The organism is Novosphingobium clariflavum, assembly GCF_026420865.1.
Classification (GTDB): Bacteria; Pseudomonadota; Alphaproteobacteria; order Sphingomonadales; family Sphingomonadaceae; genus Novosphingobium; species Novosphingobium clariflavum.
Window position 1 is genome coordinate 111,342 of record NZ_JAPCWC010000005.1, and the last position, 227,649, is coordinate 338,990.

The following is a 227,649-nucleotide window of genomic DNA, read 5'->3' on the forward strand; positions in this document are numbered from 1 at the left end:
GGGGTTCGAGGCGGGCACGCCGCTGCCACCGCGGCCGATCGGCGACCTGCTGGGGGAACCGCAAGTCCAGGGGTTCGAGGATGGCGACCGCGCGGTGCTGCGCCAGGCGCTCGCCCGGGCGGGGGGAAACGTGTCGGCCGCGGCGCGCCTGCTGGGAATCGGCCGGGCGACATTCTACCGGCGGATGGAGCGCGTCGGGATGGGTGGGTGAATTTCAACAGTACTGTTGCGCGCAATACTTCAAATTGTTTTTAAAATGTATCACTGCCGAGACAGCTAGGTAGTAATACTTGGGCGGAGGTCTTGGCGAGGGCGGCGCTGCGGCTTATTCTGACAGGCGTAGCTTTCCGGTAACGGCACCCCCCCTCCCTCCGCCGCGGAAAGCTTTCGCGCCTGGCGAGGCCTTGTCCTCTCTCCCATCCCCCCGAGAGGCTTCGCCGGGCGCTTTCTCTCCGTTTCACCGGTTGCGCCGAACCCTCCCGGAGCGGATTTGCGGCGGGGCGTGCAGCCTCTGCCGGTGCGGGGCGTTGTAGAGACACCTGTTCCAATTGCTCACGGTGTCCTTTGAAGTTCTTGCACTCCGTATCGCTGGCGCCCGCTGCGCTGATCGGCATGGCGTTTGGTCCGCTGGCCGTGATCCCGCTCTCCGCCTGCCATTCCGAGGTTGATGCCCCCAAGGCGGAGGTCGCGGCCAGGCCGTCGGCCGATCCGCTGGCCTTTGCGCCCGCCCCCGCCGCCGCTGCCCAGGGACCGGCATCGCCGGCACCGGGCAATCCCCTGCTGCGCGCGCAAGTCGCGCTGGACCGCCAGGGCTTTTCGCCGGGCGTGATCGACGGCAAGGACAGTGCCGCTTATGGGCTGGCGCTGCGCGGGTTCCAGCAGGCGCATGGGCTCGCCGCGAGCGGCAGGCTCGATACGCCGACCCAGCAGGCGTTGCTGGCGGGCGTGCGCGGCGATGGCACCCGCCGCGTGACGATCCCGCTGGCATTTGCGCGCGGGCCGTTTCATCCCGATCTTCCCCGCGACATGGCAGGGCAAGCGAGGTTTGACCGGCTCGGCTACCGCAGCATGAGCGAGGCTCTGGCGGAACGTTTCCACACGACACCCGAAACCCTGCTGGCGCTCAACGGACCGGGCACGGTGCTGGGCGCGGGGCGGGTGGTGCGGGTGCCCGACATCGCCGATGCGGCTCCGAAGCCCGAGGATGGCGACACGACCGGCTGGTCCGACACGCTGGTGCGCTTGGGCGTCGCCGCCAACCAGCCGCGCGCCGATCATCTCGTGGTCGACAAGTCCGACGGCGCCCTGCGGGCCTACGACAAGCAGGACCGTCTGATCGCGCAGTTCCCGGTGACGACCGGCAGTGGCCACGATCCCTTGCCGCTGGGGACCTGGAAGATTGTCGGCGCGGCGCGCAATCCCGACTATCACTTCAATCCCGACCTGTTCTGGGATGCCAAGAAGAATGCCAAGGACAAGCTGCTGCCGCCGGGGCCGAACGGGCCGGTCGGGGTGGTCTGGCTGGACTTGTCCAAGGAGCACTACGGTATCCACGGCACGCCCGAGCCGCAGAACATCGGCAAGACCGAAAGCCACGGCTGCGTGCGCCTGACCAACTGGGATGCGGCACGGCTGGCGCAGATGGTCTCGCCCGGGATCACGGTGGTGTTCCAGGCCTGAGCGTCTGAGCGTGCCGAACGCTTCGGGGTGGGGCGAGCCTTGGCCGGGGTGGATCGAATCCCCCCGCCTTGCCTTGAGGGGCGCGCAAATCCTAACCCTCGGCGTCCGGGTCATCTCGTTTATACCAAGGACATAGCATGAAATTGACGCTCACCGCCCTCGCGGCTCTTGCCGCCACGCTGGCTGCCGCCGCGCCGGCGATGGCCAATACCGTGACCGCCGAGGCCAATATCGCCCGCGCCGAAGGCGACTGGGGCGGGGAACTCGCGGTCGGCGTGCCGGTGGTGCAGGACGGCGGCTTCTCGATCACGCCGGCGGTCGGCCTGTTCTTCCATGATCGCGATCACCCCGCCTACTACCATGACGACGGCTCGTGCTTCGCCAGGTCGAGCGGCAACGAGGTCTCGGGCGGCAAGTGCGACGATTCGGGCACCAAGCTCTTCGCCAAGGTCGAGGCGACCTACCGCCTGCCGATGGCGCTGGCGGTGGGTGTCGGCGCGCGCCTGATCGGCGACAACGTGCGGCCTTATGGCACCGTGTCGATGCCGCTGCTGCCGCGCATCGACGTCAAGGGCAACCTTGGCGACCATTACGTCGCGGCGGGTCTCCAGGCGCGCTTCTGATCCGATAGCCGGTCCTTCCCGTCGCCGGGGAGGACGTCCATCGGGGGCTGTTTGAGAATGCCCTTCCGGGCATTTTCAAACGGTCTCTCAGCCCTCCAGCAGGTCCAGATAGGCCACGACGTCGTTGTCGGTGGCGATGAACAGGCCGTCCTGCACGTCCTCGATCTGCTGGGAGGCGATTTCCATGGCTTCGGCCAGCGGGCCGTAGAACAGGGTGGTGACGCCGCCGCCCTCGGGGCCGCCGTCGAGGTGGTAGAGCCGCACATTGGCGTCGCTGTAGGTCGTGCGCATCAGCCTTCGTCCTCTTCCCGCTCACACTCAGGCTCGCGCCTGGCGCCCTCGACGGTGCGCGCGATCCGGGCGATCTCGGCCTCGGCGGCCTGGCGCTCGTGCTTGCTGCGGCCATGCCGGGCGCGGCTGGCCTGCGCCTGTGCCTGATTGTCGGAACGCGCCCTGGCCTTGCGGGCCATGCGCAGGTTGATGATCTCGGCCATGAGGCCCTTCTACGCCTCGACGGGCGCGGTGGTAACCCCCAGATCGGGCAGGCCGACCGAACGCTTGCCCGAAAAGTCGGTGCGCACGACGATGAGGCCGTCCTTCTCCAGGAAGTCCAGCAGGCGCTGCACGCGGCGCGGGCTGCTGGTGCCATATGTCCTGGCCAGCACCATGTCATCGGGGCAGGGCTGGTCGTTCATTGCCGCCAGCGCGATCAGGTAGAACGGCGCCAGCGCATCGTCGGGCACGTGCTTGGCAAGGTTGAAGAGGTCGAACCACTTCTCGTCGTCGGGATCCTCGATCCCGGCGAGCGCGGCGGCAAAGCCGCGGCGGAAGGTCGTGGCATCGAGCCCGCGCACGGAAATGCCCTTCATCCGGCAGCGGATCGTGAAATCCTGGAACAGCGTGGTCGAGGGCTGGAACGAGCAGTCCTCGTCCTTGGCCATGGCGTTGAGGATCTCGATCATCGCCGCGCGGTTTTCCTCCGGCTCCGGTTCCGGGCGCTCGGGGCGCGGCGGCGGGGCGGCGGCGAGGGTGGGCGACTGCGCGATCGAGGCGGAGAGGTCGTCGACGTCGATCGCCGGGCGCGGCGGCGGGCGGTGGAATTCCTGCCGCTCGGGCTCGACGTGGAGGTTGTCGTGCAGCAGCTCGCGCAGCTCGTCGGTGGAGGCGGTGGGCAGCGGCATCAGGCCGGGGGTGATCGACTTGGCGCCGGTGCGCACGGTGCCGATGTTGACCGCCACCGGGCGGCGGCTGATCGCGGGGCCGAGGCCGAGGAACTGGCCGCGCGCAAGGTCGCGGATCGATTCGGCCTGCCGCCGCTCCATGCCCAGCAGGTCCGCCGCGCGGATCATGTCGATGTCGAGGAAGGTGCGGCCCATCAGGAAGTTGCTGGCTTCCGCCGCCACGTTCTTGGCGAGCTTGGCGAGGCGCTGGGTGGCGATGACCCCGGCAAGGCCGCGCTTGCGGCCGCGGCACATGAGGTTGGTCATCGCCGCCAGGCTGACGCGGCGGGCCTCTTCGGTCACTTCGCCGGCCGCGGCAGGGGCGAACATCTGCGCCTCGTCGACGACGACGAGCACCGGATACCACTGCTCGCGCGGGGCATCGAACATGGCGTTGAGGAACTGCGCGGCGCACTTCATCTGCTGGTCGATTTCCAGCTCGTCGAGCGCGAGGACCACCGAGGCGCGGTGTTCGCGGATGCGCGCGCCGAGGCGGACGATCTCGGCCTCGGCATAAGCGGCGCCGTCGATCACGACGTGGCCGAATTCTTCGGCGAGGCTGACGAAGTCGCCCTCGGGATCGATCACCACCTGCTGGACGATCGGCGCGCTCTCTTCAAGCAGGCGGCGCAGCAGGTGCGACTTGCCGGACCCGGAATTGCCCTGCACCAGCAGGCGGGTCGCGAGAAGTTCCTTGATGTCGATTTCGATCGCCTCGCCCTGCGGGGTCTGGCCGATCACGATGTTGGCGCTCACGAGGCGCCTATTGGCAAAGGCGGGCGTCGCCGCGCAAGGGGGCAAGGCGCGTTTTCCATAGGTAGCCGCCCGAATGGCGCGCCGCCTGCGGGCCGGGGTATGATCGCCCGGTGAATGGTTTGTCGCCCGATTCCGGTGGCTTAAAGGGCGGGGCAAGGTCCCGCGCCGATGCGCTTGCCCAGGCGCTGGACCGGCTCGCCGATGCCCACCGCGCGCTCGCCGATGCCCATGCCACCGTCGATGCCGCGCGCGCCCTACTGCGCGATGCCATCGATTCGCTGGCGGACGGTTTTGCCCTGTTCGATGCCGAGGACCGCATGGTGCTCTGCAACCGGGCGTTCCTGAAGATGTTCCCGTGGTTCGAGCCGATGCGCGATTCGGCGCCGGCCTTTGCCGAAATGGCCCGCCGGATGGCCGAGGCCGGGGCCACCATCGGGTCGCGCATCGCCCCCGACCGCTGGCTGCGCGATCGCATGGCCCAGCACCGCGAGGCGCGCGGCGCCCATGTCCAGGCGCTGGCCGACGGGCGGTGGATCCAGATCAACGAACTGCGCACCAGCGGCGGCGGCATCGTCGGCATCTATACCGACGTCACCATGGTCAAGGCCGAGGATGCCCGCCAGCGCGCCCGCGAACTGGGCGAGCGCAACCTCGCGCTGCAGACCACGCTCGACACGCTGTCCGAAGGGGTCTGCCTGTTCGACGTCCAGCGCCGCCTGCAGGCGTGGAACGAAGGCGTGGCGGCGCTGCTGGGCCTCGATGCCGACAGCGAGGGGGCACCGCTGGCAAGCCACGAGGCACTCGTGCGCTGGTGCGCCGAGCAGGGCGGGCTGGAGCGCGCCGAGGCGCTGGAATGGCGCGACGGCGGCGGCGCCCGGGTGGTGAGCGACTGCCGCATGTTCGCCGATGGCGAGGGCGCGCGTCATTTCACGATCCGTTCGGTGCCGCTGACCAGCGGCGGCATGGTCTTCACCTTCGACGACGTGACCGACCAGGTCCGCTTCCGCCGCTCGCTGACCGAGACCGCCGAGACGCTGGAGCGCCGGGTGGCCGAGCGTACCGCCGAACTGGTGGAAGTGAACCTGCGGCTGGTCGCCGCCACCGAGGCGGCGCTGGAGGCCAATCGCTCCAAGACCAGCTTCCTCGCCGCGGCCAGCCATGACCTGCTGCAGCCGCTCAACGCCGCGCGGCTGTTCGTCTCGGCGCTGGGAAGCGAGGCCTTGCCGGACAAGCCGCAGGTGCTGGTGCGACAGGCCGCCTCCGCGCTCGATTCGGTGGAGGACCTGCTCGAAGCCCTGTTCGAGATCTCGCGCCTCGATGCCGGCGCGATCCTGCCCGAACTCGGCGACCTGCCGCTGGCGCCGCTGCTGGCCGCGCTGCGCCGCGAGTTCGCGCCGCTGGCGGAAACGGCGGGGCTCGCCCTGGTGGTGCCGGACAGCGCGGACTGGGTGCGATCCGATGCCCGGCTCCTGCGGCGGGTGCTGCAGAACTTCGTCTCCAACGCGATCCGCTACACCGCGCAGGGGGAAGTGCAGGTGGAACTGGCCGGGGCGGGGGACGACCTTGTCATCACCGTGCGCGACACCGGCCCCGGCATCGCCGAGGCCGAGCGCGCCGCGATCTACGAGGAATTCCGCCGCCTCGATGCCACCCGCAAGATCCCCGGCAAGGGGCTGGGCCTTGCCATCGTGCGGCGGGTGACAACGATGCTCGGCCACGAACTGGAGCTGGAGAGCACGCCGGGGAAGGGCTCGGCCTTCTCGATCCGGCTGCCGCGCGCCGAGCCCCGGCCGGCCTCTACGGCGCCCGAAGAGCTGGGCGATCCGGCCGGCCCCGGGACCCGGAGGGGCGGCGGCGCCCTGGTGCTGGTGATCGACAACGAACCGGCGATCCTGGCGGGCATGGCGGCCTTGCTGGGGAGCTGGGGGCTGGAGGTCGTCACCGCCGGCGACCCGGACGATCCGCAAGTCGCCGCCGCGCTGGCGCGCGGCCCGGCGATGCTGATCGCCGACTATCATCTCGACAACGGGCTGACCGGCGACGATGCGGTCCTGGCCCTGCGCGCCCGGCTGGGGCAGGACCTGCCCGCCTGCCTCGTCACCGCCGATCGCGGCGAGCCGCTCAAGGCCCGGGCCGCCGCGCTTGGCCTCCCCTTGTTCACCAAGCCGGTGAAACCGGCGCGCCTGCGGGCCCTGCTGCGGCAATTGGAGGTGCTTTAGGGCGTTTTTCGGACGGAGTGGAACACGCAGTGACTCGGAAAACACCCTAGGTCGTGAACGCATAAACGGCACCATCGCGGCGCCCAGATGGCTTCCATCTCGAACCGAAGCCGCTCTGGCCCGATCCGTCCGCGCCTCCTCGGGTCTCTATCTATCCCGCCACGTGCAGCGACATCAGCGAGGAGGAATAGGGCGCGAGCAGCTGCGCTGCGCGTTTCCAGTCGCCGCGCAGCCAGAGGTCGTGCGCGGCAGGGTCGGCGGGCAGGATCACCGGCATCGTCTCGCGCCCCGCGCTGCGCAGCGCGGCATTGGCGGGGGCGGTGAGCAGCGCGAAGCTGGGCACTTCGCTGTCCTTCCAGACCCCGGCCATGGCGAAGACCGGCTGGTCGGCGGCGCCGAACCAGCACTGGCGGCGCTTGCCGTCACGCGGGTCCGCCTTGCCCCATTCCATGAAGGCACTGGCGGGGACCAGGCAGCGGAACTCGCTGTTGCGCAAGTTGCCGATCCAGAACGGGCTGTCGAGATTGCGCACGGTGAGGATGCCGTGGCGCCGCGAGTCTCCGCCTTGGCCCCAGCCCTGCGGCGGCGGGGGGACGCCCCAGAGGCGCGGGATCATCCGGCGCGGCAGGCGCTGTTCCGGGCGCGGTCCCGCCACGAACTCGCGGCCCATGGTGATGACCGGCGCAAAGCCGCCCGCCGAAACCGTGCCGCCGGGCCAGGGGTCGTTGCCGGCGTCGAGGCCGAAGGTGCGAGCCACTTCGCGGGCAGGGGCGTCGAGGCGATAGATCATCGGCATGTCCGCATCGGCCCTAGACGGAGGCAAATGCCGCGTCTATCGTCGGTGCCATCCCCGGGGAGCCTGTGCCCAGGGTTTTCGCTTTCGCGAGAGCCTGAAGGAAACAAATGGCTGAGAGGGGCAGGTCACGCTGCCCGACCCGTTGAACCTGAACCCGTTAATACGGGCGGAGGGAAGGGCGGGCCACAGGACCATTCTGTCGCGACCTTTCTTTCGTCCATAAGTCGAAGGAAAAGCGCTTATGGCCGACATCAATTCCAAACTGGAAATCGGCGTTACCACCGGACCCATTCGCGGGTCGAAGAAGATCCATGTCGGGCCGCTTGGCGTCGCCATGCGGGAAATTCACCTGGAGCCGGGTTCCGGCGAGGCGCCGGTGCGCGTCTACGACACCTCCGGGCCCTACACCGATCCGAATGTCACCATCGACATCGCCGCCGGTCTTGCCGCCAAGCGCCGCGACTGGATTCTCGCACGCGGCGATGTCGAGGACTACGAGGCCCGCGCGGTGAAGCCGGAGGACAACGGCCAGCTCGGGCCGGACCGTTCGGGCGGCGTCCCGGCCTTCCCCAACGTGGTGAAGCGCCCGCTGCGCGCGAAGGCGGGCATGAACGTCAGCCAGATGCACTATGCCCGCCGGGGCATCATCACGCCGGAGATGGAATACGTCGCCGAGCGCGAGAACCTCGGCCGCGCGATGCTGAAGGAATATGCGCGGGACGGGCAAGACTGGGGCGCCGCCATCCCCGACTACGTGACACCCGAATTCGTGCGCGAGGAAGTGGCGCGCGGGCGGGCGATCATCCCCTCCAACATCAACCATCCCGAAAGCGAGCCGATGGCGATCGGCCGCAATTTTCTGGTCAAGATCAACGCCAATATCGGCAACTCCGCCGTCGCCTCGGATGTCGCGAGCGAGGTGGACAAGATGGTCTGGTCGATCCGCTGGGGCGCGGACACGGTGATGGACCTCTCGACCGGGCGCAACATCCACGACACCCGCGAATGGATCATCCGCAACTCCCCGGTGCCGATCGGCACCGTGCCGATCTATCAGGCGCTGGAAAAGGTCGGCGGCATTGCCGAGGACCTGACCTGGGAGGTGTTCCGCGACACCCTGATCGAACAGGCCGAGCAGGGCGTGGACTACTTCACGATCCACGCCGGCGTGCGCCTGCCGTTCGTGCCGCTTGCGGCGAAGCGCGTGACCGGCATCGTCAGCCGCGGCGGCTCGATCATGGCCAAGTGGTGCCTTGCCCACCACAGGGAATCGTTCCTCTACGAACGCTTCGACGAGATCACCGAGATCATGAAGGCCTATGACGTCGCCTATTCGCTGGGCGACGGGTTGCGCCCCGGTTCGATCGCGGATGCCAATGACGAGGCGCAGTTCGCCGAACTCTACACCCTTGGCGAACTGACCAGGCGCGCCTGGGCTGAGGACGTGCAGGTGATGATCGAGGGGCCGGGCCATGTGCCGATGCACAAGGTCAAGGAGAACATGGACAAGCAGCTCGAGGCTTGCGGCGAGGCGCCGTTCTACACGCTCGGGCCGCTCGTCACCGACATTGCGCCGGGCTACGACCACATCACCAGCGGCATCGGCGCGGCCATGATCGGCTGGTACGGCACGGCGATGCTCTGCTATGTCACGCCCAAGGAACACCTCGGCCTGCCGGACCGCGATGACGTGAAACTCGGCGTCGTCACCTACAAGCTGGCCGCCCATGCCGCCGATCTGGCCAAGGGGCACCCGGCCGCCAAGGTCCGCGATGATGCGCTGTCCCGCGCCCGTTTCGAGTTCCGCTGGCGCGACCAGTTCAACCTCAGCCTCGATCCCGACACGGCGGAGCAGTACCACGACCAGACGCTTCCGGCCGAAGGCGCCAAGTCCGCGCATTTCTGCTCGATGTGCGGGCCGAAGTTCTGTTCGATGAAGATCAGCCAGGAAGTACGGGACTTCGCGGCGAAGCAGAACCAGCCGGTGCAGGCCTTTGTCGCCGCCGAGGAGGCCGAGGCGGGCATGGCGGCCATGAGCAAGGTGTTCCGCGAGACCGGCAGCGAACTCTACATGGGCGCAGGCGGGCGCGAGCACGACTGACGGCGCCGTGACGATCCCGGCCCCGTATTTTTACGCTGCAATGCAACAAATACGGGGTCGTCCGTCTTCGCGAGTGCGAAATGCGGTGCTAAATGGAAGGGCCCCCCAACGGAGCCCCGATTCCATGCGTGATCCCGCAGCCGAATGGCTGAAACTGGCAAGCGAGAGCTACAATCTCTGGGCCGACTCGATGATGGTGATCGGCATGCGCACTGCCGACATGATGACCGGCCGCGGCAGCAGCCGCGAGAACCTGCGCATGGTGACCGAGAAAGTCGAGGCCAATGCCGAACTGGCCGCCAAGCTGTTCTGGGGCGGCCCGACCACGCCGGAAAAGGCCGCTCGCAAGGCCGTGGGCCACTATCGCAAGCGCGTCAGGGCCAATCGTCGGCGGCTGTCCAAGGGCTAGGCGGCGTGGACATATTCCACATCGCCACGGCTGGAGGCAAAAGCCGTCAATTCCAGAAGGCGAGGCGCAGGAGTATGTCGATACTTCCAGCCGAGCCGACGCCGAAGGGACGGCTTTGGCCTCCAGCCCCGGAGGGGTTGCCCTGCAAGCGGCGCCAGCAGCGTTGCTCCGCCTTGAAAGAAGCCCACTCTTCCTGCGGCTTCGCGCCTTGCTGGCGCCGCTTGCAGGGCAACCGTGGCGTTGCGGAATGTGTCCACGCCGCCTAGGCGGCGCGAAATCTGTCCGCGCCGCCCTCAAAAATGCCGTTTCGGGCATTTTTCAGGCAGCTTCTCAGCGCTTGCGCACGAATTCGGCGCGCAGCACCAGGCCCTTGATGCCGGGATACTTGCAGTCGATCTCCTGGGCGTCGCCGGTCAGGCGGATCGAGGGGATCAGGGTGCCGCGCTTGAGCGTCTGGCCCGCGCCCTTGACGTCGAGATCCTTGATCAGCGTCACCGCGTCGCCGTCCGCCAGCAGGTTGCCCACCGCGTCGCGCACTTCGACGGTGTCCGCCGCCGCGCGCTTGGCCGCGAGTTCCGAGGCGGGCAGCCATTCGCCGCTTTCTTCGTCGTAGATGTAGTCTTCGTCGTCAGCCGACATGTCGTATTCTCCTGTTGGCAAGGCCCATGGCAGGACCGGGCCGGTTTGGCGAGTGTCATGACTTGGAGAGCGTCATGACTTGGATAGTGTCATGATGGGGCGGGCAAAGGTTCGCATCCGGATTTAGGTTCCTGTACGGCAAGGGTTTGCTATGCCGCTTCCAGGCAAATCGGGGGACACATGAAGCAGCCCAGCGAGAGCAATGCGTATTTCGGCCCGGCCGAGCAGGTGGTGGAGCATTCGGACATCGGCAGTTTCATGCCGGTGGGCTATTACCGGCCCATTCCCATCGTCTGGTTCGCGGGCGGCTGGTTCGTGCAGGTCGGCGCCTTGCTGGTCCTGTTCTTCCTGCTGCTGGGCAAGCCGATCCTTTATCCGCTGCTGACGACCGCGCTGGTCAGTTACGGGATCGGCCACTGGACCTTCGGGCGCGGCATGTCGGGGGCATCGACGGGGTGGAAGGTCTTCACCGTCGCGGCGCTGGGCTTCAACTGGTTGCTGGTGGCGCTGACGGAATGGGCCTTGCTGGTCGGCTGAGCAGCGCCGCGATCGCGGCAACGGCCACGGCGGGATCAGCGCCGGGAAGGGTGGATATGGAAGCGCTTGCCAAACTGATCACCGCCATTGCCGCACTGCTGGGCGCGATCGCCTGGCCGCTCGTCTTCCTGACGCTGGTGGTGCTGTACCGCAAGCAACTGGCCGCGGCCATCGAGCGCCTGCCCGGCCTGTTCGACCGGCTGCGCAAGATGAAGGTGGCGGGCGTCGAGGCGGAACTCGACGCGCTGGCGGCAATGGCGCCGGACCGGGGCGGAGTCACCGCGGACCAGGCGCGCGCCGCGGCGTAGCTGTCGATACAGGCGCGGGAAAGCGGCAGCAGCGAGATGCAGGCCGAACTCGACAAGCTGTGCCTGCAGTACGACACGATCCTGCGCACGATGCCCGCCGGCGCGCTGCGCACCCAGGAAATGAACCGGATCCTCGTCAAGCTGCGCGCGCTGGGGCCCTCCACCTCGGGCCGGATCGACGCGCTCAAGCGATCGGGCTCGGCGGGCAGCCGGCTGGCGGCGGTGGCGATGATGCAGATGGAGCCGGAAATGGCCGACCTGCCCTGGCTGCTGGACCGCTTTTCCAGCGAGGCGCCATTTGTCTTCTACCACGCGGCGCTGGCGCTGGTGAATGCGGCGAATGCGGAAAGCGGGCCGGATCGCGGCGGCGTTGCCGAGTTCGCGCGGCAGGCGCTGGCCATCGTCGAGGATCATCTCAAGCCGGACGAGGCAACCGTCGCCGTGCTGCGCGCCCTGATCGAAGGCGGTGCGAACGCCTAGGCGGCGTGGACAAATTCCGCATCGCCACGGTTGCCCTGCAAGCGGCGCCAGCAGCGTTGCTCCGCCTTGAAAGAAGCCCGCTCTTCCTGCGGCTTCGCGCCTTGCTGGCGCCGCTTGCAGGGCAACCCCTCCGGGGCTGGAGGCAAAAGCCGCCCCTTCTGCGTCGGCTCGGCTGGAAGTATCGACATACTCCTGCGCCTCACCTTCTGGAATTGACGGCTTTTGCCTCCAGCCGTGGCGATGCGGAATTTGTCCACGCCGCCTAGGCCGTAAACTCATAAACGGCACCATTTTGCCTCAAACCCCGAAGGGGCGTCCCAATGGCTTCCATCTCGAACCGATGCGGCCTTGGACGGGCAACCAGCCGGCCCGGCGACCGCTTCGGCCCGAGCTGTTCGCCATTTGGACGCCTCGATGGCGCCGTTTATGAGTTTACGGCCTAAAGGGCTGGCGCAGGCTTCGCACATGCGGCATGGGCGATGGCATGCGTTCCCCCGATGCCCAGTCCGACCGCTTCCCGATGGGGGAAGTGGAGTTTGTCGCCCTGATGGCCTCGCTCCAGGCGCTGATGGCGCTCTCGATCGATGTCATGCTGCCCGCGCTCGGCGCGATCTCGCGCGACCTGCATCTGGCCGATCCGAACAGCCGCCAGCTGATCGTCGGCGTCTTCCTGATCTGCTCGGGGCTCGGCTCGCTGTTTCCCGGCGCGCTGGCGGACCGCTTCGGGCGCCGCCCGGTGGTGCTGACCGCGATCGGCGCTTACATCGCGACCGCGTTCCTCTGCGCGATCTCGGGCAGTTTCCTGCTCTTGCTGATCGCGCGCGGGTTCATGGGGGCGTTCTGCTCGGCGATGATGGTCATGCCGATGACCATCCTGCGCGACCGTTTCGACGGCGACCGCATGGCCCGCACCCAGTCGCTGGTGGCGATGACCTTCATGGTCGTGCCGATGGTGGCGCCGATGATCGGCCAGACCGTGCTGCTGTTCGTCGGCTGGCGCTGGATCTTCGGGATCATGTGCACGATGGGGGTGCTGGTCTTCGCTTGGAGCTTCATGCGCCTGCCCGAGACGCTCCACCCCGACTACCGCCAGCCGATCCAGCCGCGGGTGATCGGCGGCAACATGCTGCTGGCGCTCAAGGAGCGCTCCGCCTTCGGCTACTTTCTCGGCGCGGCCTTCGTGCAGGGGGCGCTGTTCGGCTACATCAATTCGGCGCAGCAGCTGGTGGGCGAGCACTTCGGCGCCGGCACCTTCTTCCCGGTGATCTTCGGCGGCATGGCGCTGGTCATGGCCTGCTCGAACTTCCTCAATTCGCGCATCGTCGAGAAGTTCGGCGCCCGCCGCGTCTCGCACACGGCGCTGCTGTGCTACATCCTGTTCGCCGCCGTGCACCTTGTCTTCGCGATGCGCGGCGAGAGCATCTGGGCCTTCATCCCGCTGATGACGGTGACGATGTGCATGATGAGTTTCATCGGCGCGAACTTCCAGGCGATCTCGCTCCAGCCCTTCGCGCGGATCGCGGGAGCGGCGGCCTCGGTCATGTCGTTCGTGCGCACGGTGCTGGGCGCGGCGCTGGGCTCGCTGATCGGGCAGGCCTACGACGGCACCGCGCGGCCGATCCTGGGGGCGATGGTGGTCTGCGGGCTGACCGGACTGGTGCTGGTGCTCTATTCGGAGCACGGGCGCCTGTTCCGCCGGGTCAATCCGCCGGGCTTCTACAAGGCGCATCCGCCCTCGGCGGGGCATGAGTTCTAGGTTGGCCTGACGGCCGAAACGGCAGCGGCCCGCTCCTCCACCCGGTGATTGTACCCTGATGGGTGGCCAGGTGGGGGATGGGCCGGTGCCGTAAAATCCGCTTGGAGCGTTTTCTAATCAGGTGGATTCACCTGACGAATCGGAAACTGCTCCAAGGCGGATGTTCAATCGGGGGTCAGACCCTTCGGCCGCGGAACAGCTGGACCAGGCCGACCACGATGGCGACCACGAGCAGCACGTGGATCAGCGCGCTCGACACATGGAACACCACAAAGCCGAGCAGCCACAGCACGATGAGAATGGCAGCGATGGTGAAAAGCATGGCATCTTCTCCTTTGAGCGATCACAGGAGAAACGCGCAGCCGCCGTTATGGCTGCATGAAGACTTTGCAGCGCGTGATACGTACCCCGCGAAAACGACTCGTCTCAGGCCGAGGGCGGGCGGCAGATTGCGGCGCCGCGGCCGGTTGCCGCCGCGCGGCGGGCACGGCATGGTCCCGATCGCGACCGCGAATCGCCCTTGGGCGTGTCTCGCTGCTGCTCTTCGGGTCCACCGTTTTCGATAACTTCCAGAATGAACCGTAACGGGGCCAGTTCAGTCGGGCCGATCCGGCGGGCCGGTTAAGCCCGTGCGGCGCCTGGGCGTTCCAGGCGGCAAAGGCATCGGCATCTCGGCCGCTTGCTGTCAGTCGTGCAAGCGCGGCGGATGGGCCTGCGCCAGCGCCGCCAGTTCGCGGCGCGAGAGCACCGGGCGCGACGTCTCGGGATCGGGCACGCGGGGCGAGCGCGCCTCGGCCAGCGCCGCCCAGACATGGCCCAGCTTCTGCCAGCCCGATATGCTGACGCGGTGATCCCAGGCATGGGCGCCGAGCCGCTCCACCTCGCGGGCGATCTCGCCGTAGATGCCGGCGGCGCAGAGCACCGCCCAGCGCTGGCGGAACTGCAGGCGCGCGGCGCCGACGCGGGCGGAATCCTCGTATTCGCGGGCCAGCGCGCAGGCCTGCGCGACCATCGGCACCAGCGCGCCGCGGTAATGCGGCTTGGTCACTTCGCCGGGCGGAATGTCCGCCTCGGCCAGCCATTCGACCGGCAGGTAGCAGCGCCCGTTGGCATCGTCTTCCCAGACGTCACGCACGATGTTGGCGAGCTGGAAGGCAATGCCGAGGTCGCAGGCGCGGTCGAGCGTGTCCTGGTCCTCGGGCGAGACCCCCATGACCAGCGCCATCATCACCCCCACGGCGCCGGCGACATGGTAGCAGTAGCGCAGCATGTCCGCCTCGCTGCGCGGGCGCCAGTCGTCGGCGTCGAGCGCGAAGCCGGCCAGCACGTCCTCGACCAGGGCATCGGTGATCGGCACTTCGCGGCGCAGCTGGGCGAGCGCGTCGAAGGCCGGGGTGCCGGTGCTTTCGCCCGCCATCGCCAGTTCGGTGAGGGTACGGATCGTTGCCAGCCGGTCCTGCGGGGCGAGCCGGGTGCCGAGGCGGACCGGGGCGGCGGCGCGGCCATGGTCCTGCTCGTCGGCGATGTCGTCGCAGGCGCGGCACCAGGCATAGAGCAGCCAGACCCGCTCGCGCGTGGTGCGGTCGAACAGCCGGCTGGCCGCGGCAAAGCTCTTCGAGCCCTTGCGGATCGAGCGGTGCGCGGAGCGGACCAGTGCGGAGCGGGTGGCTGGCATGTCGTCTGTCGCCCGGGACGCCTCAGAGCGTCTTGGGGTCCATCTTCACGATCGGCACGATCGGCTCGTGCGCGGCCATGCGGCCCAGCAGCGATTCGAGGTCGGTGTCGTCGATGATGATGCCCTGGTGCGCGGGCCGCACGAAGCCGACCTCGCCCATGTGGCGGTTGAAGGCCAGCAGCATGTCGTAGAACCCGAAGGCATTGAGCACGCCGACCGGCTTGTCGTGATAGCCCAGCTGCGACCAGCTGACCGCTTCCCACAGCTCGTCCATGGTGCCAACGCCGCCGGGGATGACCACGAAGCCGTCCGACAGGCGGGTGAATTCGGCCTTGCGCTCGTGCATGGTCGCAACGACGTGGAGTTCGGTGCAGTCGTGGTTGGCGACTTCGCCGCCGCGCCCGTTGCCGCCGACCAGCGCCTCGGGGATGATGCCGATCACTTCGCCGTCTTCGGCCAGCGCGCCGGCCGCCACCGCGCCCATCAGGCCGAGCCGGCCGCCGCCGTAGACCACGCCGATGCCCTTCTTCGCCAGCGTCGCGCCGACTTCGCGGGCGAGTTCGATGTAGCGGGGATCGGCGGGGGTGGCCGAACCGCAGTAGACGGCAAGACGCTTCATGTCAGTCGATAACCTTCAGTTGCACCTGCGCACCCTCCGGCAGATCCTGGGTCTGCCGGGCAAGGTCGCCGGTAAGATAGATCAGTTTCACGAAATCGATTCGGATCAGGTTTTCGTGCGCATAGTCTCCGGCGAGCATCGCCGGAAGCGTGAGACTGTAGACTTCCCCAGGCGCGGGCGGGCCGAGCCGCGCTGCGGCCGCATCGACCAGCGCGTCGGCGCGCCAGATCGCCCCGGTTTCCTCCAGCGCCATGTGCGCCTGCGCCGCCGCCTCGTCGCCCAGCCGGGTGAGCGCGCCAAGGTCGGGGTCGAGATAGTGGAACGCGCCGTCCGCATCGGTCACCAGCGCATGGCCCATCAGGCTGTGGGCGACCACTTCGGCAAAGGTCACCCCGGTCCAGCCCCAGGCGGCATTGAGCGCGTGGACCTCGCGGCTCACTTGAGGTCTTCCACCATCAGCCGCGCGGTTGCCCGCGCGCTGGCGACGACGCCGGGAATCCCCGCGCCGGGATGGGTGCCGGCGCCGACCAGGTAGAAGTTCTTCAGCTTGTCGTCGCGGTTGTGGCCGCGGAACCAGGCGCTCTGCGTGAGCAGCGGCTCAAGGCTGAAGGCATTGCCCTTCCAGGCGCTGAAATCGGTCTCGAAATCGCTCGGCGCATAGTGGAAGCTGGTCACCAGCCGGTCCTCTAGGTCGGGGATCAGGCGGCGGCTGACTTCGGCCAGCACCCGGCGTTCCAGCAGCGGGCCGACGTCCTTCCAGTCCACCGGCAGCTTGCCGAGGTTGGCGACCGGGACCAGGGCGTAGAACGTGCTCTTGCCGGGGGGCGCCATGGCCGGGTCGGTGACGCTGGGATGGTGCAGGTAGATCGAGAAGTCGCGCGGCAGCACGCCGTGTTCGAAGATGTCCTCGAGCAGGCCCTTGTAGCGCGGCCCGAACAGCACCGAGTGGTGGGGGATGCCCGGCCAGGTGCCTTCGAGCCCGAAGTGGACGACAAAGACGCTGGGGGTGAAGCGCTTGCGGGCGAGCTTTTTGGCCATGTCCTGCCCGCGCGCGGTCCCGGCCAGCAGGTCGCGGTAGCTGTGCATGATGTCGCCGTTGCTGGCGACCGCGTCGAACCGCCCGCGCCAGCCGCTTTGGCATTCCACTTCGCTGACATGGTCGCCGATCGTGTGGATCGCGGCCACCTTGTCGCCGAGCCGCAGGATGCCGCCGATGCGCTCGAACTGGCGGGCCATGGCCTGCGCCAGCTTGTTGGTGCCGCCGCGCGCCCACCAGACGCCGCCGTCCTTCTCCAGCTTGTGGATCAGCGCGTAGATCGCGCTGGTGGTCATCGGGTTGCCGCCCACCAGCAGGGTGTGGAACGAGAGCGCCTGGCGCAAGTGCTCGTCCTTCACGAAGTGCGAGACCATCGAATAGACCGAGCGCCAGGCCTGGTAGCGGGCCAGCGCCGGGGCGGCCTTCACCATGCTGGAAAAATCGAGGAAGGCCTCGTCGCCAAGCCGCACGTAGCCTTCCTGGTAGACACCCTCGGCGTAGCGCAGGAATTCCTCGTAGCCGCCGATGTCCTGCGGGGCGACGCGGGTGATCTCCCGGCGCAGCGCGACATCGTCGTTCGAATAGTCGAAGGTCACGCCGTCGGTCCAGTTGAGCCGGTAGAACGGCATGACCGGCATCAGTTCGATGTCGTCGGCGATGTCGTGCCCGGTCAGGGTCCACAAGTCGCGCAGCGAATTGGGGTCGGTGATGACGGTGGGACCGGCATCGAAGGTGAACCCCTCGCGCTGCCAGACCCCGGCGCGCCCGCCCACCTGTTCGCGCGCCTCGACCAGCGTGGTCTCGATCCCCGCCGCCTGGAGCCGGATGGCAAGGGCAAGGCCGCCGAACCCGGCGCCGATGATGCAGGCTTTTTTCACAGCGATTTGCTCATTTTGGGGCCGAGGTCCGCCAGCGGGCGGCCCCCGCCCAGCAGGCTGGCGAGTGCGGCGCCCAGCGGCACCGGCGGCTTGCCGGCGAGAAGGCGCGCGCGGTCGGCCAGGGTCGACCGGCCGGCATAGAAACGCTCCACCAGCGGTTCTGGCAGGCGGTAGAAACGTTCGAGCACGCGCCAGCGCGCCTCGGGCGGCGCGGCGGCGAACAGCATGCGAGTCAACATCCGGTAGTAGCGCCCCCCGCGCCAGTGGTTTGCGGCCCATGCATGACCCGCCCTTCCTAGGCCGATGCCGGAGAACTTGTCGAGAGTGGTGAGGTACATGGCGAATCGCACGGCATCGGGAAACGAATAGGAGGTAAGCGGATGGATCAGTGCCGCGCGTGCGCCGGCGCGAAGGTCTGCGCCGCAGTCTCCGGCGGCCCAGAACGCCTCGAAATCCCCGGCTGCGATCACCGGCAGCACCCCGGTTTCCTCGTATTCCACCGCCTCCACCTGCCAGCCCGCGCCTTGCGCATAGGCGGCGATCCGCTCGCGCAGCAGCGGCAGGTCGAGCGCGGGGTCGTCGGCGTAATAAGTGTCCTCGACAAAGACGGTGTCGGGCGAGAAGGGCAGGGCATAGACAAAGCGGTAGCCGCCGACCTGTTCGACCCTTGCGTCCATCACCACCGGGCGTTCGAGGCCGTGGGGCGCCTTGGTGCGCAGCAGCTGGCCTGCGAATTTCTGCCAGCCACCGGCCATGTGCGGCAGGGCGCCGGCGCCCCGTGCGTCGATGATCGCCTCGGCGCGGATCGTGCGGCCATCGGCGAGCAGGACCTGCGATCCGTCGATCCCGCGCACGTCGGCGCCGGTCAGGATGGCCGCCGGCGGCAGCGCGCTGCGCAGGGCGGCGTCGAGCCGGGCGCTGGTGACGCTGGCATAGGGCGCTGCGAGGCGACGGGAAAAGCCGGGGAAATGAACGTCGTAGCCGTCCCAGCGGGCGGCGATCAGCGGCTCCACCAGCGCCCGGCCGCCGTCCGTCGGACCGCCCGCAAGGTCATTGGCAGGGTCATTGGCAAGGTCACTGGCAAAAAACGACCAGACGTGATTGCCGCCCAGGCTGGCCCCGCGCTCGATCAGCTGCACGCGCAGTTCGGGGCGGTACCTGGCCATGGCAAGCGCGATCAGCGAACCGGCAAGGCCGCCGCCGAGGATCGCGATATGGCAACTGGGATCATCCATCGCGCGAGGTCTAGGGGGCTGCGCGCTGCATCGCAACGTCGCAAGTCACCAGGCGGCGCGTTCGCCGTCGTCAGATCGCGTTTCTCCGCGCGATCCCGGCCAGCACGGCCGCGCTGGGCTTGGGGCTGCGCCGGAAGGTCGTGCGATCCAGCGTGTGCAGGCCGAATTGCGGCTTGTAGCCGAATACCCATTCGAAATTGTCGACCAGCGACCAGTGCATGTAGCCAAGGACCGGCACGCCGTCCTCGATCGCCCGCTTGAGCTCGGCAAGAGCCGCCGGGATCAGCCAGGCGCGCTTGGTGTCGTCGGCGGAATTGATGCCATGTTCGGTCACCATCACCGGCACCCCGCTCACGGCATGGGCGTAGCGCACCGCACCGGCAAGCGAGCCGGGGTAGACTTCCGATCCGACGTCGTTGGTCACCGCGCCGGTCGGTGCGAGCAGGCGGCCCTTGCTGTTCCAGACGGCGCGCTCGTAGTTCTGAACGCCGACGAAGTCGTTGCCGCGCGCGGCCTCCAGCCAGGGCTGGTAGAGCCGGGCGCGCATCTCGTCGCGCAGGCTCCCCGGCCCTGCCGACTGGTCGTCGATCACGGCAAGGCTGACGCCGACCGGCAGGTCTGTACGCACAGCCTTGATCGCCGCGCGGCCGAGCCTGTGCCCGGCGAGGAGGTGGGCCTGCACCACCTCGGGGTCGGCGACATAGAGCGGATTGCCCGGCAGGAAGCGGGCAACCGCATGGTCGCGCGCGGCGGCTTCCTGCATGGCCTTGTCGGCCATCAGCAGGCGCGGGCCGATGTCACCGGGCAGGACCACGTCGAGCAGGCCGCTGAGATTGGGTTCGTTGAGGGTGGTGGCATGGGAGATCCCGGCCGCCAGATGGCGCGCGGCGCGTTCGCAGTAGCGTGCAAAAAGGGCAGGGGCGTCCGGGTTCGACCAGCCCCCGAGCGCGGCGAACCAGGCAGGCGTGGTGAAGTGGTTGAACGTCACCATCGCATGGAGGCCGCGTTCACGGCAGCCATCGATCATGGCCTTGTAGTGATCGAGCATGGCCACCGAAAACTGCCCGCTGGCCGGTTCGATCCGCGCCCATTCCAGGCTGAAGCGGTAGGTGTTGAGCCCCATTCCCTTTACGAGGTCGAGGTCGACCGGCCACAGCGCGAAGCTGTTGGCGGCATCGCCGGAGGGTTCCGCGTAGACCGTGGGCCGGGCCTGTTCCATCGCCCAGACGTCGCTGTTCACGTTGTTGCCCTCGACCTGGTGGGCGGCGGTGGCCACGCCCCAGAGGAACCCTTGCGGGAAGCGGGGATCGGCCGGGCGCGGGGGCCGGGCCGGTGAAGCGGCAGCGGCAAAAGCCGGTGAACCGGCCACGGCGAACGCCGGTAAACCGGCAGCAGCGACGGCCGCTGCGGCCAGCATGGTACGTCGGTCGATCACGCATTCTCTCCGCTTGGTTTGCCGGCCCGTGTTCGGCCGGTCATGACATATTAGAATAAGTAATCTAATTAAGTCCACGTTTCAAGCCGGGCAGGGCGTTCGCTCCCGCAACCAGAAGCAGTCGCTGCGGCGGGGCGGGGGCGTAAGCGGAAGCGTAAGCGTAAGCGTAAGCGTGGGCCGGAGCGTGCGGTCCGCCGTGCATGCCCACTTGTCGCCGAAGTCATCGGGCAATGATTTGAAATAGCGTCCGGTTTCGGAAAGTGCCGGCAGGTGGTACCGGGCGCTATCGTCCTAAATTGTCCGGGTCTTGTTTAAGAGTTTGCGAGCCTAGGTACTTTACGGCATGTTCGTGACGATGAACGGGGAACTCACAGTTTGCGACGCCGTGGAGCAGGATGCGGCGGCCATTGCCAGCATTTTCGCGCACTACGTGCTCGAAAGCACGGCCACATTCGAAACCGAGCCGCCCTGCCTCGAGGAAAGCCGCCGCCGCATCACCGCGACGCTGGAGGCGGGCTATCCCTTCCTGGTCGTGCGCGAGGGGGATGAGGGCCGGGCCGGGGCGCAAGGCGGGCGCGTGCTCGGCTTCGGCTATGCCCATAGGTACGGCCCGCGCGCGGGCTATCGCTTTAGCGTGGAGACGACGATCTACGTCGCCCCGGACAGCCTGGGGCGCGGCATCGGCGGGCGGCTGCTGGGCGCGCTGCTCGACCAGTGCGAGGCGCGCGGTTTCCGGCAGGCCTTTGCGGTGATCGCCGAAAGCGAGCCGGCCTCGGTGGTGCTCCACGCGCGCGCCGGTTTCCTGCCGGTCGGCACGCTGACGGCGGCGGGCTGGAAGCACGGCAAGTGGCTCGACGTCTTTGTCATGCAGCGCGCGCTGGGCGAGGGTAACCAGAGCTTGCCCGAGGCGGTCATTCCCTGAACCCTGCCCGGTTGGCGAGGATCACCGCCTGGGTGCGGCTGAACACCTGCAGCTTGTGCAGGATCGCCGAGACATGGGCCTTCACCGTCGTCATCGAGACATCCAGTTCATAGGCGATCTGCTTGTTGAGCCGCCCGCCCACCAGCTTGCCCAGCACCACCCGCTGCTGCGGCGTCAGCGCGGCGATGCGGGCGTGGATCGCGCGTTCCTCGTCCCCGGCGGCAAACGGGGTGTCGGCGGCCGTCATTTCCGGTTCGTAGATGCCGCCCGACAGGACATGGGCAAAGGCATCGAGCAGGGCGCCGCGCGGCAGCGACTTGGGCAGGAATCCCGCCGCCCCTGCCGCCAGCGCGGCTTGGACCACCTGGCGGTCGGTGACCCCGGAAACGATCACCACCGGGGTGGCCGGATAGCGTTCGCGCAGGGTCTCCAGCCCCGAGAGCCCCTCGATCCCGGGGATCAGCAGGTCCAGCAGCACCAGATCGGCCTCGCCCGCAGTGGCGAGCAGGTGGAGCGCGGGTTCCAGGCCATCGGCATCGAGCGTCTCACAGGCGGGATAGGCCTGTTCCAGCACGGTGCGCAAACCGTCGCGCACGAGCGCGTGGTCGTCGACGATGATGACCCGCTCCGGCGCGTAGAGGGCAGCGCCGGGGCCAGAATCGGGAGCAGGGGCAGAATCGGGTGTCGCCGGGTTTTCCATGGTCTTCTCCCGGATGCAGGAAGGGCCGGGTCTATGCCGATCGCGGCGGCGCGGCCATCGCGGCTGGATCGGGTCTGGAGCAATTTCCTGCGCTGCCGGCGCGAATCGCGCGGTCACCATGGTGTCACATGCGGTCGGCATAGGCTGAGCGGGTGATGTATCCTGCGGTTTCCCCTGATGAACACGACACGCGATCCTGACGAGGGCCTGCCGCCGCTGCGGCTGGTCGTGCTGGCCGGGCGGGGTGCCGGTTCGGGAAGTGCTGCGGGCGCCGCAGGCGGGGACCCGCTGGCCGCCCGCTTTGCCGAAAGCCACCGCTGCCTGATCCCGCTGGCCGGGCGGCCGCTGATCGCCCATGTCCTCCAGACCGCCGCGCAGCATCCGCGCGTCACCAGTCTGGCGATCTGCGTCGAGCGTGAGGCATTCGATCCGATATGGGATGTGCTGACCCGCCTGCCGGGGCGCGGCAGCGTGGCGCTGGTCGAGGCGCAGGCCGATCTCGCTGCCAGCGTGCGCGCCGCGACGCAGGGATGGGACGGCGCGGTGCTGGTCACCACCGCCGACCATGCCTTGCTCTCGGGCGGGGCCATCGACGCCATGATCGCCGCGCTGGAAAGTGCCGACGTCGCCTTCTCGCTCGCCCCGCGCGCGGCGGTGGAGGCCGCGCACCCGCGCGCCGAGCGCGGCTTCATCGCGCTCCACGACGGTGACTATGCGGCCTGCGACCTCTACGGCATGGCCTCGCCGCGCTTTGTCGGCGCCGTTCGCATCTTCGGCGGCGCCCGCGCGGCCGGACAGGAAGGCGCCCGGATCCGCCGCGCGGTGGGAGTGATGGGCATGGTGCTGGTGCGGCTGGGCATGGAGACGCTGGCCGGTGCGCTTGCCCGCGCCTCGCGCCGCCTCGGCATGCGGGTGCGCGCGGTGATCCTCGAGGACGGCACCCAGGCCATCGATGTCGACGACGACCGGACTTACGCCATCGTCCGCGACCTGCTGAAACGGCGCGAGGAGGCCGCCCGGCTGGAAGCGAATGCCCCCCGGACGGCGGTCGCCTGAACGCCGGCAGATCTTGCCAGCGGAAGGCGTCCAGGATCCCGGGGGCTCTCCGTCAGGCCGGCACCGTCGCGACACGCAGGCGCGTTGCGCGCCCAGCGCCCCGAATTGGGAGGGCAGAGGCTGCTTCGCCGAACCTTGCGAACGGACGGAAGGGCCCTTTTCGGGTGCCCCGTTCACGTCCCGCTAGGGGTGGTCCTGAAGGATGTCTGATGAGGGTTTGGGAAGCTAGGAACGGCTGAACCCAGCCGTTCCTGCACTTCCTGATCAGCTTAAGAAAGCTGATGGTGCGGTCGAGAAGACTCGAACTTCCACGGGCTTTCGCCCACAACGACCTCAACGTTGCGCGTCTACCAATTCCGCCACGACCGCTCAATCAACCGGAGCCGTTTTGCAACCGCTCCGTGGTAGGAGGGCGCCTCTATCAAGGAGGCCCGGACCCTGCAAGCGATTCGGGTCCGATTATTTATCAACAGGCACACTTTTTTCGATTTTTCGGCGAAAAATGGCGGAATTCCGAGGTTTTGTCGGTGAAAGAAAATTGCCGGGGCCTGATGCGAAGTGGCGGGGCGGGGGAGAATCCTTGCCCCGCGCCGCAAAAGATCCGCATCCCTGCTGAGAGATCGGGGCAGAATGCCGCACCCCCGGATGGAAAAAACGCGCCGTCCCGGCTTCGGGGCGACGCGTTTCATGCTCGGATCATTCCCGAGGCATTCTCGGGATCGGCCAACCGGGGGCAACCGGGGGGGTAACCGGGGGGCGGCGCCTCAGCGGTTGCCGAGGTCGCCCTTGCCCACGGTGCCGCTGGCCATGTCGAGCATCCGGTCGAGGCTCTTCTTGGCGTCGAGGCGCAGCTGCTCGTCGATCTCGATGCGCGGTTCGAGGTCGCGCAGCGCCACGTAGAGCTTCTCCATGGTGTTGAGCGCCATGTAGGGGCAGATGTTGCAGTTGCAGTTGCCGTCCGCGCCGGGCGCACCGATGAAGGTCTTGTCGGGCAGAGCCAGCTGCATCTGGTGGATGATGTGCGGCTCGGTGGCGACGATCAGCGTCTGGCCTGCCATCGCCTTGGCATAGTTCAGGATGCCGCTGGTCGAACCGACATAGTCGGCATGGTTGACGATGTGCGGCGGGCATTCCGGGTGCGCGGCGATCGGCGCATCGGGGTGCTGGGCCTTGAGCTTGAGCAGCTCGGTCTCGCTGAAAGCCTCGTGGACGATGCAGACGCCGGGCCAGAGCAGCATCTCGCGATTGAACTTGCGGCTGAGATAGCCGCCGAGGTGACGGTCCGGGCCGAAGATGATCTTCTGGTCGGCGGGGATCTGCTGGAGGATCGTCTCGGCGCTGGAGCTGGTGACGATGATGTCGGACAGCGCCTTCACCTCGGTCGAGCAGTTGATGTAGGTGAGCGCGATGTGGTCGGGGTGTGCGGCGCGGAAAGCGGCGAACTTTTCCGGCGGGCACGAATCCTCGAGGCTGCAACCCGCTTCCATGTCGGGCAGCACGACGATCTTTTCGGGGCTGAGGATCTTGGCGGTCTCGGCCATGAACTTGACGCCGCAGAAGGCGATCACGTCGGCATCGGTCTCGGCCGCCTTGCGGCTGAGTTCGAGGCTGTCGCCCACGAAGTCGGCCAGATCCTGCAGTTCGGGGCGCTGATAATAATGCGCGAGAATCACCGCGTTGCGCTCCTTGCGCAGCCGTTCGATCTCGGCGCGCAGATCGAGCCCGGAGAGGTTGGCGGGAATTGCGGTCATGGAGTCCCTCGTTCTGCTTTCGGCGTTCTGCTTTCGGCGTTCTGCTTCTGGCATCAGCCGTCTGGCCCGTCCGGTCATCTGCCGGAATTCGCCGCGCTATCTAGGGATGCTTGCCGCAATGCCCAAGCCAAAACGTGCAATGCGCCTCGAAAAGCGCCTCTCACGCCGTGAAGCGGGCCGCCAGGGCGATCCACGGGGGCGTGATCGCCAGCAGCTCGACGATCACGTGGGCGAGGATCACCGTGATCGCCACGGCCGTCGTCGCCGGATGGGTGTGGCCCAGCGTCCGGCGGTCGTGGCGCACGATCAGCCAGACCACGCCGAGCTGGATCACCATCGAAACCCATTCGCCCCAGGGCATGATCAGCGGCATCGGCAGCAAGCGGCCCAGCGCCGGCTCCATCAGCAGGATGGTGGAGCCGGCCATCAGCCGCCGGTGCCAGTCGCCCTGCCGCCGCCGGGATACCGCCATGCCCACCAGCAGCGCGAAGAGCAGCGCGTCGACGTGGACCAGCGCGAGGAAATAGGCGGGCGTGAAGAAGGGCGGGAACAGGCCCAGCCGCAGCGCCGTCAGGCACAGCGCGCTGGCCAGCACCACGATCGTGGGCACCATGACCGCGCTGGCCCAGCCGAGCCGCCGGTGGATCGAAAGGCCGCCGGGGCCGCCTTTCCCGGCCAGCAGCGCCTGCGTGGTCAGCAGGCCGAGCCAGGTCAGCATGGCCAGCCCATGCAAGTGCATGACCAGCGGCGCGTGGGCGTAATCGACAAGACCGCGCAAGGCGAACTGGCCGAAGCAGAAGACGATGAACGCCGAAAGGCCGATCGCCAGCTTCTGCCAGAACGAAAAGGCGCCTGAACGCGCCCGAGGCAATGTCGCCATGGTATCTCCCCTCATCCCGCCGCTGCGGGTCCCATCTCTCACGATGGGCGGGAAATACTTGAAACCCGGTTCAGGTCATACGTCAATTCGACGAATTACCCATGCGTTACGATGGCGGTCCAGCTGTCGTTCTCGCGTTTTACAAGGCCTCTTCTTTCCAGATCAAGAAGATGGGCCAGAACAGAGCGCCCGGCGGCGGGCCATAGTCTTTCGTCGACGCCCTTGTACATCAGCGGCACCATTTCGCCGATCGTGTGATGTCCGGCCTCGATCTGCCTGAGGATCTGGCGCTCGCGCTGGCGGCGGTGGCCGATCATGCCGCGCACCAGCTGGCGCGGCTTTTCCACCGCCGGGCCGTGGGCGGGGTAGTAGACCGTGTCCTGCTCGCGCTCGTAGAGCCTGGCGAGGCTGGCGAGATAGGCGGTCATGTCGCCATCGGGCGGGGAGACGACGCTGGTCGACCAGCCCATCACGTGATCGCCGGTGAACAGCGCGCCCGTTTCCACCAGCGCGAAGCACAAGTGGTTGGAGGTGTGGCCGGGGGTGGCGACCGCTTCCAGCGTCCAGCCGTGGCCGGAGATCGTCTCGCCATCGGTCAGCACGCGGTCGGGCGCGTAGTCGGGATCGAAGGCGGCATCGGCGCGCGGGCCGTCATCGCGCAGCGTCAGCGCGGCGCAGCCGATGATCGCCGCGCCGGTGCGCGCCTTCAGCGGCGCGGCACCGGGCGAATGGTCGCGGTGGGTGTGGGTGCAGGCGATGGCGATCACGCGCGCCTCGCCCACGGCGGCAAGGATCGCCGCGATATGCTCCTCGTCCGCCGGGCCGGGGTCGATCACGGCGACTTCGTGGCCGTCGCCCACCACATAAGTCTGCGTGCCGGTATAGGTGAACGGCGAAGGATTGCGCGCGAGCACGCGGCGGACCAGCGGGGCGATCCGCTCGGTCACGGCATAAGGCTTGTCGGCGAGGTCCGGGGCGTTCATGGCGCCGATATGGTGATGTGCAGGGCCGGTGTCGAGCCTTGCCGTGGTTGGAGAGCGATGCGGATGGCGGCGGAAGCGGACCTGATTCTGGTGATCGATGCCGGGACGACCTCCAACCGGGCGATGGTCTTTGCGGCGGACGGCGCCTTGCGCGCCACCGCGCAGCGGGCGCTGACGCAGCACTATCCGCAGCCCGGCTGGGTGGAGCACGATGCCTCGGAGATCTGGCAGGGCGTGCTCGCCTGCGCGCGCCACGCCGTCGCGCAAGTGGGCGGCGCGGCGCGGATCGCGGCGCTGGGCATCGCCAACCAGCGCGAGACGGTGGTGGCCTGGGACAGGCGGAGCGGCGAACCGCTTGCCCGCGCGCTGGTCTGGCAGGACCGGCGGACCGAGACGATCTGCGCGGACCTGCGCGGCGGCGGGCACGAGGCGGCGGTGCAGGCGAAAACCGGGCTGGTGCTCGATCCCTACTTCTCGGCCAGCAAGATGCGCTGGCTGATCGACAACGTGCCCGAAGTGCGCGCCGCGGCGGAAGCGGAGACGCTGGCGCTGGGCACGGTCGACGCATGGCTGCTCTACAAGCTGACCGGCGGCGCGCATCGGACCGATGCGGGCAATGCCAGCCGGACCGCGCTCCTGCCCCTCGACGGGGCAAGCTGGGATGCGGGGCTCTGCGATCTGTTCGGGGTGCCGCAGCGAGCCTTGCCGCAAGTGTGCGACAGCGCAGGCCCGTTCGGCACGGTGCTGCCCGAACTGCTGGGCGCGGCGATCCCGATCACCGGCGTCGCCGGCGACCAGCAGGCGGCGACGATCGGGCAGGGCTGCCTCGTCCCCGGTGCGACCAAGGCGACCTATGGCACCGGGGCCTTCGTGCTCGCCAACATGGGAGCGGCGGTGCCCGCCTCGCGGCATCGGCTGCTGGCGACGGTGCTCTGCCAGCTCGGCGGCAAGCGGACTTATGCGCTGGAGGGCTCGGTCTTCGTGGCGGGCAGCCTGGTGCAGTGGCTGCGCGACAGCCTCGGCCTGATCGATGCGGCGGGCGAGACGGAAGTGCTGGCCCGCTCGGTGCCGGACAATGGCGGGGTGGTCATCGTCCCGGCGCTGTCGGGGCTGGGGGCGCCGCACTGGCGGGCGCAGGCGCGCGGCGCGATCACCGGGCTGACGTTCGCGACCAGCCGCGCCCACCTGGCCCGCGCGGCGCTGGAGGCGATGGCGATGCAGACGCGCGATCTCGCCGAAGCCTTCGCCGCGGACGGCGCGCGCTGGACGCACCTCAGGATCGACGGCGGCATGAGCGCCAACGACTGGATGGCGCAGGACATCGCCGACGTGCTCGGCATCCCGGTGGAGCGCCCCGGCTTCGTCGAGACCACCGCGTTGGGGGCGGCGATGCTGGCGGCGAGCGGGGCGGGCCTTTTCGCGAATCTGGAGGCTGCCGCGGCAGCGATGGCGGGGCAGCGGAGCGGTTTCATGCCCGCCATGGCGCAAGAGGCGCGCGATCGCCGGATCGCGGCATGGGAAAAGGCGCTCTGTGCCGCTTCAGGGTAGGTTCGGGGCGTTTCTCGGCGGTCAGCCGGCGAGGCGGCGCTCGATCCTCTCGCGCAGCTGCTGGATGGCGCTTGCGGGGCTGTCGCCGGTGAGTTTCCAGCTGGCTTCAAGCCTCAGCAGGCGGTCGTAGAAGCGCCGGGTGGTCTCCACCAGGGCGACCACGGAAGGCTCCAGCAGGGCCAGGTGGCGGGCGTCCGACTGGCGCATGACGGCCGACAGGCGGCCATTGCGCCTGAGCTGCAATTCACTGATTTCGCCCATGAAATAGGATCGGTGGTGCAGCAGCCAGGCAATCGCGTGCATCATCCGGGTGGTCGTGCGCAGGCCCTCGCTCGACAGCGCTACACGGGCAAGATCGCCCTCGATCGGGTGCGGGGACTGCTGCGGGGCCTGATAGGGCAGGGCAAAGGTATGGCGAACGTCGTCGGAAAGCAGCAGGGCCTCGCGGTACAGGGCCTCGACGATGCGCGGGTTGATGGGGGAAGGGGTCGACATGCTCTGCCTGATATTTCCGAACACCGACACGACTGCAATGGGCCGGCTGGGCATATTCTAGGCGATTTTCCCCGATGTTCAGGAACGGAACGGTCGGTTTTTTGCGCGCGATCCGCAACCGGCGGGCGGGCCTTGCGTCTATGGCGCGCGCCGCGCCGCGCCGCGCCGCGCCGCGCCGCGCCGCTCCGTCCGGTTCCGTTCAGGCGATGATGTCGGGGATCAGGTAGTCCTCGATCACCGAAATCTGGTCCTTGAGGCGCAGCTTGCGTTTTTTCAGGCGGGCGATCTGCAACTGGTCGCCCGCCCCGGCAGTGTTCAGGGCATCGATCGCGGCATCGAGATCGCGGTGCTCGATCCTGAGTATTTCCAGGCGCTTGCGCATTTCCTCTTCCGTCACGCCGGAATTCCCTAGTCTCGAATGGCCGTTCTGAATGGGTGTCGGGGAACGTCCCGCTCGGCGCAGGAAGCTCGCAGTTCACCGATATGAAGCATTCGCCATCTTCGCAAGATGCCGCGAATGTGGTTCGATCCGTTTTGCGCCGCATCGACACGATGCCGAGTCGCCAGACGTTGTCCGCGGGGGCGTGCCTCAAAGCCGGCCCCAAAGGCAGCAAAAAGAACATTCGGTCGTCGGGTATTTCCGGCTTTCAGCCCATTTGATGGCTGGATTGGGTGCGGCCCACCCCCCGGAGAAGAGGAGAAATGTCCATGGATACTCCACACGTCAGCGCGCTGCAGCTCAAACATGCCGGTCTTGAAAGACAGCTTCATGACGAATTGAGCCGCCCGATGCCTGACGCCGTGATGATCCAGGCCCTCAAGAAGCGAAAGCTTAAGCTCAAGGAGGAAATGTCGCGCCACTGAGCGCAGTCCCCAAGTGTCGGCGGCGGCACCTTCCCTGAGGTGCCGCCGTACGCTTGTGACGGGGCCGTCTCTGTGCGCCGGCGCGGCGCAACGCTTCCGCTTGCCATCCTTTAATCGCCCCTGTTGGCGGAAATTCTCCGATAACAGCCCATTTCATCGGTTCGGCGCGTTTGCAAAGCGCGCGCTTTGGGTTACGCGGGTCCCATGACCAGCGGAGCCGTCGAAGCAGCCCGGAACATCCTCACCAGCCTCCACGAGGTCATGGCGTCGCGCAACCACGCGCAATCCAAGCTCAACAACGTGGTGGAAGTGATCGGCGAGAGCCTCCACAGCGAGGTCTGCTCGGTCTACCTGCTGCGCGAGGGCATGCTCGAACTTTTCGCCACGCGCGGTCTCGCGCAGGAAGCCGTGCACGTCACCCGCATGGCGGTGGGCGAAGGCCTGGTGGGTTCGATCGCCGACCGGATCGAGACGCTGAACCTCGCCGAAGCGGCCGCACACCCTGACTTTTCCTATCGTCCCGAAACCGGGGAGGACAAGTTCCACTCCTTTGCCGGCGTGCCGATCGTGCGGCGCGAGCGGGCGGTGGGCGTGCTCTGCGTCCAGCACGTCGAGCCGCGCCGCTACGAGGAAGTCGAGATCGAGGCCCTGCAGACGGTCGCGATGGTGCTGGCCGAGATGATCACCAATGCCGACCTGGTCGACGAGGAGGACGTCAACGCGCCCGGCTCGCTGACGTCGGGGGCGCAGCAGCTGCGCGGGCTGGCGCTGGTCAAGGGGCTCGCCTCGGGCGTGGCCGTCTACCACCAGCCGCGCGTCAACATCGAGCATATCGTCGCCGAGGATACCGAGGCCGAACGCCAGCGGGTGATCCTTGCCTTCGACAAGATGCGCGAACAGATCGACCGCATGGCCAGCCAGGCCGAGTTCGGCGTCGGCGGCGAGCATGAGGAAGTGCTCGAGACCTACCGCATGTTCGCCTACGACGAGGGCTGGACGCGGCGGATCAACGAGGCGATCGATTCCGGCCTGACCGCCGAAGCTGCGATCGAGCGCGTGCAGCAGCGCACCCGCATGCGCATGCGCCAGATCGACGATCCGCTGCTGGCGGACCGCATGCACGACCTTGAGGATCTGGCGAACCGGCTCCTGCGCATCGTTTCCGGCCAGCTCGGCACCGCCGCCTCGATGGGCCTCAGGAACGACGCGATCCTGATCGCGCGCAACCTCGGTCCGGCCGAACTGCTCGAATACGACAAGCGCCGCCTCAAGGGCGTGATCCTCGAGGAAGGCTCGCTGACCAGCCATGTCGTCATCGTTGCGCGGGCCATGGGCATTCCGGTGCTCGGCCGCGTGCGCGGGCTGCGCGGGGTGGTGCGCGAGGGGGATCAGCTGCTGCTCGATGCCGATCAGGCCAGCGCGATGGTGCGCCCGCCTGCCGACTTGACCGAGGCCTTCGAGGCGCGTTTTGCCAAGAGCCGTGAGCGTCAGGCCGCCTATGCGGCGCTGCGCGACGTGCATCCCACCACGCGTGACGGCACCCGCGTGCAGGTCATGATCAATGCCGGCCTGCGCGACGATCTGGCCAATCTGACGATGACCGGCGCCGACGGCATCGGCCTGTTCCGCACCGAGTTCCAGTTCCTCGTCTCCGCCACCTTGCCCTCGCGCGAGCGCCAGACCCGGCTCTACCGCGATGTCATGGATGCGGCGGGCGACCGGCCGGTCAAGTTCCGCACGGTCGACATCGGCGGCGACAAGACCTTGCCCTACTTGCGTCACGACGACGGCGAGGGGGAGGAAAACCCGGCGATGGGCTGGCGCGCGCTGCGTGTCGCGCTCGAGCGCGAGGGGCTGCTCAAGGTCCAGGCGCGGGCGCTGCTGGAAGCGGCGGCGGGACGCGTGCTGCACGTGATGTTCCCGCTGGTGGCCGAGCCCTGGGAGTTCGATGCCGCCAAGGCGGTGTTCGAAGGCCAGCTGGCCTATCTGCGCAAGCAGAAGAAAGTGCTGCCCGAGGCGATCCATTACGGCGTCATGCTGGAAGTGCCCGCCCTTGCCGAGCAGCTCGACGTGCTGGCGCCGAAGATCTCGTTCCTCTCGATCGGCACCAACGACCTTACCCAGTTCCTCTTCGCGGCGGATCGTTCGAACCCCAAGCTGGCCGAGCGTTACGACTGGATGAGCCCGGCGATCCTGCGCTTCCTGCGCCGCGTGGTGAAAAGCTGCGAGGGCCACGCCGTCGACATCGCCGTCTGCGGCGAGATGGGCGGGCGCCGTCTGGAGGCGCTGGCCTTGCTCGGCATCGGCATTCACCGCCTGTCGATCACCCCGGCCTCGGTCGGGCCGATCAAGGACCTGATCGGCAAGGTGGACATCGCCGAGATCGAGGCGGCCATGGCGCAGTGGCTGGCCCAGCCGCCGGTCGATCTGCGCGCGGAACTCACCGCCTGGGCCGCCGCGCGCGACATCGCTGTCGATTGATCGGGGGCAGCGGGCTGGTGCCGATTGACACCGCTTCGTCTTGAAGGAATGTTACTCGGCGTGAACGGGGTCGCATCCGCCGCAGAATTCCGGGACAACGGTCTCGCCCCCGATTGACTTTGGGGACTTGCCCGGTTTGGAAACGATCCGGACCCGGAATTGTCATTTTTAGCGAATTCCCCTCGGGAGCGGAATGGAACACGTCGAGAATCAAGAAGCGATCGAGCAGGCTGGCAAGCAGGCGACGACGACCATAGGTACGGTGCTCGTCCGTGCGCGCGAGGCCGCCGGGCTGACGCGCGCCGATATCGCCGCCCAGACCAAGATCGCCGAGCGTCATCTCGCCGCGATCGAGGAAGACCGGCTCGGCGACCTTGCCGCGCGTACCTATGCGGTCGGCTTCTCGCGTGCCTATGCCCGCACGCTGGGCCTCGACGAGAAGGAAATCGCCGAGATCGTGCGCCGCCAGCTCGAAGCCGAAGGCGGCCGCGAGCAGGTGGTGGTGCCGCATTTCGAGCCGGGCGACCCGGCGCGCGTGCCTTCTGCGCGGCTGGCCTGGCTTGCCGGTGCCGGCGCGCTGGTGGTGATCGTGCTGCTGGTGGTGTTCTGGGGCAGCTATCTCTCGCCCGAGGGCAAGCTGCCCGACCTGCTTTCGCCCAAGCCCGCCCCGGCGCCGACCAGGGTGGCCGTGCCGGTGCCCGCCGCGCCCCAGGCGCCTGCCCCTGCGACGGGGCCGGTGGTGCTGACCGCGACGCAGGACGGCGTCTGGCTGCGGGTCACCGACGGCAGCGGCAAGCGCCTGGTCGAGACCGAACTCAAGAAGGGCCAAAGCTGGACCGTGCCGCAGGACGCCCAGGCGCCGCAGCTGCGCACCGGCCGGCCCGATGCGCTGGCGCTGACGGTGGGCGGCCGGGCGATCCCGGCGCTGGCCGACAAGCCGATGACGATGTCGGGCGTATCGCTGACCCCGGCGGACCTCGACGCGCGTCTGCATCCGCAGGCTGCCGCCAGCGGCGCCGCGAATTCGGCTTCCGGCGCGGTTTCCGCTGCGCCGCCGGCCTCGGCCCCCCGCGTGCCCGCGCGCCGTCAGGCCAGCGGCGCCTCGGTGCCGCGGACCGCGGGCGAGGTCGCCGCGCCTGCAGCCGGCGGCGTCAGCGCCCCGGTGGCGGCGCCTTCGCCGCTTTCCACGACTTCCGACTGAGCCCGCCTCGACAGGGCGGAGATCTTCCGGCACCCCTAGCCGGAGAAGCTTGGTTAATGTGCGGTTCGGCCCCGAAGGTCCAGGACGGCTGCGGCCGGCGCCGCCCGATGGCGCACTCGCAGGCGACAATGCGCTTGAGAGGCAGGCTTCAAGGGCCGGGCTTCAAGGGTCGGGCTTCAAGGGTCGGGCTTGATGACGTGTCAGCGGGCGCGGCCCGAGACGGAGATGATTAGGCAATGTTTTCTTCACTGGGGTCGCAGCGCGCCGCAAAGGTGCTTTCCCTGATTACCGTTCGCCGGATGCGTCTTGCCGCTACCGGCACTGTCGCGCTGGCGCTGGTCGGCCTGAGCCTGCCCGCACAGGCGCAGGATGGCGGCACCGACGCACGCCTCAAGAAAGTCGAATCCGAAGTGCGGGCGCTCCAGCGCAAGGTCTTCCCGGGCGGTGACGGCAAGTATTTCGCGCCGGAAATCACCGGCCCCGCCGCTGCGCCGACGCCCGCGCTGGGCCAGCCCGCCACCTCGCCGGTGAGCGACGTGCTGGTGCGCATGGATGCGCTCGAGACGCAGATGCGCAGCCTGACCGCGCAAGTGGAGCAGAACACCAACCGCATCAACCAGCTCGAAGCCAAGCTGGCGGCCAGCGTGCCGCCACCGATGGACAGCGGCATGGCCGCGCCAACTGCTTCTTCGTCGAACCTCTCGGCGATGAACGCGCCTGCAACCGCTCCGGCCGCCACTCCGGCCCCCGCTCCCGCATCGGGCCAGCCTGCGCTGAAGCCTGCGGCGCAAGTGCGTCCGGCCGCGCCCTCCGATTCGCGGATCGATGCGGTCAAGGCGGTGGTCAAGCCGCAGACCGCCGACGCGGCGGATGACGAATATTCCTATGGGTTCCGCCTGTGGGAAGCCAAGTTCTATCCCGAGGCGCAGCAGCAGCTGAAGCTCTACCTCGAGAAGTATCCCAAGCATGCGCGCGTCAGCTGGGGCCGCAACCTGCTGGGCCGCGCCTATCTCGACGACGGCAAGCCGCTGGAAGCCGCCAAGTGGTTCGTCCAGAACTACCAGGCCGACAAGCGCGGCGATCGTGCGCCCGACAGCCTGCTCTACCTCGCGGTGTCGATGAAGCAGATCAAGGACACCAAGCGCGCCTGCATCGTGCTGGCCGAGTTCAGCGAGACTTATGCCAGCGAGGCGGCGGGCCGTCTCAAGGGCCTCTACGATTCCACGCGCAATGGACTCACCTGCTCCTGAGCCCGCATTGATCCCGCCGGCGGAAGCGCTTGGCCGCTTCCACGCGGGGCTGGCGGCGATCTGGCCGGAAGGCGCGCATGATCCTGCGCTGCGGCTCGGCGTTGCGGTGTCGGGCGGGCCGGACAGTCTGGCGCTGCTGCTGCTGGCGAGCGCCGCCTTGCCCGGACGGGTCGAGGCGGCGACGGTCGATCACCGCCTGCGCCGCGAAAGCGCGCGCGAGGCGGCCGATGTCGCAGCCCTGTGCGCGCGCCTCGGCGTGCCGCATGCAGTGCTCGCCGTCACCGTGGCGCCGGGTAACGTCCAGGCCGAGGCGCGGGCGGCGCGGTATGCGGCGATGGCGGCATGGATGGCGGAGCGCGGCATCGCCGCGCTGGCGAGCGCGCACCATGCCGACGACCAGGCCGAGACGCTGCTGATGCGGCTCAACCGGGGCAGCGGGGTCGCCGGGCTGGCGGGCACGCGCAGCCGTGGCCGCGTGCCGGAAACCGCGTTTCCCTTGCTGCGCCCGCTGCTGGACTGGCGCCGCGCGGAGCTGGCCGAAGTGGTCGAGGGCGCCGGTGTCGAGGCCGCGCAGGACCCGAGCAACCGCGACGATCGTTACGACCGCGTGCGGATCCGCAAGGCGCTTGCGGGCGCCGACTGGCTGGACGTTGCCGCCGTGGCGCGTAGTGCCGAACATCTCGCCGATGCCGATGCCGCGCTCGAGTGGATGGCCGGGCTCGAATGGCGTTCCTGCGTGAAGAAGGAACCGATGGGGCTGCGCTACCGCCCGCAGGCGCCGCGTGCGGTGGTGCTGCGGGTCCTGGCGCGCTGCGTCACCGAGCTTGGCGGGGAGGCGCCGCGTGGCAGTGCTGTGGCAAGGCTGCTGGTTTCGCTCCAGGAAGGGCGTCCCGCCTCGATCGGCGAGCTGGTGGTGCGTCCCAATGCTGGGGGCTGGAGTTTCGCCAGGGCCCCGGTGCGCGCGGTTCGGCGCTGATTTCAGGCGCTGATTTCAGGCCGCTGCGCCTTTCACGGCCTTCGCGCTCAGCTCTCGACGAGGTTGCTGCCGATCCCGGCCTGCTTGCCGCGGGTGATGTAGACCTTGTCGCCCAGCCGGGTGGCCGCGAAGAGTTTCGCGGCAAATTCGTCCGGCATGCCGACGCAGCCGTGGCTGGCGTAGCCCTTGGCCACTTCCGATCCGTGCAGGGTGATGCCGTCGTTGGTCAGCCGCTGCATGTAGGGCATCGGTGCCCCGGTATAGATGTTGGAGACGTGGTCCTTGTCCTTCTCGGTGATCGGGAAGACGCCGAGCGGGGTCGGCGTGTCCTCGGTGCCGAGCAGGACGGCGGTGGCGCCGATCTCGTAGCCGCCGCGGAACACCGAGAGCACGCGGGCATCGAGGTCGACGGTGATGACGATCGGACCTGCGGGCACGCCGGTTTCGTCCCAGTGCCATTCGCCGTACCGGATCGGGCCGTCGATCGGCAGGATGCGCTTGATCGTGAAGGCGGTGTCGGCGGGCTTGGCCGGTTGCGCCTGCGCGATGGGCGCGGCAGGCGCAATCCGGGGCTTTGCTGCCGGCGCGGCGGGCCGGGCGGCGGCCGAGGCGGCATTGGCGGAAAGTTCCGGCTGGCCGGCGATCATCAGCACACCCGCGATCACGGCCAGGGCCGGGGCTGCCGATGCGAGCAGGAGCCGGGCCCCCATCGGGGAGCGCTTGCGGGGGGAGGCGATGTTTTCCACCCGCTGCTTATCGCGCGAGCGCGAAAAACTTGCCAGCGCGTTAACGAATGGCGTCCCGTTCGGGGACGGTTCTTCCGGTCAAACGTTAACGGCGCGGGCGACCGCCTGGCTTTGGCCAGCCCTGCTCAGCGCTGGTCCGGCGCCGCGATGCCGACGCGCAGGATCGAGTTGGCCAGTTCCGCAACGGCCTCGGGGGTCATGTCCTCGGCCCAGACGGCGTAGCGCAGGCCGAGGAAGACGTTCATGCCCATGATCGCCCAGGCATGGGCCTCGCCCAGCCCCTCGCGCAGTTCGCCCTTGCGCATGCCTTCGCCGAGGCGCTCGGTGATGCGGCGGGCGGTCGATTCGTAATGGACCCGGAAGCTGGCGGGGTCGACGAATTCGCATTCGTCGATGATGCGGTAGATTTCCTTGTGCGCCCGCGCGAATTCGAGGAACCCGGTCAGCGCCGCGCGTTCGGTCTCCAGCGCCGGCAGCGGTTCGCGTAGCGCCTCACGCGCGGCGCCGCGGACCTTGCCGCTGAGATCGTCGACCAGCGCCCGGAAGATCTCGTCCTTCGAATCGAAGTACGTGTAGAAACTGCCGAGCGCCGTGCCCGCGCGCTGGGTGATCCCGGTGATCGAGGCCTCGTGAAAGCCGCGCTCGCCGAATTCGATGGCGGCGGCATCCAGCAGCTTGCGCAAGGTGCGGCGGCCGCGCTCGGTGCGCGGCATCTTGGCTGTCGAGATCCGTTCGGCGGCCGGATCGGCGGCCTGTTCGTCGCGAAGGGCGACCGGGGGAGGGGGGGCATCTGTGGTCACGAAGCCACAGCTAACCCTCCTGTCGCGCCTTGGCAAATGTTCAATGTTGAAAGTTGATTCATGTATCGATATTGTCGCCTCCAACGATAAAGATCCTTGGGAGTGATGGACGATGAGAAAGGCGCGATTTGGCGGCGTGCGCGGCCGTAAGTGTGCAAGTGTTCTGGCCCTGGCGACGGTGCTGGCGGGGGGCGGGGTTGCCGCCCCGGCGCTGGCGCAGGACGACGCTGCCGCCCCGGCTGCGGCGCCGGTAACGACGATGGGCGAGGGCGAGATCATCGTCACCGCCCGCCGCCGCGAGGAACGCCTGGTCGACGTGCCGATCGCGGTGTCCAGCTTCAGCGGCGACCAGCTCGCGCGCAGCGGCGCCCTCGACATCACCGACATCGCCCAGATGGCCCCCAACGTCACGCTGGAGCCTTCGCGCGGGACCAATTCCACGCTTTCCGCCTTCATCCGCGGCGTCGGCCAGCAGGATCCGGTCTCGGGCTTCGAGCAGGGCGTGGGCATCTATCTCGACGACGTCTATCTCAACCGTCCGCAGGCGGCGGTGCTCGACATCTACGAGGTCCAGCGTGTCGAAGTGCTGCGCGGTCCGCAGGGCACGCTTTATGGCCGCAACACCATCGGCGGCGCGGTGAAGTACGTGACCGCCGAGCTTCCGGACACCTTCGCGCTCAAGGCGCGCGGCACTTACGGCACTTACAACCAGCTTGACGGGGTGGTCTCCGCCTCGGCGCCGATCGGCGACATCGTGCGGGTTGGCGCCTCGGTCGCGCGGCTCACGCGCGATGGCTTCGGCACCAACATCACCACCGGCAAGGACAACTACGACAAGGACGTCTGGGGCGCGCGCGGCACCCTGGAGATGGGCGGCCGGGGCGCCCCGGTCTCGATCCGCATCTCGGGCGACTATACCCGCGACCGCAGCAACCCGCGCGGCGGCCACCGCCTGATCGCCGGTTCGGCGGCGGGCAGCGAGATCCTGCCCGACGTGTTCGACAGTGCCGGCGGCATCGACGATCCCAAGCAGGACATCGAGGCCTGGGGCCTGGCCATGAACGTCAAGGTCGACTTGTCCGACGCGCTGAGCTTCAAGTCGATCAGCGCCTGGCGCAAGGACCACTCGGCTACCCCGATCGACTTCGACGCCAGCCCGACGGTCGATCTCGACGTGCCCGCGTTCTACGACAACGAGCAGCTCAGCCAGGAATTCCAGCTGGCCTACGACAAGGGGCCGCTGCAGGCGCTGGTCGGTTTCTACTGGCTCGACGCCAGCGCCGACACCTACTTCGATTCGCGCACCTACACGACGCTGGCCACGGCCCTGCCCAGGCTGACCGGCCATACCGAGGCCGACGTCAACACCAAGACCTGGGCGATCTTCGGCGACTTCACCTACAACCTCACCGACCAGTTCAGTCTCTCGCTTGGCGGGCGCTATACCTGGGACAAGCGTGAAGCGGATATCCTCAAGCAGAGCTACATCCTCGGCGGTTCGGCTGGCTTCCGGAACCCCGGCACGCTGATTGCCACCGACACCAACTTCTCGGGCAGCGCGGTCTACAAGAAGTTCACGCCCCGCGCCTCGATCTCGTTCAAGCCCAGCCGTGACCACAACATCTACGCGAGCTACAGCCAGGGCTTCAAGGGCGGCGGCTTCGACCCGCGCGGCGCCGGCAAGAATGCGCCGACCAGCAATGCCAGCGGCGTGCCCAGCGATGCCGAGATCGCCCAGTACCTGAGCTTCAAGCCGGAGACCGTGGACAGCTACGAACTGGGCTACAAGGGCAACCTGCTGGACGGCGCGCTCTATGTCGCGGCGGCGGCGTTCCGGATGGACTACAAGGACATCCAGATCCCCGGCTCGGTGGCCTGCACCGTCAACGGCGTGCCGACCTTCTGCGGCGTCGTCTCGAACGCGGGCAAGGCGCGCTTGCAGGGTCTCGAACTGGAAACCAACGCGACGCTGGGCCGCGACCTTGCCGCTTCGGGCGACAAGCTGACCCTCTCGGGTTCGCTCGGCTACATCGATGCCAAGTTCCGCAAGTACGAGACGCTGATCGCCGGCAAGACGGTGGACGTGGCTCAGTACCGCCACATCCAGAACACCCCCAAGTGGACCGCCAGCGGCACGCTGGGCTACGATACCCCGGTGGGCGGCGGCGACCTGCTGCTCTCGACCACGGTGTCCTATCGCTCGAAGGTCCACCAGTTCGAGTTCCCCAACCCCTATCTCGACCAGAAGGGCTATGCGCTGTGGGACGCCAGCATCGTCTACACCGCGCCGGATGGCCGCTGGAGCCTTGGCGTCCACGGCAAGAACATCCTCGACAAGGAGTACATCACCTCGGGCTACAGCTACATCCGCCAGGATGCGACGACCGGGGCGATCGTCACCAATGCCTCCGGCCAGCCGATCCCGACGCTGGGCACGCAGGGCACGCTGACCGGCTTCTATGGCAACCCGCGCCAGGTCTTCGTGACGGGCACGGTGAAGTTCTGATTGCGCGCCCGGGTGCCGCGGCTTCGGTCCCGTACCCGGGCAAGGCAGGGGGCATGGGCCCCGCTGGCGACAGCGGGGCCCATGGTGACCCTGGCCCCGCACCATCGGACCCATCCTGAAGGATCTTCGTAGATGGACTATCGCCTCCACCGCTATCGCAGCGCCTGCGGGCGGCTGGATCTGGCCGCGCGGGACTATCCGGCCCGCGACGCGGCTGCGCCGGTGCTGCTGATGATGCATGGCCTTACCCGTAACAGCGCCGATTTCGAGCCGCTCGCCGCGCACCTTGCAGGCGACTACCGGCTGGTCGTGCCCGACCAGCGCGGGCGCGGCCTGTCGCAGTGGGACCCGGATCCGGCGCGCTACCGGCCCGATGTCTACGCGCAGGACATGCTGGCGCTGCTGGATGGGCTGGGCATCGCCCGGGCCTGCCTGATCGGCACGTCGATGGGCGGGCTCATGGCCATGGTGATGAACGCGCTGCGGCCGGACCTTGCCAGCGGATTCGTGTTCAACGACATCGGCCCGGTGCTCGATCCTGCCGGGATCGCCCGGATCCAGGGCTATGTCGGACCGGCCGGGCCGATGGCCTCGTGGAGCGAGGCCGCGGCGCGCTGCCGGGCGTCGAATGCCCCGGCCTTTCCCGATTACGGCAGCCGCGAGTGGCAGGCCTTTGCCCGGCGCACCTGCCGCGAGTTGGCCGATGGCCGGGTGGTGCTCGATTATGACCCGGCAATTGCCCAGAGCATGGCGGGCGACGAGCCGCAGACGGTGCCGCCCGATCTCTGGCCCTTGTGGGAGGGGCTCGCCGGCCGCCCGGTGCTGGTGGTGCGCGGCGAACTTTCCGATCTTTTGAGCCGGGAAACCGAACGGGAGATGGCGCAGCGCCACGCCGGGCCCTACAGCCATGCCGACGTGCCGCGCGTCGGGCACGCCCCGATCCTCGACGAGACGCCCGCGCTGGCGGCGATCCTCGCCTTTCTCAAGGACCATATCGGCTGACATGAGCCAGAACGCTGCCAATTCGCACAAGCCCTCATCGCCCGGTCTCGTTCTGGCGATGCTGCTCCTGGTCTATATCTTCAACTTCGTCGACCGGCAGATCCTGGCGATCCTGGCCGCTCCGATCCAGCAGGACCTCGGGCTCGACGATGCCCAGATGGGCATGCTCGGCGGGCTGGCCTTCGCGATCCTCTATTCGACGCTCGGGGTGCCGCTGGCCTGGCTGGCGGACCGCACCAGCCGGTCGTGGGTGATCACCGGCTCGCTGCTGGTCTGGAGCCTGTTCACCGCGCTGTGCGGCGCGGCGCAGGGGTTCTGGCACCTGTTTGTCGCGCGTCTCGGCGTCGGCGTGGGCGAGGCGGGCGGTGTCGCCCCGTCCTATGCGGTGATCGGCGATCATTTCCCCAGCGAGAAGCGCGCCTTTGCGCTTTCGATCTATTCGCTGGGCATTCCCATCGGGGCGGCGACCGGGGTGCTGGCGGGCGGCTACGTTGCCGCGCGGGTGGACTGGCGTGCGGCCTTTGTGGTCGTCGGGCTGGCCGGGCTGCTGGCAGCGGTGCCGTTCCGCATGGTGGTGCGCGACAAGCCCCGTCCCGCACGGGCCGCGCCCACCGTCCGGTTCGGTGAAGTGGCCGCCACGCTGGCGCGCAAGAAGGCATTCTGGCTGCTTTCGTTCGGAGCGGCATCCAGCTCGATGCTGGGCTACGGCATCATGTTCTGGATGCCGAGCCTGCTGCAGCGCAGCTTCGGGCTCGATCTTGTCGAGACCTCCTGGTTCCTCGGCGCGATCCTGCTGATGGGCGGCACCGTGGGCGTTCTGGCGGGCGGGCGCCTCGCCGACCGGCTGGGCTCGGCCGACCGTGCCTTCTACGGCTGGGTTCCCGCGGTCGCCTACGTGATCGCGGTGCCGCTCTATGCCGGCGGCATCTGGACCCACAGCGTGCCGACCGCCTTCCTGCTGTTCCTGTTGCCGCAGGCGCTCGCCTATGTCTGGCTCGGGCCGGTGACGAGCGCGGTCCAGCACCTGGTCGAACCGGCCGCGCGCGCCACTGCCTCGGCGCTGTTCCTGCTGATCAACAACCTCATCGGGCTTGGCGGCGGCATCTATGCGCTGGGCGCGCTGTCGAAGGCGCTGGCGCCGGTCTGGGGCGGCGAGGCGCTGCGCTATTCGATGCTGATCGGCCTTGCGCTCTATCTTCTGGCGGCGCTGCTGATGGCGCTGGCGGGCCCGGCGCTGCGGCGCGAATGGGTGCAGGAGGGTTAGGTCACGGCCTGACCGGCCGGGGCTGGCTAAGGCGGGACCGGCGGTATAGGGTCGCGGCCGGGATGTTCTGGCAATTGACTGACTTTACCGGAAGGCGGCTGTTGGGCGTCGCGGCGGGCCTTGCCGGCGTGCTGGTGCTGGCCCCGCCGACGGCGCGCGCCGATCCCGCGCGGGCGGTCGTCACGGCCGATGCCCGGCTCGATTTCGGGCGCATGGTGGTGATCGGTAGCGGCAGCCGCAGGGTGAGCGCGGCGGGCGCGGTGGTCGACAGCGGCGTCATGTCGGCGCCCGGCGGAAGTACCCGTCCCGCCCAGTTCACCGTCTCCTACGACCGCGGCAACGAAAGCCGCCGTCCGCTCGACGTCACGCTGGAAGTGGTGCTTTCGGCGCCGGGTGCGGTCGAGACCGGCGGGGTGTCCGGACGGCTTTCCGCCTTCGAGACCGACTTGCCCGGCTACGGCGCGATTGCGCCGGGGCAGGTCCTGCAGATCACCCTCCCGAATTGCACCCAGCGCGTCTGCTCGCGCAGCTTCCGGGTCGGCGCCCGCATCGACCTGACGCGCAGCTATGGTGGCGGCACCTTGAACCTGCCGTTGCCGATCGATGCCACGATCGTGAACGTCGACTAGGCCGTAAACTCATAAACGGCACCATCGAGGCGCCCAAATGGCGAACATATCGGGCCGAAGCGGCCGCCGGGCGGGCTGGTTGCCCGTCCAAGGCCGCATCGGTTCGAGATGGAAGCCATTTGGGCGCCCCTTCGGGGTTTGACCAAAATGGTCCATCGCTGCGTCAGGAAGCCTAGAAATATCGGCATATTCCGTCGCCTTCCTTCCTCACGCTGAACCATTTTGCCTCAAACCTCGATGGTGCCGTTTATGAGTTTACGGCCTAGATCAAGCGCCCAGGGCATTCGCCCGGTACATTCACCCCGTACATTCACTTGGCTGCGGCGATGGCCGGTCTTGCGATTCTCTTCCTAAAATGAAGCCGGACGCCTTTCGAAGCGGCTCGGGCGCGGAACCGTTGCGCGGTTCGCTCGTTCGTACGCGGCGAAGGGCATCCCGGTGTCCCGCGTGCATGCGCTCCAGGGGGCGCTCCACGGGGGCGCTCGCAAGGGGCGCCCGCAAGGGGGGAGTCCCGGAAAACCGCGGTCTTCGGATCGTGAACGCGAGTGTGCCCGATGCCCCGTTCCCCTGCCTTGCCCGTTACCGGAGGCCTGCTTGCTGCAGAGGCGGTGGGACTGGCGCTGATGGCGCCCGCTTGCGCGCTTGCCGCCGAAGCGCCTGCGGGCGCCCATTCCAGCGGGCCCACCAGCGGGACCACCAATGGGATCGCCAGCGCGACCGTGGTGGCGCCGCTTGCGGTCCGTTCGCTCCGCGATCTCGATTTTGGCGCGGTGGGCGATGTCGGCCGCGAGGGCGGGATTCTCGTGATCGTGCCGGGCAGCCCCCAGGCGCGGTATGGCGGTGCGGCACGTCTTGCCTGTCCGGTCGGGGAGGCGACTTGTGCCATGCCGCATGCGGCGCGGCTGCGGGTGGAGGGAGAGCCCGGACGGGCCTACCGGGTGCTGCTGCCCGATGCCGTCGAGGCGCAATCGGGCGCGGCGGACGGCGCGCCGTTGTCCCGCCTGTCGGTATCCAGTCTCACCGTGCGCACCGACAGCAGGCCGCAAGCGGGCGGGCAGGGCGTGCTGGGCGAGGACGGCGGCGACGGATTCGAGATCGGCGGCGAACTGCACATCCCGCCCGGCACCCGGGCCTCCCACTACCAGGCGCAAGTTCCCGTCATCGTGGTCTATGGGTGACAAGGGGGATTAGCTGACGGCTTCGATCAGACAAGAGGATGAAGCCCGTCGTTCTTTGGTATGAACCTCGAATGTTGGTGAGTTTTCAGTAAGATTCCTGAGGTTAATTCCTTAGTTAACACGGGGTGCCCAAATCGGGGCCGCATGGCGAGACTACATGCGGAAACGGGGAGCGTCGTGCCGCCCGGAGGGTCGCAGACGCCGGGCATCTCTGAGGGGTACTAATCATGAAGAAGCTTGCTCTTGTTTCCGCCGTGGCGGTCGCCGCCGCTTCGTCGCTCTTTGCGGTTTCCGCGTTCGCCGCGACCACGCAGGGCACTGCCACCGCCACCGTGGTGGCACCGATCACCCTGACCCACACCTCGGGTGCGGCCCTGGCCTTCGGTTCGTTCACCGCGGGCACCGGCGGTACGGTCGTGGTGACCTCAGCGGGTGCCGGGTCGAAGACCGGCGGCGTCGTCTTCGTGGCGGGTTCGGCCAATACCGCGGACGCCTTCACCGTCGGCGGCGATGCCAGCCGGGCCTTCACCATCTCGACCACCGGCGGCAATGTTTCCAGCGGTACGAACACGATGGCCTTCACCACCACGCCTTCGTCGACCAGCGGCACGCTGAGCGCCTCGGGCGCGGCGAGCTTCACCGTGGGCGGCACGCTTACCGTGGCATCGACGGCGGCGGCCGGCAGCTACACCGGCAGCTACGACGCGACCGTCACCTATAACTGATCGCGCAAGCCGCGGGCCTTCGCCGGGAGGGCCGCTTCGGCCGATGCCTGCCGTGGTGGCGGCAGGCATCGCATCACCAGCACCCGCAACGAGGACCAGGGATGACCGGGAGGAGACGATACCGGCCCGTCTTGGCTGACCGCGCGCGTCTGGCGGGGGCCGGGCTTGCGGCCATGCTGCTTGCGGCGCTGCCGGGGCAGGGGCATGGCCAGGGACTGGCGGCCGGGGCAAAAGGCGCGGCCACGGCGGAAGTCGTGGCGCCGACCCAGATCGTGCCGCTTTCCTATCTGCGCTTCGGCAGCTTCGCGCGGCCCGCGAGTGCGGGCACCGAAACGGTGAGTGTGGCCAGCGCCGTCAGCGGCACCGGCGGCATGGCCGCGAACCTGTCGATGCCGCAGGGAACCGGCGGGCGCGGCGCGGCGAGCTTCCAGCTCAACGGCCAGCCTCGCCGCATCTATATCGTCGACCTGCCTGCCCAGGCGACGATTGCGTCCGGCAGCGCGACGATGACGGTCAGCAATTTCACCTCCGATACGGTGGGCATCGGCATCGGTCAGCTGGACGCTTCGGGCCGCGACATACTCACCGTCGGCGGCACCCTGAACGTGTCGGCCAATCAGGCCGCCGGGGACTATTCCGGTACGTTCCCGCTGACCGTCTACTACCTGTAAGGGGTATTTCGAGGGCTGGGCCCGGCCCGCGAAATTCGCTTTTCGCGAATGTCCGGACGGGCTCTAAATACCTAAGTATCATTGCTTGGGATTCCAGGCAGTTGCATGGTTAATCCCGATCATGGACATTCGGGGGTCGCAGTCGTGCGCGTGGTATCGGGAGTGAGGGGCGGTGCGCGGCTGCTGCGCGCCGGTGGTCTGGCGAGCCTGTGTCTGGCCGGGGCCGCCGTGGCGCAGGACGAGCCGCTGCAGGCGCCGCCTCCCCGGGCCGCCGCTGCGGTGCCCGAGGGCGCCGTGGGCGGCATGGGGGACATCAACCTCTACCCCAAGCGCGTGGTGATCGACGAGCGTACGCGCATCGCCTCGGTCGGGCTCTACAACCGCAGCATCGAGCGCGGCGAGTACGACATCGCCATTGCCGACAAGGTGATGACCGCCGACGGCCGGCTGCTCGATGCCGAGGCGGTGGCTCCTGGCGAACGGGCCCGGCTTCATGGCGGCGCTGCGATGCTGCGCTGGTCGCCGCGCCGGGTGGTGCTGGGCGGCAGCGAGGCGCAGACCATCCGCATCATGGCGCGCGTCGCCCCCGATACGCCGCCGGGCGAATACCGCGCGCACTTTTCCGCCGTGGCGGTGCCGCCCGCCGATGCCTCCTACTCGATCGAGCAGGCGGCGGGCGCCGCCGGGCAGGGTTCGATCGGCGTGCGCATCGTCCCGCGTTTCGGCATCTCGATCCCGGTGATCGTCCGTATCGGCCAGACCACGCTGACGGCGGGGATCGAAAGCCCCCGGATCGTGGCGCTGCCGGGCGGGCGCAAGGCGCTGCAACTGACGATCACCCGTGCCGGCACGCGCTCGGCCTTTGGCGACATCGCGGTGAACGCGCCGGGGGCCAGGGCGCCGCTGGCCCTGCTCAAGGGGCTGGGCGTCTATACCGAGATCGACGCGCGGCAGGTGACCGTGCCCTTCGATGCCGGCGCCGATCCCCGTTTCCTCGCAAGCGGCGCGAAGCTCACCGTGACCTACACCGATGACGACGTCGAGCCCGGCAAAGTGCTGGCCAGCCGGGATCTCATCGTGCCGTGACACAGGAGCGGAGCGGGTTGCCAGGGGCGGCCAGGCTCGTACCGTTCCTTGCCGGGGCCTCGCTGCTGGCGCGGGGGGACCACGCCCTGCTGCCCGCTGCCGCCGCGGGTGAGGAGGGGCCTCCGGCCCTGCACCATGCGCGGGCGCGGCAGGCGCTGCCGCGTCCCGGCTTTGCGATGCTGGCCCTCCCGGGCTTACCGGGATTACCGGGATTACGGGGATTGCCGGGATTACCGGTGGAGCGGGCGGCCGCGCCGCTGCTCCCCCGTTCGCTGGCCCCACATCCGCTGCGCGCGGCCTTGCGGGCTTCGGCGGCGCCACTCGCGCTTGCGGCGCCTTTGCGGCCCCCGCCGGGCGACCCGGACGCGGCACGCGATGCGCCGCATTGGCTGGCGCTGCCCGTGCCGGAGGAAATGCCGGCGGCGGGGCCTGCGGTTTTCCCGGCAGCGCCGGCCGGGTCCGAACTGCCCGCAGCGCTGGTTGCAGCGCCCGATGCCAACGAACCGGCGGCGCCTGCGCTGGTTGCCGCGCCCATTGCCAGCGAACCGGCGGCGCCTGCGCTGGTTGCCGCGCGCCGCCTGCCGGTGCCCGGCTTTGGCCTTGCCGTGCCGGGCGCTCAGCCTGGCCCCGCGGCTCCGGCCCGGCTTGCCCCCGCCAGCGCCGTGCAGACCTTCCCCGCAGGCGCTTCGCCGGTCATCACGTCCGACGACGAGGTGATCCTCGCGGTCAGGGTCGCCACGGCCACCGGCACCAGTGGCGGCGAGGATACGGTGATCGCCTATGGCACGCGCGAGGGGCTCTACCTGCCGCTCGGCGCACTGGCGCGTACGCTCGACCTGCCGATCGCTGTCGGCGACGAGGGCCACTATGCCAATGGCTGGTTCCTCTCCGAAGATCGCCACCTGACGATCAACTTGCGCGAAGGCACGGCGCAGGCGGATGGCCGGAGCGTGGCGCTGGGCAAAGGCGATGCCCAGGCCTTCGACGGCGAACTCTACCTCCGTGCCGAGCGCATCGGCGACCTTTTGCCGCTGACGGTGACGCCGAACCTGCGCGACCAGTCGGTGACGATCCGCACCAGGGAGCCGTTTCCTTTCGAGCAGCGCCTCACCCGCGAGGCCGAGCGCGAGCGGCTGGACAACGAGCAGGCCTCGGCCGCCTCCGCCCAGCGCCGTTTCCCGCGCGAGGAGACGCCGTGGCTGCCGATCTCGGTGCCGATGGCGGATATCGAGACGCGGGCGGTGTCCGATACCGCGCTGGGCGAGCGGGTGGAGAGCGACCTCAGGCTGGCGGGCGACTTTGCCTGGATGAGCGCCGAGGTCTTCCTCACCCATTCGACGCGCGACGGGCTGACGGCGGCCCATGTCGAGCTGGGCCGTACCGATCCCGACGGTGAACTGCTGGGGCCGCTCCACGCCAGCGCCTTCGCACTCGGCGATGTGGCGACGAGTTCGCTGCCGGTCGGGCTGCGCGGGGTTGCCGGCCGCGGCGCCGTGGTGACCAATGCGCCGGTCGAGGCGGCCTCGGTGTTCGACCGGATCGACCTGCGCGGTGCGCTTGCGGATGGCTACGAGGTGGAGCTCTACCGCAACGGCGTGCTGGCCGGTTCGACGCGCCAGGCGATCAACGGGCAGTACGAGTTCCTGCAAGTGCCGGTCGATTACGGGCTGAACCTGTTCCGCCTCGTGTTCTACGGCCCGCAGGGCCAGCGCAGCGAGCAGGTGCGGCGCATCTCGGTGGGCGACGGGCGGCTGTCGAAAGGGCAGCTGGTCTATACCCTGGGCGCTGTGCAGAAGGACGAGAACCTGCTGGGCATCACCGCGCCGCGCTTCATTCCCGGGCTTGACCATGGCCGCTGGCGGGCGAGCGCGCAGCTGGCCTACGGCCTGACCTCGCAGGTGACGGGCGTGGTCGGCGGTGGCTGGTTCGACCGCGATTCGGGCAGTCGCTGGCTGGCCAGCGCGGGGCTGCGCACCGGCCTTGGCGGGCTGGCCGCCAAGCTCGATCTGGCGATGCAGGACGGGGCCATGGTACCGGGCGGCAGCGGCAAGGCCGGGCGCGCCATCGAGGCCGGGCTCGGCGGGCGGGTGGCGGGCGCCTCGTTCACCCTCACCCATGCCGAATATCGCGGCGACTTCCTCGACGAAGTGCGGGTGTTCGACGGGCAGCCGCTGCGCCGGGTGAGCGAACTCGATGCCAATGCCACGCTGCGGCCGTGGGGCGAGGGTGGGCTGGCGATCCCGCTCCATGCGCGGGCGCGGCGGATCGAATATGCCTCGGGCGAAGTGCAGAGCAGCGCCTCGCTGCGCGGATCGGCGCGGGTGGCCGGGGTGCTGGCGTCGAACGCGCTGGAATTTTCGCGCTACCAGCCCGCGATGACGGCAGGGGGCGGGAGGCTTGACCAGCTGATCGGCACGTTCGACCTGGCCACGCTCAGCGGATCGCGCACCCAGGTGCGGGCCTCGGCCAGCTACAGCCTGGCGCCCGTGGCAAGGGTGGAGGCTGTGTCGCTGGAACTGGATCGTTCGCTCGATGACCGCACGCTGGTGCGCGGGCTGGCGAGCCATGCCTTCCACCAGCGCGACACCCAGCTCGGTCTTTCGGCGGAGCGGCGCTTCCGGCGCTTCACGCTGGCGTTCGACGGGACTTACGGCCTGCGCGGCAAGGTCCATTCGCTGGCCCTGCGGCTGGGCTTCGGGCTCGGGCGCAATCCGCTGACGGAGCGGATCTACCTCGCCCCGCCGGGGCAGGCGCTGGCGGGCGCGGTGGCCCTGCGTGCCTACGAGGACCTCGACGGCGACGGCGTCTACGGTCCGGGCGACAAGGTGTTGCCGCAAGTCGCCTTCGGCTCGGGCACCGGCACGGGCGCGACCGACGGGGACGGCACCGTGCTGCTGACCGGTCTGCCGGCCGGCACGCGGGCCAGCGTGCAGGTCGATCCGACCTCGTTGCCCGATATTGCGCTGGCCCCGGTGACGCGGGGGATCGAACTGGTGCCGCGTCCCGGCCGGGTCCACCGCAGCGACTTCGCGGTCGTGGCGATGAGCGAGATCGCGGGCACTGCCTATTTCCGCAGCGCGCTTGCAGGCGATGGCAAGGCGCGCGCGCGGGGGGTCTCGGGGCTGCGCCTGATCCTGCTCGACGGGGCGGGCAAGGCGGCGGGCAGCACGCGGACCGAGGCGGACGGGTTCTATCTGTTCGAACAGGTCCGCCCCGGTCGCTACCGCCTGGCCATCGATCCCGATCAGGCCGCGCGCCTGGGGATCGCGCTCGTCGCTTCGGCCCAGGACGATGACGCCCTGATCGAAGTCGGCCCGCAAGGCGCGACCCTGTCGCGCGATCTCTATGTGAGCACGCAGTAGTGCGCTGATTTTTGCAACGATCCGTCCAGATCATTGCGTTTGATCGATCATGCGGGCGCGGGCACAGCATGTCGCATGTCCCGCGACGTTTCCATCTCCGCACCGATCCCCGCACCGATCTGCGCCCGGCTTGCCTGCCATCCTGCCCGTCGGCAGGATCGCCGTTGCACCCGCCCTGCCGATTGCGGCTGCTGAGGAGGTTCGCGCGACGTGACTGCCATGCCATCTGACCGGATTCCCCGTTCCACCGCCGAAATCGTGGCCGCCGCCGCCGCGCGCGGGCTGACGATCCCGCCCGAATGTCTGGAGGGCGTAGCGGCCAATCTGGCGCTGCTGGCACGCCATGCGCAGGTCCTGCATGGCCCTGCGTGCGACGGCGCCGCCCAGTGAACGCTCCCGTCCAGTGACTGCCACCGCTCTCGAAATCGCCGCTGCCGTGCGCAGCGGGCGGATCACTGCGGGCGCCGTGGTGGACGCGTGCCTTGCCGCGCTGCCGCAGCCGGCGGACGATCCGCTGGTCGCGGTGACGCGGCTGCTGCCCGAACGCGCGCGCGCCGAAGCGGCGGCGGTCGATGCCCTGGTGGCGGCGGGCAAGGACCCCGGGCCGCTGGCCGGCGTCCCCTACGGCGTCAAGGACCTGTTCGACGTCGCCGGATTGCCGACCACGGCGGGCTCAACCCTTTACGCCGATGCCCCGCCCGCCGCCGCCGATGCCGGAGCCATCGCCCGGCTCCGGGCGGCAGGTGCGGTGCTGGTCGCCACTCTCAACATGGACGAGTTCGCCTATGGCTTCGCGACCATCAACGCGCGCCATGGCACCACCCGCAATCCTCACGATCCCTCCCGTCTTGCAGGCGGCTCCTCGGGCGGCTCGGCGGCGGTTGTCGCTGCCGGGCTGCTCCCTTTCTCGCTGGGATCGGATACCAACGGCTCGGTTCGCGTACCGGCGAGCCTGACCGGCATTTACGGCCTCAAGCCCAGCCACGGCGACCTGCCGCTGGACGGCGTGTTCCCGTTTGCCGAGAGTTTCGACGATACCGGGCCGTTCACCCGCACCGCCGCCGACATGGCGCTGGTGTGGCAGGTGCTCTCCGGCCGCGACGGCGCGGTGGACACGGCTCCGCTCCGGATCGGCCGGCTCGGCGGGCGGTTCCGCGAGAATGTGGATCCCGACCAGCTGGCCGCCATCGATGCGCTTGCCGCCGATGCGCCGCTGGTCGAACTGCCCGATATTGCTCGCGCCCGCTCGGCGGCTTTCGTGATCACCGCCTTCGAGGGCGGCAACCTCCATCGCAAGGCCCTGGCCGCCAAGGCCATGGCTTTCGATCCCGCAACGCGGGACCGTCTCCTCGCGGGGGCTCTGCTGCCCCGGGCTCTCTACGAGGAGGCGGTGCGTTTCCGGGATTCCTTCCGGGCCGAGGTCCATGCACTGATGACCCGCTTCGATGGGCTGCTGGCCCCGGCCGCGCCCTGCGCCGCGCCGCTCATTGCCGATCCGCGCATCGCGATCGATGGCGCGTTGAGCCCGGCGCGGGCCGATCTTGGCATTCATACCCAGCCAATCAGCTTTACCGGACTGCCCTCGCTGGCGGTTCCGTTGTACCGTCCGGGGCGCCTGCCGCTCGGACTCCAGCTCATCGGGGCGCCCAAGGGGGAACCGGCGCTGCTGAAACTGGCAGCGCAGCTGGAAGCCGCGGGCGTGGCGGGCGCGACACTACCACCCGGGCCGATAACCGGGTCGCAATTAGGGGCACGACAGTGACGGATACGACAACCACCATGGAGGCGCCGCCGGCGGGACCACCCGGCACGCCGGACGGCCGGCTGGAACGCTGGTTCTCGATGGCAGAACGCGGCACCAATGCCCGCACCGAAGTGCTGGCGGGGGTCACCACCTTCCTGACCATGGCCTATATCGTGCTGGTCAACCCGGCGATCCTGGGCACTGCCGGAATGCCGGTGGCCTCGGTTGCCGCCGCCACCTGCTTTGCCGCGGCCTTTGCCTCGATCCTGATGGGCTTCGTCGCCAATACGCCGCTGGCGCTGGCGCCGGGCATGGGGCTCAATGCCTATTTCAGCTTCACCGTGGTGCAGCAGATGGGCGTGCCCTGGCCAGTGGCGCTGGGCTGCGTGTTCATCTCGGGCGTGGCGTTCCTGTTCCTGACGCTCACCGGTGTGCGCCAGCTGATCGTCGCCTCGATCCCGCAATACCTGTTCGCGGCAGTGGCGGGCGGCATCGGCCTGTTCATCGGTTTCATCGGCTTCAAGGACGCAGGCATCGTCGTCGCCAATCCGGCGACTTTCGTGGCGCTGGGTGACCTCAAGGCTCCCGGCGCGGCGCTGGCGCTGTTCGGCCTGGTGCTGATCGGTGCGCTCAGCGTGTGGAACGTGCGCGGGGCGATGCTGATCGGCATCCTCGCCACCACCGTGGTCGGCTGGCTCTGCGGCATGGTCTCGGTCAGCCCCGAGCCCTATTCTCTGGACGCGCTGACCGGCACTGCCTTCAAGCTCGACCTTGCCGGCGTGTTCGGCCTGTCGGGCAGCCATGGCCTCGGCCTGCTGGAAATCCTCTTCGTGTTCCTGTTCGTCGACCTGTTCGACAATATCGGCACCCTCGTCGCGGTCACCAAGCGCGCCGGGCTGATGGACAGCGAGGGCCGCATCCCGCGCCTCAACCGCATCCTCATCACCGATGCCGCCGCCACCATCGTCGGTTCGATGGCGGGCACCAGCACCGTCACCAGCTATGTCGAGAGCGCGGCGGGCGTGCAGGCGGGGGGGCGCACCGGCCTTACCGCCGTCGTCACCGGCGTGCTGTTCCTCGCCACCATGTTCGTGGCGCCTTACGCGCAGCTGATCCCGCTGGCGGCGACCGCGCCTGCGCTGATCATCGTCGGCGGCCTCATGCTGCTGCCGCTGACCGAAGTGAAGTGGGAAGACCCGCTGGCGGCGATCCCCGCCTTCCTGACGGTGGCGATGATCCCGCTGACCTTCTCGATCGCCAATGGCCTCGCCTTCGGCATCACTGCCCACGCCATCCTCAAGATCGTGCGCGGCACCGTCGTCAGGAAGGACTGGTTCCTGCTGGTGCTGGCGCTGCTGTTCGTCGCCCGCTTCGTCTGGATGGGAGCCGCCTGATGCGCGTCATGACCGTACTTGCCGGGGCCCTTGCGCTTTCGGCCGCCGTATCCGCCCCGGCGCGCGCCGCCGACAAGCTCGACGCTGTCCCGCGCACACTGGTGATGACGGCCTACGAGCCCGAATGGAACGCGCTTGTCCACGCGGTGCAGCAGCCGACCGCCTACCAGCTCAACGGCATGACCTACATGACCGGCGTGCTGGAGGGCAAACCCGTGCTGCTGATGCAGAGCGGCGTCTCGATGGTCAACGCGGCGATGAACACGCAGCTGGTGATCGACCGGTTCGCGGTGAAGCGCATCGTCTTTTCCGGCATCGCCGGGGGTGTCGATCCCGGGCTTTCGATCGGCGATGTGATCGTGGCGGAGAACTGGGGCCAGTACCTCGAAGTCTCCTTCGCGCGCCAGACCGACGGCGGCTGGCTGCCGCCCGAGAAGGTCAGCACCGGCGCGCCGGGCAACTGGGAGTTCATGTACCCGCGCCCGGTCCGCGTCAGCAATGCCGCGCAAGGGACGCAGCACATGTTCACCTTCGCGATGGACCCGCAGCTGCTGGACCTCGCCCGCAAGGTGGCGCCGACCGTCAAGATGGAGCGCTGCGTGGCCGCCGCGGCCACCCAGCGGGCCGGGTCCGAGCTGTGCCTGCCGCACGATCCCAAGGTCGTTGTCGGCGGCACCGGGGTCAGCGCCGGGGTCTTTGCCGACAACGCGAAGTTCCGCGAATACCTGCACGCCGCCTGGAAGGCCCGCGTGCTCGACATGGAAAGCGCGGCGGTGGCGCAAGTCGCCTATGCCAACCAGGTGCCGACCATCGTCTTCCGCAGCCTCTCCGATCTTGCCGGGGGCGACGCCCAGAAGAACATGGAGGATACTTTCGAACACCTCGCCTCGGTCAATTCCGCGCATGTCGTGCGTGCGTTCCTGACCGCGCTGCCGGACTGACGCGATGACCCTCACCACCGTCACCGGCCGTAACGGCATCGTCACCGCCCCGCACCGCCTTGCCGCCGAGGCGGGGCTGTCGGTGCTGATGGACGGCGGCAATGCCGTGGAGGCGACCGTTGCCGTCGCCGCGACGCTGGCGGTGGTCTACCCGCACATGACCGCGATCGGCGGCGACGGGTTCTGGGTGATCCGCGAGCCGGCCGGGCAGGGTGGCGGGACGGTCCATTCGGTCCACGGCTGCGGCGGCGCGGCTGCCGGGGCGGACCTGTCGCTCTACGCCGGGCTGGAGACGGTGCCGACGCGGGGGCCGCTGGCGGCCAATACCGTGGCGGGGACGATCTCGGGCTGGGCAGCGGCACTGGAGAGCGCAGGCGGCACATTGCCGCTCGGGCGCCTGCTGCGCGATGCGATCCGCTATGCGCAGGAGGGCGTTCCCGTCACCGCAGGCGGCGCCGCGATCGCCTTGGCCAAGGGCGACGAACTGCGCGCCGCACCGGGGGCCTATGCTACCGTGTTCGAACCTGAGGGTCGTCCGCTGGCCGAAGGTGACGTGCTGCGTAATCCGGCTCTGGCCGCGACCTTGCGCAAGCTGGCAAGCGACGGGCTCGACAGCTTCTATCGCGGCGATCTTGCAGCCCTGATCGCCGAAGACCTTGCCGCGCTGGGCAGCCCGGTTTCGGCGGCGGACCTTGCCGCGCACCATGCCACGCGGCCCGCGCCGCTCTCGGTGCCGATCCGGGGCGCGAGGCTCTACAACAGCGCGCCGCCGACGCAGGGCTTCGCCTCGCTGGTGATCCTGGCGCTGTTCGACCGGCTTGCCGCCGGGGCAGTGGACAGCTTCGCGCATGTCCATGGGCTGGTGGAGGCAACCAAGCAGGCCTTCCTGCTGCGCGATGTGCATGTCGGCGATCCGGCTTACACCGATTACGATTTTCAGGGCCTGCTGGACGATGCGGCCGCGCTCGATGAACTGGCCGCGCGGATCGATCCGGCACAGGCGCTGGCCTGGCCGCAGCCGCCGCAGTGGGGCGATACCTGCTGGTTCGGCGCGGCGGACGCGGAGGGGCGCGTGGTCTCCTCGATCCAGTCGACCTATTTCGAGTTCGGCTCGGGCCTGGTGCTGCCGCAGACCGGGATCGTCTGGCAGAACCGGGGCAGTTCGTTCCGCCTCGCCGAGACGGGCTGGAATGCGCTGAAGCCCGGCCGCAAGCCGTTCCACACGCTCAACCCGGCGCTGGCGGTGTTCGAGGATGGCCGGGTCATGGCCTATGGCACCATGGGCGGCGAGGGCCAGCCGCAGACGCAGGCCGCGCTGTTCAGCCGCTATGCGCGCTTCGGCGTGGACTTGCAGCAGGCGATCAGCGCGCCGCGCTGGCTCTTGGGGCGCACCTGGGGCGAGGTCACCACCTCGCTCAAGCTCGAGGACGGTTTCGACGAGGCGCTTTATGCTGCCCTGGCCGAGGCCGGGCACGATGTGGAGCGCGTGGGGCCGCTGACGGCGATGATGGGCCATGCCGGCGCCCTGGTACGCCTGCCGGACGGTTCGTTCGAAGGCGCCACCGATCCGCGCAGCGATGGCGGGGTAGCGGCATGGTAGAGGCCAGCGGCCTGCGCGCCGTCACCCGCTGCCAGGTGCTGGGTAGCGGGCCTTACAGCGAGACCGAACAGGGGCTCTATCGCGGCTATCTCAGCCCCGCCTACCACGCCGCCGTCGATCTGGTCGGCGCGTGGATGGTCGAGGCGGGCATGCGGGTCGACCTTGATCCTGCCGCCAATCTGCGGGGCCGCTACGAAGGCGCGGCGCCGAACGCACCGGCGCTGGTGATCGGCAGCCACCTTGATTCGGTGCGCGACGGCGGCTGCTACGATGGTCCGCTCGGCGTCATGCTGGGCATCGAATGCGTCGCTGCGCTGCACGAGCAGGGCCGCCGCCTGCCCTTTGCCATCGAGGTCTACGCGTTCGGGGACGAGGAAGGCTCGCGGTTTCCCGCCGCCATGCTGACCAGCCGCGCGGTGGCCGGAACGCTCGATGCGGATTTGGGTCGGATCGCCGATGCGCAAGGGGTGTCGCTGGAAGTGGCGCTCGCCTCGTTCAGGACCGACTACGACGTGGTGACGGCCAATACGCCGACCGACCGCCTCTCGGTGCAGGCCTACCGCAGCGCGCGCCGGGCGCCGGAAGACATCCTTGCCTATCTCGAGGCCCATATCGAGCAGGGCCCGGTGCTGGAGGCGGAAGGCCTTGCGCTTGGCACCGTCACCGGCATCGCCGCGCAATTGCGCTATGCCGCCACGGTACGCGGCATGGCCGGGCACGCGGGCACCAGTTCGATGCCGCTGCGCCGCGATGCGCTGGCGGGGAGCGCGGAAATGGTGCTCGCCATCGAGGCGATTGCCCGCGCGGACGGCTCGGACCTCGTCGCCACTGTCGGTACGCTGGAAGTCCTGCCGGGCGCCGCCAACGTGATCCCCGGCGAAGTGCGCTTCACCATCGACGTGCGCTCCGGCGACGCAGGGCGGCGCGACCGTGCGGCGCAGGCCATCCTCGCGCGGCTGGAGCAGCTCGCCTCGACGCGGGGCCTCGTGCTCGATCTGGCGCTGATCCATGACTTGCCCGCCAGTCCTTGCGACGAGGCGCTGATGGACCTGATGGACGCCGCCATGGCCGGGGCCGGTCAGCCGCCGCGCCGACTCGTTTCGGGCGCGGGGCACGATGCCATGGTGATGGCCGCGCTGTGCCCCACCGCGATGCTGTTCATCCGCTGCCGGGACGGCATCAGCCACAACCCCGCCGAGCATGTCGAACCGGCCGACGCCGAGGCGGCGCTGCGGGTCATGCTGGGCTTCATCGACAAACTGGGCCAGAAACACTTGGGAGACCGCCTTGCCGACCGACCTTGATCCGCTGCTCTTCGGCGAGATCGATCCGCCCCAGCGCCTGCTCATGGGCCCCGGTCCGATCAACGCCCACCCGCGCGTGCTGCGGGCGATGAGCGCGGACCTGCTGGGCCAGTTCGACCCGGAAATGACCGGCTACATGAACCAGGTCATGGCGCTCTACCGCCCGATCTTCGGCACCCGGAACCAGTGGACCATGCTGGTCGACGGCACCGCGCGTGCCGGCATCGAGGCGGCGCTGGTCTCGATGGTGGCGCCGGGCGACGTCGTGCTGGTGGTCAACTTCGGCCGCTTCGGCCTGCTGCTGACCGAGATCCTCACCCGCATCGGCGCGGTGATCGAGACGGTGGACGCGCCCTGGGGCGAAGTCGTGCCGCTGGACCGCGTGGCCGAGGCGATTGCCCGCTGCCATCCCAAGATCGTCGCCACCATCCACGGCGATACCTCCACCACCATGGCGCAGCCGCTCGACGGCTTTGGCGAGCTGTGCCGTCAGGCGGGGGCATTGAGCTATGTCGATGCCACCGCGACGATCGGCGGCATGGAACTGGCGGCGGACCGCTGGGGCGTCGACGTCGTCACCGGCGGCTTGCAGAAGTGCCTGGGCGGGCCGTCCGGCTCGGCGCCGATCACCATCTCGGACAAGGCCGCCGAGCATATCGGCCGCCGCCGCCATGTCGAGCAGGGCATCCGCCGCGACGACATCGCCGACGGGCAGGGGCCGCGCATCCGCTCCAACTATTTCGACCTCGCGATGGTCATGGATTACTGGTCGGACAAGCGCCTCAACCACCATACCGAGGCGACCTCGATGCTCTATGCCGCCCGCGAATGCGCGCGGATCGCGCTGGGTGAGGGACTGGAGGCGCGCTACGCCCGCCATGCCGCCGCGGGCCGGGCGATGGCGGCGGGCCTGCGCGCCATGGGCCTCACCGTCTTCGGCGACGATGCCTATCGGATGACCAATGTCACCGGCGTCTTCATCCCCAAGGGCGTCGACGGCGAGGCGGTGCGCAAGGCCATGCGCGAGCAGTTCGAGATCGAGATCGGCACCGCCTTCGGCCCGCTGCAGGGCCGGATCTGGCGGATCGGCGCGATGGGCTACAACGCGATGAAGCACAAGGTGCTGCTGACCCTGGCGGCGCTGGAAGCGTGCCTCAGGATGGAGGGCTTCGCGCTGCCGCTGGGCGATGCGGTGCCGGCGGCGCTGGAGGCCTGGTGCCAGGATGAGCAGGCATGAGCATGTGGCAGCGGCTTCGACACGCTCAGTCTGAGCGGCGTTTCAAGGCAAGCGTTATCCAGGTCCCGCTCGTCCCGAGCTTGTCGAAGGACCGCAGCGAAACGGTGCGCCCATGACCCGCGATCTTGTCGGCTATGGCCGCACGCCGCCCGATCCGCAGTGGCCGAATGGCGCGCGCGTGGCGGTGCAGTTCGTCATCAACTACGAGGAAGGCGCGGAGAATTCCGTTCTCAACGGCGATGAGCGCTCCGAGGCTTTCCTCAGCGAGATGGTCGGCGCCGCGAGCCATGCGGGCCGGGCGATGGCGATGGAAAGCCTCTACGAATATGGCAGCCGCGCCGGGTTCTGGCGGCTCCACCGGCTGTTTGCCGAGCGGGGCCTGCCGGTCACCGTGTTCGGCGTGGCCAAGGCCATGGCAATGAACCCCGAAGCCGTCGCCGCGATGCTGGAGGCGGACTGGGAGATCGCCAGCCACGGGCTGCGCTGGATCGATTACCAGTACGTCCCCGAAGAGGTCGAGCGGGCCCATATCGCCGAGGCCATCGCGCTTCACGAAAAGCTCACCGGCAGCCGCCCGCTCGGCTGGTATCAGGGGCGCACCTCGCCCAACACGGCGCGGCTGGTCGCCGAGGAGGGGGGCTTCCTCTACGATGCCGACAGCTACGCCGACGACCTGCCCTACTGGGACCGCCAGCACGGACGCCCGCAGCTGATCGTGCCCTATACGCTCGACGTCAACGACATGAAGATCGTCGCGCTCAACGGCTTTACCGAGGGCGAGCAGTTCTTCCGCCACATGCGCGACACCTTCGACCAGCTTTGCGAGGAAGGCGGGCGGATGATGAGCGTGGGTCTCCATGGCCGCATCGCCGGCAAGCCCGGCCGCGCCCGCGCGCTCGCGCGTTTCCTCGATCACGTTACCGCCAGCGGGCCGGATGGCAGGCCGCGTGCCTGGATCGCCCGCCGCATCGACATCGCCCGCCACTGGATGGAGCATTTTCCGGCATGACCATCGACGATCCCGACCTTCTCGCCGAAGTGACCGCAGCCTTCCGCGAATACGAGCGCGCGCTGATGGCGGACGACATCCCGGCGATGGACGCGCTGTTCCACGATGCGCCGACCACCAACCGCTACGGCGTGGGCGAAGTGCTTTACGGCATCGAGGAGATCCGCGACTTCCGCAAGGGACGCGGCGGCTCCCCGCAGCGCAGGCTCGGCCGCGTCGCGATCACGGTCTATGGCGACCGCTTCGCCACCGCCGATGCCGAGTTCTTCCGCGAGAACAGCGAGCGGCGCGGCCGCCAGACGCAGAGCTGGGTGAAGTTTCCCGATGGCTGGAAGGTGGTTTCTGCCCATGTCAGCCTCGAAGGCAGCACCCACTGATGACCGGGGGGACGACGGCGCTCTTCGAGCATAGCCCCTGGGTGGAGGCGCGCGCCGATGCGCGGCCTTCCTCCGGGGACCGGCTGGCCGATCTCCTGGCGGTGCTGCACGAGGCAAGCGCCGAGGAGCAGCTGGCGCTGATCCGCGCGCACCCGGAACTCGCGGGCAAGGCGGCGATCGACAGGACGCTGACCGAGGCCAGCGCCGCCGAGCAGGCGAGCGCCGGGCTCGACCGCCTGACCCCTCACGAATACGAACGCTTCCACGCGCTGAACGCCGCCTACCGCGACCGTTTCGGCTTCCCCTTCATCATCTGCGTGCGCCTGACCGACAAGGCGGGTATCCTGGCGGCCATGGAACGTCGGCTCGAAAACGGGCGCGACGTGGAAGTGGCCACGGCGCTGGAGCAGATCGGCGAGATCGTTCGCCTGCGGCTTGAGGACCTGCCATGACTTCCACCGGTGCCATTGGCCTGCCCGCGCTCGAGGCGCAGCTGGCGCGCGAGCTCGATCTGGTCGGTTTTGTCCGCCCGGAATGGGTGCGGCCGCGTGACTATGACGGTGAGCGCGTGCTCGACGTGGCGGTGATCGGCGGCGGCCAGTGCGGGCTGGCCACAGCCTTCGGCCTGCGCCGCGAGGGCGTGGCGAACGTCTTGGTCTTCGACGAGAACGCCGCCGGGTTCGAAGGCCCCTGGGAGACGTATGCGCGCATGGTCACCCTGCGCACGCCCAAGCATCTCAACCCGATCGATTTCGGCATTCCCTCGCTCACCTACCAGGCCTGGTGGCAGGCGCAGCACGGCCTTGCCGGCTGGGAGGCGGTGGACAAGATCGCGCGCGGCGACTGGATGGACTATCTGCGCTGGTATCGCGCCGTGCTGGACCTGCCGGTCGAGAACGGCGCGAAGCTCACGCGGATCGAGCCGCTGCCGCAAGCCGGGCTGCACCGTCTGCACTTCGCCAGCGGCGCGGTGGAACATGCCCGCAAGGTGGTGCTCGCCACCGGCATCCAGGGCGGCGGCGAGTGGCACACCCCGGCGATGGTGCGCGACAATCTGCCCAAGGCCTTGTGGGCGCATACCAGCGAGCCGATCGACTTCGGTGCGCATCGCGGCAAGCGCATCGGTATCCTCGGCGGCGGTGCCTCGGCTTTCGACAATGCCCAGCACGCGCTGTCACAGGGCGTCGCGGCGGCCGAAGTCTTCATCCGCCGCAAGCAGCTGCCGCGCGTCAACCCGATCCGTTTCATGGAGCGGGTGGGCTTCACCGCGCGCTACCCCGCGCTCGACGACGTCACCAAGTATGCGGCGATGGACTGTTTCCTCGGCCACAACCAGCCGCCGACCAACGACACGTTCGCGCGTGCGGCGGCGTTTCCGGGCTTCCATCTGCATCTCGGCGCGCCCTGGCTCGACGTGGCCGAGCACGAAGGGCGGGTCAGGGTGACCTCGCCGCAGGGGTTCCACGAGTTCGACTTCGTGGTGATCTCCACCGGTCTCGTCAGCGATCCCGGCCTGCGTCCCGAACTGGGCGAGGTCGCCGACCTGATCCTGCGCTGGGGCGAGCAGGTGACGCCCGCCGGTCCGCGCAACAGGCTGATCGACGCGCACCCCTATCTCGGCGAGGCGTTCGAGTTCCTGCCGCGGCCCGGCGCCGACGGGGCACCGCTGCACGGGCTCTTCGCGTTCAACTATTCGGCCCTGGTGAGCCTGGGGCTTTCGGCCTCGGCGCTGTCGGGGCTGCACAATGCCCTGCCGCGCCTGCTGCGGGGCGTGGCCGACCAGCTTTTCCTCGACGACCGCGATGAACTGGTGCGCGATTTCATGGCTTACGACGAGCATGAGTTCCTCGGCGCCTGGCCAAAAGGGGAGGCGGCATGAGCAGTCTTTCCACCCATGTCCTCGACACCGCCCACGGCTGTCCGGCCGAAGGCGTCGCGCTCGAACTGACCGATGCGGCGGGTACGGTGCTGTTCACCGGTACCACCAATGCCGATGGCCGCTGCCCCGGCATTCCCGCGCTGGCTGCGGGCACTTATGTGCTGACCTTTGCCGTGGCCGATTACTTCCGCGCCAAGGGGGCCGAACTGCCGCAGCCGCCGTTCATCGACCGGGTGCCGATCCATTTCGGCATTGCTGACGCGCACGGCCATTATCACGTGCCGCTGCTGGTCTCGCCCTTCGGCTATTCGACCTATCGGGGAAGCTGACATGACCGTGCGCTTCCTTCTCGATGGGGAAGTGGTGGAACTTGGCGAAGTCGATCCCACGGCGACGCTGCTCGACCACTTGCGCTATCGCCTGCGTCGCACCGGCACCAAGGAAGGCTGCGCCGAAGGCGACTGCGGGGCCTGCACCGTGCTGGTGGGCGAAGCGCAGAATGACACCGTGCAATGGCGCGCGGTGAACGCCTGCATCCAGTTCCTGCCGATGCTCCACGGCAAGGCGCTCAAGACCGTGGAGAGCCTGTCGCGCTCCGGCACGCTCGATCCGGTGCAGGCCTGCATGGCGGCCAATGGCTCCTCGCAATGCGGGTTCTGCACGCCGGGCTTCGTCATGGCGCTGCACGGCAAGGCGATCGGTGCGCTGGGCTGCGAATTGCCGGTGGCCGATGTGCTGGCGGGCAATCTCTGCCGCTGCACCGGCTACGGCCCGATCATCGAGGCGGGCGAGACGATTGCAACGGCGGCGGCCGATGAACGCGAACTGGCCGCGCGCCTGCACGCCATCGCGGGCGAGGGCGCCGGCGGCGAATGGCGCGGGCGCAAGTGGTTCGCGCCGCGCAGCAGCGAGGCGCTGACCCGCCTGCTGGCCGATCATCCCGAGGCCCGGCTGGTGGCCGGGGCAACCGATGTCGGCCTCTGGGTCACCAAGGGGCTGCGTGACCTTGGCGAGGTGATCTTTCTGGGCGACGTCGCCGACCTCGGCCAGATCGCGGAGACTTCCGAGGCGCTGACGCTGGGCGCCACCGTGCGTTATGCCGAGGCACATGCGGCGATGGCCCGGCTGCATCCCGATCTGGGCGAACTGGTGCGCCGGATCGGCGGCCTGCAGGTGCGCAGCGCCGGGACCGTGGGCGGCAATATCGCCAATGGCTCGCCCATCGGCGACGGTCCGCCGGCGCTGATCGCGCTGGGCGCCGAGGTGACCCTGCGCTCGCTGGCGGGGCGGCGGACGATCCCGCTGGAAGCCTATTTCCTGGACTACGGGAAGCAGGACCGGCGCGCGGGCGAATTCGTCGAATCCGTGCGTATTGCGCGCCCTGACCCTCACGCGGTGATCCATATCGCCAAGCTCTCGCGCCGGTTCGACAGCGATATTTCCGCGGTCTGCGGGGCGATCCATCTCACGGTTGCCGGCGGCAGGATTACCGCGGCGCGCGTGGCCTTTGGCGGCATGGCGGCCACGCCGCGCCGCGCCGGGGCCTGCGAGGCGGCGCTGGTCGGGCAGCCGTTCACGGTAGCGACGCTGGATGCCGCCGCCGAGGCGCTGCGCGGCGATTTCACCCCGCTCAGCGATGTGCGCGGTTCCGCCGCCTACCGGTTGGATGCCGCGGCCAACCTGTTCCGGCGCCTCTGGCTGCGCGAGCAGGGCACTTGCATCTCGGTGCTCGATCTGGAGGCCGGCCATGGCTGAGCGCGACCCCGCCTGGCAGGCCCGGGCACGGCCTGAAAACCCGCACGATTCCGCGCATCTCCATGTCACCGGCCAAGCCCGCTATGCCGACGATGCGCCCGAGCCGGTGGACATGCTCCACCTTGCCTTCGGGCAGGCGGGCGAGACGTGCGCGCGGATCGCCGCGATGGACCTTTCCGCCGTGCGCGCGGCAGAGGGCGTCGTCGCCGTCTATACCGCCGCCGATATTCCCGGCGACAACAACGTCGGCCCGGTCCGCCATGACGAGGGCCTGCTGGCGGACGGCGAAGTCACCTTCCCGGGCCAGCCGCTGTTCCTCGTCGCGGCGACCAGCCAGCGCGCGGCACGCAAGGCCGCGCGGCTCGGCAAGGTGGTCTACGAGACCCAGCCCGCCGTGGTCACCATCGCCGAGGCGCGCGCGGCAGGCAGCCGGATCGAGGCGACCCAGCGCATGGCGCGCGGCGATGCCGGCGCCGCGCTCGAGGCCGCGCCGCACCGCATCGCGGGCCGGTTCGCGATGGGCGGGCAGGACCATTTCTATCTCGAAGGCCATGTCTCGGTGGCGACGCCGGGTGAGGACGGGCAGGTCCATGTGCTGTGCTCCACCCAGCATCCGAGCGAGGTGCAGCACCTTGTCGCGCATCTGCTGGGCGTCTCCTGCGCCGATGTCACGGTGGAAGTGCGGCGCATGGGCGGCGGCTTCGGCGGCAAGGAAACCCAGGCCACCAGTTTCGCCGCCGCCGCCGCGCTGGTGGCGAGCAAGACCGGCCGCGCCGCCAAGTTCCGCGCCGACCGTGACGACGACATGGTGCTGACCGGCAAGCGCCACGAGTTCGAGGTCGCCTACGAGGCCGGGTTCGACGATGCCGGGCAGATCCTCGCGCTCTCGCTCCACCTCGCCTCGCGCTGCGGGGCGAGCGAGGACCTCTCGCCCGCGATCAACGACCGCGCGATGTTCCATGCCGACAATTGCTATTTCCTGCCCGACGTCGAGATCGTCTCGGAGCGGCTGAAGACCAACACCGTCTCCGCCACCGCGTTTCGCGGCTTCGGCGGGCCGCAGGGCATGCTGGCGATCGAGCGGATCATCGATCACGTCGCGCTGGCGCTGGGGATGGACCCGCTCGATGTGCGCAGCGCCAACCTCTACGGCCCGGGGCGCGCGGTGACGCCTTACGGCATGACCGTGGCCGACAACATCGCGCCGCAGCTGATCGCGCAGCTGCGCCGGGATGCGGATTACGACGCGCGCGCCCGCGCCGTCGACGCCTTCAACGCCGCCAGCCCGATCATCAAGAAGGGCATCGCGCTCACTCCGGTGAAGTTCGGGATCAGCTTCACCACCACCCACCTCAATCAGGCGGGGGCGCTGGTGCATGTCTATGCCGACGGCTCGATCCAGGTGAACCACGGCGGCACCGAGATGGGGCAGGGGCTCTACGTCAAGGTCGCGCAAGTGGTGGCGGACGTGTTCGCGGTGCCGCTTGCCAAAGTGCGCATCACCTCGACGCGGACCGACAAGGTGCCCAACACGTCGGCCACGGCGGCCAGTTCCGGCTCCGATCTCAACGGCATGGCGGCCTACAATGCGGCGATGACGATCCGCGACCGGCTGACCGCGTTCCTGGCCCGCATCCATGGCTGCGCCGCGCACGAAGTGGTGTTCTCCAGCGAAGGCGTTCTGGCGGGCGAGGAGCGGCTGACGTTTGCGCAAGTCGCCCGCAAGGCGCACATGGGCCGCATCTCGCTCTCCTCCACCGGCTTCTACGCCACGCCCGGCATCGAATACGACCGCGCCGCGCACCGGGGGCGGCCGTTCTACTACTTCGCCTACGGCGCGGCGGTGTCCGAAGTCGCCATCGACAGCCTGACCGGCGAGCACAAGGTGCTGGCGGTGGACATCCTGCACGACGTCGGCCGCTCGCTCAACGCGGCGGTGGACAAGGGGCAGATCGAGGGCGGCTTCCTGCAGGGGCAGGGCTGGCTGACCACCGAGGACCTGGTGTTCGACGGCAAGGGCCGTCTGCTCACCCACAGCCCGGCGACCTACAAGATCCCGACCGCGTCCGACCGCGCGAAACATTTCACCGTCAGCCTGTGGGACGGCGAGAACGTGGAGCCGACGATCAACCGCTCCAAGGCGGTGGGCGAGCCGCCGTTCATGCTGGCGATCTCGGTGTTCTCGGCCCTGAACCGCGCGGTCGCCGCCGCCGCGCCGGGCAAGCGCGCCATGCCGCAGCTCGATGCCCCGGCAACGCCCGAGCGGGTGCTGGCCGCGATCCGCGAGCTCGCCGCGCGATGACGCAGTGGACCGGTTGGCTGCGCCGGCTGCCGCAGGAGCCTTGCGCGCTGATCTCGGTGCTCGCCACCGAGGGCTCGGCGCCGCGCGGCGGCGGCACGCGCATGCTGGTGACGCAGGGCGGGCAGCAGGGCACGATCGGCGGCGGGCAGCTGGAGTTCCGCGCCGCCGAGCAGGCGCGCGCGATCCTGGCGCTGCCGCCGGGGAGCTGGCGGGTGCAGGACTATCCGCTCGGCCCCTTGCTCGGCCAGTGCTGCGGCGGCCGGGTGCGGCTGCTGATCGAGCATCTCGATCCCGCCGCGCTGGACTGGCTGCACGATGCCGAACCCGGGCGCATGCTGGTGACGACGCTGGCGCAGGGCGCGGTGCAGCGCGCGGTGTTCCTGCGCGAGACCGCGACCCATCAGTCCGCGCGCGGCGAGCGTCCGGGCATCGGCACCCGCATCGCCGAGCCGGTGGGCGAGCGGCCGCGCCCGTTCTACCTGTTCGGTGCGGGCCATGTCGGGCAGGCGATCGCGCGGCACCTGACCGGCCTGCCGCTGCAGCTCGCCTGGTTCGACACCCGGCCCGAGCAGGCGCGGATCGACGGCGTTACCGTCATGGCCGAGGACACGATCGCCCACTGTATCGCCGAAGCGCCCGAGGACGCCGCCGTCGCCATTCTCACCCACGACCATCCGCTCGACTATCACCTGACGCTGGCCGCGCTGTCGCGTCCGCCGCTGGCCTTTGTCGGGCTGATCGGTTCGTCGACCAAGATCGCCCGCTTCAAGTCGCGGCTCAGCGCCGACGGGGTGGACGAGGCGGCGATCGCCCGCCTCACCGCACCGATCGGATTGCCGGGGGTGACGGGCAAGGAACCCGACGTGATCGCCATCGCCGTGATCGCGCAGCTGCTGCAATTGAGGAGTACCCGATGATCCGCGCCTTTCGCGGCGAAGTGCTGTCCGTGTCCGGCGATCCGCGCAGCGACCCGCAAGCCGTGCGCCACGACACCGACGCCCTGCTCGTGGTCGAGGACGGCATCGTCATCGCGCGCGGGCCCCATGCCGATCTGGCGCCGCGTTACGGCGATGTGCCGGTGGAGGCACTGCCGGGCCTGATCGTGCCGGGCTTCATCGATGCGCACGTCCACTATCCGCAGACCGACCGCATCGCCGCCCACGGCGAGCAATTGCTCGACTGGCTGGAGCGGCACATCTTCCCGGCGGAAAAGGCCTTCGCCAGCAAGGCCCATGCCGAGGGCGTGGCGGCGTTCTTCCTGGGCGAACTGCTGCGCAACGGCACCACCAGCGCGCTGGTGTTCCCGACCGTGCACGAACAGTCGGTCGATGCCCTGTTCGAAGCCGCGCTGGAGCGGCGGATGCGGATCATTTCCGGCAAAGTGCTGATGGACCTCGGGCCGGAGGGGCTCTGCGACACGGCCGCCGCGGGCCGGGCGCAGAGCGAGGCGCTGATCCGCCGCTGGCGCGGGCGCGGGCGGCTGGGCCATGCGGTGACGCCGCGTTTCGCGCTCTCTTCCTCCGATGCCCAGCTGGCCGCCGCCGGGGCCCTGCTGGCCGAGCATCCGGATGTGCTGATGCACACCCACCTGGCGGAAAACCGGCGCGAATGCGCCGAAGTGGAGGCGCGCTTCCCGGCGGCGGCGGACTATCTCGACGCGTACGACCGGTTCGGCCTCGTCACCGCGCGCTCGGTCTTTGCGCATGGCATTCACCTCTCGGACCGCGCCTGCCAGCGCCTCCACGAGAGCGGGGCGGGGATCGCCGTATGCCCCAGTTCCAACTTGTTCCTCGGCTCGGGTTTCTTCGATTTCGGGCAGGCGGACCGGCACGGGCTGAAGCTGGGCCTGGGCACCGATGTCGGCGCGGGGACGACCTTCTCGCTGCTGCACACCCAGGGCATCGCCTATCAGGCCGCGCTGATGAAGGGCGAGCGGCTCGATCCCTTCCGCGCGCTCTGGCTGGCGACGGCGGGCAGCGCCGCGCTGCTGCACATAGCGGACCGCGTCGGCAGTCTCGCGGTGGGGCAGGAGGCCGATTTCGTGGTGCTCGATCCACAGGCTACGCCGCTGCTGGCGCGCCGCACGCGGGGCGCGGACCTTGCGGAACGGCTCTTCGCGTTGCAGGTGCTGGGCGACGACCGCGCCGTGCAGCGCACTTATCTGCTGGGCGACTGCGCCTGGAACAGGGACAAGACATGACCGACCTCGACACCTTCATCGCCGGCCTGCCCAAGGCCGAGCTTCACCTCCACATCGAGGGCAGTCTCGAGCCCGAGCTGATGTTCGCGCTGGCGGCGCGCAACGGCGTGACGATCCCTTTCGCCAGTGTCGAAGAGGTGCGCGCGGCCTACGATTTCTCGAACCTGCAGGACTTCCTCGACATCTACTATGCGGGCGCGCAAGTGCTGCTCACGCGGCAGGACTTCCATGACCTTGCGGCGGCCTATTTCGCGCGCGTGGCGGCGGACGGGGTGGTCCATGCCGAGATCATGTTCGATCCGCAGACCCATACCGACCGCGGCGTCGCCTTTGCCGAGGTGATCGAGGGCCTGCTCTCGGCGATGGCGGTGGCCGAGGCGGAACACGGGATCACCAGCAGCCTGATCCTCTCGTTCCTGCGCCATCTTTCCGAAGATGCCGCCTTCGCCACGCTGGCCGAGGCGGAGCCCTGGCTGGACCGGATCACGGCGGTCGGGCTCGATTCCTCCGAGCTGGGCCATCCGCCCGAGAAGTTCGCCCGCGTCTTTGCCGCCGCGCGCGAAAAGGGACTGAAGATCACCGCCCATGCCGGCGAGGAAGGCCCGCCGGACTATGTCCACCAGGCGCTCGACGTGCTGGGGGTCGACCGGATCGACCACGGCAACCGCGCGCTCGAAGACCCCGCGCTCATCGAACGGCTGGCGCGCGAGGGCATGACGCTGACGGTCTGCCCGCTGTCCAACCACAAGCTCTGCGTGGTCGACGATCTGGCCGATCACCCGATCGACGCAATGCTCGCCCGCGGCCTCAAGGCGACGATCAATTCCGACGATCCGGCCTATTTCGGCGGCTACGTGGCCGACAACTACCGCGCCGTTGCCACAGCGCGCGGGCTGGACCGCGCGGCGCTGGCGAGGCTGGCGCGCAACAGCTTCACCGGCTCGTTCCTGCCGGAAGAGGCGGTGGCGGCGCATCTCGCCCGCATCGACGCCTACCTGGCGGAGCAGGTCTGATGGCAAAGCTGCTGCGCGCCGCACTGACGGCGCTGCTCATGCTGGCCGCGCCCATCGCCGCCCACGCGCAGGAGCCCAGGCGCAAGGTCATCATCGATGACGAGGGCTTCGCGCTGATGCACCTGATGCTGCTGGAGAGCGACAAGGTCGATGTCGTGGGCATCACCACCGTCTCGGGCAATACCTGGGCCAGGCGCGCCACCGCCATGGCCCTGCGCGGGCTCGAGATCGCCAGCCGCCCCGACGTGCCGGTGGCCGAGGGCGCGACCTATCCGCTGCTCAATTCCGAAGTGCTGACCGAGCGCTGGGAGGCGCTCTACGGCAAGCTGACGTGGAAGGGCGCGTGGATGAAGCAGTGGGTCGAACCCACCCATCAGTCGACGCCTGCCTACTATGGCCCGGACGACCCGGTGGACCTGCCCTGGGGCAATGCCAGGCTGAAGGCTTCGAGCGAGATCGCCGCGAATTTCCTGATCCGCATGGTGCACAAGTATCCCGGGCAGATCACCATCGTCGCCTGCGGGCCGCTCACCAACCTCGCGCTGGCGCAGCGGCTCGATCCGGCCTTCGCCTCGCTGGCGGGGGAACTGGTCTACATGGGCGGCAGCCTCAACCCGCAGCAGCAACTCGACAATGTCTCGGCCGCGCAGTTCGCGCGCGAATATGCCAATTCGCCGCGCCGCGAGTTCAACGCCCGCTTCGATCCCGAGGCGGCCAGCATCGTCTCGCGCAGTCCCTGGCGCAAGATCACTGTGATCCCCGCCGACCCCTCGACCGGCACGCAGCTGACCCCGGAACTGGTCAAGGCGATGACCGCCGCCGCCGATCCCGACCTCGGCACCTTCATTGCCCGCATGGAGCCGGGCTTCCCGATGTGGGACGAGATCGCCGCGGGCGTGCTGCTCGATCCCGGCATGGTGAGCGAGGCGGAAGACCTCTACGTCGACTTCAACTCGCAGTTCGGCGCGGGCTACGGCGACATGCTGAGCTGGCGCGAGGGCTATCAGCCGGGGCTGGGCGAGCGCAAGGCGCGGGTCGTGCGCAAGATCGACGCCGCCCGGCTCGATGCCTTGATGGTGCGGCTGATGGCGAACAGCCGCAAGTAGCCGCTGCCAGCAGGCGCAGGCAGGAGCGGTCGCGCAGCGCACGCTCCTGCCTCGCCGAACATCAGGACAGGCGTTCGGGCACCGACATCGCTTCCTCGATGATGGCATCGCGGGTGCCCACCGATTCCCACGGGAACACGAACCAGCGCTTGTCCTCGGCGCGGTCGATCATGTCGACCCACAGGTCCACTTCGACCTTCGAGCTCTTGTTGTTGATCAGCACGCCGAAGTGCAGGTTCTCGGCGACGCCGCCGTTGCTGGCGAGCAGGCCGCGGATGTACTCGATGGTGCCGCCCGAATCGTTGATGTCGTCGATGAACAGCACCCGGGTGCCGTTCGCGCTCATGCCCGCGATCTTGGCCAGCAGCTCGTCGGCAAAGCCGGGAACTTTCGACGAGTGGTCGATCGAGAGCATCGGCAGGTCGAGCTGCTGCGACATGTAGACGGCGGGAACCAGCCCGCCGCGGCCGATGCCGATCACGAAATCGGGCTGCCACGCGCTCTCGGAGACCTTGCGCGAAAGCTGGCGGACCTTGGCGAGGAAGTCTTCGTAGTATTCGAGGAAATGGAGCTGGGGCTCGGCGGATTCGGACATTGTCGGAGTTCCTGAAGGGAGAGGTTGGAAAGGAAAATATCGGGTTCGCGGGCGCCGATCAATCGACGTGCTCGGGCATCTCGGCGGCTGGCCGGTGGCCGGCCGGCCGGTCCGCCGGCGCGCGCCCTGCCTGGGGACGTGTCGAGGCGGCATAGCTGAGCTGGCCGAAGCCGTTCTCGATCTCGCCCAGCACCAGCGCCGCCGCGTAGGACGGGGTGCGCGCCGAGGCGGTGCACAGCGCCAGGGTCATCGGCCGCAGCAGCGGATCGGAAATGCGGGTGAAGTTGAGCAGCCCGCGCTGCACCTCGGTGGCGACGTCGAGCGAGGTCAATACGCCGACGCCGACCCCGCGCATGACCAGCGAGGTGATCATCTGGATGTTGTCGCTCATCACCTTGCGTTCGGGCGCGACCCCGGTGGCGCCTTCGAGCACGGCGATCTGCTGGCACACCGCCAGGGGTTCGGCCGGGGCGATCATCGGTTCGCCCGCGCAGGCGGAAAACCGCGCCTCGCGCCGCTCGCCCAGCGGATGGCCGGGCGGGGTGAGGAAGCCCAGCACCACCTCGACAAAGGCGCGCACGGTAAGGTCGCGGTAGGAATGCGGCTCGAACAGGATGCCGAAGTCGACCTCGCCCTCGGCGATGGCGCGGCGCACCTGTTCGTTGCCCTGCACTTTCACGCCCACCGAAATGCCGGGATAGGCCTGCTGGATCGCGTGGATCATGTCGGGCACGTAACCCTTGGCGAGCGCGTCGATCACGGCGATGTCGACATGGCCGCGTTTCAGCCCGCGCAAGTCCTCGATCCGGGCGCGCAGGCTGGCCATGCCGTGCTGCCACTGGCTGCCGGATGCCATCATCATCTCGCCCGCCGCGGTCAGCCGAAGGCCGGTGGGCAGGCGCTCGAACAGCGGCAGGCCGAGTTCGGCCTCGACGTTGAGGATCTGCCGGTCGATCGCCGAGGCGGAGACGTTGAGCTCGTCGGCCGCCTTGCGGATCGACCCGAGCCTGCCCACGGCCATGAAATAACGGAGAAAACGCGAAAACGCCGGCATGCGACCGTGAACCTGCTCTAATTTTTGCAACGCTGCGTCGAAATCATTGCGTTTGCTCGCACCGAGTCAAGCCCTTACGCAATGGGAAACGTCGAAAGGTGCGACTGGGGCAGCCATCCGGAACCCGCGGAATCTCCGCGTTTCGGGCGGCGGCCTGCGAGCGCGCGATCGGCTCGGGGGCGCAAATTCCAAGGGGTTTCCCAACACTCTCAAAGAGTTCGCGCCCCCTCACGGGGTTCAGGGGTTGATGAGCACGATTCAATCGATTGCCGTGCGCGGCAGATGGAGACTGGCCGCCGCGCTTGCGGCGCTGGCCGTGCCGTCGCTGCCGGGTGCGGTGCCGGTCGCCGGGGCGGCCGAGCCGGCGGTCCCGGCGCTGCCCCGCCTCGCCCCGATTCCCGTCAAGGTGGTGGTGGTCGCCAATTTCGAGCCCGGGGCCGACACCGGTGATGCGCCCGGCGAATTCCAGCTCTGGGCCGAACGCGAACACATGGACGAGCAGATCGCCGTTCGCGGGGTGCTGCATCCGCTGCTGCGCAACAAGGACGGGCTCTACGGCATCGTCTGGGGCAGCGCCGGTTCGTTGATGAGCGGGGTGGGCGAGCAGCTGACCGCGCTGACGCTCGACCCGCGTTTCGATTTCTCGAAGACCTACTGGCTGTTCACCGGCATTTCCGGGGTCGATCCCGAAGTGGCCTCGGTCGGCAGCGCGGCATGGTCGCGCTGGGTGGTCTCGGGCGATACCCTGCGCGAGTTCGACGACCGCGCGGCGCCCGGGGGCTGGCCTTACGGCCTTTTCGCGATCGGCGCCAAGGCCCCCAACCAGCTTCCCGACAATCCCGACAGCTTTGCCGGCATGACCGATGCAGGCGCATTGTCGATGGTCGCGCCGCTAAACCGGGGGCTGGAGGGCTGGGCTTTCGCGATGACCAGGAACGTCGTCATCCCGGACAATCCCGATTTGGCGAAGGCGCGGGCGGCCTGGAAGGGCTATCCCAATGCCCAGAAGCCGCCGTTCGTGCTGGAGGGCGAGACGCTGGGCTCGGTGCGGTACTGGCACGGGCCCGAACGCACGCAGTGGGCGCGGGACTGGGTGAAGCTGTGGACCGGCGGCAAGGGCCGGTTCGTCATGACCAACATGGAAAGCCAGTCGATGCAGGGCGCCATGCTCAATGCCGCGGCGCAGGGGCGGGTGGACCTGAACCGGGTGCTGGTGCTGCGCACCGCCAGCAATCCCTCGATGCCGCCGCCCGGCGTCGATGCCCTCGCCAGCGTCGGCGACGAGGGGCCGGGGCAAATGGCGGCCTACGAGGCGAACTACCGCGTCGGCGCGCCGGTGGTGCATGCGCTGCTGGCGCATTGGGAGCAGTACAAGGACACGATTCCCGCAAGTGCCGGGCCGGGGGGCGCGGCGAAGTGAAGCGGCTTCTCGCCTCGATGCTTCTGGCCGCTTCGGTGCTGGCGTCTGCCTCGGCGGCGCGGGCCGACGCCGCCGGAGAGGCCCGCGCGGCCCGCGTGATGGATGCGCTGTCGGGCAATGCGGCGATGCTGCGCACGTTCCTTCAGGCGATGCCCAAGGGCGGCGACTTGCACAACCACCTGGGCGGCACGCCTTCGGCGGAGGACTGGCTGGACTGGGCGGGCAAGGCGGGGTTCTGCGCCGGTGCTGATCTGGCGCTGGTGCCGCCGCCCTGCGCCGAGGCCGACAAGATCACCCGCCTAGCCAGCGACCGGCCGTTCGCATATGCGAAACTGGTCGATCACCTCGGCACGCGCGGCTGGCAGCACGGAATCGGCGCGGACGAGGTGTCCGGCCATACCCAGTTCTTCATCAGCTTCGACCGGTTCGGCCCTGCCGCGCGCGGGCAGATGGCGCAGGCGATGATGGTGGCGCTGCGCACGACCGCAGGCGATCACGGGCTCTATCTCGAACTCATGCACAATCCCGAGGTCATGATGGCCTCGATCCTCGCCGCGCCTGACGTGCCGCTCGACGAGGCGGGGCTGGCGGCGCGTTATGCCGCGGAAATGAAGGCGCTGGCGCCCGTCATCGCCCAGGCCCGCGCCGAACTGGACGGCGACGAGGCCGCCGTGCGCAAGGGGCTGGCCTGCGGCACCGCCGCGGCCGATCCGGCCTGCGGGGTGGCGCTGCACTATCTTGCCAGCGGGTTCCGCGCGCTGCCGCCCGCGCAAGCGTTCCGCTCGCTGATCCTCTCCTTTGCGCTGGCCGACGCCGATCCGCGTTATGTCGGCATCAACCTGGTCCAGCCCGAGGACTGGCCGGTCGCTCTTCGCGATTACGACCTGCACATGGCGATGGTGCGCTTCCTTGCAGCGCGGTACCCGAAGGTCCACCGCACGCTCCACGCGGGCGAACTGGCCTTCGGGCAAGTGCCGCCCGCGGCGATGAAGAACCATATGCGAAAGGCCATCGCGGCGGGAGCGGAGCGCATCGGCCATGGCAGCGGCATCGCCTATGAGGACGACGCCCCCGCTACGCTGCGCCGCATGGCCGCCGATCATATCGCGGTGGAGGTCAACCTCACCAGCAACGACGTGATCCTGGGCGTGACGGGCGGCGCGCATCCGATCACTCTCTACCGCCGCTTCGGTGTGCCGGTGACGCTCTCGACCGACGATCAGGGCATCCTGCGCACCGATCTCACCCATGAATACGAGCGGGCGGTGCGCGAGCAGGGGCTGACATACGCCGATCTCAAGAAAGTCGCGCGCGACAGTCTGGAGTTCGGTTTCATGCCCGGCAGCGGCGTCTGGCGGGATCGCCGCGCGGGCGAACCGGTGGCGGCCTGCGCGTCCGGTTTTGCCGCGCCGGCCTGCCGCGCGCTGCTGGCAGGCAGCCAGAAGGCCCGCCTCGAAGCCGAACTCGAAGCGCGGTTCGACCGCTTCGAGGCAGGCATGGACGACTGGAATCCGGCGCCCGGCTCCCCATCGGAGCGGGCGCCCGGCAAGAGCGAATAAGAAAAACAAGCAATGGGTGCCCGGCGCGCCGCCACAGGACGCGCCGCAACAACAATAAGCCCCATGGGAGAGGTGGGACACACACAAAGCGAATCCGGTCCGCATCAGGGGTGAGCGGCGCGGAGTTCAGGGGGTTTGGCACGATGACCGCATCAATCGACAATGAGGTGTTTTTCCGTTCGGCCATGACGCTTGGCCAAAAGTCCTGCAGGCGGCGGCGAGGAGGCTTCCTGGGCCTCACGGCCGCGCTGCTGTGCGGATCGGCGATGGCTTCGCCGGCCTTCGCCGAAGACGCACCGGCGGAACCGGCGCCGACCGAGGAACCGGCCAAGGATATCGTCGTCACCGGCTCGCTCGGCGCGCTTCCGGTAGCCGATGTCGGCTCGGTGTTCGGCTTCGACAAGACCATCACCGAAACGCCGCGCTCGGCCTCGACGATCAGCAACGAGCAGATCGAACGCTTCGGCATCACGGACATCTACGATCTCGTCGCGCAGGCGCCGGGCACGTTCACCAACTCGTTCTTCGGGGTCGGCGGCGCGCTCGACATTCGCGGCACGCCGGGTGAAGTCTACTTCCGCGGCATGCGCCGCCTCGACAATCCGGGCAACTACCCGACCCCGATCGGCGCGTCGGACCGCATCGACATCGTGCGCGGCCCCGCCTCGCCGATCTACGGCCCGTCGAAGACCGGCGGCTACATGAACTTCGTGCCCAAGACCGCGCGCGTGGCGGGCGGTTCCTACCTCTCCGATCCCGAAGGCGAAGTGACCTTTACCGGCGGCTCGTGGGAGAAGGCCGATCTCAAGGCCGAAATCCGCGGGCCCGGCAAGATCGGCAGCCAGGAATTCGGCTACAGCCTGTTCGCCGAGGTTGAGGATTCCGGCAGCTACTACCGCAATATCTCCACCAAGAACACGGTGCTTCAGGCCGCTTTCGATACCGACTTCACGCCCAACCTGCGGCTGGAATTCGGCGGCATGTACCAGAACTTCAAGGGCGTGCAGAATGGCGGCTGGAACCGTCTGACGCAGGATCTGGTCAATAACGGCACTTACATCACCGGCGCCGCGCAGGCCGTCGATGCCAACGGCGACGGCCAGATCTCGGCCAGCGAATTCAACGCCATCGGCAGCTTCGGCCCGTTCGGCGTGCCCGCCGCCTCGTTCACCGACGCGACCTTCAAGGCCAATTACCCCTGGCTGGCGCTGACCAACACCGGCACGACCAAGCTCAGCCGCAAGGACGTGCTGGCGGGCAAGGACGACCGGCTCGATAACCGTGGGACCACCTTCTACGCCGACCTCATCTGGGACGGCGAGGACGATCTCCAGATCAAGAACCAGGCCTTCTACGACAGCTACGAGAACATCAACGAGAACGCTTACGGCTTCGCGCAATTCCACGATTCGTGGGTGTTCGAGGACAAGATCGTGCTGTCGAAGAAGTTCACCAGCGATCTCGGCAAGTTCGCGTTCCAGCTCTCGCCCTCGATCCGCTACACCAAGTTCAAGCACGGTGACGACTTCGACTACGAATACTTCCACCGCGTCGACCTGACGGTGGGCTACAACGCCCTGTCCGATCGCCTGCTCGCCACCGAATGCCCGTTCAGCACCGAGGCCGGTTACACCGCGGCGGACTGCGGCTATTCGAACTACGTCACCGGCCACTACACCGACTACGCACTGGCGGGCCTTGCCGATCTCGACTTCAACTTCGGCCTCGGCATCACGCTGGGCGGCCGCTACGACTACATCAAGGCCAAGTCGACTTACGATCCCACCAAGATGCTGGTCGCCCCCACGCTGGTTTCGGCCAGCAACAGCAAGGGCGCCTGGTCATGGTCGGCCTCGGCCAACTACAAGCTGCCCTTCGGCGTGATCCCCTATGCGACCATCGCCCGCCAGTCGACGGTGATCGCCGGGCAGGGCGCCGAACTCTACGCAGGTGACGTCGCCGCGGGCACTTTCGTCTCGGCATCCAAGCTCTACGAAGGCGGCATCAAGGGCAGCTTCCTGGACGACCGGCTCTATGCGGCGCTGTCGGTCTACAAGCAGAAGCGCACCGACTACAACATCCAGTCGATCACCGTGAACCAGTCGGTGGAGACCAAGGGGCTCGAGGCCGAGGCGCGCTGGTCGGTCAACAAGCACCTGCTGGTGACCGGCGGCTATACCCGCACCAAGGTCTACAACCTGACCGCCATCGAGGACGGTTCGCTGTTCAGCTTCTTCGGCATCGAGGACCTGGTCAACGTCTCCGATCCCACGCTCTACCTCGGCGGCCAGCCGCTCGGGCTGGTGCTGGTGGACAGCAAGGCGAAGTCGCGCCGCGCCGGTATCCCGACCAACCTCTACTCGCTGACGGCGACTTATGCCTTCGACATGGGCCTTGCGCTCAGCGCCAGCGCGGTGAAGGTGGATTCGGTCTATTCCGGCCAGTCGCAGGCGGTGAAGCTGCCGGCCTATACCAAGGTCGATGTCTCGGCCTCCTACGAGACCGGGCCCTGGCTGTTCCGCGTGGTGGTGAAGAACGCCACCAACGAGCGCTACTTCCGCGCCAACTTCACCGAACTGTTCGGCTCGACCATCGTGCTGCCGGAAACCCCGCGCAGCTGGCAGGGCTCGATCGTCTACAAGTTCTGATTTTTCCTCTTCCGGGGGCGCTTCCCTACTGGCGCCCCCGGTTCCCTTTCGAGGCGCGTGCTCCCGATGATCCTTTCGAAGACCTTTCCCGCGCTCCTGGCGGCCGCCTCGCTGGCGCTGGGCGCGGCCCCGGTGCTCGCGGCTCCTGCCGTTCCCGACATTTCCGCCTGCCAGGCCGGCAAGCCCTGCGCCGCGCCGCTGCCGGTGAAAGTGGTGGTCGTCTCGCTGTTCGAGATCGGCGCCGACGAGGGCGATACGGCGGGCGAATTCCAGCTCTGGAAAGAGCGCGCGCACCTCACCCAGCGCATTCCTTTCCCGCAGTCGTTCCACGATCTCTACTACAACCCGGAGACGCAGGTTCTGGGCATGGTGACCGGCGTCGGCACCGCGCGCTCGACGGCGGCGACGATGGCGCTCGGCCTCGATCCGCGCTTCGATCTGTCGAAGGCCTACTGGCTGGTAGCGGGCATTGCCGGGATCGACCCCGAGGATGCCTCGATCGGCTCGGCGGCCTGGGCGCGCTACGTGGTCGACGGCGACCTCGCGCACGAGATCGACGCGCGCGAGATCCCCAAGGACTGGAAGAGCGGCTATTTCCCGCGCCACCTGAAGGGCCCGAACGATACCGCGACGCCCATCGATACCTCGGGCGGCGAAGTCTACCAGATCAACCCCAGGCTGGTCGGCTGGGCGTTCAACCTGACCAAGGACGTGACGCTGCCCGACAGCGCGGCGATCCGCACCGAACGCATGCGCTTCACCGGCTATCCCAACGCCCAAAAGCCGCCGTTCGTGCTCGAGGGCGAGACGCTTTCGGCGATGACCTTCTGGCACGGCAAGCTCTTGACCGACTGGGCCAACGACTGGGTGCATTATTGGACGCAGGGCAAGGGCGAATTCGTGACCTCGGCCATGGAAGATACCGGGGTGCTTCAGGCGATGACCTATCTCGACCGGATCGGGCGGGCGCAGAAGGACCGCGTGCTCGTGCTGCGGGCCGGTTCCAACTACACGATGCCGCCGCCGGGCGTGGATGCCGCCTCCTACCTGCTGCGCGAGAACGAGGGCTATGCCGGGCTCGAAGCCTCGGTGGAGAGCCTCTACGTGGTCGGCTCCAAGGTGGTCGATGCGTGGCTCAAGAACTGGGATACCTACAAGGATACCCCGCCGGAATGATCAATTAGGGGAAAAGCTCGCGGCGATCCTCTCCAGTATCGCCGCCAGCTTTTCCGCTTCGTCCGCGCTGCCGGGATGGACCGGGGCGCGGATGAAACCCAGGCGCCGCGTCAGGCCGAAATCCCTCACTTCGGCCGTCGCCGTCCCTTCCGGGGCCAGCGAGCGCGGCGCCACCGTTATGCCAAGTCCCGCCGCGACCATGCGCAGGCAGCGGTCCTCGTTCTCGCTGCGCAGGGCAAAGCGGGGGCGCACCCCGGCGTCGGTGAAGAAACGGCTGGTGCGCTGCAGCGCCTCGCAGGCGCGGCGCGCGATCATGATCTCGCGGGCAAGGTCCCCGGCGGCGACCTCGGCGGTTCCGGCGAGCGGGTGGTGCGCCGCCATGACCACGACATAGGGTTCCTCCAGCAGCGGCGTGACCTCGGGCCCGTTTTCGCTCTTGTCCAGCAGGGTGAGGGCAAGCTGGATCTTGCCGCCGGCCAATTGCCCGCGCAGGTCGTGGTCGTCCCCTTCGACCAGTTCCACGCCGTAGTGCGCCGCCAACTGCCCGGCGACCCGCTGCAGCATCGCGCCGCAGACCGTCGGGATCACCCCCAGCTTGAGATCCGGCCAGGGCTGCTCGGGATAGGCCGAGGCCTTGGCGAACTGGTCGGCGCGGCGAAAGCCCGCTTCCAGATCGCGGGCGATCGGCAGGAAGGCGCCGCCCGGTTCGGTCAGGCGGACATGGCGCCGGTCGCGCACGAACAGCGCAGAGCCCACCAGCCGTTCGAGTTCGGCGATGGCGGTGGAGACGGTGGGCTGTGTCACATGCAGCCGCGCTGCCGCCTGGCTGAAGCTGCCGGAATCGGCCACGGCCAGGAAATGCCGGATGTGGGCGCGTTTTATCATTGGTAAAATCTATTCAAGGGTCATGTAAGTTTCAATTTGTTTGCATCATGGCCCTGCGATAGGCTCGCCCGCAAAGGCCGCAAGGACGCGCCGTGGAATTTTGGGAAGACGACATGAAAGCCACCCCCGACTTCGACTTCGCGCTGGGTGAAAGCGCCGGGATGATCCGCGAAAGCGTGGCCCGCTTCGCCGACGAGCAGATCGCGCCGCTGGCTGCCAGGATCGATGCCGAGGACTGGTTCCCGCGCGAACTCTGGCCCGCGATGGGCGAACTCGGCCTGCACGGGCTGACGGTCGAGGAAGAGTGGGGCGGCACCGGGCTCGGCTATCTGGAGCATGTGATCGCGGTGGAGGAAGTCAGCCGTGCCTCGGCCTCGGTCGGCCTGTCCTATGGCGCCCATTCGAACCTTTGCGTCAACCAGATCCGCCGCTGGGGCAATGAGGCGCAGAAGGCGAAGTACCTGCCGAAGCTGATCTCGGGCGAGCACGTTGGCAGCCTTGCCATGTCCGAAGCGGGCGCGGGCTCGGATGTCGTGGGCATGAAGCTGCGCGCCGATGCGGTGGCCGATGATCGCGGGGCTGGCTTCCGCCTCAACGGCACCAAGTTCTGGATCACCAACGGCACCTATGCCGATGTGCTGGTCGTCTATGCCCGAACCGATGCCGAGGCGGGATCGAAGGGCATCACCGCCTTCCTGATCGAGAAGGACATGCCCGGTTTCTCGATCGGCCAGAAGATCGACAAGCTGGGCATGCGCGGCTCGCCGACGTGCGAGCTGGTGTTCGACGATTGCTTCGTGCCTGCCGAAAACGTGATGGGCCCGCTGAACGGCGGCGTCAAAGTGCTGATGAGCGGCCTCGACTACGAGCGCGTGGTGCTGGCGGGGCTTCAGATCGGCATCATGCAGGCCTGCCTCGACACCGTGATCCCCTATGTGCGCGAGCGCCGCCAGTTCGGCAGCGCGATCGGCACGTTCCAGCTGATGCAGGCCAAAGTGGCGGACATGTACGTCGCGCTGCAATCGGCGCGGGCCTATGTCTATGCCGTGGCGCGGGCCTGCGATGCCGGGCAGACCACGCGCTTCGATGCGGCCGGCGCGATCCTGCTGGCGAGCGAGAACGCCTTCCGCGTCGCCGGCGAGGCGGTGCAGGCGCTGGGCGGGGCGGGCTATACCAGGGACTGGCCGGTCGAACGCTATCTTCGCGATGCCAAGCTGCTGGATATCGGCGCAGGCACGAACGAGATCCGGCGGATGCTGATCGGGCGCGAACTGATCGGGGCTTAAGAGAGAAAGGGGATTCTGGGGCCCTTCGACAAGCTCAGGAGATCCCCCAGGCCCGCATAACGTGTTGCTCTCCCTGCCGCGCAGCCAAGAAGTCTCCCAACGCAGCCACGGGCGCGCTACGGAGTTGGTCCGCGTAACCCAGACGGTATTGGGGGTGCAGGGGGGCGAAGTTTATCCAGAGCTTTGCCGAGGGGCTCCCCCTGCGTTAACTCTTCACTTCTTACCCCTGCTTCACCCGCAGCAGGCCTTCCTGCGCCACGCTCGCCACCAAGGTCCCGTCGCGCGCATAGATCGCGCCGCGTGCGAAGCCGCGTGCGTGGCCGGACCAGGGGCTGTCCATCGCATAGAGCAGCCAGTCGTCGATCGGCGGGGTCTGGTGGAACCAGATCGTGTGGTCGAGGCTGGCGCCGGAGACGCCGGGCGAGAAGAAGCCCATGCCGTGCGGCATCAGCGCGGTGGAGATCAGCGCGAAGTCGCTGGCGTAGGCGAGCACCACGCGCTGCATCACCGCATCCTCGCCCATCGGCGCGGCCATGCGGAACCACTGGCAGCGCTGCGGCAGATCGCCGTGAACCTCGCTCTGCGGGGCGGGCGGGCAGGGCCGGATCTCGAAGGCGGCAAGGCGTTCGAGCAGGAAGCCGGGCAGCTTCTGTCCGGCGGCGGCGAGCGCGCTCGTGAAGTCCGGGCACTGTTCGGGCACGGGCACGCGCGGCATCGGCACCGCGTGGGCGAGCCCTTCTTCGGGCCGGTGGAACGAGGCGGCGAGGTTCAGGATCGGTTTGCCGCCCTGCATGGCGACGACGCGGCGGTTGGAGAAGCTGTTGCCGTCGAAATCGGGCAATACGCGGTAGACGATCGGCCGCCCGGCATCGCCCGCGCGCAGGAAGTAGGCGTGAAGCGAGTGCGCCTGCCGGTCGGGGGCGATGCCGCGCGCGGCGGCGGCGAGTGCCTGCGCCACCACCTGGCCGCCATAGACGCGCCCCGGCTGCGGCGAGACGGCGGCGCCGCGGAAGATGCCGGTATCGATTTCCTCGACCGTGAGCAGGCCGATCAGGTCGGCGACGGCCGCTTCACGCACCGGCAGGGCCTTTCACCGGCTTGACCGGCGAGCCTTCCAGCCAGGCGAGCGACTGGCGTTCGATGGAGAGCATTTCCTCCAGCGTCTGGTCGATCGCGGTGCGCTGCTGGCGCAGTTCCTCGATCCGGTCGCGAATGCGCAAGAGCAGGGCGCGGACCTGTTCCTGATGCTCGGGGTCGACGTCGTAGAGGTCGAGGAATTCCTTGATCTCGCGGATCGAGAAGCCCAGCCGCTTGCCGCGCAGGATCAGTTGCATGCGGCCCATCTCGCGCTTCGAATAGATGCGGGTGGTGCCCGCGCGGTGCGGCGCGATCAGGCCCTTGTCCTCATAGAAACGCAAGGTGCGCATCGTCACGCCCAGCTGCGTGGCGGCTTCCTGGATGCCGAGCATGTCGGTGCCGGCACCGGTTTTTGGTGCCGGTGCCCCTTCGGCGTTGCCGTCCAGCGCTGCCCCCGCGCCGTTCATGCAGCCTCACCCGCAGCGGCGCGCCGGGCGGCCTCTTCCTCGACCAGTTCCTTCTTGGAAAGCTTGCCGACCAGCGTCTTGGGCAGGCTGTCGCGGAATTCGATGGAGCTGGGCATTTCGATCTTGTTCAGCCTTTCGCGCAGGAACGCCATGAGCGTGTCCTGATCCAGAACGTCGCCCGGGTGCAGCGCCACGAAGGCCTTGGGGCTCTGGCCGCGATAGGCGTCGGGAACGCCGATCACGATCGCCTCGTGGACCATCGGATGCTCGTAGAGCGCATCCTCGATGATCCGCGGATAGACGTTGTACCCCCCGCACAGGATCATGTCCTTGATCCGGTCGACCAGGAACAGATAGCCGTCTTCGTCGAGATAGCCAATGTCGCCCGTGCGCAGCGCGCCGAAGATGAAGGTCTTTTCCGAGTCCTCGGGACGGTTCCAGTAGCCCGCCATGACCTGCGGTCCGCGCGCGCAGACTTCACCGCGCTCGCCGGGGCCGAGGATCCGGTGGGTGTTGTCGGGATCGCGGATCTCCAGCACGGTGCCGGGGAAGGCGGGGCCGCAGGAGTTGTTCTTGACCAGCCCTTCCAGCGGGTTGCAGGCGATGATCGGCGAGGCTTCGGACAGGCCGTAGCCTTCCACCACGCGCACCCCGGTGCGCTGCTCGAACTTCTGGCGCACTTCCAGCGGCAACGGGGCGCCGCCCGAGATGCAGACGCGCACCTGGTCGAACTCGCCGTGCAGCTCCTGGTTGTTGAGCGCGGTGTAGAGCGTGGGCACGCCGAAGAACTGCGTGGGCCTGGTGCGCCGCGCGGTGGCGAGGAACGACTTCATCTCGAAGCGCGGCAGCAGGATCATCTCGGCGGCGGTATCGACCGAGTAGTTGAGCACCGTGGTCAGCGCGAAGACGTGGAACAGCGGCAGGACGCCGAGCGTGCGCTCCTGATGGTCGGGCATGTGGCCGACATGGGCGCACATCTGCGCGGAATTGGCGGCAAGGTTGGCGTGGCTGAGCATCGCCCCCTTGGGCACGCCGGTGGTGCCGCCGGTGTACTGCAGCACCGCAAGGTCCTGCGGATCGCGCGCGACCGGATCGGGATCGGCATTGCGGGCGATGAGGTCGGCATAGCGCACGAAGCGCAGGTCGTGCGGCTCATGCGCGATGTCCTTGCGCTTGAGCAGGCGATAGGCGCGGCCCTTGAGCTTGGGCAGGGCATCGGCGATCGGGCAGACCACCACGCGCTTGAGGCTGCCGCAGGCCGCGCCGACCAGCGGCTCGATCTTGGGCAGCGAAAGCGCAAGGTCGGAGGCGATGATGATCTCGGCGCCCGAATCCTTCACCAGATGCGCCATCTCGCGCTCGGTATAGAGCGGGTTGAAGTTCACCACGATGCCGCCGATGCGCAGGATCGCGAAGTAGCAGATCACGTAATAGGGCGTGTTCGGCAGGCACAGGCCGACGCGCGTGCCCTTGACCACGCCGAGGTCCTGAAGACCCCGCGCGGCGCGCCGCGCGAGGTCTCCGACTTCGGCATAGGACCACTTGCGGCCCATGAAGTCGATCGCCGGCCAGGCGCCATGGGCTTCCACGGCGTGGTCCAGCAGATCGGTAAGCAGGCGCGGCGCGATCGGCGGCATTTCGTCCACAACGTGGGAGGAGAGGGGCGTTTCCAAGATACCTCCATTCACGGAAGAGTTGTCGTCGATCGTCGCCGCAGTGCTCATCAGAAGCTCACCCGGGCACCGAGCGAGAAGACCATGGCATAGGCGTCCTGCAGCGAGCCGTTGGTCAGGACCGGCGTCTGCGCGGCGGTGCCGACATAGGCCGCGGTCACGCGGTCGATCGAGGCATCCTTGAAGGCGATGTACGATGCGGCCGCGTCGATCGCGATCTTGCTGCTCATGTTGTAGGTGGTGCCGGCCGAGAAGTTCCAGCGGTTGCTGTCCGGAACGCGGGCGTCGCGATCGCCGTCCTGCGTCGGGGTCTCACCGTACTGGATGCCGCCGCGCACGGTCCACTTCGGGCTGACGTCGTAGTCGAGGCCGAAGGCGTAGGAGAAGCCGTCCTTGTAGTTCTCGGGGATCGAGCTGTTGAGCGGCGAACCGAGGTCGATGGTGTCGAACTTGCTCCAGCCATAGGCGACGACCTGGGCGTTGAGGGTCAGCTGCTTGGTGGCCTTGACGCGGGCCGACATGATCGCCTGCCAGGGGGTGCTGAACTCGGCGGTGGTGTCGAGCGACATGTTGTTGCCGGCCAGCGGGCCGAGCAGGCCGTCGATGGTCAGCGAGCCGTCGAGCTTGTGCTTGACCGCCGACTTGTAGGCGACGCCGATCGAGGCCGGGCCGTTGTGGTACTGGGCGCCGACCGACCAGCCGAGATCCCAGCCGCTGCCCTTGAGCTGCTGATGCCCGTCGGCCAGCAGCGGCGAGAGGTTGGGCAGGTAGTTGCCGAGGGTGGCGCTGACATGCTCGACGTTGAGCGCGGCGCCGACATAGAGGCCTTCCATCGGCTGGAAGGCGACGCTGGGCTGGATGTCGATGGTGCGCAGCTTGGTCTTGTCGGCCGAATAGCGGGCCCAGCTGTCGGAATCGTAGTTGGTGGTGAACGAGTAGGGCGAGGTGACGGTGAGGCCGAAGGCGACCTTGCCAAAGCCGTAGGCCACCGCGCCCGAGGGCAGCACGCCATTGTCGATCGGGTTCTTGGCGACGGCGTTGCCGCCGACCGAGGTGGCCGCCTGGCCGGGGCGCTTGATCAGGGTGCCGTCGTCGACGACCTTGCCGCGCGGCAGGATGGCGCTGGCGTGGATCGAGGCCTGGCCGCCTTCGAGGCCGCCGATCGCGGCCGGGTTCCACCACAGCGAATCCACGCCGGTATCGGCCGCTTCGCCCGAGAAGGCGCGGCCCTGGGCGCGCACCGACTGTTCCTGAAGATAGAAGGCCTGGGCATGGGCGGCACCGGCCATGCCGAGTGCCATCACCGAAGCCGTGCCTGCGAGCACGATGCGGGCCGTGAACTTGTGCATTTTCGTCTCCCTAAATCTTTGAGCCCTGAAGCTTTTTAGCATTCCTGTCACGCGTCAGGGGCGCGTGACGGTACGGTTTTCATCATGGTTCCGCGGTCCCGGCGATCGCCGCGATCAGGGAATGCGCGTCCAGGTCTGGGTCTTGCACAGAGGCCAGACGATGCACCCCTTCAGCTTGAGGGTGTTGGCGTCCACCGGCGTGATCGTCGCCTTGTAGGTGCCGCCGTCCTCGGGATTGTAGATCTGTCCGTTGACCCACTCGTTGCCCTGGCGCTTGAAGCCGCCGACCATCTGCAGGCCCTTGACCTTGCGGGTGCGCTGGCTGGCGTCCTTGTTGTTCACGTCGCGCAGGTCCGGATTGGCCTTGATGCCATCCGATTCGACGATGCGGCCGCAGACCGATTCGCCGCAGCGCACGAGGTCGATGACGCCGTGCTTGGAAGGCGTGCGCCACTTGCCGACGACCTGGTCGGGATTGGCGGCAAACGCCGGATTCATGAGCACGACAGCGGCAACCAACGCCGTCCCCACGGGTTTCCAAAGTCTCATGAGCGACCTTTCCATCATCTCTCCAATTCGTACCTTCTGTCCCCCGGGGGCTGTGCCCTTAGGGTGAGGTGTCCCGAAGTCGTAACCGAAAATTTGCTTGACGTATAGGGAAAGAATTGCACCCTTAGGGAAGAACGGTGACGCCCCCCGATGGGTGGTGGGGCGTAAGGCTCCGACGGAGAGAATGCATGAAGAGTGTCGTGATCGCGGGTTACGCCCGCTCGCCCTTCCATCTGGCGAACAAGGGCGCCCTGGCCCGCGTCCGTCCCGACGATCTGGCCGCGCAAGTGATTCGCGGACTCATCACCAGGACCGGCGTTGAAGCGGCCGACATCGAGGACGTCGTGGTCGGCTGCGCCTTCCCCGAAGGCGAGCAGGGCTTCAACATCGCGCGTCTCGTCGGCCTGCTGGCCGACCTGCCGATCTCGGTCGGCGGCATGACCGTGAACCGTTTCTGCGGCTCCTCGATGAGCTCGATCCACTATGCCATGGGCCAGATCGCCATCGGCGCGGGCGAAGTCTTCGTCTGCGCGGGCGTCGAATCGATGAGCCGGGTGCCGATGATGGGCTTCAATCCGCTGCCCAACCCGGCGCTGGCGGCGAAGAGCGCCGCCTACATGTCGATGGGCGAGACGGCCGAGAACGTCGCGGCCAAGTACCAGATTTCGCGCGCCGAACAGGAGGCGCTGGCCGTCTCCAGCCAGCACAAGGCCGCTGCCGCGCGTGACGCGGGCAAGCTGGCCGACGAGATCGTGCCGATCGAGACCAGGGGCGGCCTCGTCAGCGAGGACGGCACCATCCGCGGCGAAACCACCGCCGAGGGTCTTGCCGGCCTGAAGCCCGCGTTCGACGCGGCCGGGTCGGTGACCGCAGGTACCTCCTCGCCGCTGACCGATGGCGCCAGCGCGGTGCTGGTCACCACCGAGGACTATGCCCGCGCTCACGGCCTGCCGATCCTCGCCCGCATCAAGTCGGTGGCGATTTCGGGCTGCGCGCCGGAAACCATGGGTCTTGGCCCCATTCTCTCGAGCCGCAAGGCGCTTGAGCGCGCGGGCATCGCGGCCGGTGATCTCGACGTCGTCGAGCTCAACGAAGCCTTCGCCTCGCAGGCACTCGCCTGCATCAAGGACCTCGGCCTCGATGTGGCCAAGGTGAACATCGACGGCGGCGCGATCGCCATCGGCCACCCGCTGGGCGCCACCGGCGCGCGCATCGTCGGCAAGGCGGCCTCGCTGCTGAAGCGCGAAGGCGGCAAGTACGCGCTCGCCAGCCAGTGCATCGGCGGCGGTCAGGGCATCGCCACGATCCTGGAGTCGGTGGAATGAGCGATACCATTATCAAAAAGGTCTGCGTGATCGGCGCCGGCACCATGGGTGCCGGGATCGCCGCGCAAGTCGCCAATGCCGGAGTGCCGGTGCTGCTGCTCGATATCGTGCCTAAGGATGCGACCAACCGGAACGTGGTCGCCGAAGGCGCGGTGGCGAAGATGCTCAAGACCGAGCCGGCGCCGTTCATGAGCAAGTCGGCCGCCAGACTGGTCGAGACCGGCAACATCGAGGATCACCTCGAGAAGGTTGCCGAGTGCGACTGGGTGATCGAGGCGGTGATCGAGCGTCTCGACATCAAGCAGGGCCTCTATGCCAAGCTCGAAGCGGTGAAGCGCGAGGGTACTGCGGTCTCGTCGAACACCTCGACGATTCCGCTCGCCAACCTCGTCGAAGGGCGTTCGGACGCGTTCAAGCGCGACTTCCTCATCACCCACTTCTTCAATCCGCCGCGCTACATGCGGCTGATGGAGATCGTCACGGGCGCCGATACCGACGCCGCCGTCGCTGCGAAGGTGGAGCAGTTCGCCGACGTCTCGCTCGGCAAGACGGTGGTGAAGGCCAAGGACACCCCGGGCTTCATCGCCAACCGCATCGGCACGTACTGGATCCAGCTTGGCCTCAATGCCGCGTTCGACATGGGGATCCCCGTCGAACTGGCCGATGCCATTGCCGGCAAGCCCATGGGCGTGCCCAAGACCGGCGTGTTCGGCCTTGTCGACCTCGTCGGCATCGACCTCATGCCGCACCTCCAGGCCAGCCTCACCTCGACGCTGCCCGCAGGCGACCTCTACCACGGCATTGCCCGCGACATTCCGCTGATCAACAAGATGATCGGCGAGGGCTATACCGGCCGCAAGGGCAAGGGCGGGTTCTACCGTCTCAACAAGGAGATGGGCCGCCGCAAGGAAACCATCGACCTGGCGACCGGCGAATACCGCGAGACGATCAAGGTGGCCGGCCCGCGCGGCGCGGCTGCGCGCGGCGACCTCAAGGCGCTGGTCGAAAGCCAGGGCGAGATCGGCGCCTATGCCTGGGCCGTGCTCGGCGACACGCTGGCCTATGCCGCCAGCCTCGTGCCGTCTGCCGCCGATGATGTGGTGGCCGTCGATGACGCGATGAAGCTTGGCTACAACTGGAAGGCCGGGCCCTTCGAGATGATCGACAAGCTGGGCGCGAAGTACCTGGCCGAACGCCTCGCCGCCGAAGGCAAGGCGGTGCCCGAGATCCTCACGGTGGCGGGCGAGCGCCCGTTATACCGGATCGAGAACGGCAAGCGCCAGTTCCTCGGCCTCGACGGCGCCTACCGCGACGTGGTCCGCCCCGAAGGCGTGATGCGGCTTGCCGACGTGAAGCTTTCGTCCAAGCCGATCATCCGCAACGCCTCGGCGGCGCTCTGGGACATCGGCGACGGCGTCGTCTGCCTGGAATTCACCGGCAAGATGAACGCGCTCGACGGCGAGGTCATGAAGCTGATCGGGCAGGCCATTCCGCTGGTGGCGGCGCAGTACAAGGCGCTGGTCGTCTACAACGATGCCGATACCTTCTCGGCCGGTGCCAACCTCGGCCTCGCGCTCTTTGCCGTCAACATCGCGGCCTGGAGCGAGATCGAGAAGCTCGTTGCCGGCGGCCAGCTGGCCTACAAGGGCCTCAAGTATGCCCCGTTCCCCGTCGTCGGCGCGCCTGCCGGCATGGCGCTGGGCGGCGGCTGCGAGATCCTGCTGCACTGCGATGCGATCCAGGCCCATGCCGAGCTCTACTGCGGCCTCGTCGAATGCGGCGTCGGCCTCGTTCCCGGCTGGGGCGGCAATGGCGAGATGATCGAGCGCTGGCGCAATGCCCCCGGCATGCCCAAGGGGCCGATGCCGGCGGTGGCCAAGGTCTTCGAGATGGTCTCGACCGCACAGGTCTCCAAGTCCGCCCAGCAGGCACGCGAGATGATGATCCTGCGGGGGGATGACGGCATCACCATGAACCGTGACCGCCTGCTCCACGACGCCAAGCAGAAGGCGCTGTCGCTGGTGGAAGGCTATACCCCGCCCGAGGCGCCTGAGTTCAGGCTGCCCGGTGCCGGTGGCCGCACCGCGCTGGGTCTGGCGGTCGAGGGCTTCCACAAGCGCGGCATGGCGACCGACTACGACGTGGTCGTCTCCGGCGTGCTGGCCGACGTGCTGACCGGCGGCGGCGAGTTCGACCTCGTCGACACGGTGAGCGAGGGCGAGCTGCTCAAGCTGGAGCGCGATGCCTTCATGGGCCGCCTGCGCGATGCCCGCTCGGTCGCCCGCGTCGAGCACATGCTCGAAACCGGCAAGCCGCTTCGCAACTGATAAGAATGCGCGCCGCCCGTCATCGGGCGGCGCGCGAGGAGAGTGACATGCAAGTCTACGAAGCGCCCCTGCGCGACATGAAGTTCGTGCTCCACGAACTGCATACCGATGACGGCTTCGGCAATCTCGAAGCCCTCGAGGAATTCACCCCCGACCTCGTCGACGCGGTGCTGGAAGAAGCGGCCAAGGTGGCGCAGGAAGTCCTGCTGCCGCTCAACCGCAGCGGCGACATCGAGGGCTGCACCCTCGAGAACGGCGTCGTGCGCACCCCCAAGGGCTTCAAGGAAGCCTACGACATGTTCCGCGAGGGCGGCTGGTGCGCGCTGGCGTCCGACCCCGAGTGGGGCGGGCAGGGCCTGCCGGAAACCGTGAACAAGCTGACCGAAGAGATGATCTGCTCGGCCAACCTCTCGTTCAGCCTCTATCCCGGCCTCACCCACGGCGCGACCACCGCGATCGAGGGTTATGCCAGCGACGCGCTGAAGCAGGCCTACCTGCCCAAGATGGTCGAGGGCACCTGGTCGGGCACGATGTGCCTCACCGAACCGCACTGCGGCACCGACCTCGGCCTGCTGCGCACCAAGGCGGTGCCTCAGGGCGACGACAGCTACAAGATCTCGGGCGCCAAGATCTTCATCTCGGCGGGCGAGCATGACCTCACCGAGAACATCATCCACCTCGTCCTCGCCCGGCTTCCCGATGCCGACGAGGGCGTGAAGGGCATCTCGCTGTTCCTCGTGCCCAAGTTCCTGCCCAGGGAAGACGGCACCCCGGGTCCGTCGAACGGCGTCTCGGTCGCTGCGATCGAGCACAAGATGGGCCTCAAGGCCTCGGCCACCTGCCAGCTCAATTTCGACGAATCGATCGGCTGGCTGGTCGGCAAGCCCGGCAAGGGCATGGAAGCCATGTTCAAGATGATGAACACCGAGCGCGTCTCGGTCGGCATCCAGGGGCTCGGCGTGGGTGAAGCGGCCTACCAGTCGGCGGTGTGGTACGCCAAGGAGCGCGTGCAGGGCCGCTCGCTCTCGGGCGTCAAGAACCCCAAGGGCCCGGCCGATCCGATCATCGTCCACCCCGACGTGCGCCGCATGCTGATGACCGCGCGTGCCTACAACGAAGGCAGCCGTGCGGTCGGCGCCTGGGTCAGCCGCGCGCTCGATGCCGAGAAGCATGCGACCGATCCGGCAGTGAAGGCCCGCGCGGAAGACTTCATCGCGCTGATGACCCCGGTGGTGAAGGCGCTCTTCACCGACTGCGGTTATGAAAGCGCGAACCTGGCCGTGCAGGTCTACGGCGGCCACGGCTACATCGCCGAGAGCGGGGTGGAACAGTTCGTGCGCGATGCCCGCATCGCCATGATCTACGAAGGCACCAACGGCATCCAGGCGCTCGACCTCGTCGGCCGCAAGATGCCCGCCCATGCCGGTCGTTACTTGCGCGCGTTCTTCCACCCGGTCTCGGACTTCATCGCCGCGAACAAGGAAGACGCGACCTTCGGCAAGATGATCGAAGGGCTGGAAAAGGCCTTCGGCGCGCTGCAGCTCTCGACCGGCACGATTGCCCAGAAGGGCATGAAGGACCCCGAGGAAGCGGGCGCGGCGGCGACCGACTATCTGCGCCTGCTGGGCCTTGTCGCGATGGGCTACACGTTCGCCAAGGCGGCGCTGATCGCCAAGGCGAGGCTCGACGAAGGCACCGGCGAGGCGGCGTTCTACACCGCCAAGATTGGCACCGCGCAGTTCTTCTTCGACCGTCTGCTGCCGCAGGCGACCGCCGCGTTCCTCGCCATCAAGTCGGGCAAGGCCTCGATGATGGCGCTGGACGCCGACATGTTCTGATCGCAGGCCCGCGCGCGATCGAAAGCGCGCCGGGCCTATTCGATCTATGCGCTCCCAGCGGGGGGCGGGACGCTTCGGTGTCCCGCCCCTTCCTGCGTTTCAGGGCGATTTTCGCGCGCCCGGCCAGCCTCCCCGTCTCGCCTCACCTTCATGCCTCGCCGTCTTGCCTTCGGCGGGGGCAGCGCGCACAACCGGGGCTCCCCTCCCGCACCGGAACCGCGCCGCTCCCCCCTCCACCCCATGCTGTGCGCTGGTCCCCGCGTGCAAACCATGGAGCCTGACGCTGAGCGAACCGACGCAGGAACCCGTTTCCGCCCCCCTCGATCATGGCCCGGACGATGCCGTCCCGCGCCATTCGGTCCAGCGAATCCGCCGCGAGATCCGGCGCCGCAGCCTTGTCGTCAGCCGGGTCGAGCCGCTGGGCTCGGCGATGCTGCGGGTCTGGCTGGAGGGCGAGGATCTCGCCGATTTCGAGAGCGGATCGCCCGACGATCACATCAAGCTGTTCTTTCCCGTCGCGGGCGCCGGGCCGGACGAGAAACCGGCCATGCGCGACTATACGCCGCGCCTGTTCGATCCGGCCGCGCGCACGCTCGCCATCGATTTCGCGCTGCATGAGCCTGCCGGCCCCGCCACGGCATGGGCAAAGGCGGCCAGGCCCGGCGACGTGCTCAACATCGGCGGGCCGCGCGGCTCGGCGGTGGTGACCGATGATTTCGACTGGTATCTGCTGGTCGGCGACGAGACCGCGATCCCGCAGTTCTCGCGCCGGATCGAGGAGCTGCGCCCCGGCATTCCCGTCACCGCGCTGGTCTCGGTCGCGCCGGGGATCGAGCGGGCGCCGGTCCCGGCGCGGGAAGGGCTCACCTGGATCTGGGTGGAGCACGCAGGCCACGGCGAAGACGCCGCGCCGCTGCTGGCCGCGCTGGGCGATGCCGGGCTGCCGGAAGGCGAGGGCTATGCATGGATCGCGGCGGAAGCGGCGGTGGCGCAGGCTATTCGTGCCAAGCTGACCGACGAGATGGGCCATCCGCTGGGCTGGCTGCGCGCCTCCGGTTACTGGACCGTCGGCCAGGCGCAGGGCTGAGAGACCGTTTGGAAATTCGCGAAAAGCGAATTTCGCGGCCCCAGCCCGCTCCAAAAATGCCGTCGCGGGCATTTTTCAAACAGACTCTGAGAGAAAGGCAGGAGCGCCGGAGCGCCCCTGCCTTCTGGGGAATTCTTACGCTTCGACCAGACGGCCGCGAGCGACCAGCTTCTGGGCCATTTCGTCGGCGACGACATGGCTCGGACGGCCTTCGCTCTCGGCCGTGGCGAGGATTTCGCCCAGGCGTTCGGCGATCAGGTCGATACGGCCGCCGACCTGGTCTTCGGTCTCGCCGAGATATTCGGCGACCACGTTGATGATGCCGCCCGCGTTGACCACGTAGTCCGGCGCATAGGCGATGCCGCGCTCGGCCAGACGCGCGCCGTCCTGTTCGGTGGCGAGCTGGTTGTTGGCGCCGCCGCAGATCAGCCGGGCGCGCAGCACGGGAATGGTCTTGTCGTTGAGCACGGCGCCCAGCGCGCAAGGGGCGAAGATCTCGGCTTCGGCAGCGAGGATCTCGTCAGGCGCAACCACGCGGCCACCGAACCGGGCGGCCAGCGCTTCGGCGCGGGCCGGATCGGCGTCGGCGAGGACCAGCCTGGCGCCGGCGTCATGCAGCAGCTGGGCGAGGTGCGAACCGACATTGCCGGTGCCCTGCAGCGCCACGGTCAGGCCGCGCACGTCCGATCCCAGGCTCACGCGCGAGGCGGCCTGCATCGACTTGAAGATGCCGAGCGCGGTCCAGGGCGAGGGGTCGCCGCCGGCGAAACCGGGCTTCTTGTCGAGCCCGGCGACGTGGCGGGTTTCCTCGGCAATCGCGCGCATGTCGGCGATGGTGGTGCCGACGTCTTCCGCGGTCACGTACTGGCCGCCCAGCTTCTCGACCGCGCGGCCGAAGGCGCGGAACATGGCGGCGCGGTCGAACGCGCCTTCGGGGCGCTGGAGCACGGCCTTGCCGCCGCCGAAGGGCAGGCCGGCAATCGCGTTCTTGTAGGTCATGCCGCGGGCAAGGCGCAGGGCGTCGGTCGCCAGTGCGTCCTGATCGGCGTAGTTCCAGAAGCGGCAGCCGCCTGCCGCCGGGCCAAGCGAGGTCGAATGAATGGCAATCACGCCCTTCGCGCCGCTTTCGGGGTCGTCGATCACCACGAACTGTTCACCCAGTTCGCAATCCAGCGTGTTCACCATTTCCGTTGTCGTCCTCACTTTGGGGAGCGTTGGAAATAGCAGTGTTTCGCCTGATAAAAATTGCGAATTTGACGGTAAATGCGCTATGTATGGCGTTATCTATTCGGTGAATTGGAAATTTTGGAATTGAACATGTCCAGCGGGCTCGACGAGTACGAAAAGAAGATCCTGGCGATTCTCCAGGTCGATGCCTCGCGCTCCTCGGCCGACATCGCGCAGGAGATCGGCCTGTCGCAGGCACCGTGCTGGCGGCGCATCCAGCGGCTCAAGGACGAAGGCTATATCCGCAGCGAGGTCTGCGTGCTCGATCGCCGCAAGATCGGCCTGCGCGCGCAAGTCTTCGCGCAAGTGAAGCTGACCGCGCATGGCCGCGCCAACCTGTCGCAGTTCGCCGATGCCATGAACGCCTTTCCCGAAGTGCTCGACTGCTACGTGCTGATGGGGTCGGTGGACTTCATGCTGCGTATCGTCACCGAGGACATCGAGGCTTACGAACGGTTCTTCTTCGAGAAGCTCTCGCAAGTGCCCGGGGTGCAGGAAATCAACTCGATGGTCGCGCTTTCCGAGATCAAGTTCACCACCGCGCTGCCGCTGGTTCATCTGTAAGGAAGCGTTTCGCAGCAGGCGAAATGCGCCCTTTGCACCCGGTTATGACCCGTCCTGTCTCGCACGGCACTGGACGGGGCAGGTGTGGATAACTATATACCGACCGGTATGAAATGCTCCGACTCCATTGCCGCTCCGCGTGGTCGCCCGCGTGAATTCGATCCCGAACAGGCCCTTACCTCGGCTCTGCGCGTGTTCTGGCAGCGTGGTTACGAAGGCGCCTCGATGGCCGAGCTGACCGAGGCGATGGGCATCACCAAGCCCAGCCTCTATGCCTGTTTCGGGAACAAGGAGGCGCTTTTCAAGAAGGCGCTCGATCTCTACGAGCGGGACAAGCTGGCCTATGTCGCCAAGGCGCTGGAAGCGCCGACCGCGCGCGGCGTCGCCGAGCGCCTGCTCAACGGGGCGATCGCCACCCATTGCGGCGGCGACAGCGAAAACCCCAACGGCTGCCTCAGCGTCATCTCCACCGTGACCTGCACGATGGAGGATGCCTCGATCCGCGATTTTGTCGCGGCGCGCCGGGTCGCCACCGAGAATTCCCTGATCGAGCGTTTCGAGCGCGCCAAGCAGGAGGGCGACATGCCCGAGACGGTCGATCCGCGATCGCTGGCGAACTGCCTGATGACGGTGCTGCAGGGCATGGCGGTCAAGGGGCAGGGCGGTTCCTGCGTGCAGGAAGCGAAGGGCGTGGTCGATACCTTCCTCGGCATGTGGCCGGGCAAGTAAGTTTCGTCTGAAAATCCGCCGCAGGCCGGGGCCGCACACGGAATGCGCGGAACGCGCGTAACGTCACGGATGCCGCGAATTTTTTTCATTCACCCGCCGTTCACGCCCTTGAAATTGCTGCGTCGCACCTAATTTTACCGAGCGGTACAGAAAACCGCTTGACGATTTCTGTACCGCTATATATACCAAGCGGTACAGAACGAGGGCATAGCCGACTCGCCGCACAGACGGGAGATCGGAGCCGGAGTTCTCCCCCCGGCGCCGCCCGACCCCCCGCGGGCGGCTCCATAGAATAACTGAAAGCAGCTGGCGCTGCGGAGCCCTGTCTCCGCGCGGTGCCGGTCTGCGTCCAAAGACTTTCCGATGCCCCTTGCATCGGAGCACGCCGGCGCGCGCCCTTAACCTCCCCCTCCTGTCCCGAGGGCGCGCGTCGGTTCCTTTTCAGGGAGCACAAACATGGCCTTCATCGATTTTTCCGATGCAGCGCACACCGCGCTGCCCGCCGTACATTCCAATCCGGCCCCGAGCATGCCCTCGGAGAGCCTGCTGAGCCGGCTCGAACGCCGCGTCGTCGAACTGGCGCGCGAGGACGGGCTGCAAAGCCTGATCCCGCAGCGCCCGCGCCGCTGGCTCGCCCGCCTCATCCTCGGCCCGACGCCGCCCTCCCGGATGCTCGCCAACGAGCAGCTTGAAGCGCTGCGGCAACTGGCGGTCAGGGCCTGGCACCATGGTTACACCCTGCCGGTCTCGGCGATCCGCGAGGCAGAAGCTGCGGGTCACAGCGAAGCCAAGGTCGGCGCCGTCATCGATTTCATCGGGCGCAGCCGCGCCCCGGTCCGGAGACTTGCTGCGTGAATGCTCCTGTAAAACTGGAAGAAACGGCCACGGTGTCGGCGCCCCCCGGCGACACCGGCGGCAAGCGGGGGAGCGGCCGCCCCCTGGCGATCGGCGCCATCGCGCTGGTCGCGGTGGCGGGGCTGGGGTGGAAGCTGTTCCACGAAGCCCCTGCCGATGCCGCTCCCCTGCCGCCCGCCATCGTGCAGGCGGCCAACCCGCTGGTGAAGGACGTGACCGAGTGGGACGACTATGTCGGCCGCTTCGCCCCCAGCAAGACCGTCGAAGTGCGCCCGCGCGTTTCGGGCGCGGTCACCCAGATCCTGTTCCGCGACGGCGACTTCGTGCAGGCCGGACAGGCGCTCTTCGTGGTCGATCCGCGTCCCTACCGTGCCGCCCTTGCCGAAGCCCAGGCCGAAGTCGCCTCGGCGCAGGCGGCGCTGACGCTCGCCCGTTCGGACTATGCGCGCGTGGCCGGGCTCAAGGGTGACGAGGCGATGGCCGCCAGCGAGGTCGACCAGCTGCGCTCGCGGGTGAGGGCCGCCGATGCCCAGCTTGCCGCCGCGCAGGCGCGGGTGCGCCAGCGCGCGCTCGACGTCGAGTTCTCGACCGTGCGCGCCCCGATTTCGGGCCGCATCTCGGACCGCCGGGTGGACGTTGGCAACCTCGTCTCGGGCGAGAACGGCACCGGCGCCAGCCTGCTGACCACGATCAACGCGGTCAGCCCGATCTACTTCACCTTCGACGCCTCCGAAGCGCTGTTCCTCAAGACCCAGCGTGAAAAGGCCGAGCACAAGGATGCCGCCAACGTGCAGGTCCGCCTGCAGGACGAGACGCAATACCGCTGGAACGGCAAGCTCGACTTCACCGACAACGGCCTCGACCCGCGTTCGGGCACGATCCGCGTGCGCGCCGTGCTCGACAACAAGGACGGGTTCCTGACGCCCGGCATGTTCGGCAACATGCGCCTGGCCGAAGGCGGCACCGTCAAGGCCATGCTGGTGCCCGACGATGCGATCCAGTCCGACCAGGCCCGCAAGGTGGTGCTGACGGTCGGCAAGGACGGCACCGTGGCCGCCAAGCCGGTCGAACTCGGCCCGCTGGTCGACGGTCTGCGGGTGATCCGCGCGGGGCTGGTCCCCAGCGACCGCGTCGTCATCTCCAACTATCAGGCCGCCGTTGCCGGCGCCAAGGTCAATACCCGTCGCGGCCAGATCGCGCCCGACATGAAGGCAGCGGCCGCCGCTGCCGCTTCCGGCCCCAGCTCGCCCGCCGCGGCGCAGGCCACCATCGCCCATTGATCCACCCATCGGGGGGGCGGTCCAAGCTGTGACCGTCCCCCGTGAGAGGGGCACATTCCCATGCGATTTTCCCGGTTCTTCATCGACCGGCCGATCTTCGCAGGCGTCATCGCGGTGCTTGTCACCGTGGTGGGTGCGCTTGCGTTCTTCGGCCTGCCGGTCAGCCAGTATCCCGACATCGTCCCCCCGACGGTGACGGTGACCGCCCAATATCCCGGCGCTTCCGCCGAAACCGTTGCCGACACCGTGGCCGCTCCCATCGAGCAGGAGATCAACGGCGTCGACAACATGCTCTACATGTCGTCGCAGTCCACCGGCGACGACAAGGTGACGATCACCGTCACCTTCAAGATCGGCACCGATCTCGATGCCGCGCAGGTTCTGGTGCAGAACCGCGTTGCCGTGGCCGAGCCGCGCCTGCCCGAAGCGGTGCGCGCGATGGGTGTCGTCACCCGCAAGACCTCGCCCGACTTCCTGATGGTGGTGAACCTGCAGTCGCCCGACGGCACGTTCAACCGCGACTACCTGTCGAACTATGCGCTGACGCAAGTGAAGGACCGCCTTGCGCGGCTTGACGGCGTGGGCGACGTGCAGCTGTTCGGCTCGCGCGACTATGGCATGCGCATCTGGATCGACCCGAACAAGGCCGCCGCCATGAACCTGACGGCGGGCGAGATCGTCGACGCGCTGAAGGCGCAGAACGTGCAGGTCTCGTCCGGCGCGATCGGCGCACCGCCGTTCGATCGCGGCAATGCCTACCAGGTCGGCGTCGAGATGCAGGGCCGCCTGAACACCCCCGAACAGTTCGGCGACATCGTCGTGCGGACCGATGCCGATGGCCGCCAGGTCCGCGTGCGCGACGTTGCACGGGTCGAACTCGGCGCGCAGGACTACACCACCAACACCTATCTCTCGGGCAAGCCGACCGTCGTGATCGCGGTGCTGCAGCGCCCGGGCTCCAACGCGCTGGACGCCGCCAAGGCGGTGCGCGCCGAGATGGACGCTGTCGCCAAGTCCTTCCCCAAGGGCCTGGAATATTCGGTGATCTACAACCCCACCGAATTCATCGGCCAGTCGATCGACGCGGTCTATCACACGCTGTTCGAGGCGGTGGTGCTGGTCGTGCTCGTCATCCTCGTCTTCCTCCAGAACTGGCGCGCGGCGGTGATTCCGATCATCGCGATCCCCGTCTCGCTGGTCGGCACCGCGATCATGCTCGCGGCGGTCGGCTATTCGCTCAACAACCTCTCGCTGTTCGGCCTTGTCCTCGCCATCGGTATCGTCGTCGACGACGCCATCGTCGTGGTCGAGAACGTCGAACGCTATATCGAGGAAGGCATGAAGCCGATCGAGGCCGCCCGGCGCTCGATGGACGAAGTGACCGGCGCGTTGATCGCCATCGTCCTGGTGCTCTGCGCGGTGTTCGTGCCGACGCTGTTCATCACCGGCATGTCGGGGCAGTTCTACAAGCAGTTCGCCGTCACCATCACCACTGCGACCGCGATCTCGCTGCTGCTCTCGCTCACGCTCTCGCCCGCGCTGGCCGCGCTGCTGCTGAAGGACAAGCACGGCCTTCCCGCCAATGCCCCGCGCTGGAAGCGCGTGCTGCAAGGCGCCGCGGACAAGTTCAACCACGGCTTCGACCGAATGAGCGACCGCTATGCCGCGCTGACGCTGCGGCTGGTGAAGGCCCCGGTGAAGATGATGGCGACCTATGCCGCCCTCATCGCCGCCACCGTGGGCATGTTCTGGGCGACGCCGACCGGCTTCATCCCGCAGCAGGACCAGGGCTACTTCCTCGCCGCGATCTTCCTGCCGCCGGGCTCCTCGCTCAGCCGCACCGATGAAGTGACGCAGGACGTCGCCAAGCGCATCCTGCCGATCAAGGGCCTGCGCGGGGCGGTGATGTTCGCGGGCTTCCATGGCCCCTCGCAGACCGCAGCCCCCGATGCCGCCGCCATCTACTTCCCGTTCAAGAGCTTCGAGGAGCGCAAGCAGCTCGGCGTCACCTACGAAGGCATCATGGCGCAGGCGCAGGAAGCCATGAAGGGCTACGACAAGGCGCAGGTCCTCGTCATTCCGCCGCCGACCATCAACGGCATCGTCCCCCCGGGCGGCTACCGCATGATCGTGGAGGACAACGAAGGGCGCGGTCTGGGTGAACTCCAGAAGGCCGCCGGCGCGCTGATCGCGCAGGCCAACCAGCAGCCGGAGCTGAGCCAGGTCTACACCCTGTTCACCATGAACACCCCGCGCGTCTATGCCGACGTCGACCGCCGCAAGGCCGACATGCTGGGCGTCTCGCCTGCGAAGATCTTCGAAGCGATGCAGGTCTACCTCGGTTCGTCCTACATCAACGACTTCAACCTGCTGGGCCGTACCTACCGCGTCACCGCGCAGGCCGATGCGCCCTATCGCGGCTCGACGGCGGACATCGCCAACCTCAAGGCCCGTTCGGACTCGGGTGCGATGGTGCCGGTCGGCTCGGTCGCGACCTTCAAGGACGAGACCGGACCCTACCGCGTGGTGCGCTACAACCTGCACCCGGCGGTGGAAATCGACGGCAGCTACGGCAAGGGCTACTCCTCGGGCCAGTCGCTGGCGACGATGGAGAAGGTGGCGGACGAAACGCTCCCCTCGGGCTACGGCCGTGAGTGGACGGGTATCGCCTACCAGCAGGCGACGGCCGGCAACACCGCCGGGATCGTCTTCGGCATGGCGGTGCTGTTCGTCTTCCTGGTGCTGGCCGCCCAGTACGAGAGCCTGACCCTGCCGCTGTCGATCATCCTGATCGTGCCGATGTGCCTGTTCGCGGCCATGCTGGGCGTGAACCTGCGCGGGATGGACAACAATATCCTCACGCAAATCGGCCTCGTCGTGCTGATCGCGCTGGCGGCCAAGAACGCGATCCTCGTGGTCGAGTTCGCCAAGCAGGCGGAGGACGAGCGCGGCTACTCGCCGGTGGAGGCAGCCGTCTATGCGGCCCGCACCCGCCTGCGCCCGATCCTGATGACCTCCTTCGCCTTCATCCTCGGCGCCGTGCCGCTGGTGATCGCGAGCGGGGCCGGCGCCGAACTTCGCCAGGCGCTGGGGACCGCGGTGTTCTTCGGGATGGCCGGTGTTACCGCCTTCGGCCTGCTGTTCACGCCCACCTTCTACGTCGTCTGCCGCAGGCTCGCGGCGGCCCTGCGGCGCAAGCCCAAGGAACCGCATCACGAGAGCCACGCGGTGATCCCGGCGGAATGAAAGGACGGATGATGTCCATGAATATCAAGACCATGGCGGCGGTGCTTCTCACCGCCACCAGCCTCTCGGCCTGCGCCGTCGGACCCGACTATGTCGCCCCGACGCCGCCGGCTACGGCGGGGGCGCCCTTCACGGGCGTCCAGTCCGCCGAAGTGACCATGGCATGGCCGGACGACAGCTGGTGGCACCTCTACAAGGACCCGGTGCTGGACGGTCTGGTCGCCGATGCCCTGGCCGCCAATACCGACGTGCGCGTGGCGGTGGCCCGGATCGAGAAGGCGCGGGCGAACCTTCGCGGTTCGAAGTCAGACACGCTGCCGCAGACCGGGATCGATGCCAGCGGCACTTATGGCCGCGTCTCGGAAAGCCAGGTGCTGCCCGGCTATGACCGCGAAGGGCGCCGCGTCGACGGCGAGCTTTCGGTCAATTACGAGCTGGACCTGTTCGGCCGCGTCAAGCGCGGGGTCGAGGCCTCGCGCGCCGATCTCGCCGCCTCGATGGAGGATGCCGATGCGGTGCGGGTGACGGTCGTCGCCGATACCGTGCGCGCCTATGTCGATGCCGCCAGCGCCGCCGAGCAGATCGCGGTGGCCGAGGATACCGTGGCGCTGCTCGGCAGGTCGGAGCGGATCACCAATGCCCGCTTCGAGCGCGGGCTCAGCCAGAAGCTCGACGTGATCCGCGTGACCCAACTGCGCGAGCAGCAGGCGGCGGCGATCCCCAGCCTGCAGGCGGCGCGCGATGCGGCGCTGTTCCGTCTGGCGACGCTGACCGGGCGGACGCCGCAGGATCTTCCGGCCTCGGTGCGCGAGCGGACCACCACGCCCGATGTCGGCCAGCCGATCCCGGTGGGGGACGGCGCCACCCTGCTGGCGCGCCGTCCCGACGTGAAGGCGGCCGAGCGCCGTCTCGCTGCCGATACCGCGCGGATCGGCGTGGCGACGGCGGATCTCTATCCCAAGATCACGCTGGGCGGCTCGGTCGGCACCACGGCGGTCGGCGCGACCGACATTTTCGGCGGCGGCCCGCTGCGCTGGCTGCTGGGGCCGATGATCTCCTGGGCCTTCCCCAACCAGGAAGCCATCCGCGCACGGATCGGCGGGGCGAGGGCGGACGCCAAGGCCGATCTCGCCACGTTCGACGGCACCGTGCTGACGGCCTTGCAGGAAACCGAGACGGCGCTCTCCGCCTATCGCAACGCCTTGCTGCGCAAGGACCGCCTGGCCTCGGCCCGCGATGCGGCGAAGCGCGCGGCGGATGTCAGCATGGCGCGGCAGAGCAGGGGGCAGATCGATTCGCTCGACGTGCTCGACGCGCAGCGCACGCTGGCAAGTGCGGATGCCGACTATGCGGCGGCGCGGCGCGCGGTGGCCTTCGCGCAAGTGGACCTGTTCCGCGCGCTGGGCGGAAGCTGGCAGAAGAGCTGACGCCAAGCGTCACCTGCCCAAAAGAGAAAGGGCGGCAAGGCTGGTGCCTTGCCGCCCTTTCGCGTGTCTCCCGCGGCGATCAGCGCGAGCCGAAGGCGTAGCGGATGTTGATGCCGAACTCGCGCGGGGCGGTGGTGGTCACCCCGGTATACGTGCTGGTGTAGTTCGCGCCGGTCGGGCCGGTGAGCACCGGGCGATGGGTCACCGGATCGAACTGCCCGGCAAAACCGAGCTGCTGATAGCTGGTGGACAGCGGCGTGGTGCGGGTCAGCGTCTTGGTGGTGTCGAAGAGGTTCTTCGCATAGAGGCCGATTTCCCAGGCCCCGTCGTCGGCGCGCAGGCCGGCGAAGAGGTTGACCAGCGCATAGTTGCCGACGTCGTCGTAGGCATTGGTCGGATCGACCTTCGACTTGCCGTAGTAAGTCATCAGCCCCCGGACATAGGCGTTGCCACCGGTGAAGACCGGGAAGCTGTATTCGCTCTGCAGGGTGGCGCTGAACGGCGCCATGAAGCCCGAGCGCTGGCTGACCTGGCACGAAGCGATGTTGTCGGAGCCGACCGCGGCCTGGAGCTGGGCCAGCGTCGGCGCGCTGGTCACGACATCGGGGGTGCCGTCGCCGTTGAGGTCGTTGCAGGGCACGGTGCCGTTCTTGATCTTGCCGATCGAGTAGCTGGCCGAGGCGCTGAGATCCCAGCCGGTGAGCACGGTGTACGAGACATCGCCCTCGATGCCGTTCACTTCGACCGGCACGGCGCCGACGAAGTTGAAGTTGGCGACCTGCTTCGAGGTGCCGGTCACGGCGCCCGTCGAATCGCGCACCGCCACGGTGTTGACGTAGAACACGCCCGAACCCGGCGCACGGTAGGGGTAGTTGTCGAACTTCTGGTGGTAGCCGGTGAGGTTGAAGCGCAGCTGGCCGTCGAGCATCTTCGACTTCAGGCCGACTTCATACGACTTCGAGGTTTCCGCCGGCAGGTGCAGGAACGAGTTTTCCAGCGCCGAGGGGGTGATGTTGAAGTCGCCGACGACGTCGATGCCCGGGCGCCAGGAACTGCCGGTCGAGGCATAGACCATGAGGTCGGGCGAGAAGTTGTACTTCACCGAGCCGCTGTAGATCCACTTCTTCTCGTGCTGCAGGCGGTCGGACAGGACATTGCCGTTCACCGTCAGCACGCCGCGGTTGCGGTAGTCGATGTGGCGCACGCCGCCGGCGATCTCGAAGCCGCCGAAGTGGGCGGTGAGGTTGCCGAAGAACGACTGCTCGTGCGACTTGCCCTCGCTCTCGATCGGGGTCTGGACGATCGTGGCGATGCCGCCGCCGAACGCGGCGGGCAGCCTCACCGGGGTCGGGTTGGTGAGGTGGGTGTCGGGGTGGTTGCGGCTGTCGAAGAAGCCGACGACGTAATCGAGGGTGCCGAACAGGCGCTCGTCGTTCTGCAGCCGGATTTCGTGCGATTCCGAGGTCGAGCGAGTGTTGGTGATCTGGTTGATGTCACCGGCGAAGAAGTTGCCGTCGTCGATGTTGTCGGTCGAGTGGATCTTCTGGGTATAGTGCTGGCCCTGGTAGATCAGGCGCTGGCCCCACTGGCTGACTTCGGCGCGCCAGTTGTAGACGTCGAAGATCTGGCGGATGTCGCGCGGATCTTCCTGGATCGAGAGGCGGTCCTTGGTCGAGATGTAGAGCGGGCTCTGCGCCGCGTTCGGATTGGCCTCGGAGAACGAGGCGACCTGGTCGTAAGTATGGGCGGTGGCGTCGATGCGCTGGTACATGCCCTCGAAGCGCAGCCAGTCGGTGGGCGTGAGCAGCGCCGAAAGACGGCCGCTCTTGGTGCGTGCGAACGGGTCCTTGTTGCCGTTGACCGGGCGGACGCGGTCGCCCTCGTTCTCGTCCCAGACGCCGGCGGCGCGGATCGCGGCGATGCCCTCGATCACGGGCACGTTGGCGGCGCCCTTGAAGTTGATCGTGCCGATGTCGTTGGCGGTCATGTCGACGAAGCCGCCGTAGGAATAGAGGTCCGGCTTCCTGGCGGTGACGGTGATCGAGCCCGAGGGCGAGGCGCGGCCGCGCAGCGTGCCCTGGGGCCCGCGCTGCACTTCGATCTGGCCGACGTCGTACATCTGCTGGAGCACGACGCCCGCGGTGATCGGCGCGTCGTTCATGTAGAATTCGACGGTCGGGTTGTTGCCGCTGGCGTTGACGTCGAAGTTGACGCCGCGCATCTTGGCGTTGCCGCCGATGCCGTTGGCGTTGGTCTCGAGCTGGAGGCCCGGAGCGAGCGTCGAGACTTCCTTGAAGTCACGCAAGTTGAGCTTGGAGATGTCGTCGGCCGTCACCGTGTCGATCACGGCGGGCACGTCCTGCACGTCCTCGTCGCGGCGGCGGGCGGTGACGATGATGACGTTGGTGGCCTCGTTGGCTTCGGCGGCCGGTTGGGTTTGGGCCTGGACCATGGCCGGGGCACTGACCCCCAGGATGCCGACCGAACACAACAGAAGCTGCTTGAACGCGCGCATGAACTCTCCCTCCGGTTTTTGAACCTTTTTCTTGCGCGTATGGGTGCGAGGGAGGGCCGGGAATTGTCAAATGAAATGGCTTCATTTCTCACAGGCAACGGCACGGCGTTATTTGAACAGGTGATCAAACTTTCATGAAGTGGCCGGGCGCCGCGATTCCGGCGACATGTGATCCATGCTGTCTCGAAGGCGCAAAAAAAGAGGGGCGCCGAAGCGCCCCTCGATTCGCACTCGTCGTCCGGCGCTCAGTTGCGCGAGGCGAGGCCCTTGTTCAGCCACAGCGCCGCGAGCGTCGCGATGGCGCCCGAGAGCAGGTAGCCGCCCGAGGCGATCAGGCCCCAGTTGGTCGACAGCAGCAGCGCGGCAAGCGGCGCGAAGGCGGCGCCGACCAGCCAGGACAAGTCGCTGGTGAGCGCCGAGCCGGTGTAGCGGTGCTCGCTGGCGAAGCCCGAGGCGACGACGCCCGAGGACTGGCCGAAGGCGAGGCCGAGCAGGATGAAGCCGGCGATCATGTAGATCACCTCGCCGGCGGCACCGGCGTCGAGCAGCTGCGGGGCGAAGCCCGAGAACACGGCGATGGCGACGGCGCAGGTGCCCAGCAGGTTACGGCGCCCGAACTTGTCGGCGAGGCGGCCCGAGGCGATCACCGCGACGACGCCGAAGCAGGCGGCCATGGCCTCGATCAGCAGGAAGCCGGTGGGCGAGTTCTGGGTGAAGAGGAACACCCACGAGAGCGGGAACACGGTGACCATGTGGAACAGCGCGAAGCTGGCGAGCGGGGCGAAGGCGCCCAGCACGATGGTCTTCCACTCGGTGCGCAGGGTCGCGCCCACGCTCACCGCCTGCAGGTCGCGGCTGGCGAAGAGGTGCTGGAATTCCTCAGTGACGACGATGCGAAGGCGCGCGAAGAGCGCGACGACGTTGATCGCGAAAGCCACGAAGAAGGGATAGCGCCAGCCCCAGTCGAGGAAGTCGGCGGCGGGCAGTTCGGTGATCATGTAGGCGAACAGGCTGCTCGCCACGATCAGGCCGAACGGGGCGCCGAGCTGCGGGATCATCGCGTACCAGCCGCGCTTGTTCTCGGGCGCGTTGAGCGCGAGCAGCGAGGCCAGGCCGTCCCAGGTGCCGCCGAGCGCGAAGCCCTGGCCCAGACGCAGCAGCGCCAGCAGCCAGATCGCGGTCGAGCCGGCCGAGGCATAGGAGGGCAGGAAGGCGATCGCCGCGGTCGAGCCGCCGAGCATGAACAGCGCGATCGTCAGCTTGGTGCCGCGGCCATAGGCGCGGTCGAGCGCCATGAACACGAGGCTGCCGATCGGGCGGGCGACGAAGGCCAGCGCGAAGATCGCGAAGGAGTAGATCGTGCCGGTCAGCGCGTCGACGAAGGGGAAGAACAGCTTCGGGAAGACCAGCACCGAGGCGATGGCATAGACGAAGAAGTCGAAGAACTCCGAGGTTCGGCCGATGATCACGCCGATGGCGATTTCACCGGGGGAGGGCTGGTGATGCTCCTTGAACGTCGGCAGGCCCAGAGCGTCTCTGGACTGGGGTGTGCTGGTCATTTCGGTTCTGCGGCCTTCGTCTCGGGTCCGTTCCCGATTCCACGCGGAACGCGCGAAGCCGGTCGCGGACGAATCAAAGCGGGCGCGCGAAAACGCCCGAGTTCATGGTGAGGCCCTATCGTCATTGATTGGCGTCAAGGGGATTGGACAAAATGTCCTATGTTCGCACTCGCGGCATGCGCTTAGGCGCACCAACCATGCGCCCACCCGAGTCCAGACCGAAGCTGCGGCACCTGTCCGCGCTCGCCAAGATCGCCACCGCCCTGTCGCTGACGGGTGCGCTGACTGCCTGTAACGCCATTGTGCTGCACCCGTCCGGGGATGTCGCGCAGCAGCAGGGTGACCTCGTCGTCGCCTCGACCCTGCTGATGCTGCTGATCATCGTTCCCGTGATGGCGGCTACCGCGTGGTTCGCCTGGCACTACCGTGCCACGAACAAGAGCGCGAAGTACGATCCTCACTGGGATCACTCGACTCAGCTCGAACTGCTGATCTGGGCGGCCCCGCTGCTCATCATCATCTGCCTCGGTGCCCTGACCTGGGTGAGCACCCACCTTCTCGATCCCTACCGCACCATCGGCCGCCTCGACGCCAAGACCCCGGTCGCGGCGAACGCCAAGCCGCTGGAAGTCGAAGTCGTCGCGCTCGACTGGAAGTGGCTCTTCATCTACCCCGAACAGGGTATCGCCACGGTGAACGAACTGGTCGTGCCGACCAACCGTCCGCTGCAGTTCAAAATCACCTCGGCGAACGTGATGAACTCGTTCTACGTTCCCGCCATGGCCGGCCAGATCTACGCGATGCCGGGCATGGAAACCCGCCTCCACGCGGTCATGAACAAGGCCGGTGATTCGGTCGGCTTCTCGGCCAACTATTCGGGCGCGGGCTTCTCGCACATGCGCTTTGCCACCCACGCGGTTGCGGACGACCAGTTCGCAAACTGGGTGAAGTCGGTGCAGACCGGCGCCAATGCCGGCACGCTCGACCGCACCGTCTACCTCCAGCTCGAAAAGCCGAGCGAGAAGGTGCCGGTGACCCGCTACTCCGCCGTTTCGCCGGACCTCTACAACGCCATCGTCAACATGTGCGTGCAGCCCGGCAAGATGTGCGCCAGCGAGATGATGGCCATCGACGCGCGCGGTGGTCTCGGCAAGGCGGGCATCCGCAACGTCGAGATGCTATCCTACGACCGCGGCGGCCGCGAGAGCGTCGCCGCTGCCAACCCGACCGCCGCCGTCCAGCGCGAACTGGCCTGGGTCCGTGCGCTCTGCGCCCAGAACCCCGGCGTGGTCGCCGACAAGAGCGTGAAGGCTCCGGCCTCGATGCAGACGCTTTCGGGCGCCGGCATCTCGGAGCCGCAGGCGGCGGTGTCGTTCTTCGCGCGTGACAAGGAAGCGCTGGCCGCTCCCGTGTCGACCCCCGCGCATTCCTCCCAGATTTCCCGGAACTGACAGAACATGGAAGCCGTAGACCATTCGCACTGGAGCCCGTTACTGGGCCGCCTGTGGTGGGACGCCCTGCCACAGGAACCGATCGTGCTCGCCACATTCGTCGTCGTCGCCCTTGGCGGCGTGGCGATGGTGGCCGGCCTCACCTACTTCAAGCTCTGGGGTTATCTCTGGAAGGAGTGGTTCACCAGCGTGGACCACAAGAAGATCGGCATCATGTACTGCGTGCTGGGCCTGGTCATGTTCCTGCGCGGCTTTGCCGACGCGGTCATGATGCGTATCCAGCAGTCGATCGCCTTCAACGGCAGCGAGGGGTACCTCACCGCCCACCACTACGACCAGGTCTTCACCGCCCACGGCGTGATCATGATCTTCTTCGTGGCGATGCCCTTCGTCACCGGCCTCATGAACTACGTGGTGCCGCTGCAGATCGGCGCGCGCGACGTCTCGTTCCCGTTCCTGAACAACTTCAGCTTCTGGATGACGACGGCGGGCGCGGTGCTGGTCATGGCCTCGCTGTTCATCGGTGAGTTCGCGCAGACCGGCTGGCTTGCCTATCCGCCGCTGTCGAACCTGGCGTACAGCCCCTGGGTCGGCGTCGACTACTATATCTGGGCCCTGCAGATCGCCGGTGTCGGCACGCTGCTCTCGGGCGTCAACCTGATCGCGACCATCGTCAAGATGCGCGCGCCGGGCATGACGATGATGCGCATGCCGGTCTTCACCTGGACCGCGCTTTGCACCAACATCCTGATCGTTGCTGCCTTCCCGGTGCTGACCGCGGTGATGGCGATGCTCTCGCTCGACCGCTACCTCGGCTTCAACTTCTTCTCGAACGACTTCGGCGGCTCGCCGATGATGTACGTCAACCTGATCTGGATCTGGGGTCACCCCGAGGTCTACATCCTCATCCTGCCGATGTTCGGCGTGTTCTCGGAAGTCACCTCGACGTTCTGCGGCAAGCGCCTGTTCGGCTACTCCTCGATGGTTTACGCAACGCTTTGCATCACCATCCTGTCGTACCTCGTCTGGCTCCACCACTTCTTCACCATGGGTTCGGGCGCGAGCGTCAACTCGTTCTTCGGCATCACCACGATGGTGATCTCGATCCCGACCGGCGCGAAGCTCTTCAACTGGCTGTTCACGATGTACCGTGGCCGCATCCGGTTCGAACTGCCGATGATGTGGACGGTCGCCTTCATGATGACCTTCACCATCGGCGGCATGACCGGCGTGCTGCTCGCGGTGCCCCCGGCCGACTTCGTGCTGCACAACTCGCTGTTCCTGATCGCGCACTTCCATAACGTGATCATCGGCGGCGTGCTGTTCGGCCTGTTCGCGGCGATCAACTTCTGGTGGCCCAAGGCCTTCGGCTTCAAGCTCAACCAGTTCTGGGGCAAGGTCAGCTTCTGGCTGTGGGTCCCGGGCTTCTGGCTTGCCTTCACCCCGCTCTACATCCTCGGCCTGATGGGCGTCACCCGCCGCATGCGCGTGTTCGACGATCCCTCGCTGCAGATCTGGTTCGTCATTGCCGCGCTTGGCGCCGCGATGATCGCCGGCGGCATCGGCGCCATGCTGGTCCAGTTCGCGGTGTCGATCTGGAAGCGCGAGGAACTCAAGGACGTCAGCGGCGATCCGTGGCAGGGCCGTACGCTCGAGTGGTCGACCTCGTCGCCGCCGCCCGAGTACAACTTCGCCTTCACCCCGATCGTGCACGACATCGACGCCTGGGACGACATGAAGCGCTGCGGCGTGGAACGTCCGACCGCCGGCTTCCGTCCGATCCACATGCCCAAGGGCACCGGCACCGGCATCATCCTCGCCGGCCTGTCGACCGCGCTCGGCTTCGCGATGATCTGGTACATCTGGTGGCTCGCGGCCGTGTCGTTCCTCGGCGTGATCGGCTACTCGATCTTCCACACCTTCAACTACAAGCGTGACTACCACATCCCGGTCGAGACGGTCGAAGCGACCGAGGCCGAGCGTTCGCGCCAGCTTGCAGCCGCAGGAGCCTGATCGATGACCGCGACTGTAACCGAACTGAAGACCCCGCTGAGCCAGCCCCAGCTCCAGGCCGCGTTCTACGACCTGGACGAGCATGACCATCCCGAAGGCGGCAGCACCATGCTGGGCTTCTGGATGTACCTGATGAGCGACTGTCTCATCTTCGCCATGCTGTTCGCCGCTTACGGCGTGCTGGGTGGCAACCTGGCGGCGGGCCCGGGGCCGAAGGATCTCTTCGACCTCAAGCTCGTCGGCGTGAACACCGCGATGCTGCTGTTCTCGTCGATCACCTACGGCTTCGCCATGCTGGCCATGGAGAAGAACCAGAAGGGCGCGACCCAGGCCTGGCTGCTCGTCACCGCCGTGTTCGGCGCGGCGTTCCTGTCGATCGAACTCTACGAGTTCCATCACATGATCGGCGAGGGCGCCGGCCCCTGGCGCTCGGGCTTCCTCACCGCGTTCTTCTCGCTGGTGGGCACCCACGGGCTTCACGTCACCTTCGGCCTGATCTGGCTGTTCACGCTGGTCGTGCAGGTCGGCAAGAAGGGCCTGGTCCCGGCCAACAAGCGCCGTCTCATGTGCCTTTCGCTGTTCTGGCACTTCCTCGACGTCATCTGGATCGGCGTCTTCACCTTCGTCTATCTCATGGGAATGCTGTGATGAGCGACCACGTCCACCCCAACGAGCACGTCGACGACGTGCACGCCAGCGGCCATGGCACGATGCGCGATTATGTGATCGGCTTCCTGCTCTCGGTCGTGCTCACCGCCATTCCGTTCTGGCTGGTGATGACCGGTGCGATCACCGACAAGTCGACCACCGCGCTGGTCATCATGGCCTTCGCGATGGTGCAGATCGTCGTGCACATGATCTACTTCCTGCACATGAACACCAAGGCCGAGAACGGCTGGACGGTCATGGCGCTGATCTTCACGATCATCCTGCTGGTGATCACGCTGTCGGGTTCGCTCTGGGTCATGTACCACCTCAACCACAACATGATGCCGATGAGCGCGCACGAGATGGGGCAGCTGCCCTGATCGCCACGGTTTCAGACGCATCATGCACACAGTGATCGAAACCAACGAAGCGCGGCGGCCCTGGGGGCTCGCCGCGTTTCTCGTGTTGGCCCTCGCCGCCTTCGTGGCCCTTGGCATCTGGCAGGTGCAGCGCCTGCAGTGGAAGCACGCGCTGATCGCCCGTGTCGACGCGCGGGTCCATGCCGAGCCGATCCCGCTTCCCGCTGACGACCGCCTCGCGCGGGTAAAGGGTTCCGACCTCGACTATCTGCGCGTTTCGCTCCAGGGTAGCTACGAGGGCAGCGCGACCGTCCTGGTGCGCGCCGCCACCGATCTTGGCACCGGGTACTGGACGATGACGCCGCTGAAGCTCGAGGATGGACGGCAGGTCTGGGTGAACCGCGGCTTCGTGCCGGCGGGCACCGGCGCCAGCGCCGCCGCCGCGAGCACCCCGGCAGGCGCGGTCCGCGTTGTCGGCCTGCTGCGTTCGGACGAGCCCAAGGGCAGCCTGCTGCAGTCCAACCAGCCGCAGGACGACCGCTGGTACTCGCGCGATACCACGGCGATGGCGGCCGCGCGCGGGATCGGCCGGGTGGTGCCCGCCTTCGTCGATGCGCAGGCCGAACAGGCCCGCCGCCCAGCCGGACCAAAGCCCGCCGGACCAAAGCCTGGGGCACCGGCGCCGGTGCCCGGCCTCACCCAGATCCACTTCCCGGACAACCACCTCAGTTATGCGCTGACGTGGTTCGCGCTGGCGGCGATGTCGGCGATGGCGCTGGTGTTTGTCTGGCGCCGCCGCCGATGGAACGGCTGATCGACCTGTTCGCGCCGCGCGGGCTTCCCGGAAGCTCGGCCAGCCGCGCCAACGTCGTGCTGCTCACGCAGCTGCGCTGGACGGCGGTGGTCGGCCAGCTGGCCACCATCGTCGTGGTCCAGCAGGGCCTCGGCGTGAAGCTCTCGTTGGCGCCGCTGCTGATGGCGCCGCTGCTGCTGATCGTGGTCAACCTCGTCTCGGCCAGCGTGGTGCTGCGCCGCCAGTCGTTCTCGCAGGGCGAGCTGTTCTCGGCGCTGATGATCGACGTCGTGGCGCTGTGCTGGCAGCTCTACCATTCGGGCGGCGCGACCAATCCCTTCACGTTCCTGTTCCTGCTGCAGATCGTCATCGCCGCGGTCATCCTTGACCTCAGGTGGAGTTCGCTGGTGGCGATCAACGCCTGCCTCTGCGTGCTGCTGCTCACGTTCTATCACGAACCGCTCCAGCTGCCGGTGCAGGGGCGCGACCCGTTCCAGCTCTATCTCTACGGCAGCCTGCTGTGCTTCGTGCTGGCGGCGGTGCTGCTGATCGTGTTTGTCGCCCGCCTCGATCTCACCCGGCGCGAGAGCGATGCCAAGCTGGCGGCGCTGCGCCAGCAGGCGGCGGAGGAGGACCACATCATCCGCATGGGCCTGCTGGCCTCGGGCGCGGCGCACGAACTGGGCACGCCGCTCTCGTCGATTTCGGTGATCCTGGGCGACTGGACCCACGAACCCGCGATCGCCGAAGACCCCGACCTTGCCGCCGACCTCGTCGACGTGCGCCGCGAGCTGGAGCGCTGCAAGACCATCGTCAGCGGCATCCTGATGTCGGCGGGCGAGATGCGCGGGGTGGCGCCGGCGGTCACCACCTTGCGCGGCTTCATCGGCGAGATCCTCGAGGAATGGCGCCCGCGCATGCCGGGCGAGCTGCGTTTCCTCGATTCGATCGACGTCGACCGCTCGATCGTCTCCGATCCCGGCCTCCGCCAGGTCATCGGCAATGTCATCGACAATGCCGTGGAAGTCTCGAGCGACCTCGTGGTGATCGAGGCCTGGGTCGAATCGGGCCGCCTCGTGCTGACCGTCAGCGACCGCGGGCCGGGGTTCGCGGCGGAAATCCTGCCGCGCGTCGGCCAGCCCTATGCCTCGACCAAGGGCCGTGACGGCGGCGGGCTGGGGCTGTTCCTGGTGGTCAACGTGATCCGCAAGCTCGGCGGCAAAGTAGCGGTCGACAACCTGCCCGGTCGCGGGGCAAGGGTGCAACTTGCGATTCCCCTTGCTACACTGGCCTACGAGCCCAGGAAGGGTGACGAATAACATACATTCGGGGCCATCCTTTGACCGAGCCTGCCATCACCGATAGCGCCGCCCCCTGCGGGGACAGTGCCAGCCTGCTGATCGTCGAGGATGACCCGACGTTCGCGCGGACCTTGCGCCGTTCGTTCGAGCGGCGCGGATACCGGGTGAGTTCCGCCGCCAGCCCGGAAGAGGCCGAACGGCTCTGCGCCGCCGCCGATTTCGACTACGCGGTGGTCGATCTCAAGCTCGGCGCCTCGTCCGGGCTCTCGGTGGTGCAGATGCTGCATGGCCGCGCGCCGCAGACCCGCATCGTCGTGCTGACCGGCTACGCCTCGATCGCCACCGCGGTGGAGGCGATCAAGCTCGGCGCCTCGCATTATCTCGCCAAGCCCTCCAACACCGACGACATCGAGGCGGCCTTCGCCAGTGGCGGCGAGGGGGATGCCAGCGTGCCGGTCGACGGGCGCAAGAGCTCGATCAAGACGCTGGAGTGGGAATATATCCACGGCACCCTGGTCGAGTGCGACTTCAACATTTCCGAGGCGGCGCGCCGCCTCGGCCTCCATCGCCGGACGCTCGCGCGCAAGCTCGAAAAGCGCCAAGTCTAGAGCGTTCTTCGATCGGAGTGGAACACGCAGTGACTCGGAAAACGCTCTAGGCGGTGGCGAGGAGGGGAGAGAGATGGCCGATCATTCCGCGCCGAGAAAGGCGCGCCTGCCTGCGGTCGATCCGCGGGCGCTGCTGACGTTCCGCGCGGTCTGCGAAACCGGTTCGATCAGCGCGGCGGCGCGCGCGCTCAACCTCTCGCAGCCTTCGGTGTCCAACACCATCGCCTTGCTGGAAAGCCGGCTCGGCACCGTCTTGTTCGAGCGCGGGCGCGGCGGCATCGTGCTGACGCGCGAGGGGCTGGTGCTGCAGCGCCGCTCCGAGGCGCTGGCGACGCTGCTGGCCGATGCGGTGAGCGACGTCGAGCATGCCCGCCACCGCATCTCCGGCCCCTTGCGCATCGGCGGCACCCCCGGCGCGCTGCTGACGCTGCTGCCCGGCGCGATCATGCGCATGGAAGCGGCTATGGGCGACTTCGCGCTGAGCGTGGTCGAGCGGCCGGACGCCGAACTGCACGAGATGCTGCGCCAGGGCGAGATCGAGCTGGCCATGGTCACCACCCGCATCGAAACGATCCCCGAGGGGATGACCGAGGTTACCGCCGCGCGCGATCCCTTCGCGCTGATCGTCGGCCGGCATCATGCCGCGCTGGGCGAGCGGATTTCGCTGCGCGAGGTCGAGGCGCTGCCCTGGGTGCTGCCCGAGGCGCGCGGCGCCTTCCGCCGCCAGGTCGATGCCCTGTTCATCGCCGCGGGCGTCTCGGTGCCGCGCACCACGATCCGTTGCGACTCGCTGCTGACCACCCGCGCCATCGTGCGCGACACCGACCGCGTGACCGTGCTGCCGCGCACCGTGGCGCTCGACGGCATGTCCGACGGTTCGATCCGCGCCATCGCCATTGCCGAGGCGGTGTTCGAGCGCAGCGTCGGGGTACTGCGCATGGCAGGCGGCGCGCTGTCGCCGCTGGGCGAGGCCATGCTGGCGGCGCTCCCGCCTGTTCCATAGTTTTTCACTATGGTGATCTGAAATATCATTATTTTACTTTGGGTGCCCGGACCCGCTAAACCGCTCTCAGGCCCGACAAATGGGCCGAAAGATAAAGACGGGAGAGAGCGATGCGGACCCTGATCCGCGATGTATCCATCTTCGACGGCAGCGGCAGCGCTCTCCAGACCGGCTCGGTGCTGGTGGACGGCGAGCGGATCGCCCGCGTGGCCTATGGCGCCGACGCGCTGGCGGGTGAAACCGCCGAGGTGACGATCGACGGGCGCGGCAAGACGCTGATGCCGGGGCTGGTCGACGCTCACACCCACCTCACCTGGGGGTCTTCGGTCGAGAAGATCTACCACCAGTTCATTCTTCCGCCCGAGGAACTCAAGGTCGCGGCCTGGCGCAATGCGCGGGTGCTGCTCGACCACGGTTTCACCTCGATCTACTCGGCCGGCGCGCTGGGCGACATGATCGAGCCGGAACTTGCCCGTGCCATTGCCGCGGGCGAGACCCCGGGGCCGCGCATGGTGCCCTCCACCCTCGAACGCAGCCCCGAAGGCGACGAAGGCGTCGATACCGGCGACGTGTTCAACGGCCGCGGGCCCGACGCGATGCGCCGCTTCGTGGCCTACTGCAAGGATGAGGGCGTCCAGTCGATCAAGCTGGTCGTCTCCGGCGAGGACGCGCTGAAGCCCGGCTCGGCCATGCAGGTGCTCTACACCCGCGAGGAACTGGAAGCGGCCGGAGAGGCCGCGCGCGAGGCCGGCCTGTGGATCGCCGCGCATACTTATTCGCCCGAGGCGATCGGCCTGGCGCTCGATGCCGGTGCGCGCATCCTCTACCACTGCTCCTTCGCCGATGATGCCACTCTCGAGCGCATGGCGGCGGACAAGGACAGGTTCTTCTACGCCCCCGGTCCCGGCGTTTCGGTCGCCGCGCTGGAGGCCAATCCGCCGCCGCATGTCGACATGACCCACATGAAGGCGAGCGCGAACGAGCGCATGGGCCTCGAAGGCAAGCTGGTGCCCGAACTCAAGGCGCGCGGCGTGCGCATCCTGACCGGCGGCGACTATGGCTTCCCGTTCAATCCGCATGGCCGCAACGCCCGCGATCTGGAGCATTTCGTCCAGTACTTCGGCTTCACCCCGGCCGAGGCCCTGCGCTCGGCCACCCAGTACGGCGGCGAGCTGATGGGGCTCGAGGTCGGGCTGGTGAAGGAAGGCTGGCTGGCCGACCTGCTGTTGGTCGACGGCGATCCCACCGCGGACGTCGCGATCCTGCAGGACAAGGACCGGCTGGCGATGATCATGAAGGGCGGCGCGCTCCACAAGGCGCCCGCCGAGATCGCGGCAACAGAGTAACCAGGGGCTGAATCGATGACTTACGACGTGGTTGTCGTAGGCTGCGGCCCGGTGGGCGCGCTGGCCGCGAACCTTCTCGGCCTGAAAGGGCTCAAGGTGCTGGTTCTCGAACGGGAACTGGAACACTACCCGCTGCCGCGCGCGGTCCATCTCGATCACGAGATGATGCGCCTGTTCCAGTCCGCCGGGGTGATCGGCCAGGTCGAGGGCGACATGATCGCCACCGACGGCCATCTTCACGTCGGCGCCGACCACGGCGTGATCCGCTACATGGGCACCGTGGGCAAGCCGCGCCCGTTCGGCTGGGCCAACGACTACTTCTTCTACCAGCCCGAACTCGAAGCGCACTTGCGCGAGGGCTTTGCCGCCATGCCCAACGTCACGCTGAAGCTGGGTGCCAGCTTCACCGGGCTGACGCAGGACGCGGACGGGGTGACGGTCGACTATCTCGGCGGCGCCGAGGCCCGCAGCGTCCGGGCCCGCTGGGTGATCGCCGCCGACGGCGCCCGCAGCGCCGTGCGCAAGGCGCTGGGCGTCACGCTCGACGATCTGCGGTTCGAGGAGCCCTGGCTCGTCGTCGATGCCGAAGTCGAAGGGCCGGTGGCCTTCCCGCCGCTTTCCGGCGTGCCCGAGGGGGCCGATCTCCAGCGTCTTTCGGTGATGATGTGCGATCCTGCGCGCCCCGCCACGGTGGTGCCCGGCCGCCGCGACCATCGCCGCTGGGAGTTCATGCTGCTTCCCGGCGAGGACGACACCGCGATGATGGCCCCCGAGAAGGTCGCCGAACTGGTCGGCGCGTGGATGGCCGATGTGCCGCACCGGATCGTGCGCGCCGCGACCTACCGTTTCCACGGCCTCGTCGCGCACCAGTGGCAGGTCGGCAACGTGTTCCTCGCCGGGGATGCCGCGCACCAGACCCCGCCGTTCTTCGGGCAGGGCATGTGCCATGGCCTGCGCGATGTCGCCAATCTGGCGTGGAAGATGGATGCGGTGGCCAACCACGGCGCCGCGCCTGCGGTGCTGGCGACCTACCAGCGCGAGCGCGATCCGCATGTCCGCGCGGTGATCGGCGCGGCGGTCGCGGCCGGGCGCTATATCTGCGAACTCGACCCCGCCAGGGCCGCGCAGCGCGATGCCCGCATCCGCGCGGAAGCGGCGCAAAGGTCGGGCGAGACCGCGCATGACCTGATCCCGGCGATCGGCGAGGGTGTGATCCTTGCTGGCACTGCCGGAGCGGGTGGACGCTTCGTGCAGCCGGTCCTCACCGACGGCCGCAAGCTCGACGACCTGACCGGCGGCGACTGGCGCCTCTTCGTGCGCGACGATGCCGTGCCGGGGCAGGCCGAGGGCGTGACGCGCATCCTCGCCTCGACCCTGCCGGACCATGGCGCGGTGACCACATGGCTGGACGATCACGGCGTCGATGCCGTGCTGGTCCGCCCCGACCACTATGTCTTCGGCACTGCCGGCGACAGCGCCGAAGACCTGCTGGCCGCCCGCGCGGCGCAGCTTTCCAGCCATCAGGAGCTTGCCGCATGACCCTCACGCTTGCCGCAGCACAGACCATCGTCACCGGTACCCTTGGCGAAGCGCGGGCGCGGGGGGCAAGACCGCTCGCGGTGATCGTGCTCGACGCGGGCGCCCACCCGGTCGCCTTCGCCCGCGAGGACGGGGCGAGCCTCTACCGCTTCGACATCGCCAGGGCCAAGGCCGAGGGTGCCGTGGGCATGGACGCGGACACCGCGGTCCTGGCCGAGCGGGCCAAGGGCAACCCGGTCTTCTTTCAGAGCGTCACCGCGGCGGTCGGCGGCCGCATCGCGTTCTCGCCCGGCGGGGTGGTGATCCGCGATGCCGCCGGCACGCTGATCGGCGCCGTCGGCGTCAGCGGTGACACCGGCGAATGCGACGCCGACTGCGCCCGCGCCGGCCTGCGCGCGGCGGGTCTTCTTGAGGAGCAAGAGCCATGAAACTGCGCAGCATCGAACTGGCGCTGCCCGATCCGGCGGCCGCCGCCACCTTCATGACCCGGATCTGGGGCATGGCCGAGGCCGAGACGAAGGGGGACACGCATTACCTGCGCGGCTCCGGCCCGTTCCCCTACCTCGTGGCCTTCGAGAAGGCACAGGACGAGTTCGTCCGCTCGACCACGTTCGTCTGCACCAGCGAGGAACTGGAAGCGCTCAAGGCCCGCGTTACCGCCGCCGGATGGACGGCGAGCCCGACCACGAGCGACGACCTCGGCGGCGGCCACGGCCTGCTGGTCGAACTGCCCGAAGGCACGATCCTGCGCTTTCTGGTCGGGGCCGCCGAAGTCGCGCCGATCGCCGGGCGCGACCTGCCGGTGAAGCTCACCCACGTGGTGTTCAACGCCGCCGATGCCGAAGCCTGCGGCCATGCGGTGGAGGACATCCTCGGCTTCCGCGTGTCCGACCGCACCAAGGGCATGGTCTTCGTGCGCTGCAACGACAGCCACCATTCCACCGCCTTTGCCCGCGCCGGGTTCGCCTCGCTCAACCATGTCGCCTTCGAGATGGAGGACATCGACGCGGTGATGCGCGGCATCGGCCGACTGCGCGATCATGCGATGGTTCCCGCCTGGGGCCCCGGCCGCCACGGCCCCGGCGCCAATGTCTACGCCTACTTCATCGCTCCGTTCGGCCCGGTGATCGAGTTTTCGACCGCCGTGGAGAAGGTGCCGGAGGACTATCAGGCCGGCGCGCCGGAAGACTGGACCTGGCCGCCGAACCGCATCGACCAGTGGGGTATCTCGGACAAGGATTTCGATGGCCTGCGCCAGGCCGAGGAACGCTTCCGCTTCCGCCGCGACTGGCAAGCCGCGCCGCTCTGACCATTTGACCGCCGCCGCCCGAGAGGCGGGGGCAGGGGAGACTACGCATGAACCGTTACATCAGCTTTGAACGTCCCGATGGCACCAGGAGCTTCGGCCGCCTCGAAGGGGACAAGGTGATCGATCTCGGCGCTCCCGGTGCGGATGCCTGGCTGAAGGACGTGCTGGCCGGCGATCTCGCCGCGCTGGCCGCGACCGGTGAATTCGCCTTTGCCGCCGTGAAGCTGCTGCCGGTGGTTCCGAACCCGGAAAAGGTCCTCTGCGTCGGCCTCAATTACGCCACCCACGTCGCCGAGACCGGCCGCGAGCAGAAGGAACACCCGGCGATCTTCACCCGCTGGGCCGACAGCCTGATCGCCGACGGCGATGCCATGGTCCGCCCGCCCGAAAGCGTGCGGTTCGACTACGAAGGCGAACTGGCCGTCGTGATCGGCAAGGGCGGCCGCCGCATCGCGCCCGAGAACGCCTGGCAGCACGTTGCCGGTTTCGCGCCGTTCAACGACGGTTCGATCCGCGACTGGCAGCGCCACAACATCCAGTTCACCCCCGGCAAGACCTGGCCCGGCACCGGCGGCTTCGGCCCGGCGATGGTCGCCGCCTCGGACGTCGAGGACCTCGCCTCGCAGCGCGTGCAGACCCGCGTCAACGGCGAACTGGTGCAGGACCAGCCGATCTCGGACATGATCTGGGATATTCCCACGGTCATCGCCTATTGCTCGACCTTCACCGACCTCAGGCCCGGCGACGTGATCGCCAGCGGCACCCCCGGCGGCGTCGGCGACAAGCGCAAGCCCCCGCTTTACCTCAAGGCGGGCGACAGCGTGGAAGTTTCCATCGGCGTGATCGGCACGCTCACCAACCCCGTCATCGACGAAGCCTGACAGACCAACGACAAGCATAATACGAGGGAGAGAACCATGAACACCATCCGCAAGGTCGCACTGCTTTCGGGCATCGCGCTCGGCACGCTCGCCGCTCCTGCCATGGCGCAGGACGCGGCGGCCGCTCCGCAGGCCCCCGAAACCACCTCCACCAGCGACATCATCGTCACCGCCCAGCGCCGCGCGGAGAAGGTGACCGAGGTGCCGATCTCGATCACCGTCGCCAGCGCCGCCCAGCTCGAGCGCCAGCAGGTCAATACCGTCAACGACCTCGCCCGCATCGCGCCGAGCCTCGAGATCCAGCAGGCGCCCGGCCAGAACACCGGCGGCGGCGGTTCGATCCGCGGCATCGGCACGCAGACCTTCTCGCCCGGCGCTGTCGCTTCGGTCGGTGTCGTCGTCGACCAGGTCAGCCAGGGCAATGCCAATATCTCCGACCTCTTCGACGTTGCCCGCATCGAAGTGCTGAAGGGCCCGCAGGGCACCCTGTTCGGCCTGACCACCTCTGCGGGCGTCATCAACATCACCACCAACAAGCCCGATTTCACCCGCTTCTCCGCCCGCCTGCGCACCGAGCTTTCGGATGCCGGCACCGCGGGTTCGAAGTACGGCAACCAGGTGGTGCAGGGCCTCGTCAACGTGCCGCTGGCATCCAATGCGGCGCTGCGCGTCTCGGGCGTCGCCAACTTGCGCCAGGGCGTCAACCGCAATGCCACCACCGGCGAGCTCAACGATACCGACCGCTACGGCCTGCGCGGCCGCCTGCTGTGGGAGCCGACCGACCGCCTGACCGTCAACCTGATCGGCGACTATTCCAAGAGCCGCTACGAGAACGGCGGCGACTTCTTCACTTTTGTGAAGACCAGCGGTCCGGGCTACTTCTTCGGCGGCGCCGGCGAGGATGCGACCGGCATCACCGACCGTCTCGAGTCCTGCGGCGTCACGGCCAAGGCCGGCAACCGCAACTACTGCTCGGACGAATCCTACGTCGGCCATACCGAGACCTACGGCGGTTCGCTCCAGGTCGATTACGAGGCCGATCCCTTCACGCTGACCTCGATCACCTCGGTGCGCAAGTCGGGCGAGTCGGGCTACGGCGCGGCGTCCAACGTGTTCCGTGCCGATGCGCTCGAACTCCAGGTCCACAACTCGCCGGTCAACCGCGATCTCAGCCAGTTCACCCAGGAACTGCGCATCAGCTCGGCGGCGGGTAACCCCATCGAATATACCGCGGGCATGTTCTATTCGAACCAGAAGCAGACGCGGGATGCCGAAGTCGTCGACGTGACGCTGGTGCCGTTCCCGGGGCTCACCATTCCGATCGTCACCAACACGACGCCGCAGCTGACCATCCGCGACGAATCGCTCGCGGTCTTCGGCCAGCTCACCGGTCATGTGACCGACGCCTGGCGCCTGATCGGCGGCGTGCGCTACACCACCGATCGCCTCTCGCTCGACACGTACGACACGCTCGGCGCGCGCGACGGGGGCACGCACCTCAATGCCAAGAAGTGGTCCTGGCGCCTCGGCACCCAGTACGACATCGCGGCGAACACGATGGCCTACGCCACCGTCTCGCGCGGGTTCAAGGGCGGCCAGATCGCGGTGCCGACCAATGAAGATCCCTATGTCGTGCTGCCCGAAGTCCCCACGTCCTACGAAGCGGGCGTCAAGGCGACGCTGTTCGGCGGCTGGGTGGCCGATGCCAGCGTGTTCTACATGAAGATCGACAACTTCCAGGCGCAGAACTGCACGGTCGACAGCACCGGCGTCATCTCGTGCGACCAGACCAACATCAACGGCGTCAAGACGCGCGGCGCGGAGATCAACTTCTTCGGCAACGTGACCCGCAACCTCTCGCTCAACACCGGCTTCATCTACGCCAAGGCGACGTATCCCAAGAACTTCATCGGCACCGACGGCACCAATATCGGCGGCAGCCAGCTGGCCTATTCGCCGCGCTACAAGTTCACGCTCTCGGGGCAGTACGACATGCCGCTCGGCGATAACTTCGGTGCTTTCCTCGCGCTCGACACCCAGTGGAAGTCGCGGGTGCGCTACGAGGCCAACTCGGTCTCCGACACCACCTTCAAGGCGCACTGGATGGTGGGCGGCCGCCTCGGCGTGAAGACCGCGGATGACCGCTACACGGTCGCCGTCTTCGTGCGCAACGCCTTCAACGTCCACGAGCCGGCGCTGATGCAGAGCGACTTCCCCTACACCAGCCAGAGCTACTCGGGCGCCTACGAGCCGAACATCGGCGCGATCTACGGGCCGATGTCGTACCGCAACATCGGCATCAGCCTGGACGCCAAGTTCTGATGCCCCAGACGCTGGACCGCCTGCTCCGAGGGGAGCAGGCGGTGAGCGCGGCGATCAACGCGGTGCTTTCCGCCGCGTTCTTCGCCCTGGTCTTCGGGCTTTCGCAAAGGATGCTGGCAACCGGCGCGCCGGATCGCCTGGCGCTCGATTTCCTGCCACAAGGGCTGATGGTCTCGCTGATGGCATCGCTGGTTCCCGCGCTCGTGATGCGCGCGAAGCTGCGCAAGGCGGGGCTGATCGCCGCGGGTGAGGGGCCGGAGCCGGGCGAGATCGCGCGCACCGTGCTGAAAGGCGTGCTGGCGGGGCTTGCCAGCGCGGCGGCACTGGCCGCGCTGGCGCTGTTCGGTCCGCTGGACGCGGTGCCGAGCCTGCCGGCGCTGGTGTTCAAGATCGTCTACGGGGCAGGGCTGGGGCTGGTCTGCACGCGCTTGGCGCTCACCAGGCTCTACGCCGGCAGGATTGCAGGGAGCAGCGTATGAACGGGGGCATGAACGGGGGCATGAGCGCCATTATCCGCGATATCGGCACCCGCCTCGGCCCCGACGTGGTCGCGGCGATGCGCGATCTCTACGAAGCCGAACAGGCCCCGCTCGCCGCCGCGCTGCCGCCAGTCGCGCTCGACTGCGCCTATGGGCCGGATGCGCGCAACCGGCTCGACCTTTACCGGCAGGGGGAGGCGGGCGAACGGCGTCCGGTCGTGCTCTTCGTCCACGGCGGCGGCTTCCTCGTCGGCGACAAGGGCGGGCCTGACACTTGGGCCAATGCCCATGTCGGCCGCTGGGCGGCGGCAAACGGAATGCTGGGCGCGGTGATGAACTACCGCCTCGCGCCGCAGCACATGTGGCCTTCGGGGGCGGAGGACGTCGGCCTCGCGGTCGACTGGCTGCGCGGCCATGCCGCCGGTCATGGCGGCGATCCCGAGCGTATCTTCCTGCTCGGCACTTCGGCGGGCGCGGTCCATGTCTCGGCCTTCCTCAAGGCACGCGCGGATCATGAGGGGCTCGTGCGCGGCGCCGCGCTGCTTTCCGGGCTCTACGGCGTCACCCCGCTCGACGAACGCGACATGCGCTATTACGGCCCGCAGGACTGCTATGCCCTGCGCATGCCGCTGAGCGCGGTGATGGAAACCCGCCTGCCGCTGCTGCTGGCCTGCGCCGAGTTCGATCCGCCGCGCTTCCAGGCCGAATGGGCCAGCATGATGCAGGGGCGCCTCGGCCGCCACGGACGGCTGCCGCGCGCGCACTATGCCTCCGGGCACAACCACTACTCGATGGCGATGCACCTCGGCACGGCGGACCGCCGCCTGTCGGACGAATTGCTCGCCTTCTTCGCAGACCATGACTGAGAGGCCCCCGATGACCGATCTTACCAGCCTGAACCGCCGCAGCCTGCTCGCTGCCGGCGCCATGGCCGCCGCCGCGCCGATGATGGCGCGTGCCGCCGCCAGGCGCCCGAACCCGGCGTTTCCCGAGGGGTTCCTCTGGGGCGCCGCCACCGCAGGACACCAGGTGGAGGGCAACAATGTCGCCTCCGACCTCTGGTTCGTCGAGAACCAGAAGCCGACGATCTTTTCCGAGCCGTCGGGCGATGCCGTGGGCAGCTTCGAACTCTGGGCGACCGATCTTGACATCGTGAAGGGGCTTGGCCTCACCTCCTACCGTTTCAGCGTCGAATGGGCGCGGATCGAGCCGGAGAAGGGCCAGTTCTCGCAGGCCATGCTCGATCACTACAAGCGCATCGTGGAAGGCTGCCATGCGCGCGGTCTCAAGCCGCTGGTGACCTTCAACCACTTCACCGCACCGCGCTGGTTCAGCGCGCAGGGCGGCTGGACCAACCCTGACGCTCCCGCGCTCTTCGCGCGCTACTGCGACAAGGTGGCCCGCGCCTTCGCCGACGGCATGACGATGGCGATGACGCTCAACGAGCCGAACATCCTGCTGATCCTCAAGCACATGCTGCCGCCGCCGGTATGGGACATCCAGCGCGCGACGATGGAGACCGCGGCCAAGCGCCTGGGCGTCGCCAAGTTCGTCTGCGCCAATGTCGCCGCGCCCGAGGACGTCGAGGCGATCGAGCAGGGGCTGATGGCCGGGCACAAGGCGGCGCGCAGCGCGATCAAGGCGGTGCGCGGCGATCTGCCGGTGGGCTTTACGCTGTCGGTGATCGACGAGCAGGCCTCGGGCAAGCACTCGATGCGCGACCAGGTCCGCAGCGACCTCTACGGCCGCTGGCTGGAAGCGGCCAGGCAGGACGATTTCATCGGCGTGCAGAACTACGAACGCGCGGTCTGGAGCGACAAGGGCAGGCTGCCCCCGCCTGCCGGAGCCGACCTCAACTGGTCCGGCACCGAAGTCTGGGCGCCCTCGCTGGCGGGCGCGGTGCGCTACGTCCACGCGGCGACCAAGATCCCCGTGCTGGTCTCCGAACACGGCGTCGGCACCGATGACGACACGCTGCGCGCGCGCTTCATCCCGGCGGCATTGGCAGGCCTCAAGCAGGCGATGGACGATGGGGTGCCGGTGCTCGGCTACGTCCACTGGTCGCTGCTCGACAACTACGAGTGGATCTTCGCCTACAAGCCGCGCTTCGGCCTGTGCAGCGTGGATCGCACGACGTTCGCCCGCACCCCCAAGCCGAGTGCCTCGGTGCTGGGCGGGATTGCGAAGCGCAATTCGCTGTAAGGGGAAGGGATGCAAGCAGGGGGTCAACACCCCCTGCACCCCCATTACCGTCCAGGTCAGGTGCTACCTGTCCGATGCGCGCCCATGGCAGCGCCGGAAGACTTTTTGGCTGCGCCGCAGGGAGCGCACCACGGATAGGCAGGGCGCGCGGTGGACTTTCTGAGGGTCTGGGGGATCTCCTGAGCTTGTCGAAGGGCCCCAGGACTTCCGCTTGTCTTTCTTCAGGCCACCACCACCCGGACCCCGGCTTCCCGCAGCTGCTCGGCCATCTCGGCGGGGATACCGGCATCGGTGACCACCACGTCCACCTCGTCCAGCCCGCAGACGATGGCGCCGGAGGAGGAGCGGAACTTGGAGCTGTCCACCAGCAGGATCACTTCCTCCGCCCGGTCCATGAAGCGGCGCTCGGCGGCGACGAGGATGACGTCCTGCTGCATCACCCCCTGCGGGCCGACGGCGGCGGCGCCCATGAACAGCTTGGGCGCGTGGAAGCGCGGCATCGAATCCTCGCCCGCCGGGGCCAGCACGATGTTCTGTTCGCGGAACACCGTGCCGGAGGGCAGCAGCACCCGCGTGCCGGACTGCGGCAGCAGGGCCTGCACGATGTGGAGCGAGTTGGTCAGCACCTGGCAGTCCAGCCCGTCGAGGTGGGCGCACATCTGCAAGGTGGTGGTGCCGCCGTCGAGCATGATCGCCTCGCCCGGCTGGCAGAGCGCGGCGGCGGCCCGGCCGATCGCCTGCTTGGCGGGCAGGTGCTGGGTGATCGACTGCTCAAAGGGCGTTCCGGCAAGGCCCGGCTGGCGGTCGGCGCGCTCCTCGGGCAGCTTGGCGCCGCCGTGGACGCGCAGGAGCTGGCCCTCCTCCTCCAGCCGCGAGAGATCGCGCCGGATCGTTGCGGGCGAGGCGTCCAGCTGCGCTTCCAGATCGCGATAGGTCACGAAGCCGCTGGGCCGCAGGGCTTCGAGGATCAGTCTTTCACGCTCGGTCGAATGCATCGTATTCCTGTCGCCCATGCGGGGGTGGGGGGCGGGGGAGGCCGCTGGCCACACCCATGCCGCCAATTTCGCTCAAAATCCATCATTCTCGTTTTTGAAAATGCCCAGGAGGGCATTTTCAGGGCGGCACCGGCCCTCTCCCCCACCCGACCACCCATGAGCATACCCTGTCGGGCGGCCGGGTGGGGGAAAGGGCCGGTGCCGCCAAAATCCGGCACCGCCGGATTTTTAAATAGCCCCGCCCGCGTCGAGCATGTTGCCGGCCCCGATCACCACCGTGGCGCCCACCAGCAGGCCGATCCCGGTCAGCACCAGGGTCCGCGTGCGGCGGCTCGCCCCGCGCCATTCCTTGAGCGCGAAGCCCCAGAGCGTGGAGAACAGGATGATCGAGGCCATGTGCAGCGTCCAGGATGAGAAGCCGTAGCGGCCCATCTGGCTCTCGCCCATCGTGTAGAAGAAGAACTGGAAGTACCACAGCGTCCCGCCCAGCGCGGCCAGCAGGTAGTTGGCGAGCAGCGGCGCGCGGGTGCTGCCGTCCTCGCCGTTGCTGGCGCCGAAGAACTGCCCGAAGCTGCGGTTGCGGCGGATCAGCAGCGCACACCAGATGAGGTTGGTGGTCAGTCCGCCCGAAAGGACGACGCAGAGCACCGGCAGGCCCTGGCTGAGGGGATCGGTGCCCGCCGCTAGCGTCAGGTCGCGGATCGGCTGGCCGGCGTCGAGCCCCCAGGCGAAGCAGCCCGACATCACGCCGGAAAACACCGCGATCAGCAGGCCTTTCTTCAGATTGAACTCGGCTACGCCTTCCGACGCTTGCCCGCCCAGATCCTTGTCCTTGCCGTGGCCCGCCCGCGCGACGACGATGATGCCGATCAGGGTGATGACAATGCCCAGCAGCGTCAGTTGCCCGCTGGTCCGCGAGGCGATCTCGCCGATGGTGCCGTGGAAGATCGGCGGGCCCATCGTGCCGATCACCGTGGTGAGGCCGAGCGCCACCGCCATGCCGAGCGAGAGCCCGAGATAGCGCATGGTGAGGCCGAAGGTCAGGCCGCCGAAGCCCCACATCGCGCCCCAGAACCAGCACCACAGCAAAGTGGAGGGGGGCGCGGCGCTGAGCACGCCGAGGAGGTTCTCGGTCCGCAGCGAGGCGAAGACCCAGGGCGCGATCAGCCAGGAAAAGATCCCGCCCGCCAGCCAGAACACTTCCCAGGACCACAGTTTGATGCGTTTGTAGGGCACGTAGAAGCTGGCCGAGGCAAAGCCGCCCAGCCAGTGGAAGATGACGCCCAGCGCCGGATTGCCTCCCATTTCAGTCTGATCCTCTCGTTATGTCGTTGTTATGTGCGGGGGCGGCGTCAGGCAGGCTCCCGCACCTGTTCGCGCCATTTCGCGCGGTAGCCCGCAAGGTCGCCTTCCAGCGGCTCGACGCGGCGCAGGCCGCCTTGCGCCTGCAGCATCGGGTTGATCAGCCGCAGCGCCCCGAACGAGACGTCGTTATGGGCATTGGCGACAAAGACTTCGGTCTCCGGGCGCAGCGCGGCGAGCGCCCGCACGAAGACTTCGGCATCGGCGAAGCGCCCCTCGATCAGCAGGCGCTGCTTCGAGCCGATGAGGTCGAGCGCGGTATCGGCGACCAGCGCTGCATAGAGACAGACGCCCGCGCGCCGCGCATACCAGGTTCCGGCCCATTCCGCGGGGCGGTTCACCCATTCGGCCTTGCCGTGCGGGAAGGGCCCGAAACCGGGGGCGAGCGTGGGCAGCATCATCGTGCCGCGTTCCAGCAGCGCGGGCACCGCTTCCAGCAGCCGGGGCTGGTCGGGGCGGATGTCGACCCGGCGGGTGTCGATCTGGATCACGCTCTCGATCTCGCGCCCGCCCATGAAGCGCGCGGAGGGCACCGGCCAGCCATAGGCGTCGACATTGACGAGGGTGTCGCGCGCCTCGGGCAGCGCCGAAAGCGAGACCGTCTCGGCGGCCAGCCGCATGGCGATGAACCAGGTGCCGGTGGACAGGATCGTCGCTTCCTGCCGGGCGATCTCGGCAAAACCGCGCGCGGCGAGCAGGGCCGCGTTCGAATCGTGCAGTCCCGCCAGCACCTTGGCATTGGCGGGAAGCCCGGTCTCGGCGGCGATCTCGGGCCTGAGGGTGCCGACCACGTCGCTGGCCTTGGCGAGCGGGGCAAAGCGGTCCGCCCAGCCGAGCCGCTCGGCCATCGGCGAGAAGCGCGCGTCCGCCGGGCACCACAGGTCGCTGTGACAGCCCAGGCTGGTCACTTCGGTGGCCAGCGCGCCGGAGAGGAACCAGGCCCAGTATTGCGCCCAGGGTACCAGCGTTGCGCGCTGCATCGCCTCGGGATGGCGCCGGGCCATCCAGTAGACTTGCGCGCCGAGGTTGAGGCCGTCGGGCAGGGCGGGCGATCCGGTCAGCACGAATCGGTCGCGCTCCTTGCGGTAGGCGGCCATGACTTCTGCGGGCAGCGGCTGTTCGTAGTCGAGCGGGGGGAACAGCAGGCCCTCTTCGCCAAGCGCGGCAAAGCCGGCGCCGTGGGCGACCGGGATCAGCGCTTCCACCGGATGGCCCGCCCAGCCGCGCAGCGTCGCGCGCAGCCATTGGCCGATTCCCGCGGCATCGAGGCAGCGCACGCCGTCCACTTCACAGGGCACGTTGGGACGGACCTGCCGGTCGATCATGCGCCCGCCCTTGGTCCACAGCGTCAACTTGCTGAGGGTCTTGCCGATATCGACGACAATATAGGTGCCGCTTCCTGCCATTCGCTCTGCCCATTTTTCACCATGCGTGAACATGGTGTTGTTTGATTGGATTTGATCGTTTAGTATCGAATCAGATTGAACCTGAAAAGAGGTTTCGTTAGAGGATGCCCATGGACACGATTGCCCCTGCCAAACCGGCGGCCCAGAGCGCCGCGCTTCCCTTCTCGGTTCCGGCCAGCCGCTGGGACGACTCGCTGGCGGCCACGCTTTCGCCTGCCGAACTGCTGCTGTACCGTTCGAACCTGCTGGGTTCGGACCTCACCGTCACCAATTTCGGCGGCGGCAACACCTCCGCCAAGCTCGAAGAGATCGACCCGCTGACCGGCGAGGCGGTGGAAGTGCTGTGGGTGAAGGGTTCGGGCGGCGACATCGGCTCGATGAAGCTGGACGGTTTCGCCACGCTCTACCAGCACAAGCTGCTCGGCCTCGAGAACCACTACAACGGCCCTGAAGACGACGACAAGATGGTCGGCTTCCTGCCGCACTGCACGTTCAACCTCAACGGCCGCGCCGCCTCCATCGACACGCCGCTGCACTCGCTGCTGCCCTTCGCGCATGTCGATCACGTCCACCCCGATGCGATCATCGCGCTGGCTGCCTCTTCGGGCGGCGAGGCGGCGACGCAGGAAATCTGGGGCGGCAAGATCGGCTGGCTCGGCTGGAAGCGCCCCGGCTACACGCTGGGCGTGATGCTGCGCGATTACGTCGCGGCCAACCCGCAAGTCGAGGGCGTCATGCTCGCCGGCCACGGCATCATCTGCTGGGCGGACAGCGCCAAGGCCTGCTACGAACACACCGTCGAGCTGATCGCCGACGCGGCGAACTACCTCAATGCCAGGCTTTCCGAAAAGCCCGCTTTCGGCGGTGCGGTCATTTCCTCCTCCTCCGACCGCGCAGCCCTTGCTGCCGACCTTATGCCCCGCCTGCGTGCTGCCATGACGGGCGCGCGGCGTAAGGTCGGCCATTTTTCGGACGATGCCGAAGCGCTGGAATTCGTGAACTCGGCCGAGTTCGAGCGCCTTGCCGCGCTGGGCACCTCGTGCCCCGATCACTTCCTGCGCACCAAGATCGCTCCCCTGACGCTCGATCCTTCGCGCCTTCAGGACGATGCCTATCTGGCGCAGAAGATTGCCGATTATCGCGCCATGTACGCAGCCTATTACGAGCGCTGCAAGCGTCCCAACTCGCCCGCGATGCGCGATGCCAACCCGGTGGTCGTGCTGGTGCCGGGCGTGGGCCGCATCACTTTCGCCACCGACAAGACCACGGCGCGCCTTGCCGGTGAGTTCTACGGCAACGCCATCAATGTGATGCGCGGCGCCGAGGCCATCGGCGACTACATCGCGCTCGACGAGCAGGAAGCGTTCGACATCGAATACTGGCTGCTTGAGGAAGCCAAGCTCCAGCGCATGCCTGCGCCGAAGCCGTTGGTCGGCCGGGTGGCGCTCGTCACCGGCGGCGCGGGCGGCATCGGTGCCGCCACGGCCGCGCGGCTGATGGCGGACGGCGCCTGCGTGCTGCTGGCCGACCGCGACGCGAATGCCGTCGAGGAAGTGCGCGCCGGGTTCGCCAGGCAGTTCGGCAGGGACGTGGTCCGCGCCGCCGTCTGCGACGTGACCGACGAAGCGCAAGTCGCCGAAGCCTTTGCCGTCGCGGCGCGGGAATTCGGCGGGCTCGACATCCTGGTCGCCAATGCCGGCATCGCTTCCTCGGCGCCGATCGAGGAGACCACGATCGAACTGTGGAACCGCAACTACGACGTGCTGGCGCAGGGCTACTTCCTCACCAGCCGCGCCGCCTGGCCGCTGCTCAAGGGCATGAAGGAGCAGGGCGGCACTTCGGTGGTGTTCATCGGTTCGAAGAACGGCGTGGCCGCCGCCACCAACGCCTCCGCTTATGCCTCCGCCAAGGCCGCGGCGAACCATCTGGCGCGCTGCCTCGCTCTGGAAGGGGCGCCGCACGGCATCCGCGTCAACGTCGTCAACCCCGATGCGGTCATCAAGGGCAGCAAGATCTGGGACGGCGACTGGCGCAAGGAACGCGCGGGCGCCCACGGCATCGACACCGGCAAGGAACTGGAAGAGCACTACCGCAACCGCTCCATGCTGAAGCGCGACGTGCTGCCTTCGGACATTGCCGAGGCCGTGTATTTCCTTGCGGGCGACCAGTCGGCGAAATCCACCGGTAACATGATCAATGTCGATGCCGGTAACGCACAGGCCTTCACGCGCTGATAAGAGATGTTTTCGGGGAACGCGCGAACCGGCGCGGTCCCCGAACGGGCTAGAGGATAGAAGAATGAGCAGACTGCCGATTTCCGAAGAGCTGATCGCCGAAGCCAATGCCCGCGCGGCGGATGCGCTGGAGGACGAATATGCCTCGCTCGGCCGCAAGCTGGAGCGTTCGGGCATCGCCATCGACGCGATCAAGGACAAGGTCGCTGGTTTCTCGGTTGCCGTGCCTTCGTGGGGCGCAGGGCGCGGCGGCACCCGTTTCGCCAAGTTCCCGATCGCCGGTGAGCCGACCACCATTCACGAAAAGCTGGAAGACTGCGCCGTCATCAACCAGCTCTCGCGCCTGACGCCGCGCGTCTCGCCGCACTTCCCGTGGGACAAGGTGAGCGATTACAAGGCGCTGCGCGAGGAAGCCGCCAGCCTTGGCCTCGGCTTCGATGCGGTCAATTCCAACACCTTCCAGGACCAGAAGGACCAGGCGCACAGCTATTCCACCGGTTCGCTGTCCTCGACCATCGAGGCCACCCGCCAGCAGGCGGTGGAGCACAACATCGAATGCATCGAGATCGGCAAGCAGCTGGGCTCCACCGACCTCACCGTCTGGGTGGGCGACGGCACCAACTTCCCCGGCCAGCAGGACCTTGGCCGCAGCCTCGACCGTTATCTCGACGCCGCTTCGCAGGTCTATGCCGCGCTGCCGGACGACTGGCGCATGTTGCTGGAACACAAGATGTTCGAACCGGCGTTCTATTCCACCGTCATCAGCGACTGGGGTTCCTCGATCCTCGCCGCGCAGGAACTGGGCCCCAAGGCCAAGTGCCTGGTCGACCTTGGCCACCATGCGCCGAACGTCAACATCGAGCAGATCGTCGCCCGCCTTCACCGCTTCGGCAAGCTCGGCGGCTTCCACTTCAACGACAGCAAGTACGGCGACGACGACCTCGATTCGGGCTCGATCAACCCGCACCAGCTGTTCCTGGTGTTCAACGAACTGGTCGAGGCCGAACTGGCCCCGCGTGACGGGTTCAAGCCGAGCTACATGATCGACCAGTCGCACAACGTGACAGACCCGATCGAGTCCATGCTCTCGTCCGCCGAGGCGATCGGCTCCTGCTACGCCAAGGCGCTGCTGGTCGACCGCGAGGCGCTGCATCTGGCGCAGGAAGCCAACGACACGATGATGGCCTTCCAGGCGCTGCGCCGCGCCTACAACGTCGATGTCGGCCCGATCCTTGCCAAGGCGCGCGTCGAGGCGGGCGGCGCGGCGGACGTGCTGGGCGTCTACCGCGAAAGCCGCTGGCGCGACCGCAAGGCGCAGGAGCGCAAGGCCGTGGGCCTCGGCGCCGGGATCGTCTGATCCACCGCGATACCTGAACTGCCGCCGGGAAGGGCAACAGCCCTCCCGGCATCGCCTCTGCGCGAAGAACTCACAACCCATTGGATCCGGGAGGGATTATGCCGATCCATTCGCTGCGCACGCTGCTCTGCGTCGCCACCGCACTCGTTGCCGTTCCCGCCATCGCGCAGGAGCAGGCGCCCGCTCCCGCCGCCACCGATACCGCAGCCGCTCCGCTGGAAGAGCAGTTCCGCGATCCCCCCAACTCCGCCCGCCCGCGCGTCTGGTGGCACTGGATGAACGGCAACGTGTCCAAGGACGGCATCGCCAAGGACATGGCGTGGATGAAGCGCGTCGGCATCGGCGGCCTCCAGAACTTCGACGCGAACCTGCAGACCCCGCAAGTGGTCGATCACCGCCTTGTCTACATGACGCCGGAGTGGAAGGACGCCTTCCGCTTTGCCGCGCACGAGGCGGACCGGCAGGGGCTGGAACTCGCCATTGCCGCCTCGCCTGGCTGGTCGGAAACCGGCGGTCCCTGGGTGCGGCCCGAGGACGGGTTGAAGAAGCTGGTCTGGTCCGAGACCGCGGTGCCTGCCGGGCAGCGCTTCTCCGGCAAGCTGACCGCGCCGCCGGTGCAGACCGGGCCTTACCAGACCCTTGCGCCCGCGCTCTCCATCGAGGAGATGATCTCCGGCCATCCGGCGCCTCCCGGCCCTTCGTACTATGGCGAAGTCGGCGTCTTTGCCTTCCCCGAAGCCATCGTGCCTGCCGCCGCGCTGCCGCGCGCGGTGGACGGTCTTGGCAATGCGCTGTCGGCGGCCGCCTTGTTCGATAGCGATCTCACCAAGGGCGTTACGCTGGCCCGCAAGGAGGGCGAGGCGCCCAGCCTGCGGCTCGACTATGCGAAGCCCGCAAGGATCGGCTCGGCGACGGTCTTCGTGCCCGAGGTGGTGATCCCCTTTGCCGGGGCCGCTTTCACCGGCGCGCTGGAATCGAGCGCGGACGGTGCGACATGGACGCGGATCACCACGCTGACGCTGGGCACGGTGCCCACCACCGTCAGCTTCCCCGCCGTCACCGCCGCGCATTTCCGGCTGGTGCTGGAGGCGCGCAAGCCCGACGGCGGCCTCGGCTCGCCCGCGCCGGGCATTGCCATGGACGGCCTGTTCGACGGGGTCGGCGCGATGCTGGCGAAGAAGCCGCTGATCGTCGGGACGTTCGCGCTGGGCAGCGAGGCGAAAGTTGACCGGTTCGAGACCAAGGCCGGTTTCGTGATGAGCCGCGACTACTACGCGCTGGAAGAGCCCAAGGATGGTGCACAGGGGGTTGCGCCTGCCAGCGTCGTCGATCTCACCGGTAAGCTGAAGGCGGACGGCACGCTCGACTGGCAGGCGCCGGCGCTGCCCAGGGGCCAGCGCTGGCGGGTGCTGCGCATGGGCTATTCGCTGCTCGGCACCACCAACCACCCGGCGCCGCCCGAGGCGACCGGGCTTGAGGTGGACAAGTTCGACGGCGATGCCGTGCGGCGCTATCTCGATCACTACATCGGCCTCTACAAGGATGCCGCCGGGCCGGACATGGTTGGCAAGCGCGGCGTGCGCGCGCTGCTGACCGACTCGATCGAGGTGGGCGAGGCGAACTGGACGCCGAAGATGCTGGAGCAGTTCCAGCGCCTGCGCGGCTACGATGCGCGGCCCTGGCTGCCGGCGCTGACCGGCGTGCTGGTCGGCACCCGCGCCGAATCGGACAAGTTCCTCTACGACTACCGCCGCACGCTGGCCGACCTGCTGGCGAGCGAGCACTATGGCACCGTCGCCAGGGTCGCCCACGAAAACGGCCTCAAGCTCTACGGCGAGGCGCTGGAAGACAAGCGGCCGATGCTGGGCGACGACATGACCATGCGCAGCCACACGGACATTCCGATGGCCGCCATGTGGACCTTCCGCGAGGAAGGCCCGCGCCAGACGCTGATCGCCGACATGAAGGGCGCGGCCTCGGTGGCGCACCTTTACGGCCAGAACCTCGTCGCGGCGGAATCGATGACCGCCTCGATGTCACCCTGGGCCTTCGCGCCCAAGGACCTCAAGCGCTTCATCGACATGGAGTTCGTGAACGGCGTCAACCGCCCGGTGGTCCACACCTCGGTCCACGTGCCGGTGGACGACAAGAAGCCGGGCCTCTCGCTCTTCATCTTCGGCCAGTATTTCAACCGGATGGAAAGCTGGGGCGAGATGGCGAAGCCGTGGGTGGACTATATCGCGCGCTCCTCGCTGCTGCTGCAGGCGGGGCGGAACCTGGCCGATGTCGCCTATTTCTACGGCGAGGAAGCGCCGCTGACCGGGCTCTACGGCGATAAGCCGGTGGCCGATGCGCCGGTGACCCACGCCTACGATTTCCTCAGCTACGACGCGCTGACCGGGTTGCTGTCGAACGACGGCAACGAAGTCGTGGCGCCGAGCGGCGCGCGCTACCGGGCGATCTACCTCGGCGGCTCGTCGCGGCGCATGACGCTGGGGGCGCTCGGGAAGCTGGCGGCGCTGGTCGAAGGCGGCGCGACGGTGATCGGCAATGCGCCGGTTGCGACGCCCAGCATGATGGGGGCGCAGGACGCCGAGTGGTCGGCGCTGGTGGCAAGGCTCTGGCCGGGCAGCGGGGACGTCGCCGTCGGCAAGGGCCGGGTGATCGCGGGCAAGGACGTCGAAAGTGCGCTGCGGTCGATGAATGTGGCCCCGGACTTCACCTTCACCGGGGCGCAGGCGGGCGCGAAGATCCCCTTCGTCCACCGCCGCGACGGGCAGGGCGAGATCTACTATCTCTCCAACCCGCAAGGCCCGCAGACCATCGCGGCGCACTTCCGCGTGACCGGCAAGGTGCCCGAACTCTGGCACCCCGAAACCGGAACCAGCGAGCCGGTCAGCTACCGCATCGAGAACGGCGAAACCGTGGTGCCGCTCTCGCTGGTCGCGGACGATGCCGTCTTCGTGGTGTTCCGCAAGGCCGCCGCGCAAGCGAGCCTGACGCTGGCCGCAAAGCCGGTGCAGGTGCTCGCTTCGCTGGACGATGGCTGGTCGGTGCGCTTCCAGGCAGGGCGCGGCGCCCCGGCCTCGGTTGAAATGGCGAAGCTGGCGCCGCTGAACGAAAGCGGCGATCCGGGCGTGAAGTACTTCTCCGGCGAGGCGACGTATGCGCGCAGCTTCACGCTGCCCAGGGGCGCCAGGGCCGGCCAGCCGCTGTGGCTCGATCTCGGGCAGGTGGGCGACCTCGCCGAAGTGCGCGTGAACGGCCAGCTGGTCGGCGCGGTCTGGCACGCGCCCTACCGCCTCGACATCGGCAAGGCGGTGAAGAAGGGGGCCAACACCATCGAGGTGAAGGTGGCGGACCTGTGGGTGAACCGTCTGGTCGGCGATGCGCAACCTGGGGCCAAGCCGATCACCTGGACCGCGATGCCGACCTACCGCGCGGACGCGCCGCTGCGGCCTGCCGGGCTGATCGGGCCGGTGGTGCTGGAAGGCGGGAACTAGGCCGTAAGCTCAAGCCCTCCCCGGAGACGGGGAGGGCGGGTGTTGCGAAACCTGCGCCGCGCGCTGCGCCGCCTGTGCCACGCTGAAGGTGGAGCCTTCCGCCAGCACCTGGCATCCCGCCACGGCCAGCACATCGCGCACCCGGTCATGCGCGCGGGCGAGGATCACCTGCTTGCCCGCTTTCTCCAGTCCCTGGGTGAACTCGGCGACGACCTCGATGGCGGTGCTGTCGAGGTCGTTGCTCTCCTCGAGGCTGAGCACCACGACCCGCGCGCCGCTGGCTCGGGCGCGGCGGGCGATCGTGGCCAGCGCCGTCTCGGCATTGGCGAAGACAAGCTGGCCGTTGGGGCGGAAAATCACGACGCCCGGCAGCCGGTGCGCCTGCGGATGGCGTTTCAGGTCGACGAACTCATGCCCGTCGCCCAGCTGCCCCAGTTCGCTGATCGACGGGTTCGCCAGCTCGTAGAGCATGTGCAGCACCGACAGCGCGACCGCCAGCAACATGCCGTTGAGCACGCCCAGGGTCAGCACCCCCAGCACGGCAGCCAGCGCGATCGCGTGATCGCGGCGGATGCGGAAGAGGTGCAGCAGCGGCTTCGGCGACAGTGCATGGGTCAGTGCGGCGATGACGATGGCGGCCAGCATCGGCTGGGGAATGCGCGCGATCCAGCCCGACGCGAACAGCGCCATCGCCAGCAGCGCCAGACTGGCCGCGGTCGCCGCCCAGCGGCTCGATGCGCCCGCCGCCTCGTTGGCGGACCCGGCCGAAAAGCCCGCCCCTACCGGCATGCCCTGCACCAGCGCGGAGGCGAGGTTGGCGGTGCCGATGGCGGCCAGTTCGCGGTTGGCCGATAGCGTGTCGCCGTGGCGCAGGGCCAGCGTGCGCATGGTGCCCCAGCTTTCGGCAAACAGGATCAGCGCGATCGGCGCCGCCAGTTGGGCCAGGCGCGAGAGCCGGGTGGTGGAGAAGGGCCAGGCGCTGTCCGGCCAGCCGAGGCCGACCGGACCTGCAATGGCAATGCCATGCGCGGGCAGGTCCACCGCCGCCCCCAGTCCTATGGCGAGCGCCAGCACGATCAGCGCGCCGGGGATCTGCGGCATCCGGCGCAGCGCCAGCAGCACCGCAAGGGTCGCCATCCCGAGCAGGCAACTGGGCAGGTGCCACTGCGTCACCCGCGCGGCCAGCCCCGCCAGCACCACGAAGATCGTGCCCGGCGGCACGGACACCCCCGTCATCGCCGGAAGCTGCCGGACGATGATGGTGATGGCGAGGCCAAACGCGAACCCGCGCAGGACCGGGCGCGAGACGAAGCTGGCGAGGCTGCCCAGCCGCAGCAGCGAAAGCAGCAGGAAGATCAGCCCGGTCATCCCCACCAGCACCGTTGCCAGCCCCTCGCGCGCGGGGCCGGTGGCGGAAAGGCTGGCGAGCGTCGCGGCCAGGATGGCCGCGGCGGACGAGGTGGGCGAGACCACCGCGAAGCGGCTGCGCCCCACCAGCCCATAGGCGAGCCCGCCCGCAATCGCCGCCGCCAGCGCGCGGCCGGGGGCAAGGCCGGCGATTTCCGCATAGGCGACGCTTTCCGGCAGGATCAGCCCGGCCATGGCCAGCCCGGTCAGTCCATCGCGCCAGACGGGTTTGCGCATTCTCGATCCGGGGTTCTGCTCTCGCGCGGTCATGCCTCTGCCGTATGGCCGTGGGTGGATTTGTCCAGATGCGGACGGTGCCCGGTCATCCTGAGGTAGAAGCGGGAGAAGTAGGACGGGTCGGAAAAGCCCAGTTCGTTGGAGACCTGCACGACGCTGGCATTGGCAAAGCACAGCAGCCGCTGCGCCTCCAGCGCCAGCCGGGCGTGGAGCATGTCCTGCGGCGTGCAGTCCAGCCGCGCGCGGGTGAGGCGGGTCAGCGTGCGCGTGGTCATGCCCAGCCGCTCGGCATACCAGCCCAGCGGCAACTGGTCGCGAAAGTGCAGTTCGACCAGATGGCGCAGGTGCGAGATGCGCGGGTCGCCGCTGCCATCGTCGGCCGCCTCGTCCTCCGGCAGCAGCGAGCGCATCAGCGCCTCGGCCATCGCCAGGAACAGGGCATTGGGCCGCCGCCAGTCCTGCGCGATGGCCAGCATCTCGGCGCAGAGGAATTCGACCCGTGCGAGGATTTCCGGCGGCGTCGGTGCGAAGCGGCCATGGGTTGCGGCGTGGAGCAATGGATCGCCGGCATCGCTGCGCCGCTCCGCAAAACCGCTGCTGAGCATCAGCACGTAGCCTTCCGTTTCCGGGCGGAAGCGGAAGCCGTGGATGCTGCCGGCGGGCACGACGATGTGGCAGGGCGCCTCCAGCGTCTCGGTCGTATCGTCGATGGTCAGCGTGACCTGTCCCTTCGATACCAGCATGACCTGAACGCCGCGGACATGGCGGTGCGGGGCGATTTCCCAGTCATGCAAGGAGCTTCGCGCCGCAATCGTCTCGATATGACCCAGTTCCGCGAGGCTTTCGGGCATGTCCTCGCCGTAGAGGACGTAGCTGGGAACGGGGCGGGGGGAGGGCGGGCTCGGGGGCATGGAAGACTCGCGGGGTGTCCTGAAAGTACCGGAACATTGGCCGTCCGGTGCATTCCGCCAGAACCGCCGCAGTGTCAATCCAGGGGCAAGAATTGCGGCCTGCGCTCATGCGGCGCGCCCGATCGGGAGAAGGATCTATGCGTACCCAAGTCGCCATCATCGGCGCAGGCCCTGCCGGCCTGCTTCTCGGCCACCTGCTGCGTCTGGAGGGCATCGACTGCGTCGTGCTCGAACGCCAGACCGGGGACTACGTGCTCTCGCGCATCCGTGCCGGGGTGCTGGAGCAGGGCACCGTCGCGCTGATGGAGCGGCTCGGCCTCGATGCCCGCATGAAGGCCGAGGGCCTGCCGCACGACGGCTTCAACCTTGCCGACGGTGAGCGCCTGATCCGCATCGACATCAAGGCGCTGACCGGCAAGCAGGTCATGGTCTACGGCCAGACCGAACTGACCCGCGACCTGATGGAAGCGAGCGAGGGCCGCGGCCTTGAGGTGATCTACCAGGCCGCCGACGTCGCCCTGCACGCCATCGAGAGCGATGCGCCTTATGTCACCTACACCAAGGACGGCGCCGAGCACCGCGTCGACGCGCGCTTCATCGTCGGCTGCGACGGTTTCCATGGCCCCTCGCGCGCGGCGATCCCGGCCAGCGTCGGCCAGACCTTCGAGCGCGTCTATCCCTTCGGCTGGCTGGGCATCCTGGCCGATGTGCCGCCGTGCAACCACGAACTGATCTACGCGCACCACGAACGCGGCTTCGCACTCGCCTCGCAGCGCAGCCACACGCGCAGCCGCTATTACATCGACGTGCCGCTGACCGAGAAGCTGGAGGACTGGAGCGACGCGCGCATCTGGGACGAACTGGCGATCCGCCTCGGCCCCGACGCCGCCGCCCATATCACGCGCGGCCCCTCCATCGAGAAGTCGATCGCCCCGCTGCGCTCCTTCGTGTTCGAGCCGATGCGCCACGGCAGCCTGCTGCTCTGCGGCGATTCCGCGCATATCGTGCCGCCGACCGGCGCCAAGGGCCTGAACCTGGCGGCGAGCGACGTGCATTACGCCCACGAGGCCCTGCTCGCCTTCTTCCGCCGCGCCGACAACGATGCCGTTGCCGGGTACTCGGCCAAGGCGCTGCGCCGGGTCTGGGCCTCGGAGCGGTTCAGCTGGTCGCTGACCAAACTGATGCACCGCTTCCCCGACGACGGCCCGTTCGAGCGCCGCATGCAGCTGGCCGAACTGGACTACATCGCCTCGAGCGAGCACGCACAGCGGGTGATCGCCGAGAACTACGTGGGTTTGCCGGTTTAAGGGGGGCGGTTTAAGGGGGGCGGGCCGGTGCCTGCGCGGGTCTGCGTCTCAGGCCTAGCTCTGCGACGCAGGCGTCTCGACGACCAGCCCCTCAAGCGCCTCCGTCACCGGAAGCTGGCAGGCAAGCCGCGCGCAGGGGTGCGCGTCGCCGGATGCGTCGATCACCGGCCCTTCGTAGTCCCCCGGCGGCCCGAGCCGCTCGAACCACTCGGGCGTCAGGTGCACGCGGCAGGTGCCGCAGTAGCAGTTGCCGCCGCAGACCGCCGCGATGGCCTCGATCCCTTGCGCGACGGCGTTTTCCATCAGCGACAGGCCCTCGCGCGCGGCGATTTCGCGCCGGGTTCCGCCCGCGTCGATGAAGGTGATGCGCACCATCGGCGTCAGGCCGGATCGCAGGCGACCAGCGCGCCGCGCAGTTCGTAGCCCTGGATGAAGTCGTTCCAGAGGATCGTCGGCTCCGCCACCAGGCGGATGCCGGGCAGGCGCAGCATGCGGTCGAGGAAGATGCGGCTCTCGTGCAGCGCCACCTGGGCGCCGGGGCAGCGGTGCGGGCCGTCGCCGAAGCTCATGTAGGGCCCGGCGACTTTCATGCGCTTCGCCCGGTCGGGATCGAGCCGGAAGGGGCAGGGGCCGGTGATCGCCTCGTCGACATTGGCCTCGCGGATCGAGAGGCAGAGCACTTCGCCTTGCGCCATCAGCCCCGGCTCGCCCTCGGCCGCGCGGCGGTGGAGCATCGAGGCGACCGGCTCCAGCCGCAGGATCTCCTCGAGGATGGCAGACTGACCCGCTTCGTCGCCGGCGAGGAAACGTTCGCGCAAGGGGGCGCTGGTGAACAGGTGCCAGGCGGCCATGACGATGAATTCGCGCGTGGTCATCATGCCCGCGCCGCCGTAGCTCAGGCACTCCATGATCATGCCCTTGCGCGAGTAATTCTCGCCGATCATGAACGAGATCACGTCCTCGCGCGGCTGCCGGCGGCGCGCGGCGATCGCCGGGGCGAGGTCCTTGCGGTAGAACCGGCCGACGCGCAGCAGCATCCGGGCGTTGAAGATCAGGGTGCCCAGCCAGCCCGGCCTGCGGACCAGCGAACTGTCCAGCACCGCCTTCACCCGGCGGGCGAGGGCGCGGTTGCTGTCGCTGTTGGTCAGGCCGACGATCTCGGCGGTGACGTCCACCGCCATCTGGAAGCTCAGGTCGTCGAGCGGCAGCGGCTTGCCTTCGCGCAGGCGCGCGACCAGTTCGTCCATCGTGCGCTGCATGACCGCGTGGTGGCGGGTGACGATGGTCCGGGGCGCGAACAGCCCGGCCACGGCGGCGCGGCGCTTGCGGTGGGCCTCGCCGTCGAGGAAGAAGAACGAGACCTCGTCCGGGTTGGAGAGATCGGTGGCCTCGGCATGGGCGCCGGCCTGGCGGACCTTGGGCGAGCGCAGCACCTCGCGGCTCAGGGCGAAGCGGCCGATCACGCGCGAACCGGCCTGCGGGGCAAGATGGGCCTCGGCGATGCGCGCGCTCTTGCGGTCGTCCGGTTCCGGCATGCGTGCGGCGGTCATGGCCATGCTCCTTTCGACAACCCGGTCTCGTCCCGTGCGTTGCGGTTCCTGAGGACCGAACGTCATCGAGGTTATGATATTCAATGGATCGTATCTTGGCCAGCGGCATCTGGCGGCGCGGCGCGGCAGTGGGGGCTTCGGGCTTGACCCCACCGGCCAGCCGTTTTTGTCCCCGGCGGCAAGGACTTCGTTCAACAACTTGGCCCTTTCGCATGCGCACCATGATTGCCTCTGCGGACTTTGCTGCTATCGCTGCCCGCGTGCGATATGACTTTGCCTTGAATTGGAAGCGACTGCCGCTGGCGGCGGCACTGGCCTGCTCTGCGGCTTTTTCGCTGGCGGCCTGCACGGGCCAGGAGCGCCCCGCCGCGGCCTTGCCGCAGCCACCCGCGCCCACGGTGGAGGCGCCGGTGGATGGTGACTGGTGGAAGCAGGCCGGCGATCCGCTGCTGGCGGACCTGGTGGCGCGCGGCCTTGCCGCCGACCACGCGCTTGCCTGCCGGGCGGCCCGCCTGGCCGTGCAGGCCGAGGCGGACGCTTCGGCCGAGCGGCGCCTGTCGGGCCGGATGCGCAAGCTGGTCGGTACCGATCAGGGCCTGTCGCGCGCCGCTGCCCTGCGCGCCGATCAATATGCCTATGCCCAGGCCCGCGCCGAGCGCGCGGCGGCGGTGGCGCTGGCCTATGTCGAGGTGCGGCGGCTGCAGAGCGTGCTGGTCCTGCGCACCGAGCGGCTCGACCAGTTCCGCGACAATGCCGCGATCGCCGAATTCCGCCGCCAGGCCGGGCTGGTCACCGCGATCGACGGCAGCATCGGCAGCAGCATGGCCGGCGTTGCCGATGCCGACGTGGCGGCGACCCGCGCGCGCTTCGAGCGGGCGCGCATGGACCTTGCGCGGATGGCCGACATGGACGATGCCGCGCTGCTGACGGCGCTGGGCGAGAGCGGCGACGTCGCCGATCTCGGCCGCGATCCGCCGGGGCCTGCCGACGAGGGGCCGCTGCACCGCGCCGACCTGCTGGCGCTGCGCTACCGGCTGCTCTCCCGGATCGAGCATGAGAAGATGACCCAGGCCGATATCAACAAGGCCGAGGCCGAACGCGGCGATCCCTCGACCCCGCCGCTGCTGCGCGACGGGCTGGGCGAACTCGACAAGGCCGAGGCCGGGGCCCGCGCCGAGATCGCCGCCACGCGGCAGGCGCTGGTCCTGCTCGATGCCCGCGAACAGGCGCTCGGCCAGAGCGGCGAGCGGTCGCGCCGGGCGGTGCAGGATGCCCGCGCCGCCTACCGTGCGGGCATGGGCGATTTCGCGACGCTCTACGTGGCCGAAGCCTCGGCGCTGTCGGTCGAGGAGGCGCGGCTGGGCCTGCGGGCCGAGCGGGCGGCGGGGATGATCCGCCTGCACCTCCAGCGCGGCGACGGCTGGTCGGCGGCGGACCTCTCGCCGCAAGTGGGAGTCGCTGCCTGTGACTGAGGCCGACCACGCCAATCTCGACAGTTTCCTGGGGTTCGGCGCCCGCCGCGGGCGCACGCATCTGCTGCGGCTGGCGCTGCTGGCGGCGGCGGTGGTGGCGCTGCTGATGCTGCTGGTCCGCTTCCTGGGCGGCAGCGACCTGCCGTATTACACCGCGCTGGTCGAACAGGGCACGATCACGCCGATGGTCGCCGAGCGCGGCACCGTGCACGGCAGCGGCGAAGTGGCGCTGGCCGCGGCGCTCGACGGTACCGTCACGGCCGAGGGCGTGCCTGCGGGCGGCAAGGTCGCGAAGGGGCAGGTCCTGGCCACCATCGACGCCGAGCCGCTGCGCAGCACCCTCGCGGCCGACCGCGCGCTGGTCACTGCCGCCGAGGCCGACCTTGCCGCCGCCCGCACGGCGCGCGACGAGGCTAGCGGCAAGCTGGCGCGCTTCGAGGACGTCTGGCGCCGCTCCGGCCACCGGGTTCCGGCGATCAACGAACTGGAAGGCGCGCGCGCCGACGCCGACCGCGCCGGGCGCGCGGTGTCCGCCGCCGAGGCCCGGCTCGCCGCCGCCCGCAGCAGCCTTGAGGCCGATAGCGAGAAGCTGGCCGCCGCCGTCGTGCGCGCGCCTTTTGCCGGCTACGTGGTGGAACGCAGCATCCGCACCGGCCAGCGCGTGCGCATGGGCATGAAGCTGTTCACCCTGGCCGCCAGCGACGAGACGCTGGAAATCGAGATCCCGCTGGCCCGCGCGGGCAATGCGGTGCTGGAAGCGGGCACGGTGGCGCAAGTGCGGCTCGATGCCTTGCCCGACGCGGTGCAGTCGGCGACGCTGGCCCGCATCCTGACCGACCGCGCCGATGCGCCGGGTTCGCGCCGCGCCGTGTTCACGCTGGAGAAGCCGGTCGAGGCGATCCGCCCCGGCATGGCCGCCACGGTCGAACTGCCCTTGCCGCAGCGCAGCAACGTCCTCCTCGTGCCCGACGCCGCGCTGACGTTCGAGCCCGGCAACAGGGCCACGCCCTCCACCGGGCGCAGCCAGCCGCGCATCTATCTCGTCTCGGGCGACGGCGAGCCGCGCCGGGTCTACGTGACCGTCGGCGCGGGTGACGGCAAACGCACCGAAGTCTTCGCCAGCGATCTCAAGCCGGGGGTGGAAGTCATCGTCGGCTGGCGCAACCAGCCGGCCCAACCGTAAACCGGGGCCCTAAACCGGGGTCATAAACCGGCGCCATAGGCCTGCAGGCGTGATCTCCGCCCGGCAGGCGCTTGCAGAAGGATCCTTTTGACGCACCGCAGCGAAACTTTGCGCTCGCCCGTGCGTTTGACGCTCATGACCCGAAGTACAGTGAGGGAAGCCGGCTCGAAGACGAGCCGCCCGGTCGCCCCGGCGTCGCTTGGCCGCCGCGAATTTTCAGCCCTGCTGGCCTCGTTTGCCGGACTGGCGGCGTTGCCGCAGTTGGCGCAGGCGGCAGCGCGGGGGGACGCCGCCGCCGGGTTCGGCCCCGCCACGCCGTTTTCGTGGGACACGCTGGTCCGCGCGGCCCAGGCGCTGGCGGCGCGGCCTTATGTCCAGCCGCCGGTCTCCGCCCATGCGGCAGCCGATTTCGAGGCGGCGGTCAAGCTGACCTACGGCGATGCCAAAAGCGTGGCGGGCGACGTGCGGCTGTTCCCGGCGACCCGAGGCACTTCGCCGCAGGCGGTGAAGATCCACCTCGTGGAAAACGGCAGCGCCCGTGAACTCACCGACACGCGGGGCTTCTTCGTGGGCGGCAGCCGCGCCGATCCGGCGGGTTTCCGGGTGATGACCGCCGATCATCGCTCGGACTGGCTGGCCTTCCAGGGCGCCTCCTATTTCCGCACGTCGGGCGGGCGCGACCAGTACGGCCTTTCGGCGCGCGGCATCGCCGTCGACACCGCCATGCCGCAGCCGGAGGAATTTCCCGCCTTCACCGAATTCTGGATCGAGCATGTCGGCACCGACCATGTGCGCATCCATGCCCTGCTCGACGGGCCGAGCTTGGCCGGGGCCTATGCCTTCGAGTGCCGGCGCGGCGAGGCGGCGATCACGCAGGACGTGCGCGCCAGCCTGTTCCTGCGCCGCGATGTCGCGCGGCTGGGTCTCGCGCCGATCACCAGCATGTTCTGGTACGACCAGGCCGATCCCGCCAAGCGCACCGACTGGCGCCCGGAAATCCACGATTCCGACGGCCTGGCGATCCATGCGGGCTCGGGCGAGCGGATCTGGGTGCCGCTCGCCAATCCGCAGCGCACCCGCACCAATGCGCTGCGCGCCGACGGGGTGAAGGGGTTCGGCCTGCTCCAGCGCGACCAGCGCTTCGACCATTACCAGGACGACGGCGCCTTCTACGACAAGCGCCCCTCGCTGTGGGTCGAGCCGCAGGGCGACTGGGGCAAGGGCGCGGTCATGCTCTACCAGATGAGCACCGATACCGAGACGATCGACAACATCGCCGCCTTCTGGCTCGCCGACGAACCGGCGCGCGCCGGGCAGCGCCGCGACTTTGCCTACCGGCTGAACTGGACCAGCGAGGAGCCCGCAGCGACGGCGGCGGCGCGCTGCGTGGACAGCTGGCAGGGCCAGTCGGGGCGGCCGGGGGTCAAGGCCGCCGAAAAGGATGCGCGCAAGTTCGTGTTCGATTTCGAGGGCGCGGCGCTGCAGGGCCTTACCCGCCAGAGCGGCGTCACCGCCGTGACCGGCCTTCCCGCGCAGGCGGTGGCGGACCAGGCGGTCTATCCCGTAGTCGGCACCGCGAACCGCTGGCGGGTGGTGCTGGACCTGCGTCCCGCCGCCATGCCTTCGCCGGACATCCGCCTGTTCCTCGCGCGCGGCGGCGCCGCGCTCAGTGAAACCGTGATACAGAGCGTCGAACCATGAACGCACCGCCCCATGCGCCCGCCCATGCGGCGATGAGCCCGCTGCCGCCGGAGGCGCCGCTGGCGATGCCGGTCCAGGACCTCCACGGCATTGCCCCCGGCTCGATCGCGGTGCGCACCAGCCCGCACGGCATGCAGGTCAAGCGCCTGCTGCTGCTGGCGGTCACCGCGGTGATCGCGCTGGCGGCCTCGAGCGAGGTGCGTTTCGCCTTGTCGCGCGACGGGTTGAGCGTGCTCGACATCGTGCTGCTGCTGTTCTTCGTGCCGCTGTTCGCGTGGATCGCCTTCGGCTTCGTCACGTCCTCGATCGGGTTCCTCCAGCTCATCACCGGCAAGCATCCCGGCTTCACCGCGGTGCCGAGCCCGGCGTCCTCGCTGCGCCATCGCACCGCGGTGCTGATGCCGGTCTACAACGAGAGCGTGGAGGCCACCTTCGGCCGCGTGCGCGCCATGGCCGCCTCGATCGCCGCCGCGGGCGGGGCGGAGTGGATCGACTTCTTCGTGCTCAGCGATTCCAATGCCTTCCACGGCAAGCGCGAGGAAGCGGCCTGGCGTGAAGTGGCCGCTTCGGCGCCGATCAAGGTCTATTACCGCCGCCGCGAGAAGAACATCGCGCGCAAGCCCGGCAACATCGCCGAATGGGTGCAGCGTTTCGGCGGCGCCTACGAAAACATGCTGATCCTCGACGCCGATTCGCTGATGAGCGGCGATGCCATCATCGGCATGGCCGCGATCATGGAGGAGCGGCCCTCGATCGGCCTGCTCCAGACGGTGCCGATGATCATCAACGCGCAGACGCTGTTCCAGCGCTGGATGCGCTTCGCCAGCGAGGCCTACGGGCCGATCGCCTCTGCCGGGCTGCTCTGGTGGTCGGGCGCGGAGGCGAATTTCTGGGGCCACAACGCCATCGTGCGCACCCGCGCCTTCGCCGATTCCTGCGGTCTGCCCGAATTGCCGGGCAAGCCGCCGTTCGGCGGCCATATCCTCAGCCACGACATGTTCGAATCCGCGCTGCTGCGCCGCCGCGGCTGGGCGGTGCACATGGTGATGATCGACGGCAGCTACGAGGAATTCCCGCCCACCATCGTCGACCACGCGATCCGCGACCGGCGCTGGATGCAGGGCAATCTCCAGCACTTGCGCCTGATCGATGCCTCGGGCCTGCACTGGACCAGCCGCCTGCACCTGCTGATCGGCGCCTCGGCCTATCTGACCTCGCCCGGCTGGCTCCTGCTGCTGGTCACCGCCATCGTCCAGGCGGCGATGGCGCAGGGCGGCCAGGGCTTTGCGGGCGCCGCGCCGCCGAGCGTGCTGTGGCTGACCGTGCTGCTGCTGTTCGGGCCCAAGGCGATGGGCACGCTCTGGGTGCTGGCCGACAAGACCCGCCGCCGCGCTTTCGGGGGCTGGGGCGGCATGCTGCGCTCGGTCGCGCTGGAAGTGCCGCTGGCGATCCTGCTGGCGCCCGTCACCATGGTCATGCAGGTCAAGGCGCTGTTCGGCCTCGCGCTCGGCATTCCGGTGCACTGGAGCACGCAGGACCGCGATGCCCGCCGCATCGGCGTGCGCGAGGTGCTGCCGGACCTCAAGGAGCACATCGCGCTGGGCCTCGTCTTCGCGGCGACCGCCTTCATCGACCCGGTGACGGCGCTGTGGCTCTCGCCGCTGACGCTGGGCCTGCTCGCCTCGCCCTGGCTGATCAGCCTGACCTCGCGCGCGACTACCGGCGCGCAGGCGGAACGGGAGGGCTTCTTCGCCGTGCCCGCGCCGACGATCATCGCGGCGGACGAAGCGCCGCTGGCCAACGATGACGAGCCGGGGGGCGCGCCGCTGGCAATCGGGTGAGTTCGCTGACTTCCGTCAGCAAGATCCCGTCGCCCCCGCCTTCGCGGGGATGACGGGGTAGTTCGGATCAGCGGACAATGGGCGGGCCGAGGTCAGGCACTCGCCTGCGCCAGCCGCGCGGGCAGCCGGGCGCGCAGATGCGCCACCAGTGCGCCGACTTTGGGCGAGAGATGGCGGCGCTGGGGATAGACCGCCCAGATCGGCTCTTCCTCGGGCGCAAGGTCGGTCAGCACCGGCTCCAGTCGCCCCGCCGCGACATGGTCGCCAAGATAGAAGGCGGGCACCTGGCACAGCCCCATGTCCGCCAGCGCCGCCTCGACCAGCGCGGCGCCGCTGTTGCAGCGCCAGCGACCCTGCGGGCGGAAGGTCTGGCCATCGCGGAAGTGCCACTGGCTGGCGGAGCCGACGAGGCAGTCGTGGTGCTTGAGATCGGCGATCGTCGCGGGCCTTCCGCGGTCGTGGAGATAGCCGCGCGAACCCAGCGTCACCAGCGCGCGGCTGGCGATGCGGCTGGCGACGAGGCGCGAATCCTCGAGATGCCCGGTGCGGATGGCGAGGTCGTAGCCCTCGGCGATGAGGTCCACGAGCGCATTGTCGAGGTCCAGCGTCACCGAGATCGCCGGATAGGCCTGTGACAGTTCGCGCACCAGCGGCGCCACGAACTTCTCGCCCAGCGCATAGGAGCAGGTGACGCGCAGATGCCCGCGCGGCTCGCCCTGCGAAGTGATGGCGGCAATCGCCTCGTCGCGCTCCTCGATCAGGCGGCGGCAGGTCTCGAGGAAGATCTGCCCGGTTTCCGTGAGTCTAAGCGTGCGCGTCGTGCGCAGCATCAGCTGGGCCTGCAGCCGCGTTTCCAGCCGCGCCAGCGCCCGGCTCATATGCGTGACCGAGGCGCCATAGGCCTCTGCCGCCAGCGTGAAGCTGCCGTGGCGGGCGATCATCACGAATTCCTCGATCCCGTCCCACTGGCCGAGCATCATTTTCCCCATATGGTGATAATACTTTTCAGAAACGTCGCTTTATCACAGCAAGGGCCGGTCCTACAAAGCGCGCAAGCAGTTCAAGGAGCATACCCCATGAAGACCCGCGCCGCCGTTGCCTTCGAGGCGAAGAAGCCGCTCGAAATCGTCGAACTCGACCTTGAAGGCCCCAAGGCCGGCGAAGTGCTGGTCGAGATCGTGGCCACCGGCATCTGCCACACCGATGCCTACACGCTCGACGGTCTCGACAGCGAGGGCCTGTTCCCTTCGGTGCTCGGCCACGAAGGCGCCGGGATCGTGCGCGAAGTGGGCGCGGGCGTTACCTCGGTGGTGCCGGGCGACCACGTGATCCCGCTCTACACGCCCGAATGCCGCCAGTGTAAGTCGTGCCTTTCGGGCAAGACGAACCTGTGCACCGCGATCCGCGCGACGCAGGGCAAGGGCCTGATGCCCGACGGCACCACGCGCTTTTCCTACAAGGGCCAGCCGATCTACCACTACATGGGCTGCTCGACCTTCTCGAACTTCACCGTGCTGCCCGAGATCGCCGTCGCCAAGATCCGCGAGGACGCGCCGTTCCAGTCCTCGTGCTACATCGGCTGCGGCGTGACCACCGGCGTCGGCGCCGTCATCAACACCGCCAAGGTGCAGGTGGGTGACAACGTCGTGGTCTTCGGCCTCGGCGGCATCGGCCTCAACGTGATCCAGGGCGCGCGGCTTGCCGGCGCCAACAAGATCATCGGCGTCGACATCAACGAGACCCGCGAGGAATGGGGCCGCCGCTTCGGCATGACCGACTTCCTCAATACCAAGGGCATGAGCCGCGAGGACATCGTGGCGAAGATCGTGGCGATGACCGACGGCGGCGCCGACTACACTTTCGATGCCACCGGCAATACCGAAGTGATGCGCACCGCGCTCGAAGCCTGCCACCGCGGCTGGGGCACCTCGATCATCATCGGCGTGGCCGAGGCGGGCAAGACCATCGAGACGCGCCCGTTCCAGCTGGTGACGGGGCGCAACTGGCGCGGCACCGCGTTCGGCGGCGCCAAGGGCCGCACCGACGTGCCGAAGATCGTCGACATGTACATGACCGGCAAGATCGAGATCGACCCGATGATCACCCACGTCATGGGTCTGGAAGAGATCAACACCGCCTTCGACCTGATGCACGCGGGCAAGTCGATCCGTTCGGTCGTCGTGTTCTGATGGAGACGGTCTCGGTCAACACGGCGTTCGGCGGGGTGCAGGGGGTCTACACCCACGCCTCCGCCGAGACGGCTACGGCGATGACCTTCTCGGTCTTCGTGCCGGAGCACGAGGCGGGCGCGAAGCTGCCGGTGCTGTGGTATCTCTCGGGGCTGACCTGCACCCACGCCAACGTCACCGAAAAGGGCGAGTTCCGCCGCGCCTGCGCCGAGCACGGGGTGATCTTCGTGGCGCCCGACACGTCCCCGCGCGGTGACGACGTGCCCGACGACGAGGGCTACGACTTCGGCAAGGGCGCGGGCTTCTACGTCGATGCCACCGAGGCCCCGTGGAGCGCGAACTTCCGCATGCGCGCCTACATCGAGACCGAGCTGCCCGCCGTGATCGCCGCGCACTTCCCCGCCGACATGGCGCGGCAGGGCATTACCGGCCACTCGATGGGCGGCCACGGCGCGCTGACGATCGCCTTGCGCGATCCTGCGCGGTTCCGCTCGGTCAGCGCCTTTGCGCCGATCGTCTCGCCGCTCAGCTGCCCCTGGGGCGAGAAGGCGCTGACCGGCTACATCGGCCCCGACAAGGCGGCATGGCGCGCATACGACGCCTGCGCGCTGATCGAGGACGGCGCCCGCCTGCCGGATCTCCTGGTGGATCAGGGTACTGCCGACGGCTTCCTCGAAGGCCAGCTCAAGACGCACCTGCTGGAAGAGGCTTGCGCCAGGGCCGGCCAGCCGGCGACGATCCGGATGCAGGAGGGCTACGACCACTCCTACTACTTCATCTCCAGCTTCATGGCCGACCATGTGGGCTGGCATGCGGAGAGGCTGAAGGCATGAGCGCGCCCCATTCGTCCGAGCGTTCGACCATCGCCCTGATCGCGGACTACTACGACGCGTTCAACCGCCGCGACGTGGACGCCATGCTGGCGCTGCTGGCGGACGAGGTGGTGCATGAGCCCAGCCAGGGCCAGCCGCGCCGGGGCAAGGCGGCCTTTGCGCAGTTCCTCGCGCACATGAACCGCTGCTACCGCGAGCATGTGCACGAGCCGGTCGTGCTGGCGACGCCCGACGGGTCGCATGCCTCGGCCGAGTTCCGGCTGACCGGTGCGTACATCGAAAGCGACGAGGGACTGCCGGCGGCTTCGGGGCAGGCCTATGCCTTGCGGGTGGGGGCGTTCTTCGACGTCGATCAGGGTCTGATCGCGCGGGTATCGAACCACTACAACCTGGCCGACTGGATCGCGCAGGTGGAGCGGGGCTGAAAAAGCGGGCGGCAGGGGGGCTGCGTTCCCCCCCTGCTGCCTCTTTCACACGGGGCGAACCATCATCCGCGCCTCGGGGCCGTAGCCCTTGGCCGGATCGAGCCGGCCATCGCCCAGCTGCGCGAAGCCCTGCTTTTCCCAGAACCCGTGGGCATCGCCCACCGCGATCAGCACCACCCGCTCCAGCCCGCGGGCGCGCGCCTCGTCCACCACGATCCGCACCGCCTCGCCCGCGCGGCCGCGTCCGCGCGTCGCCGCGTCCAGCGCCAGATCGTGCAGGAAATAGCAGTCGAAAGGCTCGGCCAGCGTGGTCATCGGCTGATCGAGGATCGGGGGGCGGTCCTGCCGGCCGGGGTGCGCGATGAGGTAGCCGAAGAGGTCTCCGCCTTCCCCTTCCAGCACGTGGCACCCGGCGGGATAGAGGCGCTGGCAGGCGGCAAAGACCGCAGGGTTTTCGGGATAGTCGAGGTGGACGACCTCGGCGACGCGGGCCACGGCGGCCACGTCCTCTTCGCGCATGGGGCGCCAGTGCATGCCGGTCCCGCTCCTTGGCTGGCTGATGGGCGCGGGGGGCTGCCGGCTGAAGGACCGGCCGTCCGCGCGGGCGCTTCGTTTACCGGGGCATCCGCGCGGGAATCAAGTTCAGAGTTCTTCGGGCCAGTAAAGGCGCATCGGGTTGGTCACGAGCAGCTTGTGCTGAAGCTCGGCCGTGGGCGCGATGCGGGGGATCATGTCGACGAGGTGGCCGTCGTCGGGGATGGCGTCCTGCATGTTCGGATGCGGCCAGTCGGTGCCCCAGATCACGCGGTCCTGATAGTCCGCCACCAGCGGGGCGACCGCTTCGGCGAACTTGTCCCACGGGTCGCCCCCCACTCCGTTGACTTTGGGGTCGAGGCGGTCGGGGCAGGTGGCCTTGAACCAGATGTCCTCGCGGCTGTCGAGCAGGCTGCGGAAGGCCTGCATGTCGGCGCCGTCCGGCCCCTGCGTCACGTCCGGGCGGCCCATGTGGTCGATCACCACCGGCACCGGGATCGCGGCGATGAAGGCGCGCATTTCCTCGAGGATGTCGGCCTCGAAGTAGATCACCACGTGCCAGCCTGCGGGCAGGCGGCTGGCGACTTCGAGGAACTTGTCCTTCGGCGCATCGTCGACCAGGCGCTTGAGGAAGTTGAAGCGGATGCCACGAATGCCGCCGTCATGCAGGCGGGCGAGCTCGGCGTCCGAGATCGCCGGATCGACGACCGCGACGCCGCGTGCCTTGCCTTCGCTCTTGGCGATGGCGTCGAGCGTCGCCGCATTGTCGGTGCCGTGGCAGCTCGCCTGCACGATCACGTTGCGGGCGAAACCGAGGTGATCGCGCAGGGCGAACAGCATGTCCGGCCCGGCGTCCTCGGGCAGGTACTTGGCCTTGGCGCTGAACGGGAACTGCGCCATCGGGCCGAACACGTGGCAATGCGCGTCCACGGCCCCTGCGGGCGGGGTGTAGAGCGGCTTGCTGGGCGCCGCGTGCCAGGAGGTGATGCGCTCAGACATACTTGAGGCCTTCCTTCTCCAGCCGCTCGCGCATCTTGTACATGTCGAGGCCGAGCACGCCGGCGGCCAGCTTCTCGCGCTTCTCGCCTTCGTTGGCCTCGCGGGCCTGGGCGGCGGCGAGCACTTCGGCGGCCTTTTCGCGCGGCACCACGACCACGCCGTCATCGTCGGCGACGATCACGTCGCCCGGGCGCACGGCGGCATTGGCGCAGACCACCGGCACGTTGACCGAGCCGAGCGTGTTCTTGACGGTGCCCTGCGCGCAGACCGCCTTGGACCAGACCGGGAATTCCATCTCGGTGAGGTCGCGCACGTCGCGCACGCCGGCGTCGATGATGAGGCCGCGGCAGCCGCGGGCGATGGCGCTGGTGGCCAGCAGGTCGCCGAAGTAGCCGTCCTCGCAGGGGCTGGTGGGGGCGAGCAGCAGCACGTCGCCTTCCTTGAGCTGTTCGATGGCGACGTGGACCATCCAGTTGTCGCCCGGAGGCGCGCTGATCGTCACCGCCGAACCGGCGATACGGGCACCGGCATAGATCGGGCGCATGTAGCTGGCGAGAAGGCCGGTGCGGCCCTGGGCTTCGTGGACGGTGGCGACGCCGCACTTGGCGAGGCCGTCGATCACGGCTGGATCGGCGCGTTCGATGTTCTGGACGACGATGCCACTCATGATCTGCTCTCCTTCGATCTTCGGGTTCCGGCGCCGCCGGGGGCGGCTGCGCGGGGCTATAATGGTGCAGCGCTGTCTTGGGCTTCGCCGTGTTCAAGGGGAAAGAGAAACTTTGGACAGGTGATAGGATTTGGCTAATAACCCCGCCATGGATATCTGGAGTCTCAACCTTCGGCACTTGCGGGCTGTCGCGAAAATCGCAGAATTGGGCACGGTCAACGCCGCTGCCCTGGCGGTGAACCTCAGTCAGCCGGCGATAACACAGGCGTTGGCCCGGCTCGAGTCGCAGATCGGCCTACCCCTGTTCGAGCGCCGTCATGACGGCATGGCGGTGACCAAGGCGGGGGAAATCCTGGCCCCCCGCATCGATGCCGCGCTGGGCCATGTGAACAGTCCCCACGTCACCATGTCGCGCCTGCGTGCGCTGCTGGCGCTGGTGGAGACGGGTAGCTACGCGGGCGCCGGGCAGGAGACCGGGCTGTCGCTTCCCTCGATCCACCGCGCGGTCAACGACTTGTCGCTGGCGCTGCGCCGCCCGCTGGTGGTGCGCCGGGGCAAGTTCGTCATCACGACCGAGGCCGGAACCCAGCTTGCCCGCGAATTCCGCCTTGCCAAAGTGGAGCTGGAGGCGGGCCTCTCCGAAGTCGCCGCGCTGCGCGGGGTGGAGACGCGGCATATCGCGGTCGGCGCCATGCCGCTCTCCCGCGCGCGCATCCTGCCCGCCGCCGTGGCGCGGTTCCTTGCCCGCCGTCCGGGGGTCAAACTGACCATCGTCGAAGGCTCGCGCGCCGAACTGGTGGAGCCGCTGCGCGGCGGTGTGCTCGACCTGATGGTCGGGGCCCTGCGCGATCCGCTGGTGGAGCCCGATCTGGTCCAGCGCCCGCTGTTCGACGATGCCCCGGCGGTCTACGCCCGCAAGGGGCATCCGCTGGACGGGACCTGTCCCTCGCCCGCCGACCTGGCGCGCTATCCCTTCACTCTGCCGCCGCTCGGCACCCCGCTGCGCGACACGTTCGAGCGCTACTTCGAGGCCAACGGCCTGCCGCATCCCAAAGTGCCGGTGGAATCGGGTTCGGTGATGATGATCCGCCAGGTGATGATGGGCGGCGATTTCCTCACCGTACTCTCGCCCGATCAGGTGACGGTGGAACTGGAAGCGGGCTGGCTCTGCGAACTGGCGCGCCTGCCGGAAAACTTCACCCGCCTGATCGGCATGACCACCCGTTCGTCGCTGCGCCCGACCGAAGTGCAGGCGGAATTTATCGCGGATCTGGAATGGGCGGCGCAGCGGGTGAGGGATTAGGCTCCCGGGAGTATAAATTACGCCCAGCTTATAGCCGAAAGCCGCTTCCGATTGGCCCATTCCCTGCGGTAAGGGCAGGGTGGCGCAATGGATAGATCGATCGCCCTTATCGGGTTCGGAGAAGCCGGATCGACGTTCGCGGGAGCTGGAGACTGGTCGGCGCAGGCCCGCGCCTTCGACATTCTGCCCGCGCGTCGTGACGACATGGCCGAACTCGGCATCACCGCCTGCGACAGCGCGGCAGAGGCGCTTGCCGGCGCGTCGCTGGTGCTCTCGCTCGTCACCGCCGATGCGGCGCCATTGGTGGCGCAAGAGGTCGCGCCGCTGCTCGGCGAGGGCGCGTTGTTCTGCGACATGAACTCGGTGGCGCCGGGCACCAAGCGGGCGGCGGCCAGGGCCATCGCTGCCGGCAAGGGGCGCTATGTCGACGTCGCCGTGCTCGCCCCGGTGAACCCTGCGCGTATGAAGGTGCCGCTGCTGGTGTCCGGCCCCGATGCCGCCGAGGCGCAGGCGGCGCTGGAGGCGGTGGGCTTCACCCATGTCCGCACCGTGGGGGCCGATGTCGGCCGCGCGTCGGCGATCAAGCTGGTGCGCTCGGTCATGGTCAAGGGGCTTGAGGCGCTGACCGCCGAGATGATGATGGCCGCCCATGCCGAAGGCGTGGCGGACGAGGTGCTGGCCTCGCTCGATGCCAGCGAGAAGACCACGTCCTGGGCAAGCCGGGCCGATTACAATCTCGACCGCATGCTGGTCCACGGCCGCCGCCGCGCTGCCGAGATGGACGAGGCGGCGCAGATGCTGCGTTCGCTGGGCATTGCGCCGCGGATGACCGAAAACACCGTCGCCTGGCAGCAGGCGCTGGGCGAACTGGGCCTGGTGCCGCCGCCCGAAGGATTCGAAGCCAAGCTTGCGGCAGCCGTCAAGGCGGGCGTCGCGGCGGGCGTATTCAAGGGAGAGAATTGAGCATGTCGCTCATCATCGACTGTCACGGACATTATACCGTCCTGCCCAAGGCGCACGACGCCTGGCGCGAGGCGCAGATCGCTGCGTTCAAGGCGGGCGAGCAGGCTCCGCCCTATCCCGAGATCTCCGACGCCGAGATCCGCCAGACCATCGAGGACAACCAGCTTCGCCTCATCAAGGAGCGCGGCGCCGATCTTACCGTGTTCAGCCCGCGCGCCAGCGCGATGGCGCACCACGTCGGCGATCAGGCCATGTCCGAGGCCTGGGCGGTCCACTGCAACAACCTGATCGCCCGCGTGGTGAACATGTTCCCCGAGACTTTCGCGGGCGTGTGCATGCTGCCGCAGAGCCCCAAGGCGGACCTTTCCGCCTCGGTGAAGGAACTGCGCCGCTGCGTCGAGGAACTGGGCTTCATCGGCTGCAACCTCAACCCCGATCCCGGCGGCGGCCACTTCGAGCATCCGCCGCTGACCGACGAATACTGGTTCCCCATCTACGAGGCGATGTGCGAGCTGGACGTTCCGGCGATGATCCACGTCTCGGGTTCGTGCAACCCGGCGATGCACGCCACCGGCGGCTTCTACATCGCGGCGGACACGGTGGCCTTCATGCAGCTGATGCAGGGCGATCTCTTCGCGAAGTTCCCGCGCCTGCGCTTCATCATCCCGCACGGCGGCGGCGCGGTGCCGTACCACTGGGGCCGCTACCGGGGCCTTGCCGACATGCTGAAGAAGCCGTCGCTTGACGACTACATCATGAACAACGTGTTCTTCGATACCTGCGTCTACCACCAGCCGGGCGTGAATCTGCTGGCCGACGTGATCGACAACAAGAACATCCTGTTCGGCTCCGAAATGGTCGGCGCGGTGCGCGGGATCGACCCCACGACCGGCTTCTACTTCGACGACACCAAGCGCTATGTCGACGCGCTCGACATTTCGGACGAGGAGCGCCACGCGATCTTCGAGGGCAACGTGCGCCGCGTCTTCCCGCGCCTCGACGCCAGGCTCAAGGAACGCGGCCTGTGACCGACAAGAACCCTTGCGAGAATGGCCCCGATCAGAAGATTGGCGGTCCCATCGACATCCACGCCTATCTCGGTGAGTTCGACGATATTCCCGGAACGCGCGTCTACACCGCCAAGCGGGCGCGGCAGGGCTATCACCTCAACCAGTTCGCGATGAGCCTGATGAAGGCCGAAAACCGCGAGCGCTGGAAGGCGGACGAGCGCGCCTATCTCGACCTCTGGCCGATGACCGAGGACCAGAAGCTGGCCGTGCTCGCGCGCGACTACAACCGCCTGCTCGACCTTGGCGGCAACATCTACTTCCTCGCCAAGGTCTTCTCGACCGACGGCCTGAGCTTCCTTCAGGCCGTCTCGACGATGACCGGCATGTCGGTCGAGGATTATCAGGCGATGATGATCGCCGGCGGCCGTTCGCCCGAAGGCGTGCGGTCGATCAAGGCCAACCGCGACGCCGAAGGCGCAGCGGTCACCAAGGAGTCCCGCTAAGATGGCCCGCATTACGCACGGCATCGCCTGCAGCCACATCCCGGCGCTCGGCGTCGCCAGCGACTTCGACAAGTGGGAAGATCCCTACTGGAAGCCGATCCAGGAAGGCTTCGCGCCCACCCGGAAGTGGGAGGCGGAGAACCTGCCGGACGTCGTGATCCTGGTCTACAACGACCACGCCTCGGCCTTCGACATGAAGATCATCCCGACCTTCGCGATCGGCTGCGGCGAAAGCTACAAGCCGGCGGACGAGGGCTGGGGGCCGCGCGCGGTGCCCGACGTCGAAGGCCATCCCGACCTTGCCTGGCACATCGCCCAGAGCCTGATCCTCGACGAGTTCGACATGACCATCATCAACGAGATGGATGTCGACCATGGCCTCACCGTGCCGCTCTCGATGGTGTTCGGCAAGCCGGCAAAGTGGCCGGTCAAGGTGATCCCGCTGGCGGTCAACGTCGTCACTTATCCGCCGCCCTCGGGCAACCGCTGCTGGGCGCTGGGCGAGGCGATCGCGCGCGCCGTGGAGAGCTTCCCCGAGGACCTCAAGGTCCAGGTCTGGGGTACCGGCGGCATGAGCCACCAGCTTCAGGGGCCGCGCGCGGGCCTGATCAATGCCGAGTGGGACCAGATGTTCCTCGACAAGCTTTCGGGCGACACCCAGGAACTGCGGTGCATTCCGCATATCGAATACCTGCGCGAAACCGGCAGCGAAGGCATCGAGATGGTCATGTGGCTGATCATGCGCGGCGCGCTGGGCAAGGAAACCCGCGAACTGCGCCGCTTCTACCACGTGCCCGCCAGCAACACCGCGGTCGGCCATATCGTGCTGGAGCCGGTGAACGGCGCGGTGCCGCCCTCGGCCACGGTCGAAGGCGCGGCCTCGCAGCACCTCGCCGATTGATCGACTGATCCATTCCGCGCGCCGGTGCTTGACGCCGGCGCGCCTCTTGTCTTTGACGGACACCCCAAGGAGATTTCCATGCGTATTGCCCTAGTCGGCGCCGGCGCTTTTGGTGAAAAGCACCTCGACGGCCTCAAGAACATCGACGGCGTCGAGATCGCCTCGGTCATTTCGCGTAATGCCGATCAGGCTGCCGAAGTCGCCGCCCGGTACGGCGCGCCGCACTCCGGCACCGATCTGGCCGAAGTGCTGGCGATGCCCGATGTCGATGCCGTGATCCTGTGCACCCCCACGCAGATGCACGCCGAGCAGGCAATCGCCTGCATGAACGCGGGCAAGCACGTGCAGGTCGAGATTCCGCTGTCGGATTCCTGGGCCGATGCCGAAGCCGTGGTGGCGAAGCAGCAGGAAACCGGCCTCGTCTGCATGGTCGGCCATACCCGCCGCTTCAATCCCTCGCACCAGTACGTGCACAACAAGATCACCGCGGGTGAGTTCAACGTCCAGCAGATGGACGTGCAGACCTACTTCTTCCGCCGCAAGAACATGAACGCCAAGGGCCAGCCGCGCTCGTGGACGGACCACCTCTTGTGGCACCACGCCGCGCACACGATCGACCTGTTCGCCTACCAGTCGGGCAAGATCGTCGCCGCCAACGTGCTGCAGGGCCCCAAGCACCCCGAACTCGGCATCGCCATGGACATGTCGATCCAGCTGAAGGCCGAGACCGGCGCGATCTGCACGCTCTCGCTCTCGTTCAACAACAACGGCCCGCTCGGCACGTTCTTCCGCTACATCGGCGACAGCGAGACCTACATCGCGCGCTACGACGATCTGGTGAACGGCCGCGAAGAGGCCATCGACCTCACCGGCGTCACCGTGTCGAACAACGGCATCGAGCTGCAGGACCGCGAATTCGTCGCCGCCATCCGCGAAGGGCGTGAGCCCAACTCGTCGGTCGGCAAGGTGCTCGACTGCTACCGCGTGATCGGCGAACTGGCGCAGAGCCTCGAAGCGCAGGACGGCTGGTCCTGATCATGGAAAAGCGCCTCCTCGCGGGCCGTGAGGTCCATTCCGTCGGTCTCGGCTGCATGAACGTGGCCTGGGCCTACGGCAATCCGCCGTCCCGCGAGGAGGCGGTCCGCCTGTTCCGTCATGCGCTGGATGCGGGCTGCGATCACTTCGACACTGCCAACATCTACGGCATGGGGCTGAGCGAAGAGATCCTCCATGAAGCGATCATGGACCGGCGGGGCGAGTTCCTGCTGGCCTCCAAGACCGGCATCCTGATCGACGGCGCCCGCCGCGGCATCGACTGCGCGCCGGACAGCATCACCGCCTCGCTCGACGCCAGCCTCAAGCGGCTGGGCACCGATCACATCGACCTGTTCTACATGCACCGCTTCGACCCCAAGGTGCCGATTGCCGATTCGGTGGGCGCCATGGTGCGCGCGATCGAGGCGGGCAAGATCGGCGCCTATGGCGTGTCCGAATGGTCCGCCGCGCATATCCGCGAGGCGCACGGCGTGCATCCGGTGGCGGCGGTGCAGACCGAATATTCGCTCTGGACCCGCAATGTCGAACTCGGCGTGCTGGACGCCACGCGCGCGCTCGGGATCGCGCTGGTCGCCTTCTCGCCGGTCGCGCGCGGGGCGCTGGGCGGCGAGCTGACCGATGTGAACAGCCTTACCGAGAAGGACCTGCGCCGCAACTTCCCGCGTTTCGTGGGGGCAAACTGGGCGCACAACCTCGCGCTGATCGAGGCGTTCGACGCCCTCGCGGCCTCCGTGCGCGTCACCCCGGCGCAGCTGGCGCTGGCCTGGGTGCTGGCGCAGGGCGCGCATGTCCACGCGATCCCCGGCACCCGTTCGATTCCCCACTTCGACCAGAACCACGCGGCGGCCGCGCTCGCCATCGATCCTGCGGTGCTCGACAAGGCGGGCGCGCTGATGAACCAGCAGACGATTGCCGGCCACCGCTACCCCGACACGATCAGGCCCACCATCGATACCGAGGACTACGCCTGAGCGGCTGACGGAACCAGCGCGCGCGGGGGCGGTTGAAAGGGCATGGACCATGCCCCCACCCCTTCCGCGCCGGCTGGCGAACTCATCCACGACGATCCCGAGCGCCGGCAGAGCGACCGCGAGATCGCCCGCGACGAGGCCGGGCTGACCGGCCACGAACGCGGCCAGATCAAGGACAACCTGCGGCTTTCCGCGCGCACCGTGTTCTCGGTGATCCGGCGCGAGGGCGAGGAGGAACTCTACCGCCCGGCGATGTCGCTGTGGTGGTCGGGCATCGCGGCGGGCATCGGCATCTCCACCTCGGTCTTTGCGCAGGGCCTGCTCCATCACGCCTTCGCGGGCCATCCCCAGCGCGACCTGATCGCCGCGCTGGGCTATGCCATGGGGTTCGTGCTGGTGGTACTCGCGCGCCTGCAGCTCTTCACCGAAAACACCCTGACCGCGGTGCTGCCGCTGCTGGCCGGGCCGAGCCGGGAGCGGCTGTGGCGCACCGCGCGGCTCTGGGGGCTGGTGCTGGCGGCGAATCTCGTCGGCACCTTCCTGACCGCGGCGATGCTGGATCTCCTCGTCGACCCCGCCCATCCCACGCTGATGGGCATGCTGGCGGTGGCGCGCAAGGCAGGCGCGGTGGAGGGCGTGGCGGCGCTGCTCGATGGCATTCCGGCGGGGTTCTTCATCGCCGCCTTCGTGTGGATGCTGCCAAGCTCCAAGGGGTTCGAGATCCTTGTCGTGGCGCTGTTCGCCTGGCTGATCGGGGCAGGCGGCTTCACCCATGTGGTGGCAGGCTCGACCGAGATGTTCCTGCTGGCGCTGCACGGCGAGATGGCGGTGGGCGATGCCTTTGCGCTGCACCTCGCGCCGACCCTCGTGGGCAACGTGGTGGGCGGAACCGGGCTGTTCGCGCTGCTGGCCTTTGCCCAGATCAAGGCGGAAATCTGAATGACCCCGGCGCAGCGCTGCGCTAACCGGTGACGATGGACGGCACCCAAAAGATCCGCGTCACGCGCAGCCATTACCGGCCGGAGCATGATCCCGCCGCTGCCGAGCCGCTGGCCGTGGCGATCGAGGCGCCGATCGCGATTGAGACCAACGGCATCGCCTATGCCGTGATGATGGCCACCCCCACCGAGATCGAGGATTTCGTCACCGGCTTCCTCATGGCGGAAGGGCTGGCGGCGGCGGGTGAGATCGGCGAAGTCGCCGTCCATCCGGTCGAGAACGGCGAATGGGGCAGGGGCTACGTCGCCCGCGTCAATCTCCCGCCCGAACGCCTCGCGCTGATCGTCGAGCGCGCGCGCCGCCGCACCGGCGACAGTTCCTGCGGCATCTGCGGGATCGAGGGGGTCGAGGCCGCCTTGCGCCCCCTGCGACCCCTGTCACGCCAAAGCGCGGCCAGCCCCGAGGCGATCCGGCGCGGCCTCGAGGCCATGGGCGCCGCGCAGACGCTGGGCCGCGAAACCCGCGCCACCCACGCCGCCGCCTTCTGCAACGAGGAGGGCGCATTGCTGACGATCCGCGAGGACGTCGGCCGCCACAACGCGCTCGACAAGCTGATCGGCGCGCTTGCTCGCGGCGATACCGACCCGGCGCAGGGCTTCGTCGTCATGACCTCGCGCTGCTCCTACGAACTCGTCGAGAAGACCGTGCGGGCAGGCATCCCGCTGCTGGTGACGATCTCCGCCCCCACCGATCTCGCGGTGCGCCGCGCGCAGGCGGCAGGGCTTTCGCTCTGCGTCGTGGCGCGGGACGATGCCATGCTGCTGGTGGGCAATACCCAGCCTTCCGACGAAGGGGCCATGCCGCTCGTCGAACCGTAAATGGGACGGTTCCTGTTTTGCTTGTAGTTTTTGGGGGGCGACCTAGATTCGTCTTTGACGACTACATTTCTTACAGGACGGGGATTTTCCTAGATGGCGACGACGACTGATCAGGTGCCTGGTGCCATTGGGGCCGGCGAGCTGAAGCTGACGCCGCCCGATCCGGTGCCGGTGGTGCAGCCTGAAAAGGCCGCGGGGCTCGTGCCGGTGGGCGAGGAGCAGAAGTCCAAGCTGCAGGTCCGCGTCGACGAATTCGTCAACGACCTCGTCTCGCAGGATTCCAGCTCGCCCGAATTCGGCCGCCGCGTCGACCAGATCACCAACATGGGCCGCAAGGAAATCGCCGAGGCCTCGGGCCAGTCCAACCGCTTCCTCGACCGCCCGGTGCGGGCGATGGACAAGGACGCCGGGGTCGGCGCCGACCTTGCCGAACTGCGCCGCACGGTGGAAGACCTCGACCCCTCGACCAAGGGCGACCTGCTCTCGCGCCGCAAGATCTTCGGGATCATCCCGATGGGCAACAAGCTGCGCAACTACTTCGACAGCTATTCGAGCGCGCAGGGCCACATCAGCGCGATCCTCGCCCGCCTGCAGGGCGGCAAGGACGAGCTTTTGATGGACAATGCCGCCATCGACGTCGAACGCCAGAACCTCTGGGCGGCGATGGGCAAGCTCGAACAGATGATCTTCATGTCGAAGGCGCTGGACGAGACGCTGGAGCAGAAGGCGAACGACCTCGACCATACCGACCCCGCCAAGGCCAAGGCGGTGCGCGAATCGGCGCTGTTCTACGTGCGCCAGCGCACGCAGGACCTGCTGACGCAGATGGCGGTCTCGGTGCAGGGCTACCTCGCGCTCGATCTGGTCAAGAAGAACAACGTCGAACTGATCAAAGGCGTCGACCGGGCCTCCACCACCACGGTCGGCGCGCTGCGCACGGCAGTGACGGTGGCGCAGGCGATGGCCAACCAGAAGCTGGTGCTCGACCAGATCACCGCGCTCAACACCACTACCGCGCGGATCATCGACGGCACCGGCCAGATGCTGAAGGACAACACCGCCCGCATCCACGAGCAGGCGGCGAACGCCACGATCCCGCTGGAAACGCTCAGCCGCGCGTTCCAGAACATCTACGACACGATGGATTCGATCGACAGCTTCAAGATGCAGGCGCTCGATTCGATGAAGCAGACGGTGCAGTCGCTGGAAGGCGAGGTGACCAGGTCCAAGGCCTATATCGCCCGCGCCCAGGGGCAGGCCGAAGGCGCTGCCTCACCCGCCGACACCAAGGCGGCCAAGGCGCTGCTGGAGGCGCTGGACTGAGCCTGATAGACTAGCACGATGCCCGAACCGACCTCGAAAGACCTTGGCCCGCGCGCGGTTTCCACGCGCAGTGCCATGAACCAGGAAATCATCCGCGCCGCCCGCCGCCAGCGGGCCGCGCGGCTCTATACCGCGCGCAAGGAACGCTGGGCGTTCCGCTGGCGGCGCATCCGCCGGGCGTTCCTGGCGGTGGCGGGCATCTTCATCGCCGCGCTGACCGCCGGGCTGATCCTTGGCGGCCTTTCCTTCGCGACCACGGTGCTGACCACGCTGCTGGCCTTTGCGGTGTTCTTTTTCCTGTCGATCTACCCGTCGAGCCCGCGGCTCAATACCGGCGATCTTGGCAGCGCGACCCTGCCGGAACTGGCGGGATCGACCGAGATCTGGCTGGAAAGCCGCCGCCGCGCCTTGCCGAGCGCGGCCGTCGATGCCGTGGACATGATCGGCGTGCGGCTGGAGCAGATCGCCCCGCAGCTTGCCGCGCTGCAGGAAAATGGCCCCGCCGCGCACGAGGTGCGCAAGCTCCTGTCCGAGCATCTGCCCTCGCTGGTCGACAGCTACACGCGCATTCCCGCCGAGCTGCGCAACAAGCCCCATGCCGGCGGCACCACGCCGTCCGAACAGCTGGTCGACGGGCTCGACGTGATCGCCGGGCAGATCGAGGCGATGAGCCTCGACCTCTCGCGCGGGGACCTCGATGCGCTGGCCACGCGCGGGCGTTTCCTCGAAGCCAAGTACGTCGATTCGCGCGGCGATGCTTGAACTGCTGACCGCGACCGGAAACCTGCCGTTCTCGGTGGCGCTGGCGGTCGTCGCGCTGCTGGCGGTGCTGCAGCTGGTCGGTCTGGCCGACCTCCTCGGCGCGGACATGGACCTCGACATTGATGCCCATGCCGGCGCTTCGGGCCACGTCTCGCTCGACAGCGGGCTGATCTCGCTCGCCGGGCTCGGGCGGATGCCGTTCATGATGTGGCTGATGCTGCTGCTCAGCCTGTTTGCAGTGATCGGCCTGGCCGGGCAGCAGTTCCTCGCCGCGCTGACCGGCGCGCCGTGGAGCGCCTGGCTGGTCGGCCCGGTGGCGGGGCTGGCGGCGCTGCCGGTGACGGGCCTTGTCGCGCGCCCGATCGGCCGCCTGCTGCCCCGGGACGAGACCACCGCGATCGACCGCATCGAACTGGTCGGCCGCGAGGCCGAGATCGTCATCGGTACCGCCAGCCGGGGCTCGCCGGCGCGGGCCCGGGTGTCGGACCGGTTCGGCCAGCTGCACCACGTCATGCTGGAGCCCGATAGCGAGGGCCAGCGCTTTGCCGAGGGCGAGAAAGTGCTGATCGTGCGGCGCGAGGGGGAGCTGTTCAAGGCCATCGCGCGCGGCGACCATTACCTGCCGCGGCTGGACTGAGCGCCGGCCGCCACTGGTGCAGGGGTTATTGCAATCGACTCGCAAAAATCCGGTTTCGCTAGGAGGCGGATCGCGATTCGATTATAAGTCTTTCACAGACAAGGCGAAGTAGAGAGCGGGGCGCGGTGCCGTCCGCAGCGTCTTGATCGGGAGAAGTCGAAGATGCGCGCCTGTTCGCCCTTGCGGCGTTCGCGTTGATCCTCGCGGCCGATACTGATCCTGCAGTATCGGTTTCATCGCCGGTCGTCCTGACCGGCGCGGTCTCAAGAAGGGCCCGTTAAAATCCTGCAAGCGGCGCATGGTTGAACTGTGCCGACGTGGAACTGCGACTGCGGTTTCGGGCAGGATCGGGCGGGACACGATGTCATCGGCAGCTCAACCGCGTCTTCGCGTGCGCGGTTGTGTTGAGATGAAGTTGTGTCGGGATGACGTTTCGCGGAAGGCATTGGGCCGTCCGCCGCATCCCCTTGAAGGAGAACGGAAATGAACGGCCTCTACCAGATCGGCCTGATCGCCGGCGGTGTTGTCGTCCTGCTGATCGCATTCGGCGTCATGCTGGCCCGGCTCTATCGGCGTGCGAGCAAGGAAATCGGCTTCGTGCGAACCGGCATCGGCGGCGAGAAGGTCGTGATGAACGGCGGCGCGCTGGTGCTGCCCATCTTCCACGAGACGATGCCGGTGAACATGAACACCGTGCGTCTGGCGGTCGAGCGCAAGAACCAGGACGCGCTGATCACGCTCGACCGGTTGCGCATCGACGTCAAGGCGGAGTTCTACGTGCGCGTGCGCCCCGATGCTCAGGCCATCGCCATGGCCGCGCAGACGCTCGGCGCGCGCACCATGCATCCCGAGGCGCTGAAGGAACTGGTCGAGGGCAAGTTCGTCGACGCGCTGCGCTCGGTCGCGGCGGGCATGACGATGAACCAGCTCCACGAACAGCGCGCCGACTTCGTGCAGAAGGTGCAGCAGGTCTCGTCCTCGGACCTCGCGATGAACGGCCTCGAGCTGGAATCGGTCTCGCTCACGGGCCTCGACCAGACCTCGATCGAGCATTTCAACGCCAACAACGCCTTCGACGCCGAGGGCCTCACCAAGCTGACCGAGCAGATCGAACTGCGCAAGAAGGCGCGGAACGACATCGAGCAGGAAACCCGCGTCCAGATCGAGACCAAGAACCTCGAAGCCGCGCGGCAGACCTTCCAGATCCAGCGCGAGAACGAGTTCGCAAGGCTGGAGCAGGAACGCGAGGTGGAGATGCGCCGCGCCGAACAGGCCGCCGAAGTCGCCCGTGAACAGGCCCTGCGCGGCCGCGAGGCCGACGAGGCGCGCATTCTCGCCAAGCAGCAGGTCGATGCCAAGCAGATCGAGGCCGACCGCACGATCCAGGAAGCCCGCATCGCCCAGGCCCAGGCGGTCGAACTGGCCCGTCAGGAACAGCAGATCGCGGTGCAGAACAAGAGCCGCGAGGAAAGCCAGGCCAAGGCCCAGGCCGACGAGGCCCGAGCCAAGGCGGTGGCCGCCGAGGAACAGGTGACGACCAGCCGCGACACCGAGGTCGCCGAGCGCCAGAAGCGCATCGAGCTGATCGAGGCCGCCAAGGAGGCCGAACGCCAGGCGATCGGCGTGCGGGTCCAGGCCGAGGCGGAAAAGGAAGCCGCGTCCAACCGCGCCGAGGCCCTGCGCCTCGAGGCGGAAGGCGAGGCCGAGGCCGAGAAGCTGCGCGCCGAAGCGGCCCGCGTGCGCTTCGAGGTCGAGGCAGCGGGTCAGCGCGCGATCAACGAGGCGGCGAACCTGCTGTCCTCGGACCAGATCTCGCTGCAGATGAAGATGGCGCTTCTGAAGGTCCTGCCCGAAGTGGTGCGCGAGAGCGTGAAGCCGATGGAAGCGATCGATTCGATCAAGATCGTGCAGCTCGACGGGCTCACCCAGAAGGGCGGCCATGCTGCCGGGGGCGCTTCGGCGGGCGGCGTGATCGGCGGTTCGGGCAACCTGGCCAACGACGCGGTCTCGGCTGCGCTCGCCTACCGCGCGCAGGCGCCGGTGATCGACGGGCTGATGAAGGAGCTGGGGCTCGACGGTTCCTCGCTCGCCAGCCTCGTGCAGGGCGCCATCCCGGTGGCCCCGGAACCGGAGGTCGAGGCGGGCGAGCCCGAATAAGGCCTCTTGCCGGGGCAACGGGAGGGGCGGCGGACTTCGGTTCGCCGCCCCTTGCTACATCATCGCGCCACCGCGGCGTGAGCCGGGCCAGCGCGGGCTCTCACAGCCCGAGGCGGCCCAGAATCCCGCCGTCGACCGGAATGTCGCAGCCGCTGACGTAGGAGGCGGCGGGCGAGCAGAGGAATTCCGCCACCGAGGCGATCTCGTCGCCGACGCCGAGCCGCTCGAGCGGGACCATCGTGATCATCTGGCGCATCTGTTCGCTTTGCTGCTGTTCGGCGCGGCTCATCGGCGTGTCGATGAAACCCGGCGCGATCGAGCAGATGCGCAGGCCGCGCGCGCCGAAGGCCGCCGCCTCGCGTCCGACAAGGGCGATGACCGCGCGCTTGGACAGGGTATAGCCCATGCCGGGATCGACCGCGAAGCCTTCCACCGCCGCGCTGCCCTTGCCGGCCACCATGTCCGCCACGGCGGCGACCATCGCCGGATCGCGCAGCAGGTAGCCTGACATCGACGAGATCAGCACGGCGCAGCCGCCGGTCTCGAAGCGGGGCAGCAGCGCGGCGACAAGGCGTTCGGTGGCGAAGTAGTTGACCTCGAGGATGCGCCGCGGGTCGGCCATCGTCGGCGACAGTCCGGCCGTGTGGACAAGCGCATGGAGCGGGGCATCGCCGAGCGCGGCGATCAGGTCCTGCGGGAAGGCGGGGGCGGAGATGTCGCCCGCCAACGTGGTCACGCTGGCGCCTTCGCCGCGCAGGTCGGCCGCGAGGCTTTCCAGCTTCCCGGCGCTGACGTCGCACAGCAGCAGCGGGCGGCGCTGGGCGGCAAAGCGCCGCGCGGTGGGGATGCCCATGCCGCCGGCGGCGCCGGTGATGATGACGGTTGCGCTCACGCCCCTGCTCCTCGTTTGCCTCTTTGGCCGCCCGCTTGTTGCCGCCTTCCGGCGGTTCGGGGCTTGTGCGGGTGGGATAAGGGCGGCGCGGCCGCTCCACCAGCCGCCGTGCAAGGGCCTGGCCAAGTCATCGCCCGGGGGAATAAGATACAGCATCGCTCATATCGGTTGCGCCGGGGGGCGAGATCGCGTTCACCGTGCAGGAGAAGGACAAACCGGGGTGGCGGGAGAGCGCGCAATGCAGATGACAGGCGAGCAGCGGATCGCGGCGCCGCGCAGGCAGGTGTGGCAGGCGCTCAACGATCCGGCCGTGCTGGCGCAGTGCATTCCCGGCTGCGAGGCGCTCGAACCGGGCGGCGACAACCGCTTCGTGGCGACCGCGCACGTGAAGATCGGCCCGATCGGCGCGCGCTTCAAGGGAACGGTGGAGCTGTCGGATCTCGATGCGCCGAACGGCTACACGATCACCGGATCGGGTAACGGCGGCGTTGCCGGTACGGCGAAAGGCGGGGCGAAAGTGCGGCTCAGCGATACGGCGGACGGGGGGACGCTGGTCGCCTACGTGGTCGATGCCGAAGTCGGCGGGCGCATGGCGCAGCTGGGCGGAGCGATCATCGATGCCACCGCGAAGACCCTGGCGGGCAAGTTCTTCGCGACGTTCGGTGCGGTGGTTGCCGCCGGGGGGACGGCAACCACCGCGACCGGACATGGCGGGGCGGCAGCGGCCGCGGACGGCGGCGCAAGTGCCGTTCCCTCCGCTTCGGCAATCTCGGCAGTCCCGGCGGCCTCGGGGGGGTCGGGGGGCGAGGCGGGCATCCTGTGGGGCTGGGTGGCGGCGCTGGTCACGGCGCTGCTGGCAGGGTTCCTGCTCGGCGCCGGGCAGATGCGCGCCGAACTGGTGATGACGCTGGTGCTGCTGGTGGTGACCGCCGCCGCCGCCTTTTCGGCAGGTCGCCGGGGCGCGCGGCGATGAAGCCGGCGCCGTTCGACTACGAGCGCCCCGCCAGCATTGCGGAAGCCTGCCGCATCCTGTCCGAGGCGGGCGGCGGCGCCACCGTGCTCGCGGGCGGGCAGACCCTGATGCCGCTGCTGAACTTGCGCATGAGCCAGCCTTTCATCCTGGTCGACATCGGCCGGATCGCCGCGTTGCAAGGGGTTTCCCGCGGCGGCGATGGCACCCGGATCGGCGCGATGACGCGGCAGGCCGATGCCCTGGCCGATCCGCTGCTCGCCGCCCACCTGCCCGCGCTGGTCACCGCGCTGGGCCATGTCGGCCATCACCAGACGCGCAACCGGGGCACCGTGGGCGGCTCGGTGGCGCTCGGCGAGCCGGCGGCGGAAATGCCCGCGGCGGCGGTGGCACTGGGCGCGATGCTGGAGCTGACCTCGGTCCGGGGCACCCGCAAGGTGCCCGCCGATGGATTCTACATCGGCCCCTACATGACCGCGCTGGAGCCGGATGAACTGCTGACCGCGGTGACCTACCCGGACTGGCCGGAGGGGCACCTTGTGCTGTTCCGCGAGGTGGCGCGGCGTCCGGGCGACTTTGCGCTGGTCGGCATGGTCGGCGCGGCGGTGGTCGAGGAGGGCATCGTCACGCGCGCGGGCCTCGCCTGGTTCGGCATGGGGCCGACGCCGATCCGCATGCGGCAGCTGGAAGCGGCGCTTGTCGGAGCCGCGCTTGCCGGTCTCGATGCCCATGCCCTGGCGGCGCTTGGCGTCGCCGACAGCGCCCCGTTCGACGACCACCACGCCAGCGCCGAATATCGCCGCACCGTCGGCCGCCGCATTCTCGCGCGGTCCTTGCGCGAGGCTTTTGCCCTGAAGGAAACAGCATGAGCAAGCATGCGATAGACCTGACGCTCAACGGCCAGCGCCGCAGCGCCGGGGTGGAGGCGCGCACGAGCCTGGCCGATTACCTGCGCCTCGATGCCGGGTGCACCGGCGTCCATCTCGGCTGCGAGCACGGCGTCTGCGGCGCCTGCACGGTCACCGTCGATGGCCGCGCGGTGCGGTCCTGCCTGATGCTGGCGGTTCAGGCCGACGGCTGCGCGGTGACCACGGTGGAGGGCCTCGCCGCGCCGGACGGCACGTTCCACCCGGTCCAGCAGGCCATGCGCGAGGCGCACGGGTTGCAATGCGGTTTCTGCACCCCGGGCGTGCTGATGACCTTCGCCGCACTCACCGGCGGGGAGGCCAGGGCCAGCGAGGAAGAACTGGTGTCGGCGATGAGCGGGCATGTCTGCCGCTGCACCGGCTATCAGGGCATCCGCCGCGCCGCCAGGGCACTGGCCGAAGGTACCGTCGGCGCCGGAGCGGGAGCGGCTGAATGAACGCCCCCAATTCCAGCCTTGGCGCCACCCGCTGGATCGGCCAGCGCGTTCCCCGCAAGGAAGACCCGCGCCTCCTGACCGGGCGCGGCCAGTTCGTCGACGACATCGTGCTGCCGGGGATGCTGCATGTCGCCTTCGCGCGCAGCCCGATCGCGCGCGGGCGGATCGTCTCGATCGACACCGCGGCCGCGCGCGAGATGCCCGGCGTCCACGGCGTGCTGACGATGGCGGATCTTGCCGCGCGGCCGATCACGATGCTCTCGTTCTTCTTCACCGAGGCGGAGATCCCGATCACCCCGCTGGCCGATGGCCATGTCTCCTATGCGGGCGAGCCGGTGGTGCTGGTCGCCGCCGAAACCCGCGCGCAGGCCGAAGACGCCGCCTCGCTGGTCGAGATCGCGTACGAGGAACTCGACCCCGTCGTCACCATCGCGCAGGCCAGGACGGCGGGCCCGATCCACCCCGGCATGGACAGCAATGTCGCGGCCGAGATCGGTGACGAGGAGATCGAGGACGAACTGGAGGACACGCTTGCCGGATCGGCGCTGCGTCTCAGCCACCGCATCGTCCACCAGCGCATCTCGCAGTCGCCGATGGAAACGCGCGGGGTGCTCGCCTCGCGCGACGGGCCGGAGGAACTCCAGCTCTGGATCACCTGCCAGAGCCCGCATCTGGTGGCCCGCTGGGTCAGCCTGGCGCTCGGCCTGCCGGACAGCGCGATCCGGGTCGTCGCCAAGGACGTGGGCGGGGCTTTCGGCCTCAAGAACCATCCGTGGAAGGAAGAGTGCGCGGTGATCGTCGCCGCGCTGCTCATGGGCAAGCCGCTCAAGTGGATCGAGGACCGCTACGAGGCGCTGACCGCGTCCAATCAGGCGCGCGAGGCGGAAATGACCCTGCAGGCTGGGTTCGACGCCGAAGGGCGGCTGACCGGATCGCACGGCATCTACGACTGCAACAACGGCGCCTTCCCGCAAGGGGCGGACAGCAACATCGCCGTGCACATGTTCGTCTGGGCCGCCTACAAGCAGCCCGCCTATGCCTTCGTCTCGCGCGGGTGATACACCAATACCAACGGGCTGGCCGCCTATCGCGGGCCCTGGGCGATGGAATCGCTGGCGCGCGAGACCCTGCTGGACCGGGCGGCGCGGCGGCTCGGCATCGATCCGGTCGAGATCCGGCGGCGCAACCTGGTCTACCTTGCCGACCAGCCGACCACCAGTTCGATGGGCATTCCGCTAGAGGACATCACCCCCGGCGAATGCCTCGAAAAGCTGCTCGATCACTTCGACATGGCCGCCTTCCGGCGCGAACAGGCGGCCGCGCGGGCGCAAGGGCGTTATCTCGGCGTCGGCATCGCATCCTATGTCGAGCCGACCGGCTCGGCCGGCTCGATGGCGCCGATGACGGGCGAACTGGCGCAAGTGCGGATCGAGCCGACCGGCAAGGTCACCGCCACGCTCTCCACCCATTCGCAAGGGCACGGCACCGCGACGACGATGGCCCAGTGCATCGCCGACCGGCTGGGCGTGCGCTACGAGGACGTCACCGTGTTCGAGGGCGATTCCACCCGCGGCGGCTTCAGTCCGGGCGCGGCGGGCAGCCGGCAGGGGGTGATCGCGGGCGGCGCGGCGATCCGCTGCTCGGAGATGCTGGCGGACAAGGTGCGCACGCTGGCCGCGCACCTGCTCAATGCCAGCGCCGAGAGCGTGGTGATCGACCAAGGCATGGTGCACGTGGAAGGGGCCCCGGAAATGGCCCGCCCGCTCGCCGAGATCGCGGCGATTGCCTATGGCGAGCCGGACCGTCTGCCCGCCGGGTTCGAGAGCGGACTGGAAATGCAGTTCCGCTACCAGCCGCCGCCGATGACCTTCACCAGCGCCACGCATCTGGCCGTGGTCGAGGTGGACGGGGAGACCGGCTTCGTGACGATCCTGCGCTGGATCTCCTCGGAAGACTGCGGGACGGTCATCAACCCGGCGGTGGTGGAAGGGCAGATCTCCGGCGGCCTCGCGCAGGCGATCGGCATGGTCCTGCTGGAAGAGATGCCCTACGACGCGCGCGGCAATCCGCAAGCGGCGACCTTCAAGGACTATCTGCTGCCCGCGATCAGCGACGTGCCCCTGTTCGAATTCGTCCATGCCAACACCCCCTCGCAGTCGATCGGCGGCGTGCGCGGGGTGGGCGAGGGCGGCGCGATCATCGGCCCGCCGACCCTGGTGAACGCCATTGCCGACGCGCTCACGCCGTTCGGCGAACTGGGCGACGTGGTGCTGCCGCTGACGCCCGCGCGCATTCTCGACGTGATCGAGCAGCGCGACGTTTCGGGGATCCATGCGCCGGAGCCGGTGACGGGTGACCCGGTGGTAGCCGAACCGGCCGCGATGGCACCGGCGGCACCGGTGGCGGCAGCGCCTGCCGTGTCCTCGGCCGGGCCGGAAGGCGACTGGAACATGGTGCTCAAGACACCGATGGGGCCGCAGGCGATGCTGGCGCATTTCGACGTCTCGGGCGAGGCGCTCAGCGGCTATCTCTCGGCGCCGGAGGGGCGGCAGGACTTTGCGGGCGGCACGGTGGAGGCGGGCCGGCTGCGCTTCGATCTCAAGGTCGAGAAGCCGATGAAGATCACGCTGAAGTACGATCTGGAAGTCAGCGGCGATGCCATCAGCGGCAAGTGCAAGATGGGGATGTTCGGCTCCGCCAAGGTGACCGGCGAGCGGGCCTGAACGAAAAAGGGGCGCATCGCTGCGCCCCTTTTCCTATTCGCTCAAGCAAGCGCCGATCAGTCGACGAACGCGCGTTCGATCACGAAATCGCCCGGCTTGTTGTTCGAGCCTTCCTCGAAGCCCTGGGCTTCCAGGCTGTGCTCGAACTCGCGGATCATCGCCATCGAGCCGCAGAGCATGATGCGGTCGTGCTCGGGGTCGAGCTTGGCGGGGCCGCGCAGCTGCGGGATGAACAGGCTGCCGTCCTCGATCAGCGTGCCGATGCGGCCTTGCGTCGGGAACTCCTCACGGGTGACGGTGGGCAGATAGTGGAACTGCACCAGCGCCTCGTCGGCGATCAGCGGATCGTCGGCCAGCTGGCTTTCCAGCTCGGTGCGGAAGGCGAGGTCGCTGACGCGGCGGACCGAGTGGACCAGCAGGATCTGCTCGAAACGCTCGTAGATGTCCGGGTCGCGGGCAAGGCTGAGGAACGGCGCGAGGCCGGTGCCGGTCGAGAACAGGAACAGGCGCTTGCCCGGGCGCAGCGCGTCGGCGACGAGCGTGCCCACCGGCTTGCGGCCGAGATAGATCTGGTCGCCCGGCTTGATCTGCTGCAGGCGCGAGGTCAGCGGGCCGTCCGGCACCTTGATCGAGAGGAATTCCAGTTCCTCGGCATAGGCCGGGCTGGCGATCGAATAGGCGCGCAGCAGCGGCTTGCCGTTGTCGCCGGGCAGGCCGATCATGATGAACTCGCCCGAACGGAACCGGAAGGTCGCGGGGCGGGTGATCTTGAAGCTGAAGAGGTGGTCGTTCCAGTGATGGACCGACAGCACTTCCTCGACCGACAGGGCGCCGGTGGGGGTCAGGGTCGCCGTATCGGCGGCGCTATCGCTCATTACTATCGAATCCTTCGGAAAAAATGCTGTGTCCGGGAAATACTGTCGGCGGCGGTGTCTTCTTGGGGCGGTTTACCCTGTCGTGCAGGGCATGAAGTCGCCGCGCGGACCATGGTCCGCAGGCCGAACAGGATCGCCTCGTCCTCGCCGATGATGCGCCCATCCACCGGCGTGAGTCGAAACCGTTCGCGCGAATGACCTGTCATAGTCGCCATGGCAAGGCGAAAATGGTCGCTTGCCGGAGCGCGCGGCCCGCCTTTGCCCTGGCGACAGGCCGTGAAGGTGCGCGGCGGGCTGCCCACAGGCGCCCACTGCGCGCCGCGACGCGTGCATCAAGTGGCTGGAATTACGCGGGTTTCTGGCTTTGGGTCCGGCCCGTGCAGGCATGGCTCGCTCCTTCGCGGGTCTCGTTATAGCTAATGATAACGAGTTGCAATAACCGGACGAGGATTTCTAACAGTCCATCAAGGTGGGGTTTGGCCGCGGCCGGTCGCCCACCCAGGCCGTCCTGCCGAGACCGCCGCCCGGCCATGGAACCCGGCGGCGGGGCGCGGGGTTATCCGGTGTGTCCCCTGAAGGCCCCGGGTAGCGCGAACTGCCCGGGGCTGTTTCGTTCAGGGCCAGCGGTTCGGGGCCAGCGGTTTACAGCCAGCGGGTATGGCGGAACCAGCCGTAAAGGCCGCTGCACAGCACCGCGATCGCCCCCAGCACCACGAAGTAGCCGTAGCGCGTGTGCAGTTCGGGCATGTACTCGAAATTCATCCCGTAGATCCCGGCGATCGCGGTCGGCACCGCGAGGATCGCTGCCCAGGAGGCGAGCTGGCGGGTGATCGTGCCCTGGCGCTGCGATTCCAGCAGGTGGCTGACTTCGAAGACCGATGTGAGCACTTCGCGCAAGTTCGCCACCATCGATTCCACGCGCTTCACATGGTCCAGCACGTCGCCGAAATAGGGGCGCACCGCCGCATCGAGGAACGGCATCTCGAGGTGGACCAGCTTGCTGCACACTTCGCCCATCGGCCCCAGCACGCGCTGGAAGCGGATCAGTTCGCGGCGCAGCGCGAAGAGATGCATGACCTGATCGCGCTCGAGGAACGCGTCGAGCGCGCGCTGTTCGATCTCCAGCACGTCCTCCTCGATGGTCTCGACGATCGGCAGGTAGCCGTCGACGATGAAGTCGAGGATCGCGTGGAGCACATAGTCCACCCCGTGCTGCAGCAGGGTCGGCGCCGCCTCCAGCTGGGCGCGCAGCTCGGTGTGCGCGCGCGCCGAGCCGTGGCGGACCGAGATTACGTGATGCTGGCCCACGAACATCGCGGTCTCGCCGTAGGCGATCGTGTCGTTTTCGAGATGCGCGGTGCGGGCGACGACAAACAGCTGGTCGCCGTAGACGTCCACCTTGGGAAGCTGGTGCGCCTTCAGCGCGTCTTCCACCGCCAGCGGGTGCAGGCCGTAAGTCTTCTGCACGGCGCGCAGTTCGGCCTCGCTGGGTTCGTGGAGGCCGATCCACACGAAGTCGTTGTCCTGCGGCATGGGCGGGCAATGTTCGAGCGAGACGGGCTCGGCGGAGCGGCCATTGTGGTAGAGCTGGGCGGCGATGACGGTCATTTGTGGTCCCGGCAGAGGGGCTTGGCGGGCGACATTAGCGGCACCTCGGGGCGCGGGACAACTGCGGTGCGGCAGGCGGAGTGGAGAAGTGCCCGCCTGCCTTGTTTCCCCATCACAGTCGCTTAGGGCGCCGCTTCCAGTTCCGCCTGCCTGCCCGCCTGCCTCTCCGCCGCCGGAGGCGTTGCCGCTGCGTCCGCGGGTCCCGCATTGACGCGGCCGGTGCGTTCCAGCTTGCCCCAGCCGATGCCCTTGCCGGCAAAGGCGGCGCCCACCGCGCGGATCACCACGCTGTACATCAGCTGCCGGTAGATGAAGCGCTGGGCCAGCAGCAGGAAGGGACGGAACCGCTCCTTGCGCGGGTCGAGGCGGTAGGCGACCCAGCCGCAGGCGAGATCCACCAGCGTGAAGCCCAGCCAGTAGGCGCCCATGCGCAGCACGTCGGTCTGGGTCTGGGCCCAGCCGTGCTGCGAGATGCGCAGCGCGGTGCCGCCGATCGAGATCAGCAGGGCAAGGTCGATGGCGGGCGAGATCACCGCGAAGACGATCTGGAACAGCCAGGCCTGCGGCATGCCGATGAAGGCGAGGCCCGAGGGGCGGCCCTTGCGCAGCGTGCCGCGGTGCTTCCACAGGCACTGGAGGGTGCCGAACGACCAGCGGAATCGCTGCTTCGACAGCGCATGGAAGCTTTCCGGCGCCTCGGTCCAGGCCACCGCGTCCTCGTCGTAGGCGACCTTCCAGCCCTTGCGCTGGATGGCGATGGTGAGGTCCTGGTCCTCGGCCAGGGTGTCTTCGGGATAGCCGCCGACCTCGTCCAGCGCCTCGCGCCGCCAGGCCCCGACCGCGCCGGGCACGACCATGATCGCGTCGAGCTTGGTGAGCGCGCGGCGTTCGAGGTTCTGCGCGGTCACATATTCCACGCCCTGCCAGCGGGTGACGAGGTTGACGCGGTTGCCGACCTTGGCGTTGCCCGCCACCGCGCCGATGGCCGGATCGGCGAACCAGCGCACGAGGCGGGAGATGGTTTCCACCTCGAACTGGGTATCGGCATCGAGCGCGACGACGATCTCGCCGCGGGCCTGCAGGAGCGCGCGGTTGAGCGCGGCGGCCTTGCCCCCGTTCACCAGCGTCATGAGTTCGACGCGGGGATTGCTGGCGAAAGCGTCGGAGACGATGGCGCTGGTGCGGTCCTTCGAACCGTCGTCGGCGACGATCACCTGCATGTGGCGATAGTCGCTTTCCAGCACGCGCCGCACCGAGGCCTCGATCACGCGCTCCTCGTTGTAGGCGGGGATGATGACGGTGACGAGCGGCTGGCAGGTGTCCTCGGGCGCCGGGGCCGGCTGCGGGCGGCGCAGCATGGTGGCGAGCGAGGCGAGCCCCACCGAGCGCAGCACGCCCAGCGAGATGGCGAAGAAGAAGGTCCAGTTGAGCCCGGCGAGGATCGCCGCCAGCACCGCGAAGAGGGCGATGTCGGCGCGCACCGCGGCAAGGTTGACGCCGTCCACCTTGGGCATGACCTGATCGTGGGTCAGCCCCGCCAGCTTCGAGGTCGGCACGAAAGTATAGCCGTCGGCGCGCAGGCGCTGGATGATGACCGGCAGCGCCTCCACCGTCTGCGAGCGGTCGCCGCCGCCGTCGTGCAGCAGGATGACGTTCTCGCTGCGGTCGGGCGTTGCCGATTCCACCTGCGCGATGGTGCTGTCGATGATGTGCTGGACGCCGGGGCGCTGCCAGTCGTCGGGATCGACGTGGAGGCCGACCACGGTGTAGCCATGCTCCTGCGCGACGACGGCGGGGACCAGTTCGTCGGCGGTGGTCGGCTCGGCGTCTCCGAAATAGGGGGCGCGGAACAGGCGGATCGAGTGGCCGGTGGTGGCCTCGATCAGGCGCTGGGTGGCGTTCAGCTCCAACCCGATCCCGGTCGCGGCTTCCTCGGCCATGTTGGGGTGGGTGTAGCTGTGGTTGCCGATCTCGTCGCCGTCGTCGGCGATGCGCTTGACGAGGTCGCGGTTGGTCAGCGCGTTCTCGCCCACCATGAAGAAGGTGCCGGGGACGTGGTACTGTTCGAGGATCGCGAGGATCCTGGGCGTCCAGGTCGGGTCCGGGCCGTCGTCGAAGGTCAGCGAGACCTGCTTGGCAAGCGCGCCGGTGCGCTTGACCACGTAAGGCGTGGGCAGCACCTGATAGGTTTCCGAAGTCACCATGCCGCTGGCCTTGTCGAAGGCGACGGCGCGGCTGCCCGCTTGCGGCGTGGCGGTGACGCGCAGGATCTCGCCCTGGCCCTCGACATCGACGTTGGCGGCCTGCACCAGCGGCTTGAGGTTGGGCAGCTGGCCGCCGTTGTGCCAGGCCTTGACCGCGCTCCAGAAGCCGGGATCTTCCGAACCGAGGCGCCACAGGGCGATATCGCCGACGCCGAGCCGCGAGAGGATCTTCATCTGGTTCCAGGTGGCGGCCGCGTCCAGCATCCACACGTCGTGACGGCTGCCGTCGACATAGGAGAAGCCGGTGTTGCCGCTCATCGGGTCGTATTGCGGCGTCGTGCCGCTGTCATGCGCGGAAAGCCAGGCCTCCTCGACAGTGAGGGCATCGGCCTTGCCGTCGTGCCAGTCGTAGGCGTATTCGCCGAGCGCGACGATCGCCTTGCCGCGCGGCAGGCCCGCCAGCGCGTGCTGGAGCTTCTGCACGAACCACGGGTTCGAGGCGATCGGGCCGGGGGTGCCGCCCTGCCAGTGCTCGTCATAGGCCATCAGCACCAGCCGGTCGGCGGCCTGCGCGAAGGCGCGGGTCGACCAGTCGGGGTTGTCCATCGGCATGGTGACCGAGACGAGGCGGTGCTTGGGCGTGAGCTGCGCGCGCAGTTCGGAAAGGAACAGGCGCAGGCCGGGCAGGCTGGCGGCGGGCATCGTCTCGAAGTCGACCATGACGCCGGCGGCGTTGGTCTTGTCGAGATAGGCGAGGGTCTGCGCCTCCAGCGCATGGCGGCGTGCCGGATTGGCGAGCAGCGCGGCGGTCTGCGGGCCCTGCCAGTCGCCGTCGACGGTGTTCTGCAGCACCGGCATCACCAGCGGGCGGTGCAGGGCGGTGGAGAGGATGCGGTCGAAGCGGGCGTCGGTCTCGACCTTCAGCGCGCCGCTGGCATCGACGGAAAGGTTGGCGGGGGCGACCCAGTCGAGCCGGTCGATGTGCCGCTCGAGCGAAGTCGCGCTATCGTCGTTCCACGGGGTGTAGAAGCCGACGGTGATCGGCTTGGCACCCGGCGTGGGGGCAGGTGCGGCGGCGCGGCCGAACAGGAACTTGCGGGCGCTGCGGGTCAGGTGGCCGATCTGCGCGCGGAAGGGCAGCGGCTGGGCATGCTCGTAGGCGATCGGCAGCGGCGGCGGCGCGGGCACGGTGGCCACGGTGGTCGCGAAGACGGCGGAGGCCGCCAGCGCCAGCACCAGCATGAAAAACCCGAACCTGCGGACACGGACGCGGCGGTTTCCGGTGGGGTCGAAGAAGATCGGTGCAGACACGGCCAGTCTCGCAAGTTTCCCTCGAAAGGGGCCGGGCGGCTGGGGGAAGCCGCCCGGTTTCAGGTTTTATGGAGGTGCGATCCGGGAACCAGGGGCAATGACGAGGGTGCGACTGTCAGACTGTGGTTCCCGGATCGCAGGGTCCTTTTGCCCCAGCCGGGATGGAGCGGCGGTGGAGGCGAGGTTACAAAAGATTCATGTGGTCTGGAAAATCCGCGAAGGAGCGGATTTTGCGGCAGCGGCCCGCTCCCCCAAAGGTACGCGGCTGAGCGTATCCAAGGGTGCAATTCCGCCTGAGCCTCGCTATCGATGCCGCATTACCCCCTCGGGCCTTCCGCGCTCGAGGGTTCTTGCGCCGCGCGGCCGGGCTCCCAAAGCGGTTCCCGGGCGGGCAGGACGAAACCACGGAGAGATACCCAGTGACCACGCGTTTGACGTTCCGGGCGGGGCTGGCCGGCCTGCTGCTGGCGACGACCGCTTTCGCCCCTTGCGCCGTCTATGCCGCAGAGAACCAGAAGAGTGCGCCTGCCATGCAGAACAGCCTGACTTTCGAACGCGTCTTCGCCAGCCCCTCGCTCGACGGCCCGGCCCCGCGCGAGGTGAAGATCTCGCCCGACGGCCGCTGGCTGACCTTGCTGCGCAACCGCAGCGACGACCGCGAGCGCTACGACCTGTGGGGCTACGAGCGCGCAACCGGCGAATGGCGGATGCTGGTCGATTCGCTCAAGCTCGGCTCGGGGCGCGAGCTGTCCGAGGCCGAGAAGATGCAGCGCGAGCGCAAGCGCGTGGGCAGCCTCAAGGGCATCGTCAGCTACGGCTGGAGCAAGGACGGCAAGGCGATCCTCGTGCCGCTCGACGGCGATCTCTGGCTCGCCACCCTCGACGGTTCGGTGCGCCGCCTGACCGATTCGCCCGAGGACGAGCTCAACGCCGCGCTCAGCCCCAAGGGCCGCTACCTCTCGTTCGTGCGCGACCAGCGGCTCTATGTCGGCCCGCTCTCGGGCGTGGCGCCCAAGGCGGTGACGCCCGAGGAGCCCGCCAGGACCGTCCATTGGGGCGAGGCCGAATTCGTCGCGCAGGAGGAAATGGACCGCTTCGCCGGCTACTGGTGGAGCCCGGAGGAAAGCCGCATCGCGGTCGAGCGGTTTGACGAGGCGCCGGTGGGCGTCGTCACTCGCGCCGCCATCGGCGCGGAGGGCACCAAGGTCTTCGAGCAGCGCTATCCCGCCGCCGGCACTCCCAACGCGCTGGTCTCGCTGCACCTGATGAACCCGGACGGGTCGGGACTGGTCAAGGTCGACCTCGGCAGCGATCCCGACATCTACCTCGCCCGCGTCGACTGGGCGCCCGATGGCCGCACACTCTTTGTCCAGCGCGAGGACCGCGCGCAGAGCAAGATCGACATGCTCGCGGTCGATCCCGCGACCGGCAGGAGCCGCGTGCTGTTCACCGAGCATGCGCCCAGGGTCAGCCCCAATGGCACCTGGGTAAACCTTTCCAGCAATTACCGTTTCCTCAAGGACGGCAGCCTCGTCTGGTGGTCCGAGCGGGATGGCTTCGGCCACCTCTACCGGTTCAAGGACGGCACGTTCAGCCAGCTCACCTCGGGCCGCTGGGTGGTCACCGGGCTGGTCGGCGTGGATGAGGCGAAGGGCCGCATCTATTTCACCGGCACGAAGGACAGCGTGCTGGCGCCGCAGCTCTACGCGCTCGATCTTGCGAGGCCCGCTGCGCCCGAGCGCCTGACCGACCCCGGCTTCGCCAACGCCGCCGTCGCCAGCGCGGACGCGACGACGTTCTACGTCACCCGCTCGTCCTCCACGCAGCCCGCGCAGAGCTATGTCGCCGATGCCACCGGCAAGCGCCTCGCCTGGGTGGAAGAGAACCGCGTCGAGGGCACGCACCCTTACGCGCCCTATCTGGCCGCCCACCGCGAAACCACGTTCGGCACGATCAAGGCCGATGACGGCTCCGACCTGCACTGGCTGATGATCACGCCGAAGATGGAGCCGGGCAAGCACTACCCGGTGTTCTTCGAACACTACGGCGGCCCCCACGCGCAGACGGTCTCGAAGGGCTGGCTGGGCGCGCTGCCGCAGGCGATCGTGGCGAAGGGGTACATCTACTTCCGCCTCGACAACCGCGGCAGCGCCAATCGCGGCGTGGCGTTCGAAAGCCAGATCCGCAATGCCATGGGCACGGTGGAAGTGGCCGACCAGCGCGCGGGCGCGAAGTACCTGAAGACGCTGCCCTTCGTCGATCCGGCCAAGATCGCGACCTATGGCTGGTCCTACGGCGGCTACATGACGCTGAAGATGCTGGAGAGCGATCCCGGCCTCTACGCGGCGGGGATCTCGGGCGCGCCGGTGACGAAGTGGGAACTCTACGACACCAGCTATACCGAGCGTTACCTCGGCGATCCGCGCAAGCAGCCCGAGGTCTACCGCGCGGCGGATGCCATCGAGAACGCCCCGAAGATCGCCGATCCGCTGCTGCTGATGCACGGCATGGCCGACGACAACGTGGTGTTCGAGAACAGCACCGCGCTGATCGCGAAGATGCAGGCATCCTCCACCCAGTTCGAGATGATGCTCTATCCGGGGCAGACCCATTCGGCGGTGCGCGGCAGCACCGCGCGGCACGTGTGGGAGACGATCTTCGCCTTCCTCGGCCGCCACGGCGTGAAGCCGGAGTGAGCCCTGACGTCCGCACGCCTCCTGCGGGATGCGTGCGGACTTCATGCTCTTGTCCGATCACCGCGCTACATTGCGGACACCTAAGGGTTATTGCGCGGAACCACGCTTCTGATAGGGGATTCGCGACCCCGGACGGGACCGGGGCAAACACTGCAAGGACGCAGGCACGGGGCAATGGTCAAGGAAGACATCGGTCTGGCGGCGGACGCGCGCACCTATCGTGCCTTCCTGAGCTATAGCCACGCCGACGAGCATTTTGCCCGCAAGCTGCACCGCTGGCTCGAATCCTACCGCATTCCGGCACGGCTGGTCGGCACGCAGACCCCGCTGGGCACGGTCCCGCCGCGCCTCACCCCGATCTTCCGCGACCGCGCCGAGCTGCCCGCCGCCACCAGCCTCGACCGCGAGGTGCGCCAGGCGCTGTCGCAGTCCGAGGCGCTGCTGGTGCTGTGTTCGCCCGCCGCCCGCGTCTCGCGCTGGGTGGGCGCCGAGATCGCGCTGTTCCGCAGCCTCCACCCGACCCGCCCGATCATCGCCGCGCTGGTGGAAGGCGAGCCCGAGCACAGTTTTCCCGATGCCCTGCTCGAAGCCGATGCCGACGGCGTCGTGCACGAACCCATCGCCGCCGATTTCCGGGGCGATGCCGACGGGCCGAAGCTGGCCCGCCTGAAAATCGTCGCGGGCTTGTCGGGTGTCGCTCTAGACCAGATAATTCAACGCGATGCGCAAAGACAATTGCGCCGCGTGATCGCCATCACGCTGCTGACCGTGCTGCTTACGCTATCCATGGCGCTCATGCTGGTCTTTGCGCTGCGCGCGCAGATGGAAGCCCAGCGCCAGCGCCAGCAGGCAGAAGGACTGATCGAATTCATGCTGACGGACCTGCGGCAGAAACTGGAAGGCGTGGGCCGCCTCGACGTGCTGCAGACGGTCAACCAGCGTGCGCTGGGCTATTATGCCGACCAGCCCGATCTCAAGGATCTGCCGGCGGCCTCGCTCGACCGGCGCGCGCGCATTCTCCACGCCATGGGCGAGGACGATCACAAGCGCGGCGACGTGGCAGGGGCGCTGGCCAAGTTCAACGAGGCCCACCGTGTCACCGGGGCGCTGCTCGACGCCGACCCCGAGGATCCCGAGCGGGTCTTTGCCCATGCCCAGAGCGAGTACTGGCTCGGCTACGTCGACTTCATCCGCTATCGCTACGCGGCGGCGCTGCCGCGTTTCGAGGCCTATCGCGATCTGGCCCGGCGCCTCGTCCAGCTGCGCCCCGGCAACCGCGAATACTGGCGCGAGCTGGGCTATGCCCAGGGCAACATCTGTTCGCTGGCCGTCGCCGACGCCGGACACAAGGGGCCACAGGCCGGGCTCGGCGAATGCCGCCGCGCGCTCGAGACGATGCAGAAGGTCGACAGCATGAAGCCCGGCGATTCTGGCGTGCGCGAAGACATCGCCAACCGCCACGGCTGGCTGGCCGATGCCCTGCGCGCCGAGGGCCGCGACCGTGAGGCGCTGGAACAGCGCGGCGCGCAGGCGGCAATCGTGCAGGAACTGCTGCGCGAGGATCCGAAGAACGTCAGCTACCTGGTGGACTGGATGCTGGTGCGCTACTCGACCTCGGAGCTGCTGCGGGCGCTGGGCGAGGGCAAGCGCGCGGAGGCGATGCGGCTGGAGGCTCTTGCCGACGTCGATCGGCTGATCGCGTCCGATCCGGAAAACAATGACTGGCGCGTCTGGCGGCGCAAGTTCGGCGGTCCGCCGAGCTGAATTCCACGAAGGGGAAACTCATGTCGACTCTTGACTACACCCAATACGGCCTCGCACCCTGGCTCGTCACCGAGGACAAGAGCGAGGACTGGAACGCGACCGCACCGATCATCTTCAACGTGGTGCTGGGCACCAACGGCCAGTCGGTGGTGCTGGAATACCAGCTGCCGGACTATCCGGACCAGAACTATATCCCGGTGACCTGCAACTCGACCATCCAGATCAACCTGGTCAGCGAGCAGCTGTTCTTTTCGAAGGAATTCGACGGCATCACCACCAAGGAGCCGCTCTCCTCGTTCTACGGCGGTGTCGAGTACTGCAACTACGACAAGGAGTTCGGCCGCTACAAGACGGTGCTGTTCAAGGCGCGCTTCAACAAGGGCGGCAAGCTGGGGACCTGCCACCGCTTCAACGTCAACGTCGATCTCCTGCAATATACCTCGGCGGGCGAGCCGACCTGGATCGGTCTTGCCATCGATCCCGACATCAAGAACCCGCCCCCGCAGGACTGAAACGGCGATCCGGGCTGCTGTTCCGGATCCCGCCGACCCCTCTGGTACGCAGATAGAACGAGTAGAGCCCGTGACCCTTCCTCTTCTTGCCCGCATCCGGCAGATTGCGCGCTCCGGCGACGTGCTGCGGGCGTGGCGGCTGTTCGAAGGGGCCGGGCTGCTCGAATCGCGCGATGCCGGTGCGCTCAGCCTCAAGGGGCGGCTGCTCAAGGATCGCGGCCTCGGGGCCGCGGGGCCCGAGCGCGGCGAATTGCTGGAGCAGGCCCAGGAGGCCTACCTGCAGGCGGCGGGTGGCCGCCGCGCGACGTATCCGCTGATCAACGCCGCCACCATCGCCCTGCTCAACGGCAAGCCGGCCGAAGCCCAGGGGCTCGCTAGGCAAGTGCTCGAAGTGCTGGAAAGCGGCGAGCATGAGCCGGAAACCCGTTACTGGCTGGGCGCAACGGCGGCGGAGGCGCGGCTGCTGCTGGGCGATGCCCGCGGCGCCCGGATCGCGCTCGAGCAGGCGGTCAAGGCCGCGCCCGACGCCTGGGAGGACCAGGCCGCCACCTTGCGGCAGTTCCAGCAGGTCCTCGAATGGACCGGCGCCCCGTTCGGCCTGTTCGACCATCTGCGCCCGCCCGCCAGCCTCTATTTCAGCGGCATCATCGGCCTGCCGACGGACATCGCCCGGCTGCGCCAGGAAATCGCGACCCTGCTCGACCGGGTGCGTCCGGGCGCGGTGTTTGGCGCGCTGGCGGCGGGGTCCGACATCGTCATCGCGGAACTGGCACTGGCGGCAGGGGCACAGCTTCATGTGGTGCTGCCGACTGCCATCGAGGCGTTTCGCGCGGTCTCGGTCGAACAGTTCGGCGGCGACTGGCCGGAGCGGTTCGACCGGCTGATCGAGGCGGCCGAATCGGTGGAAGTGCTGTCCGGGCCGGGGCGGCTCTCGGGCGCGGCGATCCATCTCGGGGCGCAAGTGGCGATGGGGCTGGCGATCCGCCGCGCCCGCGTGCTGGCGACCAGCGCGGTGGCCTATCACGTCGGCCGGGCGTTCAACGAGCAGTCGGCGGCCGAAGTCGAATGGCGGCGGCAGGGCCGGCAGTTCCACGAACTGGTGCTCGACCAGATCCCGCCGACCCGGGGCGAGGAACTCGATCCCGGCGTCAACCGCGCGGTCCTGGCGATGCAGGGGCCGGTGCCTGACTATTGCGACCTGACGTTCGTGACCCGCACGGCGGTGCACGAGGGCTTTTCGCTGTTGCAGTTCGACGATCCGGTCGCGGCGATGGACCAGGGCGCGGCCATCCTGCGGCTGGCGCCGGAAAGCCGGCTGGGGCTGGACTATGCGCCCTTCGCGCCGGGGCAGGACCTGGTCGAGATCGGCAGCGCCGCCATCATGCTGGCCCGCGCCACCACCGAGGGCAGCATCTGCGCGCACTGGCCGCAGATCGCGGTGCTGGAACTGCTGGCGCCGCGCTACCGCTTCGAGACGGCGGGCGAGATCGTGACCGTGCGCGGCGATTTCCCGATCGGCCTGTTCTGTCTCGATTCGCAGGGCTGAGGCGAATTGGAACGTTTTCCAATCAGGTGGAATCACCTGATTGGAAAACGCTCTAGGCCGGAGAGGCGCTCTCCGCCCCGAAGATGCCGATGACGGGCCGGCCGCCATCCGCCCTTCAGCTGATCAGCTCGCGCAGCATGCGGGGCGCCAGGATCACCAGTTCGCGTTCGTCACGGCTGATGACGCCGCGGCGGATCAGCGCGGCGATCGCGCGCGAGGCGGTTTCGCGCGTGGTATTGGCGCAGAGCGCCAGCATGGTGACCTTGGGGGGCGGGGCGATGCGGTCGGCCTCGCCGGCCAGCGCCAGCAGTTCGGCATAGACCCGCCCCGCCGCGGTATAGGTGGTGCGGGCCATCATCCGGTCGAGCGCGCGGTCGAGCTGGCGCGCGAGCAGGCGGGCCATGCCCGCGCCGATCTGCGCGTCGGTGGCGACCAGCGCGGCGATCCGGCGGGCTTCGGCGCGCAGCAGCACCGTGTCCAGCAGCGTGGCGATCTCGGCGCGGTGGACGGTCGGGCTGGGGTAGGCGCCGAAGAATTCGCGGGGCCATACTGGGCCAGCTGCTGGCGCTGCCCTTCCACGCCGTAAGCCTCGATGCGCACGCCGCCCTCGATCACCAGCCAGCAGTCGTGCGACTCCTCGCCCTGGCGTGCGAGTACGTCCCGCGCCGCCAGCCGCTGCACCGCCAGTATCTTGCCCAGCGCTTCCGCGGGAGCGCGGTCGCACCGGAAGATGGTTGCGATGAATTCGATCTTCTCGTCGGAATCCAAAACCTGACGCCCCATGCCCGCGCGCGCCGAGGCACCGTCGATGCCTCGAAACGCAAGGAGGCGCTTAACCGATTTCTACCGTGCTGCGGAAGAGCCAAGGCGAACTAAGCGGCTGTTCCGCAATGTTCGGCCGGGGCGGATCGGTCCTGCGATGGGGGCGCCCCCGCCGCCGTCACCGCCGCCGTCCCCGCCGCCGTCATGGGCGCCGGACATGCCGGTGACGGCGCTTTATCCTGACGCCGGTGGCGGGGGCGATTCTCTTGCCTGCGTGATCTTGGTCACGCGGAAACGCTTTGGAGAGGCGTAGCAAGGCCTTGCGACCCGAAGGCGGCTCTGAAAGGAGCAGCCAGATTCCTAAGCCCGGAAACCTCGTGTTTCCGGGCTTCTTTTCGCGCCGCGCGGGACGGCTACCCGCCCCGCGCCTTCCTCACAGCAGGTCCTTGAGCGGCGTTCCCGCATCGGCCAGCACCTCGGCGGAGGGCGCGGCGCCGGCTTCCACCAGCTTGCGGCCCTGCACATAGTCTTTGACCATGTTCACGCAGTCGAGCGCGACGACCTTGCCTTGCTTCAGGTAGACCACCGAGAACGAGCGCCCGGCCACGTCGCCGCGCACCACCGTCTGGTCGAAGCCCAGGTTGATGCCCGCCGTCTGCAACCGCAGGTCGTACTGGTTCGACCAGAACCACGGGAAGGCCTTGTAGGGCTTCGCGTCTTCGCCGCTCGTGCCGCCGCAGATCGCCTTGGCGACGCAGGTCGCCATGTCGTTGGCGTTCTGCACCGATTCGACCCGCATCACGGTGCCGCCGGCAAAGTCGCAGGCAAAGGCCGCGCAGTCGCCGATGGCGTAGATGTCCGGCAGCGAGGTGCGGCAGAACGCGTCCACATCGACGCCGTTGGCGCCCGCCGCGCCCGCTAGGATCAGCGGCGCCACTGCCGGAACGATGCCGATGCCGACGATCACCGCCTCGGCGGGCACCACTTCGCCGCCCGCGAGGCGCACGCCGGTGACGCGGTGATGGTCGCCCTCGAGCGCTTCCACGGCCACCCCGGTGCGCAGATCGACACCGTGGGCGCGGTGCTCGGCCTGGTAGAAGGCGGAAAGTTCCTCGCCCGCCACGCGCGCCAGCACGCGCGGCAGCGCTTCGAGCAGCGTCACCTTGAGCCCCAGCTTCGAAAGCACCGCCGCCGCTTCCAGGCCGATGTAGCCGCCGCCGATGACGACCACGTTCTTCGTGCCCGCGTCGACTTCCGCCATCAGCGTGTCACAATCCTCGCGGGTACGCACCGCGTGGATGCCCGCGAGGTCGGCGCCCGCACAGGAGAGCCGGCGCGGATCGCCGCCGGTCGCCCAGACCAGCGTGCCGTAGCCGAAAGTCTCGCCATTCGAGAGCGTGAGCGCGTGCGCCTCGGGATCGACCGCGGTGACTTCGGTGCCAAGCTTGAAGGTGATCTCCTTCTCGGCCCAGAACGTCGGCGGGCGGATGTAGAGGCGGTCGAAGGTCTTCTCCCGCGCGAAGTATTCCTTGGAGAGCGGCGGCCGCTCGTAAGGATACTCCGGCTCGCGGCCGATGACCGTGACGGTTCCGGTGAAACCGTTCTGGCGCAGGGCAATGGCGCACTGCGCACCGCCGTGACCGGCGCCCACGATAACGACGTCGGCCTGGCTCATGAGGGGTTCCGTTCGGGCAACTTCATCTCTCCGTCAATTTCAGGAATGGAACAATCTTGCTTGGAAAGCGTGTCTCATGGCATTCGGCGCAAAGGGCAAGAGCGAATGCGGCTTCCGCCCATTGATGATGCATTTTCATGACAGCAATCACCGGCAGGTATCTATCCGTGCCGGGATCAAGCTGTTAGTCCCCTGAGTCTCGAAATCACATAGGGTCGGCCGGTCCACTTTTTTCGCGCATCGCGCATTCCTGGCTGCGGACCCTCAACGAAAACATCACTGGGGACAGGCGATCTGGCCGGCGAGCCTTGCGCGAAAGCGCAGGGCCGCCCGGCGTTTGGAGTATTCGATGCTGGGAATTGTCAAGACCGCGCTGCATCGCCCGCTGACGTTCATCGTCATGGCCATCCTGATCGCGCTGGGGGGGCTCATCGCCGCCTTCCGCACCCCGGTCGACATCTTCCCGGACATCAAGATCCCGGTCATCGCCGTCGCCTGGACGTACTCCGGCCTTTCGCCGCAGGACATGTCCGACCGCATGGTGACGCCTTACGAGCGTATCCTCACCACCACGGTCAACGACATCGAGCACATCGAAAGCCAGTCCTTCCAGGGCATGGGCGTGGTGAAGATCTACTTCCAGCCCGGCGTCGACATCCGCACCGCCACCGCGCAGGTCACCTCGGTGTCGCAGACGGTGCTCAAGCAGATGCCGCCGGGCGTGAACCCGCCGCTGATCCTGAACTATTCCGCCTCCACCGTGCCGATCCTCCAGCTTGCCCTGTCCGGCAAGGGCCTGTCGGAGCAGCAGCTGTTCGACATCGGCCAGAACCAGATCCGCACCGGCCTCGTCACCATTCCCGGCCTTGCCATGCCCTATCCCTCGGGCGGCAAGCAGCGCCAGGTGCAGGTCGACCTCAACCCTGATGCCCTGCAGGCCCGCGGCCTCTCGGCGCAGGACGTCGGCACCGCGATCGCCGCGCAGAACCAGATCAACCCGGCCGGTTTCGTCAAGATCGGCCCGGCGCAGTACACCGTGCGCCTGAACAACACCCCCGGCTCGATCGAGGCGCTGAACGACCTGCCGGTGAAGGTCGTCAACGGCGCGACGATCTACATGCGCGACGTCGCCTTCGTGCGCGACGGCAGCGCCCAGCAGCAGAACGTCGTCCACGTGCAGGGCAGCCGCTCGGTGCTGCTGACCGTGCTCAAGAACGGCGCCACCTCGACCCTGGCGGTGGTGGACGGCGTCAAGAACGCGCTGCCCAAGATCACCTCGACCCTGCCGGATTCGCTCAAGGTCCTGCCGGTGGGCGACCAGTCGCTGTTCGTGAAGGCCGCCGTTTCGGGCGTGATCCACGAAGGCGCGATGGCCGCCGCGCTCACCTCGATGATGATCCTGCTGTTCCTCGGTTCCTGGCGCTCGACCGTCATCATCGCCGTCTCGATCCCGCTCGCCGTGCTCGCCGCCGTCGCCGCGCTCGCCGTTTTCGGGCAGACGATGAACGTGATGACGCTGGGCGGCCTCGCCCTCGCGGTCGGCATCCTGGTCGACGACGCGACGGTGACGATCGAGAACATCAACTGGCATCTGGAGCAGGGCAAGGGCGTGATGGAGGCGATCCTCGACGGCGCCGCCCAGATCGTCACCCCGGCGTTCGTCTCGCTGCTGTGCATCTGCATCGTCTTCGTGCCGATGTTCTTCCTGCCGGGCGTGGCGGGCTATCTGTTCGTGCCGATGGCGCTTTCGGTGGTCTTCGCGATGATCGCCTCGTTCATCCTGTCGCGCACGCTGGTGCCGACCATGGCGATGTATCTGCTCAAGCCCCACACCCCGCACGGCGAGAACCACCACAACGCCGGCACGCCCGAATCGCGCAATCCCCTGGTGCGTTTCCAGCGCGGGTTCGAGACGCAGTTCGAGAAGATCCGCACCGGCTACCTCGGCATGCTCGCCCGCGCGCTGCGATCGAAGAAGCCGTTCATGCTGGGCTTCCTCGCCGTGGTCGTGCTGTCCTTCGGGCTTATGCCGCTGCTTGGCAGCAACTTCTTCCCGGCCGTCGACTCGGGCCAGATCGCCATGCACGTGCGCGTGCCGGTCGGCACCCGGATCGACGAATCCGCCCGTAATTTCGAGCAGATCACTGCCGAGGTCCGCAAGATCATCCCGACCGCCGAAGTGAAGTCGATCACCGACAACATCGGCCTGCCGGTCAGCTCGATCAACACCGTCTACAACAACTCGGGCACCATCGGCCCGCAGGACGGCGACATGCTGATCACGCTGGAGGAAGGTCATGAGCCGACCGAAGGCTACGTGAACCAGCTGCGCCGCGAACTGCCGCGCCGCTTCCCCGGCACCCAGTTCGCCTTCCTGCCCGCCGACATCACCAGCCAGATCCTGAACTTCGGTTCGCCGTCGCCGATCGACGTGCAGATCTCCGGCAAGAACGCGGCGGCCTCGCGCGAGTTTGCGCACAAGCTGATGGTCAAGCTGGCCAAGGTGCCCGGCCTTGCGGACCTGCGCATCCAGCAGCCGCAGAACTCGCCGCAGATCGACGTCGACGTCGACCGCTCGCGCGTGGGCCAGTACGGGCTCACCGAGCGTGACGTGACCACCAGCCTCGGCAACTCGCTGGCGGGCACCTCGCAGACCGCGCCGGTGTTCTTCGTGAACCCCGACAACGGCGTGCAGTACCCGGTCGTCGCCCAGGCGCCCGACTATGCCATCGATTCGATGAGCAAGCTGGCCAACCTGCCGGTTTCCGGTGCAGCCGCAGGCCGCCCGCAGCCGCTGGGCGCGCTGGCGACGCTCACTCGCTCGAGCACCGCGCCGATCGTCTCGCACTACAACATCGCCCCGGTCCTCGACATCTACGGCACCCCGCAGGGCCGCGACCTCGGCGCCGTGGCGGGCGAGGTGCAGACGGCGATCGACTCGCTCAAGGCCGAAGTGCCCAAGGGCACCACGGTCACCATCCGCGGCCAGTACCAGACGATGAACACCGCCTTCTCCGGCCTCGGCTGGGGCCTGCTGGGCGCGGTCGTGCTGATCTACCTGCTGATCGTGGTCAACTTCCAGTCGTGGCTGGACCCGTTCATCATCATCACCGCGCTGCCCGCAGCCCTTGCCGGCATCGTCTGGATGCTGTTCGCGACGGGGACCACGCTTTCGGTCCCGGCGCTTACCGGCGCGATCATGTGCATGGGCGTGGCCACCGCCAACTCGATCCTGGTCGTCAGCTTCGCCCGCGAAAAGCTGGCCGAGCTGGGCGATCCGGTGAAGGCGGCGATGGAGGCGGGGCTCGTCCGCTTCCGCCCGGTGCTGATGACCGCGCTGGCCATGATCATCGGTATGGGCCCGATGGCGCTCGGCCTCGGCGAAGGCGGCGAGCAGAACGCCCCGCTCGGCCGCGCCGTGATCGGCGGCCTCGTCTGCGCCACCATCGCCACGCTGTTCTTCGTTCCCACCGTCTTCGCTTTCTTCCATAGCCGCCGTCAGCACCATGACGCTCCTGCCGAAGCAGAGACCGCCCATGCTTGATCCCCAGATGCACCAGACTCCCGAGGCCCCCATGGACAACGATACTCCCACCGGTCCCAGCAGCCGCACCCTGAAGCGGGTTGGCATCGGCGCGGCCATCGTCGCCCTGGCCGTGGTCGGCGTGGGCACGGCCTCGCGGATGCACGCGACGAGCGAACTGAAGAGCGTGGCCGAAGATTCGGCGCTGCCCACCGTCGCGCTGGCCGTGCCGAAGACGGCGGCGGGCGAGGGCGGTCTGACCCTGCCCGGCACCGCGCAGGCGTGGAACAGCGCCGCGATCAACGCGCGCACCAACGGCTATGTCAGCAAGTGGCTGGCCGACATCGGCGACCATGTGCGGGCAGGCCAGCCGCTCGCCATCCTCGACGCGCCGGAAATCGAGCAGCAGCTCGCGCAGGCCAAGGCCGATTACCAGACCGCGCTCGCCAACCAGCGCCTTGCCGCCACCACCGCCCGCCGCTGGAGCGCGATGCTGGCCAAGGACGCCGTCTCGCAGCAGGAAGTCGACGAGAAGGCGGGCGACCTTGCCGCCAAGACCGCGCTCGCCAATGCGGCGCTGGCCCAGGTGCGCGAGCTTCAGGCCCAGCACGGCTTCACCCAGCTGTCGGCGCCCTTCGCGGGCGTCGTCACCAGCCGCTCGGCCCAGATCGGCGCGCTGGTGACCGCCGGCAACGCCGCCGCGCAGCCGCTGTTCACCGTGTCCGACGTGCACAGGATGCGCGTCTATGTCCGCGTGCCGCAGATCTATTCGGCGCTGGTCAACCCCGGCGTCACCGTCGCGCTCAGCCTGCCCGAATATCCCGGCCGCACCTTCCCCGGCACCGTCAGCCGCAGCGCCGGCGCGGTCGATGCCCAGTCGGGTGCGGTGCTGGTCGAAGTGCAGGCGGACAACGGCGAGGGCGCGCTCAAGCCCGGCGCCTTCGTGCAGGCCCACTTCGATGTCGACGCCACCCTCAAGGGCGTGACCCTGCCAGGCAGCGCCGTGCTCTACACCGACAAGGGCCCGAGCGTGGCGGTGCTGGGCGCGAACAACACGGTCACCGTCCGCCCGATCACCATTGCCCGCGACCAGGGCAAGTCGGTGATCGTCTCGGTCGGCGTCCAGCTGGGCGACCGCGTGGTCGATTCGCCGCCGGACTCGATCCGCACCGGCGACCGCGTGCAGGTGCAGAGCGCCGCCGATGCCGCTCCGGCAAAGGGTGCCACGCATGGTTGAGCGGAGGGCTAGGCGCGCTGCCCTCACCGCGCTGGCGGTCGCGCTGCTGGGCGGCTGTTCGATGGCCCCCAAGTACACGCCGCCAGCAGCAAGCCTGCCCGCCGCGCCGGAGCAGTTCGCCGGGATGCAGGGCTGGGCGCCCGCCGCCCCGCAGGACGCCGCGCTGCGCGGTGCGTGGTGGACGATGTTCGGCGATCCGGTGCTGGACGACCTCGAAACCAGGGCCGAGGCCGCCAGCCCGACGCTGGCCGCCGCGCTCGCCCGCTACGACCAGGCCCGCGGCGCGGCCGGGGTGGCGACTTCCGAACTCTTCCCCGAGATCGGCGTCAACGGCTCCGCCGCGCGCAGCCGCGTTTCCGCCGGACGCCCGCTCTCCTCGGGTTCCTCGGCGACTTACGACAACTACATCGTCGGCGGCAGCCTGTCCTACGAACTCGACCTCTGGGGCCGGGTGCGCAACAGCGTGAAGGCGGGCAGGGCGGAAGCCGATGCCTCGGCAGGCGATCTTGCCTCGGCGCGCCTCAGCCTGCAGGCCGCGGTGGCCGATGCCTACTTGCGCCTGCGCGGCCTCGACGCCCAGGCCCAGCTGCTCGACCGCTCGGTGGACGCCTTCCAGCGCGCCTACCAGCTGACCGAGACGCGCCACGAAGGCGGCATCTCCTCGGGCATCGACGTCAACCGCGCCCGCACCGTCCTCGCCAATGCCCGCGCGCTGGTCGCCTCGATCGCCAACCAGCGCGCCCAGACCGAGCACGAACTGGCCGCGCTCACCGGCGCCATCGCCTCGGACTTCCACGTCGCCCCTGCAGCGCCCGCCTTCGACGTGCCGAGCCTGGCGGTGGATACCCCCTCCACGCTGCTCCAGCGCCGGCCCGACATCGCCGCCGCCGAACGCCGCGTCTATGCCGCCAACGCCCGCATCGGCGTGGCCCGCGCGGCCTGGTTCCCGACCATCGGCCTCGGCGGATCGGGCGGATGGCAGACCACCCACGGCAACCTCCTGAGCGCGCCGAATTCGATGTGGTCGCTCGGGCCCCTCTCGGCGCTGCTCACCGTGTTCGACGGCGGCGCCCGCCGCTCGCAAGTGAAGATCTCGCGCGGCGAATACGACGAGGCCGCCGCCGACTACCGCACCACCGTGCTCGGCGCCTTCCGCGAAGTGGAAGATTCGATCGCGGCCATGCGCCAGCTCGAAACGCAGGGCAAAGCCCAGCAGGAAGCCGCCGCCGCCGCCCAGCGCACCAGCGAGATCGCCATGTCCCGCTACCGCGACGGCGCCTCGGATTACCTCGACGTGGTGACCGCGCAGACCGACGCTCTGGACGCCCAGCGCTCGGCCATCGCCGTGGAGACCGAACGCATGCGTGCGGCGGTGGACTATGTGAAGGCTATTGGCGGGCCTTCGCAGCAGCAGGGGTAAGAAGGGATAAAGCAGGGGGGCATAGCCCCCCTGCACCCCCATTACCGTCGAGGTAGCACCCAGCCTCTCCGTTGTGCGCCCATGGTGGCGTCGGGAGAATAGAGCAGTTTCTGATCCGATCGCATCGGATCAACTCCTCTAAGATTTTGGTTTTACGCGTTTTCCGAGTCATCAGGTGATTCCACCTGATTAGAAAACGCTCTAATTGGCTGCGCCGCAAGGGGCGCATGCCGAATCTGCGCGCGCGATGCAGACGCTAATGGGGGTGCAGGGGGTATTAACCCCCTGCTTTATCCCTTGTTCTTCAACCCCCTAAACCATCGTCTCCGGCCGCACCACGCGGTCGAACGTCGCCTCGTCCACCAGCCCCAGATCGAGTGCGGCTTCCTTCAGTGTCAGTCCGTCGGTGTGGGCGTGCTTGGCGATCTTCGCGGCGTTGTCGTAGCCGATCTCGGGGGCAAGGGCGGTCACCAGCATCAGCGAGCGTTCCAGCAATTCGGTGATCCGGCGGCGGTTGGGTTCGATGCCCGCCACGCAGCGGTCGGCAAAGCTGGTCATGCCGGTGGCGAGCAGGGCGATTGAGCGGATCACGGCGGCGCCGATCATCGGCTTGAACACGTTGAGTTCGAAGGCGCCCTGCATGCCGCCGACGGTCACCGCCTGGTGGTTGCCGATCACTTGTGCGGCGACCATCGTCAGCATCTCGCACTGGGTGGGGTTGACCTTGCCGGGCATGATCGAGCTGCCGGGTTCGTTGGCGGGCAGGTCCAGTTCGCCCAGCCCGGAGCGCGGGCCGGAGCCGAGCAGGCGGATGTCGTTGGCGATCTTGGTGAGGGCCACCGCGAGGGTGGAGAGGGTGCCGGAAAGCTGCACCAGCGCGTCGTTGCTGGCGAGCGCCTCGAAGGTGTTGGGCGCGGGCACGAAGGCGAGGCCGGTCTGGACGGCGAGGTCCGCCGCCACGTCGGCGGCGAAGCCCTCGGGGGCGTTGAGGCCGGTGCCGACGGCGGTGCCGCCCTGCGCCAGCCGCAGCACGCCCTGTTCGGCATGGAGCAGCCGCTCGCGGGCATCGCGCAGTTGCTGGACGTAGCCGGAGAATTCCTGCCCCAGCGTCAGCGGGGTGGCGTCCTGCAGGTGGGTGCGGCCGATCTTGACGATGTCGCTCCAGGCTGCGGACTTGGCTTCGAGCGTGCGGGTGAGGTGGTCGAGCGCGGGGAGCAGGGCCTTGTGCAGTTCCACGGCGGCGGCGACGTGGAGCGCGGTCGGGAAGCTGTCGTTGGAGGACTGGCCGCGATTGACGTGGTCGTTGGGGTGGACCGGGCTCTTGCCGCCGCGCTGGCCGGACAGCAGTTCGTTGGCGCGTCCGGCGATCACCTCGTTGACGTTCATGTTGCTCTGGGTGCCGGAGCCGGTCTGCCAGATCACCAGCGGGAACTGGTCGTCGAGCGTGCCCGAGACCACTTCGGCGGCGGCGGCCTCGATCGCGCGGGCGAGGCTTTCGTCGAGCCCGCGGCGGGCGTTGACCCGCGCGGCGGCCAGCTTCACGCGGGCAAGGGCATGGACGATGGCCACGGGCATGCGCTCGGCCGGGCCGAAGGGGAAGTTGTGCAGGCTGCGCTCGGTCTGGGCGCCCCAGTAGGCGGCGGCGGGGACGTCGATCTCACCGATCGAATCGGTTTCGCGGCGGAATTCCATGGCACGGGCTCCTCTGTCACCGCGCCCGCGCTGGCTTGCGGGAAAGGGCGCGAGGCTAGGTCGTCTATGCCAACCTAAGTATCGGAGCAGGCGGGTGCAATGTTCCCGTTGGCAAGGCAGGTTGCGGGGCGCTCACGCGGTCAGGAGCAGCAGCGCGCGCAGGGCAGGGTCGAGCAGCAGGTGGACCAGTCCGTGCCCGGCGAGGGCCGGGAGGAAGCCGTGGCGCCAGTAGAGCAGACCCCAGACGCAGCCGACCAGCCAGAAGCGCAAGGCGCCGTAGAGCGGGTAATGGGACACCGCCGTCCAGGCATTGAGCAGCTGCACTGCCGCGATGATCGGCAGCAGCACCCAGGACGGCAGCGGCCTGCGGGTGAAGGGCGCGCTGACGGCAGCGGCGAGCGCGGCCAGCGCGGTGGTCAGCAGGAGGCGGTACTGCACTTCCTCCAGCATCGATCCGGCGGCGGAAAACAGCATGCGCGGCAGCAGCGGCGCGGTGAACAGCGCGGCATACCCATCGGGCAGCGCGCGGCGGAACAGCACGCCGTCGAGCAGGAGCACGAAGGCGCTCACCCCCAGCACCGAGCAAAGCGTCGCCGCGAGCGCTGCCTTGCGCTCGCGGGCAAGCAGGTGGAGCCCGGTGCGCGCGAGGATCTGGCCGAGCGCGGATCGCACGTGAGAGGGGCTCAGGGCGTCGCCCCGCTCCAGATCGCCCAGCCGACCAGCCAGGCCGCCACCACGCAGGCGAAGAACCGCCAGGCCGGCGCGCGGACGAGGCCCCGGGTTCCGGCGGGAAGCGCGCGCTTGCCGGTGACCATCGGGGCGATCAGGTTGTCGCGCTTGACCACGCGGTAGAACAGCACCGCGCCGACATGGAGCACGACGAGCGCGAGGATGAGGTTGAAGCCCAGCCCGTGCAGCTGCGTCGCGCGGTCGGCGGTGGTGAACGAGACGAGATGGTTGAGCGGGCCGGTCACCCCGTCATCCTCGTCGCCTGCAAAGAGGCCGAAGGTGACCTGCAGGCTCAGCAGGCCGAGCAGGGCGATCACGCTCCACCCGCCGGCGGCATTGTGGCCGACATCGTGGCCGGCGGTGGGGGCCGCGCCGGTCCTGCCGCGCAGATGGTCCAGCACCGCGCGCGGGCCGCGCACGAAGGCAGCGAAGCGCGCGGTCGATCCGCCCACGAAGCCCCAGAGCACGCGGATCACCAGCAGCTGCAGCATCACCGTGCCGATCTGCATGTGCAGCGCCATCTTGCCGTTCTCGGCGGTCCACCACAGGGCCGGGATCAGCACCACGAAAGCCCAGTGGATGAAGCGGACGGGAAGATCCCAGAGCGGGGTGGGGACCCCGCCCGGGTTGCTCACTTGTCCTTCTTTCGGAACTGCTCGTGGCAGCCCTTGCAGGCGCCGCCGATGTCGCCCATCGCCTTGGTGGTGGCGACGAGGTCCTTGGCGTCGGCGGCGGTCTTCAGTTCGTCGGCGGCGCTGGCGAGCTTGTCGGCGGCGGCCTTGAATTCGCCGGGCTTCTGCCAGACGGCGGGCAGGGCTTCGGTCTTGGGGGCAGCATCTGGGCCGGTGCCTTCGGGGAACAGGCCGAGGATCTTGCCGGCGTCGTCCTTGATCGAGGCGGCGGCGGCCGAGGCGGTGGCGAAGTCCGGCGGGGTGCTTTCGAGCGCGGCCTTGGCGACCTTGTTCGACTTGCCGATGTCCTTGAAGTTGGCCTTGCGCTGCTTGACGATGGCGGAGGCGTCGACGGCGGCATCCGAGGCGCCGGCCGAACCGTCGGGCGCGGTCTGCGGGCCCTTGCAGGCGGACACGGCAAGGAGCGCGCCGATCGCGGCGGCCAGCATGAGTTTCGAGGGGGCGAGTTTAGAGGCCGTAAGGGTACGGGTCATGGCGCGGCAACTCCTGTCAGGCGGGACACTTATGCATCCCTTGAAGCCTTGATAACGCGGATTGTTGCGCTGCGAAGAGGGTATTCCGCAATCGCCGGGAATTTATCCCGCGAAGACGGTCCCGTCCATCAGCTTGCGCGCGGTGCGAAGGAGGGCGGCGCTCACGACGGCGCCGCCCTCGTCCACTTCGAGGACACAGGACATCTCGCCGGTCGGATGTTCGACCGACAGCGTCTTGCGGCGACCCTCGGGGCATATGGCGACTTCGGCGGCGGGCGAGCCATCGATCAGGCAGGCGGTCGCCACCGAGACCGCGCCCAGCACGCCGATGGTGGCGTGGGCGCGGTGGGGAATGAAACTGCGCACGGTCACCGCGCCGCCATGCCTGGGCGGGGCGACCAGCATCATCTTGGGGACCGACTTGTCCTTGACGTCGCCGAGGTTCATCCGCTCGCCCACGGCCAGGCGGATGGCCTCGATCCTGGCCTTCAGTTCGGTATTGGCGTCGAGGCTCTCGCGGTCCTCGTAGCCGGTGATGCCCAGGTCCTCTGCCTTCATCACCACGCAGGGCATGCCGTTGTCGATCAGCGTCACGCGCACGCCGTTCACGTCGTCGACGGCATTGCCGGTGGGCAGCAGCGCGCCGCAGGAGGAGCCGGCAGTGTCGCGGAATTCCAGCGGCACCGGGGCATGGCTGCCGGGCACGCCGTCGATGCGGGCATCGCCCCTGTAGGTCACGCTATGACCATCCGGGCCGCCCGGCGTCTGCACGGTGGCGACGGCGACCTGCCCGGTGTTCTCCATGAAGATGGCGACATCGGTTTCCTCGCCCTTCGCTTCGATCAGCCCGCGCTCGATGGCGAAGGGGCCGACACCGGCGAGGATGTTGCCGCAGTTCTGCTGGTCGCTGACGAGCGCCTGATCGACGAAGACCTGCAGGAACAGGTAATCGACATCGATGCCTTCGCGCGAGGATTTGGAAACGACCGCGACCTTGCTGGTCAGCGGATCGGCGCCGCCCATGCCGTCGATCTGGCGCGGATCGGGGGAGCCCATGATGGAAAGCAGGAAGGCATCGCGCTCGGCGGGATCGGCGGGGAGGTCGGACTTGAGGAAGTAGCCGCCCTTCGAAGTGCCGCCGCGCATCCACATGCAGGCAATGCCCTCGGTTTCGCGTGCTTCACTCATGGCGCTCTCCCGGCAGTATCGAATCGAAGTGAGCGTACTTGCCTTTCCGGGGCCGGGCGAGGGAAGGCGGATGCGGCAATTCGCGATTGGTTCTGGCTAAACATGAGGTGCGCGGTGGGGGCGCGACCTCCCCACCCCGCTCAGGCTGAGCCTGTCGAAGCCCCCTGCGGTGTGGCGCGGTACGAAGGCCGTCCCGCGGATGGTCCTGCGCCGGGTGCGGGCTTCGACAAGCTCAGCCTGAGCGGGGTTGGGTTAAACCGCGGTATGCAGGACAACGACAGGATTCGCCCCATTGCAGTCATTTCCGATGCTGGACGCCGGGCATGATTTCAGACATAGACCATGCGTGACCGAGAACCCATCGCAGACCAATGTCTGGCTGTTTCGCCTCTTCACGGCTTTATGGATGGCGACAGCTATTCCAATCACCATCTTCAGCTTCTTTCTTCTGGAACTGCCACTCTGGCCTGAGTTCGACGCTGAAAGCACTCCTGAAGGTATTGCGCTTTGGGCAGCCACAGCGGCATGGTTCTATGTAACGCCCGTGGCGCTGATCATCGTCGCTCGCCGATGGAGTGGGCGTGGCACTTCCTGATCTCTCGCATCCGAAAGTGCACTGACCGCTTCCCACCCAAATCAAACCTTCCAATCCCGCTCAGGCTGAGCTTGTCGAAGCCCCATGCGGCGTGGCGCTGCGGGCCAGCTGGCTGACCAGCACCCAGTCCCCGGCCATCATCGCTTCCTTCTTGGCGCGGCTCCAGCCCTTGAGTTTGCGTTCTGCCGCAAAGGCCTCATCCCGGGTCTGGAAATCCTGGGCCCACAGGAAAACCACGGGCAGGCGCCGGGACGTGTACCCTGGGAGGGTGCCGCTCCGGTGCTCGGCAATGCGGCGTTCGAGGTCATCGGTATGGCCGACGTAGTGCGTGCCGTCGCGGCAGCGCAGAATGTGCGTGTGGAACGCCATCGGTTTGAAGTCTGGCGCTGCGGGTGGGCTTCGACAAGCTCAGCCTGAGCGGGGTGGAGTTAAATCTCGGCAAGCCTCGACAGGGCCGGCTGCTGTCTGCCGAATGGACCGCCTCGCTCCCGGCCGGGCAGACCTCACCACCCGGCCTCCAGCGAACGTGCCGCAAGTCCTGGGGCAATAAACCGGCAATAACGTCATGAATCCGTCTTCCCGCTGACACGGAAATGGCGCCTGATTGCCATGTTTCGCCCCTAGCAATCGCCTCGCGACTGTTTGACCTGCAAAAATAGGGGCACATCCATGACACAGGAACTTCCCGCCAGCGGCTATAGCGATGGCGACGTCGATACCAATTCCACCTCCGTCACCTCGCTCGAAGAACTCGCCGCGCAGCGTTACTCGCGCCGTCAGGCGCTGTTTCGCGGTGCGGGCGCCACGACCATGGCGTTCATGGGCACTGCCGTTCTGGCGGCCTGCGGCGACGATGACGATGACAAGAAGCTGGACATCTCGGCGGGAAGCAATGCGGCGACCAGCTCGGGCCGCGTGGTGACGCTCACCGGCAGCCCGGCCGATGGCGAGGCGGCCTATGCCACTTCGTGGGCGCAGACTTCGGGCACTGCGGTCACGCTGACCGGCACGGGTTCGGTCGTCAGCTTCATCGCGCCCGCCGTCAGCGCGGCGACCGACCTGGTCTTCACCTTCACCGCCAAGACCCCGGTCGGCCAGGCGCGCACCGCCCAGACCACCGTGCGCGTCTCGCCCTCGGCGCTGGGCTTCGCGGCCGTGCCGCACAGCCTTGCCGACGTGGTCAAGGTGCCGTCGGGCTATTCGGTCACCGTCATGACCCGTCTGGGCGATCCGCTCTCGGCCAGCACGGCGGCTTATGCCAACGACGGCAGCGACAGCGATTTCGCCCACCGCATCGGCGATCACGGCGATGCGCTGCACTTCTTCGGCCTGTCCTCGGCGGGCGGGCGCGATGACGGCAGCTCGGTGCGCGGCCTGATGGTGCAGAACCACGAGAACCTCAACGTCCAGTACCTGCACCCCAATGGCCCGACCAATGTGTCGAGCGGCCCGCGTCCGGCGGCAGAGGCGCTCAAGGAGATCGAGGCGCACGGCGTTTCGGTGTCGGAGTACCAGGACGCGGGCAGCCGCAAGTGGTCCTACGTCAAGGGCAGCAGCTTCAACCGCCGCATCACTCCCAACACGCCGATGAGCTTCCACGGCCCGGCGGCGGGTTCGTCGCTGCTGTTCACCGCCTATTCGGCTACCGGCATCGCCGGACGCGGCACCATCAACAACTGCGCCAACGGCATCACCCCCTGGGCGACCAACCTGACCTGCGAGGAAAACTGGGCGGGCTACTTCCGCCGCGATGCGGCGGACGATGCCAAGCGCACCGCGCGCGAGATGACCGCGATCGCCCGCTACGGCGTCACCAGCCGCACCGGCAACTTCGCCTGGTCCACCGCCAGTTCGACCGATTCGATCTACACCAAGTGGAACGCGACGATCACCGGCGCGGCGGCCACCGACGACTATCGCAACGAGTTCAACCAGTACGGCTGGGTGGTCGAGATCGATCCCTATGACCCGGCCTCGACCCCGCGCAAGCGCACCGCGCTTGGCCGCATGGGCCACGAGGGCGCCTTCGTGCGCGCGGTCGCCGGGCAGCCGCTCGGCGTCTACATGGGCGACGATTCGCGCCGCGAGTACCTCTACAAGTTCGTCTCCTCGGCCGCTTACGCCGCGGCCGATGGCGCCAGCACCAGCCGCCTGGCGATGGGCGACAAGTACCTCGACGCCGGCACGCTCTATGTCGCCAGGTTCAATGCCGACGGCACCGGGCAGTGGCTGCCGCTGGTCTTCGGTTCGGTGCCGAACCGGGCGGCGACCGGCACTTATCCCGAATACGTGTTCGCCGATCAGGCCGACATCCTCGTCAACACCCGCCTTGCCGCCGACGCGGTGGGGGCAACGCCGATGGACCGTCCGGAATGGACCGCCGGCAACCCGGTGACCGGCGAGATCTACCTCACGCTCACCAACAACAATGCCGCCGGGCGCCCGCTCACCGGCACCGATGCCGCCAATCCGCGCCACTACAACGATCCCAAGGGCGCCTCGGCCACTGCGCAGTACGGCAATCCCAACGGCCACATCATCCGTCTGCGGGAGACCGGCGACACCACCGCGGCCACCACGTTCAAGTGGGACATCTACCTGTTCGGCGCCGACGCTGCCGATGCCGGGGCGCAGGTCAACCTCTCGGGCCTGACCGCCGACAACGACTTCTCGAGCCCGGACGGCTGCTACTTCTCGCGCGCCACCAACCCGGCGGGCCAGATCAACCCGGTGCTGTGGATCGAGACCGACGACGGCGCGATGACCGACCGCACCAACTGCATGCTGCTGGCGGCGCTTCCCGGCCATGTCGGCGACGGCGGCGCGAAGACCATCACCAACACCGGCTCGGGCGGCGCCACCGCCACCCAGGCGACCTACCAGGGCGCTCCGGCCACGGCGGCGACGCTGCGGCGCTTCCTCGTCGGCCCGGTCCAGTGCGAGATCACCGGCATCGACATGACCCCGGACGGGCGCACGCTGTTCGTCGGCATCCAGCACCCCGGCGAGGATGGCAGCGCCGCCGCGCCGTCGAGCCACTGGCCCGACAGCCAGACCGGCACCGCCGCCGCAACCGTCCGCCCGCGCTCGGCGATCGTGGCGATCACCAAGGATGATGGGGGCATTATCGCCCTCTGATCGGTAGGCCGGAGGGAAGGGAAGGGCGTGCCTTGCGGCGCGCCCTTTCTCGTTTGCATCGCCGGGGCGTTGCACGCGGCGCCGTCTGGAAACGGCTTGCGCGATGGCTTAATGAACAGACCTGTTGATAACAGGAGAGGCCACGTGAAACAGACGGGCACCGACAAGCCGGCCGCGCTGACCGCCAAGGACATGGACGAGGAACGCCTCGCCACTTATCCCACCACCGCGTTTCTTTCGAAGGACTACCTTCAGGCGGAAAAGACGCTGCTCTGGCCCAGGGTCTGGCAGATGGTGGAGCGCGAGAGCGACCTGCCGAACCCGGGCGACTGGATGACGTACGACGTCGCCGACGAATCGATCATCGTCCTGCGCAAGGACGACGGTTCGCTGAAGGCCTTCCACAACGTCTGCCCGCATCGCGGCCGCCAGCTCGTCTCGGTGCCCGACATGCTGCCCGGCAAAGTCCACGACGTGCGCGGGAGCAACCGCCGCAGCTTCGTCTGCGGCTTCCACGGCTGGACCTTCGACCAGGACGGCCAGAACACCTACATCCTCGACCCGCAGGACTGGCATGGCAAGCTCACGCCCGAGATGACCTGCCTGTCGGACCTCCAGGTCGATACCTGGGGCGGCTACATCTACATCTCGATGGACCCCGATGCGGTGCCGCTGAAGGAGTGGATGGGCCGCGCGGGCGAGATCCTCGATCATTTCGACCTGGCCGGCATGGACTACAAGTGGCGCCAGTGGGCGATCTACGACTGCAACTGGAAGACCGCGATCGAGGCCTTCCTCGAACCCTACCACGTCGCCGGCACCCACACGCAGCTGCTCGCCTATGGTGACTACTACGCGCTCTCGAAGCAGTACGGCCTCCACTCCGTGTCGAGCTACGACACCCGCGAGACCAGGTTCCAGATGAGCGAGAGCGCCGGCACCACCCGCGCCGGCAAGGGGGACGACGCCCGCGTCTCCACTTATGAACTGATTCGCGAGAACTACGAGACGGTGAACTACTCCGCCTCCACCGAAACGCTGGTCAACGCCGCCAGCCGCCTGGTCGACGAGCTGCCCGAGACCGCGACGCCCGGCGAGATCATCGCCCACTGGCTGAAAAGCGCCAAGGCCGACGATGCCGCGCGCGGGGTGATCTGGCCCGAGGTGCCGCCCGAGATCAAGAAGGAGGGCGGCCTCGCCTGGGGCCTGTTCCCCAACCAGAACATCCTCCACGGCGAGACGTTTGCGCTGTGCTACCGGGTGCGCCCCTATGGCGACGACCCGGACAAGTGCATCTTCGAAAGCTATGCGCTCGAGCGGTTCCCCGAAGGCGCGGCGCCGAAGACCGAATGGGTCTACGCCGATCCCATCGGCGAGAACTGGGGCGCGGTGCTGGCGCAGGACTTCGCCAACATGGAATTCGTGCAGAAGGGCATGAAGTCGCGCGGCTTCCGCGGCCCGCTGCCCAATCCGCACCAGGAGCAGAAGGTCATCAACCTCCACCGCAACCTGGCCAATTTCATGGACGGCATGGGCGCGCCGACGCTGCTGGACGTGAACTAGGAGCAGGATAAAAAGGGGGGGGCAGGCGGCCATCGCCCCCCGCCCCCCGTTACCGTCCGCCCTGCCTGGGGCTCATCCACCGCGCGCCGATCGCGCGGTCAGCTGTCCCGTTCTGTCCTGGCCAGGACCTCTTCGAGCGGAGGAACCTCGGCTTCGATCTCCGCCCGGATGCGCTCGTAGGCGGGCGAGCCGGGCCGCAGGTCCACATCCGCCCCGTAGCGGTGGGCGCGGCGCTGGCGCAGCAGGAACAGCATCAGCGCGGTATCGTGCCGGGTATAGGTGGCCACCACCGAGCCCCGGCTCACCACCGGGCGTTCCTCGCCCCGGATCGCCCGTTCCAGCGCGCAGTCCTCCAGCCGCGCAATGCCCCGGTCGATCGCCATTTCCCAGGCTGCGGCAAACCCTTCCGCACCCGGCAGCGCGCGCAGCTTGTAGAGCGCCTCCAGCGAGGCACCGATCGCGCGCGCGGCCTGGGTGACGATGCCGCTGGCCGCCAGCGCGGCGATGAAGGCGCGCTGGCGCTCGGGGGTGATCGCGTTGCGGCGCGGCTGCTTGTGGCGATAGGGGGCAAAGCCCAGCAGGGGATCGTCCGGCGCGGGCTCGTCCTCGAAAAAGGCGCTGCGCGCGGTGCGCCGCCCCGGCCGCCGGGACAGGCAGCCCGTGCCCGTGCCCGTGCCCGTGCCCGTGCCCGTGCCCGTATCCGTGCCCGTAGTGCCAGGCACGCTTGGATCGACATCCGAAACCTTGGTGGAGGACATGCGGCAACCTCGCTCTGGTGGTGAACCCGAATTCCCCTTGGCGGCCCGGTATATCGCGCGCAGCCCCTTGTAGGAAAACGGTTTGTCCAGCCGCGGCGGGCCGCATACTCCGGCACCGGGGGCACAAAAAGAAAGGGGCCGGACGAATCCGACCCCTTCCCGTGACTTCCTCGGTGGGAGGAACACTACATGCCGGAACCGGGGCCGTAGGTGATTTCCACGCGGCGGTTCTGCAGTTCGCGCACGCCGTCGGCGGTCGGAACGCGGTTCTGGCTTTCGCCGAAGGCCTGGCTGGAGATCGCGCCGTCGGGCACCCCGTGGCTGGTCAGGTACGCCCGGACCGAGTCGTTGCGGCGGCTCGAGAGGCCTTCGTTGTAGCTGGCCGAACCCGAACGGTCGGTGTGGCCCGCCAGCATGATCGGCACATTGGCGCAGTTGCCGTATGCGGTGATCGCGCTGTCGAGGATGCTCGACGCCTCGGGCGTGATGTCCGACTTGTCCCAGTCGAAGAACACGATGTACGGCCCCTTGTTGCAGACCACCTCGGGCGGCGGCGGGGGCGGCGGCGGCGGGGGCGGCGGGGGTGGCGGCGGCGGCGGCGGCGGGACCGGCTCGGACTTGGCGCCGAGGTTGAAGGTCAGCGTCGCCAGCACCGAATGCGAGGCCCACTTGCCCTTGTAGCCGAAGTCGTCGGTGTCGATGCGGTAGCTCGGCACGTTGAAGTAGCGGTACTTCACGCCGATATCCACGGTCTGGCCGATCGGCACGCGGAAGCCCGCCAGCGCCTGCCAGGCGAAGTCCCAGTCGTCGCCGTTGACGAGCACTTCCGAGCCGGAAATGTCCTCGACGCTGATCTTCTGGTCGACCTTGGCGATACCGGCGCCGCCGCCGGCATAGAACTGGAGGCCGTCATCCTTGCCGAAGTCGAGCAGCGCATTGCCCATGAAGCTGAGCGCGGAACTGTGGCCGTGCAGCGAATCCCCGTCGAACACGCCGACTTCGGAATCGCGGATCCGGAAGTCCTTGTTGCCGACGCTGCGGTAGCTGGCTTCCGTCTCGATGCGGAAGCCGCCGAAGTCGTAGCCGACGATACCGCCGAAATCATATCCGGTATCGGGCTTCAGCCGGAAGCGCAGCGGATCGGTGGTATCTGCTTCGCGCAACTTGAAAGTGTCGGCGAAGACGACGCCCCCGTCCAGCTCGATGTAGAAGCTGTCATCCCGTGCCCAGGCAGAGGTTGCCAGGAACGAGGACGACAAGGCGAGCAAAAGCGTGATTTTCTTCACATCACATCCCTGTCTATTCGTCGGTTACATATAAATCCCATGCAAAAAACCGATAATCAACAATAAGATTCTGAAAATCAGAACAGTAATGACTGCGTGTTTAGATAACCCTTGCTTCAAGTGATTTATGTCCGGGGGAGGCTGCCGGGAAATCCCTCGGCCGGTCCGGGTGGTTTCCCTGAGGTGGAAGAGCAAGTTCATGAAGAGTCGTGATAATTTACGCCGGATTGGGCGGATTTTGCGGTTCGGCGGGCGATTGCTACTTTGGGATGGTCCGTGGGGCGGCCGCGCGGGCGCCGCGGGCGGGAATCGGGGCGTCCGGCAGGCTTGATGTTGCTGAAGTGCAACAGGGCAGGGCGCTGCCTGACCGGGCGGGAAGGGCGGCGGGCTGGCGGCGCCGGGAAAATGCCTCTTCTGGTGCCTCCGGGCCGGGGCCTGAAATCCTTGACCCCCGAGCCCAAATCTCCTAAGGGCGCCCATCTCCTGTGGGCATGTCCCCCGGGAACGACATAGAGCTGAACGTTGTCACGTCTGCTTTTCCGGGGTTTTCCTGCCGTTTGCTGGCAGTCGGCCCATGCGGGAGCGCCATGCCCGAATCGGGGTGGGGTCTTGCGGAAGCGGTGGCAAAGTAATCCGGCGCCTGATCGGCCGGGTGGAGTGTTTTTCGGCTCATGTGCAGCGGTTCCCGCCGAAAGGCGGCGTAAACCCGGCGGTCCCGGCTTTTGCGGGGATGGCGATGTGGTTTTCGAAGCGTCCGCCGTGCATGACCTCACTCTTCCCTTTCGAATGGCGTCGGCCCGGAGACCCCGGGGTGCGACGGGTCCGCGCCGATCCGGTCCGTCCGGGCAGTTCGGCCCGGATCCATCGCACTCCAAAATTCGAAAGAAGAGTATAGATGCCCACTATCAACCAGCTGGTCCGCAAGGGCCGCGAGCCGCAGAAGGCCAAGTCGAAGGTTCCTGCCATGGAGCAGAACCCTCAGAAGCGCGGCGTCTGCACCCGCGTGTACACCACGACCCCGAAGAAGCCGAACTCGGCTCTCCGCAAGGTCGCCAAGGTCCGTCTGACCAATAGCCGCGAAGTCATCTCGTACATCCCGGGTGAAGGCCACAACCTGCAGGAGCACTCGGTCGTGCTCATCCGCGGCGGCCGCGTTCGCGACCTTCCCGGCGTGCGCTACCACATCCTGCGCGGCGTGCTCGACACGCAGGGCGTCAAGGATCGCAAGCAGTCGCGCTCGAAGTACGGCGCCAAGCGTCCGAAGTAAGCCGGTGCGCGGGGCCTTTCGTCCCGCACGGTACACGATTTACCGGCCGGTGATGCTCACGCTCCCGCCCGAAAGAACAAGGAATACCAACGATGTCACGTCGTCGTCGTCCCGAGAAGCGGGAAATCCTGCCTGATCCGAAGTTCGGTGATCAGACCCTGTCGAAGTTCATGAACAACCTCATGCTCGACGGCAAGAAGTCGGTCGCCGAATCGATCGTCTACGGTGCTCTCGACACCATGGAAACGCGCGCCAAGGCCGATCCGGTCCAGCTGTTCCACGATGCCCTGAACAACGTGAAGCCGCAGATCGAAGTCCGCAGCCGCCGCGTCGGTGGTGCGACCTACCAGGTCCCGGTCGAAGTTCGCCCCGAGCGCGCCCAGGCCCTCGCCATCCGCTGGCTGATCACCGCGGCCCGCAACCGCCCGGAAACCACCATGGCCGCGCGTCTCTCGGGCGAACTGCTCGACGCTGCCAACAACCGCGGCAACGCCGTGAAGAAGCGCGAAGACACGCACCGCATGGCGGACGCGAACCGCGCCTTCTCGCACTACCGCTGGTAATGTGAGCGTGTGGGCCCGGGTGATCGGTCATCCGGGTGTCACACTTTTATTTCAGGGGGCGAGGTCTTATCTGAAGGCCGCCTCGCTCTCGAAACACTCCTGCTAAGGACACTCACCATGGCACGCAGCCATCCGCTCAATATGTACCGTAACATCGGTATTATGGCGCATATCGACGCCGGTAAGACCACCACGACCGAGCGTATCCTCTACTACACCGGCAAGTCCTACAAGATCGGCGAAGTCCATGACGGCGCTGCTACCATGGACTGGATGGAGCAGGAGCAGGAACGCGGCATCACCATCACCTCGGCTGCGACCACCTGCTTCTGGACGTCCGAGGGCCAGGAATACCGCATCAACATCATCGACACCCCCGGGCACGTCGACTTCACCATCGAAGTCGAACGTTCGCTGCGCGTGCTCGACGGTGCGGTCGCCTGCTTCGACGGCGTCGCCGGCGTTGAGCCACAGTCGGAAACCGTGTGGCGCCAGGCCGACAAGTACGGCGTTCCGCGCATGTGCTTCATCAACAAGCTCGACCGCACCGGCGCGAACTTCAAGTACTGCGTGCAGTCGATCATCGACCGCCTCGGTGCGACGCCGGCCGTGCTCTACATTCCGATCGGTCTTGAATCGGATCTGAAGGGCCTGGTCGACCTGGTTCACAACCGTGCGATCGTCTGGAAGGACGAATCGCTCGGTGCCGAATTCTTCTACGAAGAAATTCCGGCTGACCTGGCTGACGAAGCTGCCGAGTACCGCACCAAGCTCATCGAACTCGCCGTCGAACAGGACGACGAGGCGATGGAAGCATACCTCGAAGGCAACGAGCCTGACGTCGCCACGCTCAAGAAGCTGATCCGCAAGGGTACGCTGGGCCATGCGTTCGTACCGGTCGTCTGCGGTTCGGCGTTCAAGAACAAGGGCGTTCAGCCCCTGCTCGACGCCGTCGTCGACTACTTGCCTTCGCCGCTCGACATCGAAGACGTCCAGGGCGTCAAGGTCGACAGCGACGAAGCCGACAGCCGTCCGCCCAAGGACGACGCTCCGTTTTCGGCGCTCGCCTTCAAGGTCATGAACGACCCGTTCGTCGGCTCGCTCACCTTCTGCCGCATCTATTCCGGCACGCTCTCGAAGGGTTCGTACCTGAACTCGGTGAAGGGCAAGAAGGAAAAGGTTGGCCGTATCCTCGAGATGCACGCCAATGACCGTAAGGATATCGACGAGGCCTACGCGGGCGACATCGTTGCGCTGGCCGGCATGAAGGAAACCACCACGGGCGACACGCTCTGCGCGGAAAAGGCGCCGATCGTTCTCGAACGCATGGAGTTCCCCGAGCCGGTCATCGAACTGTCGGTCGAACCCAAGACCAAGGCCGACCAGGAAAAGATGGGCGTCGCGCTCAATCGTCTCTCGGCTGAGGATCCCTCGTTCCGCGTGACCACCGACCACGAGTCGGGCCAGACGATCATCAAGGGCATGGGCGAACTTCACCTGGACATCATCGTCGACCGTATGCGTCGCGAGTTCAAGGTCGAAGCCAACGTCGGCGCTCCGCAGGTCGCCTACCGTGAATACCTCGCCAAGGCTGTCGATGTGGACTACACCCACAAGAAGCAGTCGGGTGGTACAGGTCAGTTCGGCCGCGTGAAGATCAAGGTCACGCCGGGCGAGCGCGGTGCCGGCATCACCTTCAAGGACGAGATCAAGGGCGGTAACATTCCGAAGGAATATATCCCCGCGATCGAAAAGGGCATGCGCGAAACCGCTGCCTCGGGTTCGCTGGTCGGCTTCCCGATCATCGACTTCGACATCGTCCTCTACGACGGTGCCTACCACGACGTCGACTCGTCGGCTCTGGCCTTCGAAATCGCCGGTCGCGGTGCTATGCGTGAAGTCGCCCAGAAGGCCGGCATCAAGCTGCTCGAACCGATCATGAAGGTCGAAGTCGTCACCCCCGAGGAATACCTCGGCGACGTCATCGGCGACATGAACAGCCGTCGTGGCCAGATCCAGGGCACCGACAGCCGCGGTAACGCTCAGGTTGTCGAGTCGATGGTTCCGCTCGCGAACATGTTCGGCTACGTGAACCAGCTCCGCTCGTTCACCCAGGGTCGTGCGAACTACTCGATGATCTTCTCCCACTACGACGAGGTCCCGGCGAACGTCGCGGCCGAGGTCAAGGAGAAGCTTGCCTAATCGGCAAGATCATTCTAGGGGCGGCGCCTGTTTCGGCGGGCGCTGCCTCACATCCCGCAGATTACAATTCAAGCAAAGAAGGTTTGAAAGATGGCGAAGGCAAAATTCGAGCGGAACAAGCCGCACTGCAACATCGGCACCATCGGTCACGTTGACCACGGCAAGACCACCCTCACGGCTGCCATCACCAAGGTGATGTCGGAAACGTTCGGCGGTGAAGCTGTTGACTTCGCGAACATCGACAAGGCTCCGGAAGAGCGCGAGCGTGGCATCACCATCTCGACCGCTCACGTTGAGTACGAAACCGAAGCTCGTCACTACGCGCACGTCGACTGCCCGGGTCACGCTGACTACGTGAAGAACATGATCACCGGTGCTGCCCAGATGGACGGCGCTATCCTGGTCGTGAACGCTGCTGACGGCCCGATGCCGCAGACCCGCGAGCACATCCTGCTTGCTCGCCAGGTCGGCGTGCCGCAGCTTGTCGTGTACATGAACAAGGTCGACCAGGTCGACGATCCCGAGCTGCTCGAGCTCGTCGAACTCGAAGTTCGCGAACTGCTCTCGTCGTACGACTTCGACGGCGACAACATCCCCGTCATCAAGGGTTCGGCTCTTGCCGCTCTTGAAGGCCGTGACGACGAAATCGGCAAGAGCTCGATCCTCGAGCTCATGAAGGCCGTTGACGACTTCATCCCGCAGCCGCCGCGCCCGACCGACAAGTCGTTCCTGATGCCCGTCGAAGACGTGTTCTCGATCTCGGGCCGTGGTACGGTTGTGACCGGCCGCGTCGAAACCGGCATCATCAAGGTTGGCGAAGAAGTCGAAGTCGTCGGTATCCGCGACACGCAGAAGACCACCGTCACCGGCGTCGAAATGTTCCGCAAGCTGCTCGACCAGGGTGAAGCTGGCGACAACATCGGTGCTCTGGTTCGTGGCCTGAAGCGCGACGACGTTGAGCGTGGCCAGGTTCTCGCCAAGCCGGGCACCGTGACCCCGCACACCGAGTTCTCGGCAGAAGTCTACGTTCTGTCGAAGGACGAAGGTGGCCGTCACACGCCGTTCTTCGCGAACTACCGTCCGCAGTTCTACTTCCGCACCACCGACGTGACCGGCGAAGTGATCCTCCCCGAGGGCACCGAGATGGTCATGCCTGGCGACAACGTTTCGCTGTCGGTTAAGCTGATCGCTCCGATCGCCATGGACGAAGGTCTCCGCTTCGCTATCCGCGAAGGCGGCCGCACCGTCGGTTCGGGCGTCGTTGCCACGATCACGAAGTAATTCGTCGATCTGCAGCTACGGCTAAAGTGATTGGCCCGGGCTTCCGAAAGGAGGCCCGGGCTTTTCGCGTTGAAGGGGCTCGGAGTCTTGATCGGCGCCGTTAGTGCGCCCGCAATTCGCCGTGCCCGACCTTCCACGCATCCGAGCCCTTGGGAGCTTCGGGAATGGACTTGAGGTCGATGTAGTAGACCGGTTCCGGTATGCGGCCGAACGGGATCGTGATGCAGGGGCCGAGACAGCCGGGCAGGTGCCCGACATCCGGCGGGTACGCCGCGCCTGTGCGCGTGCTTTCGTCTACGGACTTAGATGCCGGGACGCGCTGGTCCGTGCTGTCGCCGCCGTGGGAGCAGACGACGATCGTGCCGTCGTTGCCGCCATTGCTGGCGCGGGCGGCTTCGCGGCAGGCGTCGTCCACGGGGCTGCCTGCGGCATCCGGCATGGTGGCGTGGGCGGTAAGTACGTCGGTGTCGTCGAGGTGGGTGGGGGCATCCGATCCGTCGGGGGTGTTGGTGGGGCCGTCGGCTGCAACGGCGCTCGGTGCCAAGCATGCGAGAGTCAGCGCGGCAACCGCGCCGGAAATTGTCGTGGTGATGGAGGACATTGAAAGCGGCTTCTGTTAGGCGTCGCTCCATCACCGTAGGATGCGGATATGGGGCAGGGAAGGGGCGATGCGACGAACGGGGTAGGCAGCCTTCGAAAAACCTGCGGGGCTGCGTGAAATCAGGGGTTGCCCGACTCGCCTTCGCCGTGTAGGGGCGCGTTTCGAATTTGACGGGGCTCCGGCCCTTTGGCTCTTTCTCATCGGTAGTAGGTAATGGAAGCTCAGAACATCCGTATCCGCCTGAAGGCGTTTGACCATCGCGTGCTCGACCAGGCCACTGGCGAGATCGCCGACACGGCCCGCCGCACCGGCGCTCTGATTCGTGGGCCCATTCCGCTCCCGACCAAGATCGAGAAGTTCACGGTTAACCGTGGTCCGCACATCGACAAGAAGTCGCGTGAGCAGTTCGAGGTCCGCACTTACAAGCGTCTGCTTGACATCGTGCAGCCGAACGCAGCTACCGTCGACGCTCTGATGAAGCTCGACCTGGCTGCCGGCGTGAACGTCGAGATCAAGCTGGCCTAAGTCGGTTTGCGGGGCGACCTTCAGGGTTGCCCCGACAGTCTTTTGATCGGACTTAAAACGATCGGTGAAATTCGGATCATCGGATCCCGATTACCTTGTCGGCTATGAGGCCGGCTTTGCGAGCGAAAGCTTGCAGAGACAGCGCCCCCCAAGGGGGACACAAGGGATACCTCCGTCGTCTCCTTCGGGAAGCGTCGGGAATGCGTCCCCCGTCTCGTTTCCGCGGTCCATGTCGGGCTTGCAGGGAACACCTGACCCGGACGGGGTTCGTATCATGACAGGGTTGGACACGCGTACGAGGGATGGTCCTGCGTACGCCTCTGTAAGGAGAAAGGTCATGCGTACAGGCGTGATCGCCAAGAAAGTCGGGATGACCCGCCTGTTCCAGGAGGACGGTCGCCACGTGCCCGTCACTGTCCTGGCACTTGAAGACTGTCAGGTGGTTTCGGTTCGTACTGCTGATCGTGACGGCTACGTCGCGGTTCAGCTCGGTGCGGGCGAAGCAAAGCAGAAGAACGTTGCCAAGCCGCAGCGTGAGCACTTCGCAAAGGCTCAGGTTCCCCTCAAGATGCGCGTCGCGGAATTCCGCGTCGCCGACGACGCCCTCCTCGAAGTTGGCGCCACGATCGCAGCCTCGCACTTCGTGCCCGGCCAGCTGGTCGACGTAGGCGGCCACACCCAGGGTAAGGGCTTCCAGGGCGCCATGAAGCGCTGGGGCTTCGGCGGTATGCGCGCCAGCCACGGTGTTTCGATCTCGCACCGTGCGCACGGTTCGACGGGTAACCGTCAGGACCCGGGCAAGGTGTTCAAGAACAAGAAGATGGCCGGCCACATGGGCGACCGTCAGCGCACCCAGCAGAACCTCGAAGTCGTCCGCGTGGATGACGAGCGTGGCCTGATCTTCGTCAAGGGCTCGGTCCCGGGTTCGAAGAACGCTTGGCTCACCGTTTCGGACGCCGTCAAGGTCGACCGTCACGCCGAGGCTCCGTACCCCGCCGGCATCAAGTCGGTTGCCAACACCAATGATACGGCCGCTGCCGTGACCCCGGCTGAAGCCGCGGCGCCCGAAGCGACCGAAGGCCAGGAGGGCTAATCATGAAGGTTCAGGTCCTCAACCTCGACGGCACTGCCGGCAAGGGTGACATCGAGCTGTCGGACGACGTGTTCGGTCTCGAGCCCCGTGCCGACATCCTGCACCGCGTCGTCACCTGGCAGCTCGAAAACCGTCGCGGCATCGCCCGTGCGACCCGCGAGCGCTCGGACGTTGCTCGCACCGGCAAGAAGTTCGGTAACCAGAAGGGCGGCGGTTCCGCTCGTCACGGCGACCGCGCTGCGCCGGTGTTCATCGGCGGTGGTAAGGCTCACGGTGCCCGTCGCCGCGAGTTCAACATTTCGCTGAACAAGAAGATCCGTGCACTCGGTCTGAAGATGGCCCTTTCGGCCAAGGCTCAGAACGGTCTCGTGATCGTCGATTCGCTCGACGTTTCCGACGCCAAGACCAAGGCGCTCGCCGGTCAGCTCGCCAAGGCGAACTTCGGCAAGAAGGTTCTCGTCATGGATGGTGAGCAGGTCAACGAGGGCTTCGCCCTGGCTGCTCGCAACATCGTCGGCGTGAACGTGCTCCCGGCTGTCGGCGCGAACGTCTACGACATCCTGAAGCACGACACGCTGGTGCTGACGCGCGCCGCTGTCGAAAAGCTGGAGGCGCGTTTCAATGGCTAAGACCGTGGACATCCGTCACTACGACGTGATCCTCTCGCCGCACATCACCGAGAAGTCGACCCTGCTTTCCGAGCAGAACGCGGTCGTTTTCAAGGTTGCTGACAAGGCGACCAAGCCCGAGATCAAGGCTGCCGTCGAGGCACTGTTCGACGTCAAGGTCACCGGCGTGAATACGCTGAACGTCAAGGGCAAGACCAAGCGCTGGCGCGGTAAGGCTTACCGCCGCAGCGACGTGAAGAAGGCGATCGTCACGCTGGCCGAAGGCCAGTCGATTGACATCACCGAAGGCGTGCGGGGTTAATTCCGATGGCACTTAAGAGCTACAACCCGACCAGCCCCGCTCGTCGCGGCCTGGTTCTCGTCGACAAGTCGTCGCTCTGGAAGGGCAAGCCTGTCAAGGCGCTGACCGAAGGCAAGAGCAAGACCGGCGGTCGTAACAACAAGGGTCATGTCACCTCGCGTGGCATCGCCGGTGGTCACAAGCAGAAGTACCGCTTCATCGACTTCAAGCGTCGTAAGTGGGACATGGAAGCGACCGTGGAGCGTATCGAATACGATCCCAACCGCACCGCTTTCATCGCGCTCGTCAAGTACACCGACGGTGAACTGGCCTACATCATCGCGCCGCAGCGTCTCGCCGTCGGCGATGTCGTGATCGCCGGTGAAAAGACCGACGTGAAGCCGGGCAACGCCATGCTTCTGTCGCAGATGCCGGTCGGCACGATCTGCCACAACGTCGAAATGAAGCCCGGCAAGGGCGGTCAGATCGCGCGTTCGGCAGGTACCTATGTTCAGGTCGTCGGTCGTGACCGCGGCATGGTCATCGTTCGCCTCAACTCGGGTGAGCAGCGCTACCTGCGTGGCGACTGCATGGGCACCGTTGGCGCCGTGTCGAACCCCGACAACGCCAACCAGACCCTCGCCAAGGCTGGTCGCGGCCGTTGGCTGGGCCGTCGTCCGCTTACCCGCGGTGTTGCCAAGAACCCGGTCGACCACCCGCACGGTGGTGGTGAAGGCCGTACCTCGGGCGGCCGTCACCCGGTCACTCCGTGGGGCAAGCCGACCAAGGGCGCTCGCACTCGCAACAACAAGCAGACGGACAAGATGATCATCCGTTCGCGCCACGCCAAGAAGAAGAGGTAAGACACGATGGCACGTTCCGTCTGGAAAGGCCCCTTCGTCGACCTGTACCTTCTCAAGAAGGCCGAGGTCGCGCAGGATGCCGGCACCCGCGCTGGTCCGATCAAGACCTGGTCGCGTCGCTCCACCATCCTTCCGCAGTTCGTTGGTCTGACCTTCCAGGTCTACAACGGGCACAAGTTCATCCCCGTTGCCGTCAACGAGGACATGGTTGGCCACAAGCTCGGTGAATTCGCGCCCACGCGCACGTTCCCGGGTCACGCTGCCGACAAGAAGGGTAAGCGCAAGTGAGCAAGCAGGCAGCACCCCGCCGCGTAGGCGAAAAGGAAGCTCTGGCTGTCGGCACCACCATCCGTGGTTCGGCCCAGAAGCTCAACCTGGTCGCCGCGCTTATCCGTGGCCGCAAGGTCGAGGACGCGATGAACATCCTGGCTTTCTCCAAGAAGGCGATGGCCCAGGATGCTCGCAAGATCCTCGCTTCGGCGATCGCGAATGCGGAAAACAACCACAACCTCGACGTCGACGCTCTCGTCGTCGCCGAGGCGTCGGTTGGCAAGTCGATCACCATGAAGCGTTTCCACGCTCGTGGTCGCGGCAAGTCCACCCGTATCCTCAAGCCGTTTTCGCGCCTGCGGATCGTCGTTCGCGAAGTCGAGGAGGCCTGATCCATGGGTCATAAGAGCAATCCGATCGGTCTGCGTCTGCAGATCAACCGTACCTGGGACAGCCGCTGGTTCGCGGAAGGCCGGGACTACGGGAAGCTGCTTGAGGAAGACCTCAAGATCCGCAAGTTCATCGTCGCGAAGCTGCCCCAGGCCGCTATCTCGAAGGTGGTCATCGAGCGTCCGGCCAAGCTGTGCCGCATCTCGATCTACGCAGCCCGTCCCGGTGTGATCATCGGCAAGAAGGGTGCTGACATCGAGAAGCTCCGGAAGGAGCTGGCCACGATGACTGGCAGCGAAGTGAAGCTGAACATCGTCGAAATCCGCAAGCCGGAAATCGACGCCAAGCTCGTCGCTCAGGGCATTGCCGATCAGCTGATCCGTCGTGTGGCGTTCCGCCGTGCGATGAAGCGTGCGATGCAGTCCGCGATGCGTCTGGGCGCCGAAGGCGTCAAGATCATGTGCGGTGGCCGTCTCGGCGGCGCTGAAATCGCCCGCGTCGAACAGTACCGCGAAGGTCGCGTGCCGCTTCATACGCTGCGTGCGAACATCGACTATGCCGAAGCCGAAGCGCTGACCGCTTACGGTATCATCGGCATCAAGGTCTGGATCTTCAAGGGTGAGATCCTGGGCCACGACCCGACGGCGCAGGACCGCCTGATGCTGGAGGCTCAGACCTCCGGCGTTCGTCCCGCGCGTTGAGGCTTAGGATAGAGTAAGCACCATGCTGCAACCAAAGAAGACCAAGTTCCGCAAGGCCTTCAAAGGCCGGATCAAGGGCGACGCCAAGGGTGGCACCGACCTGAACTTCGGTTCGTACGGCCTCAAGGCCCTCGAGCCCGAGCGGATCACCGCCCGCCAGATCGAAGCGGCTCGCCGCGCGATCACGCGTCACATCAAGCGCCAGGGCCGTCTCTGGATCCGCGTTTTCCCCGACGTGCCGGTTTCGAAGAAGCCTGCTGAAGTCCGTCAGGGTAAGGGCAAGGGTTCGGTCGAATACTGGGCTGCCCGCGTCAAGCCGGGCCGCATCCTGTTCGAACTGGATGGCGTCGCTGGCCCCCTCGCAGCCGAGGCTTTCAGCCGCGCTGCGATGAAGCTGCCGATCAAGACCAAGGTCGTGGCTCGCCTCGGCGACACCTCGCACCTTGGCGGCGAGTAAGGAAGTCTAATCATGGCTAACAAGATCGAAGACCTTCGCGCCAAGACCGACGACCAGCTCACCGCTGATCTCGTCGACCTGAAGCGCGAACAGTTCAACCTGCGGTTCCAGGCCGCGACCAGCCAGCTTGAGGCGCCCGCGCGCATCAAGCAGGTGCGTCGCGACATCGCCCGCATCAAGACGCTCCAGGCTGAGCGCGCAGCGAAGGCCTGAGGAGAAACACGATGCCCAAGCGTATTCTGATCGGGACCGTCGTTTCCGACAAGACCGACAAGACCGTGACCGTGCTGGTCGAGCGCAAGGTGAAGCACCCCCTCTACGGGAAGATCATCCGTCGCTCGAAGAAGTACCACGCTCACGACGAAGACAACGCCTTCAAGACCGGCGAACGCGTCCGGATCGAGGAGACGAAGCCCTACTCGAAGACCAAGACCTGGAAGGTTCTTGACCGTCTTCAGGCGAGCAAGGGCACGGCGCTGGAAGCCGAGGTCTAAGAGTTTCGGGGGTGCCTTTGCGGCGCCCCCGTCTCGCTTTCCGGAGCAAGCCACGGAACACGCGGCGTAATCCCGGAGGGCCTTGAAAGCCTCGGCCTCAGGGTCGTACACAAGTGTTGACCTTGACGGAGGAATGCGGCAAAGGGCCGCACTTCGCCGGTGAGGGCGACTCGGGCCCCACGTGGGCCTGTCTTTTTAGGAACTGCCGGACTTGTTCCGGCAAGCCAGTTGAGAAGGACTCGGATCGATGATCCAGATGCAATCCAATCTCGACGTCGCGGACAACAGCGGCGCAAAGCGCGTCCAGTGCATCAAGGTGCTGGGTGGCTCGAAGCGTCGTTTCGCAGGCGTTGGCGACATCATCGTGGTGTCGATTAAGGAGGCGCAGCCCCGCGCTCGCGTCAAGAAGGGCGACGTTCACCGTGCTGTGATCGTGCGTACCAAGAAGGACGTGCGCCGCGCTGACGGCAGCGTGATCCGCTTCGACGGCAATGCCGCCGTGCTGATCAACAAGAACGAGGAGCCGATCGGCACCCGTATCTTTGGCCCAGTCGTGCGCGAGCTTCGCGGCCGTGGCTTCATGAAGATCATCTCGCTTGCTCCGGAGGTGCTGTAATGGCTGCCGCGAAGATCAAGAAGGGTGACTCCGTCGTCGTCCTGTCCGGCAAGGACAAGGGCCGCACCGGCACCGTGCTTCAGGTTCTCCCGAAGGACGCCAAGGTCGTCGTCGAGGGCGTGAACGTCGCCACCAAGCACCGCAAGCCGACCCAGCAGAACCCGCAGGGCGGCATCGAGCGCACTCCGGCTCCGATGGCGATCAGCAAGGTCGCAGTCGCGGACAAGGACGGCAAGCCGACCCGCGTTCGCTTCGAAGTCAAGGACGGCAAGAAGGTCCGTGTGGCCGTGAAGTCCGGGGAGACCATCGATGGCTGATTACACTCCGCGCATGCGCACCCGCTACGACGACGCGATCGTCAAGGCGATGACCGAGAAGTTCGGTTACAAGAACGCGATGGAAGTGCCCAAGATCGAAAAGATCACGCTCAACATGGGTGTGGGCGAGGCGAGCCAGGACAAGAAGAAGGTCCAGACCGCCGCTGTCGAAATGGAAGCCATCGCTGGTCAGAAGCCGGTGATCACCAAGGCCCGCAAGTCGATCGCACAGTTCAAGCTGCGCGAAGGCATGCCGATCGGCTGCAAGGTGACCCTGCGTCGCGAGCGTATGTACGAATTTCTCGACCGTCTCATCACGATCGCGATGCCCCGCATCCGCGACTTCCGTGGCCTGAACCCCAAGTCGTTCGACGGCCGCGGCAACTACGCGATGGGTCTCAAGGAGCAGATCATCTTCCCGGAGATCAGCTACGACAAGATCGAGAAGGTGCGTGGTATGGACATCATCGTCACCACCACCGCGAAGACCGACGAAGAAGCACGCGAACTGCTGCGTCTTTTCGGTTTCCCGTTCCCGGCCGAAGCGGCTTCGGAACAGAAGGAAGCGGCGTGAGCCGCTGATAGAGAGAGCTTAAGTCCATGGCGAAACTGAGTTCCGTGAACAAGAACGAGCGTCGCAAGAAGCTCGTCAAGAAGTATGCAGGCAAGTACGAGCGCCTCAAGGCGGTCGCTGCTGATGAATCGCTCGATGAAACCGAGCGTCTCATTGCTCGCCTGAAGCTGGCCGAGATCCCGCGCAACGGCAACCCGACCCGGGTTCGCAATCGCTGCGCCACGACCGGCCGTCCGCGCGGTTATTACCGCAAGTTCGGCCTCTGCCGCGTCGAGCTGCGTGATCTTGCCAACAAGGGCATGATCCCCGGCGTGACCAAGTCGAGCTGGTAAGGGTTAGAAGCAATGGCATTGACCGATCCCCTGGGTGATATGCTCACCCGCATCCGCAACGGCCAGCAGGCGAAGAAGGACTCCGTCCTTTCTCCCGCCAGCAAGCTGCGTGCGCGCGTGCTCGAAGTTCTGCAGCGTGAAGGTTACATCCGTGGTTTCAGCGATGACGCCACCGGTGCCCACCCGCAGCTGCGCATCGAGCTGAAGTATTTCGAGGGCGAAGCCGCTATCAAGCACATCGCCCGCGTCTCCAAGCCTGGCCGCCGCGTCTACTCGGGTTCGAAGGAACTCCCGGTTGTGCGCAACGGTCTCGGCATCACCATCGTCTCGACGCCCCGCGGCGTGCTTTCGGATGCCGAAGCGCGCGCTGCCAACGTCGGCGGCGAAGTGCTGGCGGAGGTGTTCTAATGAGCCGCATCGGCAAAAAGCCGGTTGTGATCCCTGGCGGGGTCTCGGCCGCCATCGACAACGGCGTGCTCAGCGTCAAGGGCCCCAAGGGCACCCTGACCCTGGGGCTGTCGGACCTCGTGACCTACTCGGTCGAAGAAGGTTCGATTGCCGTTCAGCCTGCCAATCAGTCCAAGGCTGCCCGCAGCCACTGGGGCATGCAGCGTACCCTCGTCTCGAACCTCGTTGAAGGCGTTACCAACGGCTTCTCCAAGGTCCTTGAGATCAAGGGCGTCGGCTACCGTGCCGCTGCTCAGGGCAAGAACCTGAAGCTGCAGCTCGGCTACTCGCACGACGTTGACATCGCTGTGCCGGAAGGCATCGAGGTCAAGACTCCGGATAACACCACGGTCGAGATCTCTGGTATTGACAAGCAGAAGGTCGGCCAGCTTGCGGCCGAAATTCGCCGCTGGCGCAAGCCTGAGCCCTACAAGGGCAAGGGTATCAAGTACCGTGGCGAGTTCATCTTCCGCAAGGAAGGGAAGAAGAAGTAATGGCCAAGCTTTCCCTTTTCGCGCGTCGCGCTCGTCGCGTCCGCACGGCCTTGAAGGCCCGTTCGGGCGGCCGTCCTCGCCTGTCGGTGCACCGCACCGGCCGTCACATCTACGCGCAGATCATCGACGATGCGCAGGGCCGTACGCTGGCCGCCGCCAATACCCTCGGCGGCAAGGGCACCGACAAGGATGCCGCTACCCGCGTTGGCAAGGAACTCGCTGAGGCCGCCAAGAAGGCGGGTGTTACCTCGGTTGTGTTCGACCGTGGCGGTTTCCTCTTCCATGGCCGCGTCAAGGCGCTGGCCGAAGCCGCCCGTGAAGGCGGGCTGGAGTTCTGATCATGGCTGACGCAAACACCGAAATCCAGACCGACGTCCCGGCCGAAGGCGGCCAGGAAGTCCGCGAAGGTCGTGGTCGTGGTCGCGGCCGTGGCGAACGCGGCGAGCGTGGCGGCCGTGGCCGTCGTGACGACCGCCGTGGCGGCCGTGGCAACAACGAGGAAGAACAGGGCGAGGAGCTCATCGAGAAGCTCGTCCACATCAACCGCGTTTCGAAGACCGTGAAGGGCGGCAAGCGCTTCGGTTTCGCAGCGCTCGTCGTCGTTGGCGACGGCAAGGGCCGCGTTGGCTTCGGCCACGCCAAGGCTCGCGAAGTGCCTGAAGCGATCACGAAGGCCACTGCTTCGGCAAAGAAGAAGATGGTCCGCGTGCCGCTCAAGGACGGTCGCACCCTGCACCATGACGGCAAGGGCCACTTCGGCGCCGGCAAGGTGAACGTGCGTACGGCTCCCGCCGGTACCGGCATCATCGCCGGTGGTCCGATGCGCGCCGTGTTCGAGAGCCTCGGCGTCCATGACGTCGTGACCAAGTCGGTCGGCACCTCGAATCCGTACAACATGATCCGCGCCACCTTCGATGCGCTGACCAACCAGACTTCGCCGAAGTCGGTTGCGCAGCGTCGTGGCAAGAAGGTCGCTGACCTCCTGGGTCGTGGCGGCGCCAGCGAGGCAGAGGCGGAAGCCGCTGCCGAAGCCATCGCGGAGTAATCAGTCATGGCGAAGATCAAGATCAAGCAGATCGGTTCGCCGATCCGTCGTCCCGAGAACCAGAAGAAGATCCTGATCGGTCTGGGCCTCGGTAAGATGCATAAGATCGTCGAGCTGGAAGACACTGCGGAGGTCCGCGGTGCGATTGCCAAGCTTCCGCACATGGTTGCGGTGGTCGACTGATCGACTGGCCTTATGGCTGTTATGAAAGGGCTCCGGCGGAAACGCCGGGGCCTTTTTCTTTGCCGGGCTGAGGCGTTTCCTGGCGAAGGGCATTGGGCTTGTTAACCAAGAGCGGTTATTCGTGCGCCTGAAAGGGGCTGCTTTGGACGGGGCTTTGTTATCGAACTGCGTTTGTGCGGTAAGCGGTGCTGCGACTTGTGATGCCTCGCAGGATCTCGACCGTGCGCCGTTTTTTGGCCGAAAGTGTCGGGGCTGGACTAAGCTGGCATCGGCATGTCTGTTCTTGGTTGTGGCCGGGTTGCTTCGGGCAAGCACTTACGGCGATCCGAATGTTCACATCGACGAGGCCTTTTACCAGGCGGTGGGCATTGCCATGCACCATGGTGCCATCCCTTATGTCGATGTGTGGGATCGTAAGCCGTGGGGCCTATTCTTCGTCTATTATCTGATAACCGGCCTGTCAGATGCGCCTCTTGCCTACCAGGCGGCGGCAACGGTTTTCGCGGCGGGGACGGCTCTGATCATTTCGCGCATCGCGGCCCGCTGGCATGGGGAGAAGGCCGGGATCTTTTGCGGTCTTGGCTATCTACTCTGGCTGGAACAGGCACAGGGCTTCTTTGGGCAGGCGCCGATCTGGTACAACTTGTTCGTGGCCAGCGCTGCTCTGCTGATTTTGCAATGCGCGGCTAGCCTGGGCGAGGGCAAGGTTGACTGGCGGAGCTACGCGGCGATGGTGATGGGCGGTTGTGCGATCACGATCAAGCAGACCAGCCTTTTCGAATGTATCTGGCTTGGTCTTTATGCAGCGCACGTGCTGTGGCGTGGGCCGCAGGGGGGGCTGTGCAAAACGGTCATCATTGCGGGGTGGATGTTGGTTGGTGCGTTGCCTACGCTCGCCGTTGCTGCTGGGTACGGCTTGGCCGGTAATGGAACGATCTGGCTACAAGCGATGATCGGCGCGAACTTGCACAAGCCTATCGACACAGCGTCCTCGATGATCCGAGCGTTGATCATGTTTGTGATGCTGGCGCCGTTCATTATGTTGTATGTGCTGAGCTTGCCGACGATGGCTCGGGATGAGCGCAGATTTCTGGCAGGTTGGTTGCTGGCAGCGCTCATGGGGCTAGTTTCGGTTCCGAACTTTTACCTCCATTACGCGCTGCCGATTCTCGTGCCGTTGTCGGTAGCTGCAGCAGGATTTTTCGCCGGGCGATGGACAGGGGCACTGGCATTGGGGGTGCTGGTGGCGCTGGCAATGCGCGACACGCAGGCGTTGGATTTCGAACATGCCCAGCGTTCCCGTGCGGCTCTCGACGCGCTGGCGACTGCCGTCAATAATCACGCCGATGGATCGCCGTTGTTCGTCTATGATGGGCCTGTGCAGCTTTACGCACTTACGGGCCATCGTTTTGTGACGCCGCTCGTGTTCACGCCGCATCTTGCCCAGGCGATCGAGCGAGACGTTAGTCATCTATCGACGCTGGGAGAAGTGCGCCGGGTGTTGGCGGAACGGCCAGGGGCGGTGGTGCTGGCCAGTAAGCCCTGGCAAGGCCCGGTGAACTGGGAGACGTTGGTTCCGGTGCGCGATTATGCCTTGCGCAATTGCCGTTTGGTCGCGCGGGTAATGACCCCCTCATGGCTTCATGAAGAAACGATCGATGTCTGGGGCGACTGCAATCGGGGGAATTGAACATAAACCGGACGAAAAGGTGTGGTTTGGCGTAAGTCATGCTCCACTCTTGCTGGAGAGTTGTGCTAAGCGCGCCGGTCTCCGGCAACGGAAACCCGTCGACACCAATGCATTCCCTGGGGGACACCTTGCTTCGCAGGACCATCGCGGCCTCTTCGCTGATTATTGTCACACTCGCCGTATCGGCTTGCAGCGGAGGCGGATCGAGCGAGGAGGAGACTTATGTCGAAGAAAGCCCTGCAGCGGAGCCGCCTTGCGCTGATCCGTTGGCGGATCCAGTTACGCTGGAACGCTATCGTAGTGCGGACCGGGCCTTGAAGGCGGCGCTTGCGGCCGGGCGCGCCGACCCCATCGAGGAGGCGCAGAAGGCGGTTGCCCTTGGTGATTTCAGACTGGTTGCAGCGGTCACGGTCGAAGGGATCGACACGCGTGAGTTTGGTGCGCTGTGTGCTCTGCGCGGCGGTCTAAATCCGCGCATGGCACGGGTGGTGACATATTATGGTGAGGACGGCGAACCTTCGCCGGTTCCGAGCCTCGAACCGGGTGACCAGCCTTCGGATATCGCCAGCGGCACGCCGGACAGAGCCCATGGCGACGGGCTCGTGGCCTTCGCGCGCGCGTTCAATGCAGCCCTGATTAGTGATCCTGCCTATCCCTATCGAGACGTATGCCGCGTGCTGGAACCGCAGGACGCGGATGCGGTGGGCAAGGACCTAGGTTCTGCGCATGGCGCGATGGTCCGTGCCGTCAGTGAGGTCCCTAAACGTGATTACGGCTTTCCCGATCTTGGCCCGTTCTCAATCGGAGCGACACTCGCCGACGCTGCCCGGCGCGGTAACGTCGCCGCGATGCGACGCATGCTCGACGACGAAGCCCGCAGCCACAAGAAGGAGGGCTCTTCTACGAAGCCGGGTGCCGAAGTGGCGCAAAGTTCTGCTATTCTTGATGCGCCGGACCTGTTCGGAATGACGCCGCTTGCGTGGGCAATGGCCTACCGTCGGGGCGATGCGGTGCGTTTCCTGCTGGCTCGTCATGCCAGCCCGTCGGGCGCCCAGTGTCAGGCTCTCGTTGATCGCGATTCTCCGATGCAAATCGCCCGTTCGATGGGGTGGCTGGGCATGGTGCGGCGGATGAAGCCGATGGTTTCGCCTGAGGACTATGCTGCATTGGCCGAAGGGCCGAAGCTAGCCGATGGAAGCAAGGGCAGCTTCAACAGCGAACTGGCGAAGCTCGGTGATCGCTATGGCACCATTTTTAACAAGGATGAAATGACGCGCCACTCGCTCAGCTTCAAGGTGGATGCGATGGGCAAGATGGCGTCCTGCGAGTTCACGCCGAAGAGCGTGTCTCCGGAATTCGATGCCGAGATCTGCAAGCTGGGCCGCACGGTGCTCGAATGGCTGCCTGGACGCGATTCGGAAGGGCGTCCGCAAGGCGGAGAAGGCAAGGTGATGATTCGCCTGCGGGGAGCGTGAAGTGCCTTTTGGTCGGCACAAAGCCGATTTTCGGGCTTCGCCGCGCCCATTAAGGGGTGACAAGCTTCAACCTTTCCCCTAAGGGGCCGCCTTCCTTAAAGCGCGATTTAAAGCGAAAGCGAGTGCAGACTATGAAACTGAATGACATCCGTGACAACGCCGGCGCCCGTCACCGCCGCATCCGCGTGGGCCGTGGTATCGGTTCGGGCAAGGGCAAGACTGCCGGCCGCGGTCAGAAGGGTGCGAAGGCCCGCTCGGGCGTTTCGATCAACGGCTTCGAAGGCGGCCAGATGCCGCTCCACATGCGCCTTCCGAAGCGCGGCTTCAGCAACAAGAAGTTCGCCAAGGACTACGCAGAAGTCAACCTGGGCATGATCCAGAAGGCAATCGAAGCCGGCAAGCTGGACATCGCCAACACTGTTGACCACGCCGCACTCAAGGCTGCCGGTCTGGCCCGTGGCGGCAAGGACGGCGTGCGCCTCCTCGCCAAGGGTGAACTGACCGACAAGGTCACCTTCAACGTTGCTGGTGCCTCGAAGGGCGCCATCGCAGCTGTCGAGAAGGTCGGCGGTTCGGTGATCGTTCCTGCCAAGGAAGCCGTCGAGGCCTGAGGCCCAGCGGTATCGCATCCGCGATAGCTCATAGGGAGAGGGCGGGCGCCGGGCGCTTCGCCCTCTCTTCGTTCCGGGCAATCGGATATCTGATTCCATGGGGCAACGACAGGACGGGTCTTTCAGGCCTAGGACGAATGTCTATATGAGCGGACCAGAACCGGGGTTCGACAAGCCTGCGCGCAGTCGCTAAGGCAAGTGCGAACCGATTATTCGAGGCATTACCAATCGTCATGGCTTCTCGCGCCGACAACGTTGCCAGCTCGCTGAACCTGGCCAATTTCTCGAAGGCCACCGAACTGAAGAACCGTATCTGGTTCACGATCGGTGCGCTTATCGTCTTCCGCTTCCTGAGCTTCGTGCCGCTCCCGGGTGTCAACCCGGTGATTCTCGCCAAGCTCTACGACAAGACCCAGGGTGGCATTCTCGACCTGTTCAACACCTTCTCGGGGGGCTCGCTTTCGCGCATGAGCCTGATCGCGCTCGGCGTGATGCCTTACATCACCGCCTCGATCGTGGTGCAGTTGGCCGCGGCCCTGCACCCGGCGCTGATGGCGCTGAAGAAGGAAGGTGAGGCCGGCCGCAAAAAGCTCAACCAGTACACCCGCTACGGCGCGGTGCTGCTTTGCGCGATCCAGGGCTGGTTCCTGGCCGTGAGCCTCGAAGCCTACGGTGCGTCGAGCGGTCTGCCCGCCGTGGTCGATCCGGGCCTCGTGTTCCGTGTCGGCGCGGTCATCTCGCTGGTCGGCGGCACTATGTTCCTGCTGTGGCTGGGAGAGCAGATCACCGCGCGCGGCATCGGCAACGGCGTTTCGTTGATCATCATGGCTGGTATCGTCGCGCAGATGCCGACCTTCGCCAGCAACCTTGGCCAGGCCTACAGCGCCGGTGACACGGGTTCGATCCTGATCATCGCGCTGATCGTGCTGCTGGTCGGCATGATTCTGGGCATCTGCTTCTTCGAACGCGCCCAGCGCCGCCTGCTGATCCAGTATCCCAAGCGCGCGACGCAGCGCGGCATGATGCAGGCCGACCGCAGCCACCTGCCGCTCAAGCTGAACACGGCCGGCGTTATCCCGCCGATCTTCGCCAGCTCGCTGCTGCTGTTGCCGCTCACGATCACGCAGTTCGCCGGCAAGTCGCTCAACCCTGACTCGTTCGGCGGCAAGCTTGTTGTCACGCTCAACCAGTACCTCGGTCACGGCAAGCCGCTCTATATGGCGCTTTATGCTGCTGGGATTATCTTCTTCTCGTTCTTCTACACTGCGGTGGTCTTCAATCCTGAAGAGACTGCTGAGAACCTGAAGAAGAATGGCGGTTTCATCCCCGGCATCCGTCCGGGCAAGAACACTGCCAACTATCTGGATTACGTGCTCACGCGCGTGACCGTGATCGGCGCGCTGTACCTGACCGTGGTTTGCACCGTTCCCGAGTACTTCCTCTCGATGACCGGTCTGCCGCTGCTGTTCATGGGCGGCACCAGCCTGCTGATCGTCGTCAATGTGACGGTCGACACCATCACCCAGATCCAGTCGCACCTGCTGGCGCACCAGTATGGCGACTTGATCAAGAAGGCCAAGCTGAAGGGACGTCTGCGCTGAACGCAGCGCAGGCCAGGGATAATTGAGGGGTAAGGCGTTGAATATCATCCTGTTGGGCCCGCCGGGTGCGGGCAAGGGCACCCAGGCGCAGCGTCTGGTTGAAAAGCACGGCATGCGCCAGCTTTCGACCGGCGACATGCTGCGCGCCGCCGTCAAGGCGGGGACGCCCACCGGACTGGAAGCGAAGGCGGTCATGGATCGCGGCGAACTGGTTTCGGACGCGATCGTCTCGGCGCTGATCGGTGACGAACTCGATGCGATGGGTGCCGGTGTAGGCGCGATCTTCGACGGTTATCCGCGCACCGCGGCGCAGGCCGAATCGCTCGACGAAATCCTGTCGGCACGCGGTCGCAAGCTTGACCATGTGGTGGAACTCGAAGTGGACGAAGACGCGCTGGTTGAGCGCATCACCGGTCGCTTCACTTGCGCCACGTGCGGTAAGGGCTACCACGACAAGTTCGAGCAGCCCAAGGTTCCGGGCGTGTGCGACAAGTGCGGTGGCACCGAGTTCAAGCGCCGTCCGGATGACAATGCTGAGACCGTGCGTACGCGCATGGCCGAGTACCGGGCCAAGACCGCACCGATCCTGCCGATCTATGAAGAGCGCGGGATCGTCTCCAAGGTCGACGGAATGGCCGAAATGGATGATGTGACTGCCGCCATCGAGGCGGTGCTCAAATCCTGATGCATCAAAGGGCTCGCGGAATACCGCGGGCCCTTTTCGCATCGGGGATGGGGCGCTAGGCTCGCGGTGCTGCCGGGCCTGTCGTGCCCGGTTCTGGGTATTTCGACGGGGCAAACGATGTTGAAGTCTGCAAGGTTCGCAGCGCTGGCGCTGGCTGCATGGGGCGTGGCGTCCGCCGGCGCAGCGGAGGCGAAAGTGCAGGAGGTAAGCGAACGCGGCATCGTGTTGCGCTACGTGGCGCACGTGCCGGTCGGACCGGAAGAGACGTGGGCGGTGCTGGTGAAGCCGTCGCAGTGGTGGGATTCGGAGCATACTTATTCGGGCGATGCGGCCAATCTTACGCTCGATGTCCGGCCTGGCGGTTGTTTCTGCGAAGTGCTTCCGGCTGCCGCTGGAGCCAAGGGAGGTGCGCGTGGCGGCGTGGAGCACATGCGCGCGATCTACGTCGACAAGGGCAGGGCGCTTCGGCTTTCCGGCGCGCTCGGGCCGCTTCAGGCCGACGCGGCGGTGGCGACGCTGACCTTCCAGTTCAAGCCGGACGAGACCGGTACGCAGGTCCTCGTTGAGTACGTGGTCGGTGGGTATTTCCGCGGCGACCCGGCAAAGCTGGCGCCGATGTTCGACGGTGTGCTGGGCGGGCAGGTGGATCGTCTGGTAGAGAAACTGGGGGGCTCATTCGCGGCGGCATTTCGGCCGGAAACGATGGGCGAGGGTATTCCTGAATCGGCTGCCGAGCCGGCCGGATCGCCGGCGCCTAAGGCGGACGGCAAGACGCGGATCATCGGCCGTTGACAGGGAAAATGCCGCACCATTGCACGCAGGTGATTGCGCGCGCGGCGCTTTCTTTGACTGCGCCGGGGGAATGCGGTATAATCCGTCTATTATGGGTGCTGCGCGAGCCGCCGAAGAGCGGCTGCGCATCCGTCGGCCAGTGCGCGCGCTTCGCCGCGCTGATAAGGTCGCACACCGGGCTATGCAGCCCGAGCGCTGGAGCCGAGCTTCGCGGGCGTTGACACGCCTTGTGAATCGGTCTAAGCGCGCCGTTCACTTGACACTTGCGGCAAGTCCGGATGGTACAGGCAACCATGTTGCTGTGCTCCGGGCTTTTTGCCATTTCAGCAGTTTCAGGTGTTTGAGCGTTGAGATGGGAAAGCTCGAAAGGGCATTCCTGTGGAGCATGGAGAATTAAGTGGCTCGTATTGCAGGGGTAAATCTCCCCACCAACAAGCGCGTTATCATCGCGCTGACCTATATCCATGGCATCGGTCGTACCAAGGCCCTGGAAATCGCTGACAAGCTGGGCATCGATCACAGCCGTCGCATCCAGGACCTGTCGGACGCCGAAGTCCTGCAGATTCGCGAAACCATCGACGCTGAACACACCGTCGAAGGTGACCTTCGTCGCGAAACCGCGATGAACATCAAGCGTCTGATGGACCTCGCCTGCTACCGTGGCCTGCGTCACCGCAAGGGTCTTCCGGTCCGCGGCCAGCGCACGCACACCAATGCGCGCACCCGTAAGGGCAAGGCCAAGCCGATCGCCGGCAAGAAGAAGTAAGTCGCCTTTCGGCTTCTTTCCCGCAGCGACTAATCTACAGGATATACGGACATGGCACGCGAACCCCAGCGCATTAAGCGCCGCGAACGCAAGAACATCACCAGCGGCATCGCTCACGTGAATGCTAGCTTCAACAACACCATGGTGACCATCACCGACGCCCAGGGCAACGCGATTTCGTGGTCCTCGGCCGGCATGATGGGCTTCAAGGGCAGCCGCAAGTCGACTCCCTACGCCGCGCAGGTCGCCGCTGACGACGCCGGCAAGAAGGCCGCCGAACACGGCGTGCGCACCCTCGAAGTCGAAGTCAAGGGCCCGGGTTCGGGCCGTGAGAGCGCTCTGCGCGCCCTCCAGGCTGTCGGCTTCACCATTACCTCGATCCGC

The 227,649-nt window shown here is 67.6% G+C and carries 203 protein-coding genes, 1 tRNA gene, 1 pseudogene and 1 riboswitch (2 of these 206 running past the window's edge); of the genes and pseudogenes, 147 read left to right on the top strand and 58 right to left on the bottom strand.

Annotated features, from left to right (window positions below; all coding sequences use genetic code 11):
* The 3 genes from OKA11_RS08660 to OKA11_RS08670 all read left to right on the top strand — a co-directional run.
* A protein-coding gene (locus OKA11_RS08660) for a helix-turn-helix domain-containing protein (RefSeq protein WP_267219821.1) crosses the window boundary here: on the top strand, positions 1–211 show its end. Its footprint begins 746 nt before the window's first position; the window shows 211 of its 957 coding nt (coding positions 747–957); the start codon falls outside the window, past its left edge; the stop codon is at positions 209–211.
* Between the two features lie 401 nt (positions 212–612).
* A complete protein-coding gene (locus tag OKA11_RS08665; RefSeq protein ID WP_267219994.1) occupies positions 613–1,680 on the top strand; it encodes a L,D-transpeptidase family protein in 1,068 nt (355 codons plus the stop codon).
* A gap of 137 nt (positions 1,681–1,817) precedes the next feature.
* A complete protein-coding gene (locus OKA11_RS08670; protein WP_267219822.1) occupies positions 1,818–2,303 on the top strand; it encodes a hypothetical protein in 486 nt (161 codons plus the stop codon).
* A gap of 87 nt (positions 2,304–2,390) precedes the next feature.
* On the opposite strand, the gene OKA11_RS08675 is transcribed toward OKA11_RS08670, so the two are convergent.
* From OKA11_RS08675 to OKA11_RS08685, 3 genes are read right to left on the bottom strand one after another with little or no spacing between them, the layout of a single operon-like run.
* Positions 2,391–2,594 carry a hypothetical protein gene (locus OKA11_RS08675; RefSeq protein ID WP_142635417.1) on the bottom strand — a complete coding sequence of 68 codons (204 nt, stop codon included), beginning with the start codon at positions 2,592–2,594 and terminating at the stop codon, positions 2,391–2,393.
* On the bottom strand, positions 2,594–2,797 hold the full coding sequence (locus OKA11_RS08680; protein WP_267219823.1) for a DUF4169 family protein: 204 nt from the start codon (positions 2,795–2,797) through the stop codon (positions 2,594–2,596). Before OKA11_RS08680 ends, OKA11_RS08675 begins: the two co-directional genes overlap by 1 nt.
* A gap of 9 nt (positions 2,798–2,806) precedes the next feature.
* Positions 2,807–4,279 (bottom strand): ATP-binding protein, encoded by a 1,473-nt coding sequence (locus tag OKA11_RS08685; protein ID WP_267219824.1) that lies wholly within the window; start codon positions 4,277–4,279, stop codon positions 2,807–2,809.
* Between the two features lie 110 nt (positions 4,280–4,389).
* On the opposite strand from OKA11_RS08685, the gene OKA11_RS08690 reads away from it, so the two are divergent.
* On the top strand, positions 4,390–6,498 hold the full coding sequence (locus OKA11_RS08690) for a PAS-domain containing protein (protein WP_267219825.1): 2,109 nt from the start codon (positions 4,390–4,392) through the stop codon (positions 6,496–6,498).
* 151 nt (positions 6,499–6,649) lie between these two features.
* Here OKA11_RS08690 and OKA11_RS08695 read toward each other — a convergent pair whose 3' ends face one another.
* Positions 6,650–7,294 carry an SOS response-associated peptidase family protein gene (locus tag OKA11_RS08695; protein ID WP_267219826.1) on the bottom strand — a complete coding sequence of 215 codons (645 nt, stop codon included), beginning with the start codon at positions 7,292–7,294 and terminating at the stop codon, positions 6,650–6,652.
* A 45-nt stretch (positions 7,295–7,339) separates the two neighbouring features.
* Positions 7,340–7,486, top strand: a riboswitch (TPP riboswitch).
* Positions 7,487–7,535: 49 nt separating this feature from the next.
* On the opposite strand from OKA11_RS08695, the gene thiC reads away from it, so the two are divergent.
* Both thiC and OKA11_RS08705 read left to right on the top strand, forming a co-directional pair.
* Positions 7,536–9,395 (top strand): phosphomethylpyrimidine synthase ThiC, encoded by a 1,860-nt coding sequence (gene thiC / locus OKA11_RS08700; RefSeq protein WP_267219827.1) that lies wholly within the window; start codon positions 7,536–7,538, stop codon positions 9,393–9,395.
* 124 nt (positions 9,396–9,519) lie between these two features.
* Entirely contained in the window at positions 9,520–9,804 is a 285-nt protein-coding gene (locus OKA11_RS08705) for a hypothetical protein (RefSeq protein ID WP_267219828.1), read from the top strand.
* A gap of 330 nt (positions 9,805–10,134) precedes the next feature.
* Here the strand turns inward: OKA11_RS08705 and OKA11_RS08710 are convergent, their stop codons facing one another.
* Positions 10,135–10,443: an alkylphosphonate utilization protein gene (locus OKA11_RS08710; RefSeq protein ID WP_142635403.1), complete on the bottom strand. Its 309-nt coding sequence runs from the start codon at positions 10,441–10,443 to the stop codon at positions 10,135–10,137.
* Between the two features lie 180 nt (positions 10,444–10,623).
* Here OKA11_RS08710 and OKA11_RS08715 point away from each other — a divergent pair, with 180 nt between their 5' ends.
* The 4 genes from OKA11_RS08715 (at position 10,624) to OKA11_RS08730 (ending at position 13,524) form a co-directional block, all read left to right on the top strand.
* A complete protein-coding gene (locus tag OKA11_RS08715; protein ID WP_267219829.1) occupies positions 10,624–10,980 on the top strand; it encodes a hypothetical protein in 357 nt (118 codons plus the stop codon).
* 56 nt (positions 10,981–11,036) lie between these two features.
* Complete coding sequence (locus tag OKA11_RS08720; RefSeq protein WP_267219830.1) at positions 11,037–11,288, top strand: hypothetical protein; 252 nt, start codon at positions 11,037–11,039, stop codon at positions 11,286–11,288.
* A gap of 36 nt (positions 11,289–11,324) precedes the next feature.
* The gene (locus OKA11_RS08725) at positions 11,325–11,768 is read left to right on the top strand and encodes a hypothetical protein (protein WP_267219831.1); all 444 of its coding nucleotides are present in this window, start codon (positions 11,325–11,327) and stop codon (positions 11,766–11,768) included.
* A gap of 484 nt (positions 11,769–12,252) precedes the next feature.
* Positions 12,253–13,524 carry a multidrug effflux MFS transporter gene (locus OKA11_RS08730; protein WP_267219832.1) on the top strand — a complete coding sequence of 424 codons (1,272 nt, stop codon included), beginning with the start codon at positions 12,253–12,255 and terminating at the stop codon, positions 13,522–13,524.
* 175 nt (positions 13,525–13,699) lie between these two features.
* Here the strand turns inward: OKA11_RS08730 and OKA11_RS08735 are convergent, their stop codons facing one another.
* The 7 genes from OKA11_RS08735 to OKA11_RS08765 all read right to left on the bottom strand — a co-directional run bounded on the left by OKA11_RS08735 (position 13,700) and on the right by OKA11_RS08765 (position 20,402).
* Positions 13,700–13,846: a lmo0937 family membrane protein gene (locus tag OKA11_RS08735; RefSeq protein ID WP_142635395.1), complete on the bottom strand. Its 147-nt coding sequence runs from the start codon at positions 13,844–13,846 to the stop codon at positions 13,700–13,702.
* Positions 13,847–14,209: 363 nt separating this feature from the next.
* Positions 14,210–15,199 (bottom strand): phytoene/squalene synthase family protein, encoded by a 990-nt coding sequence (locus OKA11_RS08740; RefSeq protein WP_267219833.1) that lies wholly within the window; start codon positions 15,197–15,199, stop codon positions 14,210–14,212.
* 22 nt (positions 15,200–15,221) lie between these two features.
* Positions 15,222–15,818 carry an LOG family protein gene (locus tag OKA11_RS08745; RefSeq protein ID WP_267219834.1) on the bottom strand — a complete coding sequence of 199 codons (597 nt, stop codon included), beginning with the start codon at positions 15,816–15,818 and terminating at the stop codon, positions 15,222–15,224.
* A 1-nt stretch (position 15,819) separates the two neighbouring features.
* Positions 15,820–16,257 (bottom strand): T6SS immunity protein Tdi1 domain-containing protein, encoded by a 438-nt coding sequence (locus tag OKA11_RS08750; protein ID WP_267219835.1) that lies wholly within the window; start codon positions 16,255–16,257, stop codon positions 15,820–15,822.
* Positions 16,254–17,732, bottom strand: a complete 1,479-nt coding sequence (locus tag OKA11_RS08755) for a phytoene desaturase (protein ID WP_267219836.1) — start codon at positions 17,730–17,732, stop codon at positions 16,254–16,256. Before OKA11_RS08755 ends, OKA11_RS08750 begins: the two co-directional genes overlap by 4 nt.
* Positions 17,729–18,967, bottom strand: a complete 1,239-nt coding sequence (crtY, locus tag OKA11_RS08760) for a lycopene beta-cyclase CrtY (protein ID WP_267219837.1) — start codon at positions 18,965–18,967, stop codon at positions 17,729–17,731. The genes OKA11_RS08755 and crtY overlap by 4 nt, the downstream gene beginning before the upstream one ends.
* 70 nt (positions 18,968–19,037) lie before the next feature.
* Complete coding sequence (locus OKA11_RS08765; protein WP_267219838.1) at positions 19,038–20,402, bottom strand: family 1 glycosylhydrolase; 1,365 nt, start codon at positions 20,400–20,402, stop codon at positions 19,038–19,040.
* 355 nt (positions 20,403–20,757) lie between these two features.
* Between OKA11_RS08765 and OKA11_RS08770 the strand changes: the two genes are divergently transcribed.
* On the top strand, positions 20,758–21,324 hold the full coding sequence (locus OKA11_RS08770) for a GNAT family N-acetyltransferase (protein WP_267219839.1): 567 nt from the start codon (positions 20,758–20,760) through the stop codon (positions 21,322–21,324).
* Here the strand turns inward: OKA11_RS08770 and OKA11_RS08775 are convergent.
* A complete protein-coding gene (locus OKA11_RS08775) occupies positions 21,314–22,024 on the bottom strand; it encodes a response regulator transcription factor (RefSeq protein WP_267219840.1) in 711 nt (236 codons plus the stop codon). The genes OKA11_RS08770 and OKA11_RS08775 overlap by 11 nt on opposite strands.
* A gap of 177 nt (positions 22,025–22,201) precedes the next feature.
* Between OKA11_RS08775 and OKA11_RS08780 the strand changes: the two genes are divergently transcribed.
* Positions 22,202–23,080, top strand: a complete 879-nt coding sequence (locus OKA11_RS08780; RefSeq protein WP_267219841.1) for an NTP transferase domain-containing protein — start codon at positions 22,202–22,204, stop codon at positions 23,078–23,080.
* 282 nt (positions 23,081–23,362) lie between these two features.
* On the opposite strand, the gene OKA11_RS08785 is transcribed toward OKA11_RS08780, so the two are convergent.
* The 4 genes from OKA11_RS08785 to OKA11_RS08800 all read right to left on the bottom strand — a co-directional run bounded on the left by OKA11_RS08785 (position 23,363) and on the right by OKA11_RS08800 (position 26,694).
* A tRNA-Leu gene (locus OKA11_RS08785) sits at positions 23,363–23,449 on the bottom strand.
* Between the two features lie 395 nt (positions 23,450–23,844).
* Complete coding sequence (gene nadA / locus OKA11_RS08790; protein ID WP_267219842.1) at positions 23,845–24,831, bottom strand: quinolinate synthase NadA; 987 nt, start codon at positions 24,829–24,831, stop codon at positions 23,845–23,847.
* Between the two features lie 160 nt (positions 24,832–24,991).
* Entirely contained in the window at positions 24,992–25,711 is a 720-nt protein-coding gene (locus tag OKA11_RS08795) for a hypothetical protein (RefSeq protein ID WP_267219843.1), read from the bottom strand.
* Between the two features lie 95 nt (positions 25,712–25,806).
* Positions 25,807–26,694, bottom strand: a complete 888-nt coding sequence (locus OKA11_RS08800; protein WP_267219844.1) for an MBL fold metallo-hydrolase — start codon at positions 26,692–26,694, stop codon at positions 25,807–25,809.
* 63 nt (positions 26,695–26,757) lie between these two features.
* Here OKA11_RS08800 and glpK point away from each other — a divergent pair, with 63 nt between their 5' ends.
* A complete protein-coding gene (gene glpK, locus OKA11_RS08805) occupies positions 26,758–28,242 on the top strand; it encodes a glycerol kinase GlpK (protein ID WP_379489434.1) in 1,485 nt (494 codons plus the stop codon).
* A 21-nt stretch (positions 28,243–28,263) separates the two neighbouring features.
* Here the strand turns inward: glpK and OKA11_RS08810 are convergent, their stop codons facing one another.
* Complete coding sequence (locus OKA11_RS08810) at positions 28,264–28,737, bottom strand: DUF1465 family protein (protein WP_267219846.1); 474 nt, start codon at positions 28,735–28,737, stop codon at positions 28,264–28,266.
* A gap of 199 nt (positions 28,738–28,936) precedes the next feature.
* Positions 28,937–29,134 carry a YdcH family protein gene (locus tag OKA11_RS08815; protein WP_142635363.1) on the bottom strand — a complete coding sequence of 66 codons (198 nt, stop codon included), beginning with the start codon at positions 29,132–29,134 and terminating at the stop codon, positions 28,937–28,939.
* Positions 29,135–29,445: 311 nt separating this feature from the next.
* Here OKA11_RS08815 and OKA11_RS08820 point away from each other — a divergent pair, with 311 nt between their 5' ends.
* The 5 genes from OKA11_RS08820 to tilS all read left to right on the top strand — a co-directional run bounded on the left by OKA11_RS08820 (position 29,446) and on the right by tilS (position 35,509).
* Complete coding sequence (locus OKA11_RS08820; RefSeq protein ID WP_142635361.1) at positions 29,446–29,601, top strand: DUF465 domain-containing protein; 156 nt, start codon at positions 29,446–29,448, stop codon at positions 29,599–29,601.
* 204 nt (positions 29,602–29,805) lie between these two features.
* On the top strand, positions 29,806–32,082 hold the full coding sequence (gene ptsP / locus OKA11_RS08825; protein WP_267219847.1) for a phosphoenolpyruvate--protein phosphotransferase: 2,277 nt from the start codon (positions 29,806–29,808) through the stop codon (positions 32,080–32,082).
* A 193-nt stretch (positions 32,083–32,275) separates the two neighbouring features.
* On the top strand, positions 32,276–33,283 hold the full coding sequence (locus OKA11_RS08830) for a helix-turn-helix domain-containing protein (protein WP_267219848.1): 1,008 nt from the start codon (positions 32,276–32,278) through the stop codon (positions 33,281–33,283).
* A 236-nt stretch (positions 33,284–33,519) separates the two neighbouring features.
* Entirely contained in the window at positions 33,520–34,533 is a 1,014-nt protein-coding gene (locus OKA11_RS08835; protein ID WP_379489435.1) for a tetratricopeptide repeat protein, read from the top strand.
* Positions 34,514–35,509: a tRNA lysidine(34) synthetase TilS gene (gene tilS / locus OKA11_RS08840; protein WP_267219849.1), complete on the top strand. Its 996-nt coding sequence runs from the start codon at positions 34,514–34,516 to the stop codon at positions 35,507–35,509. The genes OKA11_RS08835 and tilS overlap by 20 nt, the downstream gene beginning before the upstream one ends.
* Before the next feature lie 47 nt (positions 35,510–35,556).
* On the opposite strand, the gene OKA11_RS08845 is transcribed toward tilS, so the two are convergent.
* A complete protein-coding gene (locus tag OKA11_RS08845) occupies positions 35,557–36,219 on the bottom strand; it encodes a L,D-transpeptidase family protein (protein WP_267219850.1) in 663 nt (220 codons plus the stop codon).
* A gap of 161 nt (positions 36,220–36,380) precedes the next feature.
* A complete protein-coding gene (locus OKA11_RS08850; RefSeq protein WP_267219996.1) occupies positions 36,381–36,968 on the bottom strand; it encodes a TetR/AcrR family transcriptional regulator in 588 nt (195 codons plus the stop codon).
* 199 nt (positions 36,969–37,167) lie between these two features.
* Here OKA11_RS08850 and OKA11_RS08855 point away from each other — a divergent pair, with 199 nt between their 5' ends.
* The 27 genes from OKA11_RS08855 to OKA11_RS08985 all read left to right on the top strand — a co-directional run bounded on the left by OKA11_RS08855 (position 37,168) and on the right by OKA11_RS08985 (position 69,339).
* On the top strand, positions 37,168–39,561 hold the full coding sequence (locus tag OKA11_RS08855) for a TonB-dependent receptor (protein WP_267219851.1): 2,394 nt from the start codon (positions 37,168–37,170) through the stop codon (positions 39,559–39,561).
* 132 nt (positions 39,562–39,693) lie between these two features.
* Positions 39,694–40,563, top strand: a complete 870-nt coding sequence (locus tag OKA11_RS08860) for an alpha/beta fold hydrolase (protein ID WP_267219852.1) — start codon at positions 39,694–39,696, stop codon at positions 40,561–40,563.
* Between the two features lies 1 nt (position 40,564).
* Positions 40,565–41,827, top strand: a complete 1,263-nt coding sequence (locus OKA11_RS08865) for a spinster family MFS transporter (protein WP_267219853.1) — start codon at positions 40,565–40,567, stop codon at positions 41,825–41,827.
* A gap of 74 nt (positions 41,828–41,901) precedes the next feature.
* Complete coding sequence (locus OKA11_RS08870; protein WP_267219854.1) at positions 41,902–42,456, top strand: DUF4402 domain-containing protein; 555 nt, start codon at positions 41,902–41,904, stop codon at positions 42,454–42,456.
* 554 nt (positions 42,457–43,010) lie between these two features.
* Entirely contained in the window at positions 43,011–43,634 is a 624-nt protein-coding gene (locus tag OKA11_RS08875) for a DUF4402 domain-containing protein (RefSeq protein ID WP_267219855.1), read from the top strand.
* Between the two features lie 227 nt (positions 43,635–43,861).
* A complete protein-coding gene (locus tag OKA11_RS08880; protein ID WP_267219856.1) occupies positions 43,862–44,359 on the top strand; it encodes a DUF4402 domain-containing protein in 498 nt (165 codons plus the stop codon).
* Between the two features lie 131 nt (positions 44,360–44,490).
* Complete coding sequence (locus OKA11_RS08885) at positions 44,491–45,030, top strand: DUF4402 domain-containing protein (protein WP_267219857.1); 540 nt, start codon at positions 44,491–44,493, stop codon at positions 45,028–45,030.
* A gap of 105 nt (positions 45,031–45,135) precedes the next feature.
* Positions 45,136–46,116 carry a fimbrial biogenesis chaperone gene (locus tag OKA11_RS08890; RefSeq protein WP_267219858.1) on the top strand — a complete coding sequence of 327 codons (981 nt, stop codon included), beginning with the start codon at positions 45,136–45,138 and terminating at the stop codon, positions 46,114–46,116.
* Positions 46,113–49,478, top strand: coding sequence for a hypothetical protein (locus tag OKA11_RS08895; RefSeq protein WP_267219859.1), 3,366 nt, complete (start codon positions 46,113–46,115; stop codon positions 49,476–49,478). Before OKA11_RS08890 ends, OKA11_RS08895 begins: the two co-directional genes overlap by 4 nt.
* Positions 49,479–49,697: 219 nt before the next feature.
* On the top strand, positions 49,698–49,868 hold the full coding sequence (locus tag OKA11_RS08900; protein ID WP_267219997.1) for an AtzG-like protein: 171 nt from the start codon (positions 49,698–49,700) through the stop codon (positions 49,866–49,868).
* Entirely contained in the window at positions 49,837–51,240 is a 1,404-nt protein-coding gene (locus OKA11_RS08905) for an AtzE family amidohydrolase (RefSeq protein ID WP_267219860.1), read from the top strand. Before OKA11_RS08900 ends, OKA11_RS08905 begins: the two co-directional genes overlap by 32 nt.
* 17 nt (positions 51,241–51,257) lie before the next feature.
* Positions 51,258–52,616 carry an NCS2 family permease gene (locus OKA11_RS08910; protein WP_267219998.1) on the top strand — a complete coding sequence of 453 codons (1,359 nt, stop codon included), beginning with the start codon at positions 51,258–51,260 and terminating at the stop codon, positions 52,614–52,616.
* 8 nt (positions 52,617–52,624) lie between these two features.
* Positions 52,625–53,557: a 5'-methylthioadenosine/S-adenosylhomocysteine nucleosidase gene (locus tag OKA11_RS08915; protein ID WP_379489441.1), complete on the top strand. Its 933-nt coding sequence runs from the start codon at positions 52,625–52,627 to the stop codon at positions 53,555–53,557.
* Between the two features lie 4 nt (positions 53,558–53,561).
* Positions 53,562–55,157: a gamma-glutamyltransferase family protein gene (locus OKA11_RS08920; protein ID WP_267219862.1), complete on the top strand. Its 1,596-nt coding sequence runs from the start codon at positions 53,562–53,564 to the stop codon at positions 55,155–55,157.
* Positions 55,151–56,461, top strand: a complete 1,311-nt coding sequence (locus OKA11_RS08925) for an allantoate amidohydrolase (protein ID WP_267219863.1) — start codon at positions 55,151–55,153, stop codon at positions 56,459–56,461. Before OKA11_RS08920 ends, OKA11_RS08925 begins: the two co-directional genes overlap by 7 nt.
* Before the next feature lie 43 nt (positions 56,462–56,504).
* A complete protein-coding gene (locus OKA11_RS08930; RefSeq protein WP_267219999.1) occupies positions 56,505–57,698 on the top strand; it encodes a pyridoxal-phosphate-dependent aminotransferase family protein in 1,194 nt (397 codons plus the stop codon).
* A gap of 112 nt (positions 57,699–57,810) precedes the next feature.
* A complete protein-coding gene (gene puuE / locus OKA11_RS08935) occupies positions 57,811–58,707 on the top strand; it encodes an allantoinase PuuE (protein ID WP_267219864.1) in 897 nt (298 codons plus the stop codon).
* Positions 58,704–59,084: an oxalurate catabolism protein HpxZ gene (hpxZ, locus tag OKA11_RS08940; RefSeq protein WP_267219865.1), complete on the top strand. Its 381-nt coding sequence runs from the start codon at positions 58,704–58,706 to the stop codon at positions 59,082–59,084. Before puuE ends, hpxZ begins: the two co-directional genes overlap by 4 nt.
* Positions 59,084–59,536 carry a 2-oxo-4-hydroxy-4-carboxy-5-ureidoimidazoline decarboxylase gene (gene uraD, locus OKA11_RS08945; RefSeq protein WP_267219866.1) on the top strand — a complete coding sequence of 151 codons (453 nt, stop codon included), beginning with the start codon at positions 59,084–59,086 and terminating at the stop codon, positions 59,534–59,536. The genes hpxZ and uraD overlap by 1 nt, the downstream gene beginning before the upstream one ends.
* Entirely contained in the window at positions 59,533–60,963 is a 1,431-nt protein-coding gene (locus tag OKA11_RS08950) for an FAD/NAD(P)-binding protein (protein WP_267219867.1), read from the top strand. Before uraD ends, OKA11_RS08950 begins: the two co-directional genes overlap by 4 nt.
* Positions 60,960–61,292 carry a hydroxyisourate hydrolase gene (gene uraH, locus OKA11_RS08955; RefSeq protein ID WP_267219868.1) on the top strand — a complete coding sequence of 111 codons (333 nt, stop codon included), beginning with the start codon at positions 60,960–60,962 and terminating at the stop codon, positions 61,290–61,292. Before OKA11_RS08950 ends, uraH begins: the two co-directional genes overlap by 4 nt.
* 1 nt (position 61,293) lies before the next feature.
* Positions 61,294–62,718: a xanthine dehydrogenase small subunit gene (gene xdhA / locus OKA11_RS08960; protein ID WP_267219869.1), complete on the top strand. Its 1,425-nt coding sequence runs from the start codon at positions 61,294–61,296 to the stop codon at positions 62,716–62,718.
* A complete protein-coding gene (xdhB, locus tag OKA11_RS08965) occupies positions 62,711–65,020 on the top strand; it encodes a xanthine dehydrogenase molybdopterin binding subunit (protein ID WP_267219870.1) in 2,310 nt (769 codons plus the stop codon). Before xdhA ends, xdhB begins: the two co-directional genes overlap by 8 nt.
* The gene (gene xdhC / locus OKA11_RS08970) at positions 65,017–65,937 is read left to right on the top strand and encodes a xanthine dehydrogenase accessory protein XdhC (protein ID WP_267219871.1); all 921 of its coding nucleotides are present in this window, start codon (positions 65,017–65,019) and stop codon (positions 65,935–65,937) included. Before xdhB ends, xdhC begins: the two co-directional genes overlap by 4 nt.
* Positions 65,934–67,220 carry a guanine deaminase gene (guaD, locus tag OKA11_RS08975; protein WP_267219872.1) on the top strand — a complete coding sequence of 429 codons (1,287 nt, stop codon included), beginning with the start codon at positions 65,934–65,936 and terminating at the stop codon, positions 67,218–67,220. Before xdhC ends, guaD begins: the two co-directional genes overlap by 4 nt.
* The gene (locus OKA11_RS08980; protein ID WP_267219873.1) at positions 67,217–68,233 is read left to right on the top strand and encodes an adenosine deaminase; all 1,017 of its coding nucleotides are present in this window, start codon (positions 67,217–67,219) and stop codon (positions 68,231–68,233) included. Before guaD ends, OKA11_RS08980 begins: the two co-directional genes overlap by 4 nt.
* On the top strand, positions 68,233–69,339 hold the full coding sequence (locus OKA11_RS08985; protein ID WP_267219874.1) for a nucleoside hydrolase: 1,107 nt from the start codon (positions 68,233–68,235) through the stop codon (positions 69,337–69,339). Before OKA11_RS08980 ends, OKA11_RS08985 begins: the two co-directional genes overlap by 1 nt.
* A 61-nt stretch (positions 69,340–69,400) precedes the next feature.
* On the opposite strand, the gene OKA11_RS08990 is transcribed toward OKA11_RS08985, so the two are convergent.
* A complete protein-coding gene (locus OKA11_RS08990) occupies positions 69,401–69,934 on the bottom strand; it encodes a phosphoribosyltransferase (RefSeq protein WP_267219875.1) in 534 nt (177 codons plus the stop codon).
* A 58-nt stretch (positions 69,935–69,992) separates the two neighbouring features.
* Positions 69,993–70,988: a LysR family transcriptional regulator gene (locus OKA11_RS08995; protein WP_267219876.1), complete on the bottom strand. Its 996-nt coding sequence runs from the start codon at positions 70,986–70,988 to the stop codon at positions 69,993–69,995.
* Between the two features lie 247 nt (positions 70,989–71,235).
* Here OKA11_RS08995 and OKA11_RS09000 point away from each other — a divergent pair, with 247 nt between their 5' ends.
* The 4 genes from OKA11_RS09000 to OKA11_RS09015 all read left to right on the top strand — a co-directional run bounded on the left by OKA11_RS09000 (position 71,236) and on the right by OKA11_RS09015 (position 77,791).
* Positions 71,236–72,408: a purine-nucleoside phosphorylase gene (locus OKA11_RS09000; protein ID WP_267219877.1), complete on the top strand. Its 1,173-nt coding sequence runs from the start codon at positions 71,236–71,238 to the stop codon at positions 72,406–72,408.
* Positions 72,405–73,967 carry an amidohydrolase family protein gene (locus OKA11_RS09005; protein WP_267219878.1) on the top strand — a complete coding sequence of 521 codons (1,563 nt, stop codon included), beginning with the start codon at positions 72,405–72,407 and terminating at the stop codon, positions 73,965–73,967. The genes OKA11_RS09000 and OKA11_RS09005 overlap by 4 nt, the downstream gene beginning before the upstream one ends.
* Before the next feature lie 143 nt (positions 73,968–74,110).
* Entirely contained in the window at positions 74,111–76,615 is a 2,505-nt protein-coding gene (locus tag OKA11_RS09010) for a TonB-dependent siderophore receptor (protein WP_267219879.1), read from the top strand.
* A 66-nt stretch (positions 76,616–76,681) separates the two neighbouring features.
* Positions 76,682–77,791, top strand: a complete 1,110-nt coding sequence (locus OKA11_RS09015) for a purine nucleoside permease (protein WP_267219880.1) — start codon at positions 76,682–76,684, stop codon at positions 77,789–77,791.
* Here the strand turns inward: OKA11_RS09015 and OKA11_RS09020 are convergent, their stop codons facing one another.
* The gene (locus OKA11_RS09020) at positions 77,792–78,676 is read right to left on the bottom strand and encodes a LysR family transcriptional regulator (RefSeq protein WP_267219881.1); all 885 of its coding nucleotides are present in this window, start codon (positions 78,674–78,676) and stop codon (positions 77,792–77,794) included.
* 113 nt (positions 78,677–78,789) lie between these two features.
* Here OKA11_RS09020 and OKA11_RS09025 point away from each other — a divergent pair, with 113 nt between their 5' ends.
* Positions 78,790–79,962: an isovaleryl-CoA dehydrogenase gene (locus OKA11_RS09025; RefSeq protein ID WP_267219882.1), complete on the top strand. Its 1,173-nt coding sequence runs from the start codon at positions 78,790–78,792 to the stop codon at positions 79,960–79,962.
* 220 nt (positions 79,963–80,182) lie between these two features.
* Here OKA11_RS09025 and OKA11_RS09030 read toward each other — a convergent pair whose 3' ends face one another.
* The 5 genes from OKA11_RS09030 to OKA11_RS09050 all read right to left on the bottom strand — a co-directional run bounded on the left by OKA11_RS09030 (position 80,183) and on the right by OKA11_RS09050 (position 85,077).
* Positions 80,183–81,040, bottom strand: a complete 858-nt coding sequence (locus OKA11_RS09030; protein ID WP_267219883.1) for an acyl-CoA thioesterase — start codon at positions 81,038–81,040, stop codon at positions 80,183–80,185.
* A complete protein-coding gene (locus OKA11_RS09035) occupies positions 81,033–81,431 on the bottom strand; it encodes a MerR family transcriptional regulator (RefSeq protein ID WP_142637857.1) in 399 nt (132 codons plus the stop codon). Before OKA11_RS09035 ends, OKA11_RS09030 begins: the two co-directional genes overlap by 8 nt.
* A 71-nt stretch (positions 81,432–81,502) precedes the next feature.
* The gene (locus tag OKA11_RS09040) at positions 81,503–83,143 is read right to left on the bottom strand and encodes a long-chain-fatty-acid--CoA ligase (RefSeq protein ID WP_267220000.1); all 1,641 of its coding nucleotides are present in this window, start codon (positions 83,141–83,143) and stop codon (positions 81,503–81,505) included.
* Between the two features lie 86 nt (positions 83,144–83,229).
* Positions 83,230–84,528 (bottom strand): OmpP1/FadL family transporter, encoded by a 1,299-nt coding sequence (locus OKA11_RS09045; protein WP_267219884.1) that lies wholly within the window; start codon positions 84,526–84,528, stop codon positions 83,230–83,232.
* Between the two features lie 114 nt (positions 84,529–84,642).
* A complete protein-coding gene (locus OKA11_RS09050) occupies positions 84,643–85,077 on the bottom strand; it encodes a DUF2147 domain-containing protein (protein ID WP_267219885.1) in 435 nt (144 codons plus the stop codon).
* A 188-nt stretch (positions 85,078–85,265) separates the two neighbouring features.
* On the opposite strand from OKA11_RS09050, the gene OKA11_RS09055 reads away from it, so the two are divergent.
* The 4 genes from OKA11_RS09055 (at position 85,266) to OKA11_RS09070 (ending at position 91,654) form a co-directional block, all read left to right on the top strand.
* The gene (locus OKA11_RS09055) at positions 85,266–86,402 is read left to right on the top strand and encodes a thiolase family protein (protein ID WP_267219886.1); all 1,137 of its coding nucleotides are present in this window, start codon (positions 85,266–85,268) and stop codon (positions 86,400–86,402) included.
* The gene (locus OKA11_RS09060) at positions 86,399–88,729 is read left to right on the top strand and encodes a 3-hydroxyacyl-CoA dehydrogenase/enoyl-CoA hydratase family protein (protein ID WP_267219887.1); all 2,331 of its coding nucleotides are present in this window, start codon (positions 86,399–86,401) and stop codon (positions 88,727–88,729) included. Before OKA11_RS09055 ends, OKA11_RS09060 begins: the two co-directional genes overlap by 4 nt.
* 47 nt (positions 88,730–88,776) lie before the next feature.
* Positions 88,777–90,567 carry an acyl-CoA dehydrogenase C-terminal domain-containing protein gene (locus OKA11_RS09065; RefSeq protein ID WP_267219888.1) on the top strand — a complete coding sequence of 597 codons (1,791 nt, stop codon included), beginning with the start codon at positions 88,777–88,779 and terminating at the stop codon, positions 90,565–90,567.
* Between the two features lie 163 nt (positions 90,568–90,730).
* Positions 90,731–91,654, top strand: a complete 924-nt coding sequence (locus OKA11_RS09070; RefSeq protein WP_267219889.1) for a siderophore-interacting protein — start codon at positions 90,731–90,733, stop codon at positions 91,652–91,654.
* A 135-nt stretch (positions 91,655–91,789) separates the two neighbouring features.
* Here the strand turns inward: OKA11_RS09070 and OKA11_RS09075 are convergent, their stop codons facing one another.
* Complete coding sequence (locus OKA11_RS09075) at positions 91,790–92,839, bottom strand: Glu/Leu/Phe/Val family dehydrogenase (protein WP_267219890.1); 1,050 nt, start codon at positions 92,837–92,839, stop codon at positions 91,790–91,792.
* A gap of 132 nt (positions 92,840–92,971) precedes the next feature.
* On the opposite strand from OKA11_RS09075, the gene OKA11_RS09080 reads away from it, so the two are divergent.
* From OKA11_RS09080 to OKA11_RS09105, 6 genes are all read left to right on the top strand, one after another.
* Positions 92,972–93,445, top strand: a complete 474-nt coding sequence (locus OKA11_RS09080) for an Lrp/AsnC family transcriptional regulator (RefSeq protein ID WP_267219891.1) — start codon at positions 92,972–92,974, stop codon at positions 93,443–93,445.
* Between the two features lie 108 nt (positions 93,446–93,553).
* Positions 93,554–94,174, top strand: a complete 621-nt coding sequence (locus OKA11_RS09085; RefSeq protein WP_267219892.1) for a TetR/AcrR family transcriptional regulator — start codon at positions 93,554–93,556, stop codon at positions 94,172–94,174.
* 456 nt (positions 94,175–94,630) lie between these two features.
* The gene (locus OKA11_RS09090; RefSeq protein WP_267219893.1) at positions 94,631–95,029 is read left to right on the top strand and encodes a hypothetical protein; all 399 of its coding nucleotides are present in this window, start codon (positions 94,631–94,633) and stop codon (positions 95,027–95,029) included.
* Positions 95,026–96,309, top strand: coding sequence for an efflux RND transporter periplasmic adaptor subunit (locus OKA11_RS09095; protein WP_379489436.1), 1,284 nt, complete (start codon positions 95,026–95,028; stop codon positions 96,307–96,309). Before OKA11_RS09090 ends, OKA11_RS09095 begins: the two co-directional genes overlap by 4 nt.
* A 60-nt stretch (positions 96,310–96,369) precedes the next feature.
* Complete coding sequence (locus OKA11_RS09100; RefSeq protein ID WP_267219894.1) at positions 96,370–99,555, top strand: efflux RND transporter permease subunit; 3,186 nt, start codon at positions 96,370–96,372, stop codon at positions 99,553–99,555.
* Between the two features lie 17 nt (positions 99,556–99,572).
* Positions 99,573–100,982, top strand: a complete 1,410-nt coding sequence (locus OKA11_RS09105; RefSeq protein ID WP_267219895.1) for an efflux transporter outer membrane subunit — start codon at positions 99,573–99,575, stop codon at positions 100,980–100,982.
* A gap of 79 nt (positions 100,983–101,061) precedes the next feature.
* Here the strand turns inward: OKA11_RS09105 and OKA11_RS09110 are convergent, their stop codons facing one another.
* Positions 101,062–103,497, bottom strand: coding sequence for a TonB-dependent receptor (locus OKA11_RS09110; RefSeq protein WP_267219896.1), 2,436 nt, complete (start codon positions 103,495–103,497; stop codon positions 101,062–101,064).
* 245 nt (positions 103,498–103,742) lie between these two features.
* On the bottom strand, positions 103,743–105,056 hold the full coding sequence (locus OKA11_RS09115) for an MFS transporter (RefSeq protein ID WP_267219897.1): 1,314 nt from the start codon (positions 105,054–105,056) through the stop codon (positions 103,743–103,745).
* A 197-nt stretch (positions 105,057–105,253) separates the two neighbouring features.
* On the opposite strand from OKA11_RS09115, the gene cyoA reads away from it, so the two are divergent.
* The 17 genes from cyoA to OKA11_RS09200 all read left to right on the top strand — a co-directional run bounded on the left by cyoA (position 105,254) and on the right by OKA11_RS09200 (position 123,310).
* Positions 105,254–106,507 carry a ubiquinol oxidase subunit II gene (gene cyoA, locus OKA11_RS09120; protein ID WP_267219898.1) on the top strand — a complete coding sequence of 418 codons (1,254 nt, stop codon included), beginning with the start codon at positions 105,254–105,256 and terminating at the stop codon, positions 106,505–106,507.
* A 6-nt stretch (positions 106,508–106,513) separates the two neighbouring features.
* Positions 106,514–108,520 carry a cytochrome o ubiquinol oxidase subunit I gene (gene cyoB, locus OKA11_RS09125; protein WP_267219899.1) on the top strand — a complete coding sequence of 669 codons (2,007 nt, stop codon included), beginning with the start codon at positions 106,514–106,516 and terminating at the stop codon, positions 108,518–108,520.
* A gap of 3 nt (positions 108,521–108,523) precedes the next feature.
* On the top strand, positions 108,524–109,168 hold the full coding sequence (cyoC, locus tag OKA11_RS09130; protein ID WP_379489437.1) for a cytochrome o ubiquinol oxidase subunit III: 645 nt from the start codon (positions 108,524–108,526) through the stop codon (positions 109,166–109,168).
* A gap of 62 nt (positions 109,169–109,230) precedes the next feature.
* On the top strand, positions 109,231–109,548 hold the full coding sequence (cyoD, locus tag OKA11_RS09135; RefSeq protein WP_142637849.1) for a cytochrome o ubiquinol oxidase subunit IV: 318 nt from the start codon (positions 109,231–109,233) through the stop codon (positions 109,546–109,548).
* A 22-nt stretch (positions 109,549–109,570) separates the two neighbouring features.
* On the top strand, positions 109,571–110,341 hold the full coding sequence (locus OKA11_RS09140; RefSeq protein WP_267219900.1) for an SURF1 family protein: 771 nt from the start codon (positions 109,571–109,573) through the stop codon (positions 110,339–110,341).
* The gene (locus OKA11_RS09145; protein WP_267219901.1) at positions 110,329–111,639 is read left to right on the top strand and encodes an ATP-binding protein; all 1,311 of its coding nucleotides are present in this window, start codon (positions 110,329–110,331) and stop codon (positions 111,637–111,639) included. The genes OKA11_RS09140 and OKA11_RS09145 overlap by 13 nt, the downstream gene beginning before the upstream one ends.
* A 20-nt stretch (positions 111,640–111,659) precedes the next feature.
* Entirely contained in the window at positions 111,660–112,229 is a 570-nt protein-coding gene (locus OKA11_RS09150) for a response regulator transcription factor (protein WP_379489438.1), read from the top strand.
* 73 nt (positions 112,230–112,302) lie between these two features.
* Positions 112,303–113,232 (top strand): LysR family transcriptional regulator, encoded by a 930-nt coding sequence (locus tag OKA11_RS09155; protein WP_267219902.1) that lies wholly within the window; start codon positions 112,303–112,305, stop codon positions 113,230–113,232.
* A gap of 110 nt (positions 113,233–113,342) precedes the next feature.
* Positions 113,343–114,578 carry an amidohydrolase family protein gene (locus tag OKA11_RS09160; protein WP_267219903.1) on the top strand — a complete coding sequence of 412 codons (1,236 nt, stop codon included), beginning with the start codon at positions 113,343–113,345 and terminating at the stop codon, positions 114,576–114,578.
* A 15-nt stretch (positions 114,579–114,593) separates the two neighbouring features.
* Complete coding sequence (locus tag OKA11_RS09165; RefSeq protein WP_267219904.1) at positions 114,594–116,117, top strand: bifunctional 3-(3-hydroxy-phenyl)propionate/3-hydroxycinnamic acid hydroxylase; 1,524 nt, start codon at positions 114,594–114,596, stop codon at positions 116,115–116,117.
* Complete coding sequence (locus OKA11_RS09170; RefSeq protein ID WP_267219905.1) at positions 116,114–116,545, top strand: GlcG/HbpS family heme-binding protein; 432 nt, start codon at positions 116,114–116,116, stop codon at positions 116,543–116,545. Before OKA11_RS09165 ends, OKA11_RS09170 begins: the two co-directional genes overlap by 4 nt.
* Positions 116,542–117,426, top strand: a complete 885-nt coding sequence (locus OKA11_RS09175; RefSeq protein WP_267219906.1) for a VOC family protein — start codon at positions 116,542–116,544, stop codon at positions 117,424–117,426. Before OKA11_RS09170 ends, OKA11_RS09175 begins: the two co-directional genes overlap by 4 nt.
* A 47-nt stretch (positions 117,427–117,473) precedes the next feature.
* Positions 117,474–118,307: a fumarylacetoacetate hydrolase family protein gene (locus OKA11_RS09180; RefSeq protein WP_267219907.1), complete on the top strand. Its 834-nt coding sequence runs from the start codon at positions 117,474–117,476 to the stop codon at positions 118,305–118,307.
* Between the two features lie 36 nt (positions 118,308–118,343).
* Complete coding sequence (locus OKA11_RS09185; protein WP_267219908.1) at positions 118,344–120,629, top strand: TonB-dependent receptor; 2,286 nt, start codon at positions 118,344–118,346, stop codon at positions 120,627–120,629.
* On the top strand, positions 120,629–121,108 hold the full coding sequence (locus OKA11_RS09190) for a hypothetical protein (protein WP_267219909.1): 480 nt from the start codon (positions 120,629–120,631) through the stop codon (positions 121,106–121,108). Before OKA11_RS09185 ends, OKA11_RS09190 begins: the two co-directional genes overlap by 1 nt.
* Positions 121,109–121,128: 20 nt before the next feature.
* A complete protein-coding gene (locus tag OKA11_RS09195; RefSeq protein WP_267219910.1) occupies positions 121,129–121,974 on the top strand; it encodes an alpha/beta hydrolase in 846 nt (281 codons plus the stop codon).
* 10 nt (positions 121,975–121,984) lie between these two features.
* A complete protein-coding gene (locus tag OKA11_RS09200) occupies positions 121,985–123,310 on the top strand; it encodes a family 1 glycosylhydrolase (protein WP_267219911.1) in 1,326 nt (441 codons plus the stop codon).
* Between the two features lie 221 nt (positions 123,311–123,531).
* Here OKA11_RS09200 and OKA11_RS09205 read toward each other — a convergent pair whose 3' ends face one another.
* The 3 genes from OKA11_RS09205 to OKA11_RS09215 form a co-directional block, all read right to left on the bottom strand.
* A complete protein-coding gene (locus tag OKA11_RS09205) occupies positions 123,532–124,305 on the bottom strand; it encodes a DeoR/GlpR family DNA-binding transcription regulator (RefSeq protein ID WP_267219912.1) in 774 nt (257 codons plus the stop codon).
* A gap of 228 nt (positions 124,306–124,533) precedes the next feature.
* Positions 124,534–125,610 (bottom strand): L-rhamnose/proton symporter RhaT, encoded by a 1,077-nt coding sequence (gene rhaT / locus OKA11_RS09210; RefSeq protein WP_267219913.1) that lies wholly within the window; start codon positions 125,608–125,610, stop codon positions 124,534–124,536.
* A 47-nt stretch (positions 125,611–125,657) separates the two neighbouring features.
* Positions 125,658–127,073: an FGGY-family carbohydrate kinase gene (locus OKA11_RS09215; protein ID WP_267219914.1), complete on the bottom strand. Its 1,416-nt coding sequence runs from the start codon at positions 127,071–127,073 to the stop codon at positions 125,658–125,660.
* A 110-nt stretch (positions 127,074–127,183) separates the two neighbouring features.
* Between OKA11_RS09215 and OKA11_RS09220 the strand changes: the two genes are divergently transcribed.
* From OKA11_RS09220 to OKA11_RS09230, 3 genes are all read left to right on the top strand, one after another.
* Positions 127,184–129,307, top strand: a complete 2,124-nt coding sequence (locus OKA11_RS09220) for a bifunctional rhamnulose-1-phosphate aldolase/short-chain dehydrogenase (RefSeq protein ID WP_267219915.1) — start codon at positions 127,184–127,186, stop codon at positions 129,305–129,307.
* A gap of 64 nt (positions 129,308–129,371) precedes the next feature.
* On the top strand, positions 129,372–130,664 hold the full coding sequence (gene rhaI / locus OKA11_RS09225) for an L-rhamnose catabolism isomerase (protein ID WP_267219916.1): 1,293 nt from the start codon (positions 129,372–129,374) through the stop codon (positions 130,662–130,664).
* 98 nt (positions 130,665–130,762) lie between these two features.
* Positions 130,763–134,167 carry a glycosyl hydrolase gene (locus OKA11_RS09230; RefSeq protein WP_267219917.1) on the top strand — a complete coding sequence of 1,135 codons (3,405 nt, stop codon included), beginning with the start codon at positions 130,763–130,765 and terminating at the stop codon, positions 134,165–134,167.
* Between the two features lie 9 nt (positions 134,168–134,176).
* On the opposite strand, the gene OKA11_RS09235 is transcribed toward OKA11_RS09230, so the two are convergent.
* Both OKA11_RS09235 and OKA11_RS09240 read right to left on the bottom strand, forming a co-directional pair.
* Positions 134,177–135,811, bottom strand: coding sequence for a SulP family inorganic anion transporter (locus OKA11_RS09235; RefSeq protein ID WP_267219918.1), 1,635 nt, complete (start codon positions 135,809–135,811; stop codon positions 134,177–134,179).
* 29 nt (positions 135,812–135,840) lie between these two features.
* Entirely contained in the window at positions 135,841–136,722 is an 882-nt protein-coding gene (locus OKA11_RS09240; RefSeq protein WP_267219919.1) for a helix-turn-helix domain-containing protein, read from the bottom strand.
* A 137-nt stretch (positions 136,723–136,859) separates the two neighbouring features.
* Here OKA11_RS09240 and pobA point away from each other — a divergent pair, with 137 nt between their 5' ends.
* Entirely contained in the window at positions 136,860–138,029 is a 1,170-nt protein-coding gene (gene pobA / locus OKA11_RS09245; RefSeq protein WP_267219920.1) for a 4-hydroxybenzoate 3-monooxygenase, read from the top strand.
* 54 nt (positions 138,030–138,083) lie between these two features.
* Here pobA and OKA11_RS09250 read toward each other — a convergent pair whose 3' ends face one another.
* Both OKA11_RS09250 and OKA11_RS09255 read right to left on the bottom strand, forming a co-directional pair.
* A complete protein-coding gene (locus tag OKA11_RS09250) occupies positions 138,084–138,404 on the bottom strand; it encodes a 2Fe-2S iron-sulfur cluster-binding protein (RefSeq protein ID WP_267219921.1) in 321 nt (106 codons plus the stop codon).
* A 5-nt stretch (positions 138,405–138,409) separates the two neighbouring features.
* Positions 138,410–139,579, bottom strand: coding sequence for a cytochrome P450 (locus tag OKA11_RS09255; protein ID WP_267219922.1), 1,170 nt, complete (start codon positions 139,577–139,579; stop codon positions 138,410–138,412).
* Between the two features lie 278 nt (positions 139,580–139,857).
* On the opposite strand from OKA11_RS09255, the gene OKA11_RS09260 reads away from it, so the two are divergent.
* The 4 genes from OKA11_RS09260 (at position 139,858) to mdoH (ending at position 145,776) form a co-directional block, all read left to right on the top strand.
* Positions 139,858–141,051, top strand: coding sequence for a TolC family protein (locus OKA11_RS09260; protein ID WP_267219923.1), 1,194 nt, complete (start codon positions 139,858–139,860; stop codon positions 141,049–141,051).
* Entirely contained in the window at positions 141,044–142,234 is a 1,191-nt protein-coding gene (locus tag OKA11_RS09265) for an efflux RND transporter periplasmic adaptor subunit (protein ID WP_267219924.1), read from the top strand. Before OKA11_RS09260 ends, OKA11_RS09265 begins: the two co-directional genes overlap by 8 nt.
* A gap of 135 nt (positions 142,235–142,369) precedes the next feature.
* Positions 142,370–143,935, top strand: coding sequence for a glucan biosynthesis protein (locus OKA11_RS09270; protein WP_267219925.1), 1,566 nt, complete (start codon positions 142,370–142,372; stop codon positions 143,933–143,935).
* Positions 143,932–145,776 (top strand): glucans biosynthesis glucosyltransferase MdoH, encoded by a 1,845-nt coding sequence (gene mdoH, locus OKA11_RS09275; protein ID WP_267219926.1) that lies wholly within the window; start codon positions 143,932–143,934, stop codon positions 145,774–145,776. The genes OKA11_RS09270 and mdoH overlap by 4 nt, the downstream gene beginning before the upstream one ends.
* 92 nt (positions 145,777–145,868) lie before the next feature.
* On the opposite strand, the gene OKA11_RS09280 is transcribed toward mdoH, so the two are convergent.
* Positions 145,869–146,765, bottom strand: a complete 897-nt coding sequence (locus tag OKA11_RS09280; RefSeq protein ID WP_323748309.1) for a LysR substrate-binding domain-containing protein — start codon at positions 146,763–146,765, stop codon at positions 145,869–145,871.
* A gap of 87 nt (positions 146,766–146,852) precedes the next feature.
* Here OKA11_RS09280 and OKA11_RS09285 point away from each other — a divergent pair, with 87 nt between their 5' ends.
* From OKA11_RS09285 to OKA11_RS09295, 3 genes are read left to right on the top strand one after another with little or no spacing between them, the layout of a single operon-like run.
* A complete protein-coding gene (locus tag OKA11_RS09285) occupies positions 146,853–147,965 on the top strand; it encodes an S-(hydroxymethyl)glutathione dehydrogenase/class III alcohol dehydrogenase (protein ID WP_267219927.1) in 1,113 nt (370 codons plus the stop codon).
* The gene (gene fghA, locus OKA11_RS09290) at positions 147,965–148,798 is read left to right on the top strand and encodes an S-formylglutathione hydrolase (RefSeq protein ID WP_267219928.1); all 834 of its coding nucleotides are present in this window, start codon (positions 147,965–147,967) and stop codon (positions 148,796–148,798) included. Before OKA11_RS09285 ends, fghA begins: the two co-directional genes overlap by 1 nt.
* Positions 148,795–149,223 (top strand): ketosteroid isomerase-related protein, encoded by a 429-nt coding sequence (locus tag OKA11_RS09295; protein WP_267219929.1) that lies wholly within the window; start codon positions 148,795–148,797, stop codon positions 149,221–149,223. The genes fghA and OKA11_RS09295 overlap by 4 nt, the downstream gene beginning before the upstream one ends.
* Positions 149,224–149,268: 45 nt before the next feature.
* Here the strand turns inward: OKA11_RS09295 and OKA11_RS09300 are convergent, their stop codons facing one another.
* The 3 genes from OKA11_RS09300 to ligK all read right to left on the bottom strand — a co-directional run bounded on the left by OKA11_RS09300 (position 149,269) and on the right by ligK (position 151,423).
* Positions 149,269–149,757: a GNAT family N-acetyltransferase gene (locus tag OKA11_RS09300; RefSeq protein ID WP_267219930.1), complete on the bottom strand. Its 489-nt coding sequence runs from the start codon at positions 149,755–149,757 to the stop codon at positions 149,269–149,271.
* Positions 149,758–149,865: 108 nt separating this feature from the next.
* Positions 149,866–150,756: an amidohydrolase family protein gene (locus OKA11_RS09305; RefSeq protein WP_267219931.1), complete on the bottom strand. Its 891-nt coding sequence runs from the start codon at positions 150,754–150,756 to the stop codon at positions 149,866–149,868.
* A complete protein-coding gene (gene ligK / locus OKA11_RS09310; RefSeq protein ID WP_267219932.1) occupies positions 150,749–151,423 on the bottom strand; it encodes a 4-carboxy-4-hydroxy-2-oxoadipate aldolase/oxaloacetate decarboxylase in 675 nt (224 codons plus the stop codon). Before ligK ends, OKA11_RS09305 begins: the two co-directional genes overlap by 8 nt.
* A 148-nt stretch (positions 151,424–151,571) precedes the next feature.
* Between ligK and OKA11_RS09315 the strand changes: the two genes are divergently transcribed.
* From OKA11_RS09315 to OKA11_RS09375, 13 genes are all read left to right on the top strand, one after another.
* Positions 151,572–152,726 (top strand): LysR family transcriptional regulator, encoded by a 1,155-nt coding sequence (locus OKA11_RS09315; protein ID WP_267219933.1) that lies wholly within the window; start codon positions 151,572–151,574, stop codon positions 152,724–152,726.
* Positions 152,727–152,813: 87 nt separating this feature from the next.
* The gene (locus tag OKA11_RS09320; RefSeq protein ID WP_267219934.1) at positions 152,814–153,689 is read left to right on the top strand and encodes an NAD(P)-dependent oxidoreductase; all 876 of its coding nucleotides are present in this window, start codon (positions 152,814–152,816) and stop codon (positions 153,687–153,689) included.
* A gap of 2 nt (positions 153,690–153,691) precedes the next feature.
* Entirely contained in the window at positions 153,692–154,717 is a 1,026-nt protein-coding gene (locus tag OKA11_RS09325) for an amidohydrolase family protein (RefSeq protein ID WP_267219935.1), read from the top strand.
* A 38-nt stretch (positions 154,718–154,755) separates the two neighbouring features.
* Entirely contained in the window at positions 154,756–155,202 is a 447-nt protein-coding gene (gene ligA / locus OKA11_RS09330; RefSeq protein ID WP_267220004.1) for a protocatechuate 4,5-dioxygenase subunit alpha, read from the top strand.
* A gap of 1 nt (position 155,203) precedes the next feature.
* Entirely contained in the window at positions 155,204–156,103 is a 900-nt protein-coding gene (locus OKA11_RS09335; RefSeq protein ID WP_267219936.1) for a class III extradiol dioxygenase subunit beta, read from the top strand.
* Positions 156,104–156,181: 78 nt separating this feature from the next.
* Positions 156,182–157,138 (top strand): Gfo/Idh/MocA family oxidoreductase, encoded by a 957-nt coding sequence (locus OKA11_RS09340; RefSeq protein WP_267219937.1) that lies wholly within the window; start codon positions 156,182–156,184, stop codon positions 157,136–157,138.
* 2 nt (positions 157,139–157,140) lie between these two features.
* Complete coding sequence (locus OKA11_RS09345) at positions 157,141–158,130, top strand: aldo/keto reductase (RefSeq protein ID WP_267219938.1); 990 nt, start codon at positions 157,141–157,143, stop codon at positions 158,128–158,130.
* A gap of 42 nt (positions 158,131–158,172) precedes the next feature.
* Positions 158,173–159,069 (top strand): formate/nitrite transporter family protein, encoded by an 897-nt coding sequence (locus OKA11_RS09350; protein ID WP_267219939.1) that lies wholly within the window; start codon positions 158,173–158,175, stop codon positions 159,067–159,069.
* 35 nt (positions 159,070–159,104) lie between these two features.
* On the top strand, positions 159,105–159,947 hold the full coding sequence (gene fdhD, locus OKA11_RS09355; RefSeq protein WP_267219940.1) for a formate dehydrogenase accessory sulfurtransferase FdhD: 843 nt from the start codon (positions 159,105–159,107) through the stop codon (positions 159,945–159,947).
* Positions 159,948–160,040: 93 nt separating this feature from the next.
* On the top strand, positions 160,041–161,270 hold the full coding sequence (locus OKA11_RS09360; protein ID WP_267219941.1) for a toxic anion resistance protein: 1,230 nt from the start codon (positions 160,041–160,043) through the stop codon (positions 161,268–161,270).
* 18 nt (positions 161,271–161,288) lie between these two features.
* Entirely contained in the window at positions 161,289–162,032 is a 744-nt protein-coding gene (locus tag OKA11_RS09365; RefSeq protein ID WP_267219942.1) for a hypothetical protein, read from the top strand.
* Complete coding sequence (locus OKA11_RS09370) at positions 162,025–162,669, top strand: OB-fold-containig protein (RefSeq protein ID WP_267219943.1); 645 nt, start codon at positions 162,025–162,027, stop codon at positions 162,667–162,669. Before OKA11_RS09365 ends, OKA11_RS09370 begins: the two co-directional genes overlap by 8 nt.
* Positions 162,670–163,152: 483 nt before the next feature.
* On the top strand, positions 163,153–164,826 hold the full coding sequence (locus OKA11_RS09375; protein WP_267219944.1) for a flotillin family protein: 1,674 nt from the start codon (positions 163,153–163,155) through the stop codon (positions 164,824–164,826).
* Between the two features lie 100 nt (positions 164,827–164,926).
* Here OKA11_RS09375 and OKA11_RS09380 read toward each other — a convergent pair whose 3' ends face one another.
* Positions 164,927–165,718 carry an SDR family oxidoreductase gene (locus tag OKA11_RS09380; RefSeq protein ID WP_267219945.1) on the bottom strand — a complete coding sequence of 264 codons (792 nt, stop codon included), beginning with the start codon at positions 165,716–165,718 and terminating at the stop codon, positions 164,927–164,929.
* A gap of 238 nt (positions 165,719–165,956) precedes the next feature.
* Between OKA11_RS09380 and OKA11_RS09385 the strand changes: the two genes are divergently transcribed.
* The 4 genes and pseudogenes from OKA11_RS09385 (at position 165,957) to OKA11_RS24670 (ending at position 170,774) form a co-directional block, all read left to right on the top strand.
* Positions 165,957–166,691: a CoxG family protein gene (locus OKA11_RS09385; RefSeq protein WP_267219946.1), complete on the top strand. Its 735-nt coding sequence runs from the start codon at positions 165,957–165,959 to the stop codon at positions 166,689–166,691.
* Positions 166,688–167,557, top strand: coding sequence for an FAD binding domain-containing protein (locus OKA11_RS09390; protein ID WP_267219947.1), 870 nt, complete (start codon positions 166,688–166,690; stop codon positions 167,555–167,557). The genes OKA11_RS09385 and OKA11_RS09390 overlap by 4 nt, the downstream gene beginning before the upstream one ends.
* Positions 167,554–168,051: a (2Fe-2S)-binding protein gene (locus OKA11_RS09395; RefSeq protein ID WP_267219948.1), complete on the top strand. Its 498-nt coding sequence runs from the start codon at positions 167,554–167,556 to the stop codon at positions 168,049–168,051. The genes OKA11_RS09390 and OKA11_RS09395 overlap by 4 nt, the downstream gene beginning before the upstream one ends.
* A pseudogene (locus tag OKA11_RS24670) lies at positions 168,048–170,774 on the top strand (xanthine dehydrogenase family protein molybdopterin-binding subunit). The gene OKA11_RS09395 and the pseudogene OKA11_RS24670 overlap by 4 nt, the downstream one beginning before the upstream one ends.
* 56 nt (positions 170,775–170,830) lie before the next feature.
* On the opposite strand, the gene OKA11_RS09405 reads toward OKA11_RS24670, so the two are convergent.
* From OKA11_RS09405 to OKA11_RS09415, 3 genes are all read right to left on the bottom strand, one after another.
* A complete protein-coding gene (locus OKA11_RS09405; RefSeq protein WP_267219949.1) occupies positions 170,831–171,649 on the bottom strand; it encodes a ferredoxin--NADP reductase in 819 nt (272 codons plus the stop codon).
* A gap of 642 nt (positions 171,650–172,291) precedes the next feature.
* Positions 172,292–173,257: a magnesium and cobalt transport protein CorA gene (locus tag OKA11_RS09410; RefSeq protein WP_267219950.1), complete on the bottom strand. Its 966-nt coding sequence runs from the start codon at positions 173,255–173,257 to the stop codon at positions 172,292–172,294.
* A gap of 122 nt (positions 173,258–173,379) precedes the next feature.
* Positions 173,380–176,772, bottom strand: a complete 3,393-nt coding sequence (locus OKA11_RS09415) for a glycosyltransferase (RefSeq protein WP_267219951.1) — start codon at positions 176,770–176,772, stop codon at positions 173,380–173,382.
* Between the two features lie 419 nt (positions 176,773–177,191).
* Here OKA11_RS09415 and OKA11_RS09420 point away from each other — a divergent pair, with 419 nt between their 5' ends.
* The 4 genes from OKA11_RS09420 to OKA11_RS09435 all read left to right on the top strand — a co-directional run bounded on the left by OKA11_RS09420 (position 177,192) and on the right by OKA11_RS09435 (position 183,290).
* The gene (locus OKA11_RS09420) at positions 177,192–179,468 is read left to right on the top strand and encodes a S9 family peptidase (RefSeq protein WP_379489439.1); all 2,277 of its coding nucleotides are present in this window, start codon (positions 177,192–177,194) and stop codon (positions 179,466–179,468) included.
* A gap of 174 nt (positions 179,469–179,642) precedes the next feature.
* Positions 179,643–181,232, top strand: a complete 1,590-nt coding sequence (locus OKA11_RS09425; RefSeq protein WP_267219952.1) for a toll/interleukin-1 receptor domain-containing protein — start codon at positions 179,643–179,645, stop codon at positions 181,230–181,232.
* Between the two features lie 20 nt (positions 181,233–181,252).
* A complete protein-coding gene (locus tag OKA11_RS09430) occupies positions 181,253–181,744 on the top strand; it encodes a nucleotide synthetase (protein WP_267219953.1) in 492 nt (163 codons plus the stop codon).
* Between the two features lie 70 nt (positions 181,745–181,814).
* Positions 181,815–183,290 (top strand): TRAFs-binding domain-containing protein, encoded by a 1,476-nt coding sequence (locus OKA11_RS09435; protein WP_267219954.1) that lies wholly within the window; start codon positions 181,815–181,817, stop codon positions 183,288–183,290.
* Positions 183,291–183,405: 115 nt separating this feature from the next.
* Here OKA11_RS09435 and OKA11_RS09440 read toward each other — a convergent pair whose 3' ends face one another.
* Together OKA11_RS09440 and OKA11_RS09445 are read right to left on the bottom strand one after the other, a co-directional pair.
* Positions 183,406–183,762, bottom strand: coding sequence for a Crp/Fnr family transcriptional regulator (locus OKA11_RS09440; RefSeq protein WP_267219955.1), 357 nt, complete (start codon positions 183,760–183,762; stop codon positions 183,406–183,408).
* A gap of 723 nt (positions 183,763–184,485) precedes the next feature.
* Positions 184,486–185,727: an NAD(P)/FAD-dependent oxidoreductase gene (locus tag OKA11_RS09445; RefSeq protein ID WP_267219956.1), complete on the bottom strand. Its 1,242-nt coding sequence runs from the start codon at positions 185,725–185,727 to the stop codon at positions 184,486–184,488.
* Between the two features lie 349 nt (positions 185,728–186,076).
* Here OKA11_RS09445 and OKA11_RS09450 point away from each other — a divergent pair, with 349 nt between their 5' ends.
* From OKA11_RS09450 to OKA11_RS09460, 3 genes are read left to right on the top strand one after another with little or no spacing between them, the layout of a single operon-like run.
* On the top strand, positions 186,077–189,271 hold the full coding sequence (locus OKA11_RS09450; protein ID WP_267219957.1) for an efflux RND transporter permease subunit: 3,195 nt from the start codon (positions 186,077–186,079) through the stop codon (positions 189,269–189,271).
* Complete coding sequence (locus OKA11_RS09455; RefSeq protein WP_267219958.1) at positions 189,264–190,487, top strand: efflux RND transporter periplasmic adaptor subunit; 1,224 nt, start codon at positions 189,264–189,266, stop codon at positions 190,485–190,487. Before OKA11_RS09450 ends, OKA11_RS09455 begins: the two co-directional genes overlap by 8 nt.
* Positions 190,480–191,907 carry an efflux transporter outer membrane subunit gene (locus OKA11_RS09460; protein WP_267219959.1) on the top strand — a complete coding sequence of 476 codons (1,428 nt, stop codon included), beginning with the start codon at positions 190,480–190,482 and terminating at the stop codon, positions 191,905–191,907. The genes OKA11_RS09455 and OKA11_RS09460 overlap by 8 nt, the downstream gene beginning before the upstream one ends.
* A 312-nt stretch (positions 191,908–192,219) precedes the next feature.
* On the opposite strand, the gene fumC is transcribed toward OKA11_RS09460, so the two are convergent.
* The 5 genes from fumC to OKA11_RS09485 form a co-directional block, all read right to left on the bottom strand.
* On the bottom strand, positions 192,220–193,599 hold the full coding sequence (gene fumC, locus OKA11_RS09465; protein WP_267219960.1) for a class II fumarate hydratase: 1,380 nt from the start codon (positions 193,597–193,599) through the stop codon (positions 192,220–192,222).
* Positions 193,600–193,731: 132 nt separating this feature from the next.
* Positions 193,732–194,271, bottom strand: coding sequence for a CPBP family glutamic-type intramembrane protease (locus OKA11_RS09470; RefSeq protein ID WP_267219961.1), 540 nt, complete (start codon positions 194,269–194,271; stop codon positions 193,732–193,734).
* An 11-nt stretch (positions 194,272–194,282) separates the two neighbouring features.
* The gene (locus OKA11_RS09475; RefSeq protein WP_267219962.1) at positions 194,283–194,963 is read right to left on the bottom strand and encodes a cytochrome b/b6 domain-containing protein; all 681 of its coding nucleotides are present in this window, start codon (positions 194,961–194,963) and stop codon (positions 194,283–194,285) included.
* The gene (locus OKA11_RS09480; RefSeq protein WP_267219963.1) at positions 194,960–195,493 is read right to left on the bottom strand and encodes a c-type cytochrome; all 534 of its coding nucleotides are present in this window, start codon (positions 195,491–195,493) and stop codon (positions 194,960–194,962) included. Before OKA11_RS09480 ends, OKA11_RS09475 begins: the two co-directional genes overlap by 4 nt.
* Before the next feature lie 102 nt (positions 195,494–195,595).
* Positions 195,596–196,681 carry a 4-oxalomesaconate tautomerase gene (locus tag OKA11_RS09485; protein WP_267219964.1) on the bottom strand — a complete coding sequence of 362 codons (1,086 nt, stop codon included), beginning with the start codon at positions 196,679–196,681 and terminating at the stop codon, positions 195,596–195,598.
* A gap of 346 nt (positions 196,682–197,027) precedes the next feature.
* Here OKA11_RS09485 and OKA11_RS09490 point away from each other — a divergent pair, with 346 nt between their 5' ends.
* Positions 197,028–197,276 carry a hypothetical protein gene (locus OKA11_RS09490; RefSeq protein ID WP_267219965.1) on the top strand — a complete coding sequence of 83 codons (249 nt, stop codon included), beginning with the start codon at positions 197,028–197,030 and terminating at the stop codon, positions 197,274–197,276.
* 60 nt (positions 197,277–197,336) lie between these two features.
* Here the strand turns inward: OKA11_RS09490 and OKA11_RS09495 are convergent, their stop codons facing one another.
* On the bottom strand, positions 197,337–197,645 hold the full coding sequence (locus tag OKA11_RS09495; protein ID WP_267219966.1) for a GIY-YIG nuclease family protein: 309 nt from the start codon (positions 197,643–197,645) through the stop codon (positions 197,337–197,339).
* A 300-nt stretch (positions 197,646–197,945) separates the two neighbouring features.
* Here OKA11_RS09495 and OKA11_RS09500 point away from each other — a divergent pair, with 300 nt between their 5' ends.
* Positions 197,946–200,414, top strand: a complete 2,469-nt coding sequence (locus tag OKA11_RS09500) for a PhoX family protein (RefSeq protein WP_267219967.1) — start codon at positions 197,946–197,948, stop codon at positions 200,412–200,414.
* Between the two features lie 192 nt (positions 200,415–200,606).
* A complete protein-coding gene (locus OKA11_RS09505) occupies positions 200,607–201,977 on the top strand; it encodes an aromatic ring-hydroxylating oxygenase subunit alpha (RefSeq protein WP_323748312.1) in 1,371 nt (456 codons plus the stop codon).
* A gap of 98 nt (positions 201,978–202,075) precedes the next feature.
* On the opposite strand, the gene OKA11_RS09510 is transcribed toward OKA11_RS09505, so the two are convergent.
* Both OKA11_RS09510 and OKA11_RS09515 read right to left on the bottom strand, forming a co-directional pair.
* Positions 202,076–202,735, bottom strand: a complete 660-nt coding sequence (locus OKA11_RS09510; RefSeq protein ID WP_267219969.1) for a hypothetical protein — start codon at positions 202,733–202,735, stop codon at positions 202,076–202,078.
* A gap of 185 nt (positions 202,736–202,920) precedes the next feature.
* Complete coding sequence (locus OKA11_RS09515; RefSeq protein WP_267219970.1) at positions 202,921–204,021, bottom strand: OmpA family protein; 1,101 nt, start codon at positions 204,019–204,021, stop codon at positions 202,921–202,923.
* Positions 204,022–204,916: 895 nt separating this feature from the next.
* Between OKA11_RS09515 and rpsL the strand changes: the two genes are divergently transcribed.
* The 4 genes from rpsL to tuf all read left to right on the top strand — a co-directional run bounded on the left by rpsL (position 204,917) and on the right by tuf (position 209,334).
* Positions 204,917–205,288, top strand: coding sequence for a 30S ribosomal protein S12 (rpsL, locus tag OKA11_RS09520; protein ID WP_007011879.1), 372 nt, complete (start codon positions 204,917–204,919; stop codon positions 205,286–205,288).
* A 92-nt stretch (positions 205,289–205,380) separates the two neighbouring features.
* Complete coding sequence (gene rpsG / locus OKA11_RS09525) at positions 205,381–205,851, top strand: 30S ribosomal protein S7 (RefSeq protein WP_142635125.1); 471 nt, start codon at positions 205,381–205,383, stop codon at positions 205,849–205,851.
* A 117-nt stretch (positions 205,852–205,968) separates the two neighbouring features.
* On the top strand, positions 205,969–208,053 hold the full coding sequence (gene fusA, locus OKA11_RS09530) for an elongation factor G (protein ID WP_142635123.1): 2,085 nt from the start codon (positions 205,969–205,971) through the stop codon (positions 208,051–208,053).
* Positions 208,054–208,143: 90 nt separating this feature from the next.
* A complete protein-coding gene (gene tuf / locus OKA11_RS09535) occupies positions 208,144–209,334 on the top strand; it encodes an elongation factor Tu (RefSeq protein ID WP_267219971.1) in 1,191 nt (396 codons plus the stop codon).
* 100 nt (positions 209,335–209,434) lie between these two features.
* Here the strand turns inward: tuf and OKA11_RS09540 are convergent, their stop codons facing one another.
* Positions 209,435–209,935 (bottom strand): hypothetical protein, encoded by a 501-nt coding sequence (locus OKA11_RS09540; RefSeq protein WP_267219972.1) that lies wholly within the window; start codon positions 209,933–209,935, stop codon positions 209,435–209,437.
* Between the two features lie 213 nt (positions 209,936–210,148).
* Here OKA11_RS09540 and rpsJ point away from each other — a divergent pair, with 213 nt between their 5' ends.
* From rpsJ to rpsK, 28 genes are all read left to right on the top strand, one after another.
* The gene (gene rpsJ / locus OKA11_RS09545; protein ID WP_007011873.1) at positions 210,149–210,460 is read left to right on the top strand and encodes a 30S ribosomal protein S10; all 312 of its coding nucleotides are present in this window, start codon (positions 210,149–210,151) and stop codon (positions 210,458–210,460) included.
* Between the two features lie 337 nt (positions 210,461–210,797).
* Positions 210,798–211,553 carry a 50S ribosomal protein L3 gene (gene rplC, locus OKA11_RS09550; protein ID WP_267219973.1) on the top strand — a complete coding sequence of 252 codons (756 nt, stop codon included), beginning with the start codon at positions 210,798–210,800 and terminating at the stop codon, positions 211,551–211,553.
* Between the two features lie 2 nt (positions 211,554–211,555).
* Positions 211,556–212,182, top strand: coding sequence for a 50S ribosomal protein L4 (gene rplD, locus OKA11_RS09555; protein ID WP_142635115.1), 627 nt, complete (start codon positions 211,556–211,558; stop codon positions 212,180–212,182).
* On the top strand, positions 212,175–212,483 hold the full coding sequence (locus tag OKA11_RS09560) for a 50S ribosomal protein L23 (protein ID WP_142635113.1): 309 nt from the start codon (positions 212,175–212,177) through the stop codon (positions 212,481–212,483). Before rplD ends, OKA11_RS09560 begins: the two co-directional genes overlap by 8 nt.
* Before the next feature lie 5 nt (positions 212,484–212,488).
* The gene (gene rplB, locus OKA11_RS09565; RefSeq protein WP_267219974.1) at positions 212,489–213,325 is read left to right on the top strand and encodes a 50S ribosomal protein L2; all 837 of its coding nucleotides are present in this window, start codon (positions 212,489–212,491) and stop codon (positions 213,323–213,325) included.
* A gap of 6 nt (positions 213,326–213,331) precedes the next feature.
* The gene (gene rpsS, locus OKA11_RS09570) at positions 213,332–213,613 is read left to right on the top strand and encodes a 30S ribosomal protein S19 (protein WP_142635109.1); all 282 of its coding nucleotides are present in this window, start codon (positions 213,332–213,334) and stop codon (positions 213,611–213,613) included.
* A complete protein-coding gene (gene rplV / locus OKA11_RS09575; RefSeq protein ID WP_132386855.1) occupies positions 213,610–213,987 on the top strand; it encodes a 50S ribosomal protein L22 in 378 nt (125 codons plus the stop codon). The genes rpsS and rplV overlap by 4 nt, the downstream gene beginning before the upstream one ends.
* A gap of 3 nt (positions 213,988–213,990) precedes the next feature.
* The gene (gene rpsC, locus OKA11_RS09580; protein ID WP_142635107.1) at positions 213,991–214,686 is read left to right on the top strand and encodes a 30S ribosomal protein S3; all 696 of its coding nucleotides are present in this window, start codon (positions 213,991–213,993) and stop codon (positions 214,684–214,686) included.
* 22 nt (positions 214,687–214,708) lie between these two features.
* Entirely contained in the window at positions 214,709–215,143 is a 435-nt protein-coding gene (gene rplP, locus OKA11_RS09585) for a 50S ribosomal protein L16 (protein ID WP_021233439.1), read from the top strand.
* 12 nt (positions 215,144–215,155) lie between these two features.
* The gene (rpmC, locus tag OKA11_RS09590; protein WP_142635105.1) at positions 215,156–215,356 is read left to right on the top strand and encodes a 50S ribosomal protein L29; all 201 of its coding nucleotides are present in this window, start codon (positions 215,156–215,158) and stop codon (positions 215,354–215,356) included.
* Positions 215,357–215,367: 11 nt separating this feature from the next.
* Entirely contained in the window at positions 215,368–215,637 is a 270-nt protein-coding gene (rpsQ, locus tag OKA11_RS09595; protein WP_054440320.1) for a 30S ribosomal protein S17, read from the top strand.
* 247 nt (positions 215,638–215,884) lie between these two features.
* Positions 215,885–216,253, top strand: coding sequence for a 50S ribosomal protein L14 (gene rplN, locus OKA11_RS09600; RefSeq protein WP_142635103.1), 369 nt, complete (start codon positions 215,885–215,887; stop codon positions 216,251–216,253).
* Positions 216,253–216,570: a 50S ribosomal protein L24 gene (gene rplX / locus OKA11_RS09605; protein ID WP_142635101.1), complete on the top strand. Its 318-nt coding sequence runs from the start codon at positions 216,253–216,255 to the stop codon at positions 216,568–216,570. Before rplN ends, rplX begins: the two co-directional genes overlap by 1 nt.
* The gene (gene rplE / locus OKA11_RS09610) at positions 216,563–217,144 is read left to right on the top strand and encodes a 50S ribosomal protein L5 (RefSeq protein WP_142635097.1); all 582 of its coding nucleotides are present in this window, start codon (positions 216,563–216,565) and stop codon (positions 217,142–217,144) included. The genes rplX and rplE overlap by 8 nt, the downstream gene beginning before the upstream one ends.
* 26 nt (positions 217,145–217,170) lie before the next feature.
* Positions 217,171–217,476, top strand: coding sequence for a 30S ribosomal protein S14 (gene rpsN / locus OKA11_RS09615; RefSeq protein ID WP_086490047.1), 306 nt, complete (start codon positions 217,171–217,173; stop codon positions 217,474–217,476).
* A 12-nt stretch (positions 217,477–217,488) separates the two neighbouring features.
* Positions 217,489–217,884: a 30S ribosomal protein S8 gene (rpsH, locus tag OKA11_RS09620; RefSeq protein ID WP_267219975.1), complete on the top strand. Its 396-nt coding sequence runs from the start codon at positions 217,489–217,491 to the stop codon at positions 217,882–217,884.
* Complete coding sequence (gene rplF / locus OKA11_RS09625) at positions 217,884–218,417, top strand: 50S ribosomal protein L6 (protein WP_267219976.1); 534 nt, start codon at positions 217,884–217,886, stop codon at positions 218,415–218,417. Before rpsH ends, rplF begins: the two co-directional genes overlap by 1 nt.
* Positions 218,417–218,755: a 50S ribosomal protein L18 gene (gene rplR, locus OKA11_RS09630; RefSeq protein WP_207078134.1), complete on the top strand. Its 339-nt coding sequence runs from the start codon at positions 218,417–218,419 to the stop codon at positions 218,753–218,755. The genes rplF and rplR overlap by 1 nt, the downstream gene beginning before the upstream one ends.
* Before the next feature lie 2 nt (positions 218,756–218,757).
* A complete protein-coding gene (rpsE, locus tag OKA11_RS09635; protein ID WP_142635091.1) occupies positions 218,758–219,462 on the top strand; it encodes a 30S ribosomal protein S5 in 705 nt (234 codons plus the stop codon).
* A 6-nt stretch (positions 219,463–219,468) separates the two neighbouring features.
* A complete protein-coding gene (rpmD, locus tag OKA11_RS09640) occupies positions 219,469–219,645 on the top strand; it encodes a 50S ribosomal protein L30 (protein WP_142635089.1) in 177 nt (58 codons plus the stop codon).
* A gap of 121 nt (positions 219,646–219,766) precedes the next feature.
* Positions 219,767–221,335 carry a hypothetical protein gene (locus OKA11_RS09645; RefSeq protein ID WP_267219977.1) on the top strand — a complete coding sequence of 523 codons (1,569 nt, stop codon included), beginning with the start codon at positions 219,767–219,769 and terminating at the stop codon, positions 221,333–221,335.
* A 128-nt stretch (positions 221,336–221,463) separates the two neighbouring features.
* Positions 221,464–222,810: an ion transporter gene (locus OKA11_RS09650; protein WP_267219978.1), complete on the top strand. Its 1,347-nt coding sequence runs from the start codon at positions 221,464–221,466 to the stop codon at positions 222,808–222,810.
* 131 nt (positions 222,811–222,941) lie between these two features.
* Positions 222,942–223,421, top strand: a complete 480-nt coding sequence (rplO, locus tag OKA11_RS09655; protein WP_267219979.1) for a 50S ribosomal protein L15 — start codon at positions 222,942–222,944, stop codon at positions 223,419–223,421.
* Between the two features lie 233 nt (positions 223,422–223,654).
* On the top strand, positions 223,655–225,022 hold the full coding sequence (gene secY / locus OKA11_RS09660; protein ID WP_267219980.1) for a preprotein translocase subunit SecY: 1,368 nt from the start codon (positions 223,655–223,657) through the stop codon (positions 225,020–225,022).
* A gap of 37 nt (positions 225,023–225,059) precedes the next feature.
* Complete coding sequence (locus OKA11_RS09665; RefSeq protein WP_267219981.1) at positions 225,060–225,707, top strand: adenylate kinase; 648 nt, start codon at positions 225,060–225,062, stop codon at positions 225,705–225,707.
* Between the two features lie 117 nt (positions 225,708–225,824).
* Positions 225,825–226,499: an SRPBCC family protein gene (locus OKA11_RS09670; RefSeq protein ID WP_267219982.1), complete on the top strand. Its 675-nt coding sequence runs from the start codon at positions 225,825–225,827 to the stop codon at positions 226,497–226,499.
* Positions 226,500–226,896: 397 nt separating this feature from the next.
* Entirely contained in the window at positions 226,897–227,265 is a 369-nt protein-coding gene (gene rpsM / locus OKA11_RS09675) for a 30S ribosomal protein S13 (protein ID WP_142635077.1), read from the top strand.
* A gap of 51 nt (positions 227,266–227,316) precedes the next feature.
* On the top strand, positions 227,317–227,649 hold the 5' portion of the coding sequence (rpsK, locus tag OKA11_RS09680) for a 30S ribosomal protein S11 (protein WP_007011846.1). Its footprint extends 57 nt past the window's final position; 333 of the gene's 390 nt are visible here — the first part of the coding sequence; the start codon lies at positions 227,317–227,319; the stop codon falls past the right edge of the window.

Bases quoted from the DNA above. Each gene is read 5' to 3' on its own strand.
- OKA11_RS08665 (WP_267219994.1), top strand. From the start codon at position 613: ATGGCGTTTGGTCCGCTGGCCGTGATCCCGCTCTCCGCCTGCCATTCC.
- OKA11_RS08670 (WP_267219822.1), top strand. From the start codon at position 1,818: ATGAAATTGACGCTCACCGCCCTCGCGGCTCTTGCCGCCACGCTGGCT.
- OKA11_RS08675 (WP_142635417.1), bottom strand. From the start codon at position 2,594: ATGCGCACGACCTACAGCGACGCCAATGTGCGGCTCTACCACCTCGAC.
- OKA11_RS08680 (WP_267219823.1), bottom strand. From the start codon at position 2,797: ATGGCCGAGATCATCAACCTGCGCATGGCCCGCAAGGCCAGGGCGCGT.
- OKA11_RS08695 (WP_267219826.1), bottom strand. From the start codon at position 7,294: ATGCCGATGATCTATCGCCTCGACGCCCCTGCCCGCGAAGTGGCTCGC.
- thiC (WP_267219827.1), top strand. From the start codon at position 7,536: ATGGCCGACATCAATTCCAAACTGGAAATCGGCGTTACCACCGGACCC.
- OKA11_RS08705 (WP_267219828.1), top strand. From the start codon at position 9,520: ATGCGTGATCCCGCAGCCGAATGGCTGAAACTGGCAAGCGAGAGCTAC.
- OKA11_RS08710 (WP_142635403.1), bottom strand. From the start codon at position 10,443: ATGTCGGCTGACGACGAAGACTACATCTACGACGAAGAAAGCGGCGAA.
- OKA11_RS08715 (WP_267219829.1), top strand. From the start codon at position 10,624: ATGAAGCAGCCCAGCGAGAGCAATGCGTATTTCGGCCCGGCCGAGCAG.
- OKA11_RS08720 (WP_267219830.1), top strand. From the start codon at position 11,037: ATGGAAGCGCTTGCCAAACTGATCACCGCCATTGCCGCACTGCTGGGC.
- OKA11_RS08725 (WP_267219831.1), top strand. From the start codon at position 11,325: ATGCAGGCCGAACTCGACAAGCTGTGCCTGCAGTACGACACGATCCTG.
- OKA11_RS08730 (WP_267219832.1), top strand. From the start codon at position 12,253: ATGCGTTCCCCCGATGCCCAGTCCGACCGCTTCCCGATGGGGGAAGTG.
- OKA11_RS08735 (WP_142635395.1), bottom strand. From the start codon at position 13,846: ATGCTTTTCACCATCGCTGCCATTCTCATCGTGCTGTGGCTGCTCGGC.
- OKA11_RS08740 (WP_267219833.1), bottom strand. From the start codon at position 15,199: ATGCCAGCCACCCGCTCCGCACTGGTCCGCTCCGCGCACCGCTCGATC.
- OKA11_RS08745 (WP_267219834.1), bottom strand. From the start codon at position 15,818: ATGAAGCGTCTTGCCGTCTACTGCGGTTCGGCCACCCCCGCCGATCCC.
- crtY (WP_267219837.1), bottom strand. From the start codon at position 18,967: ATGGATGATCCCAGTTGCCATATCGCGATCCTCGGCGGCGGCCTTGCC.
- OKA11_RS08770 (WP_267219839.1), top strand. From the start codon at position 20,758: ATGAACGGGGAACTCACAGTTTGCGACGCCGTGGAGCAGGATGCGGCG.
- OKA11_RS08775 (WP_267219840.1), bottom strand. From the start codon at position 22,024: ATGGAAAACCCGGCGACACCCGATTCTGCCCCTGCTCCCGATTCTGGC.
- OKA11_RS08780 (WP_267219841.1), top strand. From the start codon at position 22,202: ATGAACACGACACGCGATCCTGACGAGGGCCTGCCGCCGCTGCGGCTG.
- nadA (WP_267219842.1), bottom strand. From the start codon at position 24,831: ATGACCGCAATTCCCGCCAACCTCTCCGGGCTCGATCTGCGCGCCGAG.
- OKA11_RS08795 (WP_267219843.1), bottom strand. From the start codon at position 25,711: ATGGCGACATTGCCTCGGGCGCGTTCAGGCGCCTTTTCGTTCTGGCAG.
- OKA11_RS08800 (WP_267219844.1), bottom strand. From the start codon at position 26,694: ATGAACGCCCCGGACCTCGCCGACAAGCCTTATGCCGTGACCGAGCGG.
- glpK (WP_379489434.1), top strand. From the start codon at position 26,758: ATGGCGGCGGAAGCGGACCTGATTCTGGTGATCGATGCCGGGACGACC.
- OKA11_RS08810 (WP_267219846.1), bottom strand. From the start codon at position 28,737: ATGTCGACCCCTTCCCCCATCAACCCGCGCATCGTCGAGGCCCTGTAC.
- OKA11_RS08820 (WP_142635361.1), top strand. From the start codon at position 29,446: ATGGATACTCCACACGTCAGCGCGCTGCAGCTCAAACATGCCGGTCTT.
- ptsP (WP_267219847.1), top strand. From the start codon at position 29,806: ATGACCAGCGGAGCCGTCGAAGCAGCCCGGAACATCCTCACCAGCCTC.
- OKA11_RS08830 (WP_267219848.1), top strand. From the start codon at position 32,276: ATGGAACACGTCGAGAATCAAGAAGCGATCGAGCAGGCTGGCAAGCAG.
- OKA11_RS08835 (WP_379489435.1), top strand. From the start codon at position 33,520: ATGTTTTCTTCACTGGGGTCGCAGCGCGCCGCAAAGGTGCTTTCCCTG.
- tilS (WP_267219849.1), top strand. From the start codon at position 34,514: ATGGACTCACCTGCTCCTGAGCCCGCATTGATCCCGCCGGCGGAAGCG.
- OKA11_RS08845 (WP_267219850.1), bottom strand. From the start codon at position 36,219: ATGGGGGCCCGGCTCCTGCTCGCATCGGCAGCCCCGGCCCTGGCCGTG.
- OKA11_RS08850 (WP_267219996.1), bottom strand. From the start codon at position 36,968: ATGCCGCGCACCGAGCGCGGCCGCCGCACCTTGCGCAAGCTGCTGGAT.
- OKA11_RS08855 (WP_267219851.1), top strand. From the start codon at position 37,168: ATGAGAAAGGCGCGATTTGGCGGCGTGCGCGGCCGTAAGTGTGCAAGT.
- OKA11_RS08860 (WP_267219852.1), top strand. From the start codon at position 39,694: ATGGACTATCGCCTCCACCGCTATCGCAGCGCCTGCGGGCGGCTGGAT.
- OKA11_RS08865 (WP_267219853.1), top strand. From the start codon at position 40,565: ATGAGCCAGAACGCTGCCAATTCGCACAAGCCCTCATCGCCCGGTCTC.
- OKA11_RS08875 (WP_267219855.1), top strand. From the start codon at position 43,011: ATGCCCCGTTCCCCTGCCTTGCCCGTTACCGGAGGCCTGCTTGCTGCA.
- OKA11_RS08880 (WP_267219856.1), top strand. From the start codon at position 43,862: ATGAAGAAGCTTGCTCTTGTTTCCGCCGTGGCGGTCGCCGCCGCTTCG.
- OKA11_RS08890 (WP_267219858.1), top strand. From the start codon at position 45,136: ATGGTTAATCCCGATCATGGACATTCGGGGGTCGCAGTCGTGCGCGTG.
- OKA11_RS08900 (WP_267219997.1), top strand. From the start codon at position 49,698: ATGCCATCTGACCGGATTCCCCGTTCCACCGCCGAAATCGTGGCCGCC.
- OKA11_RS08905 (WP_267219860.1), top strand. From the start codon at position 49,837: ATGGCCCTGCGTGCGACGGCGCCGCCCAGTGAACGCTCCCGTCCAGTG.
- OKA11_RS08910 (WP_267219998.1), top strand. From the start codon at position 51,258: ATGGAGGCGCCGCCGGCGGGACCACCCGGCACGCCGGACGGCCGGCTG.
- OKA11_RS08915 (WP_379489441.1), top strand. From the start codon at position 52,625: ATGACCGTACTTGCCGGGGCCCTTGCGCTTTCGGCCGCCGTATCCGCC.
- OKA11_RS08920 (WP_267219862.1), top strand. From the start codon at position 53,562: ATGACCCTCACCACCGTCACCGGCCGTAACGGCATCGTCACCGCCCCG.
- OKA11_RS08925 (WP_267219863.1), top strand. From the start codon at position 55,151: ATGGTAGAGGCCAGCGGCCTGCGCGCCGTCACCCGCTGCCAGGTGCTG.
- OKA11_RS08930 (WP_267219999.1), top strand. From the start codon at position 56,505: ATGGGCCCCGGTCCGATCAACGCCCACCCGCGCGTGCTGCGGGCGATG.
- puuE (WP_267219864.1), top strand. From the start codon at position 57,811: ATGACCCGCGATCTTGTCGGCTATGGCCGCACGCCGCCCGATCCGCAG.
- hpxZ (WP_267219865.1), top strand. From the start codon at position 58,704: ATGACCATCGACGATCCCGACCTTCTCGCCGAAGTGACCGCAGCCTTC.
- uraD (WP_267219866.1), top strand. From the start codon at position 59,084: ATGACCGGGGGGACGACGGCGCTCTTCGAGCATAGCCCCTGGGTGGAG.
- OKA11_RS08950 (WP_267219867.1), top strand. From the start codon at position 59,533: ATGACTTCCACCGGTGCCATTGGCCTGCCCGCGCTCGAGGCGCAGCTG.
- uraH (WP_267219868.1), top strand. From the start codon at position 60,960: ATGAGCAGTCTTTCCACCCATGTCCTCGACACCGCCCACGGCTGTCCG.
- xdhA (WP_267219869.1), top strand. From the start codon at position 61,294: ATGACCGTGCGCTTCCTTCTCGATGGGGAAGTGGTGGAACTTGGCGAA.
- xdhB (WP_267219870.1), top strand. From the start codon at position 62,711: ATGGCTGAGCGCGACCCCGCCTGGCAGGCCCGGGCACGGCCTGAAAAC.
- xdhC (WP_267219871.1), top strand. From the start codon at position 65,017: ATGACGCAGTGGACCGGTTGGCTGCGCCGGCTGCCGCAGGAGCCTTGC.
- guaD (WP_267219872.1), top strand. From the start codon at position 65,934: ATGATCCGCGCCTTTCGCGGCGAAGTGCTGTCCGTGTCCGGCGATCCG.
- OKA11_RS08980 (WP_267219873.1), top strand. From the start codon at position 67,217: ATGACCGACCTCGACACCTTCATCGCCGGCCTGCCCAAGGCCGAGCTT.
- OKA11_RS08985 (WP_267219874.1), top strand. From the start codon at position 68,233: ATGGCAAAGCTGCTGCGCGCCGCACTGACGGCGCTGCTCATGCTGGCC.
- OKA11_RS08990 (WP_267219875.1), bottom strand. From the start codon at position 69,934: ATGTCCGAATCCGCCGAGCCCCAGCTCCATTTCCTCGAATACTACGAA.
- OKA11_RS08995 (WP_267219876.1), bottom strand. From the start codon at position 70,988: ATGCCGGCGTTTTCGCGTTTTCTCCGTTATTTCATGGCCGTGGGCAGG.
- OKA11_RS09000 (WP_267219877.1), top strand. From the start codon at position 71,236: ATGAGCACGATTCAATCGATTGCCGTGCGCGGCAGATGGAGACTGGCC.
- OKA11_RS09010 (WP_267219879.1), top strand. From the start codon at position 74,111: ATGACCGCATCAATCGACAATGAGGTGTTTTTCCGTTCGGCCATGACG.
- OKA11_RS09015 (WP_267219880.1), top strand. From the start codon at position 76,682: ATGATCCTTTCGAAGACCTTTCCCGCGCTCCTGGCGGCCGCCTCGCTG.
- OKA11_RS09020 (WP_267219881.1), bottom strand. From the start codon at position 78,676: ATGATAAAACGCGCCCACATCCGGCATTTCCTGGCCGTGGCCGATTCC.
- OKA11_RS09025 (WP_267219882.1), top strand. From the start codon at position 78,790: ATGAAAGCCACCCCCGACTTCGACTTCGCGCTGGGTGAAAGCGCCGGG.
- OKA11_RS09035 (WP_142637857.1), bottom strand. From the start codon at position 81,431: ATGCTCGGCATCCAGGAAGCCGCCACGCAGCTGGGCGTGACGATGCGC.
- OKA11_RS09040 (WP_267220000.1), bottom strand. From the start codon at position 83,143: ATGCCGCCGATCGCGCCGCGCCTGCTTACCGATCTGCTGGACCACGCC.
- OKA11_RS09045 (WP_267219884.1), bottom strand. From the start codon at position 84,528: ATGCACAAGTTCACGGCCCGCATCGTGCTCGCAGGCACGGCTTCGGTG.
- OKA11_RS09050 (WP_267219885.1), bottom strand. From the start codon at position 85,077: ATGAGACTTTGGAAACCCGTGGGGACGGCGTTGGTTGCCGCTGTCGTG.
- OKA11_RS09055 (WP_267219886.1), top strand. From the start codon at position 85,266: ATGAAGAGTGTCGTGATCGCGGGTTACGCCCGCTCGCCCTTCCATCTG.
- OKA11_RS09060 (WP_267219887.1), top strand. From the start codon at position 86,399: ATGAGCGATACCATTATCAAAAAGGTCTGCGTGATCGGCGCCGGCACC.
- OKA11_RS09065 (WP_267219888.1), top strand. From the start codon at position 88,777: ATGCAAGTCTACGAAGCGCCCCTGCGCGACATGAAGTTCGTGCTCCAC.
- OKA11_RS09075 (WP_267219890.1), bottom strand. From the start codon at position 92,839: ATGGTGAACACGCTGGATTGCGAACTGGGTGAACAGTTCGTGGTGATC.
- OKA11_RS09080 (WP_267219891.1), top strand. From the start codon at position 92,972: ATGTCCAGCGGGCTCGACGAGTACGAAAAGAAGATCCTGGCGATTCTC.
- OKA11_RS09085 (WP_267219892.1), top strand. From the start codon at position 93,554: ATGAAATGCTCCGACTCCATTGCCGCTCCGCGTGGTCGCCCGCGTGAA.
- OKA11_RS09090 (WP_267219893.1), top strand. From the start codon at position 94,631: ATGGCCTTCATCGATTTTTCCGATGCAGCGCACACCGCGCTGCCCGCC.
- OKA11_RS09100 (WP_267219894.1), top strand. From the start codon at position 96,370: ATGCGATTTTCCCGGTTCTTCATCGACCGGCCGATCTTCGCAGGCGTC.
- OKA11_RS09105 (WP_267219895.1), top strand. From the start codon at position 99,573: ATGAATATCAAGACCATGGCGGCGGTGCTTCTCACCGCCACCAGCCTC.
- OKA11_RS09110 (WP_267219896.1), bottom strand. From the start codon at position 103,497: ATGCGCGCGTTCAAGCAGCTTCTGTTGTGTTCGGTCGGCATCCTGGGG.
- OKA11_RS09115 (WP_267219897.1), bottom strand. From the start codon at position 105,056: ATGACCAGCACACCCCAGTCCAGAGACGCTCTGGGCCTGCCGACGTTC.
- cyoA (WP_267219898.1), top strand. From the start codon at position 105,254: ATGCGCCCACCCGAGTCCAGACCGAAGCTGCGGCACCTGTCCGCGCTC.
- cyoB (WP_267219899.1), top strand. From the start codon at position 106,514: ATGGAAGCCGTAGACCATTCGCACTGGAGCCCGTTACTGGGCCGCCTG.
- cyoC (WP_379489437.1), top strand. From the start codon at position 108,524: ATGACCGCGACTGTAACCGAACTGAAGACCCCGCTGAGCCAGCCCCAG.
- cyoD (WP_142637849.1), top strand. From the start codon at position 109,231: ATGCGCGATTATGTGATCGGCTTCCTGCTCTCGGTCGTGCTCACCGCC.
- OKA11_RS09140 (WP_267219900.1), top strand. From the start codon at position 109,571: ATGCACACAGTGATCGAAACCAACGAAGCGCGGCGGCCCTGGGGGCTC.
- OKA11_RS09145 (WP_267219901.1), top strand. From the start codon at position 110,329: ATGGAACGGCTGATCGACCTGTTCGCGCCGCGCGGGCTTCCCGGAAGC.
- OKA11_RS09155 (WP_267219902.1), top strand. From the start codon at position 112,303: ATGGCCGATCATTCCGCGCCGAGAAAGGCGCGCCTGCCTGCGGTCGAT.
- OKA11_RS09160 (WP_267219903.1), top strand. From the start codon at position 113,343: ATGCGGACCCTGATCCGCGATGTATCCATCTTCGACGGCAGCGGCAGC.
- OKA11_RS09165 (WP_267219904.1), top strand. From the start codon at position 114,594: ATGACTTACGACGTGGTTGTCGTAGGCTGCGGCCCGGTGGGCGCGCTG.
- OKA11_RS09170 (WP_267219905.1), top strand. From the start codon at position 116,114: ATGACCCTCACGCTTGCCGCAGCACAGACCATCGTCACCGGTACCCTT.
- OKA11_RS09175 (WP_267219906.1), top strand. From the start codon at position 116,542: ATGAAACTGCGCAGCATCGAACTGGCGCTGCCCGATCCGGCGGCCGCC.
- OKA11_RS09180 (WP_267219907.1), top strand. From the start codon at position 117,474: ATGAACCGTTACATCAGCTTTGAACGTCCCGATGGCACCAGGAGCTTC.
- OKA11_RS09185 (WP_267219908.1), top strand. From the start codon at position 118,344: ATGAACACCATCCGCAAGGTCGCACTGCTTTCGGGCATCGCGCTCGGC.
- OKA11_RS09190 (WP_267219909.1), top strand. From the start codon at position 120,629: ATGCCCCAGACGCTGGACCGCCTGCTCCGAGGGGAGCAGGCGGTGAGC.
- OKA11_RS09195 (WP_267219910.1), top strand. From the start codon at position 121,129: ATGAGCGCCATTATCCGCGATATCGGCACCCGCCTCGGCCCCGACGTG.
- OKA11_RS09200 (WP_267219911.1), top strand. From the start codon at position 121,985: ATGACCGATCTTACCAGCCTGAACCGCCGCAGCCTGCTCGCTGCCGGC.
- OKA11_RS09205 (WP_267219912.1), bottom strand. From the start codon at position 124,305: ATGCATTCGACCGAGCGTGAAAGACTGATCCTCGAAGCCCTGCGGCCC.
- rhaT (WP_267219913.1), bottom strand. From the start codon at position 125,610: ATGGGAGGCAATCCGGCGCTGGGCGTCATCTTCCACTGGCTGGGCGGC.
- OKA11_RS09215 (WP_267219914.1), bottom strand. From the start codon at position 127,073: ATGGCAGGAAGCGGCACCTATATTGTCGTCGATATCGGCAAGACCCTC.
- OKA11_RS09220 (WP_267219915.1), top strand. From the start codon at position 127,184: ATGGACACGATTGCCCCTGCCAAACCGGCGGCCCAGAGCGCCGCGCTT.
- rhaI (WP_267219916.1), top strand. From the start codon at position 129,372: ATGAGCAGACTGCCGATTTCCGAAGAGCTGATCGCCGAAGCCAATGCC.
- OKA11_RS09230 (WP_267219917.1), top strand. From the start codon at position 130,763: ATGCCGATCCATTCGCTGCGCACGCTGCTCTGCGTCGCCACCGCACTC.
- OKA11_RS09235 (WP_267219918.1), bottom strand. From the start codon at position 135,811: ATGCGCAAACCCGTCTGGCGCGATGGACTGACCGGGCTGGCCATGGCC.
- OKA11_RS09240 (WP_267219919.1), bottom strand. From the start codon at position 136,722: ATGCCCCCGAGCCCGCCCTCCCCCCGCCCCGTTCCCAGCTACGTCCTC.
- pobA (WP_267219920.1), top strand. From the start codon at position 136,860: ATGCGTACCCAAGTCGCCATCATCGGCGCAGGCCCTGCCGGCCTGCTT.
- OKA11_RS09250 (WP_267219921.1), bottom strand. From the start codon at position 138,404: ATGGTGCGCATCACCTTCATCGACGCGGGCGGAACCCGGCGCGAAATC.
- OKA11_RS09255 (WP_267219922.1), bottom strand. From the start codon at position 139,579: ATGACCGCCGCACGCATGCCGGAACCGGACGACCGCAAGAGCGCGCGC.
- OKA11_RS09270 (WP_267219925.1), top strand. From the start codon at position 142,370: ATGACCCGAAGTACAGTGAGGGAAGCCGGCTCGAAGACGAGCCGCCCG.
- mdoH (WP_267219926.1), top strand. From the start codon at position 143,932: ATGAACGCACCGCCCCATGCGCCCGCCCATGCGGCGATGAGCCCGCTG.
- OKA11_RS09280 (WP_323748309.1), bottom strand. From the start codon at position 146,765: ATGGGGAAAATGATGCTCGGCCAGTGGGACGGGATCGAGGAATTCGTG.
- OKA11_RS09285 (WP_267219927.1), top strand. From the start codon at position 146,853: ATGAAGACCCGCGCCGCCGTTGCCTTCGAGGCGAAGAAGCCGCTCGAA.
- fghA (WP_267219928.1), top strand. From the start codon at position 147,965: ATGGAGACGGTCTCGGTCAACACGGCGTTCGGCGGGGTGCAGGGGGTC.
- OKA11_RS09295 (WP_267219929.1), top strand. From the start codon at position 148,795: ATGAGCGCGCCCCATTCGTCCGAGCGTTCGACCATCGCCCTGATCGCG.
- OKA11_RS09300 (WP_267219930.1), bottom strand. From the start codon at position 149,757: ATGCACTGGCGCCCCATGCGCGAAGAGGACGTGGCCGCCGTGGCCCGC.
- OKA11_RS09305 (WP_267219931.1), bottom strand. From the start codon at position 150,756: ATGTCTGAGCGCATCACCTCCTGGCACGCGGCGCCCAGCAAGCCGCTC.
- ligK (WP_267219932.1), bottom strand. From the start codon at position 151,423: ATGAGTGGCATCGTCGTCCAGAACATCGAACGCGCCGATCCAGCCGTG.
- OKA11_RS09315 (WP_267219933.1), top strand. From the start codon at position 151,572: ATGGATATCTGGAGTCTCAACCTTCGGCACTTGCGGGCTGTCGCGAAA.
- OKA11_RS09320 (WP_267219934.1), top strand. From the start codon at position 152,814: ATGGATAGATCGATCGCCCTTATCGGGTTCGGAGAAGCCGGATCGACG.
- OKA11_RS09325 (WP_267219935.1), top strand. From the start codon at position 153,692: ATGTCGCTCATCATCGACTGTCACGGACATTATACCGTCCTGCCCAAG.
- OKA11_RS09335 (WP_267219936.1), top strand. From the start codon at position 155,204: ATGGCCCGCATTACGCACGGCATCGCCTGCAGCCACATCCCGGCGCTC.
- OKA11_RS09340 (WP_267219937.1), top strand. From the start codon at position 156,182: ATGCGTATTGCCCTAGTCGGCGCCGGCGCTTTTGGTGAAAAGCACCTC.
- OKA11_RS09345 (WP_267219938.1), top strand. From the start codon at position 157,141: ATGGAAAAGCGCCTCCTCGCGGGCCGTGAGGTCCATTCCGTCGGTCTC.
- OKA11_RS09350 (WP_267219939.1), top strand. From the start codon at position 158,173: ATGGACCATGCCCCCACCCCTTCCGCGCCGGCTGGCGAACTCATCCAC.
- fdhD (WP_267219940.1), top strand. From the start codon at position 159,105: ATGGACGGCACCCAAAAGATCCGCGTCACGCGCAGCCATTACCGGCCG.
- OKA11_RS09360 (WP_267219941.1), top strand. From the start codon at position 160,041: ATGGCGACGACGACTGATCAGGTGCCTGGTGCCATTGGGGCCGGCGAG.
- OKA11_RS09365 (WP_267219942.1), top strand. From the start codon at position 161,289: ATGCCCGAACCGACCTCGAAAGACCTTGGCCCGCGCGCGGTTTCCACG.
- OKA11_RS09370 (WP_267219943.1), top strand. From the start codon at position 162,025: ATGCTTGAACTGCTGACCGCGACCGGAAACCTGCCGTTCTCGGTGGCG.
- OKA11_RS09375 (WP_267219944.1), top strand. From the start codon at position 163,153: ATGAACGGCCTCTACCAGATCGGCCTGATCGCCGGCGGTGTTGTCGTC.
- OKA11_RS09385 (WP_267219946.1), top strand. From the start codon at position 165,957: ATGCAGATGACAGGCGAGCAGCGGATCGCGGCGCCGCGCAGGCAGGTG.
- OKA11_RS09390 (WP_267219947.1), top strand. From the start codon at position 166,688: ATGAAGCCGGCGCCGTTCGACTACGAGCGCCCCGCCAGCATTGCGGAA.
- OKA11_RS09395 (WP_267219948.1), top strand. From the start codon at position 167,554: ATGAGCAAGCATGCGATAGACCTGACGCTCAACGGCCAGCGCCGCAGC.
- OKA11_RS09405 (WP_267219949.1), bottom strand. From the start codon at position 171,649: ATGAGCGATAGCGCCGCCGATACGGCGACCCTGACCCCCACCGGCGCC.
- OKA11_RS09410 (WP_267219950.1), bottom strand. From the start codon at position 173,257: ATGACCGTCATCGCCGCCCAGCTCTACCACAATGGCCGCTCCGCCGAG.
- OKA11_RS09425 (WP_267219952.1), top strand. From the start codon at position 179,643: ATGGTCAAGGAAGACATCGGTCTGGCGGCGGACGCGCGCACCTATCGT.
- OKA11_RS09430 (WP_267219953.1), top strand. From the start codon at position 181,253: ATGTCGACTCTTGACTACACCCAATACGGCCTCGCACCCTGGCTCGTC.
- OKA11_RS09445 (WP_267219956.1), bottom strand. From the start codon at position 185,727: ATGAGCCAGGCCGACGTCGTTATCGTGGGCGCCGGTCACGGCGGTGCG.
- OKA11_RS09450 (WP_267219957.1), top strand. From the start codon at position 186,077: ATGCTGGGAATTGTCAAGACCGCGCTGCATCGCCCGCTGACGTTCATC.
- OKA11_RS09455 (WP_267219958.1), top strand. From the start codon at position 189,264: ATGCTTGATCCCCAGATGCACCAGACTCCCGAGGCCCCCATGGACAAC.
- OKA11_RS09460 (WP_267219959.1), top strand. From the start codon at position 190,480: ATGGTTGAGCGGAGGGCTAGGCGCGCTGCCCTCACCGCGCTGGCGGTC.
- fumC (WP_267219960.1), bottom strand. From the start codon at position 193,599: ATGGAATTCCGCCGCGAAACCGATTCGATCGGTGAGATCGACGTCCCC.
- OKA11_RS09480 (WP_267219963.1), bottom strand. From the start codon at position 195,493: ATGACCCGTACCCTTACGGCCTCTAAACTCGCCCCCTCGAAACTCATG.
- OKA11_RS09485 (WP_267219964.1), bottom strand. From the start codon at position 196,681: ATGAGTGAAGCACGCGAAACCGAGGGCATTGCCTGCATGTGGATGCGC.
- OKA11_RS09495 (WP_267219966.1), bottom strand. From the start codon at position 197,645: ATGGCGTTCCACACGCACATTCTGCGCTGCCGCGACGGCACGCACTAC.
- OKA11_RS09500 (WP_267219967.1), top strand. From the start codon at position 197,946: ATGACACAGGAACTTCCCGCCAGCGGCTATAGCGATGGCGACGTCGAT.
- OKA11_RS09505 (WP_323748312.1), top strand. From the start codon at position 200,607: ATGGACGAGGAACGCCTCGCCACTTATCCCACCACCGCGTTTCTTTCG.
- OKA11_RS09510 (WP_267219969.1), bottom strand. From the start codon at position 202,735: ATGTCCTCCACCAAGGTTTCGGATGTCGATCCAAGCGTGCCTGGCACT.
- rpsL (WP_007011879.1), top strand. From the start codon at position 204,917: ATGCCCACTATCAACCAGCTGGTCCGCAAGGGCCGCGAGCCGCAGAAG.
- rpsG (WP_142635125.1), top strand. From the start codon at position 205,381: ATGTCACGTCGTCGTCGTCCCGAGAAGCGGGAAATCCTGCCTGATCCG.
- fusA (WP_142635123.1), top strand. From the start codon at position 205,969: ATGGCACGCAGCCATCCGCTCAATATGTACCGTAACATCGGTATTATG.
- tuf (WP_267219971.1), top strand. From the start codon at position 208,144: ATGGCGAAGGCAAAATTCGAGCGGAACAAGCCGCACTGCAACATCGGC.
- OKA11_RS09540 (WP_267219972.1), bottom strand. From the start codon at position 209,935: ATGTCCTCCATCACCACGACAATTTCCGGCGCGGTTGCCGCGCTGACT.
- rpsJ (WP_007011873.1), top strand. From the start codon at position 210,149: ATGGAAGCTCAGAACATCCGTATCCGCCTGAAGGCGTTTGACCATCGC.
- rplC (WP_267219973.1), top strand. From the start codon at position 210,798: ATGCGTACAGGCGTGATCGCCAAGAAAGTCGGGATGACCCGCCTGTTC.
- rplD (WP_142635115.1), top strand. From the start codon at position 211,556: ATGAAGGTTCAGGTCCTCAACCTCGACGGCACTGCCGGCAAGGGTGAC.
- OKA11_RS09560 (WP_142635113.1), top strand. From the start codon at position 212,175: ATGGCTAAGACCGTGGACATCCGTCACTACGACGTGATCCTCTCGCCG.
- rplB (WP_267219974.1), top strand. From the start codon at position 212,489: ATGGCACTTAAGAGCTACAACCCGACCAGCCCCGCTCGTCGCGGCCTG.
- rpsS (WP_142635109.1), top strand. From the start codon at position 213,332: ATGGCACGTTCCGTCTGGAAAGGCCCCTTCGTCGACCTGTACCTTCTC.
- rpsC (WP_142635107.1), top strand. From the start codon at position 213,991: ATGGGTCATAAGAGCAATCCGATCGGTCTGCGTCTGCAGATCAACCGT.
- rplP (WP_021233439.1), top strand. From the start codon at position 214,709: ATGCTGCAACCAAAGAAGACCAAGTTCCGCAAGGCCTTCAAAGGCCGG.
- rpmC (WP_142635105.1), top strand. From the start codon at position 215,156: ATGGCTAACAAGATCGAAGACCTTCGCGCCAAGACCGACGACCAGCTC.
- rpsQ (WP_054440320.1), top strand. From the start codon at position 215,368: ATGCCCAAGCGTATTCTGATCGGGACCGTCGTTTCCGACAAGACCGAC.
- rplN (WP_142635103.1), top strand. From the start codon at position 215,885: ATGATCCAGATGCAATCCAATCTCGACGTCGCGGACAACAGCGGCGCA.
- rplX (WP_142635101.1), top strand. From the start codon at position 216,253: ATGGCTGCCGCGAAGATCAAGAAGGGTGACTCCGTCGTCGTCCTGTCC.
- rplE (WP_142635097.1), top strand. From the start codon at position 216,563: ATGGCTGATTACACTCCGCGCATGCGCACCCGCTACGACGACGCGATC.
- rpsN (WP_086490047.1), top strand. From the start codon at position 217,171: ATGGCGAAACTGAGTTCCGTGAACAAGAACGAGCGTCGCAAGAAGCTC.
- rpsH (WP_267219975.1), top strand. From the start codon at position 217,489: ATGGCATTGACCGATCCCCTGGGTGATATGCTCACCCGCATCCGCAAC.
- rplF (WP_267219976.1), top strand. From the start codon at position 217,884: ATGAGCCGCATCGGCAAAAAGCCGGTTGTGATCCCTGGCGGGGTCTCG.
- rplR (WP_207078134.1), top strand. From the start codon at position 218,417: ATGGCCAAGCTTTCCCTTTTCGCGCGTCGCGCTCGTCGCGTCCGCACG.
- rpsE (WP_142635091.1), top strand. From the start codon at position 218,758: ATGGCTGACGCAAACACCGAAATCCAGACCGACGTCCCGGCCGAAGGC.
- rpmD (WP_142635089.1), top strand. From the start codon at position 219,469: ATGGCGAAGATCAAGATCAAGCAGATCGGTTCGCCGATCCGTCGTCCC.
- rplO (WP_267219979.1), top strand. From the start codon at position 222,942: ATGAAACTGAATGACATCCGTGACAACGCCGGCGCCCGTCACCGCCGC.
- secY (WP_267219980.1), top strand. From the start codon at position 223,655: ATGGCTTCTCGCGCCGACAACGTTGCCAGCTCGCTGAACCTGGCCAAT.
- OKA11_RS09670 (WP_267219982.1), top strand. From the start codon at position 225,825: ATGTTGAAGTCTGCAAGGTTCGCAGCGCTGGCGCTGGCTGCATGGGGC.